This window comes from Anaerococcus urinomassiliensis (assembly GCF_900128425.1).
GTDB classification, from domain to species: Bacteria; Bacillota; Clostridia; order Tissierellales; family Peptoniphilaceae; genus Anaerococcus; species Anaerococcus urinomassiliensis.
Genome location: NZ_LT635782.1, coordinates 1 through 230,686 on the forward strand (window position 1 = coordinate 1; position 230,686 = coordinate 230,686).

213 protein-coding genes, 22 tRNA genes, 2 rRNA genes, 5 pseudogenes, 1 riboswitch and 2 other annotated features (1 of these 245 cut by a window edge) are annotated in these 230,686 nt (G+C 35.0%); of the genes and pseudogenes, 198 read left to right on the top strand and 44 right to left on the bottom strand.

Annotated features, from left to right (window positions below):
- The 49 genes from BQ7474_RS00940 to BQ7474_RS01180 form a co-directional block, all read left to right on the top strand.
- Positions 1-1,132 (top strand): 23S ribosomal RNA (locus tag BQ7474_RS00940); the annotation flags it as partial.
- Positions 1,133-1,310: 178 nt separating this feature from the next.
- Positions 1,311-1,427 (top strand): 5S ribosomal RNA (rrf, locus tag BQ7474_RS00945).
- Between the two features lie 135 nt (positions 1,428-1,562).
- A tRNA-Asn gene (locus BQ7474_RS00950) sits at positions 1,563-1,637 on the top strand.
- A gap of 55 nt (positions 1,638-1,692) precedes the next feature.
- A tRNA-Leu gene (locus tag BQ7474_RS00955) sits at positions 1,693-1,781 on the top strand.
- A 54-nt stretch (positions 1,782-1,835) separates the two neighbouring features.
- Positions 1,836-1,912, top strand: a tRNA-Met gene (locus tag BQ7474_RS00960).
- A gap of 245 nt (positions 1,913-2,157) precedes the next feature.
- Positions 2,158-2,232: transfer RNA gene (locus tag BQ7474_RS00965), tRNA-Glu, on the top strand.
- Positions 2,233-2,367: 135 nt separating this feature from the next.
- A tRNA-Val gene (locus BQ7474_RS00970) sits at positions 2,368-2,443 on the top strand.
- Positions 2,444-2,610: 167 nt separating this feature from the next.
- Positions 2,611-2,687 (top strand) — tRNA-Asp (locus BQ7474_RS00975).
- Positions 2,688-2,713: 26 nt separating this feature from the next.
- A tRNA-Thr gene (locus tag BQ7474_RS00980) sits at positions 2,714-2,789 on the top strand.
- Between the two features lie 75 nt (positions 2,790-2,864).
- Positions 2,865-2,950, top strand: a tRNA-Tyr gene (locus BQ7474_RS00985).
- Positions 2,951-3,026: 76 nt separating this feature from the next.
- Positions 3,027-3,100: transfer RNA gene (locus tag BQ7474_RS00990), tRNA-Gly, on the top strand.
- Between the two features lie 11 nt (positions 3,101-3,111).
- Positions 3,112-3,188: transfer RNA gene (locus BQ7474_RS00995), tRNA-Arg, on the top strand.
- 36 nt (positions 3,189-3,224) lie between these two features.
- Positions 3,225-3,300 (top strand) — tRNA-Gln (locus BQ7474_RS01000).
- A gap of 3 nt (positions 3,301-3,303) precedes the next feature.
- Positions 3,304-3,379 (top strand) — tRNA-Lys (locus BQ7474_RS01005).
- A 67-nt stretch (positions 3,380-3,446) separates the two neighbouring features.
- A tRNA-Ser gene (locus BQ7474_RS01010) sits at positions 3,447-3,536 on the top strand.
- 103 nt (positions 3,537-3,639) lie between these two features.
- A tRNA-Ser gene (locus BQ7474_RS01015) sits at positions 3,640-3,733 on the top strand.
- A 13-nt stretch (positions 3,734-3,746) separates the two neighbouring features.
- Positions 3,747-3,822 (top strand) — tRNA-Phe (locus tag BQ7474_RS01020).
- Positions 3,823-4,008: 186 nt separating this feature from the next.
- Positions 4,009-4,084: transfer RNA gene (locus BQ7474_RS01025), tRNA-Trp, on the top strand.
- 3 nt (positions 4,085-4,087) lie between these two features.
- Positions 4,088-4,164, top strand: a tRNA-Ile gene (locus BQ7474_RS01030).
- A gap of 37 nt (positions 4,165-4,201) precedes the next feature.
- Positions 4,202-4,278, top strand: a tRNA-Ile gene (locus BQ7474_RS01035).
- 1,024 nt (positions 4,279-5,302) lie between these two features.
- Entirely contained in the window at positions 5,303-6,208 is a 906-nt protein-coding gene (locus tag BQ7474_RS01040) for a DMT family transporter (RefSeq protein ID WP_073997218.1), read from the top strand.
- An 89-nt stretch (positions 6,209-6,297) separates the two neighbouring features.
- Positions 6,298-7,497: a S41 family peptidase gene (locus BQ7474_RS01045; RefSeq protein WP_073997219.1), complete on the top strand. Its 1,200-nt coding sequence runs from the start codon at positions 6,298-6,300 to the stop codon at positions 7,495-7,497.
- A gap of 8 nt (positions 7,498-7,505) precedes the next feature.
- On the top strand, positions 7,506-8,876 hold the full coding sequence (gene mgtE / locus BQ7474_RS01050) for a magnesium transporter (protein WP_073997220.1): 1,371 nt from the start codon (positions 7,506-7,508) through the stop codon (positions 8,874-8,876).
- A 12-nt stretch (positions 8,877-8,888) separates the two neighbouring features.
- Positions 8,889-10,253 (top strand): magnesium transporter, encoded by a 1,365-nt coding sequence (gene mgtE / locus BQ7474_RS01055; protein ID WP_073997221.1) that lies wholly within the window; start codon positions 8,889-8,891, stop codon positions 10,251-10,253.
- A gap of 124 nt (positions 10,254-10,377) precedes the next feature.
- On the top strand, positions 10,378-11,076 hold the full coding sequence (locus tag BQ7474_RS01060) for an acyl-[acyl-carrier-protein] thioesterase (RefSeq protein ID WP_073997222.1): 699 nt from the start codon (positions 10,378-10,380) through the stop codon (positions 11,074-11,076).
- Positions 11,069-11,701, top strand: coding sequence for an HD domain-containing protein (locus BQ7474_RS01065; RefSeq protein WP_073997223.1), 633 nt, complete (start codon positions 11,069-11,071; stop codon positions 11,699-11,701). Before BQ7474_RS01060 ends, BQ7474_RS01065 begins: the two co-directional genes overlap by 8 nt.
- A 334-nt stretch (positions 11,702-12,035) precedes the next feature.
- The gene (locus BQ7474_RS01070) at positions 12,036-14,279 is read left to right on the top strand and encodes an ABC transporter substrate-binding protein (RefSeq protein ID WP_073997224.1); all 2,244 of its coding nucleotides are present in this window, start codon (positions 12,036-12,038) and stop codon (positions 14,277-14,279) included.
- 163 nt (positions 14,280-14,442) lie between these two features.
- Positions 14,443-14,676: a binding site (T-box leader), on the top strand.
- 55 nt (positions 14,677-14,731) lie between these two features.
- Positions 14,732-15,940: a M20 metallopeptidase family protein gene (locus BQ7474_RS01075; RefSeq protein ID WP_073997225.1), complete on the top strand. Its 1,209-nt coding sequence runs from the start codon at positions 14,732-14,734 to the stop codon at positions 15,938-15,940.
- On the top strand, positions 15,933-16,961 hold the full coding sequence (locus BQ7474_RS01080; RefSeq protein ID WP_073997226.1) for a methionine ABC transporter ATP-binding protein: 1,029 nt from the start codon (positions 15,933-15,935) through the stop codon (positions 16,959-16,961). The genes BQ7474_RS01075 and BQ7474_RS01080 overlap by 8 nt, the downstream gene beginning before the upstream one ends.
- Positions 16,948-17,613, top strand: coding sequence for a methionine ABC transporter permease (locus BQ7474_RS01085; protein ID WP_073997227.1), 666 nt, complete (start codon positions 16,948-16,950; stop codon positions 17,611-17,613). Before BQ7474_RS01080 ends, BQ7474_RS01085 begins: the two co-directional genes overlap by 14 nt.
- A gap of 12 nt (positions 17,614-17,625) precedes the next feature.
- Positions 17,626-18,477: a MetQ/NlpA family ABC transporter substrate-binding protein gene (locus tag BQ7474_RS01090; protein WP_073997228.1), complete on the top strand. Its 852-nt coding sequence runs from the start codon at positions 17,626-17,628 to the stop codon at positions 18,475-18,477.
- 21 nt (positions 18,478-18,498) lie between these two features.
- The gene (locus BQ7474_RS01095) at positions 18,499-19,386 is read left to right on the top strand and encodes a MetQ/NlpA family ABC transporter substrate-binding protein (protein ID WP_044565661.1); all 888 of its coding nucleotides are present in this window, start codon (positions 18,499-18,501) and stop codon (positions 19,384-19,386) included.
- A gap of 59 nt (positions 19,387-19,445) precedes the next feature.
- Positions 19,446-19,928 carry a glutathione peroxidase gene (locus tag BQ7474_RS01100; protein ID WP_073997229.1) on the top strand — a complete coding sequence of 161 codons (483 nt, stop codon included), beginning with the start codon at positions 19,446-19,448 and terminating at the stop codon, positions 19,926-19,928.
- 1 nt (position 19,929) lies between these two features.
- Entirely contained in the window at positions 19,930-20,415 is a 486-nt protein-coding gene (locus BQ7474_RS01105) for a hypothetical protein (protein WP_073997230.1), read from the top strand.
- Between the two features lie 257 nt (positions 20,416-20,672).
- Positions 20,673-23,786, top strand: a complete 3,114-nt coding sequence (gene ileS / locus BQ7474_RS01110) for an isoleucine--tRNA ligase (protein ID WP_073997231.1) — start codon at positions 20,673-20,675, stop codon at positions 23,784-23,786.
- A gap of 168 nt (positions 23,787-23,954) precedes the next feature.
- Positions 23,955-25,880: an acyl-CoA dehydrogenase family protein gene (locus BQ7474_RS01115; protein ID WP_073997232.1), complete on the top strand. Its 1,926-nt coding sequence runs from the start codon at positions 23,955-23,957 to the stop codon at positions 25,878-25,880.
- A 6-nt stretch (positions 25,881-25,886) separates the two neighbouring features.
- Positions 25,887-27,143, top strand: a complete 1,257-nt coding sequence (locus BQ7474_RS01120; protein WP_073997233.1) for an FprA family A-type flavoprotein — start codon at positions 25,887-25,889, stop codon at positions 27,141-27,143.
- 109 nt (positions 27,144-27,252) lie between these two features.
- Entirely contained in the window at positions 27,253-27,699 is a 447-nt protein-coding gene (locus tag BQ7474_RS01125; protein WP_073997234.1) for an 8-oxo-dGTP diphosphatase, read from the top strand.
- A 221-nt stretch (positions 27,700-27,920) separates the two neighbouring features.
- The gene (locus tag BQ7474_RS01130; RefSeq protein WP_073997235.1) at positions 27,921-28,643 is read left to right on the top strand and encodes an ABC transporter ATP-binding protein; all 723 of its coding nucleotides are present in this window, start codon (positions 27,921-27,923) and stop codon (positions 28,641-28,643) included.
- The gene (locus tag BQ7474_RS01135) at positions 28,627-29,682 is read left to right on the top strand and encodes a COG1361 S-layer family protein (protein WP_073997236.1); all 1,056 of its coding nucleotides are present in this window, start codon (positions 28,627-28,629) and stop codon (positions 29,680-29,682) included. Before BQ7474_RS01130 ends, BQ7474_RS01135 begins: the two co-directional genes overlap by 17 nt.
- Positions 29,669-31,054, top strand: a complete 1,386-nt coding sequence (locus BQ7474_RS01140; RefSeq protein WP_073997237.1) for an ABC transporter permease — start codon at positions 29,669-29,671, stop codon at positions 31,052-31,054. The genes BQ7474_RS01135 and BQ7474_RS01140 overlap by 14 nt, the downstream gene beginning before the upstream one ends.
- 382 nt (positions 31,055-31,436) lie before the next feature.
- Positions 31,437-32,327: a hypothetical protein gene (locus BQ7474_RS01145; protein WP_073997238.1), complete on the top strand. Its 891-nt coding sequence runs from the start codon at positions 31,437-31,439 to the stop codon at positions 32,325-32,327.
- Positions 32,328-32,346: 19 nt separating this feature from the next.
- Positions 32,347-33,438: a putative periplasmic lipoprotein gene (locus BQ7474_RS01150; RefSeq protein ID WP_073997239.1), complete on the top strand. Its 1,092-nt coding sequence runs from the start codon at positions 32,347-32,349 to the stop codon at positions 33,436-33,438.
- A 44-nt stretch (positions 33,439-33,482) separates the two neighbouring features.
- The gene (locus BQ7474_RS01155) at positions 33,483-34,391 is read left to right on the top strand and encodes a hypothetical protein (RefSeq protein WP_073997240.1); all 909 of its coding nucleotides are present in this window, start codon (positions 33,483-33,485) and stop codon (positions 34,389-34,391) included.
- 21 nt (positions 34,392-34,412) lie between these two features.
- The gene (locus BQ7474_RS01160; protein ID WP_235821450.1) at positions 34,413-35,210 is read left to right on the top strand and encodes a gamma-glutamyl-gamma-aminobutyrate hydrolase family protein; all 798 of its coding nucleotides are present in this window, start codon (positions 34,413-34,415) and stop codon (positions 35,208-35,210) included.
- The gene (pepT, locus tag BQ7474_RS01165; protein WP_073997241.1) at positions 35,207-36,448 is read left to right on the top strand and encodes a peptidase T; all 1,242 of its coding nucleotides are present in this window, start codon (positions 35,207-35,209) and stop codon (positions 36,446-36,448) included. Before BQ7474_RS01160 ends, pepT begins: the two co-directional genes overlap by 4 nt.
- A complete protein-coding gene (locus BQ7474_RS01170; protein ID WP_073997242.1) occupies positions 36,445-36,912 on the top strand; it encodes a thioredoxin family protein in 468 nt (155 codons plus the stop codon). The genes pepT and BQ7474_RS01170 overlap by 4 nt, the downstream gene beginning before the upstream one ends.
- 139 nt (positions 36,913-37,051) lie before the next feature.
- Positions 37,052-37,342, top strand: a complete 291-nt coding sequence (locus BQ7474_RS01175; RefSeq protein WP_073997243.1) for a DUF2089 family protein — start codon at positions 37,052-37,054, stop codon at positions 37,340-37,342.
- A 1-nt stretch (position 37,343) separates the two neighbouring features.
- Positions 37,344-37,676, top strand: a complete 333-nt coding sequence (locus BQ7474_RS01180; RefSeq protein ID WP_082187855.1) for a hypothetical protein — start codon at positions 37,344-37,346, stop codon at positions 37,674-37,676.
- Between the two features lie 66 nt (positions 37,677-37,742).
- Here BQ7474_RS01180 and murJ (BQ7474_RS01185) read toward each other — a convergent pair whose 3' ends face one another.
- Genes murJ (BQ7474_RS01185) through BQ7474_RS01200 form a run of 4 tightly spaced genes read right to left on the bottom strand, consistent with a single transcriptional unit; the run spans position 37,743 to position 42,079 of the window.
- Positions 37,743-39,248: a murein biosynthesis integral membrane protein MurJ gene (murJ, locus tag BQ7474_RS01185; RefSeq protein ID WP_073997244.1), complete on the bottom strand. Its 1,506-nt coding sequence runs from the start codon at positions 39,246-39,248 to the stop codon at positions 37,743-37,745.
- Complete coding sequence (locus tag BQ7474_RS01190; protein WP_073997245.1) at positions 39,245-39,757, bottom strand: hypothetical protein; 513 nt, start codon at positions 39,755-39,757, stop codon at positions 39,245-39,247. The genes murJ (BQ7474_RS01185) and BQ7474_RS01190 overlap by 4 nt, the downstream gene beginning before the upstream one ends.
- Positions 39,758-39,771: 14 nt before the next feature.
- Positions 39,772-40,506, bottom strand: a complete 735-nt coding sequence (locus BQ7474_RS01195) for an amino acid ABC transporter ATP-binding protein (protein ID WP_073997246.1) — start codon at positions 40,504-40,506, stop codon at positions 39,772-39,774.
- Positions 40,487-42,079, bottom strand: a complete 1,593-nt coding sequence (locus BQ7474_RS01200; RefSeq protein ID WP_073997247.1) for an ABC transporter substrate-binding protein/permease — start codon at positions 42,077-42,079, stop codon at positions 40,487-40,489. Before BQ7474_RS01200 ends, BQ7474_RS01195 begins: the two co-directional genes overlap by 20 nt.
- A gap of 62 nt (positions 42,080-42,141) precedes the next feature.
- Positions 42,142-42,372, bottom strand: a binding site (T-box leader).
- 63 nt (positions 42,373-42,435) lie between these two features.
- Here BQ7474_RS01200 and BQ7474_RS01205 point away from each other — a divergent pair.
- The 4 genes from BQ7474_RS01205 (at position 42,436) to BQ7474_RS01220 (ending at position 45,883) form a co-directional block, all read left to right on the top strand.
- A complete protein-coding gene (locus tag BQ7474_RS01205) occupies positions 42,436-42,933 on the top strand; it encodes a transcription repressor NadR (protein WP_073997248.1) in 498 nt (165 codons plus the stop codon).
- Positions 42,934-43,003: 70 nt separating this feature from the next.
- Complete coding sequence (locus BQ7474_RS01210) at positions 43,004-44,023, top strand: PTS sugar transporter subunit IIC (protein ID WP_073997249.1); 1,020 nt, start codon at positions 43,004-43,006, stop codon at positions 44,021-44,023.
- 106 nt (positions 44,024-44,129) lie between these two features.
- Positions 44,130-44,915 carry an Mrp/NBP35 family ATP-binding protein gene (locus tag BQ7474_RS01215; RefSeq protein ID WP_073997250.1) on the top strand — a complete coding sequence of 262 codons (786 nt, stop codon included), beginning with the start codon at positions 44,130-44,132 and terminating at the stop codon, positions 44,913-44,915.
- Positions 44,916-44,923: 8 nt separating this feature from the next.
- The gene (locus BQ7474_RS01220) at positions 44,924-45,883 is read left to right on the top strand and encodes a DUF1002 domain-containing protein (protein WP_073997251.1); all 960 of its coding nucleotides are present in this window, start codon (positions 44,924-44,926) and stop codon (positions 45,881-45,883) included.
- A gap of 40 nt (positions 45,884-45,923) precedes the next feature.
- Here BQ7474_RS01220 and BQ7474_RS01225 read toward each other — a convergent pair whose 3' ends face one another.
- The 4 genes from BQ7474_RS01225 to BQ7474_RS01240 form a co-directional block, all read right to left on the bottom strand.
- Positions 45,924-47,159 (bottom strand): C40 family peptidase, encoded by a 1,236-nt coding sequence (locus tag BQ7474_RS01225; protein ID WP_073997252.1) that lies wholly within the window; start codon positions 47,157-47,159, stop codon positions 45,924-45,926.
- Positions 47,160-47,219: 60 nt separating this feature from the next.
- A complete protein-coding gene (locus tag BQ7474_RS01230; protein WP_073997253.1) occupies positions 47,220-47,804 on the bottom strand; it encodes an HD domain-containing protein in 585 nt (194 codons plus the stop codon).
- A gap of 98 nt (positions 47,805-47,902) precedes the next feature.
- Positions 47,903-49,045 carry an MFS transporter gene (locus BQ7474_RS01235; protein WP_235821452.1) on the bottom strand — a complete coding sequence of 381 codons (1,143 nt, stop codon included), beginning with the start codon at positions 49,043-49,045 and terminating at the stop codon, positions 47,903-47,905.
- A gap of 249 nt (positions 49,046-49,294) precedes the next feature.
- The gene (locus tag BQ7474_RS01240) at positions 49,295-49,576 is read right to left on the bottom strand and encodes a GNAT family N-acetyltransferase (protein ID WP_073997255.1); all 282 of its coding nucleotides are present in this window, start codon (positions 49,574-49,576) and stop codon (positions 49,295-49,297) included.
- A 66-nt stretch (positions 49,577-49,642) separates the two neighbouring features.
- On the opposite strand from BQ7474_RS01240, the gene BQ7474_RS01245 reads away from it, so the two are divergent.
- The 37 genes from BQ7474_RS01245 (at position 49,643) to BQ7474_RS01425 (ending at position 88,303) form a co-directional block, all read left to right on the top strand.
- On the top strand, positions 49,643-50,416 hold the full coding sequence (locus tag BQ7474_RS01245; RefSeq protein ID WP_073997256.1) for a hypothetical protein: 774 nt from the start codon (positions 49,643-49,645) through the stop codon (positions 50,414-50,416).
- A 26-nt stretch (positions 50,417-50,442) separates the two neighbouring features.
- A complete protein-coding gene (locus BQ7474_RS01250) occupies positions 50,443-50,799 on the top strand; it encodes a hypothetical protein (protein WP_073997257.1) in 357 nt (118 codons plus the stop codon).
- Between the two features lie 192 nt (positions 50,800-50,991).
- Positions 50,992-52,362 (top strand): Trk system potassium transporter TrkA, encoded by a 1,371-nt coding sequence (gene trkA / locus BQ7474_RS01255; RefSeq protein ID WP_073997258.1) that lies wholly within the window; start codon positions 50,992-50,994, stop codon positions 52,360-52,362.
- Between the two features lie 2 nt (positions 52,363-52,364).
- The gene (locus tag BQ7474_RS01260; RefSeq protein ID WP_073997259.1) at positions 52,365-53,825 is read left to right on the top strand and encodes a TrkH family potassium uptake protein; all 1,461 of its coding nucleotides are present in this window, start codon (positions 52,365-52,367) and stop codon (positions 53,823-53,825) included.
- 975 nt (positions 53,826-54,800) lie between these two features.
- Positions 54,801-55,835: an ABC transporter substrate-binding protein gene (locus BQ7474_RS01265; RefSeq protein WP_073997260.1), complete on the top strand. Its 1,035-nt coding sequence runs from the start codon at positions 54,801-54,803 to the stop codon at positions 55,833-55,835.
- 10 nt (positions 55,836-55,845) lie between these two features.
- Entirely contained in the window at positions 55,846-56,919 is a 1,074-nt protein-coding gene (locus tag BQ7474_RS01270; RefSeq protein ID WP_073997261.1) for an ABC transporter ATP-binding protein, read from the top strand.
- Entirely contained in the window at positions 56,916-57,740 is an 825-nt protein-coding gene (locus BQ7474_RS01275) for an ABC transporter permease (protein ID WP_073997262.1), read from the top strand. The genes BQ7474_RS01270 and BQ7474_RS01275 overlap by 4 nt, the downstream gene beginning before the upstream one ends.
- Entirely contained in the window at positions 57,737-58,534 is a 798-nt protein-coding gene (locus BQ7474_RS01280) for an ABC transporter permease (RefSeq protein WP_073997263.1), read from the top strand. Before BQ7474_RS01275 ends, BQ7474_RS01280 begins: the two co-directional genes overlap by 4 nt.
- A 188-nt stretch (positions 58,535-58,722) precedes the next feature.
- The gene (rplM, locus tag BQ7474_RS01285) at positions 58,723-59,163 is read left to right on the top strand and encodes a 50S ribosomal protein L13 (RefSeq protein ID WP_073997264.1); all 441 of its coding nucleotides are present in this window, start codon (positions 58,723-58,725) and stop codon (positions 59,161-59,163) included.
- Positions 59,164-59,173: 10 nt separating this feature from the next.
- Positions 59,174-59,566 (top strand): 30S ribosomal protein S9, encoded by a 393-nt coding sequence (rpsI, locus tag BQ7474_RS01290; protein WP_073997265.1) that lies wholly within the window; start codon positions 59,174-59,176, stop codon positions 59,564-59,566.
- 73 nt (positions 59,567-59,639) lie between these two features.
- The gene (locus BQ7474_RS01295) at positions 59,640-60,287 is read left to right on the top strand and encodes an epoxyqueuosine reductase QueH (protein ID WP_073997266.1); all 648 of its coding nucleotides are present in this window, start codon (positions 59,640-59,642) and stop codon (positions 60,285-60,287) included.
- Positions 60,288-60,351: 64 nt separating this feature from the next.
- Positions 60,352-60,663 (top strand): hypothetical protein, encoded by a 312-nt coding sequence (locus BQ7474_RS01300; protein ID WP_073997267.1) that lies wholly within the window; start codon positions 60,352-60,354, stop codon positions 60,661-60,663.
- Positions 60,656-61,165 carry a ferritin gene (locus BQ7474_RS01305; RefSeq protein ID WP_073997268.1) on the top strand — a complete coding sequence of 170 codons (510 nt, stop codon included), beginning with the start codon at positions 60,656-60,658 and terminating at the stop codon, positions 61,163-61,165. Before BQ7474_RS01300 ends, BQ7474_RS01305 begins: the two co-directional genes overlap by 8 nt.
- A 4-nt stretch (positions 61,166-61,169) precedes the next feature.
- Positions 61,170-61,883: an aldose epimerase family protein gene (locus BQ7474_RS01310; protein ID WP_073997269.1), complete on the top strand. Its 714-nt coding sequence runs from the start codon at positions 61,170-61,172 to the stop codon at positions 61,881-61,883.
- 90 nt (positions 61,884-61,973) lie between these two features.
- Positions 61,974-62,249 carry a hypothetical protein gene (locus BQ7474_RS01315; protein WP_073997270.1) on the top strand — a complete coding sequence of 92 codons (276 nt, stop codon included), beginning with the start codon at positions 61,974-61,976 and terminating at the stop codon, positions 62,247-62,249.
- Positions 62,250-62,407: 158 nt separating this feature from the next.
- Entirely contained in the window at positions 62,408-62,953 is a 546-nt protein-coding gene (locus BQ7474_RS01320; RefSeq protein WP_218188971.1) for a TIGR01440 family protein, read from the top strand.
- Between the two features lie 263 nt (positions 62,954-63,216).
- Positions 63,217-66,966 (top strand): InlB B-repeat-containing protein, encoded by a 3,750-nt coding sequence (locus BQ7474_RS01325; protein ID WP_073997271.1) that lies wholly within the window; start codon positions 63,217-63,219, stop codon positions 66,964-66,966.
- Between the two features lie 9 nt (positions 66,967-66,975).
- A complete protein-coding gene (locus BQ7474_RS01330; protein WP_073997272.1) occupies positions 66,976-69,006 on the top strand; it encodes a G5 domain-containing protein in 2,031 nt (676 codons plus the stop codon).
- 118 nt (positions 69,007-69,124) lie between these two features.
- Positions 69,125-70,504 carry an NAD(P)/FAD-dependent oxidoreductase gene (locus tag BQ7474_RS01335; protein ID WP_073997273.1) on the top strand — a complete coding sequence of 460 codons (1,380 nt, stop codon included), beginning with the start codon at positions 69,125-69,127 and terminating at the stop codon, positions 70,502-70,504.
- Complete coding sequence (locus BQ7474_RS01340; RefSeq protein WP_073997274.1) at positions 70,505-71,317, top strand: alpha/beta hydrolase; 813 nt, start codon at positions 70,505-70,507, stop codon at positions 71,315-71,317.
- Between the two features lie 700 nt (positions 71,318-72,017).
- Positions 72,018-72,287, top strand: coding sequence for an ACT domain-containing protein (locus BQ7474_RS01345; RefSeq protein ID WP_044565708.1), 270 nt, complete (start codon positions 72,018-72,020; stop codon positions 72,285-72,287).
- A 1-nt stretch (position 72,288) separates the two neighbouring features.
- Positions 72,289-73,644 carry a PFL family protein gene (locus tag BQ7474_RS01350; RefSeq protein WP_073997275.1) on the top strand — a complete coding sequence of 452 codons (1,356 nt, stop codon included), beginning with the start codon at positions 72,289-72,291 and terminating at the stop codon, positions 73,642-73,644.
- Positions 73,645-73,653: 9 nt separating this feature from the next.
- Complete coding sequence (locus BQ7474_RS01355; RefSeq protein WP_073997276.1) at positions 73,654-74,181, top strand: peptidylprolyl isomerase; 528 nt, start codon at positions 73,654-73,656, stop codon at positions 74,179-74,181.
- A 528-nt stretch (positions 74,182-74,709) separates the two neighbouring features.
- A complete protein-coding gene (gene ltrA, locus BQ7474_RS01360; RefSeq protein ID WP_073997277.1) occupies positions 74,710-75,990 on the top strand; it encodes a group II intron reverse transcriptase/maturase in 1,281 nt (426 codons plus the stop codon).
- A 135-nt stretch (positions 75,991-76,125) separates the two neighbouring features.
- On the top strand, positions 76,126-77,250 hold the full coding sequence (locus tag BQ7474_RS01365) for a THUMP domain-containing class I SAM-dependent RNA methyltransferase (RefSeq protein WP_073997278.1): 1,125 nt from the start codon (positions 76,126-76,128) through the stop codon (positions 77,248-77,250).
- Positions 77,251-77,265: 15 nt separating this feature from the next.
- Entirely contained in the window at positions 77,266-78,681 is a 1,416-nt protein-coding gene (locus BQ7474_RS01370; RefSeq protein ID WP_073997279.1) for a L,D-transpeptidase family protein, read from the top strand.
- 8 nt (positions 78,682-78,689) lie between these two features.
- Positions 78,690-79,511 (top strand): energy-coupling factor transporter ATPase, encoded by an 822-nt coding sequence (locus BQ7474_RS01375; RefSeq protein WP_073997280.1) that lies wholly within the window; start codon positions 78,690-78,692, stop codon positions 79,509-79,511.
- Positions 79,508-80,365 carry an energy-coupling factor transporter ATPase gene (locus tag BQ7474_RS01380; RefSeq protein ID WP_073997281.1) on the top strand — a complete coding sequence of 286 codons (858 nt, stop codon included), beginning with the start codon at positions 79,508-79,510 and terminating at the stop codon, positions 80,363-80,365. Before BQ7474_RS01375 ends, BQ7474_RS01380 begins: the two co-directional genes overlap by 4 nt.
- The gene (locus tag BQ7474_RS01385; protein WP_073997282.1) at positions 80,358-81,152 is read left to right on the top strand and encodes an energy-coupling factor transporter transmembrane component T family protein; all 795 of its coding nucleotides are present in this window, start codon (positions 80,358-80,360) and stop codon (positions 81,150-81,152) included. The genes BQ7474_RS01380 and BQ7474_RS01385 overlap by 8 nt, the downstream gene beginning before the upstream one ends.
- Positions 81,149-81,886, top strand: coding sequence for a tRNA pseudouridine(38-40) synthase TruA (truA, locus tag BQ7474_RS01390; protein WP_073997283.1), 738 nt, complete (start codon positions 81,149-81,151; stop codon positions 81,884-81,886). Before BQ7474_RS01385 ends, truA begins: the two co-directional genes overlap by 4 nt.
- Complete coding sequence (locus BQ7474_RS01395) at positions 81,879-82,295, top strand: hypothetical protein (protein WP_073997284.1); 417 nt, start codon at positions 81,879-81,881, stop codon at positions 82,293-82,295. The genes truA and BQ7474_RS01395 overlap by 8 nt, the downstream gene beginning before the upstream one ends.
- Positions 82,285-83,436, top strand: coding sequence for a DUF4097 family beta strand repeat-containing protein (locus BQ7474_RS01400; RefSeq protein ID WP_073997285.1), 1,152 nt, complete (start codon positions 82,285-82,287; stop codon positions 83,434-83,436). Before BQ7474_RS01395 ends, BQ7474_RS01400 begins: the two co-directional genes overlap by 11 nt.
- A 33-nt stretch (positions 83,437-83,469) precedes the next feature.
- Entirely contained in the window at positions 83,470-85,260 is a 1,791-nt protein-coding gene (recQ, locus tag BQ7474_RS01405; protein WP_073997286.1) for a DNA helicase RecQ, read from the top strand.
- A gap of 49 nt (positions 85,261-85,309) precedes the next feature.
- Positions 85,310-85,408: riboswitch (TPP riboswitch) on the top strand.
- Positions 85,409-85,453: 45 nt separating this feature from the next.
- Complete coding sequence (locus BQ7474_RS01410) at positions 85,454-85,747, top strand: thiamine-binding protein (RefSeq protein WP_073997287.1); 294 nt, start codon at positions 85,454-85,456, stop codon at positions 85,745-85,747.
- Positions 85,716-86,489 (top strand): ABC transporter permease, encoded by a 774-nt coding sequence (locus BQ7474_RS01415; RefSeq protein WP_235821454.1) that lies wholly within the window; start codon positions 85,716-85,718, stop codon positions 86,487-86,489. The genes BQ7474_RS01410 and BQ7474_RS01415 overlap by 32 nt, the downstream gene beginning before the upstream one ends.
- Before the next feature lie 3 nt (positions 86,490-86,492).
- A complete protein-coding gene (locus BQ7474_RS01420) occupies positions 86,493-87,569 on the top strand; it encodes an ABC transporter substrate-binding protein (RefSeq protein WP_073997289.1) in 1,077 nt (358 codons plus the stop codon).
- Positions 87,566-88,303 (top strand): ABC transporter ATP-binding protein, encoded by a 738-nt coding sequence (locus BQ7474_RS01425; protein WP_073997290.1) that lies wholly within the window; start codon positions 87,566-87,568, stop codon positions 88,301-88,303. Before BQ7474_RS01420 ends, BQ7474_RS01425 begins: the two co-directional genes overlap by 4 nt.
- Before the next feature lie 72 nt (positions 88,304-88,375).
- Here BQ7474_RS01425 and BQ7474_RS01430 read toward each other — a convergent pair whose 3' ends face one another.
- Complete coding sequence (locus tag BQ7474_RS01430) at positions 88,376-89,884, bottom strand: NAD(P)/FAD-dependent oxidoreductase (protein WP_073997291.1); 1,509 nt, start codon at positions 89,882-89,884, stop codon at positions 88,376-88,378.
- A gap of 114 nt (positions 89,885-89,998) precedes the next feature.
- Positions 89,999-90,718 (bottom strand): MIP/aquaporin family protein, encoded by a 720-nt coding sequence (locus tag BQ7474_RS01435; RefSeq protein WP_073997292.1) that lies wholly within the window; start codon positions 90,716-90,718, stop codon positions 89,999-90,001.
- Positions 90,719-90,997: 279 nt separating this feature from the next.
- Between BQ7474_RS01435 and BQ7474_RS01440 the strand changes: the two genes are divergently transcribed.
- The 5 genes and pseudogenes from BQ7474_RS01440 (at position 90,998) to BQ7474_RS01460 (ending at position 98,631) form a co-directional block, all read left to right on the top strand.
- Positions 90,998-92,182 carry a BMP family lipoprotein gene (locus BQ7474_RS01440; RefSeq protein WP_073997293.1) on the top strand — a complete coding sequence of 395 codons (1,185 nt, stop codon included), beginning with the start codon at positions 90,998-91,000 and terminating at the stop codon, positions 92,180-92,182.
- Positions 92,183-92,343: 161 nt separating this feature from the next.
- Positions 92,344-93,867 carry an ABC transporter ATP-binding protein gene (locus BQ7474_RS01445; RefSeq protein ID WP_073997294.1) on the top strand — a complete coding sequence of 508 codons (1,524 nt, stop codon included), beginning with the start codon at positions 92,344-92,346 and terminating at the stop codon, positions 93,865-93,867.
- A pseudogene (locus tag BQ7474_RS01450) lies at positions 93,864-94,973 on the top strand (ABC transporter permease); the annotation flags it as partial. The gene BQ7474_RS01445 and the pseudogene BQ7474_RS01450, both read left to right, overlap by 4 nt.
- 213 nt (positions 94,974-95,186) lie before the next feature.
- Complete coding sequence (locus BQ7474_RS01455) at positions 95,187-96,122, top strand: ABC transporter permease (RefSeq protein ID WP_073997295.1); 936 nt, start codon at positions 95,187-95,189, stop codon at positions 96,120-96,122.
- A gap of 88 nt (positions 96,123-96,210) precedes the next feature.
- Positions 96,211-98,631 (top strand): zinc ribbon domain-containing protein, encoded by a 2,421-nt coding sequence (locus BQ7474_RS01460; protein WP_073997296.1) that lies wholly within the window; start codon positions 96,211-96,213, stop codon positions 98,629-98,631.
- A 527-nt stretch (positions 98,632-99,158) separates the two neighbouring features.
- On the opposite strand, the gene BQ7474_RS01465 is transcribed toward BQ7474_RS01460, so the two are convergent.
- Positions 99,159-99,235, bottom strand: a tRNA-Pro gene (locus BQ7474_RS01465).
- Between the two features lie 417 nt (positions 99,236-99,652).
- Between BQ7474_RS01465 and BQ7474_RS01470 the strand changes: the two genes are divergently transcribed.
- The 10 genes and pseudogenes from BQ7474_RS01470 to BQ7474_RS01510 all read left to right on the top strand — a co-directional run bounded on the left by BQ7474_RS01470 (position 99,653) and on the right by BQ7474_RS01510 (position 106,729).
- Positions 99,653-100,003, top strand: a complete 351-nt coding sequence (locus BQ7474_RS01470) for a hypothetical protein (protein ID WP_073997297.1) — start codon at positions 99,653-99,655, stop codon at positions 100,001-100,003.
- Positions 99,996-100,694: an ABC transporter ATP-binding protein gene (locus tag BQ7474_RS01475; protein ID WP_073997298.1), complete on the top strand. Its 699-nt coding sequence runs from the start codon at positions 99,996-99,998 to the stop codon at positions 100,692-100,694. Before BQ7474_RS01470 ends, BQ7474_RS01475 begins: the two co-directional genes overlap by 8 nt.
- 4 nt (positions 100,695-100,698) lie before the next feature.
- On the top strand, positions 100,699-101,430 hold the full coding sequence (locus BQ7474_RS01480) for a hypothetical protein (RefSeq protein ID WP_073997299.1): 732 nt from the start codon (positions 100,699-100,701) through the stop codon (positions 101,428-101,430).
- A gap of 12 nt (positions 101,431-101,442) precedes the next feature.
- On the top strand, positions 101,443-102,183 hold the full coding sequence (locus BQ7474_RS01485; protein ID WP_073997300.1) for an NAD-dependent protein deacylase: 741 nt from the start codon (positions 101,443-101,445) through the stop codon (positions 102,181-102,183).
- Complete coding sequence (locus BQ7474_RS01490; protein ID WP_073997301.1) at positions 102,176-102,559, top strand: hypothetical protein; 384 nt, start codon at positions 102,176-102,178, stop codon at positions 102,557-102,559. Before BQ7474_RS01485 ends, BQ7474_RS01490 begins: the two co-directional genes overlap by 8 nt.
- Before the next feature lie 59 nt (positions 102,560-102,618).
- Positions 102,619-103,800, top strand: coding sequence for a coenzyme F420-0:L-glutamate ligase (locus tag BQ7474_RS01495; RefSeq protein ID WP_073997302.1), 1,182 nt, complete (start codon positions 102,619-102,621; stop codon positions 103,798-103,800).
- A 149-nt stretch (positions 103,801-103,949) separates the two neighbouring features.
- Positions 103,950-104,549: pseudogene (locus tag BQ7474_RS10830) on the top strand (YitT family protein); the annotation flags it as partial.
- 21 nt (positions 104,550-104,570) lie between these two features.
- The gene (locus BQ7474_RS10835; RefSeq protein ID WP_268873866.1) at positions 104,571-104,774 is read left to right on the top strand and encodes a DUF2179 domain-containing protein; all 204 of its coding nucleotides are present in this window, start codon (positions 104,571-104,573) and stop codon (positions 104,772-104,774) included.
- Between the two features lie 11 nt (positions 104,775-104,785).
- Positions 104,786-105,619, top strand: coding sequence for a glycosyltransferase family 8 protein (locus BQ7474_RS01505; protein WP_073997303.1), 834 nt, complete (start codon positions 104,786-104,788; stop codon positions 105,617-105,619).
- 54 nt (positions 105,620-105,673) lie between these two features.
- Positions 105,674-106,729: a hypothetical protein gene (locus BQ7474_RS01510; RefSeq protein WP_073997304.1), complete on the top strand. Its 1,056-nt coding sequence runs from the start codon at positions 105,674-105,676 to the stop codon at positions 106,727-106,729.
- Between the two features lie 69 nt (positions 106,730-106,798).
- Here BQ7474_RS01510 and rd read toward each other — a convergent pair whose 3' ends face one another.
- A complete protein-coding gene (gene rd / locus BQ7474_RS01515; protein ID WP_019190929.1) occupies positions 106,799-106,957 on the bottom strand; it encodes a rubredoxin in 159 nt (52 codons plus the stop codon).
- A 153-nt stretch (positions 106,958-107,110) separates the two neighbouring features.
- Between rd and BQ7474_RS01520 the strand changes: the two genes are divergently transcribed.
- The 6 genes from BQ7474_RS01520 to BQ7474_RS01545 all read left to right on the top strand — a co-directional run bounded on the left by BQ7474_RS01520 (position 107,111) and on the right by BQ7474_RS01545 (position 113,954).
- Positions 107,111-107,485, top strand: a complete 375-nt coding sequence (locus BQ7474_RS01520) for an ATP-binding protein (RefSeq protein ID WP_073997305.1) — start codon at positions 107,111-107,113, stop codon at positions 107,483-107,485.
- Positions 107,486-107,606: 121 nt separating this feature from the next.
- The gene (gene typA / locus BQ7474_RS01525) at positions 107,607-109,427 is read left to right on the top strand and encodes a translational GTPase TypA (protein ID WP_073997306.1); all 1,821 of its coding nucleotides are present in this window, start codon (positions 107,607-107,609) and stop codon (positions 109,425-109,427) included.
- An 8-nt stretch (positions 109,428-109,435) separates the two neighbouring features.
- Positions 109,436-110,122 (top strand): TgpA N-terminal domain-containing protein, encoded by a 687-nt coding sequence (locus tag BQ7474_RS01530; RefSeq protein WP_073997307.1) that lies wholly within the window; start codon positions 109,436-109,438, stop codon positions 110,120-110,122.
- Positions 110,115-110,753 (top strand): redox-sensing transcriptional repressor Rex, encoded by a 639-nt coding sequence (locus tag BQ7474_RS01535; protein ID WP_073997308.1) that lies wholly within the window; start codon positions 110,115-110,117, stop codon positions 110,751-110,753. Before BQ7474_RS01530 ends, BQ7474_RS01535 begins: the two co-directional genes overlap by 8 nt.
- Positions 110,753-112,678: a ribosomal protection-like ABC-F family protein gene (gene abc-f / locus BQ7474_RS01540; protein WP_073997309.1), complete on the top strand. Its 1,926-nt coding sequence runs from the start codon at positions 110,753-110,755 to the stop codon at positions 112,676-112,678. The genes BQ7474_RS01535 and abc-f overlap by 1 nt, the downstream gene beginning before the upstream one ends.
- 25 nt (positions 112,679-112,703) lie before the next feature.
- The gene (locus BQ7474_RS01545) at positions 112,704-113,954 is read left to right on the top strand and encodes an AI-2E family transporter (protein ID WP_073997310.1); all 1,251 of its coding nucleotides are present in this window, start codon (positions 112,704-112,706) and stop codon (positions 113,952-113,954) included.
- Positions 113,955-113,960: 6 nt separating this feature from the next.
- On the opposite strand, the gene BQ7474_RS01550 is transcribed toward BQ7474_RS01545, so the two are convergent.
- Complete coding sequence (locus BQ7474_RS01550) at positions 113,961-114,569, bottom strand: thiamine diphosphokinase (protein ID WP_073997311.1); 609 nt, start codon at positions 114,567-114,569, stop codon at positions 113,961-113,963.
- 104 nt (positions 114,570-114,673) lie between these two features.
- Between BQ7474_RS01550 and BQ7474_RS01555 the strand changes: the two genes are divergently transcribed.
- The 20 genes from BQ7474_RS01555 (at position 114,674) to BQ7474_RS01645 (ending at position 136,593) form a co-directional block, all read left to right on the top strand.
- On the top strand, positions 114,674-115,879 hold the full coding sequence (locus BQ7474_RS01555; RefSeq protein WP_073997312.1) for an AI-2E family transporter: 1,206 nt from the start codon (positions 114,674-114,676) through the stop codon (positions 115,877-115,879).
- Positions 115,863-116,486 carry a hypothetical protein gene (locus tag BQ7474_RS01560; RefSeq protein ID WP_073997313.1) on the top strand — a complete coding sequence of 208 codons (624 nt, stop codon included), beginning with the start codon at positions 115,863-115,865 and terminating at the stop codon, positions 116,484-116,486. The genes BQ7474_RS01555 and BQ7474_RS01560 overlap by 17 nt, the downstream gene beginning before the upstream one ends.
- A complete protein-coding gene (locus tag BQ7474_RS01565; RefSeq protein ID WP_073997314.1) occupies positions 116,473-116,784 on the top strand; it encodes a YqfO family protein in 312 nt (103 codons plus the stop codon). The genes BQ7474_RS01560 and BQ7474_RS01565 overlap by 14 nt, the downstream gene beginning before the upstream one ends.
- Before the next feature lie 9 nt (positions 116,785-116,793).
- Entirely contained in the window at positions 116,794-118,302 is a 1,509-nt protein-coding gene (gene malQ, locus BQ7474_RS01570; RefSeq protein ID WP_073997315.1) for a 4-alpha-glucanotransferase, read from the top strand.
- Positions 118,295-120,682, top strand: a complete 2,388-nt coding sequence (locus BQ7474_RS01575; RefSeq protein WP_177343660.1) for a glycogen/starch/alpha-glucan phosphorylase — start codon at positions 118,295-118,297, stop codon at positions 120,680-120,682. The genes malQ and BQ7474_RS01575 overlap by 8 nt, the downstream gene beginning before the upstream one ends.
- A 10-nt stretch (positions 120,683-120,692) precedes the next feature.
- Positions 120,693-121,484 (top strand): ZIP family metal transporter, encoded by a 792-nt coding sequence (locus tag BQ7474_RS01580; RefSeq protein ID WP_073997316.1) that lies wholly within the window; start codon positions 120,693-120,695, stop codon positions 121,482-121,484.
- Between the two features lie 110 nt (positions 121,485-121,594).
- Positions 121,595-122,413, top strand: a complete 819-nt coding sequence (gene cdaA, locus BQ7474_RS01585) for a diadenylate cyclase CdaA (RefSeq protein ID WP_073997317.1) — start codon at positions 121,595-121,597, stop codon at positions 122,411-122,413.
- Positions 122,400-123,371 (top strand): CdaR family protein, encoded by a 972-nt coding sequence (locus BQ7474_RS01590; protein WP_073997318.1) that lies wholly within the window; start codon positions 122,400-122,402, stop codon positions 123,369-123,371. The genes cdaA and BQ7474_RS01590 overlap by 14 nt, the downstream gene beginning before the upstream one ends.
- On the top strand, positions 123,361-124,677 hold the full coding sequence (locus tag BQ7474_RS01595) for a CCA tRNA nucleotidyltransferase (protein WP_073997319.1): 1,317 nt from the start codon (positions 123,361-123,363) through the stop codon (positions 124,675-124,677). Before BQ7474_RS01590 ends, BQ7474_RS01595 begins: the two co-directional genes overlap by 11 nt.
- 54 nt (positions 124,678-124,731) lie before the next feature.
- Positions 124,732-126,102, top strand: a complete 1,371-nt coding sequence (gene tig, locus BQ7474_RS01600; protein WP_073997320.1) for a trigger factor — start codon at positions 124,732-124,734, stop codon at positions 126,100-126,102.
- Positions 126,103-126,138: 36 nt separating this feature from the next.
- The gene (gene clpP / locus BQ7474_RS01605) at positions 126,139-126,738 is read left to right on the top strand and encodes an ATP-dependent Clp endopeptidase proteolytic subunit ClpP (RefSeq protein WP_044567399.1); all 600 of its coding nucleotides are present in this window, start codon (positions 126,139-126,141) and stop codon (positions 126,736-126,738) included.
- Positions 126,738-127,961, top strand: a complete 1,224-nt coding sequence (gene clpX / locus BQ7474_RS01610) for an ATP-dependent Clp protease ATP-binding subunit ClpX (RefSeq protein ID WP_073997321.1) — start codon at positions 126,738-126,740, stop codon at positions 127,959-127,961. The genes clpP and clpX overlap by 1 nt, the downstream gene beginning before the upstream one ends.
- Before the next feature lie 56 nt (positions 127,962-128,017).
- Positions 128,018-130,348 carry an endopeptidase La gene (gene lon, locus BQ7474_RS01615; protein ID WP_073997322.1) on the top strand — a complete coding sequence of 777 codons (2,331 nt, stop codon included), beginning with the start codon at positions 128,018-128,020 and terminating at the stop codon, positions 130,346-130,348.
- Complete coding sequence (gene yihA / locus BQ7474_RS01620; RefSeq protein WP_073997323.1) at positions 130,345-130,932, top strand: ribosome biogenesis GTP-binding protein YihA/YsxC; 588 nt, start codon at positions 130,345-130,347, stop codon at positions 130,930-130,932. The genes lon and yihA overlap by 4 nt, the downstream gene beginning before the upstream one ends.
- 229 nt (positions 130,933-131,161) lie before the next feature.
- Positions 131,162-133,006 carry a flavocytochrome c gene (locus BQ7474_RS01625; RefSeq protein WP_073997324.1) on the top strand — a complete coding sequence of 615 codons (1,845 nt, stop codon included), beginning with the start codon at positions 131,162-131,164 and terminating at the stop codon, positions 133,004-133,006.
- A 105-nt stretch (positions 133,007-133,111) separates the two neighbouring features.
- A complete protein-coding gene (locus tag BQ7474_RS01630; RefSeq protein ID WP_073997325.1) occupies positions 133,112-133,567 on the top strand; it encodes a membrane lipoprotein lipid attachment site-containing protein in 456 nt (151 codons plus the stop codon).
- A gap of 103 nt (positions 133,568-133,670) precedes the next feature.
- Positions 133,671-133,820 carry a hypothetical protein gene (locus BQ7474_RS10585; protein ID WP_159429539.1) on the top strand — a complete coding sequence of 50 codons (150 nt, stop codon included), beginning with the start codon at positions 133,671-133,673 and terminating at the stop codon, positions 133,818-133,820.
- Complete coding sequence (locus tag BQ7474_RS01635) at positions 133,810-134,535, top strand: copper homeostasis protein CutC (RefSeq protein ID WP_159429540.1); 726 nt, start codon at positions 133,810-133,812, stop codon at positions 134,533-134,535. Before BQ7474_RS10585 ends, BQ7474_RS01635 begins: the two co-directional genes overlap by 11 nt.
- A 1-nt stretch (position 134,536) precedes the next feature.
- Positions 134,537-135,484 (top strand): glycosylasparaginase, encoded by a 948-nt coding sequence (locus BQ7474_RS01640; protein WP_073997327.1) that lies wholly within the window; start codon positions 134,537-134,539, stop codon positions 135,482-135,484.
- Positions 135,485-135,486: 2 nt separating this feature from the next.
- Complete coding sequence (locus tag BQ7474_RS01645; protein WP_073997328.1) at positions 135,487-136,593, top strand: Sapep family Mn(2+)-dependent dipeptidase; 1,107 nt, start codon at positions 135,487-135,489, stop codon at positions 136,591-136,593.
- Positions 136,594-136,616: 23 nt separating this feature from the next.
- Here the strand turns inward: BQ7474_RS01645 and BQ7474_RS01650 are convergent, their stop codons facing one another.
- Positions 136,617-137,192: a xanthine phosphoribosyltransferase gene (locus tag BQ7474_RS01650; RefSeq protein WP_073997329.1), complete on the bottom strand. Its 576-nt coding sequence runs from the start codon at positions 137,190-137,192 to the stop codon at positions 136,617-136,619.
- A 122-nt stretch (positions 137,193-137,314) separates the two neighbouring features.
- Here BQ7474_RS01650 and BQ7474_RS01655 point away from each other — a divergent pair, with 122 nt between their 5' ends.
- The 4 genes from BQ7474_RS01655 to BQ7474_RS01670 all read left to right on the top strand — a co-directional run bounded on the left by BQ7474_RS01655 (position 137,315) and on the right by BQ7474_RS01670 (position 140,344).
- Positions 137,315-138,589, top strand: coding sequence for a M18 family aminopeptidase (locus BQ7474_RS01655; RefSeq protein WP_073997330.1), 1,275 nt, complete (start codon positions 137,315-137,317; stop codon positions 138,587-138,589).
- A 9-nt stretch (positions 138,590-138,598) separates the two neighbouring features.
- Positions 138,599-138,895 carry an MTH1187 family thiamine-binding protein gene (locus tag BQ7474_RS01660; RefSeq protein ID WP_073997331.1) on the top strand — a complete coding sequence of 99 codons (297 nt, stop codon included), beginning with the start codon at positions 138,599-138,601 and terminating at the stop codon, positions 138,893-138,895.
- Positions 138,896-138,962: 67 nt separating this feature from the next.
- Complete coding sequence (locus tag BQ7474_RS01665; RefSeq protein WP_073997051.1) at positions 138,963-139,529, top strand: helix-turn-helix domain-containing protein; 567 nt, start codon at positions 138,963-138,965, stop codon at positions 139,527-139,529.
- Positions 139,493-140,344 (top strand): IS3 family transposase, encoded by an 852-nt coding sequence (locus BQ7474_RS01670; RefSeq protein WP_073997485.1) that lies wholly within the window; start codon positions 139,493-139,495, stop codon positions 140,342-140,344. The genes BQ7474_RS01665 and BQ7474_RS01670 overlap by 37 nt, the downstream gene beginning before the upstream one ends.
- Positions 140,345-140,416: 72 nt before the next feature.
- Here the strand turns inward: BQ7474_RS01670 and BQ7474_RS01675 are convergent, their stop codons facing one another.
- The gene (locus BQ7474_RS01675; protein ID WP_073997333.1) at positions 140,417-141,736 is read right to left on the bottom strand and encodes an NCS2 family permease; all 1,320 of its coding nucleotides are present in this window, start codon (positions 141,734-141,736) and stop codon (positions 140,417-140,419) included.
- A gap of 111 nt (positions 141,737-141,847) precedes the next feature.
- Between BQ7474_RS01675 and BQ7474_RS01680 the strand changes: the two genes are divergently transcribed.
- The 3 genes from BQ7474_RS01680 (at position 141,848) to BQ7474_RS01690 (ending at position 145,339) form a co-directional block, all read left to right on the top strand.
- Complete coding sequence (locus tag BQ7474_RS01680; protein ID WP_073997334.1) at positions 141,848-143,092, top strand: hemolysin family protein; 1,245 nt, start codon at positions 141,848-141,850, stop codon at positions 143,090-143,092.
- 9 nt (positions 143,093-143,101) lie between these two features.
- On the top strand, positions 143,102-144,751 hold the full coding sequence (locus BQ7474_RS01685; RefSeq protein WP_073997335.1) for a putative manganese-dependent inorganic diphosphatase: 1,650 nt from the start codon (positions 143,102-143,104) through the stop codon (positions 144,749-144,751).
- A 72-nt stretch (positions 144,752-144,823) separates the two neighbouring features.
- The gene (locus tag BQ7474_RS01690; protein WP_073997336.1) at positions 144,824-145,339 is read left to right on the top strand and encodes an NUDIX hydrolase; all 516 of its coding nucleotides are present in this window, start codon (positions 144,824-144,826) and stop codon (positions 145,337-145,339) included.
- A 24-nt stretch (positions 145,340-145,363) separates the two neighbouring features.
- On the opposite strand, the gene BQ7474_RS01695 is transcribed toward BQ7474_RS01690, so the two are convergent.
- Entirely contained in the window at positions 145,364-145,576 is a 213-nt protein-coding gene (locus tag BQ7474_RS01695; protein WP_073997337.1) for a DUF1858 domain-containing protein, read from the bottom strand.
- Between the two features lie 97 nt (positions 145,577-145,673).
- Here BQ7474_RS01695 and BQ7474_RS01700 point away from each other — a divergent pair, with 97 nt between their 5' ends.
- The 4 genes from BQ7474_RS01700 to BQ7474_RS01715 all read left to right on the top strand — a co-directional run bounded on the left by BQ7474_RS01700 (position 145,674) and on the right by BQ7474_RS01715 (position 149,678).
- Positions 145,674-146,060, top strand: coding sequence for a hypothetical protein (locus BQ7474_RS01700; RefSeq protein ID WP_073997338.1), 387 nt, complete (start codon positions 145,674-145,676; stop codon positions 146,058-146,060).
- Between the two features lie 54 nt (positions 146,061-146,114).
- Entirely contained in the window at positions 146,115-147,953 is a 1,839-nt protein-coding gene (gene htpG / locus BQ7474_RS01705) for a molecular chaperone HtpG (RefSeq protein WP_073997339.1), read from the top strand.
- A gap of 8 nt (positions 147,954-147,961) precedes the next feature.
- Complete coding sequence (locus BQ7474_RS01710; protein WP_073997340.1) at positions 147,962-149,344, top strand: aminopeptidase; 1,383 nt, start codon at positions 147,962-147,964, stop codon at positions 149,342-149,344.
- Positions 149,345-149,438: 94 nt separating this feature from the next.
- Entirely contained in the window at positions 149,439-149,678 is a 240-nt protein-coding gene (locus BQ7474_RS01715) for a Veg family protein (RefSeq protein ID WP_073997341.1), read from the top strand.
- Between the two features lie 167 nt (positions 149,679-149,845).
- On the opposite strand, the gene asnA is transcribed toward BQ7474_RS01715, so the two are convergent.
- Positions 149,846-150,859 carry an aspartate--ammonia ligase gene (gene asnA, locus BQ7474_RS01720; protein ID WP_073997342.1) on the bottom strand — a complete coding sequence of 338 codons (1,014 nt, stop codon included), beginning with the start codon at positions 150,857-150,859 and terminating at the stop codon, positions 149,846-149,848.
- Between the two features lie 250 nt (positions 150,860-151,109).
- Here asnA and BQ7474_RS01725 point away from each other — a divergent pair, with 250 nt between their 5' ends.
- The 13 genes and pseudogenes from BQ7474_RS01725 to murJ (BQ7474_RS01785) all read left to right on the top strand — a co-directional run bounded on the left by BQ7474_RS01725 (position 151,110) and on the right by murJ (BQ7474_RS01785) (position 163,689).
- Positions 151,110-152,120, top strand: coding sequence for a substrate-binding domain-containing protein (locus BQ7474_RS01725; protein ID WP_073997343.1), 1,011 nt, complete (start codon positions 151,110-151,112; stop codon positions 152,118-152,120).
- A gap of 3 nt (positions 152,121-152,123) precedes the next feature.
- The gene (gene pstC, locus BQ7474_RS01730) at positions 152,124-152,984 is read left to right on the top strand and encodes a phosphate ABC transporter permease subunit PstC (RefSeq protein WP_073997344.1); all 861 of its coding nucleotides are present in this window, start codon (positions 152,124-152,126) and stop codon (positions 152,982-152,984) included.
- Between the two features lie 22 nt (positions 152,985-153,006).
- Positions 153,007-153,819, top strand: a complete 813-nt coding sequence (gene pstA, locus BQ7474_RS01735; RefSeq protein ID WP_073997345.1) for a phosphate ABC transporter permease PstA — start codon at positions 153,007-153,009, stop codon at positions 153,817-153,819.
- A gap of 180 nt (positions 153,820-153,999) precedes the next feature.
- Positions 154,000-154,791, top strand: a pseudogene (gene pstB / locus BQ7474_RS01740) (phosphate ABC transporter ATP-binding protein PstB).
- Between the two features lie 5 nt (positions 154,792-154,796).
- Complete coding sequence (locus BQ7474_RS01745) at positions 154,797-155,414, top strand: phosphate signaling complex PhoU family protein (RefSeq protein WP_073997346.1); 618 nt, start codon at positions 154,797-154,799, stop codon at positions 155,412-155,414.
- A 1-nt stretch (position 155,415) separates the two neighbouring features.
- Complete coding sequence (locus BQ7474_RS01750) at positions 155,416-156,075, top strand: response regulator transcription factor (protein ID WP_073997347.1); 660 nt, start codon at positions 155,416-155,418, stop codon at positions 156,073-156,075.
- Positions 156,072-157,721 carry a sensor histidine kinase gene (locus tag BQ7474_RS01755; protein WP_073997348.1) on the top strand — a complete coding sequence of 550 codons (1,650 nt, stop codon included), beginning with the start codon at positions 156,072-156,074 and terminating at the stop codon, positions 157,719-157,721. The genes BQ7474_RS01750 and BQ7474_RS01755 overlap by 4 nt, the downstream gene beginning before the upstream one ends.
- 87 nt (positions 157,722-157,808) lie before the next feature.
- Entirely contained in the window at positions 157,809-158,105 is a 297-nt protein-coding gene (locus BQ7474_RS01760; RefSeq protein WP_073997349.1) for a hypothetical protein, read from the top strand.
- Positions 158,102-159,643 carry a 4Fe-4S dicluster domain-containing protein gene (locus BQ7474_RS01765; RefSeq protein WP_073997350.1) on the top strand — a complete coding sequence of 514 codons (1,542 nt, stop codon included), beginning with the start codon at positions 158,102-158,104 and terminating at the stop codon, positions 159,641-159,643. Before BQ7474_RS01760 ends, BQ7474_RS01765 begins: the two co-directional genes overlap by 4 nt.
- 3 nt (positions 159,644-159,646) lie before the next feature.
- A complete protein-coding gene (locus BQ7474_RS01770; protein WP_073997351.1) occupies positions 159,647-160,720 on the top strand; it encodes an ABC transporter substrate-binding protein in 1,074 nt (357 codons plus the stop codon).
- Positions 160,698-161,441, top strand: a complete 744-nt coding sequence (locus BQ7474_RS01775) for an ABC transporter permease (RefSeq protein WP_073997352.1) — start codon at positions 160,698-160,700, stop codon at positions 161,439-161,441. The genes BQ7474_RS01770 and BQ7474_RS01775 overlap by 23 nt, the downstream gene beginning before the upstream one ends.
- Entirely contained in the window at positions 161,434-161,994 is a 561-nt protein-coding gene (locus tag BQ7474_RS01780; RefSeq protein ID WP_159429541.1) for an ATP-binding cassette domain-containing protein, read from the top strand. Before BQ7474_RS01775 ends, BQ7474_RS01780 begins: the two co-directional genes overlap by 8 nt.
- Before the next feature lie 60 nt (positions 161,995-162,054).
- Positions 162,055-163,689: a murein biosynthesis integral membrane protein MurJ gene (gene murJ / locus BQ7474_RS01785; RefSeq protein ID WP_082187859.1), complete on the top strand. Its 1,635-nt coding sequence runs from the start codon at positions 162,055-162,057 to the stop codon at positions 163,687-163,689.
- Positions 163,690-163,848: 159 nt separating this feature from the next.
- On the opposite strand, the gene BQ7474_RS01790 is transcribed toward murJ (BQ7474_RS01785), so the two are convergent.
- A complete protein-coding gene (locus BQ7474_RS01790; protein WP_073997354.1) occupies positions 163,849-165,567 on the bottom strand; it encodes a vWA domain-containing protein in 1,719 nt (572 codons plus the stop codon).
- Positions 165,560-166,465, bottom strand: a complete 906-nt coding sequence (locus BQ7474_RS01795; protein ID WP_073997355.1) for an AAA family ATPase — start codon at positions 166,463-166,465, stop codon at positions 165,560-165,562. The genes BQ7474_RS01790 and BQ7474_RS01795 overlap by 8 nt, the downstream gene beginning before the upstream one ends.
- A gap of 106 nt (positions 166,466-166,571) precedes the next feature.
- Here BQ7474_RS01795 and BQ7474_RS01800 point away from each other — a divergent pair, with 106 nt between their 5' ends.
- From BQ7474_RS01800 to BQ7474_RS01810, 3 genes are read left to right on the top strand one after another with little or no spacing between them, the layout of a single operon-like run.
- Positions 166,572-167,015, top strand: coding sequence for a MarR family winged helix-turn-helix transcriptional regulator (locus BQ7474_RS01800; protein ID WP_073997356.1), 444 nt, complete (start codon positions 166,572-166,574; stop codon positions 167,013-167,015).
- Entirely contained in the window at positions 167,012-168,775 is a 1,764-nt protein-coding gene (locus tag BQ7474_RS01805) for an ABC transporter ATP-binding protein (RefSeq protein WP_073997357.1), read from the top strand. Before BQ7474_RS01800 ends, BQ7474_RS01805 begins: the two co-directional genes overlap by 4 nt.
- Positions 168,765-170,660: an ABC transporter ATP-binding protein gene (locus BQ7474_RS01810; protein WP_082187860.1), complete on the top strand. Its 1,896-nt coding sequence runs from the start codon at positions 168,765-168,767 to the stop codon at positions 170,658-170,660. Before BQ7474_RS01805 ends, BQ7474_RS01810 begins: the two co-directional genes overlap by 11 nt.
- A 446-nt stretch (positions 170,661-171,106) precedes the next feature.
- Here the strand turns inward: BQ7474_RS01810 and BQ7474_RS10840 are convergent.
- The 4 genes and pseudogenes from BQ7474_RS10840 to BQ7474_RS11075 all read right to left on the bottom strand — a co-directional run.
- Positions 171,107-171,400: pseudogene (locus BQ7474_RS10840) on the bottom strand (transposase); the annotation flags it as partial.
- Positions 171,336-171,470 (bottom strand): annotated as a pseudogene (locus tag BQ7474_RS10845) (hypothetical protein); the annotation flags it as partial. The pseudogenes BQ7474_RS10840 and BQ7474_RS10845, both read right to left, overlap by 65 nt.
- A 281-nt stretch (positions 171,471-171,751) precedes the next feature.
- A complete protein-coding gene (locus BQ7474_RS10960; RefSeq protein ID WP_268873855.1) occupies positions 171,752-171,880 on the bottom strand; it encodes an LDCC motif putative metal-binding protein in 129 nt (42 codons plus the stop codon).
- Between the two features lie 92 nt (positions 171,881-171,972).
- A complete protein-coding gene (locus tag BQ7474_RS11075; protein ID WP_407922706.1) occupies positions 171,973-172,242 on the bottom strand; it encodes a macro domain-containing protein in 270 nt (89 codons plus the stop codon).
- Here BQ7474_RS11075 and BQ7474_RS10375 point away from each other — a divergent pair.
- The gene (locus BQ7474_RS10375) at positions 172,184-172,321 is read left to right on the top strand and encodes a YkvA family protein (RefSeq protein WP_082187861.1); all 138 of its coding nucleotides are present in this window, start codon (positions 172,184-172,186) and stop codon (positions 172,319-172,321) included. The two genes, BQ7474_RS11075 and BQ7474_RS10375, sit on opposite strands and share 59 nt — an antisense overlap.
- Positions 172,322-172,355: 34 nt before the next feature.
- Here BQ7474_RS10375 and BQ7474_RS01830 read toward each other — a convergent pair whose 3' ends face one another.
- Together BQ7474_RS01830 and BQ7474_RS01835 are read right to left on the bottom strand one after the other, a co-directional pair.
- The gene (locus BQ7474_RS01830) at positions 172,356-173,144 is read right to left on the bottom strand and encodes an ABC transporter permease (RefSeq protein WP_073997358.1); all 789 of its coding nucleotides are present in this window, start codon (positions 173,142-173,144) and stop codon (positions 172,356-172,358) included.
- A complete protein-coding gene (locus BQ7474_RS01835) occupies positions 173,137-173,766 on the bottom strand; it encodes an ABC transporter ATP-binding protein (RefSeq protein ID WP_073997359.1) in 630 nt (209 codons plus the stop codon). Before BQ7474_RS01835 ends, BQ7474_RS01830 begins: the two co-directional genes overlap by 8 nt.
- 133 nt (positions 173,767-173,899) lie before the next feature.
- On the opposite strand from BQ7474_RS01835, the gene BQ7474_RS01840 reads away from it, so the two are divergent.
- The 19 genes from BQ7474_RS01840 (at position 173,900) to BQ7474_RS01930 (ending at position 187,555) form a co-directional block, all read left to right on the top strand.
- Positions 173,900-173,975: transfer RNA gene (locus BQ7474_RS01840), tRNA-Phe, on the top strand.
- A 221-nt stretch (positions 173,976-174,196) separates the two neighbouring features.
- Positions 174,197-174,271: transfer RNA gene (locus BQ7474_RS01845), tRNA-Gly, on the top strand.
- Between the two features lie 138 nt (positions 174,272-174,409).
- Positions 174,410-174,483 (top strand) — tRNA-Cys (locus BQ7474_RS01850).
- Between the two features lie 45 nt (positions 174,484-174,528).
- The gene (locus tag BQ7474_RS01855) at positions 174,529-175,212 is read left to right on the top strand and encodes a DUF6873 family GME fold protein (RefSeq protein WP_073997360.1); all 684 of its coding nucleotides are present in this window, start codon (positions 174,529-174,531) and stop codon (positions 175,210-175,212) included.
- Between the two features lie 643 nt (positions 175,213-175,855).
- Positions 175,856-176,539, top strand: coding sequence for an ATP-binding protein (locus tag BQ7474_RS01860; protein ID WP_073997361.1), 684 nt, complete (start codon positions 175,856-175,858; stop codon positions 176,537-176,539).
- A 9-nt stretch (positions 176,540-176,548) separates the two neighbouring features.
- Positions 176,549-176,782: a 4Fe-4S dicluster domain-containing protein gene (locus BQ7474_RS01865; protein WP_073997362.1), complete on the top strand. Its 234-nt coding sequence runs from the start codon at positions 176,549-176,551 to the stop codon at positions 176,780-176,782.
- 9 nt (positions 176,783-176,791) lie between these two features.
- Positions 176,792-177,853 carry a 3-methyl-2-oxobutanoate dehydrogenase subunit VorB gene (gene vorB, locus BQ7474_RS01870; RefSeq protein ID WP_073997363.1) on the top strand — a complete coding sequence of 354 codons (1,062 nt, stop codon included), beginning with the start codon at positions 176,792-176,794 and terminating at the stop codon, positions 177,851-177,853.
- Positions 177,853-178,599 carry a thiamine pyrophosphate-dependent enzyme gene (locus tag BQ7474_RS01875; RefSeq protein WP_073997364.1) on the top strand — a complete coding sequence of 249 codons (747 nt, stop codon included), beginning with the start codon at positions 177,853-177,855 and terminating at the stop codon, positions 178,597-178,599. The genes vorB and BQ7474_RS01875 overlap by 1 nt, the downstream gene beginning before the upstream one ends.
- Positions 178,600-178,603: 4 nt before the next feature.
- Complete coding sequence (locus BQ7474_RS10590) at positions 178,604-179,734, top strand: 2-oxoacid:acceptor oxidoreductase family protein (protein WP_073997365.1); 1,131 nt, start codon at positions 178,604-178,606, stop codon at positions 179,732-179,734.
- Positions 179,735-179,778: 44 nt separating this feature from the next.
- On the top strand, positions 179,779-180,873 hold the full coding sequence (locus BQ7474_RS01885) for a Leu/Phe/Val dehydrogenase (protein ID WP_044567625.1): 1,095 nt from the start codon (positions 179,779-179,781) through the stop codon (positions 180,871-180,873).
- Between the two features lie 170 nt (positions 180,874-181,043).
- On the top strand, positions 181,044-181,646 hold the full coding sequence (locus BQ7474_RS01890) for a DJ-1 family glyoxalase III (RefSeq protein ID WP_073998774.1): 603 nt from the start codon (positions 181,044-181,046) through the stop codon (positions 181,644-181,646).
- Between the two features lie 8 nt (positions 181,647-181,654).
- On the top strand, positions 181,655-182,656 hold the full coding sequence (locus tag BQ7474_RS01895; RefSeq protein WP_073997366.1) for an NAD-dependent epimerase/dehydratase family protein: 1,002 nt from the start codon (positions 181,655-181,657) through the stop codon (positions 182,654-182,656).
- A 150-nt stretch (positions 182,657-182,806) separates the two neighbouring features.
- Complete coding sequence (locus BQ7474_RS01900; protein ID WP_073997367.1) at positions 182,807-182,992, top strand: DUF1659 domain-containing protein; 186 nt, start codon at positions 182,807-182,809, stop codon at positions 182,990-182,992.
- Between the two features lie 10 nt (positions 182,993-183,002).
- Positions 183,003-183,224: a DUF2922 domain-containing protein gene (locus BQ7474_RS01905; protein ID WP_073997368.1), complete on the top strand. Its 222-nt coding sequence runs from the start codon at positions 183,003-183,005 to the stop codon at positions 183,222-183,224.
- Positions 183,225-183,334: 110 nt separating this feature from the next.
- Positions 183,335-183,847, top strand: a complete 513-nt coding sequence (locus BQ7474_RS01910) for a hypothetical protein (RefSeq protein ID WP_073997369.1) — start codon at positions 183,335-183,337, stop codon at positions 183,845-183,847.
- Positions 183,848-183,922: 75 nt separating this feature from the next.
- Positions 183,923-184,972, top strand: coding sequence for a hypothetical protein (locus BQ7474_RS01915; RefSeq protein ID WP_073997370.1), 1,050 nt, complete (start codon positions 183,923-183,925; stop codon positions 184,970-184,972).
- A 33-nt stretch (positions 184,973-185,005) separates the two neighbouring features.
- Complete coding sequence (locus tag BQ7474_RS01920; RefSeq protein WP_073997371.1) at positions 185,006-185,545, top strand: hypothetical protein; 540 nt, start codon at positions 185,006-185,008, stop codon at positions 185,543-185,545.
- Positions 185,546-185,560: 15 nt separating this feature from the next.
- On the top strand, positions 185,561-186,322 hold the full coding sequence (locus BQ7474_RS01925) for an FIVAR domain-containing protein (RefSeq protein ID WP_073997372.1): 762 nt from the start codon (positions 185,561-185,563) through the stop codon (positions 186,320-186,322).
- Between the two features lie 117 nt (positions 186,323-186,439).
- Positions 186,440-187,555 (top strand): transglutaminase domain-containing protein, encoded by a 1,116-nt coding sequence (locus BQ7474_RS01930; RefSeq protein WP_073997373.1) that lies wholly within the window; start codon positions 186,440-186,442, stop codon positions 187,553-187,555.
- A gap of 46 nt (positions 187,556-187,601) precedes the next feature.
- On the opposite strand, the gene BQ7474_RS01935 is transcribed toward BQ7474_RS01930, so the two are convergent.
- The 3 genes from BQ7474_RS01935 to BQ7474_RS01945 are packed head-to-tail and all read right to left on the bottom strand — an operon-like array spanning position 187,602 to position 189,091.
- Positions 187,602-188,144, bottom strand: a complete 543-nt coding sequence (locus BQ7474_RS01935) for a tRNA 5-(aminomethyl)-2-thiouridylate-methyltransferase MnmM (RefSeq protein ID WP_073997374.1) — start codon at positions 188,142-188,144, stop codon at positions 187,602-187,604.
- Positions 188,144-188,689 carry an ImmA/IrrE family metallo-endopeptidase gene (locus BQ7474_RS01940; RefSeq protein ID WP_073997375.1) on the bottom strand — a complete coding sequence of 182 codons (546 nt, stop codon included), beginning with the start codon at positions 188,687-188,689 and terminating at the stop codon, positions 188,144-188,146. Before BQ7474_RS01940 ends, BQ7474_RS01935 begins: the two co-directional genes overlap by 1 nt.
- Positions 188,690-189,091 (bottom strand): helix-turn-helix domain-containing protein, encoded by a 402-nt coding sequence (locus BQ7474_RS01945; protein ID WP_073997376.1) that lies wholly within the window; start codon positions 189,089-189,091, stop codon positions 188,690-188,692.
- A 136-nt stretch (positions 189,092-189,227) separates the two neighbouring features.
- Here BQ7474_RS01945 and dinB point away from each other — a divergent pair, with 136 nt between their 5' ends.
- From dinB to BQ7474_RS01975, 6 genes are all read left to right on the top strand, one after another.
- A complete protein-coding gene (dinB, locus tag BQ7474_RS01950) occupies positions 189,228-190,469 on the top strand; it encodes a DNA polymerase IV (RefSeq protein WP_073997377.1) in 1,242 nt (413 codons plus the stop codon).
- Between the two features lie 39 nt (positions 190,470-190,508).
- Positions 190,509-190,937, top strand: a complete 429-nt coding sequence (locus BQ7474_RS01955) for a DUF2188 domain-containing protein (protein ID WP_073997378.1) — start codon at positions 190,509-190,511, stop codon at positions 190,935-190,937.
- Positions 190,934-191,344, top strand: coding sequence for an ATP cone domain-containing protein (locus tag BQ7474_RS01960; RefSeq protein ID WP_073997379.1), 411 nt, complete (start codon positions 190,934-190,936; stop codon positions 191,342-191,344). The genes BQ7474_RS01955 and BQ7474_RS01960 overlap by 4 nt, the downstream gene beginning before the upstream one ends.
- A 14-nt stretch (positions 191,345-191,358) precedes the next feature.
- Complete coding sequence (gene rlmH, locus BQ7474_RS01965; protein ID WP_073997380.1) at positions 191,359-191,841, top strand: 23S rRNA (pseudouridine(1915)-N(3))-methyltransferase RlmH; 483 nt, start codon at positions 191,359-191,361, stop codon at positions 191,839-191,841.
- Positions 191,842-192,599: 758 nt separating this feature from the next.
- A complete protein-coding gene (locus tag BQ7474_RS01970; RefSeq protein ID WP_073997381.1) occupies positions 192,600-193,940 on the top strand; it encodes an acetyl-CoA hydrolase/transferase C-terminal domain-containing protein in 1,341 nt (446 codons plus the stop codon).
- Between the two features lie 378 nt (positions 193,941-194,318).
- The gene (locus BQ7474_RS01975) at positions 194,319-195,509 is read left to right on the top strand and encodes an acetyl-CoA C-acetyltransferase (protein ID WP_073997382.1); all 1,191 of its coding nucleotides are present in this window, start codon (positions 194,319-194,321) and stop codon (positions 195,507-195,509) included.
- A 126-nt stretch (positions 195,510-195,635) separates the two neighbouring features.
- Here the strand turns inward: BQ7474_RS01975 and BQ7474_RS01980 are convergent, their stop codons facing one another.
- The 4 genes from BQ7474_RS01980 to BQ7474_RS01995 all read right to left on the bottom strand — a co-directional run bounded on the left by BQ7474_RS01980 (position 195,636) and on the right by BQ7474_RS01995 (position 199,309).
- Positions 195,636-196,550, bottom strand: coding sequence for an IS3 family transposase (locus BQ7474_RS01980; protein ID WP_143179974.1), 915 nt, complete (start codon positions 196,548-196,550; stop codon positions 195,636-195,638).
- Positions 196,493-197,086, bottom strand: coding sequence for a helix-turn-helix domain-containing protein (locus tag BQ7474_RS01985; RefSeq protein WP_073997383.1), 594 nt, complete (start codon positions 197,084-197,086; stop codon positions 196,493-196,495). The genes BQ7474_RS01980 and BQ7474_RS01985 overlap by 58 nt, the downstream gene beginning before the upstream one ends.
- A gap of 116 nt (positions 197,087-197,202) precedes the next feature.
- A complete protein-coding gene (locus BQ7474_RS01990; RefSeq protein ID WP_073997384.1) occupies positions 197,203-198,543 on the bottom strand; it encodes an MATE family efflux transporter in 1,341 nt (446 codons plus the stop codon).
- On the bottom strand, positions 198,536-199,309 hold the full coding sequence (locus tag BQ7474_RS01995) for a carbohydrate kinase family protein (protein ID WP_073997385.1): 774 nt from the start codon (positions 199,307-199,309) through the stop codon (positions 198,536-198,538). Before BQ7474_RS01995 ends, BQ7474_RS01990 begins: the two co-directional genes overlap by 8 nt.
- A gap of 82 nt (positions 199,310-199,391) precedes the next feature.
- Between BQ7474_RS01995 and cls the strand changes: the two genes are divergently transcribed.
- The 6 genes from cls to udp all read left to right on the top strand — a co-directional run bounded on the left by cls (position 199,392) and on the right by udp (position 204,816).
- The gene (cls, locus tag BQ7474_RS02000) at positions 199,392-200,984 is read left to right on the top strand and encodes a cardiolipin synthase (RefSeq protein ID WP_082187863.1); all 1,593 of its coding nucleotides are present in this window, start codon (positions 199,392-199,394) and stop codon (positions 200,982-200,984) included.
- 113 nt (positions 200,985-201,097) lie between these two features.
- On the top strand, positions 201,098-201,463 hold the full coding sequence (locus BQ7474_RS02005) for a GntR family transcriptional regulator (RefSeq protein WP_073997386.1): 366 nt from the start codon (positions 201,098-201,100) through the stop codon (positions 201,461-201,463).
- Entirely contained in the window at positions 201,460-202,326 is an 867-nt protein-coding gene (locus BQ7474_RS02010; RefSeq protein WP_073997387.1) for an ABC transporter ATP-binding protein, read from the top strand. Before BQ7474_RS02005 ends, BQ7474_RS02010 begins: the two co-directional genes overlap by 4 nt.
- Complete coding sequence (locus tag BQ7474_RS02015) at positions 202,323-203,567, top strand: hypothetical protein (protein WP_073997388.1); 1,245 nt, start codon at positions 202,323-202,325, stop codon at positions 203,565-203,567. Before BQ7474_RS02010 ends, BQ7474_RS02015 begins: the two co-directional genes overlap by 4 nt.
- 17 nt (positions 203,568-203,584) lie before the next feature.
- A complete protein-coding gene (locus BQ7474_RS02020; protein ID WP_073997389.1) occupies positions 203,585-204,031 on the top strand; it encodes a deoxycytidylate deaminase in 447 nt (148 codons plus the stop codon).
- A gap of 8 nt (positions 204,032-204,039) precedes the next feature.
- Positions 204,040-204,816, top strand: a complete 777-nt coding sequence (udp, locus tag BQ7474_RS02025; RefSeq protein WP_073997390.1) for a uridine phosphorylase — start codon at positions 204,040-204,042, stop codon at positions 204,814-204,816.
- Positions 204,817-204,878: 62 nt separating this feature from the next.
- On the opposite strand, the gene BQ7474_RS02030 is transcribed toward udp, so the two are convergent.
- Genes BQ7474_RS02030 through BQ7474_RS02040 form a run of 3 tightly spaced genes read right to left on the bottom strand, consistent with a single transcriptional unit; the run spans position 204,879 to position 208,233 of the window.
- Positions 204,879-205,811, bottom strand: a complete 933-nt coding sequence (locus tag BQ7474_RS02030) for a 1-phosphofructokinase family hexose kinase (RefSeq protein WP_073997391.1) — start codon at positions 205,809-205,811, stop codon at positions 204,879-204,881.
- Between the two features lie 9 nt (positions 205,812-205,820).
- A complete protein-coding gene (locus tag BQ7474_RS02035; protein WP_073997392.1) occupies positions 205,821-207,200 on the bottom strand; it encodes a UDP-N-acetylmuramoyl-tripeptide--D-alanyl-D-alanine ligase in 1,380 nt (459 codons plus the stop codon).
- Positions 207,193-208,233, bottom strand: a complete 1,041-nt coding sequence (locus BQ7474_RS02040) for a D-alanine--D-alanine ligase family protein (protein ID WP_073997393.1) — start codon at positions 208,231-208,233, stop codon at positions 207,193-207,195. The genes BQ7474_RS02035 and BQ7474_RS02040 overlap by 8 nt, the downstream gene beginning before the upstream one ends.
- 398 nt (positions 208,234-208,631) lie before the next feature.
- Here BQ7474_RS02040 and BQ7474_RS02045 point away from each other — a divergent pair, with 398 nt between their 5' ends.
- From BQ7474_RS02045 to BQ7474_RS02055, 3 genes are all read left to right on the top strand, one after another.
- Positions 208,632-209,486, top strand: a complete 855-nt coding sequence (locus tag BQ7474_RS02045; protein WP_073997394.1) for an aggregation-promoting factor C-terminal-like domain-containing protein — start codon at positions 208,632-208,634, stop codon at positions 209,484-209,486.
- Between the two features lie 372 nt (positions 209,487-209,858).
- Positions 209,859-210,611: a hypothetical protein gene (locus BQ7474_RS02050; RefSeq protein ID WP_073997395.1), complete on the top strand. Its 753-nt coding sequence runs from the start codon at positions 209,859-209,861 to the stop codon at positions 210,609-210,611.
- A 24-nt stretch (positions 210,612-210,635) separates the two neighbouring features.
- Complete coding sequence (locus tag BQ7474_RS02055; RefSeq protein WP_073997396.1) at positions 210,636-211,157, top strand: peptidylprolyl isomerase; 522 nt, start codon at positions 210,636-210,638, stop codon at positions 211,155-211,157.
- Positions 211,158-211,207: 50 nt separating this feature from the next.
- On the opposite strand, the gene BQ7474_RS02060 is transcribed toward BQ7474_RS02055, so the two are convergent.
- Genes BQ7474_RS02060 through BQ7474_RS02075 form a run of 4 tightly spaced genes read right to left on the bottom strand, consistent with a single transcriptional unit; the run spans position 211,208 to position 214,351 of the window.
- Entirely contained in the window at positions 211,208-211,444 is a 237-nt protein-coding gene (locus BQ7474_RS02060; RefSeq protein ID WP_073997397.1) for a hypothetical protein, read from the bottom strand.
- A gap of 26 nt (positions 211,445-211,470) precedes the next feature.
- The gene (locus tag BQ7474_RS02065) at positions 211,471-211,725 is read right to left on the bottom strand and encodes a zinc ribbon domain-containing protein (RefSeq protein WP_044567694.1); all 255 of its coding nucleotides are present in this window, start codon (positions 211,723-211,725) and stop codon (positions 211,471-211,473) included.
- A 9-nt stretch (positions 211,726-211,734) separates the two neighbouring features.
- Positions 211,735-213,633 carry a fructose-bisphosphatase class III gene (locus tag BQ7474_RS02070; protein ID WP_073997398.1) on the bottom strand — a complete coding sequence of 633 codons (1,899 nt, stop codon included), beginning with the start codon at positions 213,631-213,633 and terminating at the stop codon, positions 211,735-211,737.
- A gap of 19 nt (positions 213,634-213,652) precedes the next feature.
- Complete coding sequence (locus BQ7474_RS02075; protein ID WP_073997399.1) at positions 213,653-214,351, bottom strand: hypothetical protein; 699 nt, start codon at positions 214,349-214,351, stop codon at positions 213,653-213,655.
- A gap of 132 nt (positions 214,352-214,483) precedes the next feature.
- Here BQ7474_RS02075 and BQ7474_RS02080 point away from each other — a divergent pair, with 132 nt between their 5' ends.
- The 3 genes from BQ7474_RS02080 to rpoC all read left to right on the top strand — a co-directional run bounded on the left by BQ7474_RS02080 (position 214,484) and on the right by rpoC (position 222,479).
- On the top strand, positions 214,484-214,990 hold the full coding sequence (locus BQ7474_RS02080; RefSeq protein WP_073997400.1) for a nitroreductase family protein: 507 nt from the start codon (positions 214,484-214,486) through the stop codon (positions 214,988-214,990).
- Between the two features lie 134 nt (positions 214,991-215,124).
- Positions 215,125-218,907 carry a DNA-directed RNA polymerase subunit beta gene (rpoB, locus tag BQ7474_RS02085; protein ID WP_082187864.1) on the top strand — a complete coding sequence of 1,261 codons (3,783 nt, stop codon included), beginning with the start codon at positions 215,125-215,127 and terminating at the stop codon, positions 218,905-218,907.
- 8 nt (positions 218,908-218,915) lie between these two features.
- Positions 218,916-222,479: a DNA-directed RNA polymerase subunit beta' gene (gene rpoC / locus BQ7474_RS02090; RefSeq protein WP_073997401.1), complete on the top strand. Its 3,564-nt coding sequence runs from the start codon at positions 218,916-218,918 to the stop codon at positions 222,477-222,479.
- 129 nt (positions 222,480-222,608) lie between these two features.
- On the opposite strand, the gene BQ7474_RS02095 is transcribed toward rpoC, so the two are convergent.
- The 3 genes from BQ7474_RS02095 to BQ7474_RS02105 all read right to left on the bottom strand — a co-directional run bounded on the left by BQ7474_RS02095 (position 222,609) and on the right by BQ7474_RS02105 (position 224,221).
- Positions 222,609-222,704, bottom strand: coding sequence for an IS3 family transposase (locus BQ7474_RS02095; protein WP_082187936.1), 96 nt, complete (start codon positions 222,702-222,704; stop codon positions 222,609-222,611).
- Positions 222,700-222,999, bottom strand: coding sequence for a helix-turn-helix domain-containing protein (locus BQ7474_RS02100; protein ID WP_073997402.1), 300 nt, complete (start codon positions 222,997-222,999; stop codon positions 222,700-222,702). The genes BQ7474_RS02095 and BQ7474_RS02100 overlap by 5 nt, the downstream gene beginning before the upstream one ends.
- Before the next feature lie 97 nt (positions 223,000-223,096).
- Complete coding sequence (locus BQ7474_RS02105) at positions 223,097-224,221, bottom strand: aldo/keto reductase (RefSeq protein WP_073997403.1); 1,125 nt, start codon at positions 224,219-224,221, stop codon at positions 223,097-223,099.
- 305 nt (positions 224,222-224,526) lie between these two features.
- On the opposite strand from BQ7474_RS02105, the gene glmS reads away from it, so the two are divergent.
- A complete protein-coding gene (glmS, locus tag BQ7474_RS02110; protein WP_073997404.1) occupies positions 224,527-226,347 on the top strand; it encodes a glutamine--fructose-6-phosphate transaminase (isomerizing) in 1,821 nt (606 codons plus the stop codon).
- Between the two features lie 36 nt (positions 226,348-226,383).
- Here glmS and BQ7474_RS02115 read toward each other — a convergent pair whose 3' ends face one another.
- Both BQ7474_RS02115 and BQ7474_RS02120 read right to left on the bottom strand, forming a co-directional pair.
- Complete coding sequence (locus BQ7474_RS02115) at positions 226,384-227,385, bottom strand: MsnO8 family LLM class oxidoreductase (protein ID WP_073997405.1); 1,002 nt, start codon at positions 227,383-227,385, stop codon at positions 226,384-226,386.
- 118 nt (positions 227,386-227,503) lie between these two features.
- Positions 227,504-228,505: an MsnO8 family LLM class oxidoreductase gene (locus BQ7474_RS02120; RefSeq protein WP_073997406.1), complete on the bottom strand. Its 1,002-nt coding sequence runs from the start codon at positions 228,503-228,505 to the stop codon at positions 227,504-227,506.
- Between the two features lie 250 nt (positions 228,506-228,755).
- Here BQ7474_RS02120 and BQ7474_RS02125 point away from each other — a divergent pair, with 250 nt between their 5' ends.
- Positions 228,756-230,686: the start of a protein kinase domain-containing protein gene (locus tag BQ7474_RS02125; RefSeq protein ID WP_073997407.1), read on the top strand. The gene runs 2,071 nt beyond the window's last position; the window shows 1,931 of its 4,002 coding nt (coding positions 1-1,931); its start codon is at positions 228,756-228,758; its stop codon lies off the right edge, out of view.

Below are 230,686 nucleotides of genomic sequence, written 5' to 3' on the forward strand. Positions count from 1 at the left end.
CCCCAAATCTGGATTAAGTGGAAAAGGATGTGAACCTACCAAGACAACCAGGACGTTGGCTTAGAAGCAGCCATACATTCAAAGAATGCGTAATAGCTCACTGGTCAAGTGGGTTTGCGCCGAAAATAAACGGGGCTAAAATCCAGTACCGAAGCTTCGGATTGATAGAGAATTTAAAATTGCTCAATCAACTCAAAAACGAGAAAAAAGGTAAAACTTAGACGGAAATATTAAACACAATCAAGATAAACGAGTTATTCAAAAATTACGCAAAAATCAAACACAAGAAAAAGGTAAGTTGTAAAAGAACTCAATTATCACCGAACAAGCAGTCATAAAACAAAAGTTAAAAATGACAACTGGTTGAAATATCGTCAAAGTATTTACCAGCAATTTTAAACTCTCTATCAGTGGTAGAGGAGCATTGTATTAGGGGTGAAGCCTAAGCGAAAGCAAGCGTGGNCCTGGGCAATGGACATTGTCAGTTTGGCAGTTTGACTGGGGCGGTCGCCTCCCAAAAAGTAACGGAGGCGTTCAAAGGTTCGCTCAGAATGGACGGAAACCATTCGCAGAGTACAAAGGCACAAGCGAGCTTAACTGCGAGATATACAGATCAAGCAGAGTAGAAATACGGACTTAGTGATCCGGTGGCACCGCATGGAAGGGCCATCGCTCAACGGATAAAAGCTACCCCGGGGATAACAGGCTTATCTCCCCCAAGAGTCCACATCGACGGGGAGGTTTGGCACCTCGATGTCGGCTCGTCTCATCCTGGGGCTGAAGTAGGTCCCAAGGGTTGGGCTGTTCGCCCATTAAAGAGGCACGCGAGCTGGGTTCAGAACGTCGTGAGACAGTTCGGTCCCTATCCAGCGTGGGCGTAAGAAATTTGCGAGGAGCTGTCCCTAGTACGAGAGGACCGGGATGGACATACCACTGGTGTACCAGTTGTTTCGCCAGAAGCATAGCTGGGTAGCTAAGTATGGCATTGATAAGTACTGAAAGCATCTAAGTACGAAGCAACCCTCAAGATAAGATTTCTAAAAGAAGGTAAAGAAAATACCTTAGATAGGTCCAAGGTGTAAGTACAGTAATGTATTAAGCTAAAGGATACTAAACTTTAAATCTTGACTGGAAATATTGTGCCTGCCCTATCCCAATTCGATGAAATCGAATTGTAGGAAGGTCAGCTGCCAGATTTGTTCAAGGTGCGAAGCAGCTTGAGTACAAATTACGGCGTATGATAAGGATAGAGTAGGGTTTATTTAAGAAATTAAATAGACTGCTATTTAGAAAGTTCAAAAATTAAATAATATAGTGACGATAGCAATGAGGATACACCTGTTCCCATACCGAACACAGAAGTTAAGCTCATTAACGCCGATGGTACTCGGAGGGTGACCTCCCGGTAGAGTAGGAAGTTGCTAAACAAAGGCAAGCCCGGCCGGCTCATGGAGGAAATTGTCCCCGTCATATTGGGGCTCCATGAAATGGTCGCAGGGCGTTAGCCCGAGAATATAAGCTAGCCTAAAAGGCTAGGCTAGTGATAGATGAAATATAAATATGCTTAGGTAGCTCAATGGTGGAGCACCCGGCTGTTAACCGGTAGGTTGTGGGTTCGAGTCCCACCCTGAGCGCCAAAATTAGTTTTTGAGAATTGACTTAAAGGCTAGTACCTAGTAAAACAAAGTATTTGCCGGGGTGGCGGAACAGGCAGACGCACAGGACTTAAAATCCTGCGATGGTCAAACATCGTACCGGTTCGATTCCGGTCCTCGGCACCATTAACTTAGTGGTATAATCCTTGGAGGACTTAGATTAAGCGTGGAAATGTATACCGCGGGATAGAGCAGTCTGGTAGCTCGTCGGGCTCATAACCCGGAGGTCGTTGGTTCAAATCCAGCTCCCGCAACCATTACATATTTTGTAAAAAAATATTTGCATTATAATAAAATTTATGTTATACTAATAAAGTCGTTTCACAAGGCTCTTTGGTCAAGCGGTTTCTTGATCCTAACCCCAAAATTTGTTTTGGCTGGTAGGTCAAATGTCGCGCAGTCCAAATCTATGATTTGGCAAACGAAGCCGACTAAAACACCTCAAAGAAAAGCTTTGACTATCTATAAGAAAATCATAATATATAAAAAAGAAAAAAAATAAGGCCCTATGGTCAAGCGGTTAAGACACCACCCTTTCACGGTGGTATCCCGAGTTCGAATCTCGGTAGGGTCACCATAATGATCTATCAGCATTTACTAAGTAAATGTATTGAATGTCAGATGTCGCGGTATTTCAAAGTTGCCTGCAACTTTGTCAACAAGCCGACAATAGTATGTTTAGAATAAAAATATTTTTTGAACATACGGCTCTGGAAGTATAGCTCAGTTGGGAGAGCATCTGCCTTACAAGCAGGGGGTCACAGGTTCGAGCCCTGTTACTTCCACCAATAATCTAGCCCGTGCGGCTGATAGAGCACCCTGCATGGAATGGTTGCACGAAGTGCAAAAGCCCGTGCGGCTCGTGGAGCACCCTCAATGGTATACTCTTACGAATTAAGAATACCAAGTGTGAGAAGTGTATTCAAATAATAGATATAATTAATAAATCATATATGGCCTGGTAGTTCAGCTGGTTAGAATGCCGCCCTGTCACGGCGGAGGTCGTGAGTTCGAATCTCATCCAGGTCGCCATTTGGATTGCAATAGTAATCCAATGTGCTGATGTAGCTCAATTGGCAGAGCAATTGATTTGTAATCAATAGGTTGTAGGTTCAAGTCCTATCATCAGCTCCAAAAAAAAGCCTGTGCGGCTCGTGGAGCACTTTCCATGGAATGGTCGCAAGCTTATAAACAAATTAATATATACTTGGGGATGTTCCAGAGTTGGCCAAATGGGACGGACTGTAAATCCGTTAGCTTTGCTTTCAGTGGTTCGAATCCGCTCATCCCCACCAAAAAAGTTTTGTCTTTAAAGGACATATCATAGATAGTGGATGCTAAGTCTACTGTTTGAAGAATGCCAAATATCATGCGGGTGTAGCTCAGTGGTAGAGCCCCAGCCTTCCAAGCTGGTTGCGAGGGTTCGATTCCCTTCACCCGCTCCACAAAAAGATATGCGCCTGTAGCTCAGCTGGATAGAGCAACGGACTTCTAATCCGTGTGTCGGGGGTTCGATTCCTCCCAGGCGCGCCAACAAAAACTTTTAGATATAATCTGCATACTGTATTTTGGGATATAGCCAAGTCGGTAAGGCACCAGACTTTGACTCTGGTATGCGTAGGTTCGAGTCCTGCTATCCCAGCCATATGATCCATTAGCTCAGCCGGTAGAGCACCTGACTTTTAATCAGGGTGTCCGGAGTTCGAATCTCCGATGGGTCACCAAAAAAGATAAGCCTATTTCATATGAGATAGGCTAATCTAATATAATTTTTAACAATTATTTGTCAATGGAGAGGTACCGAAGCGGTCATAACGGGGCGGTCTTGAAAACCGTTAGAGTCTTTGGCTCACAAGGGTTCGAATCCCTTCCTCTCCGCCAATTATTTTATAAATAAAAACTTAACAATAGATGGCGAGGAGACTTCTTCCGACCATTTTAACGAAGTATTCCAATATAAGCCAGATGGTCATTTTTATTTAATGGAGAAGTACTCAAGTGGCTGAAGAGGCTCCCCTGCTAAGGGAGTAGATCCTTTCAATAGGGATGCGAGGGTTCAAATCCCTCCTTCTCCGCCATTTTTTTATTTATGCCCAGATAGCTCAGTCGGTAGAGCAGAGGACTGAAAATCCTCGTGTCGGTGGTTCGATTCCGCCTCTGGGCACCACAGCACGCCTGCCCGGCGTCCTGAGAGGGCCCGTGCCCAATAGGCACGGAATTACCGCAGGAGCGAAGCGACGAGGACCATAAAATATTTTGTCAAAGTTGCCGAACATTAATTCTTATTTGATTAATTATTGTTATTTGTATACAAAGGATAAATCGCCCAAAATTACATAAGTTTTTACCATCTAGGGGAGTAGTTCAGTTGGTAGAACGTCGGTCTCCAAAACCGGATGTCGCGGGTTCAAGTCCTGTCTCCCCTGCCATATGGACCTGTAGCTCAGGTGGTTAGAGCGCACGCCTGATAAGCGTGAGGTCGGTAGTTCGAGTCTACTCAGGTCCACCATAATTTATTTATAAATTAAATAACACATTTTATTTGTGGGCCTCTAGCTCAGTCGGTTAGAGCGCCCGGCTCATAACCGGTAGGTCCAGGGTTCGAGTCCCTGGAGGCCCACCAGACTAGCACCATCATTGATGGTGCTTTTCTTATTATGTAGATAAAGTCTTCGTTTGACGTACCGGTTATGAGCCTTTCGGCTCTTAACAGTTCTCTGGATTCGCTATGCTCATCTCAGAGATTTCAGATGCAAGCATCTGAAACTCTTCCGGGACTGCGTCCAGGGTTCGAGTCCCTGGAGGCCCACCAGACTAGCAACATCATTGATGGTGCTTTTCTTATTATATAGATAAAGTCTTCGTTTGACGTACCGGTTATGAGCCTTTCGGCTCAAACAGTTCTTTGGACTCACTACCGTTCATCTCAAAGATTTTAAATGCAAGCATTTAAAACCCTTCCGGGACTGAGTCCAGGGTTCGAGTCCAAAACAAGCCCGTCCGGCTGATAGAGGACCCTCCATGGAATGGTCGCACATGTGCGATCCCACCAGACTAGCACCATCATTGATGGTGCTTTTCTTATTATATAGATAAAGTCTTCGTTTGACGTACCGGTTATGAGCCTTTCGGCTCTTAACAGTTCTCTGGGTTCACTACGTTCACCTCAGAGATTTCATATGCAAGCATCTGAAACCGCACAGCGGACTGCGTCTAGGGTTCGAGTCAGAAACAAGCCCGTGCGGCTATGGGAGCACCCTCCATGGAATGGTTACACAAAGTGCAAAGCCCGTCCGGCCAAAAGAGGACCCTCCACGAAGTAGTCGCACATGTGCGAGCCCACCAAGTTTTGAACCTTTTGTAGGGGGTTCTTATTATATACATTTATGCTTCGTTTAAGTAACGGTTATGAGCTTTATTTATTGTACCATTTCAAATCTCTTTAATACTCCAAATAAGATTTTTCTATTTTCGCCATATCTTATAAATTTCTATTCTCATTGTCTACTATCCATTTGTTCTATTTATCTTCTTATGATTCTTCTATTAAACGTACAATTATTTTTAACTGTCTTTACTTTTCTACATTTATCTATTATTTGTTATAATGGTTAGTAGATGAGTAACTTATTATTATGGAGATGATTATGACTGATATTAATAAAAAGAATGAGACTATTGGGATTTTGGCGGCTTTTTTGTGCGAGACTCTCTATGGTCTATCTTACATTTTTACAAAAAAGGCTACTCAATCAGCCACTGCTTTTGCTCTTTTGGGATGGAGGTTTTTGATTGGGGCTGTTGTTATGTCCATATTTGTGTTTTTTAAGATTATTAAAGTTGATTTTAGAAAAAAGTCTATTAAGGAACTTTTGCCTGTTGCTCTATTTTCTCCTTGTATTTACTACATAGCGGAAACTATTGGTATTGATCATACAACGGCTTCAGAAAGTGGAATATTCCTGGCTTCTATTCCTATAGCTTCTCTTATCGCATCGACTTTATTGCTTAATGAAAAGCCTAGCAAAAGACAAGTTACTGGTATTGTTGTTACCCTAATAGGGGTTTTGATTACAGTAGTATCTCTTGGCTTATCGTCAAGTTTTTCTGTAATCGGATATTTGTTTTTGCTTATTGCTGTTATCTCCTATGCTCTATACAGCGTTTTTGTTAGCAATGTCAAAACTTACACAGAATCTGATGTCACATATATGATGCTTATTTGTGGAGGCTTATTTTTTACGATTCTTGCATTAATCGAGGCTTCTGCTAATGGTAGTATGCAAAATCTAATAAGTCTTCCATTTAATGATAGGAATTTTTTGATTGCGATTTTATACCAAGCTATTGGTTGTTCTGTTTTGGCATTTTTCTTATCTAATATGGCTATTGCAAGAATCGGTGTTAATAGAACTTCTTCTTTTATAGGGGTGTCTACAGCAGTTTCAATCCTTGCTGGGATTTGGATACTAAATGAGGGATTTAAGCTTTATCAAGTCCTTGGAGCCATTGTGATTATGGTGGGTGTATATATAGCAAATATTAGTAAGTAGCTGTTTAAAAATAGCTGAAAAATTGTATAGTTATATTATTATATTCTTTAAAAAATACTACTTTATTTGAGTAACAGATTGGAGGTTTTATGAAAAAATTTGGCAAATTTATCTTAGCCTTACTTATTGTAGCAGGTGTTGGATACACAGGTTATACAATAGGTGGCAATATGGGTGGAGTTTCTACTGCAAACACTAGGGATAGTGAACATATAGCCGATATGCAAGGACTTAAAGCATTATTAAAGCAAAATTATTTGTATGATTTTACTGATGATCAAATATATGAAGGGTCATTAAAAGGTATGTTTGCAAACCTAGGTGATCCTTATACGTCTTATTATTCACCAGATGAGTTTTCAAAACTTATGGAAACTTTAAACGGTAGATACCAAGGTATTGGTGTCTCTGTCCAAGCTAGCAAGGAAGGATATATCAAAGCTATTTCAGTCTTTGATAACTCTCCTGCTAAGGAAGCGGGTATCGAGCCTGGTGATTATATAACAAAAGTCAATGGAACTGCTTTTACTGCAGATCAGCTTGAAGAAGCTGTTGCAGAAATCAAAGGTGAACCAGGAACTAGTGTTAATTTGACTATCCTAAGAGTGGAAGAAAATTCTACAAATTCTAAGGAGTTTGATGTCAAGGTTGATAGAGCCGATGTAAATGTTGACACTATAGATGATGATATGGTAGAAATTGATGGAAAGAAAATTGGCTATATTCACATAATGGCATTTGATGATGTGACTTGGAATGACTTTTCTGAAAGCTTTAACAGACTTAAGGGCCAAGATATTGATGGACTTATCCTAGATGTTAGAAACAACCCAGGTGGTGCCTTGGATGTAGTAATTAATATAGCTGATAATTTCCTTGACGAAGGAACAATTGTAACTACAAAGGAAAAAGATGGCAGTGAAACTGTTGAAAAGAGTAATGGCGACTTTGACGATATACCGTTAACTATTATCCAAAATGAAAACTCAGCATCAGCAAGTGAAATTCTTGCTGGAGCTCTAAAAGATAGAGGCAGAGCTAAGGTTGTAGGCAGTCAATCTTTTGGTAAGGGAGTTGTTCAAAAAATCTTTAATCTTCAAAATGGTGCTGGTGCTAAAATAACCATAAGTGAATATTTCACACCAAATGGAACTCAAATTAATAAGGTTGGTGTTACTCCAGATATCGAGGTGGAAGCTGACGAAGACTTTGATATTAGCAAAAAAGACTTGGCAAATGATAAGCAATTTATATACGCATTAAATGAGCTTTTAGAAGAAATTAAATAGGTGTAGATATGTTTTCTTATACCGATACAGAAAAAAGGCTCAATGACCTTAAACATTTGCTAGATGAAAAGAAAGTAAATGAATTATCAGACCTGCTTCGCAGGACCAATCCAATAGATATAGTTGAATTTATAGAAGAGTTACCAGCGGAAGAAGCCCTTATAGTATTTAGACTTCTAAAAAAAGAAGACTCTAGAGAAGTATTTGCAGATCTTGATAGCGAAGATAAGGAAAAACTACAAGCTGGACTAAATGATACAGAGTTTAAGGAACTTCTCGATGACTTAAACTTTGATGATATGATTGATACCTTAGAAGAAATGCCGGCGGCAGTTGTAGAGAATATCTTAAAGGCATCAGATGATCAAACAAGAGAACTTGTAAACGAGTACTTGCAATTCCCAGAAGATTCTGCTGCAAGTCTAATGACAACCGAGTTTGTAGAAGTAAGCCCGGAAACAACTGTTGGCGAAACTCTAGCATATATAGAAGAAGTTGGAAAAGATAAGGTAACCGTCTATACTTGTTATGTAACAAGTCCCACAAAAGAACTTTTGGGATATGTATCACTTAGGATGATTGTAACTAGTGATTTGGATGTAAAAATAAAAGAATTGATGTATGAGGACGTTATTACCGTTGAAACCACTGAAGACCAGGAAGATGTAGCTCGCAAATTCAAGAAATACGGTTTTACGGCTTTGCCAGTAGTAGACTTAACCAATAAGCTTGTTGGTATAATCACAGTTGATGATATCATGTGGATTATTGAACAAGAGGCAACAGAAGACTTCCAACTTTTGGCAGGTACTTCACCAGAAGAAGAAGATTACTCAAAGATGAGTCCTTGGGACTTGGCCAAAAACAGGATTCCTTGGCTGATGTTTTTGATGATATCGGGAGCTTTTACATCTACAATATTAAAAAGATATGAGGATGTAATCCAAACGGTGATTGCTCTAAATATGTTTATACCAATGCTTACAGGATCTGGTGGTAATGCCGGTAGCCAAGCATCAACCCTTGTAATCCGTGCTATGGCAACTCATGACATAGAGCCAAGTGATTGGGCAAAAGTTGTTCTAAAGGAAATATCAGTAGGTTTGATTTGCGGGGCAATCTTAGCCTTGGCAGCATTTTTAAAGTGTTATTTCTTTGATAAAGTTGCTATAAATGTTGCTCTTGTAGTAGCTCTAACCATTATTTCAGTTGTGGTGCTTGCAAAAGCAATCGGATCTTTGCTTCCAATAATAGCAGAAAAATTGGGAGCAGATCCAGCAATTATGGCAAGTCCGCTTATTACTACAATTGTAGACTCACTTGGACTAATCGTTTATTTTAATATAGCTCAAATGATCTTGCCAGGACTAGGTGTGTAGAAGGAGGATAGGATGTATAAGTACAATTCAACAGAAGATAGAATAAGAGAACTTTCCTATCTTCTAGAACAGAAAAGAACTAATGAACTATCCGAACTTTTAAGAAGAACAAACCCGGTAGACATAGTAGAATTTTTGGAAGGATTGACTGCTGAAGAAGCCTTAGTTGTATTTAGACTTTTGAAAAAAAATGATGCAGTTGAAGTATTTGCTGAACTTGATTCAGATCAAAAGGAAAATTTACAACAAGCCCTAAATGAAAATGAATTTAAGGCCTTGCTTAGAGAACTAAATTTCGATGATATGATCGATACCTTAGAAGAAATGCCAGCAGCCTTGGTTCAAAGAATACTAAGGTCTTCAGATGCCGAAACTAGAAATCTAGTAAATGAATATCTCAAATTCCCTGAGGATTCAGCTGGTGGCTTGATGACCACAGAATTTGTGGAACTAAAAGCCTATATGACAGTAAGAGAAGCTCTAGCTCATATCAAAAAAGTGGGCAACGATAGTGTAACAGTCTATACTTGCTATGTAACAAGTCCTACAAAACAACTATTAGGTTATGTGTCATTAAGGCAGATTGTAACAAACAAACCTAATACAAAAATAGAAGAATTGATGTATGAAGATGTAATTGCAGTACAAACCACAGACGACCAAGAAGATGTAGCTCGCAAATTCCAAAAATATGGATTTACTGCCCTACCAGTAGTAGATAATACCTCTAGACTAGTTGGTATAATCACTGTAGATGATATCATGTGGATTATAGAGCAAGAGGCAACAGAGGACTTCCAACTCTTAGCTGGTACCAGACCAGATGAGGAAGACTACTCAAAGACAAGTCCTTGGGACCTTGCAAAAAATAGGATACCATGGCTATTGTTTTTGATGATATCAGCAACATTTACATCAACCATTCTAAGAGGTTATGAATATGTCCTCCAAGCAGCGATAGCACTTAATATGTTTATACCAATGCTTACAGACTCAGGGGGAAATGCTGGGAGCCAATCATCAACTCTAATTATTCGTGCTATGGCAACCCATGATATAGAAACAAGCGATTGGGCCAAGGTAGTTCTTAAAGAGATTTTAGTAGGTTTAATATGTGGACTAGCCCTAGGCATAGTAGCATTTTTAAAATGCTTTTTCTTTGATAAGGTAGGCGTACAAGTTTCTATAATAGTAGGCATTACCATAGTAGCAATAGTAGTAATGGCCAAAACTGTAGGTTCCCTACTGCCAATTATAGCAGAAAAATTTGGAGGAGATCCTGCAATAATGGCAAGCCCACTAATATCTACAATAGTAGACTCCTTATCATTAATTGTTTATTTTACAATAGCAAAAATGTTGATAGCTGGTCTATAAATAATGTAAGTAGGAGAAGAACCACATTTGCTGGTTCTTTTTTATGTTAGAAAATCTATCCAGGTAAATAATATTTTGCATAACAAAAGCTTTAAAATATAGTATATGTAGAAAGAAGGGATTTATGGCCTATAGCGAAATATATAAAATACCAGAAGTAATTTGCGATAAAGATGGAAATTTATCGATAAGAAACTTAGTCATTTTGATGGGAGAAGTTCTAATTCGCCACTCACATATCCTAGAAAATGGCATTGATATGACTAGACTTAGGTGGATAGTATATTCTTGGGATGTAGAATTAGAAGAAGAAATCAAAGTCTATGACCAGGTAGAAGTCACTAGTTTAGTATTGGGCATGAATAAATTTTATGCTTATCGTAATGCTTACATCAAAAGAGATGGACGTGTAATAGTAAAAGCTTACGGAGTCTTTATGTTAGTTGATATAGATAGGATGCGCCCTATAAAAATGAGAAAAGATCTAATATCAGCTTACAAAATTGACGATAAGATTTATGGTAAAAATGACTTATCATATAGGAATGACTTTACAAATTCAAAGGAAATTATGGTAAGATATACTGATATAGATAGCAATCTTCACGTCAACAATGCCGTATATTTTGACTATATATGTGACTTGTGCAAGCTAGATACAAAAGATTTGGCGTTTTTTAATATAGTTTATAAAAATGAAATCCGAAACAAGGACCTTGTTTTGGGAGAGTTTGTTGAAAGTGATGAAATTATAGATTTTAGATTAAGATCTGTAGAAGATAATACAATTTACACATACGGAAAGATTAGAAAAAATGTATAAAGATGGATATGGAAATATAGCAAATAGAGATAAAATAATATCATATCTTGAAGAAGGATATAATAATAATCCAGGCAAGTGGGTCTTACACTCATGGATTATTGGTCAAACAGCCAAAAATATGGCAAAAGATTTAGGACTTGATCCAGACGTTGCCTTTGCTTGCGGAGCCTTGCACGATTTGGGAAAATCAGAAGCCTTAGACAATGCGGCACATTTCATAAGAGGATACAAGATTTTAAGATCTGATTCCTATTTTTTTCCAGCAAGAATCGCCCTAAGCCACAGTTTTCAAATAAAAGATGTCGATGCTTATGTGGGAGCTTGGAATGTAAGTGATCAAGAAAAAGATTTTGTAAGAGACTTTCTAGCCTATAATGATTACAACGATTATGATTTATTGATTCAACTTCTCGATGGTCTTATAAAGACAGAATACCTTGGCATAGAAAAGAGGGCCCAGGGAGTTTTGGAAAATCACGGTTCTAACCCATATTTTGAAGATAGGAAAAAAAAGTTATATGAGCTTGAAGAATATTTTCAAAAAAAATTAACAAAGCCAATAGAAAAATATATGCCTAGGGAAAAATGGTACAAATTTCCATATAATCTTTATAGAAAATAGGAAATACCATTGCAAAAGTCTTATATTAACGTATATTATAATTGAATTTATTTTACCATATTGGGGAGGTTTTTACCTCCTCTTTTTTTGTGTAAATTTAGGCGGGATTTTTAATAAAGTAGATAGGTATAAAATATAATTTAGTTACATAACTAGATAAAGTACTAAATAATTATGGAATAAATTGCAATCTATTATCAATGATGTGTCAATATCAACAACAATATGGATAATAATTCATTAATGTTAATAAAAAACCATTAAAGCTATTGACAAAAGGAAATTTAAGGAATAGAATACTAGCAATATATAGAATATATATTAGGAGGAAAAAATGAAAATGAAAAGAATATTCTCCTCACTAATGGCTTTAGGTTTAGCAACTAGCCTTGCAGCTTGTGGTGGTGGAGATAATACTGAAAAACAAGAAGATGTAAAAAAGGAAGAAAGTCAAAGTAGCGAAGAGACTAGTGAAGAAACTACTGACAAAGAAACTGATTCTGAATCTATGGATGATTCTACTGATACAGATGAAAATAGTGATGATGAGAATACAGACAAAGAAGCTATGTCTGATGACGACAAAAAAGAAATAGCTGATTTCGACAATGTGACAGCTGATGATACCCTAGTTATTGGTACAAGTCCAATGAATGGTGACTTCTTTGAAGGTTGGGCTAACAACACCTATGATGTAATAGTTAGACAACTTATCGGTACCCAAGGAACCAATGCTTATAATACAGCTGTAGTTGATGATGCTGGTCAATGGCAAGATAATATGACAGTTCTTGCTGAAAAACCAAAAGAAGTAGAAAATGAAGATGGATCAAAGACTATTACATATAAGCTAAATGAAGACTTAAAATGGTCTGACGGCGAGCCTGTAACAGCAGATGACTATCTATTCTATTCCCTACTATTTTCCGATGCAAACTATAGTAAGGTATCTGGGGCTACAACAGTTGGTAAAGATGCACTAAAGGGCTATGAAGCCTTCCATGATCCAAATAGTGAAGTGGATGAGTTTGAAGGTTTGGAAAAGATTGATGATTATACATTTTCTGTAACAATCGATTCATCATTCTTGCCATACTACGAAGAGTCATACCTTTCCCAACAATCGCCATTCCCAATGCATGCAGTTACTGACAACTTGTCTATAAGCGACAATGGTAAGAAACTTGTTGCAAAAGAAGGCTATGAAGTAACAGAAGAAGATAAAAAAGCCTACCAAGAGTCTATAAAAACTCAAATTGATAATCTAAATAAACAATTTGAAGAAGATAATGAAGGGGCAGAAGTCGACGAAGAAACACAAAAAGCTCACGATGAGGCTATAGCAGACCTAGAAAGTAGATTAGATGGAGACGTAGACCCTACTGAACAATTGAAAGAACAAGCTATGCTTAAGATTGCTAATGAATACAGATTGGCACCATCAGTAGTATGTGGACCATATGTATTTGATAGCTATTCAAACAACATGGTTAAACTTTCCCTAAACCCTAACTACAAGGGTAACTTCAAGGGTGAAAAAGCCACTATACCAAATGTTATAGTACAAATTGTAAATGCTAATATAGCTGTAGACCTTCTTGAAAATGGAGATATAGATATTTGGCAAGATGAAACTGAAGGCGGCAAGATTGACCAAATCAGAGCAGCTGCTGATGCAGGTAAAATCAAATACAATTCATATGACAGAAACGGTTATGGTAACGTAACATTCCTAACAGATCGTGGATCTACAAAATATAAAGAAGTAAGACAAGCCATAGCCCACCTAATGGATAGAAATACTTTCGTACAACAATTTGCAGGTGGATATGGAGTTGTAACCAATGGTCTTTATGGTGCAAGCCAATGGATGTATAAGGAAAAAGGACCAGACTTAGAAAGCAATCCAGAGCTTACAAACTATCAATTAAACCTAGATGAAGCGAATGCCTTGCTAGATAAGACCCCATATACATTTGAAGAAGATGGTAAAACTCCTTGGGATATAGCAAAGGCTGAAGAAGCATTTAAAAATGATCCTGATGGCTATGACTACTACAGATATGATGAAAATGGTAATAGACTAGTTGTAAACCAATTTGGTTCTGATGAATCCCCAATTACAACATTAATCTCTAACCAAGTTCCAAACAACGCTAAGCAAGTAGGTATGGAATATAACGTAACAGCAGGAAACTTTGCAACCTTGCTAGATTACTATTATTCTCCAAAAGAAAATGCTGAATACACAGCATTCAACATGGGCCAATCTTTTGAACCACCATTTGATCCATACTATCAATACAACTCAAAAGGTTTTGACAACCATACAAAGACAAACGATCCAAAGGCTGATGAAGTAACAGAAGCTTTGAGAAAGACGGATCCCAAAGATAAAGAAGGATACTTGGATAAATGGGTTGACTTCCAATTATGGTACAATGATTACTTGCCAGAAATCCCACTATATTCTAACCAATACCACACAGGATATACAAACAGGGTAGAAGGCTTCGATCTAAATACACCAGAATGGCCAGCTCAATATCAAATCAATGCTATGACCCTCAAAAAATAGTATTGTGTATGCAAACGCCCATTAATTTGGGCGTTTTTGCTTGATAAATTGACAAATATAAAAGAGAAATTAATTGATAAAAATGTAAAAAAATTTAAATTTATTAAATAAATTTGACATAGTTTTTTTTAGGTGGTATTATAATTCCATCAAATAGATTTTACAAAACCAAATGATAAGAAGAGTAGTCTAGATGGATATTCTACAGAGAGCCCAGTACTGGTGAGATGGGCGGATACAAGTTTAGATGAAGATGGCCTTGGATTGGGGTGAGTCGATAGTTAGATTCACACGGGACTTCCCGTTATAGAAGTAGAGTATGTATGTACTTGATGAGAGTATGTATGCGTGAGTATGCATAAATTAAGGTGGTAACGCGATTAATATCGTCCTTAGATTCTATTATTAGGATTTAAGGACGATTTTTTTTATGTAAATTAGAAAGGTAAAAAATGACTAGCAATGAAGTAATCAAGAAAAAAATAGATGAGTATTTTTCTGATACCATATCTTGGAGAACTTACCTGCACGAGAACCCAGAAGTAAGTGATAAGGAATACCAAACAGCAAAATATCTCAAAGCTGAGTGTGAAAAACTTGGACTTCTAGTAGAAGCTGCAACAAATACAACAGGTTTTACGGCCTTGCTTGATACTGGAAAGCCAGGCAAAACTATTGGAATAAGAACAGATATTGATGCACTTCCAATAGCAGAAAGTCAATACAATCTCAAGAATAAAAAAACAGTTGTATCAAAAATTGATGGAGTAAGCCATGCTTGTGGCCATGACTCACACATGGCAACACTTCTTACAACAGCAAAAATCCTTCTTGATTTAAAAGATGAACTTAAGGGTAAAATTTATTTTATATTTGAAGAAGGTGAAGAGACAGGTGGTGGGATCGAAGCTATGGTAGAGCATCTTAAAGATAAAAATCTTGATGCCTGCTACGGTAATCACCAATCACCATTTATGGAAATCGGAAAAATTTCTGTAATCAAAGGCCCATCTCATGCAGGATGTGCTGGTGTAGAATTTAATGTTATAGGCAAGGGTGGCCATGGATCTCGCCCTGATAGGTGCATAAATCCCCTTACAGCAACAGCTAATATAGTTACAGCACTTACAACAGCTTGGGTCAACCAGCTTGATATAAGTAAAACTGTGACATTTGGTCTGGGAGCTATAAACGGTGGATCAGCCTCAAATGTAATCCCCGACATATGCAATGTAAAAGGGACCTTGAGATTTTTTGATGATAAGGCTGGAGAAGATGCCCTAGAGGTATTAAAAGAAGTAACAAAGCAAACTGCCAAGGCCCATAAGTGCGGTATAGAATTTACAGACTACACTAGAATAGTAGCCTATCCAACCATAAACGACCCATACCTAGCAGAAGATGTTAGAAAATCATTAAATGATATCTATCCGAATGCCTTTGAAGAAGCAGAAACGAGCTATGGTTCAGAATCATTTTTTGGATATTCTAGGCTTTGCCCTTCAGTTTATACTAGATTTGGTGTTGGTAATAAAGAAAAAGGAATCAGTGCAGGTGCTCATACTCCAGAATTTGACCTAGATCCAGAAGGTATCAAATATGCAGTAGGCCTACAAGTAAAATTTGCAAGTGATTTCTTAAATGGAGTTTTTGATGATTGATTTAAAAAATATAACAGTAGATTTTGATGGCTTTAAAGCTGTTGATGATGTAAACCTTAGGGTGGAAAAAAATGATATATATGGAATTGTAGGGTTTTCTGGAGCTGGTAAATCGACCTTGGTAAGGACCATAAATCTTCTCCAAAGACCAACAAGTGGCCAGGTCTTGATAGATGGAGAAAATCTTTTGGATCTTTCCAACAAAGATTTGAGAGCAAAGAGAAAAAATATTGGAATGATTTTCCAACATTTTAACTTACTAAACAACATCACTATTTTGGATAATGTAATATTTCCTATAAGGAAGCTAAAAATACCAAAAGAAGAAAAAGAAGCAAAGGCAAGAAAGCTACTAGAGCTAGTAGGTATTGGCGATAAGGCTAGCAATTATCCGAGAGAACTTTCTGGTGGTCAACAACAAAGGTGCGCTATAGCTAGAGCGCTAGCATCAGATCCTGAAATACTACTTTGCGATGAGGCTACAAGTGCCCTAGACCCAAAGACAACCAAGCAAATATTAAAACTATTAAAGGAACTTAATGAATCTTTGGGACTTACAATTGTAATTATCACCCATCAAATGGAAGTGGTAAAGGACCTTTGCAATAAGTGTGCAGTTATGCAAGATGGTAAAATCGTAGAATCTGGTTCAACTCTTTCTATATTTGCCAATCCAAGAGATAGGCTGACCAAAGAATTCGTTGAAACTTCGACCAATATTTCAGATACCATAGAAGAAGTTAAACAAAATATAGGAATCTTAAAGGAAAATGAGCTCTTGGTTAAGCTAAACTATGTAGGAGAATCTACAACAGAACCACTTATAAATGATATTTACCAAAAGTTTGGCATTAAAACAAATATCCTTGCAGGAAATATTGAGTTTATCACAGGAGTTCCTGTTGGTAATCTAATAGTAAGTATTTCAGGTGATCCGGATTCACTAAGTAAACTTGGAAATTACCTAGAAGAAAGAGAAGTTAGTGCAGAAGTATTGGGAGGTAAAGATGGGATTTTTTGAGTACTCATGGTCCATAAGAGATAGTATAATCGAAAACTTTAAGACGACCCTTTATATGTTGCTTATATCAGCAATATTTGCTGGAATATTTGGACTAATAATTGGCATAATAATGGTTGTCACAGACCATAACAGGATTTTGGAAAACAAGCTTATCTATAGCATCTTGGACAAACTTACAAATATTTTTAGGTCCATACCTTTTGTAATCTTAGTTGCCCTTATTGCACCGATTACAAAAGAAATAGTAAAAACAAGAATAGGCCCAAATGCAGCTATAGTTCCCCTAGTATTTTCTTGTGTGCCATTTTTTGCTAGACAAGTAGAACAAGCCCTAGCAAGTGTGGAACCAGGAAAGATTGAAGCGGCGGAAGCCATGGGAGCTTCGCCTTTTGAGATTATAACAAGGGTCTATCTTAGAGAAGGCCTACCATCACTCTTGCGTGCTGGTTCCATAACTCTAATCTCCCTACTAGGACTTACAGCCATGGCTGGCCTTGTAGGTGGAGGTGGTATAGGAGACTTGGCCATAGCAGTCGGCTACCAACGCTACAAGGATGATGTAGTAATAGTAAGTGTTGTTTTGATACTAATAGTAGTATTCTTAATTCAGGCTATAGCAAATCATTTAATAAGAAAAACAAGTCATTAAGGAGGAATTATAATGAAAAATTTAGGAAAATTAACTTTAGGATTGGCCCTAATTTTAGGACTTAGCTCATGTGGATCAAATGGAGATAACAAAGAAGCAAGCGAAGGAGAAAAAGCTCAAACAGAAGTTTCCGATACTATAAAAATTGGTGTTGTAGGTGAGAAAAATGAAGTGTGGGAAGAAGTTATCAAAAGATATGAACAAGGCACAGGCAAAAAGGCTGAACTTGTAAAGTTTTCTGACTATACCCAACCAAATGAAGCCTTGGCTAGTGGTGATATAGATGTAAATAGCTTCCAACACTACAAGTTCTTGGAAGAATATAACGATGCCCAAGGAGAAGAAAAACTTGTGGCAATTGCTGACACCATGCTTGCTCCATTAGGTTATTATTCAAATCAAATAAAAAGCTTAGATGAGCTAGAAGATGGAGATAAGGTTGCTATACCAAATGACCCATCAAATGGACCAAGAGCCCTATTCTTACTCCAAGCAGCAGGGCTTATCAAAGTAAATGGAAATCCTGGTGAAGCTATCACCCTAGATAATATAACAGAAAATCCAAAAAATCTTGAATTTATTGAAATGGATGCAGCTCAAACTGCAAGAGCCTTAGATGATGTAAAAGTGGCTGCAGTTAATGACAACTATGCCCTAGACTCTGGACTAAGTCCAAATGAAGATGCAATATTTTTAGAAGACCCAGAAAATCCAGATGCTAAGATCTATGTAAATGTTATAGCAGCAAGGGCAGAAGATAAGGACAATGAAGCCTACAAGGAACTTGTAAAATACTATCAGACAGACGAAACAAAGAAAGACTACGACACATATACAAATGGTGCTTGGATAGCATCTTGGTAAGAAATTATAAGGAGAATGGTAATGAAAAACATCAGTAAAATAGGCCTAGGCCTTGCCTTAATCTTAGGACTTAGTGCTTGTGGGGCAAAAAATAACGAAAGCGCACAAACAGCAGAGCCAGAAAAGACAGAAACAACAACAGAAGCTAAAAATGAAACAGATCCATTAAAAGATAAAGATGTGATAAAACTTGGTGTGGTCGGAGAAAATAACGAAGCTTGGGAAGATGTAGCAAAAAGATACAAAGAAGGCACAGGAAAAACTATAGAAATAGTCACATTTAGCGAATATAGAGAGCCAAACGAAGCTCTTTTATCTGGTGACATTGACATAAATGCTTTCCAACACAAAAAATTCCTCCAAGACTTTAACGAAGTTAGTGGATCAGATATAGTTTCAATTGCAGATACATCAATTGCTCCACTTGGTATATACTCATCAAAAATAAAGGACCTAGCTGACCTAGAAGATGGTGCAAGAATAGCAATACCTGATGACCCAACAAATGGATCAAGATCACTATTCCTCTTACAATCAGCAGGACTTATAGAAGTAGAAGGCGAAGATGGAGATTCCATTACTCTTAATGAAATCACATCAAATCCAAGAAACTTTGAAATAGTAGAGCTATCAGCTTCCCAAACAGCTAGATCTCTAGATGATGTGGACATAGCTTGTGTTAACTCTGGAATGGCAGTAGATGCTGGCTTCATACCAACAGAAGATGCAATTTACCTAGAAGACCACAATGAACCAGGTAAAGATATTTATGTAAATATCATAGCAACAACACAAGATAAAAAGGATAGCCCAACCCTAAAGGACTTGATTGACAATTACTATCACACGGATGAAACCAAGAAAATAGTGGATGAAACAACAAAGGGATCATCAATCCCAGTTTGGTAAAATCTTTAAATGTTATAAAAATCACGTATAGTAATATCATCGTAAAATAAGGAGTTACTATGACAGAGATTTATGACATAATTGTAAAAGATAATAATGGTGATGATATATCCCTTGAAAAATATAAAGGCAAGGTACTTTTGATAGTAAATACTGCAACAGAATGTGGATTTACTCCCCAATACGATGCCTTGCAAAATTTGTATGAAAGTTACAAAGATAGAGGCTTTGAAATATTAGACTTCCCATGCAATCAATTTGGAGGACAAGCTCCAGGAAGTGACCAAGAGATAGCTAATTTTTGCACATCAAACTTTGGAACAACTTTTGATAGATTTGCCAAAATTGATGTAAATGGAGAAAATGAAGCAGAGTTATTTAAGTTCCTAAAAAATGCTAAAGGGGGCATTTTTGGGGATAAAATTAAGTGGAATTTTACCAAATTTCTTGTAGATAAAAATGGAAATGTAGTAAATCGCTACGCTTCTCAAAAAAAACCGGAAAATATAGCTAAAGATATAGAAAAATTATTGGAAGACTAATATGGACAAACTAGTACAATTAGCAAAAGATTCAATTAAATATTATGAGGAAAACAAGACCTATTTAAAGGACTATGACGATGAATTTAAGGCAAATAACAATGGAGCAATCATTGTAGTTAGTCAGGAAGATAGGATTGAGACAAGTGGTTCTATCTATCCAACTCGTTCTGATATAGGCCTTGATGTAATATACGAAGCAGTCAACGCTACTATTTTTAATAATGGAGTAGATTTAGTAAACTATGATGTAGATGATCTCTACATTATCGTTTATGAAGTAGTCAAAATCCAACAAATCCAATATATGGAAGAATTTGGTATGTACCATGGCCTAGTTGTCAAATACAACAATGAAGACACCATGGTATTTAGAAATGACTATGAGTCTGACTATCAAATGTTTGAAGATGCCCTAGATAAGGCAAATGTTGATAGCCATGATGTATTTTCCCTATATAAATTCAAGGTAGTAAAACATATCTAAGGTTTTTACCCTTGACAAGCAGGACTAGATTAGTATTATCTATGTAGAATATCAACGTTATAGAGAACAGTAACTTATCAATAACTTTAAGAGAGGCGCTGGCTGGTGAAAAGCGCTAAGGGAAGGATAAGTGAATATCATCTTTTAGTTTGCAAAGTGAAATTATTAGCCTTGTACGAAAGCCAATCGTTAAGAGCAAAACTATCAATAAGTGGACCGTCTGTATGGACGGTTCTTTTTTTATGAAGGAGGTAAAAATGAGTGAATTCAAATCTCTAAATACAAACGATACAAAAAATCGTGAAGCGAGTATAGAAGAATATTGGAAAGAAATAGACCTATTAGATCAAACTTTTAAAACACGTGAGGATGCAGAAGAATACATAATCTATGATGGGCCACCAACAGCAAACGGCAAGCCTGGTATCCACCACGTTATAGCAAGAACCCTAAAGGATATGACTAGCCGCTACAAGAATATGAAAGGCTACAAGGTCCTTAAAAAAGCAGGCTGGGATACCCACGGACTGCCAGTAGAAATCGAAGTTGAGAAAAAACTAGGATTCCACGACAAAAACGACATCGAAGGCTATGGTATAGAAAAGTTCAACAAGTTTTGTAAAGAATCAGTATGGACCTATTCTGATATGTGGCGTGATATGTCTGACCGTATGGGATTTCTATATGATATGGATCATCCTTATGTAACCATGGACAACGACTATATAGAAACAGAGTGGTATCTATTAGATAAGGCCTTCAAAAATGGCTACATTTACGAAGGGGCAAAAGTTATGCCATACTGTCCAAGATGTGGTACAGGTCTTGCAAGTCATGAGGTAGCCCAAGGTTATCAAATGGATAAAACCATCACCCTTACAGTCAAATTTAAGAAGAAAGATACAGAAAACGAATATTTCCTAGCTTGGACAACAACACCATGGACACTTCCATCTAACGTTGCCCTATCAGTAAATCCAGACCTTGACTATGTAAAAGTTTTCGATAAAACTGACAATGCTTATTATTATATGGCAAAATCCTTATCTGAAAGTCTAATGACTGACCATGAATACGAAGTGGTAGAAACTCTCAAGGGTTCTGATATGGAATATATGAAATATGACCAGCTACTTCCATATGTAGATGTCAATGAAGAAAAGGCCTTTATAGTAACCCTTGCAGACTATGTATCTGCAGAAGATGGTACAGGTATAGTTCACTCTGCACCAGCCTTTGGTGAGGACGACTATCAAATTGGTAGAAAATATGGCCTAGATTTCGTTCAACCAGTTGATAAAGAAGGTAAGTTTACAGATACTCCTTGGAAGGGTCAATTCATCTTTGATACCAATGAAGATATCTGGCACCATCTTGTAAATGAAGGCAAGGTCTTCAAAAAACAAACCGTAGAACATAATTATCCACACTGCTGGAGATGCCACACACCACTAGTTTATTATGCAACACCATCTTGGTATATAGAGATGAGCAAGTTTTCTGACAAATTAGTTGAAAACAACAAGTCTGTAAATTGGTATCCACCAACTATAGGTGAAAAGCGCTTTGGAAACTGGATAGAAAATGTAAAAGACTGGGCTATATCAAGGAGCCGTTATTGGGGTACACCTCTAAATATCTGGCGCTGTGATGATTGTGGCCACACAAGGACAATAGGATCTAGAAAAGAACTGGCAGAACTTGCCATAGAAGATATAGATGAGAATATAGAACTTCATAGACCATATGTAGACGAAGTTTCTATCAAGTGTGACCACTGCCATGGAACTATGCACCGTGTGCCAGATGTAATAGACGTTTGGTTTGACTCAGGAGCGATGCCATTTGCCCAATTACACTACCCATTCGAAAATAAGGAACTATTTGAAAATTATTATCCAGCAGACTTTATATGTGAGGGTATAGACCAAACTCGTGGATGGTTCTACTCACTTATGGCTATATCAACCATTACAACAGGCAAGGCGCCATACAAAAATGTATTGGTAAATGACCTAGTAGTTGACAAAAACGGCCAAAAAATGTCTAAGTCAAAGGGCAATACCCTAGACCCATTTGCTCTATTTGACAAGTACGGGGCAGATGCAGTGAGATTCTATTCCCTATATGTATCACCACCATGGATGCAAACAAAATTTGATGAAGCTGGTTTGGTTGAAGTAAGAAACAACTTCTTCAGAACCTACGAAAATGTCTACAACTTCTTTAGCCTATATGCAAATACAGACAATCTTGGTATAGAAGAGCTTAAAAATATTGGGGAAGTAAAATTAGAAAAAATTGACAAATGGTTATACTCAAGACTAAACACACTAGTAAAAGAGTACACTGAGCAAATGGAAGTCTTTGATTACAACAAGGTTGTTCACTTGATTTCAGACTTCGTAGTAGAAGACTTGTCAAATTGGTACATCCGCCGCAATAGAAAGAGATTTTGGATGAGTGAACTTACAGATTCCAAAAAGGCAGTTTATAAAACAACTTATGATGCCCTAATAACTATTGCAAAACTAATTGCGCCAATCACTCCTCATATAGCAGAAGAAGTTTATAGAAATCTAACGGATGAAAAGACAGTTCACACCCAAATCATGCCAGAAGCAAATAGTGATTTCATAGATGAGAGCCTAGAGGCTGATATGGACTTAGTAAGAAAAATTGTAAATCTTGGCCGTGCAAGTCGTGAGAAAGAATCTATCAAAGTTCGTCAACCACTAGCAAAAATCATAGTAGACGGTTCTTACCAAGAAAGGATTACTGACTTAATCCCTCTAATCAAAGAAGAGCTAAATATAAAAGAAGTAGAATTTGCAAATGATCTCTCCGAATTTATGGACTTCTCACTTAAGCCAGACTTTAGAGTAGTTGGCCGTATTTTCCAATCAAAGGTAAATGATTTTGCAAAATATTTGGCAAGTGTAGATGCCAAGGACTTTGTAAACCAAACTAACGAGGGACCTGTTGAGATTGATCTTGACGGCGAAAAATACCAAGTCACAAGCGACTACCTAGATGTAAGAATCTCTGCCAAAGAAGGTTTTGATGTGGAAATGAACGGCAATGTCTTTGTAGTTCTAGACACTGAAATCACAGAAGATCTCAAAGACGAAGGTTATGCTCGTGAATTTATTTCAAAAATTCAAAACTTGAGAAAAGATTCTGGATTTGAAGTGACTGATAGGATAAATATCTCTTATGGGGCAGATGAAGATTTAAGCAAATCATTAGAAAAATTTGCCGATGAAATCAAGAAAGAAACTCTAGCAGATAGCCTAAAAAAAGAAGACTTATCAGCAGAGGAAATAGACCTAAATGATAAGAAGATTAAAATCGAAATAGAAAAATTATAAGAATTATGACTGATGAAAATAGCTTTATTTTTATCAGTCTTTTTTTGTTTAATAATATAATTTAAGTAATATTAGTAAGATAAAAATAAAATACAAACACCTATTGACAAAACGTTTTCTTCGGTTTATACTATAGTAAAATAGTAGTGATAAATTAAGGAGGTCTCAATGCTATTTAGAACAACTGATGAGCATGAAGCTTTACGTAAAAAAGTTAGAGCTTTTGCTGAAGAAAAAGTAAAACCAATCGCCTTTGATCTAGATCAAAACAACGAATTTCCTGATGATATTGTAAAAGAAATGGGTGAACTAGGATTTATGGGAATCCCATATCCAAAAGAATACGGCGGCCAAGGCCTTGATGCAATTTCTTATGCTATTACAGTAGAAGAATTATCAAGAGTTGACGGTGGTGTTGGTGTAATTTGTTCTGCACATACTTCACTAGGTACCTGGCCAATATTTGCCTTTGGTACAGAAGAACAAAAGAAAAAATACTTAGTTCCACTTGCTAAAGGAGAAAAACTAGGTGGATTTGGTCTTACAGAAGAAAACGCAGGTTCAGATGCGGGTGGTACAGAAACTACAGCAGAACTTGATGGAGATCATTACATATTAAACGGCAAAAAAATCTTTATAACAAATGCTCCAAAAGCTGACACATATGTTGTATTTGCAGTAACAACACCAGGTATTGGAACCCATGGTATTTCAGCTTTCATCGTAGAAAAAGAATTTGAAGGATTTACCTTCTCTGATCACTATGACAAACTAGGTATCAGATCTTCATCTACAGCAGAGCTTCACTTTGACAATGTAAAAGTTCCAAAAGAAAACTTACTTGGCAAAGAAGGTCAAGGATTTAAGATTGCCATGGCAACTCTTGACGGTGGTAGAATTGGTATAGCATCTCAAGCTCTAGGTATTGGTCAAGGTGCTTATGAATCAGCTCTAGCATACGCAAAAGAACGTGAACAATTTGGTATGCCTATAGCTCACCTACAAAGAAACACCTTTAAACTTGCAGATATGGCAACATACCTACACGGTGCAAGACTTATGATCTATCATGCAGCAGACCTTAAGACTCACCACGAAAGATATTCTGCCGAAGCCGCTATGGCTAAACAAGTTGCAAGTGACCTTGCAATGCAAATAACAACAGAAGCTATCCAACTTTACGGTGGCTCAGGATTTATCAAAGGTGTTGATGTTGAAAGATTCTTCAGAGATGCCAAAATCACACAAATCTATGAAGGTACTAACGAAATCATGAGAGTAGTAGTTGGTGCAAATACGGTTGGTCGTCCTCCCAGAGTTAAAGCAGTTGGCGGAAAATCTAAACAAGGTCCAATCGCAGGAGTTAGAAAGGGCGAAATCTTTGAGGGAGATCCTAAAGAAGCGGTTAAGAATCTAGTAGCAGCTCTTAAAAAAGACGGATATGACTTCACAATTGGTATCGATCCTTGGACACCAGTAACAGAAGCTGAAAGAATAGTAGTAGCTGGTCGTGGTATTGGCGAAAAAGAAAATATGAAGCTAATAGAAGACCTAGCTTACCAAGCAGGTGCAGCTATATCATCATCAAGACCAGTAGCAGAAACACTAAAATACGTTCCACTAGATAGATACGTTGGTATGAGTGGACAAAACTTCAAAAACAACCTTTACATCGGCGTAGGAGTATCAGGTGCTGGCCAACACTTAAAAGGTATCCGTGATGCATCTACAATAGTTGCAATCAACAACAGCAAAAACGCTCCAATCTTTGCAAACGCTGACTACGGTATAGTAGGAGACTTCAAAGAAGTACTACCACTACTAATAGCAGAACTTGACAATGGTGAAGAAAAGAAACCAGCTCCACCAATGAAGAAAGTAAAAAGAAGCAAACCACGCAAGATGGCTCCAAAAGAAGATGTATATGTGGACTTAGGTTCAGGTTATGAATATGACCCTGAAGTTGGAGATCCAACACAAGGCGTAGAGCCAGGAACACCATTTGATAAATTGCCAGATAGCTGGGTATCACCAGTATCAGGTGAAGCTAAAGAAGAATTTATTAAAGTTGAATTCCCAGAAGATAGAAAGTAGGTAAATATGTATACAGTTAGAAAAGTAACAGAAGATTTATACTATGTAGGTGGGGATGATAGAAGACTTGCCCTATTTGAGAATATATTCCCAATTCCTGAAGGTGTATCATATAACTCTTACCTACTAATGGATGAAAAAACAGTTTTAGTAGATGCAGTAGACTGGGCAATCACACGTGAATATATCATAAATGTAAGCCGTGTTCTTGATGGACGTGACCTAGATTATATGATTATCAACCACATGGAACCAGACCACTGTTCATCAATCGAATTGATGCTAGAAAGATATCCAAACCTTAAAATCATTTCCTCAGAAAAAGGGGTAATGTTCATGAGACAATTTGGTTATCACGTAGATGATAGATACATCGAAGTAAAAGAAGGCGATACCATGAACTTTGGTAAACATACCCTAGCTTTCGTAGAAGCACCAATGGTTCACTGGCCAGAAGTTCTAATGACCTATGATACAACAAATGGCGTATTATTCTCAGCAGATGCCTTCGGATCATTTATAGCAAACAATGGTAGACTTTTTGCAGACGAAGTTGATTGGGATCGTGATTACCTAGACGAAGCAAGACGTTATTATACAAATATCGTAGGAAAATACGGTACCTTTGTACAAAAAGCTTTGGAAAAAGCAGGAACATTAGACATCAAATACATCTGTCCACTACACGGATTGGTATGGAGAGATAACTTTGGTTACATCCTTGACAAATACACCCACTGGGCAACATATGAACCAGAAAACGAAGGTGTACTAATAGTATATGCATCAATGTATGGCAACACAGAATACGCTGCTCAAGCACTAGCAAGCAAACTTTGTGAAGCAGGCATAACAAATATTAGCTTAAGAGATGTATCAAGCACACACGTATCAACTCTTATAGCAGAAGCATTTAAATATACTAACATAGTTTTAGCATCTGTAACCTATAACCTTGGAGTATATCCTCCAATGCAAAACTTCATAGAAGATATGAAGGCTCTAAACGTACAAAATAGAGCAGTTTCTATCATAGGAAACGGATCTTGGGCACCACAAGCTGCAGAAAAAATGGAAAAATACCTAGATGAAGAAATGAGATTGATGGACGTTCTACCAGAACAACTAGAAATCGTAAGTTCACTAAAACGTATGAAAGAACCAGATATGGATGCCATAGTTGAAGGAATCCAAGAATCTATGAAAAAACGTAGAGAAGAAAAAGAAAAATCTGCTTCTCAAAACAAAGGCAAGAAAAAATAAAATTCATAAAAGGCTGGCGATAAAGCCAGCTTTTTTATGTTTATAACTAGTAAAAATCATAAATTCCAATAAAGTACTTATGTATGATTAATAATTTAGAGGAATTTATATGAAAACTAGACTAATGAATATGATAAAAATTGTAAACCCTAAGACAAATGAAGTTGTCATCTTGGATAAGGTGAAAAAAGAAGGCTGGGAAGGGCTGACTTTTCCTGGTGGCAAGGTAGAAGCTAGTGAATCATTTTATGATTCTGCCATAAGAGAAGCCAAGGAAGAGACGGGCCTAGATATTTTTGATTTGAAATTCTGTGGATTTATAACTTGGATTTCCGATGACTACAAGGATGTGGGTCTGCTTTATGAGACAAGTAAGTATAGTGGAAAGCTTATCAGAGACAATCGTGAGGGAACTCTTTCTTGGGTGGATTTTGAGGACTTCAAGAAAATGGACGGAATGAGCCTTTCTTTGGATAAGATTTTAAAGATCTATGATGGGACCTATCAAGAGATAATCTGGGATATAAGAGATGATAATGTTACATATATAAATTAAGTAATTTGAACTTCTAACCTATGAGATTAAATATCTTGTAGGTTATTTTAATATATGTTTCTTTAACCATGATGTAAATGAATATGAATATTATTTATATAAATAATTGTCAACTATCTTTTGAAATGATATAATAATTCAAACAGAGTGTGTGTCTAATAGTATGACACTATTTTGTAATATATTTTACATTTTGAAAAAAGTAAAAATTGGAGTTAATGATGTCGCTAATTGAAGTAAGATCTTTAAAAAAATACTATAAGATTGGAAATAATATCATTAAAGCTTTGGATGGCATAGACTTAGACATTGAAAAAGGTGAATTTATAGCCTTGCTTGGGACATCTGGTTCTGGTAAGTCAACTCTTTTAAATATGCTGGCTGGTCTTGAGTATCCGACCAAGGGTTCCATCAAGTATGGGAATATTATTTTAAATGAACTAAAGGAAACTGACATAACCAAGTTTAGGAATCTAAATATTGGCTTTGTTTTCCAATCTTACAATCTATTGCCCTACCTAACGGCCTGGGAGAATGTATCCCTGCCTTTAACCTTTAAGGGAATCGGAGTAGAAGAGAGGAAAAAAGAAGCCTACAAGATTTTAAAACAAGTCGGCCTTGAAGATAGGATGAACAACAAGCCAAATGAGCTTTCTGGTGGTCAACAGCAAAGAGTTTCTATAGCCCGTGCCTTTGTTGGGACACCAAAGATTATCTTTGCAGATGAACCAACTGGAAACCTAGACACAAAGACTAGCTTTGAAGTAATGCAGCTTATAAAGGATATTACTAAGAAAAACAAGCAAACCTTCATTATGGTAACTCACGATGACGAGATGACAGAATTTGCTGATAGAACTTTATTTATGAGAGATGGAAAGATAGAAAATATACATAAAAATTTAACTATTGATGAGGTATTAGAAAATGACGACATATTATGATGAAATAAATGGCAATGATTCTTCAAATAGCAAGGCTTCAGGAGATGATACTACAAACCAAGTACAAATGAAAAACCAGCCAAAGCTTATAATTTCAAACTATAGCCTAAATCCACAAACAGTTGAGGCTGGTGACTCATTTAACCTTGGCTTTACCTTGTATAATACAAATGCCAAAAATACTATTTATAACCTAAAGGTAACTATAGAGTCACAACTCCAATCCCAACCGCAAGCAAGTGGAGATAACAATGCCCTTGTAAGCGATGGATCAGTCTTTAGCCCTGTTGACCAATCAAATTCCTTTTATCTAGCAGCCCTTTACCCATGGAATACTTCCAATAAGTATATCACCATGAATGTAAATCCAAATGCCGCTGCAGGTAACTATGTGATTGGCCTAACTTTGGAATACGAAGACTACTGGGGCAACCAATACACCACCAAGGAGTCTATAGGTATACCTGTTGTCCAAAGGGCAAATGTAACCATTGGTGATGTAAAGCACGAAGATTTAATAGTTGGTCAGCAAACTCAAGTGTCTGTCAACATCTATAATACTGGTAAGGACAATCTAAATACTTTTATGTGTGATGTCATAGGCAAGGGCTTCACAATAGATAATGATAGGAGATTTATAGGTAATTTTAATACAGGAACAACAGAAACTTTCACCTTTAATATAACCCCAGAAAGAGAGGGAGATGTAGAGGGGAAAATTCTACTAACCTACGAAGACTCAGCAGGCAATGTCCACACACAAACACAAAACTTCAATTCTAATGTAACTTCTATGGATATGGGAGGCATGGATGGCATGGAAGGTGGTATGATTCAAGATCCAGAAACTGGTGAAATGATACAAACTGATGGCGGCATGGGAGAAGATCCTAGCCAAAACGCAGGTGGAGGCTTGTTTTCATCTCCATTCTTGTGGGTTGGACTAGCAATAATCGTAGCCCTTGTAGTTGTCTTACTAAGAAAAAGATCAAAAAATAAAAAAGATAAGGAGCTAATAATAGAAGATGAAGATATCTGATAGATTTATAATGGCCCTAAGAAACCTTTGGCGTCGTAAATCTAGGACTATTCTTACCATCTTATCAGTTGTTATAGGCTCAACCTCTATTATCCTAATGCTTGCCTTTGCTGAAGGCATCAGCAGTTCACAAAAAGAGATGATCGAATCCTTCCAAGGCCTTACCACCATAGATGTTATGGACGGGTCGGGAGAAGGTAACCTCAAGATAAATGATAAGGTGCTAAACGATTTAAAAAGAGTAAGTCATGTAAAGGCAGTGGTGCCTAGCAAGAACGTATATGTCCAAATAAAGATGTCTGACACTGAGGATTATGAAATTGATGGGTCAATAAATGTTATTCCTGACAATGTGTTTTCACTCATAGATAAGGATATGATGGATTTTGGAAATCCACCAAATGCCAAAGACGATAATAAAATTCTTCTAGGACAAAATACCCAAGCTACCAAACAAATAGCAGAAGGTGGCAATAATTTTTATATGGAGCCTGTTGAAGACTTTGACTTTAATGCCCACCAGTACTTCATCCGCTTAGGCTATGTCTTTGAAGAAGAGGACGATGGAGTCAATTTTGGCAATGAAAACCCTCAAAATGGACCTGAAGAAAAAGAAGAGCAAAAACCAGAATATACAGATGTACCGATAGAAATAGCAGGCAAACTAAACAAAAACTCATTTTTATCTGGCTGGGGGTCCTATATATCGGAAGCAACCTTCAAAATGCTAAAAAAAGAAGATGATAAGATAATGTCTCCAACTTTAAACCAATCATTTGATGAAAAAGGAAATCCAATCCCTGAAACAAGTGACGAAATAACTTATGACAATTTGCAAGTAATAGTAGATGATGTCAAAAATGTAGAAGCAGTCGAACAAGAAATCAGACAACTAGGCTACCAAACCCATTCTATGGCCGAGACTAATGAAGAAATCCAAAATCAAACAAGGACTATCATGCTTATCCTTGGAGGTATTGGATCTATCGCCTTTATAGTATCAGCCATAGGTATCATAAACACCATGCTTATGAGCATTTATGAGAGACAGAAGGAAATTGGGGTAATGAAAGTAATAGGAGCCTCAGTTAGAGATGTGGAGACTATGTTTCTAATAGAATCAGGTTTTATAGGATTTTTTGGAGGCATACTTGGTCTTTTCATTTCATTGCTCGTTGCTAAGCTATTAAATAGCACTCTGGGAGGAGATCCCAACTCAATGTTTGGCACTAGCGGAAATATAATAATTATTCCAGTCTGGCTAGCCTTAGTTGGAGTAGGATTTTCAGCCCTAGTAGGTGTATTAGCAGGATATCTACCAGCAAGACGAGCTACAAAACTTTCTGCTATAGAGGCTCTAAGAGCTAATTAAGGAGAAGATAATGAAAAAATATTTACCAATAGCAGCCCTATCTATTGCCCTTATGGGATGTGCCAATTCCAATGCGCCAGCGGGCGAGGATATTAAGGATAATCAAATCGAATAAGAGAATAAAGAAGATCAAAAGAAAGTCATAGAAGTATCAAAACCAGAGAAAAGTGAAGAGGAGTCTGAGGATAAAATTTCTGAAGAAAATAAATCAGAAGATACAGACAAAAGCAAAAAAGTTGACAAAGATATCAATGATAAAGAAGAAGACCGTGAAGAAAAAGTAGAGGAAAAGGAAGAAAAGAAAGAAGAAAAACCTAGCGAAGAAAAAGAAGATAAAGAAGTAAGCGAAGAGAAGAAAGAAAGCAAAGTTAGCGCTGATGATTTGTTCTTCTTACCTTATGGACCAATTGCAAGTATTAATGAAAATGGAGACCTTGTCGATGAAAATGGCAAAGAGCTTCTACCTAACCAACCTTCCAACCAATATGAATATGTAAAATATACAAACAATGTCTTCGTAAAAATGAAAAATGACCTATATGGGACAGTATCAATTGTTAGAATGAATGACAAAGATGTATCAACTTTATACGAGTTTCCTGAAGGAGAAGAATTTACTTCACTAGGCATGATTGGAGATAGGATATATGGTTTCCACTCTTATAAATCTAAATCTGACATCAATGGAACTCCAAGCTTAAAAACTGACAAAATAGCCATAGGCTATGTAGATCTTTCTAGTGGAGAAGTCCATGATTATGAGGATACAATAGATGTTCAGACTGGTGAAGCAGTTGTAATTGATGGACAGTTGCAGTTTACAAAACCTGGTGACAATGCAAAAGAAAATGTATATAACTATGACCTATACAAACTTGATCTATCAAAGGGCCTAGACCAAAAGGCAGAACTTGTAGAAAAGGACTTTGACCTACAATATTTATTTGGGCAAAAAAGATTTGTAGATGGCAAGCCAGTCTGGAAGATACTAAGGGCAGATAACGACAACATCTATGCCAATGACCAAAAATTCCCATTCTTGTGGGCAGAAGCAGGCCATCAAGAGATCATAGGAAATAATATATTTTATTTCCAAGTAGATGCCAAAGGTGAGGGCGAAACTGATAGATTATCAACAAATCTAAAGGTTATAAACCTTACAAGTGGTGAAACTGTACTGGAAGATACTGTTCGTGGTATAAAAATTGCTGATGGCAAATTATACTATATAACAAAGGACAATGAAGTTAAATCAATTGAAATAGAGCTTTAATGGAATGCTGGAGCTTTTTATGAAAAAGATCTTATCCATGCTAGCACTAGCAGTACTTTTAGCATCTTGTGCTAGCAATGGAAAAAGTTCAGAAAATATAAAAGAGAAAGAAAGTGTAGAAACTGAAATTAAGGATTCATCAAATCTTAGTGAGGACAAAAAAGACCCTGATACAGAAAAAATTGATGATAAACAAGTAAGTATAGAAGATAAGCCTAGTTTAGATATGGATGAGGATGTCAAAGTAGACAAGGACAGTGTTTTCTATATTCCTCACCTATACTTGGTACAATTTGATCGAAATGATAATTTAGTAGACCTAGACGGGAATACAAAATTTGAAAATGGATCCATGCTTTATGGACAAGTTCCTGGTACAAATAGCCTATTTATTGGAAGGTCATATGATAGAAACGAATATGGAATATATAATCTAGTTGGCAAAAATTTAAATCTTTTATATAGGTTTGCAAAAAACGAAGAGTTTTATCCAGTTGGTATGATTGGCAATAAGATTTACGGATATCATTATATAAGCATATTGGATGAAAATGGTAATTTAGCAGATAGAAAAAGAACCATTGGATATTTTGATATAGAAGAAAGGCTCATAAAAGACTATTACGGAAAGCATTCCCATAGTATTACATCTGTTGCAAGCAATAGCGACAAAGTCTATTTTGTAAACAATGAAAGTGGTAAAAATTGTCTATATTCTTTTTCGCCCGAATCTGACCTATCAGATGATCCAGAAATAGTAGAAAAAGATTTCGATTCTTACGATGTCTATGCGACAAGCTTTATAAAAGATGAGCAAGTAATCAATGATTACTTTAAATCCGAAGAAGATGGCATACACATAGGAGATCAGAGATGGAAAGTGCCTGTTAATTCGGAAGGCTTTGTTCAAATAAATGGCAGATATATTTTCTATTACACAAAATCTACTAGGGAGAATCCAAGTGACTATGAGCAAAATTTGAAAATTTATGATGCTTACAGTGGAGATTTAGTATTCGATGAAAATATAATGGGCCAAAAGTGTACGCAAAATACCTTCTACTATATAGACGAAAATAAGGATTTAAAGGAATTTGAAATCGATTTCTAGCCAAGAAATCAGAACTTTTGACAAATCCGTGTTATAATTGAAGTATGAAAAATATTAGAATATGGCTAATTTTAGCAGTTTTACTTTTTACAGGTTGTTCATCTAATAATAACGACTCGCTAAGTAAAAAGCACTTGGATGTCAACAAAGAAGAGATTTATTATAATCCAATTGAGAAAAAATTGCTAAAATTTAACCCAAATGGAAATACAAAAGAAATAATAAATTCTGGAGAAAATTCCCTTGCCTATGATATATACGGTGCAGGATCTATGTTTGTTATAGGAGATTATGATCTTCACCAATATAAGCTTGTCGACGTAGAAAAGACAGAGATAAAGACTATTTTTGACTTTGATAGTGGACAAGAGATCATACCTATAGGACTAATGGATGGCAACCTATATTTCATCAATAAGTTTTATGAAAATGATGAGGAAAATAGAGATAAGACTACTATAAGTGTCCTAAGTCTAAGCGATTTTACTGTGACCCAAATTGAAAATATCCATGGCGATATCAAAGATGGCATAGTAAGTCCAAATAATATCTTCTATACTACTTATAAGGCGAGCGAAAATTACTACGAACTTTACAAAAGATCTATAGAGTCTGGCAAAAAAGGAGATAGTCCAGAGCTTATATCAGTAGGCTACGAAACAGCAGACCTCTACCTATCCAAGGATTTATATAGGGAAAAGGAGATAATAAGCCTATACGCGTCAGATAAGGATAGGATATATTCTCAAAAGGAATCCCGGGATAAGCATGAGGCCAATTATTTCACACCATCTACAGTAATTGGCATAGACAAGGATGGAGAAGATATGGCTATAAGCTTCATGGATAAGAGAACGAGAACTGTTTTTACAAAAGTAGACAATGCCTATGGCATAAGATTTGAGGGAGATACAATAGTTATTGCAACTGATACAGGGGCAAGCAAGTACTAGAAGATAAAGAGGATAAGTAAATTGAAGGAAAGAAATGCCAATAAAAAGATTAAGAAAAAATCGCCTTTGAGATTTTTTAAGCCAGCCCTACTTTTAATTGCTGGAATATTAGCAATCATTATAATAAGGGATAGATTTTTCCCACAAAAGACTGTTGCCATAGTTCACAACAATCAAAATACAACTAATATTGAATATGTTTTAACTGACAAGAAAGTTGGGATATATAATGTCGACACCAGTCAATTTAGATTAGAAGATGTAGAAAGAATGATTGACGAAGCTGATGGAGTAATATTTGCTGGGGGAAATGACTTTGACCCATCACTTTATGGGGGAGAGCCTGACCTGGTGGAAGATTATTCTAGGGAAGATGACGAGAAAAGTCTTGGTATATTTACCTATGCCATAGAAAAAAATAAGCCAATACTTGGAATTTGTAGGGGCATGCAGCTTATGAATATCTACTATGGCGGTTCCCTTTATGATGATATAAAAACTCAATATTCTACAGAGATTATCCATAGAGGAGAAGGTAAAACCTTTGCCTACCACAGTGTAAATATAAGAGATGGTTCTTACCTCAAAGAAATTATTGGTGAAAATCAAATAGAAGTCAATTCCTTCCACCATGAGGGGATAAGAAAGCTGGCTGATGGTTTAGATGTATCGGCAGAAAGCCCAGATGGGCTTATAGAAGCCATAGAAAATCCCTACTATCCATATATGATAGGAGTCCAATGGCACCCAGAAGCAAGCTATAGTGACGATGAATACAGCAAAAGAATATTTGATGACTTTATAAGGAAATTAAAATGAAGGCAGCTATCATAAAAGAAAAACTACAAGAAAACTTTCTATCATATCTGGCTATCCCTAGCCAATCTAATGAAAAAAATCCCAATGTCCCATCATCTGTGGGACAACTTTTATTGGCACAAAAATTAGAAAAAGACCTAAAAGATTTGGACCTGGTTGACATAGCTATCAATGAATTTGGAGTCTTGCAAGCAAAACTTCCAGCAAATACTGATAACAGAGTCCCAAATATTGGCTGGGTATGCCATCTTGATATAGTCAATGTAGGCCTAAGAGATAAGATCAATCCACAAGTAATCAAAAATTATGATGGCAAGGATATCATTTTAAATGAAAAGGAAAATATAGTATTTTCCACCAAAGAAAACCCAGAAATCTTAACCTATATTGGTGATGACATAATTCTTACAGATGGGAATTCAGTCCTAGGAGCAGATAATAAGGCAGCTATTGCCAATGTCATGACGGCTTTATGGTATCTAAAAGAAAATAAGGACATTAACCACGGCAATATTTACATAGCCTTCGTCCCAGATGAGGAAATTGGCCTTAGGGGAGTAAGGAAGATCGACTTTAATAAATTTGATGTTGACTTTGCTTATACCATAGACTGTTGTGAACTAGGAGAGCTTGTATATGAAACTTTCAATGCAGCAAGTGGAGTCATAAAGATAAAGGGAGTAAGCGCCCACCCAATGTCAGCCAAGGGAGTTTTGGTCAATCCAATAATGATTGCCCACGACTTTATATCTATGCTAGATAGGGCGAAAATGCCAGAAAACACCGAAAATAGAGAAGGATATGTCTGGATAACCGATATCAAATCAGACGTACTAAATTGTAGGATAGATTTCAATATAAGAAACCACGATAAGGTAAAATTTGAAGAATCCAAAGCCTATCTATTTGATGCAATAGAAATCTTAAAAAAACGATACAAGTTAGCCGAAATTGCAATCGACATAGAAGATACTTACGCAAATATCATAGATAGTGTCGATGAAAACAATAAAATCGCTATAGACAAGCTAAAAGAAATTTACCAAAAATTGGACATAGAGGCAAAAATCATAGCGATGAGGGGTGGGACGGATGGATCATACCTATCAACTAAGGGAATACTCACCCCAAACTACTTCACAGGTGCCCACAACTTCCACTCCAACAAGGAGTTTTTGCCAATGGATAGTTTTTATAAGTCTTTTAAAGTAACTGTAGAACTAATGAGGGGCATATGAATAAGAGAAATATAATCTTGACAATAGTGATTGCACTATTTGTAGCCTTTGGCATATATAGTCAAAAAAGCCAAAATATAGAGGATGAGCTAGAAGAAATCAGCAATAGCCCATATGATGTTTCTCAATTTGATGAGATAACAGACCAAGAGTTTTTAAATGATGGCAATGGATTAACCGGTTTTGTTTACATAGGACGTGAAGATTGCATAGGTTGCAAGGTATTAGCACAAGGACTAACACAAATATCAAAAGAAAATGACATCAAAATTAGCTACTTTGATACAAAGAAATACAGAGATTCAAAATCTTATAAAGAAATCGTAGACAAATATCAAATAGAACAAGTCCCAGACTTCTTACTAGTAAAAAAAGATGGAACTTATGAAAAATTTGGTCAAGAAAATATTGAAAACGAAGAAAAATTCGAAGATTGGATTATTGAAAATAAGGACAGCCTATAGAGATGAATTTTGATTTACTCAGTCACCGTAAAATGTGGCTGAGTTTTTTTACTTGTCTTATAAAATAAATAAAGGTTATCTTAACTATTGACTTTAATAATATTAAAGAGTATACTTAATATAATTAAAGGAGGAGCTTATGGATATACTTCCTGAGTGGATGGCTGAGCTTAGTGATGAGGATATTTCTTTTATTAAAAATTTTATCCTAGCTTCAGGATCACTAAAAGAAGTTGCAAAGATTTACGACGTGACCTATCCTACTGTAAGGCTTAGGCTAGATAGACTGATTCAAAAGATAGAGATTAATGAAGAAAAGGGCAAAGATCCTTATATTCTCACCATAAAAAGACTAGCTTTAGATGAGAAAATCGATTTTGATACGGCTAAAATTTTGATTAACGAATACAAAAAGACAAAGGAGAGTTAGGATGAAAATATCTATGAATAATACAATAATAGCACTTATTTTATTTTTACTTATATGTGCTGCAATAATATATTTACAAGTTTATCTTTGTAAAAAGGAAAGTAAGTATTTAGGTTTAATCCTTCCAGTGATTTCTTTAATCTTCGCCTTGATGAATGTTGCAGCGGTCCAAGCTTTTGATTCTTTTAGCCAAGTAGAAAATTATGTAGGACTATTTGTAGCGTTTTTGGCTGCTAACATCCCAACTATAATATTAGTTTTTATTTATTTGGGTATCAGAGAAAAGAAGAATATGAAAAAAGAACTTGATAAGATGAATATCAAAGATTTATAAAAACAAAGCTTGAGAATTAACTTGACTCCTCAATCCGTATTCCGGATCTTGGGGCTAAGATCATAATTACTCAAGCTTTTTCTTTTTCTTCTTGAAGGCTGCTAGTATTTGGTCGAATTCGTCGACTTTTAGCATATATACTAGTCCCACGTATATTAGACCTGCAAGGGCAATGGTTACTAGTAGCCATAGGTTTGATGGTCTAAGGGTAAAGAAGAATTTTGTAAATACTCCCATAACTGCTCCAGCTAGTAGAATCTTAATTATATTTTTTAAGATATAAGGATAATCTAGCTTACCATAATATTTATAATAGGCTATTAATGCCATTAAAACTGCTGCAAATTGGCTAAATGTTGTAGCAAGGGCAAGGCCAACTAAACCGTAGGCTCTAGATAATACAAAGTCTAAAACAATGTTTATCGCTAACTGTATAAAAGCAATTATTGTTGGGATTTTTGTGTTTTGATGGCTAAAAAATGATAGGTAGAGCAAGTCTGCTAAGGCTGGACCTATAAGGTAGAGGCTATAGTAAAAGAGTACATGACTAGTTGCAAGCATATCTTGGTAGGTGAATTCGCCCCTGTAGTATACAAAGGTAATTATAGGTTCTGATAAAACCATAAGGCCTATAATAGATGGGATAAATAGGATCATTATCTTAACCAAGCTTCGTCCTGTCAAATCTTTCATTCCCTCGATGTCTCCATTTGCAACTAGCTTTCCTATGATTGGATAAGCTGTGATTTGGAAGGGAATAATGAAGGTTGAACTTACTATTCTTAGAATCTTTAGGGCATAGTTTACTATTGAAACTCCTCCATTTGGAGCAACTATAGATGCAAATGATTGGTCTACAATGGTTGATATGTAGACGGCTGCCATGGTAAAGGTTGTTGGCAAAGATAGGATTATTAGTTTTTTGACATTAGAATCAAGGCTAAAGCTAATTTTTTCTCTTCTAAAGCCAGCTTTTTTTGTAGCTTTTGGAAACATTGCATATTGTAGGAAGTATGCTAGAAATATTCCAACTGCCATAATGATGACATTGCCCTTTGAAACCATGATGGTCAGTCCTAGCAATATATTCATAATTACTAGGGGCAAGGCTGGAGTCAAAAAGTCTCCCTTAACTTGCAAATATGCAGAAAATATCGCTGCGTAGACATTGGGATAAATGGTAAGGATGACAGCTCTCATAAATAGAGAAGCTATTTTTAGTTTATCGCCACTATAGCCTGCTGCGAAAAGTTTCACTATAAATGGAGCAAACAAAAGTCCTAATATCATCATCAGGGTAGTTAGGAACAGCATAAAATCAAGAAGCCTATTGGTAAAGTGGTCTCCAGACTTTTCGTTGCCATTTTTTACAACCTCGTTATAAGTGGGGATATAGGTCTTGGATAAGGCATAGGTTATTACTGAAAAGATCAAGGTTGCAGCTGTTGTTGATGTGTTGAAAGCATCAGTAATATCGCCAGTACCATAGGTAAAAGAAAAAATCATCTCACGAACAAATGAGAAGATTTTTCCAACCAAGTTTAATATCATTAAAAGTAATGTGTTATTCATGATTTTTTGTGTGCGTATCCTAAGAGAAAGTTGTCTATGGATTCTATTTCCAAGGTTACAAGGTCTGTTATAGGAATTTCAAATTGGTCAAAGATTTTCGCATTTGTCTGATTTAGTGCATCGATAACAACTTTTTCATCATCGTAAGATTTTACAAAGCCTGTTATAGAATCAAAATAATCGAAGCTTGTTGAAAGGGTGACTATTTTGTGGTTGTCTTTGGCGTATTTGATCAAATCTATGAAGTCAGGTTTTGACTTATAGATTTCATTGTCGCTATCACCTATAGAAATATTGCCCCAAAAGTCCATATATTTTTCGATCTTTTTAAGATAGTCTGTATTTGTTTCGATTCCATCAATCATCCTAGTATCAAATAATAGGTAGCCATCAAGCTTGCCTTGGTCATCCACAAGGTGGGTCAATAGTCTATTATTTTCTTGATAGATTATATAGCCAACGGCAAATGAGTCTTCGCTGGTGGAATATATTTCTACTAAGTCTGTCATATTTTCTCCTCTTATTAATTATTTAAAAACCTAGATAAGAATTCTTTAGTTCTATCGTGGGTTGGATTTGTGAAAATGTCATTTGGTATTCCATCTTCTAAGATTATACCTTTATCCATAAATAATACCCTAGTAGAAACATCTCTTGCAAAGTCCATCTCATGGGTTACTACAATCATTGTAATCCCACTTTTGGCAAGCTTTGTCATAACTTCAAGTACTTCACCTACCATCTCTGGGTCAAGGGCACTGGTTGGCTCATCAAACAATAGAACCTTTGGATTTATGCAAAGGGCACGAGCTATAGCAACCCTCTGTTTTTGCCCACCGGATAACTGACTTGCCTTAGAATCTTTAAATCTATCCATTCCAACATCGGTTAAATATTTCATAGCGAGATCTTGAGCATCTTTTTTTGACCTTTTCAAAACTTTTTCTTGGCCTAAGGTACAATTTTCCAAAACATTTTTATTTTCAAAAAGATTAAAGTTTTGAAAAACCATACCTACTTCAGACCTGTAGTGTCTCTCATCAAAGTGCTCATCTAAGATATTTATATCCATATAGTAAATCTCGCCACTAGTAGGCCTTTCTAGTAAGTTTAAACATCTTAACAAGGTTGACTTACCAGAACCGGAAGATCCTATGATGGAGACTACTTCGTTTTTATTAACTTCAAAATTTATATCTTTTAGGACTAGGTTTTCTCCAAACTTTTTTTCCAAATTATTAACCTTTAATATTGGCATTTTTAACTCCTGTGGTTGCTTCGTGGATGTATTCTCTTCCGTTCATTTTTCTTTCCAAGTGATTGATTATTCTAGTAATAACAAAGGTTAGTACAAAATATATTATTGCAGTAATCAAATATGTTGGGAAATACTGGTAAGTTGATCCTGCTACAGACTTAGACATAAAGAATAATTCTGTTACAGATATTACATTTAGTACTGATGTATCCTTGATATTGATTACAAACTCATTGCCCAAAGATGGCAAGATATTCTTTACTGCCTGTGGCAAAACAACATTGGTCATGGTTTGAAAATGTGTCATACCTATGGCCTTACAAGCCTCAAATTGGCCCTTATCTATTGAATTGATGCCGCCTCTTACTACCTCTGACATGTATGCTCCTGTGTTGATGGAAACTATGAGGATTGCTGCAAACATTGTTGATAGGTCAATATCGAAATATTGTTTTAACCCATAAAATATTATTACAGCTTGGACCATCATAGGTGTGCCACGGAATATTTCTACATAAGCTGATAAGATAAAGTTTATTATCTTATGAAGGATATAAGAAAATTTGTTTTTGCTTTTGTTAATCTCAATTTTTCTAATAACTGCAACTAAAAGTCCTATCAAAAATCCTAGTATTGTAGATAGGATAGCAATAAATAAGGTGTTTACTATACCTCTAAGAAATAGGGAAGAGTACTTTTGCCAGATTTGTGACATTTCGTCAAAGAAAGTAGGATTTTCTTCACTAGTTTCATTTGCAGTAGTTAGTAGGACCATCTCCTTCATCAATTCTTCTCTTTGGTCGGTAGAAATATTTTCCAAGGCTTGGTTAAGCTTTGGGGTAAGGTCAGAATTTTTCTTAACACCTATAGAAATTGATGTAAGTGATGAGTCAACCCTAAAGCCTTGATCCTCGTCAAATTGGGCAAATATAAGGTCTTTATTTGCAGTCATAGCACTTTCAGCACCTGGTTTATCAGAAACATAGCCGTCTATAGTGCCTGCCTTGGTTGCTGCAATCATAGTTGGAAATGAATCAAGGGCCTGTTCCTTTTTTATATCTGGCATTTGATCTAGAAGGTCATAGTGATATGTGCCCAATTGGCCAGTAAGTTTAGCATCTTTAAAATCCTTTATAGACTTGGCATCCTTATATTTAGAATCTTCCTTTAAGATCACTCCAACTACAGCATCATAATATGAGTCGGTAAAATCAATTTGCTGTCTTCTCTCTTCTGTTGGACTCATACCAGCGATTATGACGTCTATCTTTCCACTGGTTAGGGCTGGGATTAGACCATCCCAATCAATCTTATAAACCTCCAAGTCCATATCAAGATTTTGGACAACCTCTTTTGCTATGGCTATGTCATAACCATTGGCGTATTCACCTGAGGAGTTTTTTAAAGGAACTCCTCCATTACTATCGTCTACTTCTGAGAAGTTATATGGAGCGTAGTTGACTTCCATACCAACTCTTAGGACCTTTTTTTCATTTGAACTTGCAAAACTTGTACTAGCAAAAGCTAGGATAGTGATTAGCAAGGTCAAAATAAATTTTCTTACTTTTTTCATAATTTCTCTCCTAATCTTTCTGGGCTAAAAAAGTGTAAAAAAATACACGCGCTCATATCATCCCTTGGGACGATTGTGCCGTGTTACCACCCAAATTTATGTACACCTCACGATATACACCTCATCAAGTACATACATACTCTATTGCTATAACGGGCAATCCCGCCTTTAGATCAAGACATCCCCAAAGGTACTCCGAGTTTTTATTCACTAAACAAGCCTTTATCCCATTTCCACCGTCAGGGACTCTCTATAAAATTTAATCTAGCTACTCATCTCATCTTCGTTTTTACTTATAATACATTATAATTTAAAAATGTCAAGCTTTAAAGGTATATTAGTGAAAGAGGTAATAAATGAAAATAAGTGATAGGCAAAATCAGATAATAAAAATTTTACAAGAAGAAGAATATCCCCAAAGTGGACAAGCTTTAGCCCAAAAATTTGGTGTTTCTAGGCAAATTATAGTAAAAGACATAGGAGTTTTGAAGGCTTTTGGTATCAATATCATATCTACAAATAGGGGATACAAGATAGATGGGGAGGGTTCATTGACATATATCCTAGAATCTCGCCATGAGGATAAGGATATAAGAGATGAGCTAAATACTATTGTCGACAACGGTGGGGTCATAGTAGATGTCTTCATCAACCATCCTGTTTACGGGGTGATAAAAAAAGATTTGGACATACATTCTAGAACTGGCGTTACAAATTTTGTCAAAAATATGACTTCTTCCATTCCTTTGAAAAATTTGACAGAGGGTATCCACTACCACACCATAAAGGTCAAAAATCAGGAAGATTTTGATAAGATCAAAGAATCTTTAGAGGAGAAGGGATACTTAAAATAATTTCTTAGTGTATATACAATTAAATGTTTTTGTGCTATACTTAACGAAAAGCATTTGAAAAGGAATTAGCATGAAAAAATATTTACAAGAACAAAACATCGACCTTTCAGCTAAGGTCTACTTTATCGATGCACTTGGAGCCATGGCCTTTGGTCTTTTTGCATCGCTTTTGGTGGGAACTATTTTAAATTCTATAGGAACTAGTTTTGGCATAGATTTTCTAACAGAGCGTATATGGCCACTTGTTACTAAGTCCACAGGAGCAGCTATAGCTGTTTCTATAGCCTATGCTTTGAAGGCTCCTAGCCTAATCTTATTTGCAGTTACTATAGTTGGCAACGGAGCTTACGAACTTGGTGGGCCAGTAGGAGTTTATGTTGCGACAATCTTTGCGGTAGAATTTGGCAAGCTAGTATCAAAAAGAACTAAGTTAGACATAATAATTACGCCAGCCCTAACTATCTTAGTGGGTATCATTGTGGGAGACTTTATTGGGCCAGGAGTGTCAGCCTTTATGGCAAGCTTAGGCAATATCATAATGAGAGCAACCGAACTTCAGCCATTTTTGATGGGTATTGTGGTTGCTGTTCTTGTAGGTCTTGCCCTAACTTTGCCAATATCATCAGCTGCTATTTGTATGATGTTATTCCTATCAGGCCTTGCTGGTGGAGCTGCAACAGTAGGATGTTCAGCGCAAATGATTGGCTTTGCCGTAATTTCCTATAAGGATAATGGCCTAGAAGGACTTCTTGCCCAAGGTCTTGGAACCTCTATGTTCCAAGTGCCAAATACCATCAAAAACCCTCGGATATGGCTGCCGCCGACTCTTGCTGGTGCAATCCTTGGGCCACTTGCGACAGTAGTTTTTAAAATGGAAAACTCAGCATTGGGATCAGGCATGGGAACTAGTGGACTTGTAGGACAAATTGCTACAATTAATACCATGGCTGGGGCCAGACCAGTAAGTATCTTGCTTTTGCAAATACTTCTCCTACACTTCATTTTGCCAGGGGTCTTATCCTTTATAATTTATAAAATAATGGGCAAAAAAGGTCTTATCAAAGATGGAGACATGAAGATTGATTTTTAGGACTTTAGAATATTTAAAGTCGTCTTTATGGAAATTTAATAAAAATTAGATATAATCATAAAAAGAGCATCATAGGATGCTTTTTTTAAATACAAAGGAGTTAATAATGGAAACAAAAAGAAATTTTGACCAATTTAAAGTGAATCTAAACGAAGGTTCATCAATTGGTCATGTTATAGCAATCATGTCTGGTAAGGGTGGGGTAGGCAAATCCTCAGTAACTAGTATGCTTGCTAATAAATTAAACAAAGAAGGATACAAAGTTGGAGTTTTTGATGCAGACGTGACAGGCCCATCTATCCCACAAGCCTTTGGTATAAATGACAATGTTAGAGGAACCAAGGAAGGTTTGATGTATCCAGGCATCAGCCGAGATGGTGTTGAAGTTATATCTGTAAATATGATTTTGCCAAATAAGACAGATCCAGTTGTGTGGAGATCATCAATAGTAACCGGTGTTATCAAACAGTTCTACTCAGATGTAGATTGGGGCAAGCTTGATTACCTACTAATCGATATGCCACCAGGAACAAGCGATGTGCCACTTACAGTTTTCCAATCACTACCAATAGATGGGATTGTAGCAGTAGCAACTCCACAAGGCTTGGTTGAAATGGTTGTAGAAAAATCATTAAAGATGGCCAAGATGATGGGTAAGGATGTCATAGGCATAGTAGAAAATATGTCATATTTCAAATGCCCAGATTGTGGAAGTGTCCACAAGATTTTTGGAGAAAGCAATATTGATCAGGTTGCAACAAAACATGGCATAGATACAGTAGCAAAACTACCAATAGATCCACAAATAGCAGAACTAATAGATAAGGGCCTTATAGAGGATAAGAACCCAAGTGAACTTGATCCAATAGTTCAAAAAATCACAAGTTTATAGGAGGGGTTATGAAAAAGAGATTAATAGCACTTTTGTGCGCCTTTGCCCTAGTGATACCAAGCCTAGCCTTTGCAGCAGGCAAAGATAAAAACGATGTAATATACGGAGTTGCCCTAGATGATAAAAAACAAGAACAAATGAACGATGTCTTTGGAATAAAGGCAGGGGATGCAAACACTAATTTTTCATCTGTAAATGGCAAAGATTTAGAAAAATATCTTGGCTATGAGGCTCCAGATGGAAATATGATTTCATCTGTATATATAAAATATTTGCCAGATAATTCTGGTATTAAGGTAAATATTAGCACACCAGCAAATATTACCCAAATAACCAATGGCCAATACACAAATGCTGCTATAACAGCTGGCATTACAGATGCAGACATATTTGTGGCAAGTCCAACACCAGTTACCGGTGAATCTGCCTTAGTTGGTGTTTACAAGGCCCTTGAAGAAAAGGGACAAGAAATCGACCCACAAAGGGCGAAAGTTGCTCAAGAAGAGCTTGAAACCGTAACAGAGATTGCAAAAGAAAACAAAGACAAAATTGATTTTGATCCTAAAGAGCTTGATAAGCTAGTAATTGAAGTAAAACAAAAATTAGCCAGCCACAAGGAAGAAACTGGCCAAAGTGCATCAACTGAACAGATAGGTATATACATCAACGATGCATTAAAAAATCTCAACCTTGAAAATATTTTAAGCGATAACAATATAAATATTTTAATAAATTATTTTGATAAATACCAAGACTCATCAGCTATTGATAGTAAAGAAGTAAAGGAAAATCTTATTAAATTTGGCAACGAACTAGCAAATAATGCCAACGAGTTTTATAAAAATAATAAGGATTCAATTGATGATGTAGTCAACCAAGCCCAAGAAAGTGGTTTGCTTGATTCAATCCTAGACTTTTTTAGGTCAATTGTAAACTCTATAGCAAATTTATTTTCATCAAATAATTAGACAAAAAAAATCCAGACTCTCAAATGAGGTCTGGATTTTGCTATTGTACTATTCTTTTTATAGAGATTGGATTTCTAATAGGACTTATTATAATTCCAACTCTTGGGCTAGATGCGTGGATCATATTGCCATTGCCATCAGCCATAGCAACGTGGGTGATGTTATTAAGGCTTGTTCCAAAAAATACTAAGTCCCCAGCTTGTTCTTGGCCAAATGGAATTTCTACTCCATATCTTTGTTGGCTTTGAGCAAAATGTGGCAACTCTATGCCTATTTGCCTATAGATTTGCATGGTAAAACCGGAACAATCTATACCGTTTGTAAGGGATACGCCACCTAGAACATAAGGACGGCCTACAAATTGGGTAGCCCATTTATAAAGCTCTACACCTACTGGATTGCCAGTAACTGGAACTTCAATCACAGATGTGTTTGTATCGTTATTTTGGATATTTTCGTAAGTAGTTATTGTTTCATAATGAGTTTCTTGGATTTGTCTAACTTGGTTTCTGATAGACTCTTCATATTCCAAAGTTTCTTTGATATGTTTATTCATATCCTCATATGTATTTTTTAACTTTTTCAATTCTTCCTTGTCTTTTTTAGAAATAGCAAGGGAGGATAGCTTGACATATCCTGTTACAGCTTCTTTTAGTTTATCTTTATCCTTACCAATTTCTACTGTTTGTGGACTTTCGGATAGGGTAACTACTTCTGGAATATCCTTAATAGAATCATCTAAAGTGACCGTCTTTACTCCAGAATCTTTATCATCTGATAGGCTAAAAAGCAAGTCATTGTTGGATAAGTCCTCGATATCTGTTACGTTGATCTTTCTGTTATCCTTATAACTTTCATCATAAGAAACTTTCACAAATTCAGAATCTTTTACAAATTCTAAGATAGTTACTTTTGTTTGCTCCAAGAGCTTGTAGGGAGCGGAGTTTGTAGATTCGCTATTAGCTTCGCTTTTTAGATTTGTGGCATCTATAATATTAGACTGGCTAAGCCTATAAAACCAAGATTTACCAACATAGCCAGTTTTTCCGTCAAAATTAATTTGGTACCAATTTTCATCTTCATCTTTAATTTCATACATAGTAAAATCTTCTATACCACCTAAGATTTCACTATTTGTATCCTTTTCGCTACGTACATTAACACCAGGGCTTGTTTCTTTATTTAAAATAATAGAATCAGCGTAAGCCGTGTTTGAAATGAAAATTTGAGAAAGGATTAAAGATGTGATTAATAATTTTTTTATACTTACAGACATTCAATTCTCCTAATTTATTACATAATAATTTTATTAGATAATAAATTTTCTGTCAAATAATCAGTACTTTTCAAACAAAATATATGCGAAATCTACAAGGTCTTTGGAAAAACTATTGCGTAGGTAGGCTGGATCGAGCCTATTTATCCTAACCCTATCAAGACCATCGGCATCCTTAAAGAGCTTCGCCAAAAATAGGGCCCTATCAAAGTCTGCGACCTCATATTCTCTTATAATTTCTTCCATATATTTATCATCTGTAGAGTGAGCGGTTATAACTGCTTGGAGGATATTAGTGTCGTCTTTATCTATATTGGCATATTTAATAGATTCACTTGCTGCACGTTTGCCATGGTCGGTATCCCAACCGTCATTAACTCTTTTTGTATCATGTAAGCTTGCAGCATAGCGAATTATATCTGTATCTCTCTTATCAAGTTCATATTTCCAGGCTAGGACTAGGGCAAAGAAAATAACTCTTTCTATGTGGTCTTGGCCGTGGACATTGCTTTTAAAAAGAATGTCAGTATTCAAATTTTCACAAGTATCAAGAAGGGTATCAAAATATTTTGAATCTTTAAATTCATTAAAAAATTCATAATCTTTGATCCATTCGTCTTTACAAACTATATCAACTATTCGCATAAATTCTCCTTTTGTAATATTTTATCATTTTGCATTGATTAAATAAAGTTAATATTTATTAATATAATAAAAAAAAGAGCGAGATTTTCGCTCTCAAATTACATTCTGGTTTTTCTCTCTTCATAGATATTTAAAATAAGCATCAAAGCATAAATCACACTAAAGGCTGAAAAAGCTAGGGTTAAGGAAGTTGTATTAAATGCTCTATTTATTCCCTCAAGGAAAAATGGAGCCAAAAATCCACCCACATTACATCCTATGAAAAGAAGATTATTTGCTATACGAGCCTGGGATCCTTTGGCAAATCTTGCAACTTCTGCAAATAAGTATGGTGTGCACAAGGATTGGGAAAAGGCAAGGAAAAACATAGAAACTAGGTAAATATACATATTGTAACCAAATAAGGCGATAACCATATTAAAGATTACATAAATGCTTAAACCTAGGTAGAGAGTTTTTTCTCTCAATAATTTATTGATTGCACCAAACATAAAGCCAAAAACCATACCAGAAATTGGCAAAATTAGCATATATAAGCTTACATCAGCATCAAGACCCTTTGCTAGGGTTGCAATTGTTGGAAATCTTACACTTATAGCTGTGTTATTCATTATAATAATTGCTATAAAAATTACATAAAATACTAATTGGCCACTTATTTTAAATTTACTATCATCCGTACTTTCAACATTTATATCAACTTCTGGAATTGTCCTATTAAAATTGAACATTATTAAAAAAGCAAAACCGTAAACTAAAAATGCAAGTTGCCACTCGATTTTGATTAGAAGTCCTGCAATAAACAATAGGGCCATTTGACCTATAAACTCTGCAGAAATTCTTATGCCGTGAAGCTTATTTGCCTCGTCTCCTTCAAAAAAAACATTTATGTAGTTGGCGCTGTGTCCAGTAAATAATCCAACACCAGCTCCCATCAAAAGACGGCTTATGATAATAGATGTATATGACTTAAATACTACTGGTGTAATCGCACTTAGCCCCACTAAAAATAGACCGGTATCCACGCACTTTTTCATACCGACTTTTTGGGTAATTTTTTCATTTAATAATATAGTCACAATTGATGCAATAGATGCTAGAGTTATCATCATCTCAGCATTTGTGATAGAAAGTCCTAAGTCTCTTTGCATAAAAGCAAGGGTACCAGATACTACACTATTGCTGGCAACATATATTGATAAGGCAAGTATTGCTATTTTTTTCCTTAAATCATTTTTCACCGAAATACCTCTTTTCATAAAAATATCATATCAAATGATAAATAAAAGGTAAATAATGTCACATTAGCGTAATGAATAAGAAAGGCCTAAAAATAGCCAATTCATATGTATTAATAAGAGAATAAGTTCAAATATTTGACTTTTGTAATAAATATTATGAAAAATAAAAAATATTATAAAAAGATTTGTAAAAAAGACAAAAAAACAAGAGTGCTCGATTAACTATGGCTAGCACTCCTGGTACTAATTTTATCTGGCGTCCACATCTCCGTATTTTTCTGGCTCTTGATCAAATTTCTTAACTGCATATGAGCAAATAGGGATGATCTTTACATTTTCCTTTCTGGCAGCTTCACAAACTTCGTCAACTAGCTTAGATGCTAGACCTTGACCTTGGTAATTGCTATCAACAACTGTATGGGTGATAGCCCAAGTGTCATTTGTTTTTTCTTCGTATTGGCAGAAGCCAGCTTTTTTATCACCATCTAAAGCTTGAGCTTCGTGTTCTTCTTTCACTAATTTTATAATCATATTTTCACCTCATTGCATTTATACCCGAAAATAGGGTAAATATATAAAAGAAAAGAGGAGGTTGAAATGCAGAAAAAAGACTTTAAATTATCGAGCGTATTGATTATACACATTATTATGATCTTAATTGTTTTTCTATTAGGGAAATTATTTAACGGTCCATCCATAGATGGGGGAGATTCAGAACCTTCAATAATTTATTCGATTTTAGCAATGATTGTTAGTATTGTTACAAATATTATCCTAGCACATGGTTTATTATTTAATAGGATGGGTACGGTTTCAGAATATTTAGATGGAATCCATGTTATAAATCCATCAAACTTTGGAGTTAGCCTATTATTAAATGTAATCCCAACTATAGCAATGACTTTAATTGGAACAGTTTTTGCTGCATCTTTAACTGTTAGCCTTCTGGCAGGAAACTATAGTGGCCTGGGATCTTTTGCCTTTGGTCTAATAATAATACTTGTATTATCGACTATATATTATATTTTTACCGCCTACCAATTTTTTGTCATAGCTGACAATCCAAAGATGCCTTTTGGAGATCTTTTTAAAAAAGTATTTGTTGTTGGTAAAAATTTGGCTGGGCAAACAGTAAAGGTATTTTTGAAATGGATATTACTTCCTGTAATTATTTTTATAGTTTTGACAGTAGCCTTGTTTGGGGCGTCAAGTGGAGCTAATATTGGGGCAAGTATTCTTGCTGGGATTCTAAGCCTTGTTTTCATTGTTTATATAGTTGTCGCTTATGCATTTGTTATTAACCAACTATCATTAAACTACCTTGACTACAAGGGAAGATATGAAAATGAAGCATCCAAGAAGATACTTTAGCAATAGAAGGAGGTCTTGCCTTTAAAATGGTGGATATATCTTTTAAGAAAATATTATTTGCCCTAAGCCTAGCTTTATACTTAGCCTATAACATCTTTTTATATTCTGATATTGATGGAATAATGGGAATGATATTCTTCTCATTTGCTTTGGTATCTGGGACTTTCCTAGCTGAGGATATAGGAAAAGACAGGGGTGAAAAAACTAAGAATATATTTTTTATAATAATGATACTTATTATATTAGCCATATCGATATATGGGATCATAACCCACAATCCACGCCATATGTGGCTAAGGATTATTATACCAGCTATTATTAGGGGCATATTTATTTGGGCTATAGTTTATATACTTAAAAGATCTAATAGAAAACAAGTATAAAAGCTAACTTTAATTCAGTTGGATTTTATTTCTCTTTGTAAATATAAGTTTTTACCATAAAGTAATAATATTAATTTACTAGAGTCTGGATGATATGCCCTATACTTTTAGATTAAAGTCATTAGAAAGACTATTATTTATACTTGAATTTAAATATATAAATTCTATACTAGTTAGGCTTAGGAGGTATAGATGAACATTATTATCCTGGGAGCTGTTAAGGTCGGCTCTTATCTTACAGAAGAATTATCTTTACAAGATCATGATATTTTGGTCATTGACCAAGATAAGGATATCTTAAATAAATTATTAGAACAAAACGATATTATGGCTCTTGTTGGTGATGGAACAGATATCGATGTGTTGAAAGAAGCAAATGTCAATAATTGTGACATATTTATAGCCTTAACAAGAAATGATGATACTAATATAATCTCTGTAGCCCTAGCAAGAAATTTGGGAGCAAAGGACATAATACTTAGGCTAAGAGATACTAAGTATGTTAACAATTTGGATAATATAGTAGAACTTACTGGTTCTAATCTAGTCATCAATCCAGAATACCTTGCTGCAAAAGAAATCCAGAGGTCTATCAAATATTCTCATGCTAGAAATGTACAAAGCTTCCTAGAAGATAGATCAATGATGCTAGAGATTACTATTAGTGAAAATTCTAGACTTGCTGGTCTTAAACTTAGTGAGGCTGACTCATATTTAAATCAATTTGATGTTCTTATAGGCATAGTAAATGACCATGGAGAAATCAGTATACCTAGGGGGGATTTTATCCTAGGACCAGGACAAAAGATTTATATAATGGGAACAAAAGATGATGTAGATACCTTCTATAAAGCTGAGATTCCTGAGAGTATAAGGATGAAAGATGTGCTTATTATAGGAGCAAGCTCCTTAAGCTCGCATCTTACTAGGCTATTACTTGAGAGAAATTTCAATGTTACAGTAATTGAAATTGATAGAGAGAAGGCGATCAATCTCCAAGAGCAATATGCTGAGGCTGTTGTAATAAATGCTGATGGCTCAGACCCTGATATATTAGAAGAAGCTAGGGTTGAAAGCTTCGATGCTGTTGTAGCCCTTACAGGCATGGATGAAGAAAATATCTTGATAGCCCTTATTGCTGAAAAATATGGAATTGAAAAAATCATAGCCAAGGTAAATAGAACAAGCTTGCTAAAGATAACTGGAATCTTAGACCTAGATGCAACTTTTACTCCAAAATCTGTAGCCTCTAACTATATCAACAGAGTCATCAGGTCCAAGGTTGATTCAAAGGATATATCAACCTTAAATAACCTCTTTAAGTTAGAAGATGACCAAGTAGAAGTCCTAGAGTTTGAAGTAAGCGAAAACTCTTTTCTATTTAACCGCAGTTTGAAAGAGATAAAGGTAAAAGATGACACCCTAGTTGCAATAATTGAACATAGGAATCGTGATGGATCGATTGAGGTTGCAACAGGAAATTCTGTCATAGAAAAAGGTGATAGGGTCCTAATTATTACGAAAAGTAAGAATATGGCCCAAGTTGATGATATATTGGAGTAAATATGAACATTAAAATTATAAATAACGCTATAGGAAGGCTATTGCAGGTACTAGCTTTATTGATGATTTTACCATTGATAGTTGCTTTTATTTATAAAGAAGGCACAAATGACAAATTATATTTCGTATTTCCAATCATCTTATCAGGCCTTTTAGGGACTATTTTAGTGAAAAAGGGAAGCGCCAAAGGTCATGTATTTACCAGAGAAGCTATGTTTACCACAGCTTTTTGCTGGGTCTTGTACTCTATTATAGAAGCTATACCCCTTTACCTGACACCAACAAATTATCCTGAATTTTTGGATGCCTTTTTTGAAATAGCAAGTGGTTTTACAACATGTGGTGCATCAGTTGCAACAAATGTAGACTTGCTACCTCACTCTATAATATTTTGGAGGTCTCTATCCCACTTGATAGGTGGTATGGGTATATTGGTATTTACCCTTGCGATTTTGCCAAAGCAAAACAAAGAAGCATCAAACCTAATGCAAGCAGAAGTGCCGGGACCAACCTTTGGTAAAATCACACCAAAACTTGCAGAAACAGCAAGGGTTTTATACATACTGTATCTTGCCTTAACCCTTGTAACTACAATAGCCCTCTTATTAGCTGGAATGAACTTATTTGATAGCATCATATTTGCTATGGGAGCTGCTGGAACTGGTGGATTTGCAAATCACGGTACAAGTGTAGCCTTCTATGATTCTAGGTCTATAGAAATTATCCTAGGGGTAGCTATGATGCTATTTGGAGTCAATTTCAATTTATATTATTATGCAATTATAAAATCTGTAAGAGAAAGCTTCAAATCAGAAGAGCTTTGGACATATATAGGGGTAATATTTGCCTCAAGTATCCTCATATTCATAAGTATAAGGCCAATTTATAACGATCCTTTATATTCTGGATCAAATGCGTTTTTTACAGTGTCATCTATAATCACAACGACTGGTTACGTATCAGCTGACTTTGGCAACTGGCCATTTTTTGCTAGACATTTACTAACTTTGTTAATGTTTATAGGTGGGTGTGCTGGTTCAACTGCTGGTGGATTAAAAGTTTCTAGAGTAGTGATGATGTTTAAATCAGCGATAAATCAAATAAAAACAGCTATAAATCCAAAGAGGATCACGGTAAACAGACTAGATGGCAAGAAGGTAGATGATGATGTCGAAATCTCAACCAATAGATATTTCTTAATCTACACTATATTATTTGTGATCTTTATGATAATTGTGTCAATAGATACTAGTGATTTTGAAACAGCATTCACAGCAGTTGCTGCAACAATGAATAACATAGGACCATATATTGGAGAACTTGGACCAATGGACACATTTGCAAGGATGAGCGATCTATCAAAATTCACATTAACCCTTGCTATGCTATTTGGAAGATTGGAATTATACCCAATGCTACTATTGGTATCTCCAATGACCTACAAAAATATAAAAAAGAAATAAAATATTTTACAAAAAACTTGATTTTTTAATTGACTTTTATAGTTTTAATTACTATAATTGCATTAACAATAAAATAATTAAATAAAAAACATTAAGAACACCTGTGGGGTAAGAACTGGTGGGGAATTTCTCACATTTATCCATACTTTAGACTCATTTATATGGATAAAACTCACAACCACAGGGGGCATATTGCCAAATCCGAATAATAAACTTCCTGCCTATAGGGTTTAAATAATGAGTAAATAGGTAGGATAATAAAATCCTTGTTCAAAATAATGTGCAAGGAATTTTTTTGCCCAAAAAGAGTTGGAGAAGATATTTTTTTAAATATCTTGGACTAAAATTTTTGTTTTTTGATTGGATGATTATCTTGTGATTTTTCGTTATTTAAGGATATACCTTCGACCTAAGGGGGTAGGGTCGAGGGGTAGCGGAGACCCCTACGTCCCTTCCCCCTTACACCCCCAAACCCTTTTTACCCCCACCGCCACTGCGTGGGGCAATGAGCAGTAGAAGTTCGCTCCGCGAATTCTTTTGCTTGGACTGTTAATAAAATATATACTGCACCACTAATCCTACAAATACTGCATCCACAGTGCTTAGAGGTGGGGAAATTGTGCTGTTTTCAAATTGCAGAATTTCGTTAAGAAATCGCACTGTTTGAGCGTAGCGAGTTTGCGATTTTAGAAATTCAAGATTTAGAAAACACCAATTTTTGTAGTCTATAATATGATTTCACCCTATCAAATCGTAAGAATTTGCATAGCAAATTCTTACAAGTCCTAGCACCACGCAGTGGCCGTTTCGAGGGGGTAGCAGAAAAGGGGGTATAAGGGGGAAAACCGGTTGGGGAGAATCGGAACTCCCCTGGGTTTTCCCCCTTAGGTCGAAGGCAAAACCTTAAATTATAAATAACTTAAAAGACATTAAAATAAATAATAAAACAAATTTTAAACTTTAAAAGGAGGGATTATGAAGAAAAAGAGCTTTTTAATATTAGCTTTAATATTATTATTATCATCTTGCTCATCAAGAGAAAAAAACCAAGTTGTTGTTTTTAACGCTGGAGAATATTTTGATTTGGATTTGATTCCTGAGTTTGAGAAAGAGACTGGGATTGATGTTATTTATGAAACCTTTACTTCTGATGAAGAGATGTTTATAAAGTTATCCCAATCATCAAACAACTATGATGTGATTTTTCCGTCAGATTATATGGTAGAAAGACTTAAGAAAAACGATATGCTTGAAAAGATAGATTTTTCGAATGTACCTAATTTTAAATACGTGGAAGATAAGTACAAGGGCCTTGGCTTTGACCCTGAAAATGAATACACAGTCCCATATTTCACATCACATTTTGGCATAGTTTATAACAAGGACATCATCAAAGAACCTATAACTAAGTGGGCCGATCTTTGGAATCCTAAGTATAAGAATGAGATTATAATGTACGATTTGCCAAGGCTTTCTATGTCTGTTGCCCTACAAAAACTTGGCTATTCTATCAATACAACAAATATGAATGAAATTGAAGAAGCCAAAGAGGAGTTAATCAAGCAAAAGCCTTTGGTTTACGCTTATCTTACTGATGAGGCTAGGGATTTAGTTGTTCAAGGTGATGCAGCTATTACTGTTATGTATTCTGGGGATGCGCTTTTGATGCAAAGTCAAAATGAAAACCTTGAGTATGTAATCCCTGAGGAAGGAATGAACTTACAAGTAGACTCCATGGCAATTCCAAAGGGTGCCCAAAATAAGAAAAATGCTGAAATTTTTATAAATTATTTCACAGATCCAGATGTTTCTGCAAAGAATGCTGAGTGGATGGAAGGTTTTACTTCAGTTGTATCAGGAGTTAGAGAGCAATTGCCATCTTATATTGCTGATTCTGATATTGCATATCCAGATTTTGAAAAAATGCCAAAACTTGAGATGTTCAAGGACCTAGAAGGATTTATGCAAGTTTATAACGACAAATGGGTTGAAGTCCTAGCAAGCTATTAAAGGAGGGGAAATGAGTCAAGTATTAAATTTAGTTGGAATTAACAAAGAATTTGATGGCAAAAAGATCTTAAATGACATTAATCTATCAGTAGAAAGAGGAGAGTTTTTAACTTTAATAGGACCATCAGGATGTGGCAAGACAACAACTCTAAGAATAATTGGAGGTTTTGAAAAGCCAGATAGTGGAGAAGTGATATTTGAAGGTAAAGATATCTCAAAGCTCCCACCAAATGAGAGAAATATTAATACAGTTTTCCAAAACTACGCCCTTTTCCCTCACCTAAATGTATTCGACAATGTTGCCTTTGGCCTTAGGATAAAAAAAGTTTCTGAAAAGGAAATCAAAACAAAGGTTAAAAAGTCTCTGGCCTTGGTTGACTTGGAAAACTATGGAAATCGTGATATATCAAGGCTTTCTGGTGGGCAAAAACAAAGAGTTGCCATTGCCCGTGCCTTGGTAAATGAACCAGAGATTATTTTATTTGATGAACCTCTTGGAGCCCTTGACCTTAAACTTAGAAAAAGGATGCAAATTGAACTAAAAAACATCCAAAAAGAAGTAGGGATCACCTTTATATATGTAACTCACGACCAGGAAGAAGCTCTTTCTATGTCAGATAAGATTGCTGTAATGAATAAGGGAATCATAGAGCAATATGGTACACCACAATATATTTACGAAGAGCCAGTTAATGCCTTTGTTGCAAATTTCCTTGGAGATTCAAATATCTTTAGAGGAAAGATGGTCGATAGGTCAAAGGTTAGATTCCTAGACCACGAATTCCCATGTGTAGATAAGGTTATGCCTGGCAAAGATGTAAGTGTTATGCTTCGACCAGAATATCTCTACCTATCAAATGATGCTAGCCTAAGGGGTGTTGTTGAGAATACAATGTTTAAGGGAACTTACTACAATATTAAAGTAAGTGGCGAAGATTATTCTATAAATGTCCACTATCCAGAAAATGTAGAGATAGGCAGTGAAGTAGGTGTAGCCATAGATCCTGATGCCATCCATGTCATGGAAGAGCCGACAATAGAGGCAGATCCTTATGACAACCCACTAGTTGAGGAGCCATCATGAAGAAATATTTAAATATTTACCTAGTTTGGGCAGGCGTTTTTATAATATTGCCCCTAATATTGATTCTATTGTATTCATTTAACGGTTCAGAATCTATAGCCTTTGAAAACTTCACTTTTTCTTTTAGAAATTATCAGAGATTTTTTGAGCCAATTTACCTAAAAATGCTTGGGATAACCCTACTAATAGCTTTTTTGGCGACATTAGGTTGTTTATTGATAGGATATCCTGTTGCCTATATCATTTCTAGAATGGATGAAAATGTGGCCTCATCATTAATCTTTGTATTCATAATGCCTATGTGGATAAATTTGCTCTTGAGGACCTATGGTTGGATTACACTTCTTGGGAGAAATGGTGTTTTGAATAGGTTTTTAGTAAGCCTTGGCATGGACCCATTTGGAATAATGTATACACCAACAGCAGTTGTCTTGGGTATGATTTATGAATTTTTGCCATTTATGGTAATCCAAATTTATAATGCCCTTAGAAAAGTTGACCCAAACCTTATAGAAGCTGCCCTAGATTTAGGTGCTAATAGAAAAACAGTATTTAAAAAAGTAACCTTTCCGCTTTCACTTCCAGGAGTTTATACAGGAATTATAATGGTATTTATCCCTGCTATATCTACCTTTGTTGTATCAAATCTCTTGGGTGGACAAAAAGTTTATATGATAGGAAACCTCATAGACCAACAATTTACTTTCACTGGAAACTGGGGATTTGGATCGGCAACTGCAATAATTCTAATGCTTATACTAATCTTGGCCCTTGCAGTTCAAAGAAGATTTGGTAGAGACTTAGAGGGGGATATAGTATGAGAAAATTTCTAGCACGATTTTACACTAGTCTCGTATTTTTATTTTTGTACGCTCCGATTGTAGTAATGATTGTCTTTTCCTTTAATGACAGCAAACTACGTGGTCGCTGGGTTGGTTTTACAAGCGATTGGTATGTAGAATTATTTTCTAATCCTGAGATAATAGGAGCTGTAAGAACTACACTAATAGTGGCTATAGCTGCGACAATAATTGCTACAATAATAGGAACATTGTCAGCTATTGGCATATCAGAACTACGTGGGAAACGCAAGAATATGATATTAAATATTAACTATTTGCCAGTTTTAAACCCTGATATCATCACAGCCATATCTCTTATGGGCCTATATGGTTTCCTAAGGATGGAACTAGGGTACATTACTATGATTTTATCCCACATTATGTTTTGTATACCTTATGTTGTTTTGACAGTTTTGCCGGCAGTAGAAGCTATGGATAAAAATATCATAGAAGCCGCCCTAGATCTTGGGGCAACTCCAGCATATGCTATAAGAAAAGTTTTGATACCAAATATTAAAAATGGGATTTTGGCTGGAGCCTTGATATCTTTTACCCTATCAATTGATGACTTTGCCATATCCTATTTCACGTCAGGAAATGGCGTATCTAACCTATCTATGACTATATATGGCATGGCAAGACGTGGCATTAATCCATCTATCAACGCCCTATCGACAATAATATTTGTCATAGTATTTATATTCTTGTTTTTACAAAATAGGAAAGTCATCTTTGGCAAGAGTAAAGAAAACCCATCATATATGCCAGTATAGCTTGACAAAAAGCTTAATATATAGTAATATATATCAGTCGATTATAAAGTTTCTTCTTATGAAACTTTTCGATCAAATCGCGCTTCCTGTAAGCGATTTTAAAAACAAATGTCAGGACGAGTACAGCCGCCACCTATCAGCTGCGGTGTCTAAATATGATAGGCGAAAATTTTATAGGAGGAATATTGATGAAATATCAAAAAACTTACACACCTAGCGCATCAAACATCGATAGAAAATGGTATGTTGTAGATGCACAAGACATGGTGCTAGGTAGATTGGCTAGCCAAGTTGCAGCAATTTTAAGAGGAAAACACAAAGCTACATTTACTCCAAATATGGATACTGGAGATTATGTAATTGTAGTAAACGCTGAAAAAATCAGACTTACTGGTAACAAAAAAAACCAAAAAGAATACAAGAGATATTCAGGTTACACAGGTGGATTAAAAATCACAAAATACCAAGATATGATGGCAAAACACCCAGAAAGAATCGTTGAACATGCAGTAGTTGGCATGCTACCACACAACAAATTAGGTCGCCAAATGGCTAAAAAACTTAGAGTAGTAGTAGGACCAGAGCATAATCACGAAGCTCAAATGCCTGAAAAATTGGAATTAAAGTAAGGAGATTTAAATGGCAGATACAATTATTCAATCAACCGGACGTAGAAAATCTTCTGTTGCTAGAGTAACAATGAGACCAGGCAGCGGAAATATCGTAATAAACGGGCGTGATTTAGACAATTACTTTGACTTTGAAACATTAAAAATTATAGTAAAATCACCACTTAAGCTAACAGAAAATGAAAACAGTTATGACATCAAAGTTAATGTTAACGGTGGTGGATACAATGGTCAAGCTGGAGCAATCAGACATGCTATTGCAAGAGCTTTACTAGAAGTAAACCCTGACTATAGACAAGCTCTAAAAAGAGCAGGTTTTCTTACTCGTGACCCACGTAAAAAAGAAAGATACAAATTTGGTCAAAAGAAGGCAAGAAAATCTTCACAATTCTCAAAGAGATAATATTACAAAAATCACGAGCACATACAAGTTATGTGCTTTTTTTATGAGAAAATATAATGGTATAATTTAAACTATGAATAATATAAATTACAACCTTGAAATGGGAAAGATAATAGAAAAGAATAAAAAAGCTGGGATAAAGCCTAAACTTTTGATGCAAGTTTGTTGTGCCCCCTGTTCGACTACGGTTATGTATAGGATAAAGGATGATTTTGATATAGATATGTACTATTACAATCCTATGATATATCCAGCAAGCGAGCTTCTTAAGAGGACAAGAGAAGTAGCTAAGCTTTCTAAGCGCATGGGACTAGAAGCGAATCTCATAGTTCCAGAAAATGATATAAGAGATTTCTATGACATAGCAAAAATTAGAAAGGAAACCCCTGAAGGAGGCATGGCTTGCTATGCTTGTTATAAGCTTAGGCTCGAAGAAACAGCCAAGTATGCCAAAGAAAAGAACTACGATTATTTTTGTACGACCTTATCCATATCACCATACAAAAATTCCAAATGGATCAATGAGATAGGCAAAGATTTGGAAGAAAAATATAAGATCAAATACTTATATTCTGATTTCAAAAAAAGAAATGGCTATAAGATGTCCATAGATTTATCAAAAAAATATGACTTATACAGGCAATCTTATTGTGGTTGTGTATTTTCCTACAATGAGATTAAAGAGTACAAAAAAGAGATAAATAATACTACAGATGATTAAAATCTGTGGTATTTTTTTCTTATAATGGGTATTTGTATAATAACATAAGAAGAGGAAGTTTGTCATGAAAAATGTATCTTTAATTAAGAAAATAGAATTTAGAGAAAATTCTGGAGAAATCTATCCTGTTACTATTGATATAGGATCCGCTTTCGACAGAGATGGGATAACAGAAGTTTATTCCAAAATTAAAGATAAGAGTTTGCTTTCCGAAGACTCTCTTGTTTTAGGTGAAAATACCTTTACAATACAGGTCCTCTTGGAAAATATTCCCAAAATAGCAAAAATTTTATTGGATAATAACTTACCTTTTTATGGAATATACGTTCTGTATGACAATTTTTTAGAAATTAATGAAGGAGATAAAAATGAGTGAAAATGTATTAGATTTATTAAATGAACAAATGAACTTTGAGTATGAATCAGCTTATTTATACAAGGCTATGAGTGCTTATACCGATGATTTAGACCTAGATGGATTCACATCATGGCTTGATATCCAAGTTGAAGAAGAAATAATGCATGGAGAAGGCATGAGAAAATTCCTTCAATCAGTTGGATACAAACCACACTATACATCAATTAGCGAACCAAAATCTGAATACAGCAGTGTAACAGAAGTTATAAAAGAAGCCCTAGAACATGAAAAAGAAGTAACAAGAAGAATTACCCACATAGCTGATCTTGCACGTGAAAATGATCATCGTGTATTCTCATTTATCCAATGGTATATCGATGAGCAAGTTGAAGAAGAAGAAAACTTCACAAAAATGCTAACAAGACTAGAAAGAATTGGAGATGACTGGCATTCAGTTTATATGTTAGATAATGAACTAGGCAAGAGAGGACCAGCAGAAGCTCCTGATATAAATCTATAAAAATATGAAAAAAACAATTTCTAACTCAAGCTTAGTAGCAGAAGTAAATACCAATGGTGGATACATTGACTCACTTAAGCTAGGAGATAAGCTAATATTTTTCCCAAAAGTAATGGTGAAAATTGGCGATGAATTGAAAGTTAGAGGGGGCATGCACGTGTGTGCCCCTAATTTTAGTGCTGATAAGATCTTTAATAAACTTCCTTCCCATGGTTTTTGTAGGGATAGGGATTGGAAAATAGAAGATTCAAATGATTCTGCCATAAGACTTTCTCTTTCTATAGAAGGCGAAGGTGACTATGAAGATGTTTTGTTCAAACTTTCCTATGAACTTGTTGAAAAGTCCTTATTTGCGACCGTAAAAATAGAAAACAATAGCTCAAGTGATAAGATAATTGCACCAGCATTTCATCCTTATTTTTATGCTAATCATGATGATTTTGTGATAGATGATATACAAATAAACAAAGATGACTTGCCAAATAGCATCTATAGCAAATCTAATTCTCAAGGATTTAGGGCAAACGGCAATCACATCATGGTAAAAGGGATTACAAATGTAAATGAATTTGTATTTTGGACAGACTTTAAGGGCGATTATATTTGTGTAGAACCGACATATAATTCGATAGCATTTTCAGATAAAAATAAGCAAACTTATAAATTGGGCCCAGGAAATGAATTTGAATTAAAAATCGAAATAAAAATTCTTGATTAAGTTTATATATATTTTAATATATATGTTGACATATTTTAAAATGTGGTATAATAATATTAAGAAATTTAAACTACTCGAAGGGAGAATGAAATGCTTACAACAATTTTGTTTTTAATAGCAGGTGGACTAATATGTGCATTTGTTTTTAAAATTATATTTGCTATTCTAGGTTTTGTCCTAAGGCTTGTTGGTGGTGTCTTACTACTACCATTTTTAATGATTGCTGGCATTTTGTTAATACCTTTAGCAATACTAGGATTGGGCATAGGCCTAATAATAAAATTATTACCAATAATCCTTTTAGGAGGAGCAGGATACTTTCTCTACCAAAAGTTTGCTGGTCAAGGTAAATATTGGTACAAGTAAAATATAGCCGCTGCAATTTATAATTGTGGCGGTTTTTATCTGCCTAAATTAGGGAAATAGTTTAAAATCAAATCCGTACTATAAGCTTGTTTTCGGTTTTTATTTATGATTTATAAAGTAATAATTTGTTGTATAGTAATTATATTGAGGTGAATAAATTGGAAAATTTAGACAAAATACATAAACAAGTACACAAGGCCCTCCTAGAAGTTATTGATGCTTCTGGTATTGGGGAAGATGATATATTAGTCCTAGGTGGCTCCACTAGTGAGGTTGTAGGTGGCAAGATTGGTAAGGATTCTTCACTGGAAGTTGGAGAAGCTATTATAGATGAGTTTTTGCTAATTCTTAATGAAAGAAAAATTAATTTGGCAGTTCAAGGCTGTGAGCACATCAACCGTGCCTTAGTAGTAGAAAAAGAAGTGGCCAAAGCAAACAATCTAGAGATAGTAAGCGTAATTCCGGCCCTCCACGCAGGAGGGGCAATGAGCCTTGCAGCCTACCAAAAAATGCAAAATCCTGTCATGGTAGAACATATTGTAGCTAGAGCAGGCATAGACATAGGAGATACAGAAATAGGCATGCACGTAAAATTCGTCCAAGTTCCACTAAGGCTAAAAGAAAAACATATTGGAAAAGCAAGAGTTACAGCCCTAAAATCCAGACCAAAACTAATTGGTGGACAGCGTGCAATATATAAGTAGATTTTAAACATCTTAGATTTTTCTAAGGTGTTTTTATTATGTATATTTTTGGCCATAGTCTTAAGATAAATTTAATAAATTTTAAAAAACTTATAAAATAATGGGCTGAACCCATAAATCAAAATACTTATTGAAATTTTAAATATTAATAAAATTTTACAAAAAAAACGATCTTCTTAAAGATAATTTTACATTTTCCGAATTTATAGTTCATAAATACTAGTTATTATATGAATTAGAAAGTATAAAGGAGGATTCAGCTAGTGAAAAAATTGAAAAATTTTGTAAGAGTGTTATTTGCAATGATTTTCGCACTTACACTAGGCAATACACAGACTGTAGGAGCAGCAAGCGATACTGTTGTTATATATGAAGTGTATGGAGGCGGTGATAGCAATGGTGCTGTCTACAAGTATGACTATGTGGTACTAAAAAATGTAAGTAAAACATCCCAAAGCCTTGATGGTTTGTACCTTCATAAAGGAACAACTAAAGGGGCTTGGTTTGATCGTGAAAAAGTTGCATTAAAGGGTGAAATAGCACCTGGAGCTTATTTTGTGTTTAGGGGTGAACAACCTAGCTATAAAACAAATGGTAAAGAACTACCTAGATTTGACCAATCAGCAACAATGCAAATTGCCCAAAGTAAGTTTGCAATAGCTCTAACAAAAGGTTCACAAGCTCCAAGCCAAACCATTGGTGGCAATGTGATAGACCTTGTTGGAACCAACTCATTAAATGAAACAAAACCAGCAAGTGGAGCAAATGCGACTACATCTATAGTTAGGAAAAGTGACAAGGACACAGATGACAACTCAGTCGACTTCACAACAAAGACTCACAATGATGGCAGTGAACCACTAGATTATGTCAATGAAACTGATGATAGCCAACCAGAAGATGAAAAAATAAATATTTATTTCAATCCAAATGGTGGAAAACTTCCTGCAGCTTATGACCAATATACAGCTGATGAATATGGTGATATAGCAGTGTCATTTGAAAGAGATGCATACCATACAATCCCTGTCCCAACAAAAGAAGGATATGTTTTTACTGGCTATGATGTGGATGAAGGAACTATTGTTGATGAAGATGGAAATGACCAAAAAACAAGAAAGTTCATTCCAGATGCCAATAAGAAATATAAATTCAGCAATGATGAAATAATTCTTACAGCCCAATGGCAAGAAGTTCTACCAGAAGAATCAACAGTTACTATCGATCCAAATGATGGAGAAATGCTAGAAGATAAAGCTAAAACGATAGTAAAAACTGGAGATGCTTATACAATTGATTTTGAAGGTAAATATAAATTCTATAAAGATGGCTACCACTTCGATGGATTTGATGTTGAAGGTCAGCTTGAAGATAAGAATGGCAATAAGGTTGAATACATTAAGAGAGCAGATCCTTTCACTGATTATTATCCAAAATCTGATGTCACACTAAAAGTACGCTGGAAAGTAATGGAAGGTGGACAATTTAAAGCTTATATGAAAAGAGAAGATGGCACAGCCTTTAGTGGGACCCAATATAAGCTTTACCTCAAGGGCACTGACACAGAAGAAAGAAAATTCCCATATGGCGTAAAAAGAGAGGCCCAAACTCACAAAATGTCACTCCTACAACTTAAGAATGACAGCTATACATTGAGAGTTGAAGGATTAGCAGATGATGAATTTATAAAAGAAGTTCGCCTAAATGAAGATAAATATACACAAAATCAAGCTGATACTAAAGTTGAGCTTACAGAAAAAGATAAAGCTAAAATTGCAATAAAATATGATTCTCACTTTATAGCTCCTGAAGTAAACTTTGACGTAATTATAGGAAAAAAACCCGTAGAAAAAACATACAGCTTTACTCTAACTGGGGAAGGTGTAAAAGAAGTCACTGTACCAGGATTTAAAAGAGATAGCCAAATCAAACTTAATTCCCTTGAGCGTGAAGGATATAAGTTCCTTGGATGGAAACTAGAGGGTAGCCTATTTGACGCAGAAGGTAATGTAGTTACTGGGCTGATCTCTAACTTTGATCAAGTATATTACCCAGGATCAGATGTAATATTTACAGCTGTTTGGGAAAAAGAAGAAGAAAAAGCAACAGTAACATTTGCATTTAACAAAGCAATTAATGGTGTAAATATTCCAGAAGCTCAAAAAGTAGAGGTTGGAACTGAAATTACTCTTCCAGAAGTAAACCCAGAGGTTAAAGATGGATACTCATTCCTTGGATGGGCTATAGGTGACAATAAAAATGCAACAGCAAATCTAAAGCCAGGGGATAAAATCACAATAGAAGAAGATACAACTGTGATGGGTATCTGGGAAGGTGCCTACGGCAAAGTAAGCTTAACATTCCATACCGGCGAATTTATAGACGATAGTTTTGAAAACAGAGATAAGATTACTAAGTTAGAAGATGACCAACTTGCAGGTGGTGGATTTAATGTAGAAAACCAACAATCAGGCCAAATTACTGAAGGTAAAAAATCTTCTAGTAAAGGAAAAATCAGTATTAACAATGGTCTTGTAAAAGGAACCTACTCCCTAAATGTAACAGCCCCAGAAGGCTATGAAATAGTAAGAATTGCTAGAGATACAGGATCAAATGGCGTTATCGAAATTGAAAATGGTTCAACAATTTCACTACCTAGACCAGAAGTACCATTTAACCTAACCATGGTTGAATCTATATATGTTCAAGTTGAAAAAGAAGAACCCGCTATAGAACTACCACAAGGCCTATACATCTACGAAATCTACGGTGGAGGAGGTTTGCAACAATCATACTATGCAAATGACTATGTGGTACTCCAAAACGAATCGGATACAGACATTGACCTAGCAGGAATCAACCTCCATGTGTCTAAAGAGTGGAGACCAGAATATGCTTACAATATTCCTCTATCAGGGACTATAAAAGCTAATGACTACTTCGTAATCAAAGCAGGTGCAGGATTTAAGTCAGGTGAACAAAAAGAATTGCCAAGAGTTGACCTTGACCTATCAGGCGGCAAACTATACCAAAATGACTTTGACTACCAAGCAATAGGACTAGCCTTAACTATGGGACCTGAAGAACCAAACGAAAAAAATACAATCGATAAGGTTGGAACATATTACAACAACCAATATCTAGTAAAACCAGCTACATCACCACATGTAGATAGTTCCATCAGAAGAATAGCTTATGATGATGTAAACAAAACAGACTTTACAAAAGTATCCCACAGACCATATATCGCTGGCACAGCAGACCACAGAGAACCACTATGGTACCTAAAAGATAGCCAAGAAGAAAAGGTAAGAGTAAGATTTGCACACAATGTAGAGCTTACAAACAACGAAACTCCAGCTGAACAAAATGTTTGGTCAGGAACAAAAATCAAACTTCCAGAAGTTAAAGAAGAAGAAAAATTTGAATTCAAAGGCTGGGATGTAGATGGTGATGGTATAGCTGACAAAGCAGCTGGCGAAGAATTTGAAGTAAAAGAAAATCTAACAATCACAGGTATCTGGGAAGAAAAAGCACCAGAAGTGAAAACTATAAACTTCGTAGTTGACAAAGAAAAAGGAATAGCTACAGGTGATTTATCAGTAGAACTAGCTGAAGGTGAAGATCCACTAGAAAAAGCTCCAAAAGTTGAAGCCAAGGAAGGTTACAAATTTGTAGAATGGAAATCTTCTGAAGATGGGCTAACTTATACAGCTATATTTGAAGAAGCCCAAAAACCAGTTGAGCTTATTCGTGATAACTCAATCAAGTTCGAAGTTCTAGAACCATTTGAAGGTGATACAGAAGTGTTAGTAACAACATCTCAAGCGGGTGATCTTGTTGTAATCGAAGTAAATGGAAATGAAGTTCTAAGAAAAGCATCAAATCAAGCCAATGTAGAAGAATGGTATGAAATAAATCAAGCTGTTAAGAAAAATGACAAAGTTTCAGTATATATTGTCAGAAATAACCAATTTAAATCATCAAAAATTAACAAGAGAGTTGTTGAATAGGAGTAATAAATGGATAAAAAATTATTAGCTGTACTAATTTCTACCTCTGTAGTACTAGGAGCACATAGTGTTTCTAGTGCTGATGCAGAGGCACCAGCAGAAGCTGTAGCTGCAGATGCGAGCACTACAGAAGTTGATGGAATCGCAGAAGCGGACACAGTAAATGAAGAAGAAAATTTAGGAACGGAAACAACACCGGAAGAAGCTACAGGAGTTGAATCTGATGTGGATATGGGAGATGAAAACCAAGTAACAGATGAAAATGGAAATGATGCTGGTGGAAATACAAATATTGAAGTCTACGCTGCTGATGAAGATGCCTTAATTGACAAAATAATCATAGAGCTAGAAAAAGTTGGCATAAATCCTTATCCATGGACTAATAAAGAAAAGGCTAGTTTTGATGATAGGGCAATCAAAGACGGTACAGTAGTAGAAATTACCGATGGAAATGTTAAAGAAGTTATTGACATAAAGACTGCTGACAAAGAGACTATTAGAGAATTAGAAAAAAAATTAAATGAAGACAAAGTTGAGATAAATATAGTAGAGGCAGAAGAAGGCGAAAATAACCGCGGTAAAAAATATACTACCAGTGAAGAAGCAGGAGAGGATACTGATACCACAATTGACCGTCGTATAAAAATCTTCCAACTCTTCAACCCAGACCTCAAAGTTGTTGACCAAGATGGTAAGACTCTTGATCTAAATACTAAAGCCATTGTTTACTGGGATGCCAACACTGCAGAAGGAATGACATTAAAAGATGGAACGCTTCCAAACAATCGTAGAAATAGGATGCAAAGAAACAATGAGGGCAAAATTTACGTTGATGGTAAACCTCTAGGGATAGGTAGTATTGTAAAATCCGGAGATACAGAATATGAAGTAATCAACTTCTCATCGGATGCTGTCAATGGTACAACTATTCAATTTAAAGAATATGAAGCTAAACCAGAAGATAAAATTACAACAGAAACAGAAATTGAGAAAAGAGAAATACCTTTTATAGTTACTGAAATCAAGAGAGATGACCTTCCAGAAGGTTATAGAGAAGTTGTAAGAGCTGGATTTAATGGTTATCATATTGTTAGAGTTACAAGAATATATGTAAATGGTGTTGAAGACGAGTCAAAAAGAACTTCTGAAATTGTAGTAACAAGACCAGCTGAAGAAGAAATAGTATTAGTTGGTACAAAAAAAGATGAAGGAACTCCATTAACTCCACTAGAACCTTCTGAAGATGCTACAAGTGTTGATTACAAATTCGAATATACAGACTTCAAAGAAGAAAGAATAGCAAATCCAGAACTAAAAGTAGGCGAGGAAAGAATAATCCAAGTTGGTTCTGCTGGATATACCCTATACAAGGTCGTTCTAGATGGAAATGGTGAAGAAATTAGCAGGGAAAAAGTTGCTGAACGTATGGCTCAAAACCATATTGTAGAATATGGAACAAAAAAAGTAGAAGATGATAAGTGCGCATTCCCACTTATTCCACTAACACCAGCCAAAGAGATTGAAGAAGATAAGAGCGAAACTCCACTTATTCCTCTAACACCAGCAGAAGAAATAGAAGAAAAATGTGAAAATTCTTTAATTCCACTAATCCCTGGAAAAGAAATTGAGAAATTTGAAATTCCAGCAGCTGATGAAAAGCCAATACTTGAACCAAAAGTAGAAAGTATTACCGAAAAGAATAAGGAAGTTGATAAGCTGATAGGAGAAATTAACAAAGGCATTACAGAAATCTCTAATGTACTTTTGGAAAATGAAAATAAACAAGAAGAAGTAAAAGATAATAAAAAAGAAAGTGAAAAAGATATAAGAGATCAAGATTCTCTTAAAGAAAAACCTTTAGAAGAAGGTGTAGAGGCTATAAAAGTTCCAAAAGTTAATAAAAATGATAAAGAAGTAAAAACAATAAAGTCCGCTACTAAAGCTACCAATCCAAAAACTGGTATTGCAGGCTTGACTCACATTGCAGCCATTCTAAGTGCGTCAATTGTTGGCTTAACTGCTAGCAAAAAACGTAAATAAAATTAAAGTTTATCCGACTAGACCAGGCTAAATGCCTGGTCTTTAAATTTGCAAAAAACTTGTAAATTCTGGGCTTTCTTGTATAATACTTTAGGTTAAAATAGAAATGAGGAAAAATATGACTGATTATGATGTTATTGTTGTAGGTGCAGGCGCTGCTGGCGCTTTTATGGCCTACGAATTTAAAAAACTAAATACTGATAAAAAAGTCTTAGTCATAGATGGAGGTAGGAAGGTTCACGGGAGAACTTGTCCTATCACAGAGGGTAAAGTTGACCATTGTATAGGCTGTAAGCCTTGCAATATAATGTATGGCTTTGGTGGAGCGGGCACTTTATCTGATGGTAAGTACAATATAACAACTAACTTTGGTGGAGATTTACACCAATATATAGGCGAAAAAAAGGCCATGGAACTTATGGAATATGTAGACTCAGTTCTCATGGAATTTGATGGTGGAAACGAACTAGAGTTATATTCTACAGACAAAAATGATTTAAAAACTAAGTGTCTAAGATATGACCTTCACTTGCTTGATGCCAAGGTTCGCCACTTCGGTACAGAAAGAAACAAGGTAATCTTACAAAGAATCTACGACTATATAAAAGATGACATAGATTTTAAATTTATGTCAATGGTCACAGATGTCTACTATAAGGATGGTCAGTATTCTGTGAAAACAGATGATGGTAAGACCTATGCTTGCAAGGACCTCGTTCTTGCATCTGGAAGGTCTGGTTCAAAATGGGTATCTGAAATTTGTGACAAATTCAATATAACAACCAAGAAAAACAGGGTGGATATTGGAGTTCGTGTAGAAGTTCCTGCTGAAGTTTTCAAGCATATAACAGATGATGTTTACGAAGCAAAGATAATGTACCAAACCAAACAATATAACGATGTGGTAAGGACATTTTGTATGAATCCATATGGTCAGGTTGTTACAGAAAACACCAATGGTATTCTAACAGTAAACGGCCACTCATACACAGATCCTAAGTTAAGAACAGAAAATACCAACTTTGCTCTTTTAGTTACCAATAGATTTACAGAACCATTTGAAGATTCAAATGAATATGGTGAATCAATAGCAAAGGTCTCAAACATGCTAGGTGGAGGAGTGCTAATGCAAAGATTTGGAGATTTGGTAAAGGGACGTAGGTCATCAGAAAGACGTATGGCAAAATCATTTACCAATCCAACCCTAAATGCTACAGCAGGTGATCTTTCCCTAGTTATGCCAAAAAGACAGCTTGATGATATCATAGAGATGATTTATCAACTAGACAAAATTGCTCCAGGTATGGCAAATGACGACACGCTATTATATGGTATAGAAGTCAAATTCTACAACTCCGTAGTAGATGTGGATGATAAATTTGAAACATCACAAAAAGGCCTATACTGCCTAGGAGATGGATCGGGCGTAACCCATTCCCTATCCCAAGCATCTGCATCTGGCGTAGAGATGGCAAGAATCCTAAATGGAGAAAATTAAGTGAAATATTTTTACGAGCAAATTTCAAAAAAAGATGGCATAGTCCTAAGGGGAGTGGTAAATACTCCGGATGATTTTGATAAAAATAAAAAATATCCAACTGTCATAATGTATCACGGTTTTGGTGGTGATAGGGATGGTAGAACTTGGATGAGGATTCAAAACGCCAAACATTTGACCCAAAGAGGTTATATTGTCGTAAGGTTTGATTTTTCTGGGACTAATGAGTCCGATGGAAACTTCTATGATATGACTGTAACAAGAGAGCTATACGAAGCAAATATGATTTATGATTTCACAAAAATGAGGTCATATGTAGATAAGGATAGGATTTATCTCATTGGCCATTCTCTTGGAGGAGTTATATCAACACTAATAGGAGCAAAAATTAATCCAAGAGCCATAGCCCTACTTGCACCAGCAAGTGATATGAACAACATTGACTATCTAAAACTTGCAGTCCAAATTAGGGTAGAAGACGAATATGATAACTTAAGTGAAATAGAGAAGATTAAAAAAATCAAAGACCTTGAAGATTTCGATATAGGTGGAGAGAAGCTTCACAGGAGATTTTGGTTGGACTTCTTTAGGTACGATATCTACGAAGCTGCAGAAAAATACAAGGGCAATGTCCTAATACTAAGGGGTAACCAAGATGAGCTTGTTTTTAAAGATTCAAATGAGAAGTTAAACAAAGCTTTCCCACACTCTAAATACGAAGAAATCGACGGAGCAGATCATTCATTTACCAACTACGACCACAGGCAAATAATATTTGATAAAATGTATGAATTCTTTGAAGAGAATAAGTAAAACTAGCCACAAAAAATGTGGCTTTTTTAGGTATGACGGGCATGTTCTAATGCTGGGGTGAAAATCCCTACAGAGCGTAGTTACCAACGAATCTAATAGCGACCCCGAAGTTTTAGATGGTGACAACTAGGAAAGAAGAACGGCTAGCGAAATCGTGGCTTGACGAACAGGAACAGAATATAAGGCGTAACAGGTGGGCAAGCTAGCCTAAGATAGCAAAGACCCAAAAGGTAACCGTAAACCCAAAGCGTAAATTCTGCAAGTAAACGATGAAAGTACTAGGACTTATCCCGTTAGGTCTCATAGACGACACAGTGGTAACAACGAACTATGAGAAGTCAGCAGAATCTATAGTAGCGAAGAAGTTTCTGTAATGGAAATGGAGCGAAGGGAGGAACAATATTTATTGCAATATTTGAAAAGGATGCACTATGACTTATGGAATACAAGAAATGACGTATTCATTTCTCAAGGTTCGGATACAAAAAGAATAAAGTTAAATAGTTTCAACAGAAATAAACAATATGATACAAGAGAATATTGAACCGCCGTATGCCGAACGGCACGTACGGTGGTGTGAAAGGGACTAGATCTTAGCCCCTATTCGATTTACACTAAAGCCCTTAGGGGCTATTTTTCTTTGCACTAATTAATAAAAGGGTAAAATCATAAGCAGGAAAAGTCTCATTAGGAGGAAGAAATGAAAGCTATACTAACAGTCATAGGAAATGACCAAGAAGGAATTATCTATAAAATTTCTAAAGTTTTATATGAATACAATATCAATATCCTTGATCTAAGCCAAACTATAATGGAAAATCAATTTGTAGGAATGTTTAATATCGACTTTACAAAGTCAGAGGCAGACTTTGCTGAGATTAAGAAGGCCTTTGATAAGCTAGCCGATGCGAACAATCTCGAAATAAGAATCCAAAACGAAAAGCTCTTTGACGCTATGCACAGGATTTAATATGGATAAGAATAATATTATTGAAACAATCAAAATGCTAGATGAGGAAAATCTCGACATCAGGACCCTTACTATGGGTATTTCCCTTTTTGATTGTATAGACAAAGATTATAAAAAAGCATGTGATAAAATTTATGATAAAATCTTAATAGAAAGCAAGGACTTTATCAAGACTTCTAAGGAAGTCTCTGCAATATATGGTGTGCCAATCATTAATAATAGGATATCTGTTACACCAATTTCTCTTATTGCGGCAGCGACAGACCTTGACGATTACACTCCATTTGCCGAATGCCTCGACAGGGCGGCCAAGGACGTTGGAGTAGACTTTATAGGGGGCTTTTCTGTCCTAGTTCAAAAGGGCATGACCAAGGCTGATGAGATTTTGATTAAATCTATCCCTAAGGCCATATCGACTACCGACCTGGTATGTTCAAGTGTAAATGTAGGATCAACTAAGGCAGGAATCAACATGGATGCTGTAGCCATGTGCGGGGAGGTCGTAAAAGATTTGGCAGAAAAAACTAAGGATACAGATGCCCTAGGATGTGCCAAGCTTGTAATATTCTCAAATGCCGTAGAGGATAATCCCTTCATGGCAGGAGCATTCCACGGAGTAAGTGAGGCCGATACAGTAATTAATGTCGGAGTTTCTGGACCTGGAGTAGTAAAGGCAGCAATTTCAGGCAAGGATGATCTTCCGATCAATGAAATCTGTGAGATTATCAAAAAGACAGCCTTTAAAATCACTAGGATGGGCGAGCTTGTAGCAAGAGATGTCTGCGATAGACTTGGCAAGAGCTTCGGAATCCTTGATCTATCCCTAGCTCCAACTCCAGCAATTGGCGATTCTGTAGGAAGAATCTTAGAAGAGATTGGAATAGATAATGTAGGGGGACACGGAACAGTTGCAGCCCTAGCCCTACTCAATGACGCTGTAAAAAAGGGCGGTCTTATGGCAAGTGCCTCTGTCGGAGGACTTTCTGGTGCCTTTATACCAGTGAGCGAAGATGAAGCGATGATTAAAGCAGTAGATGTAGGACATTTGACCTTTGACAAGCTAGAAGCCATGACCTCTGTTTGCTCTGTTGGTCTTGACATGATTGCAATCCCTGGCTCTACAAGCTCAGCTACAATTTCTGCCATGATTGCAGATGAGGCGGCAATAGGAATGATAAATGCAAAAACAACTGCAGTTAGAATAATCCCAGTTCCAGAAAAGGAAGTTGGAGATTATGCCGAGTTCGGTGGACTTTTAGGCTATGCACCAATTATAGATATAGGAAATTCAAATTCAGATAAAATGATCAAAAGAGGCGGCCACATACCAGCCCCTGTTCACTCATTCAAAAACTAAGGAGGAAATATGGAAAACAAAAATCCAATTGTAACATTTGAAATGGAAAATGGAGATACTTTCAAGGCCGAACTCTACCCAGAAGTTGCCCCGAACACAGTAAGAAACTTTATCTCACTTATAAGTCACAATTTCTACGACGGAGTAATCTTTCATAGGGTAATCAAAGGCTTTATGATCCAAGGAGGAGACCCAGAAGGAAGAGGAATTGGCGGTCCTGGCTATGCTATCAAGGGAGAATTTGTTGCAAATGGCTTTGAGAATAACCTAAAACACGACAGAGGAGTTCTCTCCATGGCAAGGTCTATGATGCCAGATAGTGCAGGCAGCCAATTTTTTGTAATGCACAAAGACAGCCCTCACCTAGATGGACAATACGCAGCCTTCGGCAGAGTAATCGAAGGAATGGATACAGTAGATAAGATAGCAGAAACAAAAACTGACTTCCAAGATAAACCAAAAGAAGATCAAGTGATGAAGACAGTAACAGTAGAAACTTTAGGCATAGACTATGATGAGCCTGAGATAATTGAATAATGTAAATAAGCATAGCTAAGTTAGATTGCGGCTATGCTTATTTTTTAAGTATGACGGGCATGTTCTAATGCTAGGGTGTAAATCCCAACGGAGCGTAGTTACCAACGAATCTAATAGCGACCCCGAAGTTTTAGATGGTGACATCTAGGAGAGAAGAACGGGTAGCGAAATCGTGGCTTGACGAACAGGAACAGAATACAAGGTGTAACAGGTGGGCAAGCTAGCCAAAGATAGTAAAGACCCAAAAGGTAACCGTAAACCCAAAGCGTAAATTCTGCAAGTAAACGATGAAAGTATTAGGACTTATCCCGTGAGGTCTCGCTAGCGAAGAAGTAGTAACAACGAATAGTGAGAAGTCAGCAGAAGTCATAGTAGGTGGAAACACTGAAGGACCGAACAATTTAATAGCACAAGCAAAATGTATGTTGCATAACAAATCTGACAGAGAAAGTAGAAGAAACGTAAATGAAATCAAAATCTCACACATAAGAAAAAGTTATGCAAGCAGAAAGGAGCAAGTGCACACACATGGAAGATAAAATAATAAATCAAATCCTAAACCCGAAAAACATGCACCAAGCCAAAGCAAAAGTCATATCCAACAAAGGAGCGGCTGGCATAGATGGCATAAGTGTAGAAGAAATAGATGAATACATCAAAGGTAACTGGGCAAGGATAAGACAAGAAATAATCGAAAGACGCTACAAACCACAACCAGTAGTCCGAGTAGAAATTCCAAAACCAAACGGAGGAAAAAGAAAACTCGGAATACCAACAGCAATGGACAGAATAATCCAACAAGCAATCGTACAAGTATTAACACCAATAATCGATGAAAAATTTTCTGAAACAAGCTATGGCTTTAGACCAAGAAGAAACTGTCAAATGGCAACAACAAAAAGCCTAGAATATTTAAATGATGGATTCGAATGGGTAGTAGACATAGACCTAGAAAAATTCTTCGACAAAGTGCCACAAGATAAACTAATGAGCATAGTCCATGAGCATATCAAAGCACCAGACACAGAATCACTAATCAGAAAATACCTAAAAGCGGGAATAATGAACAAAGGCGTATACGAAAAAAGTGAAATAGGAACACCCCAAGGCGGAAACCTATCACCACTCCTAAGCAACATCATGCTAGACAAACTAGACAAAGAGCTAGAAGCAAGAAAACTTAGATACACAAGATACGCAGATGATTGTCTAATATTTGTAAGAAGCAAAGCAGCAGCCACAAGAGTAATGTACTCCATAACAAGATTCATAGAAAAGAAACTTGAACTAAAAGTAAATGCAGAAAAAAGCAAAATAACAAGACCAAATAAAATAAAATATCTAGGATTCGGCTACTGGAAAGACAACAAAGCAAATAAATGGAAAGCACGAGTCCATGAAACATCATTTAAAAGATTCAAAAATAAAATAAAGAAACTAACCACAAGAAAATGGTCAGTATCCTTAGAATACAGAATCAAAAAGATAAATGAAGTAACAAGAGGCTGGATAAATTACTTTAGGATTGCAGATATGAAAAGCAAAATAAATAGATTTAGTAAGCAACTAAGAACCAGACTCAGGATAATCTGTTGGAAAACGTGGAAAGCACCAAAGAAAATACAATGGGCGTTAAGAAAAATGGGAATAGTAAAAGACCTAGCAAGATTAACATCCTATTGTGGAAATAGATACCACTTTGTAGCAACAAAAACCTGCTTATTAAGAGCAATCACAAAAGAAAGATTAAGCAAAACTGGCTTAATTGACCCTTATGATTACTACATAAGCAGGACATGTGTAAATTAAATTGAACCGCCGTATGCTGAACGGCACGTACGGTGGTGTGAAAGGGGCTAGATCTTAGCCCCTATTCGATTGAAATTAAATAAAAGAAGGCTCTATTTCGGGTGAAATATTTGAAATAGCTGTTATAATAATACTATGACTAAATTTATGATTACAACTAGCTTTGGCCTAGAATCTTTGGTTAAATGGCAACTGAAGGATATGGGCTATGAAAATTTCAAGCTTAGTGATGGACAAATCATCTTGGATACTAGACTAGATGATGTAGGAAAACTTAATATTAATCTTAGGGAGGCTGACAGGGTCTATCTTATTCTTAAGACATTTGAGGCAAAAGAGTTTGACCAGCTTTTTGAAGGTATAAAAGCCATCAATTGGCCAGATCTTCTAGACAAAGACTCCAATTTTATTGTGGGTGCTAGGACTTATAAATCAAAACTCTTTTCTGTAAGGACAATCCAATCTATAAGCGAGAAGGCTATAGTTGAATCAATGAAGACTAAGTATAAGATCAATCACTTTAGCAAGTCTTCTCATAGAGTTCAAATTGAAGTTTCTATAAATAAAAATGTGGCAAGTGTTTTAATAGATACATCCGGAGACGGTCTTCACAAACGTGGATATAGGGAAGATTCTGTAAAGGCCCCACTTAGGGAAAACCTGGCAGCAGGACTAGTAGACTTATCTTTCTACAATCCAGATAGATTTTTGTTTGATGGATTTTGTGGATCTGGAACAATACTAATCGAAGCTGCAAGAAGAGCTCGTAACATAGCGCCAGGCATTGATAGGTCCTTTGACTTTGAAAACTTTATTTTTATAGATAAGGATTGTTATAAGGAGGCCAAAAAAGAAGCCCTAGATGCTATTGATTACGATGTAAAACTAAATATCCTCGGTTCAGACATATCTGGCAGGGCAATAAGCCTTGCTAAAAATAATGCCATAAATGCTGGTGTGGGGGAGGATATTTCCTTTATTACAAGAGATATAAAATCTGTGGCTCTAAAGGATGACTATGGGATTTTGATATCAAACCCACCTTATGGTAAGAGACTTTCTGATTTTGACACAGATGATCTTTACAAGAAGATAAATGATAAGTTTAAAAGCTTAGATACTTGGTCCTTGTATTTTATAACAAGTGATGAAAACTTTGATAAGAGCTTTATGAGAAAACTCTCAAAGAAGAGAAAATTGTATAATGGTGGCCAAAAAGTTGATTTTTACCAATATTTTGGCAAGAAACCATCAAATTAATAATCGGAGGAAACCTTGACTGAAAAAAATAAAAATGATGGCAAAAAAATATGCCTATCAATACTTTTATTCATATTAGCTATATATTTAATTGTAACAGTAATATTTTCATTTATAGCTCTACCAGGGACATACTTAAACGGTAGGGATATTTCTTATGCATCAAAAAAAGAAGCTTTGGCTACTAGTCCCAAGAATTTTAACCTTGAAATCACAGGTAGAGACGATAGAAATCTTACTATCAAACCAGAAGATATAGACTATAAGGTAGAACTACCTAGCCAAGCAAAAATTGATCAAAATCCTTTTGTATGGCCAGTTTCATTTATTACAGGTAGGAAAGAATACTATGATTTTGAATATAGGGTATTTTACAATGAAGATAAACTTGATAAAATCATAGACGATTCAAAGCTAATGAATGGAATCACAGAACCAGAGGATGCAAAGATTGCCATAGAAAACAATGAATTTGTGGTTAAAAAAGAGATTGAAGGCAATAAAATTGATAAGGCTAAGCTAAAAAAAGAAATTATAGATAGTATAAATACCAAGAACGATCAGATAGCTTTGGACGATAGTTTTTATATAGGACCAAAAGTAAGGTCAGATTCAAAAGAATTGCAAGATATAGTTAGCGATTCAAAGAAAATAAATGATATGTCTATCAAATTTAATTTCAATGGTTTTGACTACAAGCTTGAAGGTTCTAGCCTTATAGATTTGATGGACTTCACAGATAAGGGTTATGAACTAAACTACGATAAGGTCTTAGCCTATGTAAGTGATATGGCAGAGGCTACTAATACCTATGGTAAAAGTCGTAATTTCAACGCCACAGGCATAGGACCAATAGTTGTAGGACCTGGGGTATATGGCTTTAAGTTAGATATAGATGCTACTATTGATAAAATATATGAACTTGTAAATCAAAGACAAAGTGGGGATATTGAGCCAGTATATAGCAACCAAGCCTACACTCGTACTGATACTGGAGAAGATATAGGCGATACCTATGTTGAACTTGACTTATCCCGCCAAAGAATGTGGTTTTACAAAAATGGTGAGCTTATCGTAGAATCTGATGTTGTTACAGGTATTCCTCATGATGGCTGGGCAAGCAATGTCGGTGTAGGAGCTATCCAATCAAAGGTGAGAGATACGAATCTTAAAGGGCAAAATTTTGATAGGGTAACTGAGTATGACACAAAAGTCAGCTATTGGATGCCAACTGGTTGGGATGGTGAAGGATTCCATGATGCACCTTGGAGAGGGGCTTTTGGCGGACAAATCTACCTATCAAATGGATCTCATGGTTGCTATAACCTACCACCATCGGTAGCCAAGATACTTTTTGACAATGTGGACCCACTAACACCAGTTGTAGTTTATGAATCAAGTACCAACTATTCACCAGCTATGACTTATTAGGAAATATAATGATAAAAATTGAAAATTTAACCTACATCTATCCATCAAATGATGAGACAGAAGGTCACAAGGCTATTGATGGACTAAATATTGACATCAACAAGGGAGATTTTGTTGCAATCCTAGGTCATAACGGTTCGGGCAAATCAACCCTTGGCAAACTAATAAATGCTCAGATACTTCCAAGTATTGGGGACATATGGATAGATGATCTAAATGCAAAAGATGAGAACAAAATATGGGATGTGAGAAAAAAATGTTCTATGGTTTTTCAAAATCCCGACAACCAAATGGTAGCTACAACTGTCGAAGAAGAAGTAGCCTTTGGTATAGAAAACTTGCAAATACCAAATCCAGAGCTTAGGGAAAGGGTAGATTCGGCTATATCTCTAGTAAGGATGGATGATTATAAGAAGAGAAATCCTTCAACCCTTTCTGGTGGGCAAAAGCAAAGAATTTCTATAGCTGGGGTTATAGCTATGATGAGCGACTATATAATCTTTGATGAACCAACAGCCATGCTAGATCCAAAGGGTAGGAAAGATGTTATAAACTTAGTTCTTGAGCTTAATAAGGACTATGGCAAAACAATCATATACATCACCCATTATATGGAAGAAGCTATCAAGGCAGACAAGATAATTGTCCTAGATAAGGGCAAGAAGGCCCTTGAGGGTTCGGCATTAGAAGTATTTTCCCAAGTTGAGAAAATGAAAAAACTAGGCCTAGCTGTTCCACAAGTTACAGAAGTTGCCTATAAACTACAGGAGAAAGGGGTGGATTTTGATAATCTACCTCTTAGTATTGAAGAATTTTTGGAGAGCATATGAATATTGAACTAAAAAATGTGGATTACATTTACAATGAGGGAGTAGTTGGAGAAGTATATGCTCTTAAAGATATCAATTTAAAGATTAAAAGCCACGAAATAATTGGCCTAATCGGACAAACTGGATCAGGGAAATCAACCTTGGTTCAGCTTTTAAATGGACTTTTATTACCTAGCCACGGTGATGTTATTGTAGATGGCATAAACACCAAGGATAAGGATAAGAGACGAGATGTACGTTTTAAGGTAGGTCTTGTTTTCCAATATCCAGAGCACCAACTATTTGAAGAATCAATAGCAAAGGATGTAGCTTTTGGCCCTAAAAATATGAAATTATCTGAAGATGAGATTGATAGGCGAGTGAAAGCTGCTATGGAAAAAGTAGGGCTTGACTATGAAACTTATAAGGATGTCTCACCTTTTGAAATATCAGGTGGCCAACAAAGAAGAGTTGCCGTTGCAGGAATCATCTCTATGAATCCAAAGGTTCTAGTCCTAGATGAGCTTACTGCTGGTCTTGATCCAAAGGGCCGCGAAGAAATTTTTAATGAAATAATAAATATTTACAATAACGATCCAGAACTTACCATTGTCTTGGTAAGCCATTCTATGGAAGATGTGGCAGAATATGTGGATAGGGTTGTCGTTTTAAATAAGGGGCAAATCTTTAGCGACGCTTCAACCTACGATACCTTTACCAAGGCTGACCTTGAGGGCATAGGCCTAGATATACCACAAATTGCAAAATTTATGAGAGCCTACAAGGCTAAAGGCGAAGACATCAGAGATGATATTTATACTATTGATGCAGCCGTTGAGGAACTTGCTAGACACTTAGGAGTAAGCCATGAATAAAATAAGTATAGGTCAATATTTGCCCTTTGATACCTTCATTCATAGGTTAGATCCAAGGGTGAAAATAATAGGAGTTTTTCTATTTATAATCACGATATTTTTTGTAGATGATTTTATAACTTTCATACCCTTTGTAGCCTTGCTAATTGCTATGCTAAAAGTTGCAAAAATTCCAATCAAAAGTGTAATTAGGTCTCTTAAACCATTATTATTTATAATGATTATTACTGGAATTATCAATTTATTTACAACACCAGGTAGGATTTTGGCCAATATTGGACCTTTAAATATCACTTACGAGGGTTTGTATAGAACTGCCTTTACTCTACTTAGACTAGTATTGATAATCTTATCAACATCGGTTTTAACATATACCACAAGCCCAATGGAATTAACTTATGGTCTGGAGAAACTATTCTCTCCATTAAAGCGCTTTGGTTTTCCTGCAGGAGAGCTTGCAATGATGATTAGTATTTCTCTAAGATTCATCCCGACTCTATTTGATGAGGCCCAAAAAATCCGCATGGCCCAGATGGCTAGGGGAGCAGATTTTGAATCTGGCAACATTGTCAACAGGGCTGTTGCCATGATTCCGCTACTTGTGCCACTATTTATCAACTCTTTTAAGAGGTCTGATGAACTTGCCACAGCTATGGAAGCTCGTATGTATAGGATTGGCGAAGAGCGTACAAAATTAAATGAAATATATATGGATAGGACTGACTATACGACACTTTTCCTATTTATAGGATTTTGTATCATAATAATAGTCAAACGCTTCATATGATAAAAAACATAAGATTAAAAATTGCCTATGATGGAAGTGATTTTCATGGATATCAGTCTCAAATTGACCATAGGAATGTAGAAGATGAAGTAAAGAAAGCCATCCATAAGGTCACTGGTGAAAATAATAGGATAATTGCTGCAGGAAGAACCGACGCAGGTGTCCACGCCAAAAGTCAATATATAAATTTTCTTACAGCAAGTTCTATCAATCCTAGGGCCTTCAACTTTCACCTTGACCCATATTTGCCAGATGATATTTTGGCTTTAGAAGCAAGGGAAGTTGATCTAGGTTTTCATGCCAGGTTTTCAGCTATAAATAAGACCTATAAATACGTGATCTATACAGGAAAGGTCATGCATCCTATCTATAGAAAATATATGGAGCATATTACCTATCCTCTTGATATATCAAAGATGGAAGAAGGGCTCGAAGCTCTCAAAGGAGAGCATGATTTTAAGGCCTTTATGAGGGCTGATAAAAACCTAGAGATTAATACTATTAGGACAATTGACGATTGTTATTTAAAGAGAAATGGACAAAGGCTTGAAATATATTTTACAGCCAATAGCTTTTTGCACAACCAAGTGAGAATTATGTGTGGAAGCCTTGTAGAGCTTGGTCGAAACAAGCTTTCCATTGACGATTTTAAAGCTTATTTTGAAAATGGAAAGAAGGCAAACCCAACATTAAATCCCCAGGGCTTATATTTATGGAGGATAAAGTATGACTGAAACAAATAAGGAAAATAAAAAAAGTGAGCTTAAGGCTATATCTTTGCTACTATTTGTTATAGTTGGATTTTCTTTCATTACTAAAGATAGGCTAATGATTTTTGCGGCTATTACAAGTCTTATTTTATTGATTATGGGGGCATATATAAGGGCGAATAATTTGAAAATATCAAAGGCTATTTACTACCTAGTCATTTCATTTTATAACATAGCCAGTATTTTTTCTCTTATCGAATATTTTAAGGGGCAAGAATCTATAACAAAGATTGAAAAATATATATTTAAGCCCTTTATAATAAATGATAAAATAGACATAAGATACATAGGTTGGATACTAGTTTTGACAACTTTCCTATTTATCCTTGAAAATATGAAAAAGAATCCTAACGAGGAAAACAATGACAGATAATATAAACGAAGAAAATAAATATCAAGAAGACGAACTTGACGAAGAAGTTGAAGTTAAGAATAAAAAACCAAGGAAGGCACGAAAAAAACATATATCTAGGAAGACAAAAAGAAATATTTTAATTGTTGGCCTAGTAGTTATAGTAGCCTTACTAGCTCTCTACTTTTTCAACAATCACCAAGCAGCCAAAAATAAAGAACTTCAAACAAGTGAAGCTATTGACGAGAATTCTTACACTGGGTCAAACATCATGAGAGTTGACCTAAATCAAGTCAATAAGATTAACATTGACCTTAAGACAGCTGATGTTAGAATTCAAAAGTCCACCACAAATCCATACATAGAATACACCCACCTTTATAAGGGCGAAGAAGACATATATACTGTCGATGTATCCTATGAGAATGGCGTCTTAAATCTTAAAAGCAATATCCAAGGCAAGGAATTGAATATGAAAAACAAGATCCAAATTGTTAGGGTTTTCTTGCCAAATGATAAGCCGATAGAAGAAATTAAGGCTAAAATTGGAGCTGGTGATGTGAAAATTACTGACCTAGAAGTTAAAGATTTGGATTTAAATGTAAAAAGTGGTCATATAACATTTGATAATTCTTTCTTTGGGGGATTTGTAACAAATGAAGCTGGTGATATCATTCTAAATAATACTGAGCTTATGAATACCAAGCTTTCCACAAATGCTGGAGATATAAGCATAGAAGAGGGCAAGATAGGTGCTAGATCTGATTTCTCAACCCAAAGCGGTAATATTATAATCAAATCAACCGATACCATTGATAATTACAATATCAAGGCAAGTCTTGAAGTAGGAAACTTTATCCTAGGCAATGTTTCTTATAGAAATATCAAAAATGGTTTTGCAAAAGATAATAAGGCCAAAAAAGAAATTATCCTAAAGACGAGAGTAGGGGATATAATCTTTAACAAGGGCGAGGGCGCTATACTTGATGAAGAAGAATATATAACCAACAAGTCAAATAAAGAAGAAAAAGAAGAATCAAAGTACGATTATATAAATGTCCAAGATGATGAAGAAGCCACAGACGAAGAAAATTTGGATAATAATACGACAGATGAAAATATAGATGAAGATCAAAGTGAAGGTGAAGAAAATAATAATTAGGTTCCTAGGAACTTAATTATTTTTTTTAGCATTATGGAAAATATATACCAAACATTAAAAAAATATTTTGGATACGAATCTTTCAGAGATGGGCAAGAAGAAATTATTACAAATATCTTGAAAAAGAAAGATGTTCTTGGAGTCTTGCCAACTGGAGGTGGCAAGTCTATTTGCTACCAATTGCCAGCCCTGCTTATGGATGGCTTAACATTGGTTATATCTCCCTTGATATCTCTTATGAAAGATCAGGTAGATTCTCTAGTTGAGGATGGAATAAGTGCCAAGTTTATCAATTCAAGTCAAACTTTTGAAGAATACAAAGATACCTTGGCCCTTGTGAAAGCTCGTAAGGTCAAAATCTTATACATTTCTCCAGAAAGGCTTGAAAATGAATACTTTATAGAATTTTTAAAAGACATAGATGTATCACTAATAGCTGTTGATGAAGCTCATTGCATAAGTCAATGGGGACACGATTTTAGGCCATCCTATAAGCTAATACCAATGATATACCAGTATTTGCCAGACATACCAAAGGCTGCCTTTACAGCAACTGCTACTAAGGAAGTAAGGGAAGATATAATTGAAAATCTAAGGCTTGATGATCCATATGTCAAAGTTACAGGCTTTGACAGGGAAAATCTTACATTTTTGGTAGAAAAACCAAAAGATAAGCTTAGATTTCTCAAAGATTATCTACTAAACCACAAGGAAGATTCTGGAATAATTTACGCAGGTACTCGCAAAAAAGTAGATGAAGTATACAAGTTTATTAATAAGCTTGGTCTTGATGTGTGCAAGTACCACGCAGGTCTTGCGGAAAAGACCAGGATAAAAAGTCAGGATGATTTTATCTATGAGAGAAAAAAGATAATAGTAGCTACAAATGCCTTTGGTATGGGCATTGATAAGAGCAATGTCAGATATGTTATCCACTACAATATGCCCAAAGATATGGAATCCTACTACCAAGAGGCAGGTCGTGCCGGCCGAGATGGGGAAGATAGCGATTGTATACTTTTGTACAATTCCCAAGATATAATCCTAAACAAATTTTTGATTAACCAAAGTTACAATCCACGCTTTAAGGCTTACCAATTAGAAAAACTTCAAGTTATCATAAATTATGTAAATACTACCAACTGTCTTAGAGCTTTCATATTAAATTACTTTGGCCAAGAAGCCGAAGAAACTTGCGATAATTGCTCTAATTGTCTTGGAGAAATCAAAAAAGAAGATGCAACTATCGATAGTCAGAAAGTTTTATCTTGTATATACAGGCTTGACCAAAGATATGGGCAAAAAACTGTAATTGATTGTCTAAAGGGATCAAAAAATAAAAATGCTAGGGATAAAAATCTAAAGCAAGTGTCAACCTATGGTTTGATGAAAGAAGAGGACGAGAAGTACATCAGAGACCTCATAGGAACCCTAGTAGCAGATGGCTATATTAGGGTAAGTGGTAGTAGCTATCCCATACTAAAGCTTACCGAAAAATCGAAAGATGTACTCTTTGATCAGAAAAAAGTCTTTGTAAATCAAAGCAAGAAAGAACCTATCAAAGAAAAAGTAACTAGCGGCCTAGGGTCATATGATGATAAATTATTTAACCATCTCAAGAAAGTAAGGCTAGATCTATCAAAACAAAGAAATGTTCCGCCATTTATCATTTTTTCAGATGCTTCCTTAAAAGATATGGCAACCTACAAGCCAACAAGCGAAGAAAAGTTTTTGCAAATCAAAGGAGTAGGAGATAAGAAGCTCATTCAGTATGGAGATATTTTTATAGCAGAAATCAATGAATTTATGGTGAGAAATAGGTGAATTTGACTTCATAAAAATTGAAAATATTATAAAAAGATTTATAATATATTTATAAGGCTAGGGGTGCAAATTGCTGAGATGTCTTTAAGGCAAACCCTTTAAACTTGATGCGGATAAAACCGACGTAAGGAAGCAAGAATGATTCTTAAACCTAGGCTTAGTTGCCTAGGATTTTTTATTTTAGGGAGGAAATATGAGAGGTTCTATAGCTATTCAAGTATTACCTGATACAAATCGAGATGATGTTTTTAACAAGGTAGACAAGGTGATTGAATATATAGCTAGTACTGGTCTAGATTATGAAGTTTCAGCCTTTGAAACTACTGTTGATGGTGAATTTGATGAGCTTATGGATATTATAAGAAAAGCCCATGAGCTTATGCTAGAAGAAGACATGGAAGGTGTAAATTGTTACATCAAAACAAGTTTTAGAAAAGATGGAGATGGTTGGTCTATTGAAGACAAAACAAAAAAATATAGGAAATAAGCTAATTCCCATATCCTTATTTATTATCCTAGTTATTATATGGGAATATATTGTAGCAACTGGCAGGGTGGAAAGATATATCTTACCAGCTCCAAGCGATATTGTGGAGGTTTTGGCCAAAGAGAGTCAGGTTTTATTTGACCATAGCCTTGTCACTATAAAAGAAACCTTGCTAGGTCTTATGATAGGGGTAGGTATTGGCTTTATTCTTGCCATACTTATGGATAGGTTCAAATTTGTAAGAGCTGCCTTTTATCCATTTATAGTTTTATCTCAAACTATACCAACAGTTGCTATAGCACCAATTCTAGTCATCTGGTTTGGTTATGAGATGCTGCCAAAGGTTATTTTGATAGTGCTTACAACTTTCTATCCTATAGCTATGGGAGTCTATGATGCCCTCCAGCAAATTGACAAAGATTACTTGGTATTGCTCGATAGTATGAAGGCTAGTAGTTTGGATAAATATAAGTATGCAAAGATACCAATGATTGGGCCAAACTTTTTCTCAGCTCTAAAGATTTCTAGCTCCTATGCAGTGATAGCTGCTGTTGTTTCAGAATGGCTTGGAGGCTTTATGGGACTTGGAGTTTATATGACCAGGGTAAGAAAGGCCTATGCTCTAGATAAGATGTTTGCAGTGATAATAATCACATCACTTTTGAGCATGGTTTTAGTTGGAATTGTCACAATAATTGAAAGATCCATTTTGAAATGGAATTATGTAAATGAAAAGGAATAAAATATGCAAAAAAAGATTATATCAGGGGTACTTGCTCTACTAATGACCCTTACTGCTTGTGGAAACAACCAAGAAGTAGCAAAAAACACAGAAAAGGAAGAAAATAAAGAAGCAGTTAGCACAGAAGATAATACCAAAGAAGTTGTTGAAGAAGAAAAAGATCCACAAACAAAGGAACTCAAAAAAGTTACAGTAGTCCTAGACTACACACCAAATACCAACCATACAGGTCTTTATGTCGCAAAAGACAAAGGATTTTATGAAGAAAAAGGCTTTGATGTAGAAATCGTTCAACCACCAGAAGATGGTGCTGAAGCCCTTGTAGCATCTGGCAAGGCTGATTTTGGTGTATCCTACCAAGACTCTATGGCAAATGTCCTAGGTGGAGATGCTAAAATGCCAATTACAGCAATTGCAGCAATCATCCAACACAATACATCAGGTATTATGTCAAGAAAGGGTGAGGGAATAGATCGACCAAAAGGACTTGAGGGCAAGAGATACTCAACATGGAACTCACCTGTAGAACAAAATACTATCAAAAAAGTAATGGAAGTAGACGGCGGAGATTTTGACAAATTACAAATGATTCCAGCAAGCCAACTTGATGAAGTTGCAGCTCTTCGCGAAGATCAAACAGATGCTATTTGGATTTTTGAAGGATGGGGCAAGGTAAATGCTGACGTTCAAGATTATCCAGTAGATTATTGGAACTTCAAAGACATTGATGATACCTTTGACTTCTATACACCAGTTTTGATTGCTAACAATGACTTAATAGCAAATGAAAAAGACTATGTAAAAGACTTTGTTGAAGCGACTAAAAAAGGCTATGAATTTGCCATCGACAATCCACAAGAAGCAGCAGATATCTTGCTTAACAATGATGATTCTCTAGGAAAAGACATAATTTACGCTTCCCAAGAATTTTTGAGCAAGGAATACAAAAAAGATACTGACAAATGGGGCATCTTTGATAAAGATAGATGGGCAAAATACTACACATGGTTAAATGATAACGACCTTGTAGAAGAAAAACTTGATGTAAATTCAGGATTTACAAACGAATTTGTAGAATGAATGTACTAAGATTAGAAGATATTTATAAAAGTTTTGGCGAAAAAGATGTGCTAAATGGCATATCTTTTTCTGTCGAAAAGGGAGAAATAGTTGGCCTACTTGGAGTAAGTGGCAGTGGCAAATCTACAGTTTTCAATATAATATCTGGAAATATTAAGCCAAATAATGGCAAGGTTTTTATAGATGGCAAGGAAACAACAGGAGAAACAGGCCATGTTTCCTATATGCTCCAAAAAGATTTGCTCTTTGATCATATGAAGGTAGTAGATAATGCGGCACTTGCCCTAAGGATTAAGGGTATGGACAAAAAGAAAGCAAGAGAGACAGCGAGTTCCTACTTTAAAGAATTTGGCTTAGAAAATCAAGAAGATAAATATCCTAGAGAGCTTTCTGGTGGGATGAGGCAAAGAGTGGCTTTGCTTAGGACTTACCTTAACAAAGAACCTATCATCTTGCTAGATGAACCTTTCTCAGCCCTTGATAAACTCACCAAAGATAAGCTTCACAATTGGTTTTTAGATATAATAAAAAAATACCAAATGACTGGCATATTCATAAGCCACGACATAGACGAAGCAATTTACTTATCAGATAGGATATTGATATTAAAAACAGATGGTAAACTTCACGACCAAGTAGTAATCAAAGAAAAAAACAGAGACGAGAGTTTCAAGCTCTCAGATGAGTTTTTAAACTACAAAAGAGAAATAGCAAAGAAATTAGAAAATTCATAAACAAAAACCAGGGCAAATATCAAGAAACCCCAAAGTCCATATTTTGGATTTTGGGGTCAATAGCTCTGGTTTTTATTTCTCTTCCTTTTCTTCGATTTCTTTCTTGGAAGTTTCTTGCATTTCTTTTATTAATTCATTTACTCTTTTCTTATTTAATCTTGAAAGGCCACTTCTTTCGCTATCGAATAGATCATCAATAGCTTTCTTACCTGCTTCATCTTCCATTACTTCTAGTACTCTTGGCTTGCAGAATTGTCCTTGGCAAAAGCCCATACCTGCACGAGTCCTACGTTTAACTGCATCGAGAGTTTCAACAGGAATGCCACGATTCATAGCATCACGAATAGTAGCTTCACTAACCTGCTCACAACGACAGACAATCCTATCTGGATTACCTAGTGGTAAGTCAATCCTATCTTTGATCTTGTTCATATCTTCAAGTTCTTTGTATTCGATGATTGGTTCTCTGTGTGGATTGTAGTTTGGATCATCTTCTAGCTTAAGGCCAGCATCTTTTAAGATACCCTCAACTATTTTAGCAATTTCTGGTGATGAGGTTATGCCTGGAGATTGGATACCTACTACATTTACAAAGCCAGGGACATTGCTTTCTTCAATGATAAAGTCGTGTGTTGAGCTTGCTGGGCGAAGTCCTGTGAAAGACCTGATAAATTCACGCAAGTTTATTACATCATCTTGGACAGATTTTTGGGCTTCTTTGTAGATATACATTAGTCTATCTTCGTGGGTTGATAGGTCAATTTCTTCTTCGTCTATGGCATCTGGGCCCAAGAGAAGGTTGTTGTGGAACGTTCTTGTTGCTAGTATTCCCTTGGATTTTTCTGTAGGAACTTGAAATAAGACATTATTGATTTTCTTGCCTGTTCCCTTTTGGAATATTAGATATTCTCCACTTCTTGGGTGGATATCAAAATCTGTTTTAGCAATCATTTTTGAAACTATAGCACCCTCAAGGCCTGATGCATTTATAACATATTTTGCTTCTAATTTTTTGCCGTCTTCAGTTTTTACTAGGAAATGGTCATCTGTTTTTTCGATGCCTAAAACTCGTGAGTTTAGGAAAAGCTCTGTTCCATTTGCTATAGCATTTTCTACTAGAGCTATGACATATTCATAAGGTGAGCATACGCCAGCTCCCTTGCACCAAAGGGCTGCAATTGCATTATCAGATACATTTGGCTCGATTTGACGGAGTTTTTCTTGATCTATTATCTCCATATCATCTAGACCATTTTCTATGCCCATATCATAAAGTTTTTGTAAAGTTTCCTTTTCCTCTTCTTCAAAGGCTAGGACTAAAGATCCATTTGCAAGAAAACCAAAGTTTAATTCTTTGTTTAATTCTTCAAATTGTTTACGTCCTGGATAGCAAATCCTACCACGTAGCTCATCGTGGCCTTCTGCATAGCCACCATGGACTATGGCGGAATTGGCCTTAGATGCGCCCATGCTTACGTCGTTTGCCTTTTCTACTATGGCTATATCAAGTTTATATCTTGATAAACGGCGTGCTATAGAGGCTCCGGAAACGCCAGCGCCTATTATTAAAACATCATACATATATAATCCTTCTTTCTACAATAAAGCTTTAAATAAATACTGGGTAAGTACTATCTTATTAGGATACTTACCCAGTTTCTGATTGCTGCTATAATCTAAACTATATCAAATTAATTAGAATATCCAATTGAAGCAAAGTACAGCTATGATACCACCAACTATTGGAGCAAGTACTGGAATCCATGAGTAATCCCACATAGCGTCAACTTTCTTATTAAAAGGAAGTATTTGGTACATAATTCTTGGACCAAGGTCACGAGCAGGGTTAATTGCATAACCAGTTAGTCCACCTAAAGACATACCAACAGATACTATAAGACCGTTTACATAGATGTAGTTCATTCCAACATCGCCAGCGCCTGCTACATTACCAAAACCAAGGATAGCAAAAACTAATACAAATGTTCCAACCATTTCAGCTAGGAAATTTCTACCTGTGTTTTTGATTGAAGGAGCTGTACAGAAGCATCCACGTACTATAGCTGGGTCAACTTCACAAGTATCATCAAAATGATCTTTAAATAGTAGGTAAACTAACAAAGCACCTAGCATAGCACCTAGCATTTGGCCAAGTATGTAAGTTAGTACTGTATTCCAAGCTATATCGCCTTTAAAAGCAAGGGCAATAGTCAAAGCTGGGTTAAAATGTGCACCACTCATTGCGCCAAATATGGTAGCTGGAATCATTACTGCAAGACCCCATGCCAAAGTGATTTGAACTGGACCTGCACCAGCCATTCCTGACTTACGTGTTAGTACGTTTGCAACAACTCCATCACCTAATAAAATAAGTAAAAAAGTGCCTACAAATTCTGCCACAAAAATATCTCTCATAATAACCTCCTTAGTTAAAGACAAAGAGCGGTTGTAGTAAAAATACATCCCGCTCTCGTTCTTACAAATATTTTGTTGTGGAAACCTTTTCTAAGTTAATTATAACACCTTTAAAAAAATAATACAATAGCCAAGAACATATATTTGCATTCTAATGGCTCGCTTAATTACAAGTTAGAAATATTTGTTAAATATTTGTTATTTATGGACAAATGATCGCATATAAGATAAAATAAGTCTTGTAAATATGAATACAATTACTATTTTTTGGAGGAAGTAATGAAAATTAAGAAATTCATGACAGGTGTTCTAGCACTATCTCTTACAGCTGTACTAGCATCTTGTGGGGGAGATACTAACAAGGCTGAAGAAAAACCAGAACAAACAACAGAAGAAGCTACAACAGAGGAAACTGCAGCTGAAGAGACTGAAGAAACAACAGAAACTGAAGATGCAGATACCAAAGAAAAAGAGGACGACAAAGGCGAAGCTAGTGAAACTCCAACAGGTGAAACTGTTTCTGTAACAATGGTAACAGACTTTGGTGGCATCAATGATAAATCATTTAACCAATCTGCTTACGAAGGATTACAAGGGGCTGAATCTGATGGAACAGCTACATTTGACTATATCGAAAGCCACAAGGACTCTGACTATAAACCAAACCTTGAATCAGCTCTAGATTCTGAATCAGACATAATCCTAACAGTAGGATATGCTCTATATGAACCAACAGTTGAAGCAGCTAAAAATAATGAAGATCAAAACTATGTAATTATCGATAGTGATAACGAAGAAAAACTACCAAACCTTGTAGGTGTTGGTTTTGCTGACCACCAAAATTCATTCTTAGTAGGATATATCGCTGGTATGATGAGTGAAACAAACAACGTTGGATTCATCGGTGGTATGGAAGGCGTTGTAATCAGTAGATTTGACTATGGTTTCAGAGCTGGTGTAGAACATGCTGCTCGTGAAAAAGGTGAAGATATTGAAGTACAAGTTCAATATGCAAACAGCTACAATGACCAAGCTGCAGGTAAAAATATTGCTGACAGAATGTATCAAAACGGAGCTGACGTAGTTTTCCACGCTGCAGGGGGTGTAGGAGTTGGCGTTATTGAAGCTGCAAAAGAAAATGATAAATGGGTAATCGGTGTTGACCGTGATCAACAAGAAGAAGCACCAGATAATATGTTAGTATCAACAATCAAAGGTGTAGGCGATGCAGTTAAACTTATTATTGATGACTACCAAAAAGGTGAATTCAAGGGTGGAGAAACTGTAAGATTTACCCTTGCAGATGGAGATGCTGTAAGCATCAAATATGCTGACAATGGCCTAGTAACAGATGAAATCAAAGAAAAAGTTGAACAAATCAAACAAGATATCATTGATGGCAAAATCGAAGTTCCACAAAACGAAGAAGAAGCTATCGAAATGGGATACATTGAAGCAGAATAATTAAGTAAAGATTTAAAAGGCCTCTTTTGAGGTCTTTTTTTCACATTAAATATTAATTTGCAAAAAAGTTATGCATAATATAGTATTTTATTAGTTTTTGTCTACAATAATTATCGATAATGTGTTAAAATAAATAAGAGTATAAATTTAGCGAGGATATTATGGATAAACAATACAAGGATAATCCTGTAGTATCTATGAGAAATATTACCAAACGTTTTGGAGACAATGAAGTTTTAACTGATATTAACTTTGATCTTCACAAATCTGAGGTTCATGCTCTTTTGGGAGAAAATGGGGCTGGAAAGACAACCCTGATGAATATTTTGTATGGAATGTTCCCACCAACTAGTGGGACAATCTCTATAAATGGAGTAAGTATTCCAAACATGACTCCTAAAAAAGCCATAGATGCAGGAATTGGTATGGTTCACCAGCACTTTATGCTAATAGAACCCCTAAGTGTTACAGAAAACATTATCTTAGGTCATGAAGACGACGATGGACTATTTCTGGATAGAAAAAAAGCCAAGGAGAGAATCCAAAAACTTTCTGATGATTATGGTCTAAAAATAAATCCAGATGCCAAAATTGAAGACATATCTGTGGGCCAACAACAAAGAGTAGAAATATTGAAGGCCCTATATAGGGGAGCTGATATACTAATATTTGATGAGCCTACAGCTGTATTAACTCCACAGGAAATTAACGAATTTATAGAAATTATTAATAAATTAACTGAGCTTGGAAAATCTATTATTATCATAACTCATAAACTAGCTGAGATAAAGGCTATGGCTGATTATTGTACAATAATAAGACGTGGTAAATATATAGACAAGCTAAAGGTTGCCGATATTGATGAAAATATTTTGGCTGAAAAGATGGTAGGCAGAAATGTAAGCTTCAAAGTAGACAAGGCAATTCAAGAGCCAGGTGGAGTTGTTCTTAAGGTTGAAGACTTATGGGCCAAGGATAAGAGAGGCATAGATATACTTAAGGGTCTTGATCTAGAGATTAGAGCAGGAGAAATCCTAGGTATAGCTGGCGTTGACGGTAACGGACAAAGTGAGCTTATTGACTGTTTGACTGGAATGGCAAAATCAAACCGTGGAAGCATAACTTTAAATGGAGTTGATGTTACAAACAAAGATCCTAGGACTATTATAGATTCTGGCATGAACTCAATCCCAGAAGATAGACAAAAAAGAGGCCTTATTTTGGAATATCCTATAAAGGATAATATGATTTTGGAAAATGTTAGAAAGGAACCGTTCTCAACAAAGGGCAAGCTTAATTTCAAAAATATAGACAATAATGCCAAAGACTTGGTAGAGAAATTTGATGTTAGACCGAATAACATCAATGAAAAAGTTATGAGTTTATCTGGTGGTAACCAACAAAAGGTAATAATAGCAAGAGAGATTGCAAACAACCCAGATGTACTAATAGCATCTCAACCAACACGTGGACTTGACGTTGGAGCAATAGAATTTATTCACAAATATCTTGTGGATTTGAGAAATAATAACAAGGCAGTATTGCTCATTAGTTTTGAGCTAGACGAAGTAATGGACTTATCAGATAGGATTTTGGTAATTTATGATGGTAAAATCGTCGGAGAAAAAATCCCTAGTGAGACTGATGAGTTTGAAATAGGAAGATTAATGGCAGGTGGACAATGACAGATACACAAATAAAATCAAATAGAAAACTTGCCTTAAGCAATTCGAAATTTCTATTTACACTAGTTTCCATATTTATGGGACTTTTGCTAGGGGCAATAGTAATAGGCATATCCGGTTATAACCCACTTGAGGCCTATGGCGCTCTTGTTTCTGGTGTTATAAAGACACCTAGAAATATAGGCTGGGCGGTAGTATATTCTACTCCAATTATCCTAACAGGTCTTGGTGTAAGCTTTGCCTTTAAGACAGGTCTTTTCAATATGGGGGCTGAAGGTCAATATATTGTAGGAACAATTGTAGGATTTATGGTTGCTTACGCTTTGCCACTTCCTCCAATCATCCACCCAATAGTAGCTATTATTTTAGCAATGGCTGCAGGTGCCTTATATGGGGCTATAGCTGGCTTTATAAAGGCGAAATTTGGCATCCATGAAGTAATTTCGACAATAATGTTAAACTGGATAGCATTTTATTTCCAAAACTTTATAGCCTACAAATACCAAAAACCAAATGCCTTTTCTACATTTGATATCTTAGATAGTGCAAAGGTTACATTGTTTAAGGATTCATACAAAAACTTTGGACCATTTTTCAGCAAATTTTTCAAGGCACCAGTGCATCTTGGGATAATACTTGGTATCCTTGCAGTAATTGCTGTGTGGTATATATTAAACAAGACTGTATTAGGTTATGAACTTAAAGCTGTTGGTCTAAATAGGGAAGCAAGTGAATATGGTGGAATAAACTCAGGTAATAAAATTATCCAATCTATGGCTATATCTGGAGCAATATGTGCTCTTGCTGGTGTCTGCCAAGTAATAGGATACACATACTGCCTATCAGTTTTATCTGCTATGGATAACTACGGTTTTGATGGGCTTGCTGTAGCGCTTCTAGCAAGCAACAATCCAATTGCTGTAATATTCTCAGGCCTATTTTTTGGATCTTTGAAATATGCAGGTAGCAACTTGCAAAGGGTTCTTGGAGTTCCAACAGAATTAATCAATATTATCATAGGTACTATTATCCTATTTACAGCTGTTCCACTTATCTTTAGAATTATAAAAGCTAGAAGAAAAATGAAAAAAGCAGAAAAAAATGCTAAGCGTGAAAGTGACAAATTTGTTTATGAAAAAACAAATAAAGAGAGTCAAATAGAAGAAAAAATTCTAGTTAAAGAAGATGAGACAGATAAAATTGATATAAAAGATCCTAATGAGGATTTTGATAACAAGGAAAGTAATAATAATCCAAATATTATAAATGAAACTGGCGAAGAGATTAAGGTCAGAAAAGTAGAAAGTAAGGAGGAGTAGATGAATTTAGTAATGTTAGCACTCATATTGGGAAATACATTTTCAAACGCTGCTCCTGTGCTTTTGACAGGCCTTGGTGGCATGATGAGTGAAAAATCTGGTGTTGTAAACATCGGTCTTGAAGGAATGATGACAATAGGAGCCCTTGTCGGGGCAACTGTCGGCTATAACGTGGGTAATCCATGGATTGCCTTTATAGCAGGTGGCCTTGCTGGAGCTTTGTTTGGTCTAATTCATGCTATTATTTCAGTTAGTTTTGCAGGAGACCAAACTATATCAGGTATAGCTATCAATACCCTAGGACCTGGTTTGGCCCTATTTTTGGCAAGGTTATTTTTTGATGGTGCTACACAAACACCTTCAATCCCACTAGAAAATAAGATTCCTAGATTGTTTAGATCTGTAAGTAGCAATCAAATTTTCTTAAATATTTTCGGACAATATGCAACTGTTTATATAGCTATCATCATGGTTGTGGTTCTATACCTATTTTTGTACAAAACAAAATGGGGGATTAGACTAATAGCTGTTGGTGAACACCCAAAGGCAGCAGAAACTTTAAATATTCCTGTAAAGAAAACTAGATATTTAGCAGTAATATTTTCTGGATTTATGGCAGGCTTGGGTGGTGCAAGTATGTCACTTGCAGTAGTAAGTTCTTTCTCACCAACTCTAATCGCAGGTCAAGGTTATATTGCCCTTGTAACAGTTATATTTGGTAACTGGAAGCCACAAGGTGTCCTAGTTGGTTCACTATTTTTTGGTCTAGCAGAATCAATAGCAACATATCTTGGTGGATCAAACCTAAGCGTTCCAATAGAATTTATTTCTATGATTCCATATATTGCAACATTATTGATACTAATTATCTTCCAAAGGAAGTCAAAAGCTCCAAAAGCTTCTGGTAAACCATATCTAAATCTTGATAATATTTAGAATTTAAAAATATAAACTCTGCAAAGGGTTTATATTTTTTTATTAATGATGTATATTATAATATATATACCTTTATTGAGGAGAATCAATGTTTTGTTCTAAGTGTGGGGCAAAGGTTGATGACAATGCTAGATTTTGTCCTGTTTGTGGCAACAAACTTGATAAAAATCCTATAGATAATCCTATAGAAAAAGAGATTGAAACAAGTAAAGAAGACAATCTAATAGGCAGATCAACCTACGAATCCCTGAATACTAATGAAAATTTAATAAAAAATCAAGAAAACAGTAATAAAGATAGTAGTGAAGTTAAATCTAACAAGTTTAAGGAAATTTTTTCTGCCTTTAAAATCAAAAACAAGGACACAGAGGAAAAAGCTGTTCAAGATGGGAAAGTTCCTAAAGAAGCTTCTATAGATTCTGAATCTGATCAATCAGAATTTAGAAATAATAGTCCAGAAGAATCCTTGGAGCAAAGAGTGGAATTTGAAGAAGAAATCCCTCCAGCTTACTATGGGTACAATCCAACTGATGATAGGAAAAGCAAGGATAAGAGGAGAAAGAATACAGGAGAAGTAAATAGCTCGGATTCCAGAGAAGTCCTTAGCCATAGAAGCTTTGAAAGCTCTAAAGATCCCGTCTATTCAGATAAGGAAAACTTAGCAAGTACTCATAATATTGATGAAAATTCTAGTCTAGAAAATTCGCCTGAAATTGACGACATACCTAGTGAATATGTAGAAGCTAGGATTGCTAATCTCCTAAAGAAGAGCTCTGAAGACTCTGATAAGAAAGCGGCTAGATCTGGGAACCTTGCAGCTTTGATTAGAAGTCATCAAAGTCCTAACGATGCTTATCAAAAGACTTATTCTCAAAATAATACTTATCAAGAGACTCATAGTCAAAACAACATTCAAAGTATTCCAGAAACTCAACAAACTTATGAGTCAAGCGTAAACCAAAGCCAAGAAGTAAAAAGCGAGAATAAAGACAATGAAGAAAAGCAAGGATTTAAATTCAAGCCAATTTATCTATTGCCAATCTTACTATTAGCTCTTGCTATTGTTATTGGATATTTATTTATGAATAGAAAGCCAAAAGATGTAGAGGTAGATTTAAGCAATTATATCAATGTTAGCTATACTGGTGATAATGCAAGTGCCTCACCAAATGCATCCCTTGACACTACAAAACTTCTAAATGATTTTGCTAGCCAAATTCAATATGTAAACAAGGATAGGAAGAATGATCAATACGGATCAGCTGCCAACCAATTTGTAGAAGAATTAGCTAGTGCAACGACCTTCCAATTCTCAAAAGATTCTAATCTTTCAAACGGTGAAGAGATAACAGTTGTGGCTAATGTGTCAGACCCAAGTCTTGCAGATGATTACAACGTATTATTTGCAAACACAATGAAGTCTGTAATTGTAGATGGACTAAATGTAGAAGAATCTATCGATCCATTTAACTATATTGATATAAACTTCCAAGGAGAAGATCCAAAAATAAGTCTAACAACAAGTCTAACAGAAGATGCACCAGAATATATGAGCCAGCTAGAGATTATGCCAAGCAAAACTAGCGAATTAAAAGCTGGGGAAGAAGTAAATATTACAATAAACTTAAACGAAGAAGAAATATTTAATAACTACCAAGTAAGACTAAGTCCACTTGATAAAACCATCACCGTTCCAGGAGAGCCTAGTGATCAAAACGATCAAGAAGAGGACAAAGAAGCTAGCGAATCTAACGACGGTTATATAGCTAGTGTGGACAATTTAAGCGAAGATTTACTAAACATATTAAAAACAAACTCTGGAACCTTGATAAAAGAAACATTTAACGAAAGAACATTCACAAAAATTGAATCAATGAACTATCTTGGTGCAATCACAGGAACAGATTCAAATAGTGAAGATCTAAAAAATAGAGTTATGTTAGTATATGAAATCAAGGCAAAAGAAGATTATGAAGGACTATATCAAAATGAATACACCTACTATTCATTTGTAGAATACCAAAATGTTAAATCTGAGAAAGACCAAGATGGTAAATTCTATAGCCAAGGTCCACTAACAACAGATAATGAAATCTTCCACAAGTTCTTTGTGGCTGACGATTATACCTACTATGAAATCCCATACTATGGTTTTGGATTCCTAGAAGAAGTCATAGCCAGAATAAATAATTCATTATCAGGGCTAACAATAGATGATTCCATAGCTGTTGACCAATCAAAATACTTCACAAAGACAGATGGAGTAGCAAACGAATATCAAGGCAATGGCACTAGACTAAGCCTAAGAGAAGATGGAACTTTGAAATATCAAAAAGATAACAGAGTTCACCAAGGAAGCTGGCAAGAAAATGGAAACGAAATAAGCCTAACAATACAAGGAGTTAACGTAGATACTCCAATAAATGCGACATTTGAAAATGGAACATTAAACGTAAGTGAACAAGGCGAAATGAGTGGCCAAACATTTAACAAAATGCAAGCATTTTAGTAAAAACTGCAATCGTAAGAGATTGCAGTTTTTTAGTACAAAGAAAGTTAAAAAATAGAAAAATGAATTATAATAAGACGCGAAAAAAATCAAAAGTACTATTGCTAAGGAGATATTTCGCATTCGCTCAATATGACAGATATATCTTAATTAAAAATAGTTACAAAAAAACAGTAGTTCTATCTACTACTGTTTAAATATGGTCGGTGTGAAAGGATTCGAACCATCGAGCCTCACCTTCTCAAAGCCGAGCACTATCAATATAATATTTTATATAAAAAAATCAGTAGAAAATTCTACTGATCAATATGGTCGGGGTGAAAGGATTCGAACCTTTGAGCCTCACCTTCTCAAAGCCGAGCACTATCAATATAATATTTTATATAAAAAAATCAGTAGAAAATTCTACTGATCAATATGGTCGGGGTGAAAGGATTCGAACCTTTGAGCCTCACCTTCTCAAAGCCGAGCACTATCAATATAATATTTTATATAAAAAAATCAGTAGAAAATTCTACTGATCAATATGGTCGGGGTGAAAGGATTCGAACCTTCGACCTCATGTTCCCAAAACACGCGCGCTACCAAGCTGCGCCACACCCCGTTATTAACGATTACTTACTTAGTATACGATAAATAAATTATCTTGTCAAGCATTTATTATAAATTTTTTAAAAATTATAAATTTATGAAGTTTAGAGCTTTTTTCTAAAGTCTGTTATAATAATACCATAAGCAGACAAAAAGTAAAATAAAGGAAAAGTTATGATTAGATTTGATGCCAATGATTTTAAAGATAGAGAAACCTTTTACAAATTATTAAATGGAAAATGTATTTTTGATTATTACGTAGAAAATCTCGATGCCCTTTACGATTAATTAGTTGTCAAAGACAATGATATTGAGATAATAAATTTTCATATGGTATTTGAAAATTTGGGCGAATATGGCCAGAGGGTCATACAAGTTTTTGTTGATGCTGTAAAAGATTATGATAGTAAGGTAAGTTTGATTAATTGATATGACATATACTAGCAAAGTAGATGAAATAAAAGATTATATCATTATTGATATATTAAGCGGAAAGATAAAAAGTGGTGAAAAATTAAAGGATAGAAAGTTTTTTACCAGTAAGTTTAAAATAAATCCGAATTATTATTTTAAATTGCTTGAAGTTCTAAAGGAAGAAAATATTATCGAAGAAAAATCTGATGGTTATTATTACATTTTTGATAATCAAAAAATAGGTTTGCTAAAGAATCAATATCTAAATCGATATATAAATGATTTCTCAGCTAAGCTCAATAATATTGGTTTAAACCTCGATGATGTTATGGAGATTTTGAAACTTAGGAGTCTTGCAAATGGATAAGGCTATTGAAGTTAATAATATAAGTAAAAAATATAATAATAGTCCAGCCCTTGATGACATATCTTTTGACATTGAAAGAGGAAAGGTAGTTGGCTTGCTTGGTCCAAGTGGATCTGGCAAATCTACACTGATTAAGATATTGACTGGTCTTGTCAAGGCTGATTCTGGATCTTTTAAAATTTTAGGAGAAAATTTAAATCCTAAAGTCAAGGAAAAGTTGATCTACAAGGCTGATGACTTAATTATTGATGAGAAACTTAGGATGATTGATTTAATAAACTTATATGAACATTTTTATCCTGATTTTTCAGCAGATGAAGCCAAAGATATCCTAGATTTTTTTGGACTTGATGAAAAAAGAATGGCTATGGGTTTATCCAAGGGCCAAAGGCAAAAGTTAAATCTTGCCCTAGCACTTGCTAGCAATGCTGAGATTTTCCTTTTGGATGAAGTATTTGATGGCTTAGACCCAATTTCTACTAGTAAGGCTATAGATCTATTGATTGATAGAATTGATGGAAGGAAAACTTTCCTTATTGCCTCTCAGCAACTAGAATTAGTGGAAAATCTCATAGATGAAGTGATTTTCCTTGAAAATGTAAGTATTCACTATAGGGATACAGCTATAAATATTGGCAAAAAAGAAAAAGTTGGCATAAGTGAATTTTATGACAATATTTATTTAGGTTAAGATTATGAATTTTTTGAAATTTGATTTAATAAGAAATAAAAGATATTTTAGGAATACAAGTATTCTCTTTGCCTTGCTTATAATCCTTGGATTAGCCTTGGAATTTGCACCAAATAGTTTTCTATCTATCGATAGTATCTTATCCTATAAGCTTGTTTTTAATGTAATATTAATGATATTTGTATTTGTTAATGTAAGTTTTTCTCTAGGAATTATAAGAAAGGATTTGTTTACAAGTTCATCAACTATTATTTTTAATTTGCCTATGGGAAGATCTAAGTATTTTACAAGCAAATTACTGTTATTAATCTTAGTTTATATTTACAATTTGATATTCACATTGATTTTATTGAAACTATTGAATTACCAAATCACAAGTGATTTACTTTATTACTTTTTCTTAGGACTTATATGGTATTTGATAATTTTTGCCATAAGTTTTTATGGTCAAGCAAGAAATAGATTTACTAATAAAAATCATGGCAATTTGCTAATAATACTTATTATAGGCCTTGTCCTAATACTTGGATTTTTCGTATGTAAATACTATTCCTTAGTTTTAGTAGCTTCTGGCATACAACACGCTTTGCCTATGAACTATGCCTTCATATATCCTTTTGCTATAGGGAATTTTGGCATATATAAAAACATAACAACACTTATATACTATATAATAGTTTTGATAGGAATGTGGGCTTTGAACACTGGTAATCTTGAAGAAAATTTAGATTTATAGATTGGAGTTATTTTGGAAAATTTTGATAAAGTAAAACATATAATCAGGGATTCTAATAATATTGTGTTTTTTGGAGGAGCAGGAGTTTCTACTGCATCAGGTCTGCCTGATTTTAGGTCTGCTACAGGCCTTTATAACAAAGAAAACAATTCGAATTATTCGCCAGAATATATGCTAAGTCATGAGTTTTTCATAAATCATCCAGATGAATTTATGACCTATTGCAGAGAAAATCTAATGATAGAGGGAATTAAACCAAATGCCTGCCATTATGCTTTAACAAAGCTTGAGAAAATGGGCAAGCTTAAAGGAATAATTACCCAAAATATTGACGGTCTTCACCAAGATGCAGGAAGCAAAAATGTAATTGAGCTTCACGGCAACCTAGTTGATTTTTATTGTACTAAGTGTGGCAAAAATTTTGACCTTTCTTATACAAAAAAATTTGATAGCCTAGTGAAATGTGATGCTTGTGGTGGTATTGTAAGGCCAGACATAGTTTTATATGGCGAAGGTCTTGACCAGAACAATATTTCCTATGCTATAAATCTTATAAGCAATGCAGACGTGCTTATCATAGGTGGTACTTCTCTTGCAGTATATCCTGCTGCAGGTCTTATAGATTTTTATGGGGGAAACAAATTAGTATTAATAAATATGGACCCTACTGGCAGGGATTCCAGAGCTGATTATCTCATAAAAGGAGATATCAGCAAAATTTTAGAAGAATTAGTTGAGGGAATTGATGAATAATAAATTAAATACAGACGAATTTGGAATATTTTTACTATGGGCTGGGATAATCACGTCCCTAATCTCATATTTTGCCAAATCATCTTTTTTGTATACTTTGGGCTTTGTGTTTTTTGCCTATGCTATTTTTAGGGCCTTTTCTAAAAATATAGAAAAGAGAAGGCTTGAAAATAATTATTTTAAGGATAAGTTCCTAAATCCAATTAAAAAATCCTTGGGAGGATTTAAAGGAGATATAAAAACAAAAAGAAATGACAAAGATCACAAGCAAATTACTTGTCCAATTTGTGGGCAAAAACTTAGAATTCCAAAGAAAAAAGGCAAGATAAAAGTAAAATGTCCAAAATGTGGATCAAAATTTGATGCTAGAAGTTAAATTTTAGCATCTTTTATATTGGAAATATGAGAGTATAATTTTTTAGAAAGGGGATTATAATGAAAAGATATATAGGAACAAGAACAATTGGACTTCGTGCGCCAATTATAGAAAAAGGTGATGATTTGGTAGAAATTGTTTTTGATAGTATAAAAGATGCTGTTAAAAATGAGGATATCAAAATAAATGACAAAGACGTAATATGCGTAACAGAATCACTTGTAGCGAGAGCTCAAGGCAACTATGCAAATATTGAGCAAATAGCTGAAGACATAAATAATAAATTTTCTGGTGATGAACTAGTAGTATTATTTCCGATTCTTTCAAGAAATAGATTTTCAATTCTTTTAAAGGCTATAGCAAAATCAGGAAAGAAACTACACATTTGCTTATCTTATCCACAAGATGAGGTAGGAAATTACTTAATGGATGAGATGGACCTATTTAATAGTGACATCAATCCTTATAAAGACGTACTCGATATAGATGAATTTAGGAAAGTTGCTGGGGATTACAAACACACTTTCACAGGTATTGACTACCCATCACTATACACTGAGATTGCAGAAAACTCTGAAATTCACTTTTTGAACAATCCGGTTGATTCGCTTCAATTTTCAAAGGATGTACTAGTTTGCTCAATCCACACAAGAAACATTGTAAAAAGAAAGCTAAAAGAAGCAGGTGGAGAAAACATCCTATCCTTAGATGATATTTTGACAGAATCTATAGATGGATCAGGCTACAACAGCCAATATGGTCTATTGGGTTCAAACCTATCTACAGAAAATATGGTTAAACTCTTCCCAAGAGATGGAGAAGTATTTGTAAGTAAACTCCAAGAAAAATTGATAAACGAATTTGGCAAAGAAATCGAAGTTATGATTTACGGTGATGGAGCATTCAAAGATCCAGTTGGCAAAATTTGGGAGCTTGCCGATCCAGTAGTATCTCCTTCATTTACCAAGGGGCTAATGGGTACACCAAGCGAGCTCAAAATCAAATATATAGCAGATAGTGAACTAGCTGATTTATCTATAGAAGATAGAACAAATGCTATGGTTGATAGGATTTCAAAAAAGGAAAAAGAACTAGTAGGCAAAAACGAAACTCTAGGTACTACACCTAGACAAATCACTGATTTACTAGGATCTCTAGCTGACCTAACATCAGGTTCAGGAGACAAGGGAACACCAATTGTATTAGTCCAAGGCTATTTTGATAATTATTCAGACAATTAATTAAGGAGATAATGGTGGCTACAGAATGTTCCGATGAGAAAAGGAATAATGAAATTTTTGGTAGAAATTTTATAAATAATTACTTAGAAAGAAGGGCTGTGGCCAAACACAATCACGATCTTATGGACGAGTTGACTAGGTATTTGCTCATGGCTTTTGCCGCAATACTTATGGCTTGCGGCACACACTTTTTTAAATATCCAAATTCCTTTGTAATTGGTGGGGTTGAGGGAATGAGTATAATCGCATCAACCTTCATTCCTCTTACATGACCTCAATTAACCCTAATTATAAATATAGCTTTGCTAGTAATAGCTTTCTTTATCCTTGGCAAGCACTTCACACTAAGGACTGGATATGTTGCTATACTAAACTCACTAACAGCACTTGCCCTAGATTATATTTTTCCAATCGAGGGTTCCCTTACAGGCAACAAGATGCTAGAATTGGTATACACACTAATTATATCTGCCTTTGGCTCTGCAATACTTTTTAACCTTGCAGCTAGTTCTGGGGGAACTGATATAATTGCTATGATTTTGAAGAAATTCTCATCACTTGAAGTAGGTAAGGCACTTTTAGCGGTAGATGGTATATTTACTATTGCTTCTATTTGGATTTTTGACATTGAAATAGGTCTGCTTTCCGTGTTGGGACTTTTGTTAAAGGGGATTTTTGTCGATGTAATCATCCAATCCTTTAACACAGATAAATTTTTCATAATAATTACAACAAAGCCAAAGGAAATTGGTAGTTTCATCAGAGATGATTTGAACCGTTCAGCCACTGTCCTTGATGGGATGGGTTTATACAAAGGAGTCAAAAGATCTATATTCTTCTTGGTCTTATCACCAAAGGAAGCCCCTAGGACAAGAGCCTTCTTAAAAAATATAGATCCATATGCCTTCATAACCATATTAAACACATCAAAAATCATAGGTAAAGGATTTTATATAACTAGTGATTCCGAATAGGGGAGAATTAATTGAATATATTAGTAAGTTGTGATCAAAACTATCTTAATCCACTAAAGACGATGTTGTATTCACTTTTTTTAACAAATGAGGTTGATATTGACATCTATCTCTTGCATAAGTCAATAGATGATGAGAGTATTGAGGGTTTAAGAGACTTTATAAAAGAAAAATCAAATAATAAAGCAAGATTGAATAATGTTAGGGTGGATGATGATTTTTCATCTGCCCTAACTACTTTTTATTACACAAGTGAAATGTATTATAGACTAGTTGCCTACAAGTACCTGCCAGAAGATATGGATAGAATTTTATATCTAGATCCAGATATTTTAGTTTTAAATTCACTAATAGACTTATATAATGAGGATTTTAAAGACAATCTATTTATGGCTGCCATCCATACCATGCCTACAGTTCAATCTGCAAACAAGGCTAGACTTATGATAACTAGTGAGAAAACTGATATCACTAAATATTACAATTCTGGCATACTTATGATTAATTTAAAAAAGGCTAGAGGTAATATTTATCAGCAAAAAATCCTGGACTATGCAAATAACACTAGAAAAGCAGGTCTTATGATGCCCGACCAGGATTTGTTAAATGTTGTTTTTAGAAATGAAATTATGGAAATCCCAGAATTAAAATACAACTATGATGCCAGAAGATTTACTACCTACAAGGTCATGTATGATTATAATCTGTACGATGTCATGGCAAATACTGCTATCCTACATTTTTGTGGCAAGAGAAAACCATGGCTTAAAAATTATATAGGGAAGTTTGATAGTTTGTACAAGTTTTTCTGGCATCAAGCTATAGAAAATAAAGATTTGCTTTGAATTGTGTAGAAAATAAGTGTAAAATATAAGTAGAGACCAAGTTAAGGAGGATATATGAAGTCAATTAGTAAATTAACCCTAATTTATCTTTCCGTGGCTTTGTGTTTTTCTCCTAAATCTTATGCAAACGAAGCAGAAGAGGTCAACAGCAATAAAACAGGTTCAGATCTTAAGACGGGAGAAAATATAATTTTAACAGAGCCCGATATTGAAGTAGACGCTATAATAAAAGATCTAAACGAAAGCACAGATAAAATTCAAGACAAAGTAGAAACAGAAGATACTAATGAGAGTAAGAACAATACTGAAAAAAGAGAAGAGAAAAATACTACAAACAGTGTAACTACATCAAAGCCTTTAAAAAGTCCAAAAATTAAGGAAAGCTCCAAGGAATCAAAAGAAAACTCTTCATCATCTACTCTAGATATTAGCCCAGCTCCCAATAACATAAGCAAGCAAACATCATCAAACAAAGATGTAGACGAGTTGATGGCAGAAATCAAAACTTTTTTGAAAAATAATAAAGAAAGGGAGCAAAATAGAAATTCTGCTAACAGTTCTAAAAAAGATGATGATATAAAAAGAAAAGTTGAAAAAGTAAGTGATGTAGTAGTATCAAATAAGATAAGCAAAGAAGAATCAGAAAAAATTGCCAAATCAACAAAAGATATAGTCAAAGAATATAACAAAAAAATTGAAGCTACTAACTCTGAGGCAAGAAAACAAGAGCTTGCTCAAGAAGCTATAGATAAAATTAATCAAAATGTGAAGTCGACATCAAAAGAAGCTTATGATTATATCAATAAAAAAGATGATGAGGTGACCTTGTTTGATCAAAAAAATGAAACATTGGTTTTAGAAATTGATGCTCCAGGATCTAGTGAAAATGATAAGAATTCAAATGATGAAGTCAAAGATTTAGATGAAAAAGATTTGACAAGGGGTGAATCATCATCTCTATCAAGGTCGCCCAAATTAAGCAACAAGAAAGATAGTAAAAAGTCCACTCTACCAATTATTCTAGGAATTGTACTAGTAATAGGCATATCAGTAGCCCTAAGTCTAGCCCTAAAGGTGAGAGAAAATAAAAAGATTAAATCCAAAAACTAGGCTAATATTTGCTTAGCTTTTGGATTTTTTAAAAGAAAAAGAGGCCAGTGGCCTCTTCTAAATTTTTAATTATTCTTGTGGTTCAAACATATCTTTGCCTACTCCACAAACTGGGCAAACCCAATCTTCTGGAAGTTGGTCAAATTCTGTTCCAGCTTCGATACCGTTATCAACATCGCCTTCAGCTGGATCATAGATGTATCCACATGCTGTACATACGTATTTCATACCAATGTCTCCTTTCATTGTTATTACATATATATTATACCACACATTTTGTTTTTCTATCATATTTTGACAGGAAATTATTAAATTATCGATTTTATCAATGTTATTTAGGATTCTTTGGGTATAAGATTAATAAGTTAAGAGGAGCTTATTATGGAGATTATTAGAAATTTGCTTCATTCTGATCTTTTCCTTATCAAGGAATTTAGGGATGATACAACTAAATTTCTCGAAAATCTAAATCTTGATGAAGATATGATTTTTAAACTTAGGCTTATTTTAGATGAGCTAATAGTAAATTCTTATAAACATGGCAATGCAAAAGATTTTGATAAGATTATAGAAGTCATAGTCCTAATTGATAAAGATTATTGTATGATAAAGGTTAAAGATGAAGGTGAAGGTATAAAATATGGCAAGGATAGAGACCTGCTATCTAATCATGGCAGAGGAATACAGATAGTAAATACTTTATCGGATAATTTGATAGTGAAAGATAACATGGTGGCAGCCTTTGTCCATTTCTAAAGCATGCTATAAATACACCTAGCGATTTTAATTCTAGGTGATTTTTTATGTGTTTAATTGATAATGATATAGTCTAAGATATAATATATTGATAGAATTTATAAGTTTGAAAGAAGGAATTATGAGAAGAGAAGATGTAAGAAATGTTGCAATCATAGCCCACGTTGACCACGGTAAAACTACCCTTGTCGATGGACTTTTAAGAACTGCAGGAACATTTCGTGAAAATCAAGCAGTAAACGAAAGAGTAATGGATTCAAATTCTATAGAAAAAGAAAGAGGGATTACTATCCTTTCTAAGAACACTGCAATCCATTATAAAGATAAGAAAATAAACATAATCGATACCCCAGGCCACGCTGACTTTGGTGGAGAAGTAGAACGTGTACTAAATATGGCTGAATCTGTAGTCTTAGTTGTAGATAGCCACGAAGGACCTATGCCACAAACTAAGTTTGTTCTTAGAAAATCCATAGAATTGGGTCTTCCAGCAATTATTTGTATAAATAAGGTTGATAGGCCTGACCAAAGAATTGATGAAGTAGAAGATGAAATCCTAGACTTATTTATATCACTTGATGCAGATGAATCATACTTAGAAAGTCCATTTGTATATGCATCAGCAAAAAATGGCTGGGCAAGCCTAGAAAAAGGTCAAATAAAATCAGATATGTCTGATCTTTTGGATACAATAATAGATTACACACCTGCCTTTGAAGCAGAAGAGGATGTGCCATTTAAAGTTCTTGTATCAACAACAGACTACAATGACTACCTTGGTTCAATTGCCATAGGAAAGGTTGAGCAAGGCGTTATCAAGAAAAATGCAGATGCGATAATCACAAACTACAACGAAGAAGGAAGAAAAGTAAAATCAAGAATCGTAACTATATATGAATTTGATGGTCTAAATAGAGTAGAGGTCGAAGAGGCTAAATTTGGATCAATAGTTGCCCTATCTGGTATGGAAGATATCTCAATTGGAGACACTATTGGAACAGAAGCAGACCATGAACCAATCGAGTTTACAAAAATATCCGAACCAACACTTTCTATGACTTTCTCAGTAAATGACTCACCATTTGCTGGTCGTGATGGCAAATATGTTACAAGCAGGCATATAAGAGATAGGTTATTTAAAGAAAAAGAAACAGACGTTTCATTAAAAGTTGAAAATACAGATTCTACAGAAAGTTTCAAGGTGTCAGGTCGTGGAGAGCTTCACCTTTCAGTTCTAATAGAAAATTTAAGACGCGAAGGTTATGAATTCCAAGTTTCAAAACCAGAAGTAATGTATAAAGAAATAGATGGTAAGAAAAATGAACCTATAGAGATTGCTACTATAGATGTCGATCAAGAATACACAGGTTCTGTCATAGAAAAATTGGGACGCAGAAAAGGCGAACTAATTGATATGACACCAACATCTTCTGGCTACACCAGAATGATTTTTAGAATACCTGCAAGGGGCTTAATAGGCTATAGAACAGAGTTTCTTACAGATACCAAGGGTACAGGTATACTTAACTCAGAATTTGAAGAATACGCTCCATACAAGGGAGATATTGAAACTCGCCAAGACGGATCTCTTATAGCTAGCGAGCAAGGTATAGCTCGTGCCTATGGTCTAAATTCTGCCCAATCTAGGGGATTGTTGTTTGTAGAAGTAGGGGATGAGGTTTATGAAGGCCTTGTAGTTGGAATGAACCCAAAGGGTCTAGATATAGATGTCAACGTATGTAAGCAAAAGAAACTAACAAATACCCGTGCGAGTGGTTCTGACGATGCCATCATGCTAACACCAGCAAAAAAAATGAGTGTAGAAGAAATGATGGAATTTGTTGAAGATGATGAATTAATTGAAGTTACGCCAAATAATCTAAGAATTAGAAAGAGAATACTAGATTCAAACTTAAGATACAAATCAAAGAAAAATAAGTAGGTGTCAATATGAACAAAAGATTTGAAAAAGTCCTAAGTCAAACAATAAGCATTATAATCCTAATATTATTTGTGACTACAATAATCTCTATGAGATCTCCAATTTGGATAGTCACATATGTATGGGCCTTTGCTTTTTTACTTGCCTGGATTTTGATGCTTGTTTTTGCCCTTCATATACTCTTAGAAAAAGACGCATTTGGTTTTTCTATACTAACGGCCATACTTACTGCCATAGCCTTTGGATTGCTTAGCATACCAGCTATACTTGTTCTATCAAGGTTTGTGCCACAGATGCCATCAACTATAAGCTTTGCTAATCAGTTGCTAAACCAAAACAGTCAAATGATTTTATACACAAGCCTTATAGTTTTGTATATTTTTCACCTAATAAACTCACTAAAACTTAAAAGTTCTATGAGCAAAAATAAAGATTTATCAGAAGAAAGTCTAGCTTATGACTATGAAGATACATCAGATGATAATTTATTTGATGATAATCTTAAGGAAGAAAATAAAGAAATTACCCAAGAAACTAATAATATTTCTAGTGAAGACCTAAAAATTGGTGAAAAAATTGTCTTTGAATCTAACAATGATGAAAAAATAGAGTATAATACTGAAAAAGTGATTCTTGTAGAAGATTTAACAGATGAAGATTTAATCAATGAAGAAGGCGAGGGAAATAATGGTTAAAGACAACGGAGTATCTCTATCAGTAATTAAAAGATTACCAAAGTACTACAGATATTTAGAAAGTATCAACGATAAGGGAATTGTGAGAGTATCATCAAAAGAACTTTCTGAGATCACAGGCCTTACAGCCAGCCAAATCAGACAAGACTTGAACCACTATGGTTGCTTTGGTCAACAAGGATATGGCTACAATGTAAGAGATCTTATGGACGAATTATCAAAGATAATAGGTGTTGATAAAGAATACCATATGGTGCTAATCGGTTATGGTAATATAGGCCATGCCCTTTATCAATACGAGTCTTTCAAGACCTTAGGCTACAAATTTAGTGCGGTTTTTGATAAAGAACCAAATAAGAATGTACCTGATGACTTTAAAATAGAAGATATAGAAAACCTTGCTACTTATCTTGAAAACAACAAAGTAGATATAGGAATAATTGCAACTCCAAAAGAAGCAAGCCAAGATATTTGCGATATACTTTGTGAGGGCAATGTAAAGGGTATATGGAATTTTTCTCCAGTAGATTTAAAAACAAAAAATGGAGTAGTGTTAGAAAATGTACACTTGGATGAATCACTGTTTACACTTACATATTTCATCAACTCTCCACAGGACTATAACTTTTAATGAATATATTATCAGCAAGCAATTTAAGTAAGTCTTATCCTACTAGGGATATTTTTACTAATATTAGCTTTATAATAGAAAAGGGTGATAAGGTTGGTCTTATTGGTAACAATGGGGCTGGCAAATCCACCCTTTTTAAAATCTTAGTAGGAGAAATATCTAAGGATAGTGGAGAAATCTATATACCAAACGGACTGAAGATTGGCTATCTAAAACAACAACTATCTACTGACACTGACCAAAGCATCTATGATCATTGTATGGGAGTTTTTTCAAATCTTATCGGTATCGAAAAAGAGCTTAGGCAGATAGAAAAAGAACTAACAAGAACAGACCTTTCTGAAGATCAAATGCAAAAGCTCTTGGAAGATCACAATAGGTTATTTGAAAAATTTGAAAAAAATAACGGATACTCTATAAAGTCAGAACTTGAGGGGACTCTAAAGGCCATGGGATTTGAATCTGAGGACTTTGATAAGAGCATATCTACCCTATCAGGTGGACAAAAGGCAAGGGTAGAGCTTGCCTATCTCTTGTTAGAAAAGCCAGATTTGATTTTACTAGATGAACCTACCAACCACTTGGATATCAAGGCCATCAGATTTTTGGAAAATTTTATTAAAAACTATGAGGGATCCGTTGTGGTAATTTCCCACGATAGGTACTTTTTGGATGCGACTGTAAATAAAGTTTTTCTTATGGAAAATGGGTCGCTTAATATTTATGCGGGCAATTACACAAGCTTTATTAAAAAAAGAAAAAAAGACTTAGAAGTTAGGCTACACCAATACAAGAGCCAGCAAAAGGAAATAGCCAGACAAGAAGAAATTATTGATAGGCTAAAAAACCAAGGTGGTTCCAAAAGAAAAAGAGGAATATCTCAATCAAGATCTAGGCAAAAACTTCTTGACAAGATGGAAAGAATTGAGGCGCCAGATCAAATATCCAATGCGATGAAGCTAAAATTCACCCCAAGGATCCAAAGTGGGGAAGATGTTCTTAAGGTTTCTAAACTTTCAAAAACTTATGACGAGAAAGAAATTTTCAAGAATATTAGCTTTGATATTTTCAGAAATGAGAGGACAGCTATCATTGGCGAAAATGGAGTTGGAAAAACAACTTTGTTTAAAATCATCTTGGCTGAAGAGATTCCATCCTCAGGCAAAATAAAAATTGGTCAAAGTGTAAATATCGGATATTTTGACCAGGAACAAAAATCTTTGAATTTGTCTAATACAATATTTGAAGAAATATCAGAAACTTATCCAATGCTAACTAACTTTGAAATCAGATCATATTTGGCCAAGTTTATGTTCTACAACGAAGATGTGGATAGAGAAATATCTGAGCTTTCCGGTGGTGAGCGTGCTAGAATATCGCTTTTAAAACTAATGATATCTGACACCAACTTTATCCTAATGGATGAGCCAACCAACCACCTAGACATTGATTCAAAGGAAATCTTAGAAGATGCCATACTTGACTATGAAGGAACTGTTTTAATTATAAGCCACGACAGGTATTTCTTAAACAAAATTGCAGTCAAAATCCTTGAAATGAAAGATGATGGTATGAGCGAATACCTTGGTAATTATGATTATTATGTTGAAAAGCAAAAAGAAATGATAGCTAAGGATGAAGAAAGTCAGGCTATTTCAAAAACCCAGCTAAATAAAGAAAAAAAGAAGCAAAATCTTAAACGCAACGAGATAAAAAAAATAAAAAATGATATTAAAAAAATCGAACAGAGGATGGATGAAGTTGAAGAAAGATTAGGAGAACTAAATGAGATCACTTTATCAGCTGATTTCTATCAAGACCAAGACTTGGTAAAAGATATATTTGCTGAGATAAAATCTTTGGAAGAAGAAAAAGAAAACTTAGACGAAGCTTGGTTAAAAATGAACTTGTCCTTGGAAGGATAGACTTTAAATAATAGGAAGGAAAATAATGAAGATTACCAACAACTTGGATAGAAAATCCAAAAATAATTTAAAAGTTGGTCTTATCTTGTTACTGGCTTTTTTTACTTTATGGTATGTAGAGCCAGTTAGCTCTTTTTTGGTAAGTACTTATGCTGTCATAAGACCAATTTTGTTGGGCTTTGCAATAGCTTTTGTCATAAACTTACCTATGAACTTTTTTCAAGAGAAAGTTTTTGGCAGACTATTTGACCCCAAAAAGCATAAAAAACTTATACTAATCTTATCTCTGATATTTAGCTGGCTCATATTCTTTGGGGCAGTTACCTTGATTTTATTAGTAATAATACCAGAGACCATTAATGCATCTCAGACTGCTATAAAAAATATTCCAGCCTTTGCTGATGCACTTATAAAATATACAGAGAAAATACCAGCGTTAAACAAAGCTATAGTTGATATTAGAAATCAATTTGAAAGTTTTGATATAAACAATATATCCGACAAAATAACAAGCTACCTAAGTGGTGAGGGATCAAATGTCCTTAACCGTGCTCAAAGCATATTATCATCAGTTAGTTCGGCTCTGATTGCTATTGCAATGGGTTTCATATTTTCAATTTATGTAAGCATCAATAAGAAGAGCTTAAAAATAAACGCCAATAAGTTCTTGTATGCAAACTTTGATGAGGATAGGGCAGATACAATAAATTATGTTTCAAAACTAACTTATGATGCCTTTGCCAAATTTTTGGACACAAGATTTTTGTCATGCTTTGTACTGGGAGTATTAAATTACATTGGGATGAAGATCTTGCAATTACCATATGCTGGCATGATTTCAATCTTGGTTGGAGCTCTCGATATTATCCCATATTTTGGACCAATTATTGCGGCTGCCTTTGGAATGCTTATGATTTTTATCCAATCACCATTTCAATCATTAGTATTTATAATATTTTTGATAATACTTCAACAAGTCCAAGAAAATATTTTCTATCCATTAGTTATTGGCAAACACTCCGGACTTCCAGCTATATGGATTTTTGTTTCTGTATTTTTGGGTGGTAGATTATTTGGAATCATGGGAATGATTTTATTTATGCCGCTTGCAACAGTCTTTTATACCTTAAAAGAAGACAGGACTATCAGAAAATTAAAAGAAAAAGAAGTCGATGATCAAAGCTTAGGAGAAAAGGCAAATAAAAGCTTTGAGCAAATGCGCAAAGAAAGACTAGAAAAAGATTTTACGAAAAAAGAAGTAGAGCAAATAATGTAATTTGCCCTACTTTTTTTCAAATATAATAAGAATATAACCATCTTTTATTTCTATAGTAAAATCTCTGCCACAAGTTTCATTTGATACTCCTAGGCTATCGGATATCTCCATATCATAATTATCAAGTTCATAGTAAAGCCCATTTATAGTAAGGCCCTTGGCGACTTCAGATAGGGCAAATATTGACACATAATAATCATCTTCAAATTTTTGTGAAAGTTTATCTCCTATAATTATTAGTTCCTTATTCTTTGATTTAAGCCTTACATCTATGCCCATCTTTTTAAATTCGAGAGCATTTCTAATATTTGATATAGTGTGGGACTCACGTCCTCCTAAGCCTCCATATATTATTATTTCCTTATAGCCCTTTTCTAGGGCGATTTTCATGGCTGACTTTGTATCTGTATCATCTTTAATGGGACTTAATTTTATAACATTTTCACTTTCAGGTAGGCTAGTTGAATCAAAGTCTCCTACAATAAAGTCAGCTTCTAGGCCTTCCTTTTGTACATATTCATAGCCCTTATCAGCAGCAATTACTAGGTCATCATCATTGATTTGGTCAAAAAAGCCATCAAATTCGCCACCAGCGATTATATAACATTTACTCAAAATTTCCTCCTTAGGATTTCTTATATAGATTATATACCAAATTTTATTTTAGAGAAAAAATATCATTAGGGGTAAAATTATTATAAATTATTAGGAGAGAATAAATGCACAAATTAGATGAACAAACAAAAAACATACTCAAAATATTACTGATAGGACTTGGGGTATTTTTTACCTTCTGGTATCTTAGGGAAATTTTGGATTTTGTGGGCAAATTTATAAGAATTATCCAACCATTCATCATAGGCTTTATGTTAGCCTACATCATAAATATACCTATGAACTTTTTCTATAGGTTAATAAGAGAAAATTACAAGGATCCAAAGCAGGAGAAGGCAATTCGTGGCGTATCTCTAGTTTTATCCTGGATATGTGTCTTGCTATTTTTAACCTTGCTATTAAATATATTTATTCCACAAATTATCAAATCTGCTTTAACCTTAAGCCGTAAATGGCCAGTTTTTGTAGATGAAACCTATAAAATTTTGAAGAATAATTCCCTAACAGAAAACTATGCTAATGATTTTAGGGAAATAACTGAGGATGTAAATTGGCTAAGTGTGAATGGACCTATTTTTAAATATATAAACACCAACAGCAAATCATTGCTAACTATGACTTCAAGTATAATAAATTCAATTGGTTCAAGTGCCATTACTATATTTACTGTGGTTGTCTTTTCAATCTTTGTACTTATTTATAAAGATATGCTAAAATTAAATGGAAATAAGTTGCTCTATGCTTTTCTAGATGAAAAAGATGCGGACTATGTAAATAAAGTTTTTTCTTTATCCTACCACACCTTTAAAGACTACATTTATTCTAGAATGATATCAGTGGCCTTGCTTATTGTCCTAACTTATATTGGTATGATAATTTTTGCTATACCAAATGCGCCTATGATTTCAATATTGGTGGGACTATCTGATTTGATCCCAATCTTTGGTCCTATAGCTGGAGCTGGAATATCTGCAGTAATTATATTTATTGAATCTCCAATCAAGGCCCTTATATTTTTGATATATGATGTGATTATGCAACAAGTTCAAGAAAATGTAATCTATCCTGCCATTGCCGATGCCCAAGTTGGTTTACCTGCCGTTTGGGTCTTGGCTTCAGTAACTATAGGTGGTTCACTTTTTGGTATTGTTGGTATGCTTGTTAGTATCCCAGTTGCTTCTGTTTTATACACCTTAGCCCATGAAAAAGTTGAACAAAGGCTTATGAAGAAAGGTTTTAATCAAAAAGATATTATGGATAAGCAAAAGAAAAATTTTATTGAAGGATACAAAGATGAAACTAAAAAATAGCCAAGTAGGTAAGTTTGTGCCAATAAGAGTACCTCAGGGTATTTACTACGGTGGTTTTCAAAATTCTCTCATGCACATGGGAGTCAATAAATTTTATAGAGACAGGTCTTGCGTGGTGACAGCTTTTACCAACACCTATCTTTATCTCTACCACAGAGATGAAATCTTTAGCCTTGAAGAATACAATGCCTATCATTATGAATTTTTTAAAAAACTCAGACCCCATGCCAATGGAGTGCCAACAGCACTTGCCCTTGATAGAAGGAGCAAGAGAATAATAACTAATAGGAATCTTAAAGTTAATAGTCATATTATGGAAGAGTTTATGTTTAAGAAGAAAAGCAAAAATCAAAAGATTGACTTTATCAATGAAGCTTTGTATAGGGATTTGCCTGTAATTTTTATCAATTGGTTAAGCCCTGAGGTAAAAGTTATGAGCCATCATGGAGTGACGATTACCGAATGTAACGATATGGGAGATCACCATGAGCTTCTTATATCAAGTTGGGGCAGGCCATACAGGGTCGATTTTGACCAATTTGAAAGACAAAGTAGAACTTATAGTGGACTTATATATTTTGAAAGGAAAGATTGTGGCATATCTTAAATGTGAGCTTTATATACCTGATGAAGATAAATGGAATCTAATAGATGCACTAAACAAAGAAGGATTTTTATATGATGAAGGCTATGATAAAGTCTTTGCAGAAAGTCCTGTGATAGGTCATTTTACACCTCTAGAAGGTTCAAATCCCGACATAGGGAATATAGGAGAGCACACTACTGTAAATGAAGCAAAGTTAGAATTTAGGATAAAAGAAATTGATAAGGACAGAGTTTTTATGATTATAAAAGAAAACCATCCTTACGAAGTTCCTGTTATTAATTTTATGAAACTAGTTTAAGGAGATTTGATGAAAAAAGTACAAGACAGATTACAAAGAGGCAATGGCCTTATAATGCCTATATTTTCAATACCTTCAGCTTATGGAATAGGAACTTTTGGCAAAGAAGCCTATAATATTGTAGATTTTATATCTGATGCTTCTATTAGGTATTGGCAAATTTTGCCATTGGGACAAACTTCATATGGTGATAGTCCCTACCAATCATTCTCATCTTTTGCTGGCAATCCATACTTTGTAGACTTGGATATGCTAATAGAAGATGGGCTTTTGGAAAAAGAAGACTTGGAGTCTTTAAACTTTGGAGATAACGATAGCTATGTCGACTATGCTATCCAATATAATCTAAGATATAGGATACTTGAAAAAGCCTATGAAAATTCCAAGGGCAAACTCGATAAGGAAATCAAAAAGTTTAGGAAAGAAGAAGCATTTTGGATTGAAGATTATGCTTTATTTATGGCTATCAAACGTGACTCTCTTGACATTAGTTGGATTGAATGGGACGAGAAATTACGTGATAGGGACAAAACTGCTCTAAAAGAATTTAAAGAAAAACACCAAGAAGATATTGATTTTTATATTTTCATCCAATATGAATTTTTTAAACAATGGAATGAACTAAAAAAATACGCTAACAGGAGAAATATTCAAATCATCGGAGACTTACCAATATACGTGGCATATGACTCTTGCGATGCTTGGGTCAATTCTGATATATTGAAGTTAGATCCAGAAAGCAAAGAAGCAATAACAGTTGGAGGAGCTCCGCCAGATGCCTATTCTGAAGATGGTCAGCTTTGGGGCAATCCTGTATACGATTGGGATAAGATGAAAAAAGACTCTTATAGCTTCTGGGAAAAAAGAATAGAGATGGCCTTTAGGACCTATGATCTGCTAAGACTCGATCATTTTAGGGGATTTGAAAAGTTCTATGCCATACCTGCAAGTGATGAAAACGCCAAATTTGGTGATTGGATAGAAGCTGGTGGCTATGACTTTTTTGATCATATCAAAAAGAAATTCCCAGATAAGCAATTTATTGCTGAAGATTTAGGATATATAACAAAAGAGGTAGATGACCTAAAAGATACTTATGGTTTTCCGGGCATGAATGTTATCCAATTTGCCTTTTCAGAGAACTTTGATAGCAATTACCTACCTCACAATTACTTGAGAAACTCAGTAGTTTACTCATCAACCCACGACTCATCAACCCTAAGAGGTTGGCTTGAAACTTTGGATGAGGAAGACTTAGAGTTAGTAGAAAGGTACTTTGGTCTTGAGGATGGCGATGACTACCAATGGAGGATTATCAGAAATCTAATGGCCTCAGTTTCTGATTTGGCTGTGTTTGAAATCCAAGATTTCTTAGAATTGGATAATACTTCGCAAATCAATAGGCCAGGAACTCTGGGTGATAATTGGAAGTGGAGAGCAAAGAAAGAAGATTTTACTGAAGATCTGGCACTAAGGATTAAAGAAATGTCCAGATTATATGGGAGATACAATGGATAAAATAGAAAAAAATAGATTTATAGAAAATTATGTAGAAAACCTACAGAGAATTACTCTAAAAAGTTTTGATGAGACAAGCGAAAAAGATAAATACGATGCCCTTTGCGATACAATAATGGAACGTATAAACCAAAGTTGGAGGCAAAGTAAGGCAAATGCTCGCTATGAGAAAAGTGCTTATTATTTTTCTGCAGAGTTTTTGGTGGGTAAGTCACTAGGAAATAATCTCATAAACTTAGGTATTTATGATGAAGTAAAAGAATTATTAGATGAAATTGACATTGACTTTGAAGCCATAGAAGATTATGAAGACGATGCAGCTTTGGGTAATGGTGGCTTAGGCAGACTTGCTGCTTGTTTTATGGACTCCGCAGCAACTCAAGATATCAATATGTACGGCTATGGAGTTCGATACCGCGAGGGTATTTTCAAGCAGACTTTTGAAAATGGATTCCAGGTAGAACATGGAGATAGCTGGATAAAAGATGGAGATGGTTGGTCTATTAGGGTTGATTCAGACTCAAGAATTGTTAATTTTAGGGACCAACAGGTAAAGGCCGTTCCATATGATATGCCAGTTGTAGGATATAAAAATGGTAAGGTCAACACCCTAAGATTATGGCAAGCAGAACCATTTGAAGAATTTGAATTCGATAAGTTCAACAACTTTGAGTACGATGCAGCAGTTGCCAAAAAGAACAGGGCAGAGGATATAACAAGGGTTTTATATCCAAATGATATGCAAAGAGCTGGTAAAGTTCTAAGACTTAAGCAACAATATTTCTTTGTATCTGCTTCGATCCAAGACTTGGTAGAAAAATATAAGAGGTATTTCTCAGATGATATGCGCTTTATAAACTTCCACAAATACCATGTCATCCAACTAAACGACACTCATCCAAACATAGCAATTGCTGAACTAATCAGAGTTTTGGTGGACGAAAATGGCCTTGATTTTGACCAAGCACTTGATATCTGCAAGAAAGTATTTGCCTTTACTAACCATACAGTTCTTCAAGAAGCTATTGAAAAATGGCCAATAGACATAGTAGAGGAAGTTTCTCCAAGATGTCTAGAAATCATCTATCAAATCAATGATAGCTTGGTAAAACATTTCAAAGAAGAGGGCATGACTGATTATGAAATTGATCCGTATAGGATAGTTATAAATGATCAAGTTCATATGGCAAATCTTGCCATATATGTAGGATTTTCTGTTAATGGCGTTGCAGCCCTTCACACAGATATACTTAAAGCTGATACCTTTAAACATTGGTACCAAATATTCCCAGATAAATTTAATAACAAGACAAACGGTATAACACCAAGAAGGTGGTTGGTGTACTCAAACCGTCTATTATCAAGCTTTATTACAGAAAAACTTGGCAATGACAATTGGATCTACAACTTAGACGAACTAAAAGGCTTAGAAAAATTTGCTGATGATGAGGCAACATTAAAAGAGCTATGGGATATAAAACAAAAAAATAAAAAACGCCTGGCTTCTTATATTCTTGAACACGAAGGAATCAAAATTGACCCAGAATCAATTTTTGATATTCAAGTAAAGAGAATCCACGAATACAAACGTCAACACTTAAATATACTTCACATAATATATTTATATCACCAGCTTAAGAAAAATCCTGACATGGACTTTTACCCAACAACCTTTATCTTTGGTGGAAAGGCAGCTCCAGGATATTTCAGAGCCAAGGGCATAATAAAGCTTGCCAATGAAGTGGCAGAAGTTGTTAATAATGACCCAGATGTAAATAAGAAAATGAAAGTTGTTTTTGTAGAAAACTTTAGAGTTTCTTATGGAGAAAAGATATATCCAGCAGCAGATGTCAGTGAACAAATATCAACAGCTGGAAAAGAAGCTTCTGGAACCGGCAATATGAAATTTATGCTAAATGGCGCTCCAACTCTTGGAACTTTTGATGGTGCAAATATTGAAATATTTGAAGAAGCTTCCGAAGAAAACAACTACAGATTTGGAGCAAGTGTAGAAGAACTAATGGAAATTGAGGGATCCTACAATCCTAGAAAGCTTTACCAAACAGATATGGATATTAAAGATGCGGTTGATGCCCTAGTAAATGGAGAGCTTGATGACAACAATTCCTACATGTTCCTTGATATTTACAATGAATTGATCAATCCACAAGATGGTTCTCGTGGAGATAGGTATTTCATCTTAGAAGACTTTGAGTCTTACAAAAAAGCCCATGAGCAAATAAATATTGACTACAGAGACAAACTAGCATGGTCAAAAAAATGTCTGATAAATATTGCTAATGCTGGATATTTCTCATCAGATAGGACTATTATTGACTATGCAGATGACATTTGGAAGATAGATTCTCCAAATTATTAGGTAGTAGCTTATGAATTCACAAGTTTTTTGGGGGGTAATGATTCCTTTAATCGGCACATCCTTGGGTTCAGCCCTAGTATTTGTCATGAGAGATCAGATTGACCCAAAAGTTCAAAAGGGCCTATCAGGTTTTGCAGCAGGAGTTATGGTTGCGGCAAGTATCTGGTCACTTTTGATACCGGCTATGGATATGGTCGAAGTCAAAATGGACAAATTAAGCTGGATACCAGCAACAGTTGGGTTTTTAATAGGGATATTTTTCTTGTTGTTTTTGGACAATTCTATACCCCACCAACATATTGACTCAGACCAACCTGAGGGACCAAAAAATAATTTAAGATCAACGACAATGATGGTCCTAGCTGTGGTAATCCACAATATTCCTGAAGGAATGGCAGTTGGTGTTACCTACGCTGGTGCAATATATGGCAAAGGATCTGTAAGTCTTGCCCAAGCCTTGGCCTTATCACTTGGTATAGCCATACAAAACTTTCCAGAAGGAGCTATTATATCAATGCCACTTAAGTCGGCTGGATTTGATAAGAAAAAATCTTTCTGGGCTGGAGTAGGATCAGGCGTTGTAGAGCCTATAGCAGCTCTTATTACCATCTTGTTATCGCAAATAATGATACCAATACTACCATATCTATTGTCATTTGCTGCTGGAGCTATGTTCTATGTAGTAGTAGAAGAGCTAATACCAGAAGCTACAGGAGAGGGTGAGAGTCATACCAACATAGGAACCCTTGGTTTTGCAGCAGGTTTTGCAATAATGATGATATTAGATGTTATGCTTGGATAATGATTATGCCCCTAATCCTTATAGGATATCGGGGCCTTTTTTTTGGCTATTTACTACCCTTTACTAGCAAAAAATAGTAACATATTAATAGAACTACAAAGAGGGGAATCATGAATTATCTTACAAATTTTATAAATTCTATACTACTGATTAGAATTACAGATATTATAGACATTGCAATAATAGCCTTTGCTGTCTACAAGCTATTTTCATTACTAAGAAATACCAGGGCAGAGCAAGTTTTAAATGGACTTGTTATCGTGCTGATTATTGCTTCATTAGCAGATATATTAAACTTAAACACTGTAAGTTGGGTTATGAACCAATTTTTGACTGTGGCTTTAGTATTCATAATAGTGGTCTTCCAGCCAGAACTAAGGTCAGCCCTTGAAAGGATAGGCCGTGGCAGGACGATTTTAACTCGCGATAGGGTCAAAAGAAACGAAAATACCATAGATGAACTAGTTAGAGCGGCAAGTTCCCTATCTCGACAAAAAATAGGGGCCCTTGTCGTAATCCAAAGAGAAGTTGGGCTAAATGATATAGTTGAAAGCGGAACTGAGCTTCATGCCGATGTATCAAGCGAACTACTAATAAATATATTCATTCCCAATACTCCTCTTCACGATGGTGCGGTTATAATAAGTGAGAATGAAATAATAGCAGCAGCTTGCTATTTACCACTATCAAATTCGAACACTATTTCTAAGGAATTAGGTACAAGACATAGGGCTGCCATAGGCATATCAGAAAGATCCGATTGTATTGTAGTAGTCGTATCTGAGGAGACAGGAAATATATCTGTTGTAGAAGGTGGCAGGATAGATAGGTATTTTGATGATGATTCGCTTAGCATCAGACTAAAAAAAGACTTGTTTTACCAACCAACTGACCAAGAAAAAAAGGATGATAACGATGAAACAGACTGATAACAAATTAAAAATCCTTTCAGTTCTACTAGCTATTTTTATGTGGACTTATGTTACTAATTCAACAAATCCCAATGTAAATAAAATTTACAGAGGCGTGCCAGTTGTTATAAAAAACCAAGACGACTTAGAAAGAAATGGCTACACCATTATAGGAAATAATGACAACATCACAACTACATTAAAGCTAAAGGGAAGCAGGGAAAAGCTTATAGACTTAAGACCTGAAAATATTTATGCATCAGTAGACATATCTGACCTGAAAGAAGGAGTCCAATCCTTAAATATAAAGGTGGACATACCAACTGGCATAAATGTGGAAGATGCCGATCCCAGTCAGCTTACCTTAAATATACAAAAAGTAATAGAAAAAAGATTACCTGTAAATTATGTTATATCTGATCAAATAAAAGATGGCAAAATTGTAGAACTTAACGAAATAAATCCCAAAGAGATAACTGTAAAAGGACCTGCCAGCGTTATAAACAAGGTGGACAGGGCAGAAGTAAAGATTGACGATCCAAGCCTTATAGATGGGCAAGTTCATAATGTCAATATAAATGTACTAGATCGTGCTGGCAAAAAGCTTGCCAACCTAGATATATCTGATGAGGATGCCAATATATCTTTTAGGGTTTTTGAGACAAAAAGAGTACCAATAAGAATTGATGCAACAGGTTCTATAAACCCATCCTATGAGCTATCAGAAGCATATACTGCTCCAGATTCTATAGTAATCAAAGGACCAGAATCCATCATCAAAGAAATAGATGAAGTTTTAACTGAGCCTATTAATATATTTAACCTAAAGACAGGTAAGAGTGGAGAAGTAAAGCTTAAACTACCAGAATCTGTTGAAGTATACGATGGAGATGATGTAGTGACTTACAAATTAGATGTTCAAAGAAAAGCAAGAGCTGGAATAGATACAAAGACTGAAGACGAAGATGACAAATGAAATCGTAGATAAACTTGAAGAAGCAGGATTTGAAACTTATCTTGTAGGTGGATGTATCAGAGATGAACTTTTGTCTCGAGATAACTATGATATAGATATCACAAGCAAGGCTAGGCCTAATCAAATTCTTGAAGTTTTCAAAGACTATAAGACTATCGATATAGGGAAAAAATTTGGAACAATAAAAGTTATTCTAAACTCACATGAATATGAAGTTACTACTATGAGAACAGAAAATTCCTATGATGACAAGAGGCATCCTAGCCGTGTTTATTACACTGATGATATCTATGAGGATTTGAAAAGACGTGATTTTACCATAAATGCTATGGCTAAGAGAAAGGGAATCATTATAGATCCCTTTAATGGTAAAGATGACTTAGAAAAGAAAATTATAAGGGCAGTTGGCAATCCTTATGATAGGATAAGTGAGGATATGTTAAGATCTTTGAGGGCTGTGCGATTTGCCACAGTTCTTGATTTTGATATTGATAAAGACTTAAAAGAAGCTATAAGAAGTCAAAGTAAAGCTATTAATGATATATCAAAAGAACGCATCCAAGATGAAATAAATAAGATTTTGTTAGCAGATAGACCCTCAAATGGCATAAGGATATTGGATGAATTAAATTTGCTGGAATATATCTTTCCAGAACTTACAAAAACAATTAATTTTGACCAGCATTCAAGCCACCATGCCGATGACGTATTTAACCACACACTTAAAGTATTGGATAAGACTCCTCCAATCCTAGAAATAAGGATGGCAGCCTTATATCATGATGTGGGCAAAATCGATACATTTTTTATTGATGAAAAAGGTGAAGGTAGATTTTTTGGTCACCAGAATCTTTCAGAAGAACTTTTGATAAAACGTCTTAAGGAATTGAAATATTCTAAAAAGTTTATAGAAAGCACATCTATTTTAGTAAAACGTCACATGGATAATACCAACACCTACAGCAAAAAATCCATTAGAAAGCTTCTTAGAAACATAGGCGAAGAAAATTTAATAAATTTATTTGCTCTACAAAGGGCGGACGTCTTATCAACCAAACATGCTGATGATTCTAATATCGACTTGGGACTTAGCCTCCTAGCTGAGGTAAAAGATGATGACATACCCAAGGGTCGCAATGAAATTAAAATCAATGGCAATGACCTAAAAGACCTAGGTTTTAAAGAGGGCAAAGAACTAGGGGATACCCTAAGAGAAATAGAAAACTTAATTTACGAAGAGAAACTAATCAACAATAAAAAAGATATTATAAATTACCTTAAAGAAAGCCTTGATATTGTTGATTGATAGCTAAATTGAAGTATATTAACAAAATGAGTAGCTATCAAGCAGGAGGAATAAATGACAGAATTAAAATCTCATGAAAATAATATTGCAAAATTTGAATTTGATGTAAAATATGACGACTTTGAAAAAGCTATAAACAAGGTTTATAACAGAAATAAGAAAAGATATAGACTAGATGGCTTTAGAGCTGGTCACGTACCTAGAAGAGTTCTAGAAAAAATGTACGGTCCAGAAATCTTCTACGATGAAGCTATCCAACTAGTATTCCCTGAACCTTATGAAAAAGCAATTGAAGAACTTCAACTTGAACCAATTGCTCAACCAAATGTTGACCTTGACGATATCGAAAAAGGCAAAGACATTACTTTCAAAGTTGATGTTGAAACAAAACCACATCCAGTATTAGGCGACTATGACAACCTAATCATAGAAGAAGTTGAAGCAGAAGTTACTGATGCTGATATCGAAAACGAATTAAAGAAACAACAAGAAGAAAATGCTAGATTAATCCCAGTAGAAGATAGAGAAGCTAAAGAAGGAGATACAGTAAATATCGACTTTGACGGCTACCTAGATGGAGAAAGATTTGAAGGCGGCAAGGCTGAAGATTACGATCTAGTATTAGGTTCTAAGACATTTATAGAAGGTTTCGAAGACCAAGTTGCTGGACACAAAGTTGGAGATAAATTTGATGTAAATGTAACATTCCCAGAAGATTACCAAGCAAAGGAATTCCAAGGCAAAGATGCAAAATTTGAAGTAGAAATCAACTCTATTACAGAAAAAGAACTACCAGAAATTGACGATGAATTTGCTATGGACATCTCAGAGTTTGAAACACTAGATGAACTAAAAGCTGACCTTAAAGAAAAGCTAAAAGAAGACAAGGAAAACTATAGAACAAATATGATGCAAAACCAAGCTATAGACGCTCTAGTAAGAGCAAGTGAAGTTAGTGCACCAGAATCTATGGTAAATAGTGAAATTGATATCGAGATGCAAAATCTTGACCAAAGATTACAACAAATGGGTATTAGCCTAGCTCAATATGTTGAAATGACACAAATGGATATCAATGAAATCAGAAACCAATACAAAGAACAAGCTGAAGCTAGAGTAAAAGCTAACCTTGTAATTGACGAAGTTGCTCTAAAAGAAGGCTTTGAAGTAAGTGATGAAGAAATCGAAGCTGAAATCAACGAATCAGCTAAGATGTATGGGGTTGATGATATCGAAAAATTCAAAGAAATCTTTAGCAAAAACGTATCTGATGATACAGTAAAAGAAAATATAAGAAGACGTAAGGCTGTTGAATTCTTAGTAGAAAAAGCAAAAGCTCTACCTCACGAAGAATACCACAAAGCAGTAGGTGAAGACCACGACCACAGCCACGAAGAAGATTCTAAAGAAGGCGAAGATAAATAAGATATCGCAAACCCTTAATATATAAGGAGATTTGTAATGAATACTAAAAATTACCTAGTTCCAACGGTAGTAGAACAAACAAACAAAGGCGAAAGAGCCTATGATATATACTCAAGACTTCTAAAGGATAGGATTATTTTCCTATCTGGAGAAGTAAACGATCAAATGAGTGATATCATCATCGCCCAACTCTTATTTTTGGAAAGCGAAGATCCAGATAAGGATATCCAATTTTATATCAATTCCCCAGGTGGAGTTGTTACAAGTGGTCTTGCTATATACGATACAATGAATTATATCAAACCTGATGTTTCAACTATCTGTATAGGCCAAGCTGCTTCAATGGGTGCAGTACTCTTATCATCTGGAGCAAAGGGCAAGAGATACTCTCTACCAAATTCAAATATAATGATCCACCAACCATCTGGTGGTGCCCAAGGTCAAGCCTCAGACATAGTGATCCAAGCTGAACAAATAATCAAAATCAAGGAAAGATTAAACAAGATTTTGGCAGATAATACTGGTCAAAAACTTGAAAAAATCGTAAAAGATACCGACAGGGACTTTGCTATGACAGCTCAGGAAGCCCTAGAATATGGACTAATTGACCAAGTAATTGAAAGTAAGTTAGACTAATGGCAAATATTGAAAACGACGATATAAGATGTTCATTTTGTGGCAAGGATTCTAGCCAAGTAAAAAGAATAATAGCTGGACCAAATGCATACATTTGTAATGAATGTATAGACCTTTGTTCTGAAATCATTAACAATGAAGTTGGATTTACTGAAGATGATGGCGAGGACTATGAACTTGAACTATCCACACCTGCAGAAATCGATGAATTTTTAAATGATTATGTTATTGGTCAAGATAAGGCAAAAAAGACCTTGGCAGTAGCTGTCTATAACCACTACAAACGCATTAGTTCCAATAATATAGACGATGAGGTCGAGCTTAACAAGTCAAATATTTTGATGCTAGGACCTACTGGTTCTGGTAAGACTCTCCTTGCTCAAACCCTTGCCAGAAAGCTCAATGTTCCATTTGCTATAGCAGATGCGACAAGTCTTACAGAAGCAGGTTATGTTGGCGAGGATGTCGAAAACATAATATTAAAACTAATTCAAGCAGCAGACTATGATATAGAAAAAGCTGAACATGGGATTATCTATGTAGATGAGATTGACAAGATTACTCGTAAGAGCGAAAATCCATCCATAACTCGTGATGTCTCAGGTGAGGGAGTCCAACAAGCCTTGCTAAAACTAATAGAAGGTACTGTTGCTAACGTTCCACCACAAGGTGGCAGAAAGCACCCAAGCCAAGAGTATATCCAGGTAGATACTTCAAATATTTTGTTTATACTTGGTGGAGCCTTTGATGGTATTGAAGATATCATCAATCGCAGACAAGCTCAAAAAACTATAGGTTTTGGTGCAGAGATCAAGTCAGTAGACCACAAGGCAAATCTAGCTGATGTGAATACAGAAGACTTATTAAAATTTGGTTTGATACCTGAATTTATTGGCAGGGTTCCAATAATAGTAACACTTGATAGCCTAGATTGTGATGCCCTAGTGAGAATATTAAAAGAACCAAAAAATTCGCTAATCAAGCAATACCAAAAAATGTTTGAATTAGATAATGTCAAATTGACTTTCAAGGATGATGCTGTTATTGAGATAGCTAACAAGGCTATAGCCCAAAAGACTGGAGCTCGTGGTCTTAGAACTATCCTTGAAGATTTGCTTTTAGATGTTATGTATGAAATACCATCAAAAACTGACATTAAAGAAGTCATTGTTACAAAAGAATCTATTGACGATAAGTCAAAGCTAAAATACAAGAAAAGATAAGAGAGATTTGAAAAGGGGGATGGCTTACCATTCCCTTTTTTGAGAGGAAAATATATATGAGCGATGTTTATAAAATAAGCACAAATGAATATCCTCTTGTTCCACTAAGGGGACTATGGGCATATCCAAATACCATACTTAATTTTGATTGTGCAAGGCCTATATCCAAAAAAGCCATAGAAGATGCGAACATTAGAAACACAGATGTGTTTTTAGTAAATCAAAAAAATGTATTTGAGGAAAACCCAAAGGCGGATGGACTCTATGATTTTGGTATGGTTGTAAGTATCAAGGAATCATTTAACTTGCCAAATGGAGATATTAGAGTCTATGTCCAAGCAAAGGCGATTGCAAAGATTGAAGAAGTAAAAATTGGCGAGGGATTCTACAGGGCAAGCGTCACTGAATATGAATATATAGAAGAAAATGAAAAAGACACTAAGAAAAAGCAAGCTCTTAGAAAACTACTTATAGAAGATTTCAAAACATATGTAGAGCTAGATGGCAATACTTTTGACGATTCAGTATTTTCCATAAGCGAAGTTACCAATCTTCATAGGTTGGCTGATATCATAATATACCACCTAGACTTAAGGGCAGATGAATATTATGAGCTTTTAGCAGAGCTTGATTGCGAAAAAAGACTAACCCTCCTTCACCAAATTCTTATGAAAGAAATAGACTTAAAAAATCTTTCTAATGAAATTGATCAAGAAGTTCAAGAAAATATCAACCAATCTCAAAAAGAATACTACTTAAGAGAAAAAATTGATGTCATAAAAAAAGAACTAAACGAGACGACAGGAGAATTTGACAACGAGACTGATCAATATAGGGAAAAAATAAAAAAACTCAAAATTGATAAGGACAGCAAGGAATCCTTGCTAAAAGATTTATCCCGCTTGGAAACAATACCAGAAATGAGTCCTGATTATGGAGTTATTAGTTCATACCTTGACTTCACAATAAACTTGCCATGGTCAAAAAAGACCAAAGATCTTCTAGACATAAAAAGAGCAGAAAAAGTCCTAAATGAAGATCACTATGGCCTAGATGAAGTAAAAGAGAGAATATTAGAATCAATCGCTGTAAGAATTAAGAACAAAAATAACCAAGGGTCTGTGATATGTTTAGTTGGACCTCCAGGAGTGGGAAAGACTTCTATAGCCAAATCTATAGCAAGGGCCCTTGACCGTAAATTTGTTTCTATGAGGCTTGGCGGTGTAACCGACGAAAGCGAGATTAGAGGCCACAGAAGAACCTACGTTGGAGCAATGGCTGGTAGACTTATGAACAATATCAACAGGTGTGGAGTCAAAAACCCAGTGTTTTTGCTAGATGAGATTGATAAATTGGGTTCTGATTTTAGGGGAGACCCTTCATCAGCACTTCTTGAAGTTCTAGATTCTGAACAAAATGATAAATTTATAGATAGATACCTAGATATTCCATTTGACCTATCAGATGTGTTTTTCATAACAACGGCCAATGACCCAAATGAAATTCCTGATCCCCTATACGATAGATTAGAGATAATAGAGGTCTCTGGCTATACAATGAACGAAAAATTAAATATAGGAAAAAAATATCTAATCAAAAAAGAATTGGAGAAAAATGGCCTCAAGGAAGACGAACTTACAATTTCTGATGCTGTGATAGAACATATAATCAAAAACTACACTAGAGAAGCTGGTGTTCGTGAACTAGAGCGACTTATTGATAAGATTTGTAGAAGAGCTGTAAAGGAAATCTTAGAAGGCAAAGATAAGGTTAGAGTTACAATGACAAACTACAATAAGTACCTAGGAAGAGAAAGGTTCTTAGACGATCATATCTCTCGTGAGGATAAGGTTGGAGTTGTAAATGGCCTTGCTTGGACATCTGTAGGCGGAACCATGCTAACCATTGAAGCAAATGTAATGGATGGCAAGGGTAGTGTAGAATTCACTGGATCTCTTGGGGATGTTATGAAAGAATCTGGCCAAGCAGCTATGACCTATATTAGGTCAAATGCCAAAGAACTAGGAATTCGTGGCAAATTCTATGACAACAAGGACATACACGTCCATATACCAGAGGGAGCAACTCCAAAGGACGGCCCATCTGCAGGTATAACTATGACAACAGCTATGGTATCTTCACTTACTGGCAAAAAGGTGAGAAACAACATAGCTATGACTGGTGAAGTAACTATAACAGGAACTGTTCTTCCAATAGGAGGACTAAAGGAAAAAGCCCTTGCAGCCTATTCATATGGAATAAGGGATGTAATAATTCCAGAGAAAAATAAGAAAGATACTGAAGATATACCAAAGGAAATCAGAGATAAGATTAACTTTATTGAAGTTTCCAATGTTTCTGAAGTATTAGATAGGGCCTTGATATGAAATTTAAAAGTATTGAATTAGAACAAGTAGCTGGATTTAAGTCCCAATGGCCAAGTGAAAATATCGAAGAAATTGCCTTTGTGGGCAGATCTAATGTTGGTAAATCCTCATTTATAAATGCTTTCCTGGGTAGAAAGTCTTTGGCTAAGACTTCGTCAATACCAGGCAAAACTAGGACTATCAATTTTTATAACATAGATAATAAATTTAGACTAGTAGATCTACCTGGTTACGGATATGCCAAGGTGAGCAAAAAAGAAAGGGAAAAGTGGGATAAATTAATAAACGAATATCTACATGATAGGGAAAACTTAAAGGAAGTCTTTCTCCTTGTAGATATTCGCCACGAACCAACTGACCTTGACCGCCAAATGTATGCTTGGATCATAGATTCAGGCTTTACTGGCTTTATTATTGCCACAAAATACGATAAAATTTCAAAAAATCAACTACAAAAACATATAAAGGCTATTATGAAGAAATTAGACGTTGAAGATGAGGGGCTGATATTTGCCTATTCATCTGAAAACAAGCACAATTTGGGCGTGATACACGAACAAATTGAAGTAATAATAAATAACTAGTAGTATATCTAATCAATAAATTGCTCAAAAGTTTAGAATTTTGCTTTTAATATTTATATTAGGGTGTAATATTCCTTTGAGCAATACTATATTGTGCTTATATACCTAGCAAAACAAGGACATTGCAAAATAATGTTAAAGTTTCAAGTCTTGTTATTTAGAAGCCTTGTATATATTTGAGATCTTTGTTAGTATATAAGCACTATAATACATAACTTCAGGAGGGATTATGAAGTACAAAAAAATATTACCATACATATTATCATTCTCTATGCTTTTAACAGCATGTGGAGGAAATGGAGCTGACAATAAGCCAGCAGAAGAAAAGACAGAGACAGAACAAACAGAGCAAACAGAAGTAGAAGAAAAAGAAACTACTGAGACTGAAAGCTCTAAAGAAGATGCAACAGGGGAAACATTTGAAGGTAAGGCAAAAGGCTTTAAGGGAGATGTTATAGCTAAAGTTACCTTTGATGGAGACAAAATAGCATCTATTGAAACAGAAAATGAAGAAACAGAAGGTCTTGGCGCTGCTGCTATCGAAAAACTTATTCCAGAAATGGTAGATAACCAAACAGTTAATATAGATACAGTATCTGGAGCTACATTCTCATCAACAGCCCTAATTGAAGCTGTAAGCGCAGCAATTACTGAAAGTGGCAGAGATGTTGCTGACTTTCAAAATGAAGTTGCTGGCGACAAAGAAAAGACAGAATCAAGTAAAGACGTTGACGTTGTTGTAGTTGGTGGTGGTGGAGCAGGATTTGCAGCTGCAGTAACCGCTAAAGAAAACGGCGCAGATGTAGTATTACTAGAAAAAATGCCACAAGTTGGTGGTAACACATTAATCTCTGGTGGAGAATACGCTGCTCCAGAAAACGACCTTCAAAAAGAAGAAGGAATCGAAGATAGCAAAGAACAATTCGCGAACGATGTAAAAGAAGCTGGCGGAGATCCAGAACTAATAGATGTCCTTGCTGATCATGCAACAGAAGATGCTTATTGGCTACGTGACGATATCGGAGTTGAATGGTTAGACAGCCTAATGTTCTTTGGTGGACACTCTGTAAAAAGATCACTAATACCAGCAGCTCACTCAGGTAACGAACTAATTAAAAATTACCTTAAAAAATGTGAAGAACTTGGCATTGAAGTAATCACAGAAGCAGATGTCAAAGAGATTCTTACAGAAGATAACAAAATCACTGGAGTAAAAGCTGAAACTGATGATGGAGAATTGACAGTTAATGCTAAATCAGTTGTTCTTGCAACAGGTGGTTTTGGTTCAAACGATGAAATGACATATGAAAACGACCATGAAATAGACGAATACGTAAAATCAACCAACTCACCAGGAGCTACAGGTGATGGTATCATCATGGCAGAAGCTCTAGGTGCAGATACAGTAGACATGGATAAGATCCAACTATATCCAGTATGTGACCCAGAAACAGGTAGACTACTATATGTAGGAGATACAAGACTTGTTGGTGGTGCACTACTAGTAAACAAAGAAGGAAAGAGATTTGTTGAAGAATTAGGAACAAGGCGTGAAATCTCTATGGCTATCAAAGCTCAAACAGACCACGTTGGTTACCTACTTTGGGATGAAAAATCAAACGAAGTAACAGGAACAATGGCATCAAACCCAGGGGAAGCTGAAGAACAATTCGATAAAGGAAACCTTGTTAAAGCAGACACAATCGAAGAGTTAGCTGAACACTTTGACCTTGACAAAGACCAATTACTAGAAACAGTTAAGACATTTAACGAAAACTCTAAAAATAAAAAAGATCCAGAATTTAACCTAAGAATGCTAGGATGGACTGTAGAAGAAGGGCCATACTATATGCTAAAAGCAGCGCCAGCAGTTCACCACACAATGGGTGGTTTGAAAATCAACACAGAAGCTCAAGTAATAGACAAAGATGGCAACCCAATCGAAGGTCTATACGCAGCAGGTGAAGTAACTGGTGGAATCCACGGATCAAACAGACTTGGATCAGCAGCTATAGCAGATATCACAGTATACGGTAGAATAGCTGGTGAAAACGCAGCAAACTTTGCAAAATAGAAGAATATCAGAAAGAAAGAGGAGATAATCCTCTTCTTTTTTTGTGTATTGACTTACTAGGAAGATGAGTATATTATAAAAAACAAGAAGTAAATGGAGGCTCTTATGAAAAAAATTATTCTTATGCTAATTTCTTTATTTTTACTAAGTGCTTGTAATAAAGATGAAAGCTATGAAATTAAATTTGCTACTGGTGAAGTTTATAATTTTGAAGATTTGACAGTTTCTATAATAACAGACGAAGAGAAAATGATAGAAAAGGATATCTTTACGAGTTTTAATGACAAAGAAAAGACAAAAAAGATAGTTGACCTTTTGGCAAGATGCCAAGTAGCAGACGAGTCATATTCATATGCATCTATCCCAGATTCTAATAGTCTTATTATAAATTTAATAAATGATAATAAAGAGGAGAGTATTTATATGTACGACTCTATAAGAGATGAGTCTACAAATAAATTTCACTATACTTTTTATGATAATCTTGGCGATTACGAAACCCCAACCCTACTATCTGATGATGATTTGATTTCTCAAATAAAAGATATTGTGGGCAAATGATTGATGACTATAACTGGAAGATGAGCGTCTCATTTTCCAGTTTTTTTATTATAGTAATATATTCAGGGTAAATATATTATAAGAAGCATGAAGGAGAGTAAAAATGAGATCTTTGGGCATATCCATGTATCCCGATAAATCTGACAACGGTGAATTAAAGAAATATTTAAAATCTGTCTATAAGAAGGCAGGGGAATATTCATTTTTCAATCACATTTATGGAGAGGTGATAAATTTATATGATGAAACTTGAGATATGTATAGATTCACTAGAATCATTAGAAAATGCAATAGATGCGGGTGCAGATAGGGTAGAGATTTGTTCGGCTCTTTTTGCCGATGGATTAAGTCCTGACCTTGGCCTGGTGTCATATGCTTGTAAGTATGAAAGAATTGAAAAATTTGTAATGCTTAGACCTCGTGATGGAGATTTTACCTACGATGAGAAAGAAATAAAACAAATAAAAGAAACAATCAAAGCCTACAAAAATTATCCTATAGATGGCTTTGTTTTTGGTGCTATAAAAGAAGATGGTTCACTAGACATAGATTTGCTTAGAGAAGTAGTAGACTTAGCAAAGCCGTATCCTGTGGCCTTGCACAGAGCCTTTGATTATTCTAAAGATGGCGAGAAAGCGGTTAATCAATTGATTGACATGGGTATTATAAGGATATTAACCTCTGGCAAGAAATCAACAGCTATAGAAGGTCTAGACTTAATTTCACATATTCAAGAAGAATATGGCAAGCAAATCGAAATTATGGCTGGTTCTGGGGTAAATCCTACTAATATTGGGAAGATTTATGACAAAAGTAAAATTACAAATTTCCATATGTCTGGCAGAGTCAAAAAAGAAAACAATATTACTTACAAATCTGACCTAGAATTGCCAACAAAGGGGAAATTTGTAACAAGTTTTGCTTTGGTTAAAGAAGCCAGGGAAGTTTTGAACAAACTAGGAGACTGATATGTGGGCAATAATTGGAACTTGGGCCATGGTGAAAAATGGCCTAGAAAAAGCAAGTGAAGTTTTAAAAAACGGAAAAAGAAGCAAAGAAGCTATAAAAATAGCTATAAACGATGTGGAGGACAATCCATATTTCAAATCAGTAGGCTATGGGGGGCTTCCAAATAGAAATATGGAAGTAGAATTAGATGCTGGTTTTATGGATGGGGATACTTTCGATATAGGTGCTATTATGGCTGCTAAAAATATCAAAAACCCCATAAATCTTGCTATGAAGCTTTCAAAAGAAAATTACAACAATATCTTGGCTAGTAGTGGAGCAGAGGCATATGCAGACCAAAATGGCTTTGAGAGATGCAATATGCTCACAGACAGGGCCAAGGATAAATATTTTGCTAGGCTTAAAGAAGATCAAATAAAACTTTCCGCCTACGACGGATCTGATTATGATGCTGCTGATACAGTTTGTGTTTGTGCCTTGGATAATAGTAAAAATATATCTGTAGGAACCTCAACATCAGGACTTTTTATGAAACATCCGGGCAGGGTGGGAGATAGTCCGCTTGTAGGATCTGGATTTTATGCAGATAGCGAATATGGAGCGGCAGCTGCTACAGGTATGGGCGAAGACCTTATGAGACATCTGATAAGCTATGAAGTGGTAAGAAATATGAAAGATGGCCTAGATGCCCAAGAATCTTGCCAAAAGGCCATGGAAGAGATTGATAAGAAACTAAAAGCAAAGAGAGAGATTTCTGATTTATCCATCATAGCCATAGATAAAAATGGCAATATGGGGGCAGCAACCAATACCAAGGAATTCTCCTTTGTATATGCATCAGAAAAAGAAAAACCTACAATTTATCTTGCAAAAAATATCCACGGAAAAACTTCTATAGAAAAAGCAAGTGAAGATTGGTTTGAAAATTATATGTCAACTAGAAGGTGACTATGAAACATTTAAGTGAATTCGAAAATAAATTAATAGCTGAGATTGACAGATTAAGAGATGATCTAATTTCTGACATAATAAGCCTGATAAAAATTCCAAGTGTCAAAGGAGAAGCTAAGGCAGATGCTCCTTATGGACCATACCCTAAAAAAGCTTTGGAAAAAGCAATGGAAATTGCAAAAAGAGAGGGACTTGAATGCCACTTTGTAGGCAATCATATGGCCTATAGTTCTATTGGCAATTCTGATAAATATATTGGGATATTTGGTCACCTTGATGTGGTAGCAGCTGGTGGCGAAAAAAAATGGACCTACCCACCCTTTGCTGGAGATATTGTTGCAAATAGGATTTATGGTAGGGGAGCCTTAGATAATAAGGGGCCATCTATGGCAGCCTTTTACGGTCTGCTTGCTCTTAAAAACTTAGGATATTCTTTCAACCACCAAGTGAGAATGGTATTTGGCTCTGATGAAGAATCGGGCATGTCTGATTTAAAATATTATCTAGAAAATGAAAAACCACCATTAATGGGCTTTGTTCCTGATAATAAATTCCCTGCTATATATGGTGAAAGGGGAAGGGCAGAATTTAAAATCTCAGGGTCTGGTATTGATGGTTTTTATAATAAATACTTAAGCGAAGAGGAAAAAATAAAAGAAAAATTAGATTTGGATTTTTCAGATCAAAGTTTTGGAGATATCATTGTAAAATCTGCTCAAAAAACTAAGTCATCAATAAGAATAGTCTTATCAACTCCAGAGCTAGAGATAGAAGATTTACTAAATAAAATTAAGGATAAGGCAAAAGGCTTAGATACAGAGCTTATTAAATACTATGAACCTGCCATAAAATCTAGGGATTCCATCTTAGTCTCTACATTAAACAAAGCTTATAACGACTACACAGGAGAAAATATTAGTCTAAATACAACAACAGGCATGACCTATGCCCACTATTGTCCAAATGTAATAGGCTTTGGCCCATCATTTCCAGGGCAAAATGGCATAGCCCATTTGCCAGATGAGTGGATAGACATAGATGATTTGCTAGATATGGCAAAGATATACGCTATCGGGCTTTACAGGTTGGATAAATTAAAAAGCTAGGGGTTAAATTAACCCACTAGCTTTTAGTCTTCTTGAAATTCTATGCCGTCTTCTGAAAGGCTTTTTATTCTTGCTAGGGAATAAACTTCAACTCCCATATCTTCGATGATTGAACGTCCATTTGAGAAACATTTTTCTATAACTATGCCACATCCTACTGGATTTGCACCAGCTTGTCTGATTATGGCGATCATTCCCTTTGCAGCTTGACCATTGGCTAGGAAGTCATCAATCATTAGTACATTTTCACCTTCACTTATGAACTCCTTGTTTACAATAAGTTCGTTCATTACTTGCTTAGTAAAAGAGAATACACTCGAATGGTAAACTTCTTCGCTGGTTGTGAGAGATTGTTTTTTTCTTCCAAAAACACATTTTACACCTAGCTCGCTTGCTGTTGCAAGGGCTGGGGCTATACCAGAAGATTCTACAGTAAAGACTTTATCGATTTTTTTATCTTTAAAATGTTCAGCAAATTCCTTGCCCATCTTAGAAATCAAATCTACATCTATTTGTTGATTTAAAAATGAATCTACTTTTAATATATCATGGCCCAGAACAACGCCTTCTTCTAGAATTTTATCTTGTAATTCTTTCATCTTAACTCCTTCATCTAATTTATGTAAAACTTATTATTTATATTATAAGACTAAAAGAAAAATAGTCAAAGGTTGATTTGCTTAAATTAGGACCAAGTTCTGAAAATGGGTAAGATATAAGTATGAACAGTTTAGAATTTTGTAAAGATTTAATTAATTTTATTGACAGAAGTCCCTTGAATTATTTTGCAGTAGAAAATGCGAAAAATATCTTAAATGAAAATGGATTTAAAGAGCTAAAAGAAAACGAAAAGTGGGAGGTAGAAAAAAATAGTAAATACTATGTAAGTCGCAATGGCACAGCTCTAATTGCTTTTACTGTAGGAGATGATCTAAAAAAAGGTTTTGACATAATAGGATCTCATACCGATAGTCCTACTTTTAAGCTAAAATCTAATTCAGAGATGACAGATTCCGGCTATCTAAAGCTAAATATCGAACCATACGGTGGTATGATTTATTCAACATGGACCGACCGAACCCTATCCTTGGCTGGTAAAGTATCCTACAAAGAAGATGGGGCGATTAAAACTAAGCTTGTAAACTTTGACAAGGACTTATTAACCATACCAAATGCTGCTATTCATATGAATAGAGAAGTAAATAAGGGTTTTGAAATCAATCCTCAAAACCACCTATATCCAATAATTCAAACGATTGAAGAAAACTTTGAAGGTGGATATTTGGAAAAATTATTGGCAGAAGAATTGGATACAGATAAAGACTCTATATTAGACTTTGACCTAGGTCTATATGACAGACAAAAAGGTACAATCATCAACAATATGTACCAAATTGGACGTATAGATAACCTAGGCTCTGTCCATGCATCACTTATGGCCATATGCGATAGTGAGGCTAATAAAAACAATGTCTTAGTACTAAACGATAACGAAGAAATAGGATCTAGAACCCCTACTGGTGCTTTCTCACCATTTTTAAGAGATACACTAAAAAGATTGTGCGAAAAATCCGGTCTAGATGAGGAAGATTTTTATATAGCACTAGCTAACTCATACCTCATTTCTGCAGACCAAGCCCATGCACTTCACCCAAACTTTAAGGAATACCACGACCCAACAAATCCTATCAAAATGAATGGTGGACTTGTAATAAAAACTGCAGCAAATGGTGCTTATTCATCAAACATAGCATCCAATGCAAGACTAATAGACCTAGCAAGCTCTATAGGATCTAATATTCAAAAATTCCACAACAGAAATGACAAGCAAGGTGGATCAACAATAGGACCAATAGCATCAACTGGCCTTGGAATAGTATCAATAGATGTAGGAGAACCAATACTTGCCATGCACTCCATAAGAGAACTAGGTGGCATAGAAGATCACTACGATGCCTATAAGATTTATAAGGCATTCTACGAAACAAATATTTAAGGAGAAGAAATGGCTATACTTGAATTAACATTGGTACCAATTGGAACTGAGTCTACATCTGTGAGTAAATATGTAGCAGCTGCTAGTAAAATACTCAAAGAATCTGGGATAAAGCATGAGTTAAACCCTATGGGCACAGTTCTTGAAGGAGACCCAGACGAATTATTAAAAGTGGTTAGACAAATGCAAGAAGAAGTTTTTGATGCAGGAGCTAAGAGAGTTTATTCTGTTATTAAGATGGATGACAGGAGAGACAAAGAAGCTCATATGGAAGAAAAAATCAAATCTGTTAATGAAAAATTGTAAATTAAAAAGATTGCCGTAATTGATATGTACCCTCTTTACTGGACAAACCAGTAAGGAGGGTATTTTTATGAAATATAGTTATGAATTCAAAAAAGAATGCGTACAATTGTATAGAGAAGGTAAATGGCCTGATACACCTGAAGGAGCTAAAGAAAAAAACTTTCATGATTCAATTAGAACATGGTTTAAGTTAGAAGAACTTCATGGACCAGAAATTTTAAAACACGGAAATAATATTAATTGGACTGCTGATGAGAAATTAGAAATGATATCTAAAGTGTTAGCTGGAAATTCCATAAAATCTATAGCAATCGAAAATGGAATCAATGATGGACAACTTTATTCATGGGTTAACAAGTATAAAAATTATGGATATAATGGTCTTGTGAATAAAAAGAAAGGCCGTAAATCTAAAAATACAAGTATGAAAAATAATAATAACCATAAAGCAAAAGAACTTAATGAATCTGAAAGAGAAGAACTAATAAAACTTAGAGCAGAAAATGAATATATAAAAGCAGAAAACGAAATAATAAAAAAAGAGATCGCCTTGAGAGAAGAACGTTACGCTGCGCAACTCAAGGCGAAAAAGCAGCGATTGTCAAAGAACTCAAAGAAGAAGGATACAGACTAAAATATCTTTTAAAAGCTATTGATATGCCAAGATCAACATACTATTTTGAAATAAACAAAGTTGATAATATAAAGATTAAGAATAGTCATATTGCAGATAAAATAACTCAAATATTTAACTTACACAAAGGAAGATATGGAGTAAGAAGAGTATATATGGATCTGATAAATCAAGGTTATGTCATAAATCATAAAAGAGTTCAAAGAATAATGCATGAGCTAAAACTATTTGGAAAAAGATCTAAGGAAAAATATCACTCATATAAGGGGAAGGTAGGTAAAGTAGCTGATAATATAATAAATAGAGATTTCAAGGCAGATAGACCTCTACAAAAATGGACTACTGATGTGTCAGAATTTAAATTCTCTTGGGGTAAGTGCTACATATCTCCAATACTTGATATGTATACCAATGAGATTATTTCTTACGACCTATCCTTAAGTCCCAACTTAAATCAGATATCAAATATGTTAGAAAAAGCATTTAATAAATTTCCAAAACTAGATAACTTAATTCTACATTCAGATCAAGGTTGGCAATACCAACATGAATATTATGTAAATGAGCTTAAAAGACATGGTATAAGACAATCCATGTCAAGAAAAGGGAATTGCTATGATAACTCCATAATGGAAACATTCTTTGGAAGGCTAAAAAATGAAGTTTATTATGGATATGAAAAGAGCTATAGCTCTTTTGAAGAATTTTCAAAAGTAATAGAGGAATATATTTACTATTACAACAACGAAAGGATTCAATCAAAAACAAAATGGATGCCGCCTACAAAATATAGGTTAGCATCCACTAATAATTAATTAAATATTGTGTCCAGTTTTATGGGTACACATCAAATTTTGTGGCAATCTTTTTTTGCGAATTTTTTGCTCTTATAAGAAAACTGGAACTATATATCTTAGTAAAAATATTACTGCAAGACCATATACAAGTGGACTTACTTCTTTGCCGCGACCTGTTAATAGTTTGATTCCTGCATATGATATCATTCCAAATGATATGCCTTCAGCTATAGAATATGTTGCAGGCATCATTAGTATGGTCATGAATGCTGGGAAAGCTTCTGTAATGTCTGAGAAGTTAATTTCTACTACAGTTGATAACATAAATAATCCTACTACTACTAGAGCTGCTGCTGTTGCTTGAGCTGGGATTATAGAAAATAGTGGGAAGAAAAATGCTGCAATTGCAAAGCATACTGCTGTTGATAAGGCAGTAAGACCAGTTCTTCCACCTTCTGCTACACCAGCAGATGATTCTACAAAGGTTGTAATTGTTGATGTTCCTAGTAAGGCACCTAATGTTGTACCTACTGCATCTGCTAATAAGGCCTTTGATCCATCAGGCAGATTACCGTCTTTATCAAGCATTTTTGCTTTTGTAGCAACTCCTGTTAGAGTTCCTAGGGTATCAAAGATATCTACAAATAAAAATGAAAATAAAACTGAGAACATTTCAAAAGAAAAAATGTTAGAAAAGTCTAACTGAAATGCTATTGGTTTTATTGTTGGTGGTAGGGACATGATAGTATTTCCTTCTGGGAAATGTGTTACTCCTGTGATAAGTCCTACTATAGTTGAAGCTAAGATTCCCCATAATAGGGCGCCTTTAACACCTCTTGCTGTAAGTACTACCATTACGATAAGTGCAAAAAAGAATACAAAACCTTCAGCAGATGCAATGTTTGAAAGCTCTAGAGAGATTTCACCAACTCCAACAATACCAGCGTTTATCAAACCTATTAGGGCTATAAAAAGTCCTATAGCAACTGATACTGCTTTTTTAAGGTTAAGTGGTATAGCATTAAATAATGATTCGCGTATACCGGTGAATGATAAAATTATAAATATAAGACCTTCAATAAATACTGCTGTTAGTGCAAATTGCCAGCTCATACCCATTTGGCTTACTACCGTATAAGCAAAAAACGCATTTAATCCCATACCTGCTGATAGGCCAAAAGGCATATTTGCATAAAAAGCCATACAAAGCATTGCTATTATTGATGCAAGGATAGTTGCCGTAAATACCGCTCCTCCATCCATTCCAGCGTCAGAAAGAATTGCAGGGTTTACAGCTAAAATGTAGGACATTGTCATAAATGTAGTTATGCCGGCCATAATTTCTGTACGGGTATCTGTACCATGTTCACGTAGTTTGAATCTACGTTCGTTAAACGATTCAAGTGCCATTATTTCCTCCTAAAATTTAATGATACAAGGGTATTATACGCAAAAAATTAAAATTCGCTAAAGTTCTTTATTTTTTAAGGGTCATACATTATAATATCCCTAGGAGGATATATGAGTACTAGAAATATAATCCGATTAATAGTAATAATAATTGGAATTTTTTTATCGGCATTTTTCTCATCATCTGAGACTGCCCTTACAAGTGTAAATATATTTAAAATTAGACAAATGGAAAAAAACGGAGTTGCCAAGGCTCCTTTAGTGAAAAAATTAGTGGATAATATAGGATCTGTTCTAACGACAATACTTATAGGAAATAATATAGTAAATATTGTAACTACGACAGTTGCTACTATTTTTTTTACTGAAGTCATGGGAGCTCGCGGAGCGGTTATTTCTCCAATCATTCTTACAATTGTTATCCTTATATTTGGCGAGGTAACACCAAAAAATATAGCTACTGCAAATAGCGAAGAGCTGGCTCTAAGGGTGGCTAGGCCAATTAGATTTTGTGATATTATTTTAAAACCAATTAATTTTATTCTAGGAAAGATTACAGGAGCTATTTCAAAGGCCCTAATTGGGGAGAAGGAAGAAACTAGCATAGTTACAGAAGAAGATTTGAAGACCATAGTTGATGTATCTGAAGAACAGGGTGTCATCAATAACGAAGAAAGTGAAATGATAAATAATGTCTTTGAGTTTGGCAATTCTGACGTGTCAGATATCATGACTCCAAGAACAAATATGGAAGCTATATCCCTTGATTGTACTGAAGAAGAACTAAATGACCTATTAAGGAACACTAATCACTCTAGGATACCTGTTTATGGGAAGAACATTGATAATATAATAGGTATCTTACATATGAAGGATATTGTTTCTGCCATTGCGGAAGGAAAAGATTTAGATCTTGCAGAAATTGTAAGGCCTGCCTTTTATGTTTATGACAATATGCACATATTTGACCTGTTTACAAATATGAGAAGCGAAAATGTATCCCTTGCTGTGGTCATTGATGAGTATGGTGGGACTAGTGGACTTGTTTCAATTGAAGATATAGTTGAGGAGCTAGTTGGCGAAATTGACGACGAGTATGATACTGATGACAAAGATATTTTTAAAGTAAACGAAAATACCTACCTAGTAAAACCATCCCTACATTTAAGCGATTTTAACGCGTATTTCAACTTGGACATTCAAGAGATTAAAAATGACTCCATAGGAGGCTATGTTATAGACCACTTATCGAGAATTCCTGTTGAAGGGGATATGGTTGATGTTGATAATATTAATATAATAGTGGATAAGGTTGACAGATACAAAATTGAAATGTTAAAAGTTGAGTTTATTTAAGGAGAGAAGATGAAAGAAACTGTTTACATCACCGGACACAAGAATCCAGACACTGACACAATCGTAGCAAGTCTTGCCTATGCTGACCTAAAAAATAGACAAGGAGATGTTCATGCTATTCCTATTAGATTAGGAAAGCTTAACCCAGAAACCAAATTTGTCCTAAATTATTTTGGACTTGAAGCTCCTCTTCTTAAAGAATCTATGCTCTTACAAGTAAAGGATATAAATATTGATAAGTCCTTTGCTATAGACCCATCCATACCTGTAAGGACAGCTTGGAACATCTTTCAAGAAGGACTAACCCACTCTTTATCAGTAATTGACGATAATGGGAAATTAATTGGTATAGCTTCGCTCTCAAATATAACCAAATCATATATGGACGTGTGGGATGACCAGATAATTGGCAGAGCAAACACACCAATTGAAAATATTATAGATGTTTTGAAAGCAAAACCACTTGTAATGCCAAAAAATCCAAGCAAATTAGATGGCAAGATGACTGTCATGGCCATGAATGACGATGATCCAGACTTTGATTCATACTTTGGTGAAGGCGAAATAGTTATCCTAGGTAACCGAACAGATTATGTAGAATATCTAATCGCTAGAAAGGCTTCCCTAATCATTCTTACAAATGGTTCTTCAATGGATGAAGACCTCAAGGACTATGCATATAACAACAATGTAACAATTTTATCCACAGAATTTAATACATTTATGACCTCTCGTCTCTTACCAATGACAATACCAGTTGGCCATGTTATGACTACAGGAGATTTGATATATTTCTCTGAAAATGACACCATTGATCAAGTAAGAGAAGTCATGGGGAAATCTAGATTTAGATCATATCCTGTTGTTGATAGCAACAAAAAAGTTGTAGGATCAATTTCTAGATACCACCTCATCTCATCAAAAATGAAAAAACTAATTCTAGTTGACCACAACGAGAAGAACCAATCAGTAGATGATATTGATCAAGCAGAAATAATTGAAATTATCGACCACCATAGGGTAGCAAACATATCTACAACAGCACCTTTATATTTTAGAGCTGAACCAGTAGGTTCAACTGCAACTATTGTTTCAGAAATGTATTTAGAAAGTGGACTTAGACCTAGCAAAGAAATAGCCGGCATACTATGTGCGGCAATCATATCAGACACCTTGCTATTTAGATCTCCAACAACAACTGATGTCGATAGACGTATGGTCGATAGAATGAGCAAAATTGCTGATATTGACGTAGAAGACTTTGCAAATCAAATGTTTAAGGCTGGTACCTCTCTAAAAGAAAAATCTCCAAAAGATATAGTAGAAGGCGATGTAAAAACTTTCACTATTAGTGGTGAGAATGTCAGAGTTGGCCAAGTGATGACTATGAATCCAGAAGAGCTAGAACCTTTTAGGGAAGAGATAGTTGGTCTTATGGAAGAAAAAATTCAAAAAAACGGTGAATCAACCTTTGTTCTGGTCTTAACAGATATATTCAATGAAACAAGCGAATTACTTGTTGTAGGTAAGCATATTGAAGATATTGAACAAGAGTTTGGCCACAAGGTAACAAATGGAACAATATCAGCTCCTGGCGTATTAAGTCGTAAAAAACAAGTAATACCTAGACTAACAAACGCAATGACTGGTAGTAACTAAAAATAACCTAGCTTCGGCTAGGATTTTTTATATATTAGACTAATTGGGTAATAATACTCTAGGAGTGATATCATGGAGATAATGGATTTATACGATGAGAATAGACAAAAAACTGATAGAACTTATATAAGAGGATCTGCCCAGCCAAAGGGTTTTTATAGGATGGTAGTTCACGTTTGTATATTTAATAAACTTGGCCAGCTACTAATCCAACAAAGAACTCTAAATAAAAAGATGCCCGGCCTTTGGGATGTGACTTGCGGGGGAGCAGTATCAACACATGAATCTTCACAAATGGGAGCTAAAAGAGAGCTTTTTGAAGAGTTGGGTCTAGATATAGATTTTAAACACATAAGGCCACTTGTAACGGCCAATTTTCCTATGGGCTTTGATGACTTTTATGTAATCAATAAAGATGTTGACATAGATAGTCTAATCTTACAAGAAGAAGAAGTATCAGATACCAAATGGGCAAGTCTTGACGAAGTGCTCAATCTTAGAAGAGAGGAAAGATTCGTAAGATATAAGGAAAGTTTCATAAGATTTCTGTTTGATCTAAGCAAAGACAATAGATATGTAGAAATATAAAAACTCGAAGTTAAAACTTCGAGTTTATCTATTTAACTGGTCAAGTAGGTATTCACAGTCCATTCCGTGAACCATGCATGCTTCTTCCAATGTTTCATACAGTGAAGATGGGCAAGCTATGCATCCCATACCGGCCATTAGTAGTGTATTTATAGTTTCTGGCTTAGCTTGGATAATCTCACCTATAAGCATATCGCGGGTGATTTCAACTGTGCCAGTTGTATTTGTATTTTCCATTTAAGCGCCCCCTTTTCTTATGATTATGTTACTCCAATTTGGAGTAAATACAAGTACTTGACTAGGGATTGAGCTTTGTACTTTTTATGGAGGAATGATGGAAAAAGAAGAATTATTAAGAGAAAAAGAAGATATTACAAAGGAAATATTAAAGTTAAGAGAAGATTTAAAAATAGCAAATGACGCTGTAGCAAATGTAGGAAATACAGTTGCTTTCTACAAGGTAGTTACTCCACCTATAATAATTACTCTCCTAATTGGATTGTTAATAAGTAAGGTTATTTTTTTGGATGAAAATAATGTCTTAGTTGGCATCACATTTTTTGTATTTGCCATAAGCCTTTTTATCACAAGCAAACTTTCGCAAAAAAAGATTAAGGAAAATAAGGAAAAATATATAGAAGAGAGGATTGCCATACAAAAGCTTCTGGTAAAAAAAGCAAAAAGACTTGCTGAGATAGAAAGTGAATTAATTGAAAATTAACCTAGGCTTAGTATAGTATTAGCAGTTAGTCTATCAGAGTGCTAAGGAGGTTATATGAAACAAGAGTTCAAAGCTGAAGCAAAAAAAGTTATGGATTTGATGATCAACTCAATCTATACCAACAAAGAAATATTTTTAAGAGAGTTGATATCAAATGCTTCAGATGCACTAGATAAAATATATTACAAGGATTTAAAATCTGACAAAGAAACAAACAAAGAAGATTATTATATAGAAATTATTCCAAATAGTGAAAATAGAACACTTACAGTAGTTGATACTGGTATAGGAATGAATGAAGAAGATTTGAAAGAAAACTTGGGAACTATAGCCAAATCTGGCACCCAAAGCTTTAAGGAAACTGTTGAAAACTCCGATATTAAGGATTTAATCGGTCAATTTGGTGTAGGATTTTATTCTGCCTTTATGGTAGCTGATAAAATTATAGTAAAATCAAAAAAATATGGAGAAGATAAGGCTTATGAGTGGTTTAGTGAAAACGCCGATGGTTTTGAAATTTCAGAAATAGAAAAAGAAAATCACGGAACAGAAATTACACTTTTCCTAAAAGAAAACACTGAAGATGAGAATTATGACGACTATCTAGATCAATTTAGGATTAAAAACCTTATAAGCAAGTATTCCAACTACATCAGATATCCAATCAAGATGGAAGTTAATAAAACAAGACCTGCTCCTGATTCTACAGAAGATGATCCAAAATACGAAGATTATAAAGACTATGATATCCTAAATTCTGAAACGCCAATCTGGAAGAAAAATAAGAATGACCTAACAGATGAGGACTACATCAACTTCTACCAAGACCAACATTTTGGCTTTGACGAACCACTTTCTTGGCTACATCTTAAGGTAGAGGGCATGGTAGAATTTAAGTCTCTAATCTACATTCCCAAAAAAGCTCCTTTTGATTATTATTCAAAGGACTATCAAAAGGGTCTACAGCTTTATACTCACGGTGTAAAGATTATGGAAAGAAGTGAAGACCTTATTGATGATGCATATTCTTTTGCAAAGGGTGTTGTTGAAAGTGATGATCTAACCCTAAATATATCAAGGGAAAGCCTACAACAAGACAGGCAGCTAAGGGTTATTTCAAGACAAATCAACAAGAAAATCAACGCCCATCTTCTTGAAATGATGGAAAAAGAGCCTGAAAAATACGAAGAATTCTTCAAAGAATTTGGCAACAATATTAAAGTAGCAATTTATGAATCATTTGGAGCAAAGAAAGAAGACTTAGAAGACCTACTTTTATTCTATTCAAAAAATGAAGATAAGCTTATATCACTAAAGGCCTACAAGGAAAATATGAAATCAACCGATGAAAATATCTTGTATGCAACAGGTGATTCAATAGAAAAAATCAAGAATTCCCCAGCCATATCAATGGTGGAAGATGGTAGAGATGTCCTACTTTTAGACCAAACCATTGACGAATTCCTAATAAGGATGCTTGATGAATACCAAGGATTTAAGTTTAAGTCTATAGCTGAAGAAGATGAAAAGACAGAAGAAAATACTGATGATAAGGACTTGGTAGAAGAACTATTAAAAGGTCTAGGAGATGATGTAGTTGACATCAAATTTACAGACAAGCTAGAAGATGTACCAGCAATGATCAAACAAAGAGGGGATATCTCAATTGAGATGGAAAAAGCTCTCAAAAATCAACCAAATGCACCAGAAATCAAGGCTGAAAAAGTTCTAGAAATCGGCAAAAACACCAAGGCTTATGAACTTCTACAAAATGCAAAAGATGATGAGAAAAAAGAAATAGTAAATCTCTTGCTAGACCAAGCGAAACTTATAGAAGGCCTAGAAATAGAAGATCCAGTAGAATTTACAAAAAATATTTGGAAACTTATTTAGGAGGAAATATGGAATATAAAAGAAAAAATGTGTGGCTAAATATTGATGATAATGAAAAAAATGAGCTTGAAGAAATATCAAAAGATTATATCAACTTTCTAAACACAGCCAAAACCGAAAGACTTGCTGCCAAGGAAATCATCAAAAGAGCTGAAGAGAAGGGCTTTGTGGACATTAATGAAAAAATTGCATCAAAAAGCCTAAAAGCAGGTGATAAGGTATATGCCCTAAACAAAAACAAGGGTGTTGCTTTATTTGTAATTGGTAGCGAAGATATAGAAAATGGAATGGCTATTGTAGGAGCACATACAGATAGTCCAAGACTTGACCTCAAACCAGTTCCTCTTTCTGAAGATTCAAACCTAGCATATTTTAAAACCCACTATTATGGTGGAGTTAAAAAGTACCAATGGACAACTATTCCACTAGAACTTCATGGGGTAATATACACAAAATCTGGTGAAAAGTTAGAAATTTCAATAGGGGATAAGGACGATGAACCAGTATTTACAATATCAGAACTTCTAATCCACCTATCAAGAAAACTAATGGATAAATCTGCCAGAGAAGTTATAGAAGGTGAACAATTAAAAATATTAGTTGGTTCAATTCCACTAAAAGATGAATCTGACAACCCGGTTAAGAAAAACATCCTAAGAATCCTAAATGAAAAATATGGCATAATTGAAGAGGACTTCATAACAGCAGAATTTGAAGCTATTCCTGCTATCAAGGCAAGAAATGCAGGACTTGATAACTCTATGATAATAGGCCACGGCCACGATGATAGAGTTTGCTCTTACTCGGCCTTAAATGCGATATTAAGTGTAGAAAACCCAAAGAAAACTCTAGTAGGACTCTTTGTTGATAAGGAAGAAATTGGATCAACTGGAGCAACAGGCATGGGATCACACTTCTTTGAAAATACAGTTCTTGAGCTATTAAATATAAATGATAAAGCAAATCTAATATCATTAAAACGTGCCCTAGCTAATTCAAAAGTACTTTCTGCAGACGTAACAGCTGCCTATGATCCAAACTTTAAAGATGTATCAGAGCTTGATAACTCTGCCCAATTTGGATGTGGAGTTGCCCTTACAAAATATACAGGTTCAGGTGGAAAAGGTGGCAGTAACGATGCCAATGCAGAATACTTGCAAGAAGTAAGATCTGCTTTTGATAAGGATGAGGTAATCTATCAGACAGGTGAACTTGGTGCAGTAGATGCTGGTGGTGGCGGAACAATTGCCTATATACTAGCAGAATACAACATGGATGTAGTTGACTGTGGTACTCCAGTTGTCTCAATGCACGCTCCAACAGAATTGATTTCAAAGGCTGATTTGTACTCAACTTGCAAGGCCTACAAAGCATTTTACGAAAATATTTGACAAGGTTGGCTAAACTAGTATAATATATCGTTTTTTGACATTTTGCTATCTATGAAGTATAATTATTATTAGTATTAAATGAGAGGATGATTAGATGGAGCAAAGGTCAGTTAATGATATCAGAAGGCAAGTCAAAGACAATATCGGCAAAGAAGTAATTCTTAAAGCTGATATGGGCAGAAAACGCATCAAAACCAAAACTGGTGTCATTGTAGATGCATTCCCTAGCGTTTTTACTGTAAAAGTTAACAACGATTTTGACGTAGAACGAACAGTTTCATATTCTTATTCAGATATTTTAACATCAACTGTTGAGCTATTAAGTGCAGAATAGAAAGCTGATTTGAAAGAAAATATAAAATTTACCGACAATGATGTTGATTCATTTACCAGAGCTATGAATATGAGCTCTGGTTTTTTTCTTGGAATTTTTACATAAGAAAACCCCTCCATCCGTATTTCGGATTTTGGGGCTAGCTCATATTCTGCTTTCTTTTATATTTATAGTAAGTATATGCCTCTGTTTTCTAGAGCCTTTCTGTGCTGGTCTGGCCAGTAGGATACTTGGACTTCTCCTATGTGTGCCTTTTGTAAGAAGAACATACATAGTCTAGATTGGCCTATACCTCCACCTATGGTAAGAGGTAGCTTTCCTTCTATTAGCATCCTGTGGTATTCGTATTTTAGTCTTTCTAGGTTATTTGAAAGCTTAAGTTGTTCGTTTAACCTGTGTGGATCTACTCTTATACCCATTGATGATAGCTCTATCTGGTTATCAAGGACTGGGTTATATACTATTATGTCACCATTTAGTAGCCAATCGTCGTAGTCTGGGGCGCGGTTGTCGTGCTTTTGGCCGTTTGATAGCTTGCCACCTATTTGCATTAAAAATATTGCCCCATATTCTTTGGCCGCAAGCCTTTCTCTTTCGGTTGCATCCTCGATTTCAGGATATTTTTGTAGTAACTCTTCTGTAGTAATGAAGGTTATTTGATCTTTTAAAAGTTTGTGCCTATCTGGAATAAGTGTAGATAAGTATTCATCTAGAGATTTTAAGGTTCTATATATTACTTCTACTATTTCTTTTAAGTATACTTCGTTTCGATCTTCCTTATTTATTATAAGCTCCCAATCCCATTGGTCTACATAAAATGAATGGGTATTGTCTGGAACTTCGCAACGCCTAATGGCGTTCATATCTGTATATAGGCCCTCGTGAACTTTGAAGTCATATTTTTTAAGGGCGTATCTTTTCCATTTGGCTAAGGAGTGAACTATCTCAAGTTCTTCCTTGCCAGCGTTTGGCACATCAAAGATTACTGGTCCTTCGTGGCCGTTTAGGTTGTCATTTAGGCCAGATTCTGTGGATACAAAAAGTGGCGCACTGACTCTTTTTAGGTTCAAATTGTTTGCTAAGTTTATTTGAAAATAGTCTTTTATTTCTTTTATCAATAGTTGGGTGGTATATAAGTCTTTATTTGACTTATATCCTTGTGGAAAAATTACTTGTGTCATTATTGCCTCTTATCTAATTATTCATTATTTATAAATTATAATTTTATATAATCTAATGTCAAGCTTATGAAATTAGTGTGTTAAAGACATAATATATGTGGATAAAGTACTAATATACTTTGGAATAAGCAATATTTAGCCAATAATTGATTATTTTACATAAATTTTACAAAGGCTTTAACTAATCTTAATTATCTTCCTGTACACTACTTAAGAAAACAAAATTATACAAACTATAAGGAGATTTTTCATGACACTTAAAAATTCAAAAATAATTGCAGCAGCTTTATCCCTAGGATTAGTATTATCTGCATGTGGTAACAACGCAGCTGAAAATAAAAAAGAAGAACCTGCAGCTACAACAGAAGAAAATACAGAAGCTAAAAAAACTGAAGAAGAACCTAAAGAAGAAACTAAAGAAGAAACTAAAGAAGAACCTGCAGCTAAAGAAGCTACAAAAGATACTGCTAATCAAGCAGACTATGACTTCTCAGTAATCTCAAGAGAAGAAGGTTCAGGTACAAGAGGAGCTTTCATCGAACTTGTTGGTCTTGAAGAAGAAGCAGCAGATGGCACAAAAGAAGACAAAACAACAGTTGATGCTGTAGTTCAAAACTCTACAAACGGAGTAATGACATCAGTAGCTCAAGATCCAAATGCTATCGGCTATATTTCTCTTGGTTCACTAAACGATACAGTTAAAGCTGTAAAAGTAGAAGGCGTTGAAGCAACAGAAGAAAACATTGTAAATGGTTCATACAAAATTTCTAGACCATTTAACCTTGCTTACAAAGAAGATAAACTAAACGATATTTCAAAAGACTTCTTAGCTTACTGCCTATCAACAGAAGCTCAAGAAATTGTTAAAGAAGAAGGTTATGTACCTCTAAGCGATACAAAAGCTTATGAAGGAGCTGAAGGTTTAAGCGGTAGCATCACAGTTGCTGGTTCTACATCAGTTACTCCATTAATGGAAAAATTCATCGAAGCTTACAAAGAACTTAACCCAGATGTACAAATCGACCTACAATCTACAGGATCATCTTCAGGTATTGAAGCAACAATAGACGAATCAGCAGACATCGCTATGGCTTCAAGAGAACTTAAAGATGAAGAAAAAGAACAACTTACACCAGAAGTTATCGCAACAGATGGTATAGCAGTAGTTGTTAATACTGAAAGTAAAGTTGAAGATTTAACAGTTGAACAGCTAAGACAAATCTTCTCTGGAGAAATTACAAATACTGGAGATTTAAAATAATAAATGAAAAATTTTAAGGAAAGATTTGGAGAAATCATATTCCTTATATCAGCAGCAATGTCCGTAATACTTATTTTATTGATTATATTCTTTATCTTTAGATCAGGAATAAAATTCGTAAGTAAATACGGACTTGTTCCATTTATAACGGGTTCTAAATGGGCCCCAACAGCAAAGCCTGCTAGCTTTGGAATATTTCCTATGATAGTAGGCTCTATTATAGTAACGCTAGTGTCAACGCTTATAGCCCTACCTTTTGGCCTAGCTGTTTCTATATATATGGCATATTATGCTGATAAAAGTTATGGATTTCTAAAATCACTAATCAATTTAATGGCAGCTATCCCATCGGTAGTATATGGTTTCTTTGCTATGGTTGTGCTTGCACCACTCATAGGAAAGATATTCCGTGCACCACAGTACAATATGCTAACAGCATCCATACTACTTAGTATTATGATTTTGCCTACAATGGTAAATATATCAGAGAACTCTCTGCGTCAAGTACCAAAATCTTTTTATACAGGTTCCCTTGCACTCGGAGCAACAAAAGAAGAAACTATTCACCAGGTTATGATACCATACGCAAAAAGTGGTATTTTCTCTTCGATAATTCTTGCCATAGGACGTGCTATAGGTGAAACAATGGCTGTATATCTAGTAATAGGTAACCAACCGAGAATGCCAGACTCCATTTTAAAGGGAGCTAGAACCCTTACAACAAACATAGTTTTGGAAATGGGTTACGCATCAGGAATGCACAGAGAATCACTAATTGCCACAGGCATGGTGCTATTCTTCTTCATATTAATAATAAATATCTTATTTAATATCATCAGAGATAAGAACGAAAGTAAGCTATAATTATGAAACTAAGGAGTAAAATATGACAAAACCATATAAAATTTTTGTAATGTTATTTACTTTTTTGGCGTATGCTTTTAGTGGAATAATCATAGCTTATATTTTAATCCAAGGTATTCCAAATATATCACCTGGATTATTTGAATGGCAATACACATCAAAAAATGTTTCCATTATGCCAGCATTAGTAACGACATTATTTACAATAATTTTAACATTATTAATAACACTACCAATGGGTATATTTACAGCAGTATACCTATCAAACTATGCAAAAAACAAGCATTTTATAAAAGCAGTAAGATTTTCGACAGAAATCTTATCATCAATCCCATCAATTGTTTATGGTCTTTTCGGTTACTTATTCTTTGTAAGTGGAGTAAACATGGGACTTGGTATGGGATATTCATTGATTGCAGGTTGCTTAACAATTGCAATTATGATCTTACCTACGATTATTAGAACTACAGAAGAAGCGATAAATACAGTAAACCCACTACAAGCTCACGCATCCCTTGCCCTAGGAGCTACAAAAATCCAAACAATATTTAAAGTAGTTATACCAGAGGCTATGGATGGTATCTTGGGGGGTATATTTCTTGCAACAGGTAGGATTGTAGGTGAATCAGCAGCACTGATTTACACGATGGGAACCCAACCTTCTGTACCAACCAGCCTCAAAAACTCAGGTAGAACCCTAGCTATACACATGTATATGCTTTCTTCAGAAGGTTTCCACGTTAAGGAAGCTTACGCAACAGCAGTATTACTGCTAATTTTCGTAATTGTAATCAACTGGATATCAGGTAGAATTACAAAAGAATTAGTTAAATAATAGGAGAATTAAATGGATAAACAAACATTCGAATCTTCTTCTAAATCAAATATCAAAGAACAAGGCCAAGAAGCAAACAATAGTAAAGATAAATCAGAAGATGTTGAACAAGGAACAAACTCTTCTGAAAGCAATGAAGGCTATGGACTAGGATATGATGATAGAGATGATTCTAAACCAGTGCATACACTAGATCGTAAAAATAAGTATTCTGATTTAGAAACTGCTATTTTAGTAAAAGATCTAGACTTATATTATGGAGATTTCCAAGCCCTAAAGGGTGTCAATATGGATATCAAAAAAGGTCAAGTTACAGCATTTATAGGACCATCAGGATGTGGTAAATCAACAACCTTAAAATGCTTCAACAGAATGAATGACCTAGTTGATTCTTGTAAAATAGAAGGTCTTATAAAAATTAATAACCAAGATATATATCAATCAGATATCAATGTGGTAGAATTACGTCGTAAGGTAGGAATGGTATTCCAAAGTCCAAACCCATTTTCAAAATCAGTTTACGACAATCTAACCTATGGACCAAAAATTGGGGGCATAAAAGATAAGGATACCCTTGATGAAATAGTAGAAACTTCGCTAAAACAAGCTTCTATTTGGGATGAAGTAAAAGATAAGCTAGACCAAAATGCTCTTTCTTTTTCTGGTGGTCAGCAACAAAGAATCTGTATAGCAAGAACCCTTTCTGTAAAACCAGAAATCATCCTAATGGACGAACCGACAAGTGCACTTGACCCAATTTCTACAGCGGCAATTGAAGATTTGATGGAAGTTTAAAAAGAGAAGTATACAATAGTAATAGTAACACACAACATGCAGCAAGCTGCTCGTATCTCAGATCAAACAGCATTCTTCCTAACAGGAGAAGTTATAGAAATGGATGAAACAAAAACTATCTTCGAAGATCCAAGAGATAAGAGAACAGAGGATTACATCACAGGAAGGTTTGGTTAATCAGTATGAGAACTAGATATAGACAAGATCTAGATTCTGTTAGATTAATGGCAAATGAGCTAATGGAGCTGGTTATCCTTTGCTACGATAAAATTGATTTATACTTAGAAAACCAAAATAAAAAAAATCTTGAAGAAGTCGTTGAATTAAACGATGATATCAGAAGAAATGCAGCTGATATAGAAAGATTTTGCTTTGAGCTACTGGCTTTGCAACAGCCAGTAGCCAGAGACCTTAGATTTTTGCAAATGAGTATAAAACTTGCAAGTACCTATAAAAGGATTTCCAGCCACCTAGCCCAAGCCGCTATGATTTTATTAGAATATAGCCTAACAGATGAAGAAAATGATTTTGTAAAAAGATTTATTGTAAATGAAAGACAAATGGCTAAAAATAGTATCGAAAGTTTTGTAAACAACGACAATGACCTTGGCTTAAAAACTATTGAAGATGATGAGGTAAACAACGCCTTATTTGAAGAGGCAATTTCTTATATAGCTGATCAAAACAAGAAAAATGCAATTGGACCTATGGAATTATCCGAAAAAGTGTTATTATATAAGTACTTTGAACGACTTGGAGATAGATTAGCAAGAGTAGGCGATCTAGCAACGAGGTTGTAGGATGATTTATGTAGTTGAAGATGACAAGTCTATAAGAAATCTCGTTGATTATGCTCTATCAGAAAAAGGCTATCAAATAAAGACTTTTGAAGACGGTTTAGATATTGTAGAGCTAATTAAAAAAGAAGGTGGAGAGCTTTTAATCCTAGACATCATGCTACCAGGCAAAGATGGTATAGAAATTCTTGAAGAAATCCGAGAATTCTCTGATATACCTATAATCCTTCTTACAGCAAGAACGGATGAATTCGACAAGGTATTGGGTCTTGAGTCGGGAGCCGATGATTATATTACAAAACCTTTTTCCATCCTTGAGCTCATTTCAAGGGTCAAGGCAATTTTGAGAAGATCTAGCAAAAAAGATAATGATCATGTAAACTACGATAATATTACAGTCAACACTAGAAAAAGAACTGTAAAAGTTGATGGCAAACCTATAGATTTGACCTTCAAAGAGTTTGAAATGCTATTATTATTTATGAATAATATGGGCAATGTCATTACTCGTGAAGACTTCTTATTAAAGATTTGGGGTTACGATTATGAGGGGGAAACTCGTACAGTGGATGTACATATAGCTTCTCTTAGAAACAAGCTCCTAGAAGGGGGTAAGCATATAAAAACAGTTCGAAATCTAGGATACAAATTTGGAGACATATGAAAAATCTTGCATTAAAAAAGTTGAAAAGTCTAGCCTTAGTCCTTATACTGGCTAGCTTTTTAATCAGCAATTTTTTTTCCATAAAAAACAAGAAGGATGCTCAAAGTAATTTTTACGAAAATGCTTTGAGCTTTCTTTTACTTAAGGAAAATGAAGCTGACTTTTTAGATACATTAGAACAATTTAATAATACACACCCTCAGACATCTGTAGTGTTTGTAGATAGCAATAATGAAATTTACTACAATCCTAGCAAATTAAATGCTGGTAGGATTAAATCCAAGGCCAAACTTGCTAAGACTCCCACAAAGACCATAAAGGTTTATGATGGACTCTTGGGCTATAGGTTAAGTTTTGTGTCAAATACTGATAAGCTTCTTGCCTTAAGTACCAGAAATAATATTAGTTATTATTTGTCATTTCCCTTACTTGTTGGTCACTTATTTTTAGGTCTAATAACTTATTTATATATTAATAAAAAAGAGGCTAAGAACATTGATTCTTATACATCTAGACTTAAGATAAAATATGTAGACCATCTATTAAAAAGTAAGGATTATGAAGAGTTTTCTAATATATTACTTGCTTATAATGATAGAATTGATAGACTAGAAGATGAGAACTACATTCTTTCATCAAAGCTTAAGGAGTTTACATCTATTACTTCAAATATGAAGGAAGGTTTTATATTATTTGATGGCTTGGGCAATGTCGAGCTAATTAACGATTCTGCAAAAACCTACCTAGGGGTAGATAATACTGTAAGGATTACAAATCTAATAGACGACAGGGAGTATAGTCTGGCTCTTAGGGAAGCTTCAATATTAAAACGCAGTAAAGATGTGGATATAAACTTAAATGGCTACAATTTGCGTATATTTATAGACCCACTTTCAACTTATTCCAAAAAAGCCTTCGCAATGATAATAATAGACAATACTGAGGAAAAAAGAGCTGAACAGATGAGAAGGGAATTTTCAGCTAATGTAACTCATGAGCTAAAAAGCCCTCTAACGTCTATAAATGGCTATGCAGAGTTAATTGCGACTGGTATAGCAAAAGAAAATGACATCAAAAAATTTAGTCAAATTATCTACAAAGAAGGCAACAGACTACTTGAAATAATTGATGATATTCTTAAGATTTCAAGGCTTGATGAGCAAAACTTTGAGAGATCTTTTGAGGAAGTTGATATTTATGATGTTGTATCGGAAACAGTAGAAAAATATGACCGTATAGCTTGTGGTAAAGATTTGACTGTGACAAATAAGGTCAAACCATATAAAATTTATACTTCTAAATCTTTGTTTTATGATTTAGTTTCAAATCTTTTTGATAATGCCATAAAGTACAATAAGGTATCTGGTAGTATCACAGTGGATTACGACCTAGGAGATAATTCTTATTTTCTGATAATTAAGGATACTGGTATAGGCATGAGCCAAGCTGATCAAAAGAGAGTTTTTGAGAGGTTTTATGTGGTGGATAAGTCTAGGAAAAGAAATCAAAAATCAACCGGACTTGGCTTATCTATAGTAAAACATATTTGTTCATATTTATCTTATGACATCAAAGTGGAATCCAAGATTAACGAAGGAAGTAAGTTTATTATAGAGATACCCCTAGAACTTGATAGGGAAATATAGCTTATAGACGATGATAAATTTTTATCATTGCCTGTAAGCTATTTATCTGTTACAATTTATATAGAGATTGAGAGATAGGAGACAAATATGAAAGTTACAATTTGTTCATGTGCAAGGTGCACAGCTGCCGGAAACGAGTTCCTATATGATTATGCAAATCTAATCAAAAAAGACTTAGAAGTTGCCTATGATATAGAAAACTTAGGTCCATTACCAGAACTTGAAGTAGTTTACGAAAATATTATGAATGAAGCTGATAAACCAGAAAAATCAGCACCATTTGCAAAGATTGATGACAAATATTTCAAAAATGCTAAGCCTGAAGTATTGATGGAATACATTTTTGATCAGTTCCATCCAAGAAAACGTGGAGATAATAGATGAAGGAATCTTACATAGATATATTACATATAAGAAGAATGGCCTTTGAGCATATAGCAAAGATTGCATATGAAAATAGGCCAATTACAGACATAGGACTTGAAGTTTACGACATATTACCTGGTGAATCTGCCACATATAGAGAAAATATTTTCCGTGAAAGAGCTGTAATGGGTGAGAGACTTCGTATGGGTATTGGCCTAGATGCAAGGACTGCTGATAAGACTGATGCTATTACAGAAGGCCTGGATCAAATGGATGTAAAAGAGAGAATCTACCATCCACCATTGGTAAGTGTAATAAAGATAGCTTGTGAAGCTTGTCCAGAAAATAAGGTTACTGTTACAGACCAATGTAAGGCATGTATTGGCCATCCTTGTGTTAATGTTTGTCCAAAAAACGCTATAACATATACATCAGAAGGTTCAATCATAGACCAAGATAAGTGTATCAAATGTGGTAAATGTGTTGATGCCTGCCCATACAATGCCATCAACCACCAAAAACGCCCATGTGCTGAAAGCTGTGGGGTTAAGGCTATACATTCTGATGAGCTTGGCAGAGCACAAATAGATTCAGATAAGTGTGTTGCTTGTGGTAGATGTATATCCACTTGTCCATTTGGTGCTATATCTGATAAGTCAGAAATCTACCAACTTATCAAAGCCATCCAAGCAGACAAAAAAGTATATGCTATACTTGCACCATCATTTGTAGGCCAATTTGGCCCAAATGTTAGCCCAAAACAGATTAGAGAAGCTATCAAAGCGCTTGGATTCACTGATGTAATAGAAGTAGGCCTCGGCGCTGACCTAACAACTATGAACGAGGCTCACGAATATCTTGAAAAAGTACCAACAGGAGAATTTCCATTTATGGGTACAAGCTGTTGCTTCTCATGGAAGATGATGGTTAGAAATCAATTCCCAGAAATAAATGATTATATTTCTGAATCTTCAACACCTATGATATACACAGGTTTACAAATGAAAAAACGTGACCCAGATTGTAAGGTTGTATTTGTTGGACCATGTATATCCAAAAAGCTAGAAGCCTTGGAAGAAGAAGTAGCCGAAGTTATTGACTTTGTAATAACCTTTGAAGAGCTTTTAGGAATGTTCCTAGCTAAGGGAGTTGAACCATCAGAAATACAAGTAGAAGAAGAAATGATGGATGCGTCAGAAACTGGCCGAAACTACGCTGTAAAAGGTGGAGTAGCAGAAGCTGTAGTAAAACGTGCCAAAGAAATCAGACCAGGCATCGATATAGCTGTAGAAGGTGCAGATGGCTTGTCTAACTGTGTTAAACTTGCTCAACTAGCAAAATTAGGCAAGATGGATGGCAAACTAATAGAAGGAATGGCGTGCTTTGGAGGATGTGTTGGAGGACCTGGTACTGTAGTTGCTGATACCAAGACAGGCAAGGCTGTTCGTGCCTTTGCCAAGGAATCTATCTACAGATCTCCAGCAGATAACGACAAAATCCCAGCGGAAGACAGACCAGATGATGAGAAATTAAAAGTAAGCGAAGATAAGGAATAATTAATGAAAATAAAGAATAAGTCACTAGTCCTCCTACTAGCATTGGCCCTAGTAGGATGTGGCAACCAGAGCCAAACGAATAATGAAAATACCGAAATAGAACAAAAAGAAGATACTTCTTCAAAATCTGAAGATTCAAACGAAGTAAAAGAAGAAAAAGTAGAAGATGATAATCAAGAAGATGCTAAACATTACGATGTAAATCTTTCTATGCTAGCTGGACCAACTAGTGTTGGTGCCATAAATATGGTAGAAGAATCAAAAAATGGTGAATCAAACTTTACCATAAATGAAAGCGTGGATGGAGCTCCAGATGCCCTTGTACCAAAACTCGTTTCTGGTGAAGCTGACCTTGCCATCATACCAGCAAACCTAGCTGCTACTTTGTATAACAAGACAGAGGGCAAAGTAAAAGTCCTTGCTACAAATTCCTTAGGAGTATTGTATGTAGTTACAAAGGGAGATGTAGAAATAAACTCTATAGAAGATTTAGCAAATTATGGAGAAGAAATTCTAGCATCAGGCAAGGGAGCAACTCCAGAGATTGCAATAAATAAAATCTTGGAGGCCAATGGCTATAGTTCTGATAATCTAAATATCAACTACCTTGCTCAAGCTAATGAAGCAGCTCAAAAGCTAATAGCAGGTGAAGCCAAAGTTGCAATTCTTCCTGAACCAATGGTATCAAGCGTTTTAATAAAAGCAGAAGATGCCAAAGTTGCCATCGACCTAAACGAGCTTTATGAAAAAGCAGCAGGATATCCACTAATTTCTTCAGTTCTAGTAGGAAGAAGTGAATATTTAGATACGATAGATGTAGAAAAACTTCTAGAGACATTTAAAGATTCTATCGAAAAGGCAAAGGCTAATCCAGAAGAAACTGCAGCCTTGCTTGAAAAATACGATATAATGCCAGCTCCTGTTGCAAAAAAAGCAATTCCAAATCTTGCTTTGGAATATATAGATGGTGATAGGCTAAAAGAAATGATGGCAAAACACCTAGAAGATTTGAACAATACTAATCCACAGTTAATAGGCGGATCTATACCAGAAGATGATTTCTACTTTACAAAATAAGAAAAGAAAAATAATAATTGCCCTTGTTTGGTTAGTAATTTGGCAAATAATGGCAAGTTTGATAGGAGAGGAGATACTATTGCCATCTCCTTTTCTTGTATTACAAAGATTTTTTGAACTTATTGTGACCAAAGAATTTTATATCACGATATTATCATCCTTTGGCAAAATTTTCATAGGTTTTGTTTTTTCTATTGGCCTAGGTCTAGTACTAGCGTATTTTTCTTACAAATATGATTTGTTTTACGAATTTATAAATCCAATCATAGTGATATTTAGATCAATACCATTGGCAAGCCTTGTCATATTCTTTCTTTTTTGGATAAAGACTAAGAATCTTTCTATCCTTGTTTCCTTTATCATGGCTATGCCGATTATATACACAAATACCTATGTAGGTCTAAAATCAATTGATAGAAAACTTTTACAAATGGCTAGTATATATGAAGTTAATAAATTAGATAAGTTAAAATATATATATCTTATTAAGGCCAGGGCTTTTATAAAATCAAGTATTATTTCTGTATCGGGCCTTGTGCTAAAGGCAGGTATTGCAGGAGAAGTAATAGGACTTCCTGATAACTCAATAGGTAAAAATCTTTATAACACAAAAATATACCTGGATATGCCATCACTTCTTGCGTGGACTTTGACCATACTAATTTTATCCTTTATATTTGAATACACCCTTAGGAAGATTTTGGAGGAAGATGATGATTAGATTTAAAAATGTGACGAAGTCCTTTGATCACAAGGTCATAGATGATTTGTCTTTTGAAATAAAAAATGGAGAGTCTTTTGCCATGTTTGGCAGGTCTGGCATAGGTAAAACTACATTGATCAATCTAATCTTGGGCTTAGAGAAGGCAGATTCCGGCAATATTTATAAGGGCTTTTCTAAAGTCTCAGTCATATTTCAAGAAGATAGGCTGATTGATGAGATTTCTGCTGTTGATAATTTAAAGATTATTAACGACAACCCTAGCTTGATTAAGGATACTTTATCAGCTTTAAATATAGAAGATCTAAAAACTCCAATATCCAAATTTTCGGGAGGCATGAGAAGACGAGTTGCCATCGCAAGGGCACTAATCTTTGATGGTGATATTTTGATAATGGATGAGCCCTTTGCTGGTATTGATGACGAGAATAAGAATATTGCCATAGATCTTATCAAGGAGAAATTTTATGACAAAACTATTATCTTGGTTTCCCATAATAAGGATGATATGGCAAAATTTGATATTCCTTTGGAAAATGTCATTTATTTATAACTTGTAAATGAAAATGAATATAGATATAATATTAAGACGATACTTATAAGTGAGGTAATTATGGGTCAAACTACATTCATGCTTATGCTTATAACTATAATTTCCAAAATTTTTGGTTTTATAAGAGAAGCAGTAATGGCATCCTATATAGGGGCGGGTAGCATAAAATCAATATATACAACTGCAAATACTTTGCCAGTAGTTGTAGCAAACTTTGTAGCAGTTGGTATTATTTCAGGCTTCATTCCCATATATAATAGGGCCAAAAATGAAGAAGGAATCAAAGAAGCAGAGAAATTTACTTCAAATATTTTTAATATTTTGATGGTCTTTGGGGCCATAGCTCTAGTAATAGGCTTCATCTTTGCTAGACCATTTTCCAAAATTTTATCCCCATCTCTTGAAGGCGAATTGTTAGACTTAGCTACAAACTATACTAGAATAATGATGTTTGCAGTTTTTGCCTACCTATATTCTGCTGTATTTAGGGGATATCTGAACATCAAGGGAGATTTCTTCAATCCGGCCATAACTGGCATTATTATGAATATTATCATAATATTATTTACAGTTCTAACTGGAAAGACTGGGAATCCATACTTTCTAATCATAGGCGCTCTTTTGGGTAATGTTTTACAATACATCTTATTTCCTAGGGCCACTAAGAAAGCTGGATATAGGCACAATAAGATAATTGATTTTTCAAATAAATATGTAAAACAGCTGATGCTAATCGCCCTACCAGTTATTATATCATCAGCCGCTGGAGAGATTTCTATAATAGTAGATAACTCAATGGCTTCTGCATTTTTTGGAGAAGAGAGTATATCAGTATTATTTTATGCAAAAACAATGCTAACACTAATAACAGGAGTTATCACAGTTTCAGTTACCACAGCACTTTTCCCAAAAATCGCTGAGTTTGGTCAAAGTGGTAAAATCGAAGAAATGAAAAGTTCAATCAGTTCCTCTGTAGTAACAACCATGCTTTTGGTAATACCAGCTACAATTGGTCTGATGGTTTTGTCAAAACCTGTAATTGAATTAGTCTACCAAAGAAATGCCTTCACAAGCGAAGACACTATAGCTGTTGCAAGTATGATGGTATCCTATGCACCATTTATAATCTTCCAATCTATAACAGATGTAGTAGATCGAGGATTTTATGCAGTAGGAGATTCCAAAACACCAGTAATAATAGTTGTTGTCCAACAACTAATAAATGTAATACTAAATGCCATACTCATCAAATTCTATGGCCTAAACGGTATAGCCTATGCCACAGTAATATCTACTATCATAGGATCAAGTCTTATGATATACAAATTTAGAGACAATTTTGGTAGTTTTAAATTTAAAAACACTCTGTTATCCATATTGAAGATCCTTATAATAACAGGGATAATGGCACTTGTTGCAGGAAAAATCTATGCTATAACAGCAGATAATCTGCCACATATATTGGCGGTATTTATAGCAATACTTTTAGCGGCCCTTGTTTATGGATTTTTGATATTATTAGTAAGAATTCCAGAAGTAATGGAACTAATTAACACCATTTACCACAAGCATTTTAGGAAGAGAAAAGCTCAAAAGCACATAAATACAAATAAGAGCGAGCATATAGAACTTCCAAGACAAAAAAGAAAACAAATAGAAAATACTAGAAAATACGAATCTAGGAAAAGACGATAAGAAAGGGACTGTTGCAAAATAGATAAATCGTTCCTATATCATTCGAGCACCCTCCCAGAAAGTTTGGCCTCCCTGAGCCGGCGGGCTAAACCTCAAACTTTCTGGGAGTGCACTCCAATGATGGAACGTTAGATATCTATCAATTTGCAACAGCCCCTTTTACATTAGTATTTGATGTTTCATAAATATTGAAACTATCTTTGAAAAGTTTTCCAAATTTGTTATTCTTACAAAGTCTTTGTTGTAAATTAGCTTTGCGTTTTCAACGTCTTCATCTTCTCCTGTAAATACTCCAAGGACTGATACATTGTCGTTTCTAAGGTTTCTTATCTCAAAGGCTGTATCATCGATTGCTATTTTGCCGGTGTACTGGTCCTTATCTTTTAGTCTGGCTGTGTTTATATTGGCTCTCTCGTCATTTGGTTTGCCATCGGATAGGACTATTATTATGTGTTTACTATCATCTTTGGTGTCTATAATCTTGTGGAGGGTCTTAAAGGCAAGACCATCTCTATTTGATCCTGCTGCAAAGAAATTATAGATCTCTTCGTTTTTATTTTTTTCTGTGTAATCTCTATATACAGTGAAAACTGTATGTTCACGTAAAGTAGAAAAACCTGTGATTCTTATAGGTATATCGACTAAGTCCATAGATTTTGCAATTATATAGGCTTGGTTTGCCACTATGTGTTGCCTGTTGATCTGGCTTGCTGAAGAATCTAGGATTAGGTCTACCTTAAATTTTTTGACATCGTCATTTTCAATGTTGTTAAAGACATTGTAATCGTGGATTATTGGTGCGCGCCATACCTTGGTAGAATCTATGGCCCCGTAGTTTTTGACCCTATCATCATAATCTTCATAGCTTGCTAGAGAATTTTTGATGGCAAGGCTTAATTGGTTGATATTTCTGTGGTTTATGGCATGGTTTTTTTCTATATAATTTTTATTTCTATCAGATTGTTCCTTGCGTTTTTTCTTGTAAAATTTGGCATTGGCCTTGTTTGGATATACACCCTTTGTAAAATATAGTTTCTTATTTTGGTGGATTCCTGTGGCAACTTCTTTTTCTATATTTTCTACTATGTTTTTAGAAAGTATGGACTTGCCAAAAAAATCCTCTATAAATTCATCTGAGGAGTGGTAGTCATCTTGGCTGGAGTTTAAGAAGAGTAGGTTCTTGTTTAGGTCTTCTTTCTTGTCAGCATAGTAGATATTGCCGGTAAATTCAGCTGAACCAATGGCAAATTGTTGGTCAATATTTTCATCGGAATATTCTGATGGTTTATCTTCGCTATTTTTGAATTCCTTGGCCTTTTTTTCCTTAACCATTTCGTCAAAAATCTCGTCGTCTTCTTTAGTTCTATCAAATCTAAAGTAAGTTTTGAAGACTTTATTTAGCTTGTCAATCAATGTGCTGGTATCAGTGGTATATATGGCGAAAACAGCCTTGTAAATGTTTCTGAAAATAGCACCTTCTATGATAGGTTTACCAAGGACTTGTCCGTAGTAAGCTTTTTCAACTTGCTCTTTTAGATTGTCTGGGTTGTGGTGGCTGTATTTATAGTATGATTTTTTGGCGAATTTTTTTTGCAAATCTTCTATGACAAGATTATCTTTACTAAGTTCTTTGACACAAATATCTTCTATCAAAAGATTTGTCATAAATTTGAAGTCCTCATAAAATGGATTATTTTCATAAAGATAAGCAAAGAATGAATCGAGCATTTTTGTATCAAAAGTTTTTATTGTAAAACCCGCTATAATATTTTTGAAAACTTCATCCATGGGGTAAGTTTTTTTGGGGGTGAATTGATAGTTTTCACTAAAATCCCAAATAATATTATATTCGCGGATCTTATCCAGCGATTCAGTCATCGAATATGCTCTCTTCTATATGCTGCGGGATTTTGCTTTTAATGGTATCAATTACAATCTCTCGTTCAAATTCATCAAAGGACTTGTTAGCGATACCCATTAGAATAGCATTATAGGGATTTAGTCCAACCTTCATAGTGTCGATAGCAGATATAAGTCCCCTTAGGTCGACTGATTTAGTAGAAATTTCATTGTTTTCTGATTTGAATTGTAGGGAAATGAACATGTCTATAAAAGCCTTGCGGTATTTTTCCTTAAGACTTGGAAAAGTATCAGCCAAAAGCTGGTCTAAGTTTTCTCTAGTGATATTTGGCATATTTATAATCATAAATCTAGAAGCCAAGGCTTCGTTTACCTCACGAGTTCCGACATATCCGTAGTTCATAGTTGCTATAAATCTTGTGTTTGGATCAAGATTTATTTTCTCATAGCCAGCTATATCTATGATTCTTCTGTGGTCAAGGCTTGCGTGAAGCACTGAAATTGCTTCGTTTTTGGCCATGTTAATCTCATCAAGTACTGCAAATCCACCTCTCACGGCAGCCTCGTATATAGGTCCTTTTCTAAAGACAACTTCTCCATCTTTAAAGGTATCGGCGCCTATAAGGGAATTATAATCAGTATTCACATGGAAGGAAACATTCCATGATGGTCTAGCAAATAGGTAGGAAAGATTTGATGAAAGTACGTTTTTGCCTGTAGCCTTAGGGCCTGTTAAAAGCAAGTTTTTTCCTGCAAGAATGGCAGATATGGCTTGTTCCAATACTTCCTTGCCATAGTATTTGAATTCTGGCTCAACAACTCTAGGGTCGTCAAAAAGTCCATTTTCTTTCCTGTATATTTCAAGTTGATCTATTAAATTTTTATCAACATTTTGTTTTTCTAAATATTGTCTCATTATTACTCCTTTAGCTTAAATATTATACGACTAAAATGCAATTTTTAAACTTGACAAAGTCCATTTATAGACTATATTATATCTATGTCTAAAAGGAGGTCTGAAATTGGACGATAAGTCATGTGAAGTTTTTATTATTTTTTCAATGTTAAGAAAACTAAATGGATTAAATAAGCAGAGAGTCGAGAGTTTTGGCTTAAATAATTTGGAGTCTATCATCTTATTTCATATAGATAAAATTGATAATCTTACCCAAAAAGACTTGGTAAACAAACTCCAAATGCCCAAACAAACAATAAACTCTATAATACTGAATTTAAAAGAAAATGACTTTATTTATATGCAAGCATCTCAAAAAGATAAGAGGGTCAAAACCCTACTACTTACAGAAAAAGGCGCAAAAGAAGTAAAGAAAATAACCGATTCATTAAAGTCGTCTAACAAAGGAATTTATGATCAATTGGGAGAAGAAAAAATAAATTCTATAAAAGATGATCTCAATGATATTATTGACGTTTTGGAAAATATTATTAAGAAGGAGGATATATGAATAGCTTAAAAGAATTTAACCATGCCTTTTCATACTTAAAGCAATACCTAAATCAGTATAAGAAAAATAGAAGCATTTCCATGCTTATGACTATTCTAGAGAGTGTTTTTGAATTATTAATACCTGCGATTATGGGAATTATTTTAAACGAGGTAATATACCAAAAAGATAGCAGTCAAGCACTTAAATACGGGGCTATAATAATTGTATTATCACTTTTATCAATGTACACAGGTATGTCAGCTTCCAAAAATGCTGGTATTGCAGCAACAGGGCTTACTGACGAGGTGAGGAGAAAAGAGTTTAGCAAGATTCAAGAATTTTCCTTTGAGGATTTTGAATATTTTGGGGTTGCTTCTCTACTTACAAGATTGACTAGTGATATGCAGGCCCTAGCTCAAGCTACATTTTTTACAACTAGATTTATAATAAAACCACTTGTCATGGCGATTGTAGCGTTTTTCTTGGCCTTTAGAACAAGTGCAAAATTATCTTTTATATTTTTGATATTGATGCCAATTTTAGTTTTGATTTTACTTTTTATCACATCAAAAGCTATACCAAAATTCAAACAAACACGTAAACAATATGATAAGTTAAACCTTATTATAGAAGAAAACTTAAATAATATGAGAGTTGTAAAAGCCTTTGTTAGAAAAAGATATGAGATGGATAAATTTGCAGCTTCTAATGACGATATGTTCAAACTTGCAGACTCATCGCAAGGTACTATAAGTTTTGTAATGCCCATAGCAAATACAATATTATATGCAACCTTTGTTGCTATAGCTTGGTTTGGAGGCATAGAAATAATAGAAGGTCGCATGGGAGTTGGAGATTTAGTAAGCTTTAATATGTATGCCATGATGCTTCTGGGTAGTTTAATAGGATTATCCATGGTTATAACTATGCTAATGGCATCTTCACCATCTGTAACGAGAGTTAAAGAAGTGCTTACAAGAGAGATTTCAATGGATAATTTTGATAAAATCGAAGGACTTGATCTTGCTGATGGTTCAGTTGATTTTGACAATGTTAGTTTTAAATACGATCAAGATTCTGATAATTACCAACTAAAAGATATTAACCTTCATATCAAATCAGGAGAAAGAATCGGTATACTTGGATCTACTGGTTCATCAAAATCTACTTTAGTACAACTAATTCCAAGGCTTTATGATATTACTGAAGGCAGCTTAAAAGTAGGTGGTCATGACATAAAAGACTATGACTTAAAAACCTTAAGAGATGGGGTTTCTATAGTATTACAGAAAAATACACTTTTCTCGGGAAAAATTATCGAAAACCTCAGATGGGGAGATTCTGATGCCTCTTACGATGAAGTAATAGCCATGGCTAAAATTGCCCAAGCTGATGAATTTGTTAGTGAAAGGGCAGATGGGTATGACTCAGAACTTGGCCAGGGTGGATCTGGAGTATCAGGTGGTCAAAAACAAAGACTTACCATAGCTAGGTCCTTACTCAAAAAACCAAAAATCTTAATCCTAGATAACTCTACATCTGCTGTAGATACAAAAACAGAAGCTAAGCTTTTAGACGGTTTTGCGAAACTTGACGAGAATATGACCCAGATTATTATTTCACAGAGATTATCTTCATTTGAAAATGCTGATAGGATTGTCATCTTAGACGATGGGAAAATTTCTGATATTGGCACAGGTGAAGAACTTTACCAAAGAAACGAAATGTATAGGACAAGCTATGACATACAAAATAAAGGAGGGGAAGATGACAGATAAAAAAGACGGTGTCAAAACCGAAGAAATCAAAATTTCAGATAAAAAAGAAAGTAGAGATTTAGACACCAAGGCCTTGAAAGAATTATTTTCCTGCCTTTTTGACCACAAATGGCAATTAGTAGTGGTTAGTATATGTGTGATATTATCTGCAGCTACCCAAGTTTGGGGGATTTCTATGTTACAACCTATAATAGATAATCACATATTAAAATCAGATATTGCAGGACTAAAAACAGCTATAATTAAGATGGGACTAGTATATCTAATCTCAGTCGTGACAACTTTCATCTATACAAGGCTTATGATCAGGATAGGGGAAAGGTCAATTAGGAATATTAGAAATGACCTATTTAGCAAAATCCAAAAAATGCCTATAAACTTTTTTGATACAAACCAACACGGCGAGATTATGTCTAGATTCACCAATGATACAGACATACTTTCTCAATCATTATCATCAACTCTACCTACACTTGTTAGGTCACTATTGATGCTTGTCGGTACCTTTATAGTAATGATTTCTCTATCATGGAAACTGACAATAATCATGGTTCTTGGACTTGTTGTTATGATTATGATATTAAAAAATATTGTAATGAGAACTGGTAAACTTTTCAAACAAGCTCAAAAAAATGTATCGGTACTAAATGGCTTTGACGAAGAGATGCTTTCAGGACAAAAAGTCATAAAAGTATTTAACAAAGAAGAAGATACCATAAAAGAATTTGATGCAAAAAGTGAAGACCTACGTTCAACTATGGCAGAAGCTATGGTAAATGCAGGACGTATGATGCCATTTTTAGTAAATGCAATCAATATTATGTATGCAATCCTAGCAGTTGCTGGTGTGTTTTTAACAATAAATGGCAATTTAACTGTTGGAATACTTGCAACATTTTTAACCAATGCTAGACAATTACAAGCCCCTATAGCGAATATTTCCCAACAAGCAAATGCTGTATTTTCTGCTATGGCAGGAGCTAGCCGTATCTTTGAAATTATTGATATGCCAATTGAAAAAGATAGTGGTTATATAGAGCTTGCCTATGTAAAAATCGATGAAAATGGAAACCCAATGCCTTGTAAGCTTGGTGAAAGATGCTATTCATGGAAATGGACTGATGAAAATGGCAAGGAAGTTTATAAAGAGCTAGAAGGTCGCATAGACTTTGAACACGTTGACTTTTCTTATGATGACTCAGATAAAATCCTAAAAGATGTGACATTTTATGCAAATCCAGGTGAAAAAATCGCCCTTGTTGGAGCTACCGGAGCAGGTAAGACAACTGTTACCAACGTCATAACTAGGTTTTATGAAATTGATAGTGGATCTATCAAAGTTGATGGCATTGACACAAGGGATATCAAAAAAGACCACTTAAGAAAGGCCTTTGGCATGGTACTTCAAGATGTTAACTTGTTCACTGAATCAGTAGAAGAAAATATTAAATATGGTAATCTTTACGCATCAGATGATCAAATTCACGATGCAGCAAAACTTGCTGGAGCTGATTCATTTATTAAAAGACTTCCAGAAGGATATCAAACAGAAATCCATGGAGATGGATCATCACTATCTGATGGACAAAACCAGCTTATATCAATATCAAGAGCGGCTATTGCCAACCCACCTATGTTAATTCTTGATGAGGCGACAAGCTCTATAGATACTTCAACAGAAATCAAAGTTACAAAAGCAATGGATAAGCTTATGGAAGGATCAACTTCTATAGTTATAGCTCATAGACTTTCAACAATCCAAAATGCTGATGTTATAATGGTAATGGATGATGGTAGGATAATAGAACGTGGTAACCACCAAGAACTTATGGAAAAACACGGAACCTACTACCAACTTTACACTGGAGCCTTAGAATTAGACTAAAGAAAAACCACTTTTCCAAATAATATGGGGAAAGTGGTTTTTACATATATTTTAAAAAACTTTAACTGTAATTTTACTAATAAGAGATTATTTGGGATATATTAATAATGTAAGGACAAGAAATTTCGCTACCCTATGACTTACATAAAAAAGGCACCAAAAAAGCTCATTGAATTAGGGATTTTAGAAAACTGATTTAGAGAGTCTTTAGATGGCAAGCAGAAAGGCTATGAGTTTAATGCTCATAGCCTTTTTGCGGGTCTGCAAATAATTTTGTGTATCAACCTAAATCCTGATAAAAGGGTAAGGGTTGATACATTTTTTATGCATCATTGTTTGTCCATTCTTATAGGATGGAGCTTTTTTTTAAATTGTACACAACTTTAATAAACTGACAAATTTTCATGAAAATTTACAGCCGATTTCATACTAAATTTTTAGCTTGATTAAAACCTCCCTTCAAAATATATTGATAATTGGGATAAGATTTGATCCCAGCCTCGTATTCTGCTTGTCCATTTGCTTGAAGCATCTACCATGGCTAGATACAAGCTTTTTTGTAGAGCATAGTCATTTGGAAATATGGTTTTATTTTTGGTCACTTTTCTTAGCCGCCTATTGAAGTTTTCCATGGCATTTTTTGTATATTTTAGTTTTCTTATTCCTTCTGGATATTTAAAATATGTCGATAATTCTGTCCAGTTGTTTTTCCAAGAGCTTACACACATTGGATACTCTTGGTATGTTTAAATCTATATTTCCATATGATGATCTAAATGTTTTTTTACTAGTACCATTTCTTGAATTTAAGGATAGTGGTTTTTCTCCATATTCATAGTCTAAATGCTCATCTAATTCTGCTTTTAAAAGCTATTCCACTGTATCGCCTAAAAGATCTTTTAGTGCTTCTTGAATATCTTGTGAACTTTTAGGCTGATATTCTTAAATTAACATTTTTGCTATTTTGCTTCTTTTTGTCTCTGGTCTTTTTCTTGGCATAAAAATTCCTCCTGATTAGTTTTCACTTACCCTAATCAGGAGGTTTCTATACACAAAATTTTACACAGTCTCCGCCATGGTCATTTTTTTCTTTATCTATATTCTCTTTTGTTCATTGAACAACAATCTAATTTTTCATTTCCAAAGGATTTTTTATTTTCTTTTGCTAAATTTTCCAAGAATTTTTCCCATCTATTTTTTATTGATTCAAAGATTTTCATATTTTACCTCCTAGGGTAATTATTTGTAAATTTTCTACAATAATATTCATACCGGAAAAAATTATTTTTTCAATGTTTTATCTCCCTTTTTCCTATCCCATAATTAAAGACAGGATATCTTTTTCAAAAGTAGAAAGATAAACTTCCATTTCATTATCTTTTAAAAATTCATCGATTGTTCTTTTTGCTACAAAAAACGCATCTTTTTCTGGAAATCCATAAATATCTGCAGAAATTAAAGGAAAGGCTATAGATTTTATTCCCTTTTCCTTTGAAAGCTTTAGAGAATTTCTATAAGCAGTAATGTCTGCCGATTTGATAAATGATATGATTCCTTTTTTAGGAATTTTGGATGATGCAATCGTCCTTCCATTTCTAATCTATATAACAAGCAAAATGATCCCAGACTCAGTTATGGATAAGGAAAAACTGAATATGTAGAAGAAAATAAATAAAAGACCCAAAGGTGCTCTTTTTATTGTATTTTTACCAATTGTTTTTGGTCATTGAAGAAATTTTTGTATCCTAGGTGCAAAAATATGAAGACACAAATGGCTACTGAACTCATTATGGCTGTCATAATTGCTATTTGATATCTGATAGCTATAAGTGGAGAAACCCCTCCAAGGATTTGACCTGTCATCATGCCAGGCAGGGATATGATACCCATATTCTTTATGGAATTGAGGGTTGGTGTGATGGCTGTATCAAAGGCGTTTTGGATAATCTTATCCATAGCCATCCTAGGGCTTGCACCAAGCATCAAAGACCCTTCTATGCTAGATCTATTATTTTCAATGGACTCTAGCATTTGGTTTAGGGCAAGGTTTATACCAGTCATAGAATTACCAATAATCATGCCTCCAAGTGGAATGAGGTATTGGGGATTGTAGATTGGCTTTGGCCTTACAACTATGATAAGGAAAAATGCTAGGGTAAAAATAGTCCCAATAACTTGGGCAAGGATTAATGTCCTCTTAAGTCCGCTATTTAATTTTCCTTTCTTGTTAGTAATAATATTAAAAATTGCAAAAAACTCCATAACAACAATCATCAGTGCTGAAAGGATAAAAGATGCTCTGTCAAATATGTAAACAAGTATGAAACCAGCTATAAAGAGTTGAACAGTCATCCTGAGGGTGCCAACAACTATGTCCTTGTTGCGATTGATACCATTAAATGATGTTATCAGCATGGCGATTAGAGCAAAGAGATAGGTTAGCATAAGCTGGCTATTAGAAATATTCATAACAGATTCATTCATGGCTTATCCTCCCATCTACAATCTTTATTAGCTTGTCAGAATACTTATCTGCCATATCCTTAGAATGGGTTACATAGATTATGGTTTTACTCTTATCTCTAGCCATATCTACCATTGTTTTGATGACGAAGTCCTCTGTCAAATCATCTAGAGCAGATGATGGCTCATCTAGAAGATAAACTTCAGAATCGCAAAGCATGAGTCTAGCTATGGCAAGCCTTTGAGCCTCGCCACCAGAAAGATTATCTATATCCTCAGTAAGTGACTTATCAAGCTTTACAGACTCTAAAGCATTCGTTAAAATATCATCTGAAAGCAGATCTTTTTCTTGAAACTTCCTTCCCATCAAAAGATTATCCTTAACAGTACCAGAGAAAGTCACGGGATTTTGAGAAAGCATAGGCACACGCCTGTGATATGTAGTAGAATCAATACTAGAAATATCCTCGCCATCAATAGAAATATATCCCTTGGTAGGAGAAATGAGCTTATTGATAAGTCTTAATAAAGTAGACTTACCAGACCCACTAGGACCGATAATGCAAGTGATTTCATTGCTATTAATAGTGAGGTGATCAATATCTAAGATGTCTTCAAACTCGACATTATGAAATTCAAACATAAAAATTCCTTTCTAAAATAATTTTAACAACTATATTATAGTTTATAGCAAAATAGAATAAAAGACAATGAGAAAATATAAATTTGACAAATATTAAAATTAAGTTTAAAATAGGTAAAGTAATTGTAAATAAGCCCAGATAGCTCAGTCGGTAGAGCAGAGGACTGAAAATCCTCGTGTCGGTGGTTCGATTCCGCCTCTGGGCACCATAATGACCTAACCCCGTTTCGCATAGCGAAATGGATGGTAGGTCAGAGTTCGCAGCGTTTCAAATCTTTGATTTGTCAAGCTGCCGAACATTATGTATAGTAATTTAGCTAATGGAAAGTACAGACGCAAAACAACCTTAGCGAATCCTAAGGCAAAACAATAAAATAAAATTTGAAAAATAAAATATACTATGGTATACTATATTAGTAACCTAATTCATGCGGATGTGGCTCAGTGGTAGAGCATCGCCTTGCCAAGGCGAGGGTCGCGAGTTCGAATCTCGTCATCCGCTCCATATAAGAAAAGCCCAAAAGGGCTTTTTTCGTGCCATGCACGGCAATTCGATGGAGTATTCTTCCTTAACCGGACGGGCTTTCGTGCTTCGCACGACCATTCCATGGAGGGTCCTTCCTTAGCCGGACGGGCTTATTGTGGCGCCATAGCCAAGTGGTAAGGCAGAGGTCTGCAACACCTTTACCCCCAGTTCAAATCTGGGTGGCGCCTCCAATTCACATTGCTCTCATTTTGAGAGCTTTTTTATTAGGAGTTTTTATGCTTATCATTTCTCACAAGTCCTCATCAGGTTTCAAAAAGTTTCTCTATGATAATAACTTTTCATTTATAGAAACTACCGACAACCCAAATCTCGATTTACGCATAGCTGATCATCCCGACTTATCTATTTTTGCTCTGGATGATAATAATATTGTCATTGATAAAAATGTAAGTTCTTATTACAAAGAGCTTATAAAGTCTAAAAATATCATTGATGGTAAGGCAGCTTCTCATAACTACCCTTATGATTGTATTTATAATATATACCAATATTCAAATTTTTATATTCACAATGATGTAACAGAATCTCATATTGAAGCTTATATGGAAAGTAATTCCTACACCCATCTTTATACTAAGCAGGGTTATAGTAGGTGTTCTATCATTCCGATGGGGGATAAGATTCTTACTTCAGATTATGGTATTTACAAATCTTTGAAAGATAAAATTAATGTAATTTTGCTAAAGGAAGAACATATATCCCTAGATGGTTTCCCAAATGGTTTTATTGGCGGGACTTGTGGTCTTATAGGAGATACTTTAATTTTTAATGGCAATATAGAGAATTCTCCTAATTATGATCTTATAAAAAATGAGGCTATAAAATCTAATCTAAAACTTATGTATCCAGATTTGCCCCTAGTAGACCTTGGTTCAATTATTTACCTTGGTGGTTGCTAATTTATAGCTTTGCTAGAAGATTCTAAAGATTTGGAATTTATGCGATATTATTGGAATAATTCATTTTATTATTAATAATAAAATTCACACATTAGCTGTTTAAAGCTCTAAAAACATTGGGGTTATAACCTTTGTTGAATTTTCATAAGCATAGGCAACTTTGTATTTTTTTTATCTTTTATTCATTAATTATTGTAAATTATTATATAAAGTGTTATTATATTATTGATAAGATATATAAAAACGTTTGTAAGTTTGTCATATATTTTATCACTCTTTACATAAATATTGATTAGTGGAGAGGGGTTAGAAGGAATTAGAATTTTTATCTAAGGATTGTCTTTGAGGATGTTTTGACCTTTGTCACATGTGGATAATGTGATGTCTAGGGCTTGAAAATACTTAATAAATTTACTCTTTATGAAAAATATTAAAGAGTAGTACATATATATTTGCACTAAATATCCTATTACTTACAGGTTGATATTTATTAGCCTTGATTATACTGATTGCTTACTAGTCATATAGAAAGTTAATTAATAAATTTTTTTCTATATCGAAATAACGTTTTCACTGGCTTTAAATATATCTAAAGATAACTTAGTAAAAATGGCTTATTCCAATATTTAAAAAGGAGTTAGCAATGGAAAATAGAATTCATATCATTTTTGGCCATTTTGGTAGTGGCAAGACTGAATTTTCCATTAACTATGCTCTTTATTTGAAAGAGCAATACGAAAATGTTGCTATCTGCGACTTGGATATTATCAATATGTATTTTAGGTCTCGCGAAAAGACGGATTTTCTGGAGACTCAAGGCATAGAAGTTTATTCATCATCTAGGGGCCATCAGGATGTTTTGGACGTGCCAGCCTTGGATGCAAGTATCCTAAAGCCTATCCAAAACAAGGATTACCAGGCTATCTTGGATGTTGGAGGAGATCCCAAAGGAGCATTGATTCTTCGCACCTACAGGCCATACCTAGTAGATACTGACAATATTTTTGTGATTAATACCAATAGACCAGAAACTAGCAATCCAGATGCTATTATAGCTTATATGAATCAAATAGAAGGGATGGGTGGTATAAAGGCTAATACACTGATAAATAATACTCATATGTTAAAAGATACATCGATGGAAGATGTTCTTAAGGGATATGCCATTGTAAAAGAAGTTTCTGAAAAACTTGGCATAGAATTTAGATACAATGTATGCAAAAGAGATCTAGTAGATGCTATAAGATCCAATCCGGATGTTTCTAGTGAAGCTAAAGAGAAATTATTTCCTATCGATTTGTACTTCAGATCAGATTGGATGAGCTAAGGAGGAAATATGACAGAAACAAAAAAAAGACTAGGAAAGGTAGTAATAGAAAAAGACCTATGCAAGGGCTGTGGTCTTTGCGTTAGCGTATGCCCTAAAAACGTATTAGAGCTTGACCTAAATACTATCAATGCAAAGGGGTATTCACCATCAAGCGCTGTAAGGGCTGATGATTGTATAGCTTGTGGAAACTGTGCTATAACTTGCCCTGACTCAGTTATTTCAGTTTATAAATTAGTATAGGAGGAAACTATGACAAAAGTTTTAATGAAAGGCAATGAAGCATTAGCAGAAGCTGCAATTAGAGCTGGTTGTAGAAGTTATTTTGGTTATCCAATCACACCACAATCAGAAGTTCCAGAATATTTTGCCAGAAAATTGCCGGAAGTAGGAGGAGTTTTCCTTCAAGCTGAAAGTGAAGTTGCATCTATCTATATGCTTTATGGTGCTGCAGCTGCAGGACATAGGACAATGACATCATCTTCAGGACCTGGTATATCATTAATGCAAGAAGGTATATCTTCTGCAGCAGGATCTGATTTGCCAATGGTTATAGTAAATATGATGCGTGGTGGCCCAGGACTTGGTTCAATCCAACCTTCCCAAACAGACTACTTCCAAACAACTAGAGGCGGTGGAAATGGTGACTATAGAGTATTAGCCTATGCTCCAAGCAATGTCCAAGAACTTGTTGATTATACTATAAAGGCCTTTGACAAAGCTGATGAATGGAGAATGCCAGCTTTCATAATGGCAGATGGTATGCTTGGCCAAATGATGGAACCAGTGGAATTCCCAGAGCCTAATGAAGAAGCTTTAAACAAAGCTAATAAACCTTGGGTTACAGATGGCAATAGTGGGCAAAGAGGACATAGAAATGTCTTGACATCTCTAGAACTATCAACTCCAGAACTTGAGAATATAAACAGAAAAAGATACGAAAAATATCTAGAAGTTATGGAAAAAGAAGTTGTTGTAGAAACAGATGGTATAGAAGACTGCGACCTTGTTTTGACAGCTTATGGTTCAACAGCTAGGATTGTAAAAACAGCTATCCAAATCTTAAGAGAAAATGGTTACAAAGTAGGACTTGTTAGACCGATATCGGTATGGCCATTCCCATTTGATTCTTACAAAAACTTGCCATGTGAAGACATACTAGTTGTAGAATTAAACAATGGTCAAATGATAGAAGATGTAAAAATAGCAGCAGAAGGAAAAGCAAATATCCACTTCTATAATAGACTTGGTGGAATGATACCTACTGCTAATGAAATAGTAGATAAAGCAATGGAAATATTGGGAGGCAAATAATGACTGAAGTAAAAGAAAAAGTGGTTTATGAAAAATCAACTGCATTAACAGATACACCCCTTCACTTTTGCCCAGGCTGTACCCACGGTATAGTTCACAAATTAGTAGCTGAATGCCTTGTAGAACTTGGTGTTGATGGTAAGTCTGTTGGTGTTGCTCCAGTAGGTTGTGCAGCTCCATCTACAGCATATTGGAATTTTGATATGACTCTAGCAGATCATGGTAGAGCGCCTGCCCTTGCTACAGGTATCAAGAGAGTAGAACCAGACAAATTTGTATTTACATACCAAGGTGATGGGGACCTAGCATCAATCGGTACCAATGAAATAGTCCATGCAGCTCATAGAGGCGAAAACATTTCAGTAATATTTATCAACAACGCTATATATGGTATGACCGGTGGACAAATGGCACCTACAACACTAATAGGTCAAGTTACAACAACCTCTCCAAAAGGCCGTGATGAAGCTTGGTCTGGTAAACCAATAAAAGTTTCAGAAATGCTTGCTACAATCGACGGAGCAAAATTTGTTGAAAGAGTTGCAGTGAACTCTCCAGCAGGAATTAGAAAAGCAAAGGCAGCCATAAAAAAATGCTTTGAATATCAAATAGAAGGCAAGGGATTTGGCATAGTCGAAGTACTTTCAACATGTTCTACCAACTGGGGTATGACACCAGTAGAAGCCATGAAATGGGTTGATGAGAACATGATCCCTTACTATCCATTAGGAAGAATAAAGGAGTAATAGTATGCAAAGACGTATTTTATGTGCAGGATTTGGTGGTCAAGGTGTACTTGCTATGGGTCAAATGCTAACCTATGCAGGCATGGTAGAAGGCAAAGAAGTTTCCTGGTATCCATCTTATGGACCAGAAATGAGAGGTGGATCTGCAAACTGCTCTGTAGTAATATCAGATGATCCGGTCGGAGCTCCAAACGTTGATATTGCAACTGATATGGTAGTTATGAACCAACCTTCTTTTGACAAATTCAAAGACAAGGTATCAGAAGGTGGCAATCTATTCATAAACACTTCACTAATTGATACAAAAGGTTACAAAAACGATAAAATCAATATCTATGAAGTTCCTGTAAGTGGCAAAGCCCAAGAACTTGGCAATATAAAAATGGCAAATATGGTAATGCTTGGTTCTTTTCTTGAAGTTACTAATTTACTAAAACTTGATTCAATCATTGAAGCTTTCACAAAAGTTTTTGGAGATAAGAAAAAACACTTAATCCCAGCAAACCAAAAGGCTCTTGATGAAGGAATGAATTTAATTAAAAACAATGAAACTGGAAATAATGATCAAAAAGATCAATATAGAAAAACACCAAAATCATTTGCCCTTGCTGCAAATAAGGAGTTTGAAGCAAAGTTTAAATATGATGAGTCTATATTCGATGATCCAATCACAACTGCAAGATATGCATTGGAATTTGAACAAAATGCCATTGATTATTATAGGTCACTTAACGAAAAACTAGATGGAGATTATAAGGCAATATTTGAATCAATAGCTATCCAAGAAGAAGAACACGTAAGCTATATCAAAGATTTACTAGCTTCTTTGGAAGAAGGCAGTGATAAGCTAGAACAAAATTATGATGCTTACCAAACAACAGCTATATTTGAAGACTCAAAGGCTGATGACTTTGAAGGTGAACTAATCATATCTGCCCTTAAGAATGCTTTGTATATAGAATATAACGAACTAGACTTTTACAAGAAAGCTAGCGAAAAAGTAGAAGAAGAAAAATCAAAGAAATTGTATACTGAGTTGATTAAATGGGAAAAAATGCACTTTGATCAATTTGACGAACATACAAAACTACACCAAGAACAATGGTGGGCTGATCAATCGTATTCAGCTTTCTAAAGAATAGAAAATAGCGACAATTAAATAAAAAAAGAAGGTATACTATGGCAAATATATTTAATAAAATGCAAGAGCATGATTATGAACAACTAATATTCATGAATGACGTACAAACAGGCTTGCGTGCAGTTACCTGCATACACAATACAGTTCTAGGTCCAGCTATAGGTGGAATGAGAATTTGGGAATATGACTCAGAAGAAGATGCTATTGAAGATGCCATGAGACTAGCTCGTGGCATGACCTACAAAAATGCCGCTTGTGGTATTTGGGCAGGTGGTGCCAAAACAGTTGTAATGGTGGATAAAGAACATCCAAAATCAGAAGCTATGCTCAGATCTCTTGGTCGATATATAGATTCTCTTGAAGGCAGATATATCACAGCTGAAGACGTAGGATCAAGCGAAGAAGATATGGACTATGTATACCAGGAAACAAACTATGTACTTGGAACAAGCATGAAGCCAGGTACTAGTGGCAACCCATCTCCATCCACAGCTCGCGGAGTTTATATGTCTATTAAGGCATCAGCTAAAGAAAAATACGGCGATGACTCGTTAAAAGATAAGAAAATCTTAATCCAAGGTTTTGGCCATGTAGGTAGTGAAATTGCTAATTTTTTGAAAGAAGAAGGCGCTGATGTGTCCGTATGCGACATCAACCAAGAATTGATTGAAAATGCAAAAAAAGAAGGATTTACTATAGTTGACCCTGATAAAATGTGGGATTGGCAAGGAGATATATATTGTCCATGTGCCCTAGGCGCCACAGTAAATGATCAAACAATTGATAAGATGAAATTTGATATAATATGTGGTTCTGCCAATAACCAACTTAAGGAAGAACGCCATGGTCAAATGTTAAAAGATGCGGGTATCCTATATGCTCCAGACTTCATAGTAAACGCGGGTGGAGTAATCAATTGCCACGATGAACTATACGGTGGTTTCAATAGACAAAGAGCCAACAAGAAAATTGATAAAATTGGAGAACAAATCCTAAAAGTATTTGAAATTGCCAAAAATGAAGATATTCCAACAAACATTGCTGCAAATAGACTTGCAGAAAGAAGGATAGAAGGTACAGAAAAAACAAAAGGAATATATAATAAAGATTCTAAATCATCCTTAAAAAGATAGAAAATAAGTATTATCGTTAGTAAGAGGGTCCTTGCATGATTGCAGGGGCTCTTTTAATGTGAATCAATACAATCGATTAATAAACTTTAAAGTTTATTGCTAGGATATATAGCTTCATTTCAAAAGGGGTATATATCTTAAAAGAATGTAAAATAATGGAAAGGATAACTATGGATAAATTTATTGTTTTTCTTGCTGATGGCTTTGAAGATGTAGAAGGATTAACGGTTGTCGACTACTTACGCAGGGTTGGTGTCAATGTCGATACTGTTTCTGTTATGGATGATCTAACGGTTAGAACAAAGTCAAACATAAAAATAATTGCAGATAAGCATATTTCAGATATCGATCCAGATGATTACCTAGGTTTATATATACCAGGTGGTACAAAGGGTGCCGAAAGCTTGCGTGATGACGATCGTGTAATTGATATTATCAAAGAATTCGATCAAAAGAACAAAGTAATAGCTGCAATTTGTGCGGGTCCTATAGTTTTAAACCGTGCTGGAGTTTTGGCAGATAAAAAAGCAACATCATTTCCGACTATGAAAGAAGAAATTGATAATGTAGGAGCCTATATTGATGACCAAATCGTAGTTACTGATGGTAATATTACAACTAGTAGAGGTGCAGCAACCACAGTATATCTTGCTATGAGACTAGTTGAGATTTTAAAAGGCAAAGAAGCAGTAGAAGAGCTAAAAAGAGGCACCCAACAAGAAGCTGTGGAAGCTTATTACAATATAAGCTATGATTATATTAACAATAATTAGGAGGGTTTATGGAGCAATTAAATAAGATTTTCGTCCTTGGTGGAGCTGGGTTTCTGGGTTACCATACTTTAAAAGAAGCAGTAAATAGGGGATATAGCGTAAAGACAGTTGATATAGTGGAACTGCCAGAGAATTTGAAATTTAAAGAAGAAGACAAAGTTGAATTTATCATTACAAACTTCTTCAATCTTTCTGATCAAGAAATTATTGCCATGTTAAAAGACTGCGATGGATTTGTTTATGCAGGTGGCGTTGACGAGAGAATTGTACCTGAAAAACCTGCCCGTAAGTTTTTCTACGAAAAAAACGTCTTTCCAACTCAAAGACTTGCCCATCTTGCTAAAGAAGCGGGAGTCAAAAACTTTGTTGTATTTGGTTCATACACGGCAGAGTTTGGAGAAAATAATGCAGAGCTTCGAAAGCATAACTACCACAAGGAGCCTTACGTAGAAACAAGACTTCTACAAGAAAAGCTTGCTATGTATGCTGGCGAGGGATCAATGAATGTATCAGTTCTTAGACTTCCATATATATTTGGAACCATGGAAGGCAAGGTTCCTCTATGGTCAATGTTTGTTGATATGCTCCGTGGCCAAGACTTTATGCCTGTAACCAGTGGAGGAGCTGCTACAGTTACAGCTAACCAAGTAGGTCAAGCTGCCATATCTGCCCTAGAAAACGGCCAACATAGGAGAACATATCCACTTGCAACTGGATATATTTCATATGAAGATTTCTACAAAAAGATTGTAGAAGAACTAGGCCAAGAAGAAAAAACAAAACTTCAAATTATGAGCTTTGAAGAATTGGAAGAAGCCTACAAAGAAGACCAAGAACTTACAGATAAAAAGGGCGTAGAACACGGTATACGCCAAGTAAATATGCTAAGGGCAAACTCTATGGAATTTAGGTTATCAACAGACGTGGCTTTTGATGAACTTAGGGTAAGGGAAGAAGATACAGAAGCAATTATAAAGGAAACATTAAGCTGGGCTAATACACAAAAATAAGCCTAAGAGCAAATAGTTTTAGCTAAAGCTTATCACGGTCGGACTCTTATTCTAATTAAAGATAATCAACTCCTTATATAAATCGGGAATTTTCTTTCTCATATTCTATATATAAGTGTAAGGCAACTTACAAAAAAATAGGAGGAAGAAATGAAATTACAAATCAGATTTAAAGTAACAGATGCTGACAATACTGATAGGAAAGTATCAAAGACATTTTCAAAGATTAATGAAAAAGCCACAAGTGAACAACTAAGAGCTTTTGTCCAAGCCTTTGCTAGTTTAAATAATGGCGATGAACATGAAGCTTATCTTATCAAGGAAGAAAGACTATAAGGAGGATTAGATGACAAGTAGAAAGTTAAAGTTATATTTCAAAGACGACCTAGCAAGCGCCAAATCCTTTACAATAGACTATCCAAAGGAAGAATATGCAAATGAAGAAGTGAAAGTTGCAATGGATAAGATTGTAAATTCAAAAGTACTAGTGACCAAAAATGGTCCAATAGCTGCAAAAACTAAGGCTCAAATTGAAACTGTTAACAAAGAAGATGTAGATATAGCCTAGATAGAGATAGACCCCAATGTCGGGGTCTTTTTTGCTTACTAAGTTTCAAAGCTCCTATATTGGGTAATATTTTAATAGAAATCTATATAATTTTAAGGAGCGGGGAATTTATGAAAAACTTTAAAAATACAGTAAAGATTGGTGCTGTTTGCGCCTTATCTATAGCTATCCTAAGTCCATCTACTTCTTTTGCATCAGAAACAGAAGCTCTTAAGCTATTAAATCAACTTTATGACCAAATGGATCAAATTGGTGATCTTACCGGTCTCGATAAAGCTGATAGACAAATTAAAGAAAATTTGCCATCTGATAGCAAATCAGAAAACAAAGACCTTGATAACAAAGATGAAGATAAGAAAGAGAACAAAAAAGAAGCAGCTTATATTACAGATCTTAAAGAATCTTTCTATAAAAACGACATAAGTGTAAAATCCATTGAAGAAATACTAGAAAGATATCCAAAAACTATCAAGGGAAAGGAAGAAAAACTAGTCAATCTTTTGGTCGAATCTCACGAGCTAAAATTACAAGCGGCTGATTTGATTTATTCCTTGACTGGGGAAAAATTACAAGTGAATCCACCACGTATACCAGAAGAATACTCTCATTTGATAAGATACTAAAAGCTTTTCATTTAAGCTAGCAAAAGGTATAATGCTAGCACATAAATAGAAGCTCTTAATAAGAAGGAGAAGAATATGAAAAACAAATTTTTAAAACCTGCATTAGCACTGGCTCTTGCTTTATCAGTAGTTACACCAAGCGTGAAAACTTCATTTGCAGCTGATACAAGTGCAAGTGAAACAAATGCAATTACATCTAAAGAAAAATATGAAAAGGCTTATAAAAATGCTATTGCTAGATTAGCTGAACTAAAAGAAGTAAAAAATTCAGTTAAATATATCAATGAAGCAAATAATGATAAGAAATATTTATTTGATGGAAGTCTAAAAGATTTTGAAAAAACAATAACAGAATATAGTCCAGAAAATGTTAAATCTTATGTTTCAGACAACGAATTTGATACTGCTACAAATACGATTAATGGCAAATTGTCAAAAGTTCTAGAAAAGTATTATAATTTGACTGGTACAGAAGTAAATACACAAGAATTACGAGATTTATTCTATGATAATGCTAGTTTTAAAGCAAGCGATGCTTACAAAAATGCTAGCTTAAGCCAACAAAATTCTTATGAAAAAGCTATATCAATGGCAAAAACTGCCTTAAGCAAATATGAGAATATATCAACAACAGAATACAATGAAGCCCTAAAAGCTTTAAAAGATGCTCGTGGATCTATAAAAGAATTAGCAAATGTTAGCAAAGTAAAAGAAGAGCTAAAAGAGGAGATTAAAGAAGCTGGCAAGATTGACAAGGCTTTATATACAGAAAAATCTTACTTAGTGTTTAAAAAAGCCCTAGTTGCAGCTCAAACTACAGCAAATACTACAAATTCTACAAAAGAACAATATCAAACAAGCCTTGAAGCTCTTAAGGCTGCAAAAGATTCATTAGTTAAGGTTGATAGCGAAAAAGAAAAAGAGCTTAAGGCTCTTATAGTTGAACTTAAGAAATCTCTAGAACAACACAGGATTCAAGCACAAGCTCTACGCTATCTACTAGAAACAAAACCAAAGACTATCAAAAGTGTAAAACCAAAACTAGAACAGCTACTAAAAGAGTCTAATGAATTGGTAAAGGAAACTCAAAAATTCCTTGATGACGTTGAAAACGTTCAAGGATAATATCCTAAGATTACCTTAAGATAGGAGTTAATAATGAAATTAAAAAATAAAATACTAAGCCTAGCCCTGGCTCTAGCATTTGTTCCGATGACCACTGGTTTTAGTAGTCAAAGCGTATCCTATGCAGCAGAAGAAACTGTAAATACTATAGAAAACCAAAGAGCAGAACTACAAAAGGCAGTAGATGCTTCTGTTAAGATTGTAAATTCTGAAGTTTACTTTTCTTATGCTAGTCAAGGGTTAAAAAGTGAATATGAAGCTGCCGTTTCTGATGGGGAACTTCAATTATCACGTCAAGATGCAACATATGAGGATCTAAGGCTAGCTACAAAGAGAATAAATGATGCAGTAGACGCAATCTACAATGAAGCGAAATATACTGCCAATAGTATTCAAGTAAAAAACGGGCTAATAAAGGCAATAAACGATAACAAATTTCAAGTAGAAGTTGTAAACTCATTAATTAAGAATTATCCTAACACAATAAAGAACGTTAGATCAAAATTATTAAAGATAATTGAAGAATCAAACGCATACATCAAAGAAGCAGAAACCCTATTAAAGACTTTATAAAAAAAGGAGATTAATATGAAGAATATTAAAAAAGTATTGCCTATAGCATTAGTAGTTACATTTTCTTTTCTAGGAGGTGCTACTAGCCATTCTTTAGACAATGTAAGCTATGCATCACAAGGAGAGCTTTCTTATAGAAATACCATAAGCAGATTTGTTAGAGAAGATAGTACTTTTAGAGAAAGTGATGCCTACAAAAATTCTAATGATGGAGAAAAAACTGTATACAGAGTAAGCATTGGTTATGCAAAAGAATTACTAGAAAATGAGTCTACAACAGAAGAACAATTTAAATCCGCAGCTCAAGAAGTATTCGAAGCTAGAAATCAAATAGAGGATACATCAAATCCATTAGAAGAAAAAGGTAAGCTAAAAGTTACTCTTAAACTTCAACTTTATCCAGCTAAGGAATTAATTTATAAGTCTCATGTAGGTGAATACAACCAAAAAGAATATGATAATCTAAGCCAAGCTTATGCCAAGGCACAAAATGTTTATAATGATAATGACGCAACAGATGCCGAGATAAAGGAAGCTACCAGTAATCTTAAAAATGCAGCTGATACTTTTGTAAAAGAAAGCAACAGAAAAGCTCGTATCATTGACTTGGAAAACTCAATTGAAAAAAATAAAATGCAAATTAACGTTGCAGAAAATTTACTAAAGAACTATCCTAAAACAGTGAAAAATGTAGCTGAAAAGTTGAAAACAATGATAAAAGAATCAAAAGAACTTATCAAAGAATCTGAAATAGTTCTAAGTGAGCTTAAAAAATAATAAGTTTAACATGAAAAGTCCCCTTAAGGGGATTTTTTATTTACAGGCCTTTATAAATCTTACAAAAATTGTATACTTAATATAATAATGTAATTTAACAATTTAGTGAGGATGTATATGAAAAGAAAGCTTTTAACTTTATCCCTATCCCTGGCCATGACTTTTGGCTGGTGTTCAATGAATATAAATCCTGCCTACGCTATATCAAATGAAGAACTAGCAGAAAATCTCGATCCTTCACCATTAGAATATCAGGTAGCGGCAGCAGAATATCTACTAAAAAATTTCCCGCGTACTGTTTCCGGTAAAACTAGAGTTAAGATAAAAAGACTACTTGCTGAATCAGAGCAAATCTTAAAACAAGTATACGAATTTAAGAGTAAATACGGCCCAAAAGACAATACAAATATTAGGGTAAAGAATCAAATAAAGGCAAATCTTGACAAGAGAAATGAAAAATTTGTAGTAAATGTTAACTCTTACTCAAATAACAAGCAATTGACAGACTGGTTCTTGGAAACTGCCAAAGAAGACTGGTATTTTTACTATAGTATGTATGACAAGGCAAATGTGTCTACCAAGTACAATCCAAATAAATCCAAGGCTGGCAAGGTTTATGTCGACTCAGCAACCTATTCTGTAATCTACAGGGAAGGAAATGAGTCAGAAAGAATGGTCGAAGATTTTGCCAATCAATGGGTTAGCGAAAATATCAGTCCAAGCGACAGTGACTATCAAAAAGCACTCAAAATCCACGACTTTATTGTAAAAAGAAACTTTTACAATAGGGGCGATAGCAATGATATGAGCGGAGGATACTCCATCCACCACCCATCAAGTATCCTATTTGGCAATGGTGGAGTTTGCAACGCCTATGCAACTTTATTTGATAAGCTAGGAACTAAGGCAGGCCTTGACGTGCGCTATGCAACTGGTTTTTCAAAGAAGACAGGGGAAGCTCATATTTGGAATATGGTCAAGATAGATGGATATTGGTTTAACATAGATACAACATGGGATGACCCGACCATAACATTTTCTGATGGTTATGTTGAAAATATAGAAGATTTTGTAATTTACGATTATTTCCTAAAAAGCGATAGGGAAATTGAAGCTTCAAGAAGTATAGATGAAGATATCAATAGACCAAGGGGAAATTCAACTATAAATACTGGACTTAAGAAATCTGTTATCAGAGAGATTGACGGTAAGTATAGAGTTGTAAATGACTAAAAAATAAGGTTAGCCTACAAAATATGTAGCTAACCTTTTTCTATGATTATTTTTTGCCTACCATGTATACATATGGGGGCATATTTTTTTGGTTTTTGTAGGAGAGTTCAAGGACTACAAATTTTTTCTGGTCTAGATTTCCTAAATATATTTCTAGGCTTTGACTTTCTAAGAGACCCTCCTTGTGGCCTGGGTAGACTGTAATAAGGACATTGCCATTTTTTGCCAGTAAATTTAGGACCTTTTCTAAGCTCTCTAGGGTAGAAGCTTCTTTTGTGGTGATATTTTTATCTCCCCTTGGCAAGTAACCTAGGTTATATAGGGCCAAATCAATCTCTTCTCTTATGTATTTATCAATATTGGCATGACTATCTAGGATAAATTTAAAATCATCTCTATTTCCTATGAGGGCTTCTGTATTCTTCTTAGCTTCTTTTTGGATATCAAAGGCATAGAGGATTTTTGGATTAAGATTTTCCAAAATAAACTTACTATCATAACCATTGCCAGCTGTCATATCTACAGCAATATTGATATTTTTTTCTCTTTTTAAAATTTCTTTTACAAGTTCTGTAGTTTTTTCAATCATTAGTAATTACCAAAATTTTCATTGTTGCCATCAATTTGAGTAAAAAACTTTGAGTCTGCTTCATTTTTTACAATAGGCATACCCATCCTATGCATTTCATTGAGCTTAAAAATCATAAGATTGACGTTTACATCGTAAAGACTTGCCAGCTCATTGTAAGTATAACCTTGTTTTATGTCATCTATGAGGGAGTCTTCGTTTATCAAGAGATGGGCTGCAAAGATATTTGCTTCTATCTCCATATCGGTTTTTATATCAAAAAGTTGGTATTCTGCAAGGCCATCCTTGACTTCATCCCTGTGGTAGAAGTCGTGGCCTAGCTCGTGGGCCAAAACCATATTTAGGATTGGATCTCCCACATAGGGATTGTAGAAAACAAAACGGTTTCTCTTTATAATTTTATACATGCCCAAAAGTTTTGTCCTGGTAGAAAAGGGCAAGAGAAATACTCCACGATCTTCTAGGATTTCTTTGGGATCTCGACTTTTGTGTTTTTTTATTAAGTTTTTTGTATCCAAATAAATTTTATCATATGATACAGGCATCTATTTTCCCTTGTTTGGTGAATATTTTTTGTTTTCTGTCTTGGCTATATAGTAGGCTTCGCTGATGGCATCTAGTATTGCCTTTTTGTCCTTTTCTGGGACTTCGCCCCCGGCCATAAGGCCTATTACTCCTCTTACCATTTCTTCTGCATCTTTTGCTCCTACACTACCATAGCGTTCTCTGGCTGATAGGATGAAATCTTCCTCATCTGTAACCAAATAATCGTGGGTGGTATCCAAGGCTTCTGCTAGGGCATCGTAAGTCTTCCTATATCTTGGCTTACTTTGGCCAGATTCGTATCTTGATATAGTTTTGAGGGAAACATGGCAATAATTTGCCAATTCTTCCTGGGTCATATTTTTACTTTCTCTTAGTTCTTTTAATTTTTTTGCAAATGGCATTGTTTCTCCTTGTGGTCATTTAATGACTAAAAATTTCCTGTTGACATAAGACGGTAAATGTCTTACAATAGTCTCAAAAGTCGTTTGTTGTCTATATTATACATTCAAAGTCTAAGAATATCAATAGGAGTTTTTGATGAAAAGAGTAATTTTACATTCAGATATGAACGCTTGCTATGCATCCATAGAAGCAAAATTAAATCCAGCCCTTAAAGGAATCCCAATGGCTGTAGCAGGAAATCCTGCAAACCGTCATGGAATAATACTTGCCAAAAGTGAGAAGGCAAAAAAGATGGGAGTAAAGACAGGAGAGCCTATTTGGCAGGCAATGAGCAAGTGTCCTAATCTTACCATAGTTCCACCCCACTATGAAGAATATTTGAGACACTCAAAGATGGCTAGAGCCATTTACTACGAGTACACCAACCAGGTCGAGCCCTTTGGCCTTGATGAGTGCTATTTGGATGTGACAGGATCCATTCACTTATTTGGATCTGGGGAAGAAATAGCAGAAGAGATTAGAAAGAGAATGAAAGAAGAAATAGGCATAAGTGTAAGTGTTGGAGTAAGTTTTTGTAAAATTTTTGCAAAATTAGGCAGTGATATGAAAAAGCCTGACGCCACAACTGTAATAAGCGAAGAAAATTTCAGAAAAAAAGTTTGGCCACTTCCTGTTAGTGATATGGTAGGCATAGGACCTGCCACAGAGAGAAAATTAAATAAAATTGGTATATTTACTCTGGGTGATATTAGCCAGGCACCAGTTAATATTATGAAAAATTTGCTGGGGGTAAATGGTGTTTACCTATGGCAATATTGTAATGGTATGGACATAAGGCCTGTCATCGACCGTGACCACAAAGAAGCTATCAAATCCATAGGTAATAGCTCTACAACAAGAAGAGATCTAAATAGTGACGAGGAAGTCTTAAGCGTCCTCCAAGAGCTATCCTTTTCTGTCTCAAGAAGGCTTAGAGAGGCAGAACTTGAGGCCATGGGGGTTGAAGTTTTTATTAGAAATAGTGAGCTACAAAGTTTCAATTTTTCAAAAAAAATAAATATGGCAAGTCAATCGTCAATAATCTTAGTAAGGGAAGCTATGGAACTTTTCAAAGAAAAATACCGCTGGGCCTTTCCGGTCAGAGCAGTAGGTATTCGTGCCATCAACCTTAGAGGCCAGGGAGGAGGCAGCCAAATGGACGTTTTTTTAAACCATGAGAAGTTTCAAAAAAGTGAAGATGTTGATACTGCCTTATACAAGATTAGAAAAAAATATGGCAAAAACTCCATAACCTTTGCAGCCCTAAAGAGAGATATAGGGCTTCCAAGTGATATGACTGAAATAGTAACTCTACCAAGTAGGCATTATAATATGTAAATGGGTAGAAATATATAAAGTAAGTAAAAGAGGTGAGTGATGGCATTTGATAGAAGAAATTATCCAAACTCAATGAAAAACTTGGACAAGGTAATAAGAGATAAGGCAATAGACATTGCCAATGCTATGTTAGAAGATGGCTATGACGAAGACAATGCCATCCCCATAGCCATAGCCCAAGCCAAAGATTGGGCAAGTGATGCTAGAAAGGATGAAAAAGAGCAAATACGCAAAAAAGATTTGAAAGATCACAAGAAATCTGAAGGAAAAAGCGGAGCAAGACTCCAAGATGCCGATGTAGAAGTTTCCTACAATCACGATAAGGAAAAGTGGCAAGTCAAATCAAAGGGAGCAGATCAAGTAGAAGGCTACTATGATAAAAAGCAAACAGCTAAGAAACGAGCAGAAGAAATAGCAGAAAATCGTGAAAGCAAAGTAATAACAAAAACAAAGGAAGGATCAAAATGAGTGAATTAAGTAATATTGTAAACGAATACCTAAAAGATAAAAACTACAACATAGACCAATTATCAGATGAAATGGACAAGTTAAAAATTGATGTAATAAAAAACTACCTAGACAATTCAGCAAGTGAGAAGACATTTGTAATCAAAAGAAGCGGGAACATAGAAGAATATTCATTCGATAAGCTAATAAGATCCATAAAAAATGCTGCAGATGAAAACAAACAACAACTAAACACATCAGATATTGAAATATTGATAAAAGACGTTGAAAAAAGCATGAAAGAAAGGAATAGAAAAGTATTTAGAACAGATGAAATAAAAGAATATGTCAAAAATGCCTTAGTAAACGAAGGCTACAGCCAAATTTATGATTCTTACGTTCACTACGTACAAAATCAATACAACTAAAGCTAAGGAATAAAATGGACATAAAAATTATAGCAGTAGGAAAAATTAAAGAAAAATTTTACAAAGATGCCATAGAAGAATACTTAAAAAGAATGCAAGCCTACAACAAGGTAGAGATAATAGAAGTAGCAGACGAAATGGCAGCAGAAAACCTATCAGAAAAAGAACTAGAACAAGTCAAAGAAAAAGAAGGGGAGCGAATACTAGGCAAAATAAGCAAAGAAGACTATGTAGTAAGCCTAGAAATTCTAGGCAAGCAAATTGACAGCATAGAATTTGCCAAATTCATAGAAAACGAAATGGCCGAAGGCTTAGGCAGAAACCTAGTATTCATAATAGGAGGCTCAAATGGCCTAGCAAAAAAAGTAAGCCAAAGATCCAACAAAAAACTATCCTTCGGAAAAATGACCTACCCCCATCAACTGATGAGAGTAATACTAACAGAACAAATATACAGGGCCTACAGGATAATAAATGGACATCCGTATCATAAGTAGTCCCAGCATCATGGGTGGAAAATGCGAAGCATTTTTCATCTGCGAGATAAGCGAAGTTGCGAAGCAACAAGCGAATCCGCAGAACTAAGCGAGATGTCTACGCAGTAGTCATCGAGAGGATACGATCTAGGGTGGAAACTGCAAGGTGTGTCCGAGCTACTGGACCATTTTTCATCTGCGAGATAAGCGAAGTTGCGAAGCAACAAGCGAATCCGCAGAACTAAGCGAGATGTCTACGCAGTAGTCATCGAGAGGATACGATCTAGGGTGGAAACTGCAAGGTGTGTCCGAGCTCCTGGACCATTTTTCATCTGCGAGATAAGCGAAGTTGCGAAGCAACAAGCGAATCCGCAGAACTAAGCGAGATGTCTACGCAGTAGTCATCGAGAGGATTCACGATCTAGGGTGGCCGATTTATAATCGGCCATCTCTGAGATGAATTGACAAGCTTATAGCTTGTCAATGAGTCCAGAGAACTAAGCGAAAAAACCCGAATAGGGTTTTTGAGAGGACTCCAGCATCATGGGTGGAAAATGCAGGTTTCCTCCGAGCTTTTGGACTAGGTTTTTGTACATATATGGTCAGTTTTAGATTTGGTGAAATTAGTAAAATAAAGGATGAAAAAGTTTTTATAGTTGTTGGCTAAAGTATTTACTATCTATATAAAACTTTGTTACAAAATGTATTTTGTTGATATTTAATATCAATTTGATATAATTTAAATATAAGAAAACGATTTTAAACTGAGGAGAAGCATTATGGATTATAAAAAAATGTATGAAGAGAAGCTAATTACAGCAGAAAAAGCTGCTGGAATGGTTAAAGATGGCGACTGGGTAGATATAGGTTGGTGTGCCCTAACAGCAAAGGCTTTCGATGAAGCTTTGGCAAAGAGAGTGGATGAACTTCACGATGTTAAGATAAAAGGTGGAGTTGTTCCTTATAAACTTGCCATAGGAGAAGCTGACCAAACAGGCGAACACTTCATCTACCATTCTTGGCATTCATCAGGAACTGAAAGAAGTCTAATAAACAATAACAAATATGGCGCTTTCTTCATTCCTATCAAATACAGTGAACTTCCAAGATATGTAAGGGAAAATGGCGAAAGACTAAATGTTGCTGTAACTCAAGTTTCACCAATGGACAAACACGGTAACTTCAACTTTGGTCTATCTACAAGCCACACAATGGCTACTTTTGAAATGGCTGACAAAATAATACTTGAAGTAAATGAGAATGTTCCAGTTGCTCTAGGTGGATATCAAAACTATATCAATATCAAAGACGTTGATTATGTTTATGAAGCAAACAGTGATATGCTAACCCTTGGTAAGGCAAAATTTGGTGAAGAAGAACTACAAGTTGCTGAGCACGTTGTGGGACTTCTAAGAGATGGTGACTGCCTACAAATTGGTATAGGTGGACTTCCAAATGCTATAGGCTCAGAAATTGCTAAATCAGACCTAAAAGACCTTGGTGTTCATACTGAAATGTATGTAGATTCCTTTGTAGATATGACATTAGCTGGCAAAATTACAGGCAAAAAGAAAAATCACGATATAGGACGTCAAACATATGCTTTTGCAGCAGGTAGCCAAGAACTTTATGACTATATAGATGGAAACGAAGAATTAATGGCAGTTCCAGTAGATTATGCCAACGATATAGATGCTATAGCATCCTTGGATAACTTTGTATCTATCAATACTGCTATGGAAGTAGACTTATGGGGACAAATTTCTTCTGAAACAGTTGGAACAAGACATATTTCTGGAGCAGGTGGAGCTCTTGACTTTATCCTAGGTGCCTATAGATCTAAGGGTGGTCGTTCAATAGTTGCCCTTAAATCTTCTAGAGTTGATAAGGAAGGTAAGAGGATATCAAATATCGTTCCTACATTTAAGCCAGGTACCCAAGCGACTGCAGTTAGAAGTAACACCCATTATATAGCTACAGAACAAGGTATCAAAAACTTCAAAGGCCTATCAACATGGCAAGCAGCAGAAGCTTTAATAGAATTAGCTCACCCAGATAATAGAGATGAACTAATAAAAGAAGCTGAAAAACTAGGTATTTGGAGACTTTCAAATAAATAAAACAAACTATAAAATAGGGTTGTTGCAAAATAGATAAATCGTTACAAAATCATTCGAGCACCCTCCCGAAAAGGTCTCTGTCAGCCGACGGGCTAAATGCCTCCACGAGCCGGCGGGCTAAATCTCAAACTTTTCGGTAGTGCACTCTAATGATGTAACGATAGTTATCTATTAATTTGCAACAGCCCCATTTTTATATGAATTTATATTGTTAGTTTAACCTTAAATATTATTATAAGGTAAACAAAGTCACTATAATTTTATAAAAATTCATTATTAAGTGAAAATGTTTGCAAAAAACTATTTTAGTAATATAGTGTAAGTGTCTAGTTAATTAATTGTATAAAAACTTTAAAATATAAGGAAGGCTTAAGAATTATGGAAAAAAGAGAAAGTGTTATACTTGCCTATGCAAGAACTCCATTTGGTAAATTTGGGGGAGCATTAAGGCCACTAGAAGCTACCGAACTTGGTGGTATTGCAATCCGTGGAGCCATTGATAGAGCTGGTATTAATGATAGTGATATAGACTATGTGCTTATGGGAAATGTTTTGCAAGCTGGTGAGGGACAAATACCATCCCGACAAGCTACAAGAGCTGCAGGTCTTGATTGGTCTGTGCCTTCACAAACAATAAATAAGGTTTGTGCATCAAGTTTTACAGCAGTAACACTTGCTGATATGATGATTCGTGCTGGCAATATAGATCTTGCAATTGCGGGTGGTATGGAATCGATGTCCAATGCACCGTTTGCAAGTAAGGATATGAGATGGGGACATAGGATGTTTAACGTAGAATTTAAGGACCTCATGGTGACTGATGGACTTTGGGACCCTTGGTATGACCAACACATGGGGTCTTCTGCAGGTAAAACAGCAGCTGAGTATAAGATAAGCAGACAAGAACAAGATAGATGGGCTGCAATAAGCCAACAAAGAGCTGAAGAAGCTATGGAAGCAGGTCGCCTAGATGAAGATATAGTTCCAGTTGAAGTTCCACAAAGAAAAGGCGATCCAATCATAGTTGACAAGGATGAACAACCTAGAAAAGGTGTAACAGAAGAAACTCTAGCAAAACTATCTGGTCTATTTTTCAAAGAAAATACCGTTACAGCTGGTAATGCTCCAGCAACAAATGATGGTGCATCAGCCCTCGTTATAGCAAGTAGAGCCAAGGCAGAAGAACTTGGAATCAAACCACTTGCAACAATTGTAGATACAGCTTGGGTATCAAAAGATTCACCATATATAGTAGATGTGCCAGGAGAATCAATCAAGAAGCTTTTAGAAGCTAATGACCTTACTGTAGACGATATTGATGTATTTGAAGTAAATGAAGCTTTTGCAGCGGTTGTAAATAGAACTCAACAAATAGTTGCAATACCAGATGAAAAACTAAATGTAAATGGTGGAGCTATTGCCTTTGGTCACCCAATAGGAGCTACAGGTGGTAGGATTATCATGCAATTAGTAAGCGCTATGAAGCAAAAAAATGCCAAATTAGGAGTTGCAGCAATATGCTCTGGTGGAGCTCAAGGTGATGCGGTTCTAATTAGAATGGAAGATTAATATCAAAGAAAATGACCCTTGCTAGGAGATAAGGTGACCCCATAAAGTTGGACCTAATACCAGAACTTGTAGTTTACTAGTTCTGGTATTAGCTTATTACTTTCCACCCCTAGGGGTGGAAGTTTTTTATGCTACATTCTTTTCTCTATATTCCACCGGACTTAAATATCCTAATTTTTCTTTTATTCTTTCTTCGTTGTAATATTTTATAAAATCTTCAATTGTTTGCTTTAAGTGCTCATATGAGTAGAATTTTCTTCCATAATATATTTCTTGTTTTAGTATTCCAAAGAAGTTTTCCATTGGTGAGTTGTCCAAGCAGTTTCCTTTTCTGGACATAGATTGGATTATGCCATTGGATTCTAGTTTTGATGTGTACTGCTTTACTTGATATGCCCAGCCTTGATCTGAGTGAAATATTCTTTCTTCCTTGCTTTTGTTAGTTATTTTTATTGCTCTATCTAAGGCTTTTAGAATTGGTTCTAGTGTTGGTTTCTTTGATATTTCATAGCTTAGTATTTCACTGTTGTACATATCTAGGTATGGATTTAGATAGAGTTTCTTTATTTGATAGTTTCCTGATTTATCTTTTTCTAAATACTTAAATTCTGTTGTATCTGTCGTTATTTGGGTATATGGTTTTTCTACTTTGAAGTTTCTTTTTATCTTATTGTCTGCTACTTTACCAACAGTTCCCTTGTATGATGAGTATTTTCTTGTTTTCCTTGAAAAGTTCTTTACTTGTATTTTTAATTTTTGAACTAACCTTTGTACTTTCTTTTTGTTTATTGTTAGTCCTGATCTTTTTAATATTGCTGTTATCCTTCTGTAGCCATAGTTTGGATTGTCTTTTCTGATTTTTAATATTTTTGATTCAATTTCTTTGTCTTTGCTTGGCAGCTCTAGCCTTTTTTGCCAATACATGTAGGTCGATTTTGGAAGGTTAAAGTAGATTAGCAAATCTTTAAGTTTGTATTTACTTCTTAAGACTTCGATTGTTTTAGCAATTGTCTTATTTCTGCATCTGTCATTTGAGACAATTCTATCTTTTTTTTTATTGCATCATTTTCTAGTTGAAGCCAATAGTTTTTTTCTTCTAACTTCTTTATTTTTTCTTTTAGTTGTGCTTCATTTAATGAATTATCTTCTTCGTTGGTTAATTGTGATGTTGATTCTAATTTTATATCTTTTGATTTCTCTGGTGTTTTTGCCATTTTTGAAGGTCTTCCTCTCTTCTTGGGTCTAAGTCCTTCAATTCCTTCTTTTCTATATTCATTGACCCATCGAGCGATTATTGATGGATTATTGATTTTAAGATTGTTTGATAGGCTTTGATAGGACATTTCTCCTGTTAAATACAAGTTTACTACATTTAGTTTAAATTCTAAAGTGTAACTATTATTCTTTCTTGATACTTTTAGTCCATCATAACCTTGGGATTGGTAAGCATTAACCCACGTTCTAATAGTATGCTTGTCTGGGATATTGTATTTTTTTGCTAATTCTCTGTATCCTATTTTTCCTTCAAGATATTCTTTTACTAATTTCATCTTAAATTCTGTGCTGTATTTTGTCATTAAAAAACTGACCTCCTTAAGTTAGTTTTTAAGTCCAACTTTTGGGGGTCAGTACAAGAAGCGATGCATTCCTAGGCTGGGTCATTTTTTTATTTTATAAATATTAAAATCTTAGTCTAAATTTTCAAGTCTACCCATTTTCCTTGTTTAAACCTATGTCTTAGACCTATAAATCTACTGATCTGGTCTGACAATATACCTATCCAGATTCCATCTAAACCTAATTTCAAGAAATTAACAGTAACTAGTGTTACTGCAGTCCTTATTATGGATACAGATACAATTGCTACTGCCAAGGTGTATTTTACATCTCCTGCTGATCTTAGTGAACCACCAAAGATAACCTGTAGGACTTGCATTATAACTATGAAGCCTAGGTATTTGATAATGATAAGACTTTGGTCGGCCAAGGATTTATCTGCAAAGAATAGTCCGAATATGGATCTACCAAATATAAAGAATATGGCAGATATGATTAAACTCATTATAAGACCTATTTGCTGGCAGGCCCTGCCGTAGATTATGGCCTCATCTTTGTTACCAGCTCCAAGTGAATTACCTGTAAGTGTGATTACTGCTACACTCATTCCATCTCCAAAGGAGAATGACAAGCTTAGAAGGTTCATACCTACATTATGGAGGGCAAAACTTTCGGTTCCAAGCCTTGCAGCAGTAAGGGCTGTAACGAAAAATCCTATTCTCATTGACATAATTTCAATAAAAATATTAATTCCAAGTCTAGCGATTTCCTTAGAAATTGTCTTATCAATTTTCATAGGAACTTTTTTCATTTCTCTAAAACTTAGGAAAGAGTTGCGCTTGCTTAGGGAATAAAAGCACATAATCATTTCTACAACTGTTCCTAGGACGGTTGCAATAGCAGCCCCCTTTGTTCCTAAAGCAGGAAAACCTAAGTTACCTTGGATTAGTAGGTAGTTAAAGATAATATTTACAACTGATGCAACAAGGTTTGTTACAAAGGCAACTTGTGTATTGCCCGCACCTCTGTGGGCAGAGTTTATACACCAGCATATGGCATTAAAAACTGTTCCAAGGATTATTATGACAAAATACTCTTTGGCCATAGCATGAGTTTCTTCGGTAGAACCTGCAAATTCCAGGATAGGATCGGCAAATGCCACCATAACAACCGTCACTATGACTACAAAGATCATTGAAATTAGTAGGGAAGTAACCAAGGTTTGGTTGGCTTTTTCCCTATTTCCCTCCCCTTGACGCCTAGCAACTAGGGCTGATACTGCACTAGTGATAGCAAAAAATACAGTAAGGGCCAAGAACTTTGGCTGGGTTGTAAGACCTATGGAGGCTACAGCTGAAGGTCCAAGACCAGAAATCATAAAGGTATCTATGATTCCTGCTAAAGCTATAAAAAAGGATTCAAATACAGCTGGCCAAGCTATGGATAGGGCCCTGCGGTAATATTTTTTATCAAGCATTGTAAGCTCCCTCAATCTTTGGCAGGATTGCTTCAATAGCTATTGAAATATTATCCTTAAAATCCTCATTTTGTATACTAAGTATCTTGCTCATATCTTCAACTGTTTTTTCAATTGATAAATTGAAATCGCTCGTTTCTAGGTAATGCTTTATAAACAATCCATCAAAAAGATCTCCAGTTCCAGCGTATTGTGCATCTAATTTTTCATAAAAAACTCTATGAAGCTTATCTGAAATACCCAGAGTGTAGGATTTGTTATCTTCTTCTATACTTGTTATGACATACTTCTTGTCGTTTTCTAGCAATTCATCAAAATTATCCAAGTCTAGTAAGTTTGCCTCGGTATGATTTGGAATAATAATATCAGCATATGCTAGGATTTCTTTGTATATTTGTATTTTCTCATCACCAAGTCCTGGATAAAGACAACCATCATCACCCATAATAGGGTCCAAGATGACTAAGGCTTCATCGGACATAGATTTTAGATAATTAACTATGATATTTTTTTGCTCTATATTTTCTATATATCCAATGAAAACAAGGTCAAAGTTAAAATCTAACTTCTTCCATACATTTAAACAATCTTTTATGTATTTATTTGTATCAAGAATTGCTACATTTCCCAAAGAAAAGTTGTGGGAAATCAGAGCGGTGGGCAGGAAGTAAACATCATGGCCAGCATGTGATAGAACAGGATCAACCATATTGCCGGCTATCTTACCCCTTGATACGAAATCATTTATAAGTAATATTTGGCTCATTATTTCTAACTCCTTATTCTATAGTATTCATTATCCTATTTTTTTCTTTAACTTAAAGGGTAAAATTTGCTATAATATTATTATGAATAATGAATATATTAAGATAATGGAAAAAATAAACGGGAATAAGTATGTTAAAAAAACAAAAAAATCCTTGCTTTCCCTAGTATTTAGCAGAGCAGGTGTATTTATTTTTTTGATACTTCTTCAAGTAGGCTTTATGATATACCTCTACCATTACATAAATATCGACGTATCTTTATTGATAGGAGGAGATACGGTATTACGTATAGTTATAATGCTTATAATTCTAAATATGGATTCCATAAACCCTTCTTATAAAATATCTTGGTTTATGCTTATTGCAATCTTCCCAAGTTTCTCTACAGCTGTATTCTTGCTTGACCACCTCAGCGTTGGATATAGAAAAGAGCAAAAGAGAGTTTTAGACATGGAAAAAGTTACTAGAAAACTCTACAATAGAGATCTATCTTTGGTATATGACCTAAAAGAGAGTGATAAAGACTTGTATAACTACCAAAATTACTTTTATGATTTGGGTGGATTTGTCACCTATGATAAGACATCCACAAAATATTATCCAGTAGGTGAGGATGTATTTGCTGATATAATTGAGGCTATAAGAGGAGCAAAAGACTTCATATTTATAGAGATATTCATAATCTCCTACGGATATATGTGGGGAACAATCCTTGAGGAACTGGTTAAAAAAGTTGAAGAGGGAGTAGAAGTTAGGCTCTTATTTGATGGAACTAATTCTCTCGTAAGGGTTAAGTCTAATTTTGTTCACGAGATGAACTCTCTAGGAATAAAGTGCAAGGTATTTTCACCAATGATTCCAATAGTATCAACTTACTATAACAACAGGGATCACAGGAAAATATTTGTGATAGATAACGAGTACGCCTTTACCGGTGGGATAAATCTTGCTGATGAGTATATAAATGTCTATGAAAGATTTGGACATTGGAAAGACTGTGGAATAAGGCTAAAGGGAGCTGCAGTAGAATCTTTTACTTTGATGTTTTTGCAAATGTGGTCTGATTCTCCTGATGAGGTAGATAGCTTTGCTAGGTATTTGTCAAAGAAATCTAATCCAGAGGGAGCTGGCATATGTATACCATTTTCTGATAGTCCCATGGATGATGAGTATTTTGCAAAAAATACTATCTTAACTATGTTAAACAATGCTACAGACTACGTTTATTTTATGACACCATATCTAATCCTTGAAGATGAAATAATAAATGCAATCACCAATGCTACAAAAAGGGGAGTCGATGTTAGAATCTGTATGCCCCATATTCCAGATAAGAAGATAGCCTTTGCTTTGGCTAAAAGTCACTATGTACACTTATTATCAAATGGAGTTAGGATTTATGAATATACACCAGGTTTTTGCCACTCCAAAGTTTGGCTGGCTGATGGTTCAAGTGCTTTTGTAGGAACAATCAATCTAGATTACAGAGCTATATACCTAAACTTTGAGTGTGGGGTATTGATGAAAGATACAAGCGCTATAGGACAAATCAAAGAAGACTTTGATGTATTTTTCTCTATAGGAAGCCCAATAAGTCTAGAAGATGCCAAGAATAGACCTTTTGTAACTAAGGCAGTTGGATATGTGGCAAAGCCATTTGCAACTTTATTTTAATTGAGCACTTATAGTGCTCTTTTTGATTTGAGAAAATTGACAAATGATATATAGATGTTATAATTTATCTATAAGGTGTATGGCATAATGCCCTACACTAAAAGGAGGAAAAATTGTTTGAATTAAATGCGAATTTGGACACCCCTCTTTATATGCAGATAGTTGATCAAACGAAGCTAGCTATTGCAAAGGGCTATTTTAGAAATGGTGATAGGTTCCCATCTGTAAGGGAGCTATCGAGAGAGCTACTAGTTAACCAAGCAACTGTATCAAAGGCATTTAAAGAGTTGGATAGGCAAGGAATTATCGAAACTCAGGCGGGAATTGGCACATTTATATCCTTTGATGATGCAAAGTTCCTAGATAGAATAGATGATTTGAACAAGAAATTAACTAATGATTTTATAGAAGCAAAATATCTAGGTATTACCTTAGATGATGTTATAAAATTATACGAAAGAGTAGGTAAAGATTTATGATTGTAGAAGCAATCAATGTAAATAAGTCCTTTGATGACAACAAGGTTTTGGACAATGTAACTTTTAGTCTAGAAGAGGGAATCATAACAGGACTTGTAGGACGAAATGGTAGTGGAAAAACTACCCTACTTAAGATAATAGCAGGAATATATAAAGAAGATTCTGGGAAAATTAAGATAGATGGCAAATCTTTGGACATTAATCCAAGAACTATAGAAAATTTGGCATATTTGCCAGACAGATTTGATTATTTTAACTACTATAAGATTGACCAGCTTCCAGAATACTATGAAATATTGTATCCGACCTTTGACAAAGACTTTTTCAATGGCGAGATAGCCAAATTTTCTTACAATCCTAAGGCAAGTATTAGAAACCTTTCAAAGGGTGAGAAAAACTTACTTGGCCTTATTTGTGTTTTAGCATCAAATGCCAAGGTCATCTTGGTAGATGAAGTCTTAGATGGGATGGATATCCTAAATAGACGCCGCATAATCGAATACTTATTATACGCTAAGGATAAGGGTTGTGCTGTCTTTGCATCAAGCCACGAACTTACTGACCTATCTGGCATATGTGATGAGATCTATTACCTATCAAAAGAAGGAGTATTGAACAAGACTAATGATGAGGAAAAATTATCATTAAATAAGCTACAAGTTGTTGTAAAGGATAAATTGCCAGAAAATTTAAGAAACAAATCGGTCATTATATCAAATATTGGCAGGGTCTATACAATACTAATCGATGCCAAGAGTGAATTTTTGAAAGAACTTTTGCAAGACCCTGAGATAGTCCAATATGACAAGCTAGAAGTAAAGGTTGAAGACTACTTCTACCTAGAAGAAGGAGCTAGAAAATGAGTGATTTCAAAAACTTATTTAAGATTACCGTAAAAAGATATGGAATCTGGATATTATTGATATCCTTAATGATTGCTATGACCTACAGTTTACAATCTAGGGCTAGGCTAAAAAATGAAGCAAATAATCTAAAAGATTCTGTAAATGTCATGGCTGAGGATTTGGATATAAGCATCGATAGTCAAGGGAAAATAACAAAAGAATATTTGGATGAAGCATCTCAGATAGCTGATAAATATGCAAAGAAGTACGGAATACTTACAGATGAAGAAATGAAAGGTCTTGATGATGAAGATTGGAATGATTATTCTGACAAAGCTATAAATAAGTATGGGTCCAAGTTTTGGGAATATGAATCAAATTATAGGACTTTTCAAAATATCAAAGAATCCAATTTAGAAGTTTCTAATATCTTTACTTATTATGTAGGAGATACTACATTTGGAATGTTAGTCTTAGTTGCAATATTGTCAATTTTGATCACTTCCTTAGAGCAATCATTGTCATTTTATGATTTCACATTGATGTTCCCATGGAAGAAAAGGGATGAAGTTTGGATGAAGGCCCTAGTTGTATTTATTATTGGCTTAGCTATGTTTATAATCAATATGCTATTAAATATGGTTATGATAAATGCATCAGATTTCTCACCTTTGATGGATTTTTCTAAGATAGGAGATCCAATCTTGCAATCAATATTACTGATACTTGCAACAAGTTTTATAACTGTATCCACAGGTATGATTGCAGGAAACTTCATAGGCCATGGGGGTCTTGGTATCATTGCCATAGGATCTATAGAACTTTTAAGATATATTGTTGATGTATTTTTGACAATTTTTGCACCAAATTTTGCAAGCACTATGTCTAGTAGCTTTTCTAAATTTATTGAAAATTTACCAGGCGTATTAAAGCCATTTTTCTCTCTAATCAATGTAAAGATGAATTATCCAAATATAATAGGCTATATAATTGTGGCTGGACTTTGGACCTTGCTTGCCTATCTAATCAACAGCAAATCATCTTCAGAAAAATCTGGTTACCTTATAATATCCAAGCCAGTTGAATATGTTGCCAAGATTTGGGGTATATTATCACTTACAACAGTTCTATACTTAATAGGGTCAGCCCCAATCAGCGGCATGGGAAGTATGATACTAGAGCTTATAATATATGCAGTTTCACTATTGATAAGTATAAAACTATTTGATATTCTATTTAAAGTAAGACTTAAATTTTAGACTTTAAGGAGAACTTTATGGCAAAAGATCGATTGACATGGGATGAATATTTTATGAACCTAGCTATCACAGTCTCAGAACGTGGAACTTGTGATAGGGCTTATGTAGGTTGTGTGATAGTAAATGAAGATAATAGGATAGTAACTACAGGATATAATGGTTCAATAAAGGGCAATCCACATTGTGATGATATAGGTCACACCATGCGTGATGGACACTGCATAGCAACCATCCATGCTGAAATGAACGCACTTTTGTATTGTGCCAAGGAGGGCATTTCAGTAAAAGGATGCAAGGCTTATGTGACTCATTTTCCTTGCTTAAACTGCACAAAGAGCTTAATCCAAGCAGGAATAAAACAGATTTATTACAGAGAAGCTTACAGGGTAGATGAGTATGCAATAGAGCTTCTAAAGCGCAACAAGATAAGCTATGAAAAGATTGAACTGCCAGATTTAGATTAGGAGAGAGTATGCATTATAGCGAAGATAATACCCAATACCATGTGGGTATAAATGAAGACATGATTGGCAAATACGTCATATTGCCAGGAGATCCAAAAAGATGTGAAAAAATTGCTGCCCACTTTGACAATCCAAAGTTAGTCGCTGACAGACGTGAATACGTGACCTATACGGGTTACCTAGATGGAGAAAAAGTTTCTGTAACATCAACAGGTATAGGTGGCCCATCAGCTGCCATAGCCATGGAAGAATTGGTCAAATCAGGAGCCCATACCTTCATCAGAGTTGGAACTTGTGGTGGCATGCAAACAGAAGTTAAAAGTGGCGATGTAGTAATAGCCAATGCAGCAATAAGGGCAGAAGGTACCAGCCGCGAATACGCTCCAATAGAATTTCCTGCAGTAAGTAACTTTGAAGTGACAAGTGCACTAAAAGATGCTGCTAACTCACTAGAGCTAACTAGCCATGTTGGAGTAGTCCAATGTAAGGATAGCTTCTATGGTCAGCACGAACCAGACAAAATGCCTATTTCCTATGAACTAGAAAATAAGTGGAATGCATGGGTAAAAATGGGAACTCTAGCAAGTGAGATGGAATCAGCGGCCTTATTTACAGTAGCAAACTACCTAAGAGTTAGAGCAGGATCTTGCTTTCTAGTAGTAGCAAACCAAGAAAGAGAAAAACAGGGCCTAGAAAATCCAGTAGTCCATGACACAGAAATGGCTATCAAAGTAGGAATTGAGGCCTTAAGAATATTAATAGAAAAAGATAAGAAAAAATCCTAGCTAAAATTGCCCCTAAGCTTTGCATAAAGTTAAGCTTAGGGGCAATTATTAAGTTGAAATTTTTATTCTATTTCTTCAATATTAACGTAATCTAGCATGCCTATAATTTCATCGTGAGTCGGCAAATCTAGGACGCGAGCTGTAGCAGATGCTGCAGCAATTGACATCTTATAAGCTTCTACAGGACTGCCATCTTTTACCTTAGATCCCAAGAATCCAGCAATCATTGAATCCCTACAAGCTGTTGTATTTATGATCTCTCTACCATCGTCTATCTCGTTGGACCCATAGACCTTATCACCAGTAAATAGCATTGAGCCTTCCGCTCCGTAAGAGATAATGACATTTTCCGCTCCCATTTCTCTAAGCTTTTTGCCGTAAGGTATATAATCATTTCTATCTAAGATTTCCACGCCAAAAATTCTTTCTATATCTTCGCCGTTTGGTTTGATTAGGGCAGGTTTTGCCTTAACTACATTCATCAAATATTGGCTTGGAACGTCTGCGACAAATTTGGCCTTGTTTGATGTTGCTACGGATACAAGCCTATCGTATATATCTCTACTTTGGCTTTCTTCCATTGGAGGTACTGAACCACCAAATATTAGCACATCTCCTTCTCTAACCCTAGATAGGTAGTAAAGAAGCTCGTCTAGTTCAGCTGCTGATATTCTTTTACCAGGATAATTGATTACAGTTTCTTCCTTGTTTTTAAAAATTTTGATATTGGTACGGTTTTCAGCCTCAGTTTCGACAAAGTCAGCAGTAATATCTTCGTTTCTAAGCCATTGCTTGATGAAATCACCTTGATAACCGCCGACAAAACCTGTGGCAATAGTTGGAATTCTTAGAGCGGATAGGACTCTAGATACATTTAGGGCTTTTCCACCTGGTAGGGTTCTTTCCGCTAATATGTTGTTTCTTTGGCCCATAGTTAGCTCATCCAGTTCTACAAAAAGATCAATTGATGGGTTTAGGGTAACAGTATAAATCATAGTCGCTCCTTATATATTTAGATTTCTGATGGATTCGATTATTTCTTCCATATGCATGCCATGAGATCCTTTTACAAAGACCAGGGTTGATTTGCTTATCAATTGTTTTAGCTTGTTACAAATATCTTCCTTATCTTCAAAATAAAAGGCTCTGGATTTTGGGAAATTTTTCAAAGCTCCTTCATACATATGTTTGGATAGGGGGCCATAGAATAGGCAATAGTCTATTTGGTTTGGATTGATTTTTTCTCCTATTTCAAAGTGCAAGCTTTCTTCATCATCACCTAGTTCTAACATATCGGCCAAAACAACAATTTTTTTACTGTAACCATTTAGCATATAGGTCATGCCAAGTCCAGTAAGCAGGGCTTGAGGATTTGATTTATAAGCATCATCTAGTATATCAAAGCCGTCTAGCTCTATGAGCTCAGCCCTGTTTTTTGATGTTTGGCATTTGAGAAAACCTCTTTGGATTTCTTCAAAGCTTAATCCCAATAATGAAGCAACCATAGCTGCAAAGCCAGCATTATAGATTTGGTGGTCACCAACAAGCTTTAAGTTAAAACTATCACTATCGTGTTTAAACTCTATGCCTTGGTAGCTAGATGATAATTTTTCGATTTTATAGTCTGCACTATCATCCATACCAAAAGTTAGAACTCTTGCGTCTACCTTATAATGTGGAACTTCTTTTCTTAAAGTTTCATCATCTATATTATATATGAAAACCCCATCTTTTTTTAGGGCTTCTGTTATTTCCATCTTTGCTTTTGCTATGCCTTCTTTAGATTTTAAGTTAAGTAAGTGGCTATCTCCTATATTTAGGATAGCTGCAATATCAGGTGACACTAGATTTGTTGTAAGAGATATATCTCCAAAGTTGTCAGTGCCAAGTTCTATTACTCCGATTTCTGTATCTTCATTTAGCTCTAGCAAAGTTTTTGGAACGCCTATGTCGTTGTTGAGGTTTCCTATAGTCTTTTGAACCTTGTACTTTTCAGCAAGTACTTGGGCCAGTATGTCTTTGGTACTTGTCTTGCCATTAGAACCTGTTATAGCGACTATCTTTATATCAAGCTGGTCTCTATAAGCCTTGGCCAAATCTCTTAAGGCTTTTTTTGTATCTTCTACTATTATATAAGGAATAGTGATGTTTTTATTTAAGTTAAATTCCTTATCTATTAAAAAAGCGCTTGCGCCTTTTTCTTCACATTCCTTGATGAAAATTCTGCCATCAAAAACTTCTCCAACCAGAGGGATGTACAAGTTATTTTCGTCAATAGTTCTAGAATCGGTGGAAACTCCTTCTATAATAAGGTCTTTTTTACTAGGATCAGAAAGAACTCCGCCGACCATGTCAGCAATTTCATCTAGTCTTCTTTTAATCATTATATCTCCTTAAACCATCTTCAATTAGCCTATCAAGGATAAGAGAAAAGCTCTCATCATACATGAGCATACAAAGTCTTGCAAAAAATGAGCTAGGTGTAAAGCCAGGGAAGGTATTAATTTCATTTATATATAAGTTTTTATCCTTACTATAGAAAATATCGACCCTAGCAAAACCTTGGCAACCGGCTGCTGTATAACATTTTTTGGCAAAGTCTATAGCTTTTGCTTCATCTTCACTATCCATTTTATAAGGAAGTTGTTCTATAGTTTCTTTGTCAAAATATTTGGCGTCATAATCTAGGAAAGTGTGATTTGTAAGGTAGGCGGCAGGTTTTGATGCATCGATACCATCTCCGTTGGCAATTACAGCAATTTCTATCTCTTGGCCATCTATAAGCTCTTCAACCAAGGCCTTTTCGTCATATTCTAAGGCTAGGTTTATTGCTTTTTCTAGCTCGTCCTTATTTGTAACCTTGCTTACACCGACAGAAGATCCGTTAGCAGATGGCTTTACAATCAGAGGAAAGCCAATTTCTGTGATACATTTTTCCAAGAAATCATCGCTAAGGCCTTCTTTATAAGTGTAAAGGTATTTGGCTTGGTTAAATCCATTTTTGTAAAAAATATCATTACTTGTAACCTTATCCATACAGATAGCAGATGATAGGAGGCCATTTCCTATATAAGGGTAGCCTATGCAATCCAAAAATCCTTGGATAGTACCATCTTCGCCATATGTTCCGTGAATGGCAGGAATTATTACAGTATTTATAGGATCATTCTCCTTAATATCTAGGAGGAAATCCCCTATGCTAGCTGCTTTATTATCATTTGTTTCCTTTACTAAGGAAAACTCATCATTAGTATCTATATAAGAAAAGCATTTGGAAAAATGTCCTTTCTTATCAATGTAGACAAGTTTTAGCTTGTATTTGTTTTTATCTAAGTTTTTACTAATATTTAGTGCACTTCGTAAAGAAATATCGTGCTCGCTTGATGGACCTCCAAAAAGCAAATAGACATTAATCATATAAATCTCACTTTCTACTTTAATATATAAAATTTTACTACATAGAAGAAAGCTGGGCAAATAATTAGCGTAAAATAGACAGTTTGTAACAATTACCGTATTGACTAGTTACAAAAATATTTTGTCTAAAATAAAGAATTATGGTAAAAATAAAAGTTTTTTCCCTAAACTGAGATAAAATTTAAAAAAAAACTATATGAAAACGTTGAAATAACAATCCTCCATAAAAAACTTACAAAGTATCTACATTTTCCTAATAATTACATAATTTCTACACAATTAGCCTGTATAATAGCTCTTGTAAAAAACATTCTGTTAATATTTTGTAACTATTATTACAAAACAAGAAAATTAAGAAGAGTAAGTCAATTATGACTATGAAAGGAATATAAATATAAATGTTTAATTTTAAAAAGTATGCCCTAGCAGCAGCACTAATAGTTCCAAGTGTAATTGGATTTTCTGCAAAAGATGCAGATGCAGCTAAGGTTATTATCGACAAAGAACTAGCAAGTGCAGTAAATGTAAGAAGCCAAGCAAAAATGGGAGATAATGTATTAGGACTTATCTCAAATGAAGAAAAAGCATATGAAATCAAATCTAATGAAGGAGATTGGCTACACATAGATTTTGAGGGTAAAGATGCATATGTAGCAAAAAGATTCTTCCACATATTAGATGAAGATAAAATCATTGCAGATACAAACTTTAGAAACAAACCAACAATTGATTCTGAAGTTATCAGTGTACTTCCTACTGGAACAGTAGTAGAAGTTACAGAAATTGCTGAAAATGGTTATGTAAAAGTAAAAGTAAATGACAAAGAAGGTTATGTTTACAACAACCTACTTGAATCATTTAGAAAAGCTAATGAAAAGAAATACGCTACACAAGCTACAACAAGTACATCAAATAATAATGTAGCAGCTAGCCAACCAACACAAACATATAAATATGTAGAAACAACACAAACTAACCAACAACCAGCACAACAAACTCAACAAACTCAACAATCATACCAAGGATCATCAAGCTGGGCAAAAGAATGGATAGCTCAAAGAGAATCTAACGGTTCATACACAGCTTACAATCCAAATGGTGGTTACTACGGTAGATACCAATTAAATCCATCACTAGTTCACTACGGGGCATCACCAGCTGAACAAGAAGCTGCAGCTGATAACTATGTTGCACAAAGATACGGATCATGGGAAGCAGCTCAACAATTCTGGGCAGCTAATGGTTGGTATTAATAATTAAATAAGTAATTTAGAATCTCTAAGCCTATAGGTTTAGAGATTTTTTGTTTCCTCATTTATTAAAAGTAAAGTAATAGTAAATAGAAATGAGGAATTATGAGAAAAATATTTTAATGAATTACTAGAAAAAGATCTTGCTTATTATCAGCAAGATGCTAGTATAGTTAAAAAGGACGGGCAAATCATAAATCCAAGCGGCAAGACTTATGAAAAAGCTGGCTTTGTAAAAAGTTTAGTATCTATTTTATTGGTAATTTTGTTATTTCAATTTAGATTCCTGTTCTAACACTATGAAAAATTTTACAAGGATTTTACAAATATATAGTATAATAGTTACAAAGTGATGAAAAATTAGGGGGATTTTTAATGTCTCAAGATATTAATTACTATTTAAGAGATTTAGTCGATAATTCAAAAATAAACAAATTGCTAGCTGATGATGAAACAGATATTAGTCTTATCCTAGATTTGTATACAGCTGATTACAAAGGATCAAGGATAAAATTCCATTACAAGGACCAAGAGGTAACCATAGATACAGAAGATAGAAAAATTTTATCCTATTGCGGCAAAAAAGTTACAGAAAATTTAGATGTTATAACAGCTTTAAGCTTAGATTACGAAATACTAAGATTGTTTAATATTTATAAACTTGACGAAGATCATTTTGAAGAACTTGGTGAAAATTTCCAAGCTGAAATAAAAAATGAATACAATCATGAAAGCAAAAAGTTGGAAGATTATCTAATTGAATATCTAAAAGATATCAAAGAAAATGATTATGACGAAAAGCTCATAGGATCTCTTATTAACAAATCAATCTTTAATAAAAAAGATGATCATTTCGTTCTCAGCAGGGGCATAAATGGTTCAACTATAAAGTACAACTCTTCTAAGAATAAATTTACTATTAAAAACAATTATTCATTCAAAGAAAAATTCAAGACAGATGAAATTATCAAAGATTTTGATGTAGCGAAGTTTAACCAAGTAGCAGAGAGCATAAGTCAAAGAAAAATATATGAGAAAAAACGTATAGAACTTGAGGATGGAATTTCTGAATACATAGGTTTTAACCCAGGCTCTATCATATTTTCTGATCTAGACTTTGATAATTAATACTTTATTTAAAGGAGAGATAATATGCAAAATAACCCAATACTTACAATAGAAATTGAAAATGGCGATATAATAAAAGCTGAACTTTATCCTGAAATCGCCCCAAATACAGTTAATAACTTCATATCCCTAGTTAAACAAGGATTTTATGATGGGATAATCTTCCATAGAGTTATAAAAGGATTTATGATCCAAGGTGGAGATCCAGAGGCAACTGGCATGGGTGGCCCAGGATATTCTATAAGGGGTGAATTTAGGTCAAATGGTTTTGAAAACAATTTGAAACATAGCGCTGGAGTTTTATCAATGGCAAGATCTATGATGCCAAACTCTGCTGGTAGCCAATTTTTCATCATGCATAAGGATAGTCCACATCTAGATGGTGACTATGCTGCATTCGGTAAAGTTATTGAGGGAATGGAAGTAGTCGACAAGATTGCAGAAACTGTAACAGACAGATCCGATAGACCAAAAGAAGAACAAAAAATGAAAAAAGTTACAGTTGATACTTTCGGAGAAAACTACCCAGAGCCAGAAAAAATGTAATTTAAAAGACGTTGGTAGATGATTTTCTACCAACGTCTTTTTTAATTAATTTATTTGCCACAATTTCTGCAAGTTTTTCTAAAGTAATCATTTCTTTTTATCTGGTGCTTGCAGTGGGGGCATTTAAAGAAAATTTTCTCAATTATAATTGTGATTATAAATATAATTAGAAAAATTATTATTGAATACCATGATAGCCTTCCCTTGTTTAGCAAGTCAAAGATTAAAATAGCAAGGCCAATAAAGCCTAAGATTAGATTTAATTGGCTAGCTTTTTTTAAATTCACTTATAGCTCCTTTATCAAAAATTAATCTAAAATTTAGAAATATCTTTGCCACAGTGTGGGCAATATTTAGCTGGTTTTAGTAAATAATCATTAATTAGACTATTGCAATATGGACACTTATTGGCAGCAAAATACAATATAATACCAACAACAGCAAGTAATATAGCTAGAACTATATTCCAAGTGATACTTGTAGCAAAGGGATTATTAAAGGCGAAAATTAAAATCAAAGCCACAATCCACAAGGCTATAGATATTAGGTTATAGTGTTTTCTTTTCATTATTAACTCCTATAGATTGTCGTAATTTTCCAATAGTTTTTCAAGAACATTGATTCTTTCTTGGATAGTTTTGCCTTCGTCAGTATCTTTGATTAGCATCCTTGGATGAAGGACTTCGACTTCTCTAATATTTGGCTTGTAAGAACTTACCTCATCTGTGATGGATTCGTAATTGCTGTGCTCTGCCAGGGAAACTGAGTGGGAGTTAAAGACTAAAGTGTATCCTGCTATGCCGGTTTTGGCTTGGTAAGGTTTGGATATGCCACCGTCTATTACATATAGTTTTCCTTTTGCCTTTACTGGACTGTCTCCTTTTTTGGTTTTTACAGGGACGTGTCCGTTTATGATTCTTCTTCTGTCACTTTTGACTTCAAATTCGTCCAAAATCATTTCTACAATTTCTTCCTTGTTGCAAAGTGAGAAATATGGGTTGTAGACTTCTTCTCTTAGTTTCTTGTCATCTACAAATAAATTTTCAAAGTATGAAAATTGAGATTTGCCAAAAATAGGGGAATATTTGCCATTAAAGAGATACCAGATAAAGTCTATGGAGTATTCGTCGTTTTTGTAGTAAGCATCACGAGTGATTTTTTCAAGCTTATCCATAAGGCTCTTGCCACAATATTTTTTGCCCTTTATTTCAATTTCTGTGAAAGATCCATCTTCATTTAGTGGAATACAACCATGGAATAACAAAGAACCATTTTCTACTTTGTATAAGCTTCCGTTTTCGTATAAGAACTTTATGTGCTTGTTTAATTTCACACTGCGTTTAAAATCTTTTTGTAGGGTAGATATTACACATTTTTCCTCTTCTGTTAGTCTTAGAGGGTCCTCTGGATCTACTGTAGGAAGATTTGTATCTTTTAGGGCCACACCCTTGTAGGTCATGTTTTTGTAGTCTATATGTCTTAGGAAATTTCTGTCATCCATCTTAAACTCTGGATTTCTTTCTAGGAGTGTTCCATCAAGCTTGTATCTGATTATTGAAATAGCCTTAAACATCTTTGCAGCAACTTCATCGTTTATATTGTCATATAAGTTCTTGTCAAAAACTCTAGGCATAAAAATCTCAGCTGGATCATCGCCGTATGTTGTCATGGCAAATTCATACAAAGGTCTAAGATTTATAGCATAACCATCTTCAAGCATATCAAAGTTACTGTATTGGATGGCATTTGCAAGACAGGCAGCTGTAAGAGCCTCGTTGCCACAAACTGCACCCATCCATTCTATATCGTGGTTGCCCCACTGAATATCAATATTTGGGAATCCTATAAGCTCATCAATTATGACTTGAGGAGCAGGTCCTCTGTCAAATATATCGCCAACAACATGTAGTTTGTCGACACTTATTCTTTGGATAAAAGTTGAAATTAGTATGATAAAATCTTTGGCAGCTCCATACTTTACAACATTTTCTATTAGTTTGTCATAATAGGTTTTCTTGTTGTATTCGGAATCATTAGTATAGAGTAATTCATCTACAATAGGTGAGAATAAGTCGCCAAACTTTTCCTTTACATAGTCTTTGGCGTACTTTGTAGATACAAATCTAAATAGACTTATGAGCCTGTGAATATTGATAGTTAGAAAGTCTTCTGTAAGCTCGTTTTTTAATTCCAATTCGTGCAAGACTTCTTTTGGATTATAAACAAGTTCGGTTAGCCTATCTTGTTCTTCTTTAAGCAAGGTATCGCCAAAGTTTATAGAAGTTTTTTCCCTTATATTGCCTGATGCAGACTTTAATAGTTGCAAAAATGCACTGGCTTCTCCGTGGATGTCAGAGAAAAAATATTCTGTTCCCTTTGGTAGGTATAGTTTTGAACTAAGGGAAATTAGTTCGTTTCTTACTTCTCTTTTTGAATTGTAGTTCTCTTTTAATAATTTGTAATAACTTTCATCCATTTTGCTATCCTTTTTTATTTTATTGTTCCTGTTCTCCTACATTAGATTCTTTCTTTTCTTTCTTCTTTGCTATTCGTACTGTTTGACTCTGGTCTTTATTTGCTTTTGGACTGCTTTCATAAACCATCTTTTTATCTTTTTCTAAAAGCTGGTAGTTGGCGTCACTTGTCTTTACCTTGCTTGTATCGTCAATTTTTATTTTATCGTTATTTGCTTTTACTACGTCATTTTTATTTTCAAACTCAATATATTCTTTAGGTTTGACATCTTCTTCTAGTATATGCTCATTTTCATAAGCACCTCTTGATTTTGCAATAAGTCCTAAGATAGAATTTATCACAATTATGGCATTTAGAGCCATAACTACATATATTAGTGGACTCTTTGCATCTCTTAACATTACTAATATGAAGGCATCGATTATTATAAAGATAAGTGCGAAGCATAGGTTAGAAATATGATATTTGCCTAAACTTCCTGCCTTAAATATGTGTCTTGTTATTACGACATTAAATATAAAACAAAGAGCAAAAATCCCAATTAATATTGCCTTTATAAGTCCTTTTGCTATATTGGGAAATCCTGCAATATCAACAGCAGCCATCAGAAGATTGACATCAACTAAGGCTACAAAAGCTATTGCTAGCAAAAAAACAATTGTAACTACCGATCTAAAAATACCGGTGATTGTAGAAAATAATTTAACTAATTCTTTCATAAGTCCTCCGTTACTTTTATTATAACATAAATAGGAATTATTTAGAGTAAAAATATTAATTTGTGGTATAATTAAAATTTATACTCGAAAAGCTAGATCTTGTTTGTATAGTAATAGTAAAGTGAGGTATTTATGGATTTTTATGATGTATTAAGTAAACGTGTTTCTACAAGAAAGTTCACAGACGAAAAAGTAAATGGGGAGGATATAAAAACACTAATTGATGCTGCAAACAAAGCTCCTATTGCCATGGGCCAATACGATAGCTCAAGGCTTACAGTTATAGAGGATAGGAATCTTATCAAAGAGATTAGCCAGGAGTACAAAGACTTTACAGGCAAGGATAGTGATGCTCTTTATAATGCTCCAGTCTTTATAATTTTTTCATCCAACAAAGACAATACTTCCAAATACGAGGATGCAGGCTGCGTTTTGGAAAATATTGCCCTTGCTGCTACAAATCTAAATCTTGGTTCTTGCTATATAAGAGGCCTAGTTAACAAGCTAGGAAATGAGGCCAAATACATAGATAAGCTTATGCTAGATAGGGGATACTATCCAGTTAGTGGTATTATAGTTGGCCATAGCGAAGATGAGCTTAAGGGCAAAGATCATAAGATATTGACAAATCATATTTGACAAAACCCTGGATTAGATGGTATAATTAAGCATTGCTAGAAATCTAATCATCTAGATTTTATTCATTCATAAAGGCTAATTTTCTTAGCCTTTTGTGTTTTTATTGTGTTTTTATAGTGAAGGAGTTTTAATTAATGGCCCAATATCACAAAGAGTATTTTGGAAAAACTGAGCGTGTGAGTTTTTCTAAATTCCCTCAAGTCTTAGATTTACCTAATTTGCTAAAAGTTCAGAAAGATTCCTATGACTGGTTCCTTAAAGAAGGTCTTGGAGAAATCCTAGAAGATATATCTCCAATAGAGGACTACAATGGTAATCTTATTCTTGAATTTGTCGGATATGAATTTGATGATGAAACAAAATATTCTATCCAAGAAGCAAAGTATAAGGATACAACTTATTCAAGAGATTTGAAGGTTAAAGCTAGACTTATTAATAAGGAAACAGAAGAAGTTAAGGAACAAGAAGTTTTCATGGGAGATTTCCCAATGATGACAGACTCAGCAACTTTTGTAATAAACGGAGCTGAAAGGGTAATAGTAAGCCAACTTGTTAGAAGCCCTGGTGTTTATTATGCAGAAGAAACTGACAAATCTGGTGATAAGCTTTATTCTTCAACTGTTATACCAAATAGGGGTGCCTGGATAGAATTTGATACAGATGCTAGCCATACTGTAAATGTTCGTCTTGATAGAACAAGAAAACTTCCGGCAACAACTTTAGTTCGTGCCCTATTATTTGAAAGTGATGATGAGATTATAAGAGCCCTTGGCGATACTCCTCATCTTAGAACAACCTTAGAAAAAGAAAATTCTGAAACTAGCGAAGAAGCGCTAATCGAAATATATAGAAAATTAAAACCAGGAGATCCTGCAAGTTTGGAATCTTCTCAAAATCTCATAAATAACCTATTGTTTGATGATAGAAGATATGATTTGGCAAAAGTAGGTAGGTACAAATACAACCTTAAACTTGCTTTGTGGCCAAGAATTGAAGGAAGAATTGCAGCAAGTGATGTAATCGATGGTGAAACTGGAGAAGTATTCATCAAAGAAGGTGAAACAATAGACAGAGCTACTGCTATAGCAATTGAAAATTCTGGTATTAATTCAGTTGATATCAAAAAATTAAATAATGATGGTGAAGACCAAATTTTAAGAATAGTTGGCAACCACTTTGTTGATATAAATTCTTTTGAAGAACTTCATGATGTAGACTATGACGTAGATGAATTCTCAGAAAAAGTTTACTATCCAGTTATGAGAGAAATAATTGATAGTGCAAGTGATAATGAAGAAATTCTTGACATGATGACTAAGAGAAAGAAAGAATTATCACCAAAAAATATCACTCGTAGCGATCTACTAGCTATAGTTAACTACCAATTCAACCTATTTGAAGGCATAGGTGAAGTTGATGATATCGACCACTTAGGAAACCGTAGAGTTCGTGGTGTTGGTGAATTACTTCAAAACCAATTTAGAGTAGGTCTTGCTCGTATGGAAAGAGTTGTTCGTGAGAGAATGACAACCCAAGATCCAGATCTTGCAACACCTCAAGGACTTATAAACATAAAACCTGTTACAGCAGTTATAAAAGAATTCTTTGGTTCATCACAACTTTCACAATTTATGGACCAAACAAATCCAATGAGTGAGCTAACTCACAAGAGAAGATTATCAGCTCTTGGACCAGGTGGTTTGTCAAGAGACCGTGCAGGTGTTGAAGTCCGTGACGTTCACGATTCCCACTATGGTAGGATTTGTCCAATAGAGACCCCAGAAGGACCAAACATCGGTCTTATCACATCTCTTACAACCTATGCTAGAATCAACAAATATGGTTTCATCGAAACACCATATAGGATTGTAAAAGAAGGTGGCTATGTAACAGATGAGATAGATTACTTAACAGCAGATATAGAAGACTCATATATCATAGCCCAAGCCAATGAGCCACTTGATGATGAAGATAGATTTATCAACGAGAGAGTATCAGGTCGTGGTCTAAACGGTGAAAATGATATTTACCCTAGAGAAAATATCCAATACATGGACGTTTCTCCTCAACAAATCGTATCTGTTGGTGCATCACTAATTCCTTTCTTGGAAAATGATGACTCTACTCGTGCCCTCATGGGTGCCAACATGCAACGTCAGGCAGTGCCGCTACTAAAATCAGAAGCTCCAATAATAGCAACTGGTATAGAACACAGGGCTGCTAAAGACTCTGGTGTTTGTGTAGTTTCAAGAAATGCAGGAAAAGTTGTTTATGTAGGTGATGAAACTATCAAGGTCAAAAGAGATAGTGATGGTGAGATAGAAACTTATAATCTATTAAAATTTGAAAGAGCAAACCAAGGAACAACCATCAACCAAAGACCAATAGTAAAACTTGATGACCACGTAGAGGCAAATGAAATTCTTGCAGATGGTCCATCAACAGAAAATGGTGAACTTGCCCTTGGCAAGAATATCCTAATAGCCTTTACAACATGGGAAGGTTACAACTTCGAAGATGCTATGCTACTTAACGAAGAGCTTGTAATCGACGATGTCCTAACCTCAGTTCACATAGAAGAACACGAATGTGAAGCTCGTGAGACAAAACTTGGTGCAGAAGAAATTACCAAAGATATACCAAATGTCGGCGACGATATGAAGAAAAACCTTGATGAAAACGGGGTTATAAGAATCGGTGCTGAAGTAAAATCTGGCGATATCCTAGTTGGTAAGGTATCACCAAAAGGCGAAACAGAACTTTCACCAGAAGAGAGATTATTACGTGCAATCTTTGGAGAAAAGGCTCGTGAAGTACGCGATACCAGCCTTAAAGTACCACATGGTGAACAAGGTATTGTCGTAGATGTAAAAGAATATGACAAAAAAGATGGAGACGAATTATCTCCAGGCGTTAACAAAGTAATAAGAGTTTATGTAGCAACCAAACGTAAGATTATGGTTGGGGATAAGATGTGCGGTCGCCACGGTAACAAGGGTGTAGTTTCTCGTATATTACCAAGAGAAGATATGCCTTTCCTCCCAGATGGTACACCAGTACAAATATGCCTAAACCCACTAGGTATCCCATCTCGTATGAACCTTGGACAAGTACTAGAAGTACACATGGGTCTTGCTGCAAGAACTATGGGCTGGAAAGTTGCAACACCAGTATTTGATGGGGCGATGGATACAGAAATAGAAGATGCTCTTGAAGAAGCAGCACTTAAGGCCCCATACATCAACAAAACAGGCAAAATCGAGCTTCGTGACGGACGTACAGGAGAAGCCTTTGAAAACCCTGTAACTGTAGGTGTCATGTATATGCTAAAACTTCACCACATGGTAGAAGAAAAAATCCACGCTAGATCAATTGGACCATACTCACTAGTAACCCAACAACCTCTCGGTGGTAAGGCACAATTTGGTGGCCAAAGATTTGGTGAAATGGAAGTGTGGGCCCTAGAAGCTTATGGTGCAAGCCACACTCTACAAGAGATCTTAACTGTTAAATCAGACGATGTTACAGGCCGTGTAAAAACTTACGAAGCCATAGTAAAAGGTGAAAATATCCCAGAACCAGGCACACCAGAATCATTCAAAGTACTAGTAAAAGAACTACAATCACTAGCCTTGGATGTTGAATTGCTTGATGATGATGGATCAGTTATAGAAATAAAAGAAAATGTTGACGAACAAGATAGGTTCAGTCAAGTTGATAAAATAGATGCATCAAAGATTAAATCCCAAAGTAAATTATTAAGTCAAAATACTGAAAAAGTAGCAAATGAAGATACTATAAAAGCTAGCGATGAAGAAAACCTTGAATCTTCAGATGACTTATTAATAAAAAAAGAATTTGAAAACTTATATGAAGATTCTGAAAATGAAGGATTTAGTATTGAGGAAATAGAATAGGGAGATTTATGAGCGAAATACAAACTTTTGATGGGATGAGGATGAAAATCGCATCCCCTGAAAAAATCAGATCCTGGTCTCATGGTGAAGTTAAAAAACCAGAGACAATCAATTATAGAACCCTTAAGCCAGAAAAAGATGGTCTATTTTGTGAAAAAATCTTTGGACCAACAAAAGATTATGAATGTTCTTGTGGAAAATACAAGAGAATCCGCTACAAGGGAGTGGTTTGTGAAAAATGTGGGGTTGAAGTAACCAAGGCAAAAGTTCGTCGTGAAAGAATGGGCCACATAGAACTTGCCGCTCCAGTTTCTCATATATGGTACTTCAAAGGTATCCCATCAAAGATGGGTCTACTCTTGGATATGAGCCCAAGAATACTAGAAAAAATCCTATATTTTGCATCATATGTAGTAATCAATCCTGGTTCCACAGACCTAATGGTAAAACAAGATATCACAGAAAGTGAATACCAAGATACCTTAGAAAAATTCTCTGATGATACAGAATTTAGGGCTGCAATGGGAGCTGAAGCTGTCAGAGAACTTCTAGCAAACATTGACCTAGAAAAAGAATATGAAAACCTAATGAAGGAATTGGAAGATGCCACAGGCCAAAAGAAAGTTAGAATTTCTAGACGTCTAGAAGTTGTAGATGCCTTTATGACAAGTGGAAATCGTCCAGAATGGATGATTCTAGATGTACTTCCAGTTATGCCACCAGAACTTAGACCAATGGTACAACTTGAAGGTGGTAGATTTGCAACAAGTGACTTAAACGATCTATATAGACGTGTAATCAACAGAAATAACAGACTAAAAAGACTTCTTGATATAGGAGCACCAGAAATTATCGTTCGTAACGAAAAGAGAATGCTCCAAGAAGCTGTCGATGCCCTAATTGACAATGGTCGTCGTGGCCGTGCTGTAACAGGTGCATCAAACAGAAATATGAAGTCTTTATCAGACCTACTTAAGGGTAAATCTGGACGTTTCCGTCAAAACTTACTTGGTAAACGTGTAGACTATTCTGGTCGTTCAGTAATCGTAGTAGGCCCAGACCTTAAGTTTAATCAATGTGGTCTACCTCAAGAAATGGCTCTAGAGCTATTTAAGCCATTTATTATGAATAAGGTAGTAGATCGTGGCATGGCTCACAATCTTAAAGCTGCCAAAAAAATGGTAGAAAAGAAAGATCCTAGAGTATACGAAGTACTTGAAGAAGTAATCAAAGACCACCCAGTTTTACTAAACCGTGCCCCTACACTACACAGACTTGGTATACAAGCATTTGAACCAGTTCTAGTAGAAGGTAAGGCAATCAAATTACATCCACTAGCTTGTAACGCATTTAACGCCGACTTTGACGGGGACCAAATGGCTATACACTTGCCACTATCAAACGAAGCACAAATTGAAGCAAGACTACTAATGATGTCAACAAACAACATCTTAGGTCTAAAAGATGGTAAGCCAATTACAACTCCATCTCAAGATATGGTTCTTGGTGCATATTATCTTACAACTATCAAAGAAGGTGCCAAGGGTGAGGGTATGGTATTCGAATCAACCAATGAGATGAAAAAAGCCCTTCTTTCAGGAGCTGTAGAATACCAAAGTAAAATTGGTGTTAGAATCAAAAAAGATGCCGGAGATCCAGGCAAAATTGTAGAATCTTCTGTAGGTAGATTCATCTACAATGAAGGAATTCCTCAAGATTTGGGATATATAAATCGTAAGGAAGACCCATATTCACTTGAAATAAACCAAGTAGCAGACTCTGGAGTTCTAAAAGACATAGTTGATAGATGCTTTAGAAAACACGGCAATATCAAGACAGCTGAAGTACTAGACTATATCAAGCAAACAGGATATAAATATTCAACCCTATCAGGACTTACAGTATCCATGGCTGACGTTAATATTCCAAAAGAAAAATGGGATATAATAGCAGAAGCTGATGCAGAAGTTGATAGATACGAAAAACTTTATAGACGTGGTCTTATCACTGATGATGAAAGATACGAAAAAGTTATCGATATTTGGAGAGTGACAACTGATAAAGTAACAGACGCTCTACTAACAGACCTAAGAGATGACAACAACATCAAGATCTTTGCAGACTCTGGTGCCCGTGGTTCTACCAACCAAATCAGACAGCTAGGTGGTATGCGTGGTCTTATGAGTCAGGCCGATGGTAAAACAATAGAAATCCCAGTAAAGGCAAACTTCCGTGAAGGTCTTTCTGTACAAGAATACTTTATATCTTCACACGGTTCACGTAAGGGCCTTACAGATACCGCCCTACGTACAGCAGACTCTGGTTACCTAACCCGTCGTATGGTAGACATATCTCAAGATGTTATAGTAACAGAAGATGACTGTCATACCAATGGCTATGTAGAGGCCTACGAATTCAAAGATGGCAATGAACTAGTAGAAAATCTATACACTCGTATAGTTGGTCGTACATCCTTTGAAGATATCAAAGATGAAAATGGAGAAATCCTAGCCTACAAAGACCAACTAATCGATGAAGATACAGCAGATAGAATAGTAGCAGCTGGTGTTAAAAAAGTAAAACTACGCTCAGTTCTAGAATGTAAGTCAGAACACGGTGTTTGTGCAAAATGCTATGGTAGAAACCTTGCAACCGGCAAGCCAGTAAATATTGGGGAAGCAGTTGGAATCATTGCTGCCCAATCAATAGGTGAACCAGGTACCCAGCTAACCATGCGTACCTTCCACTCAGGTGGTATAGCAGGTGTTGGAATCACATCTGGTCTTCCAAGGGTAGAAGAGTTATTTGAAGCTAGAAAACCAAAGGGACTTGCTTATATTGCAGAAAACAGTGGTACAGTAACACTTATCCAAAACGAAAAGAAAACTGACGTTGAAATCCTATCTGAAGATGGATATGCACAAAAATACAATATCCCATTCGGATCAAGAATACTTGTTCACGATGGCGATGTAGTAGAAAAAGGTGACCAACTAACAGAAGGTTCCTTAGATCCACACGATGTGCTAAATGTACTAGGCAAGATTGGTGTACAAAACTACATCACCAAAGAAGTACAAAAAGTATACCGAATCCAAGGTGTAGAAATCGACGACAGACACATAGAAGTAATTGCCCGTCAAATGCTTAAGAAAGTAAAAATTGACGAATCAGGTGATACAGAATTCCTACCAGGATCTCTACAAGAACGCAGAGAAGTTGATAGGATCAACGATCAAATGATAGAAGAAGGCAAGAAACCAGCAGAATATACCCAAGAACTTCTTGGTATAACAAAAGCATCTCTAGCTACAGATTCATGGTTATCAGCAGCATCCTTCCAAGAAACAACAAGAGTTCTTACAGATGCATCAATCAAAGGAAAAGTTGACGACCTAATGGGTCTAAAAGAAAATATCATCATAGGTAAACTAATACCAGCAGGAACTGGTATGAAACGCTACAACGAGGTTGAAATCGACTATGAAACAAAAGAAGCAGAAGATGCACTGATTGCTCTTAACCTAAAAGAATTGGAAGAAAGAGAAGCAGAAGAAGAATATCAAAAATAGGTAAAAATTTATGACCCCAAAATAATAATATTTAAGGTGACCCCATAAAGTTGGACCTAATACCAGAACTTGTAGTTTACTAGTTCTGGTATTAGCTTATTACTTTCCACCCCTAGGGGTGGAAGTTTTTTATGCTACATTCTTTTCTCTATATTCCACCGGACTTAAATATCCTAATTTTTCTTTTATTCTTTCTTCGTTGTAATATTTTATAAAATCTTCAATTGTTTGNGATTATTGATGGATTATTGATTTTAAGATTGTTTGATAGGCTTTGATAGGACATTTCTCCTGTTAAATACAAGTTTACTACATTTAGTTTAAATTCTAAAGTGTAACTATTATTCTTTCTTGATACTTTTAGTCCATCATAACCTTGGGATTGGTAAGCATTAACCCACGTTCTAATAGTATGCTTGTCTGGGATATTGTATTTTTTTGCTAATTCTCTGTATCCTATTTTTCCTTCAAGATATTCTTTTACTAATTTCATCTTAAATTCTGTGCTGTATTTTGTCATTAAAAAACTGACCTCCTTAAGTTAGTTTTTAAGTCCAACTTTTGGGGGTCAGTACATTTCTTGTAGGGTGTTGTTTTTATAATATTTTAAATTTTATTTAAATTAAAAACTCATGAGCTTGTTTCAAACCTTCGATGATCTCAAGGTTTTGAGGACAAATCCCCTCGCACTTGCCACATTCTATACATTCTACTGGGCTTACTCCATCTTTTAAGTAATTTTCATATTGACTTTTACTTTTTTTACTTTCATCATATAAATAGGCATTGTTCCACAGGCTAAAAACTTTTGGAATATTGATATCTACTGTACAAGGCAAGCAATATTCACATGCTGTGCAGCCAATTTGCTCTTTTGATTTATAGATTGCTCTTGCCCTTTCATAAAAGTCAATATCTTCTTGGCTAAGGGAATTATAGTCTACCATAGATGCCATATCTATATTTTCTCTGACTTGATTTATATCATTCATTCCGCTTAGGACTGTCATAACATTATCTAGACTTAGTGGGAATTTTAGGGCTTCTTGAGCAGGGCTTAGGTCTGTAAAGTTTTCTAGTAGGTCCATTATTTCTGCTGGAGGATTTGCTAGGCGGCCTCCCTTGATTGGCTCCATGATTACTACTGGTATGCCCAAGTCTTTGGCAAGTTCATATCCCTTCATCCCAGCCTGATAGTTGATATCCAGATAATTTAGCTGGATTTGGCAAAAGTCCCAATCATAGGACTTAATGATCTCTTCAAAAGCAGGGTAGTCATCGTGAAAAGAAAATCCTACATATTTAACCAAGCCCTTTTCTTTTAGTTCATCTAAAAATTCAAACACTCCAAGCTCAACCATTTGCTTAAATCTATTTATATCTAGGGAATGCAAGAGGTAAAAGTCCAGGTAATCAGTCCCAAGGTTTGCAAGTTGTTCTTTAAACAGTCTATAAAAGTCATCTTTTTCTTTTACTAGCCAGCAAGGAAGCTTAGTTGTAAGCTTAATCTTATCACGGAGTCTATTTTCTTCTAAAAACTCTCCTACAAATTTTTCACTCATACCATCATGATAAGGGTAGGCGGTATCTATGTATGTAAGCCCCTTATCTATAGCTTCAAGCATAGCTTTTGAAGAAATAGCCTTATCTATCTTGCCATTGTCACCATCAAGGGTCTTAAATCTCATACAGCCAAAACCCAACCCAGAAACTTTACTTCCATTTAAGTCAAAATATTTCATAATTTTTCCTTTTTATTTTTATTTTATCATATACCTATATAAGTTATTAAAGAAAGATTAGCTACTTACAAATTTACTTACCTAATTAATACTTACCTAATTAATTTGTGCTATAATAAAAAAGCATAAATTAATAAATAGAGGGAAAAATATACAAAAGCGCCAGGACCTTATGGTTGACGAGGAGTGGAGTTATCGAAAGATTCGGCGGATGCTTCACAGGTATTACAGCCTTAATAGTGCACAAAAACCCCTAGCAATAGGGTAACAAAAGCACTATAGTAACCCTCTTTAAAGGAGGACTTATGTGCGGAATAGTTGCCTATAATGGCGAAAAAAATTGTAAAGATATGTTACTTCAATCCCTTAAAAGATTAGAATATAGGGGTTATGATTCAGCAGGCCTTGGCCTTATTTATAATGACAAATTAGAAATTATAAAGGAAAGTGGCAATATAGATATTCTTAGCAAAGAGGCTAATAGCTCTAAGAGTGATGGAAATATTGGTATAGGCCATACTAGGTGGGCAACCCATGGTAAGCCAAGCAAAGTCAATGCCCACCCCCACACTAACAATAAAAAGGACCTAGCCCTAGTCCACAATGGAATAATTGAAAACTACCAAGACCTAAAAAAAGAGTTAATAGGTGATGGTTATAGCTTTTATTCAGAAACCGATACAGAGGTTATAGTAAATCTTTTGGATAAAAATTATAAAGATGATTTAACAAGTTCTGTTAAAAATACTATAGCAAAGCTTAAAGGAGCTTTTAGTCTAGCTATAGTATCTGAACGTGATCCAGATACCTTGGTCCTAGTAAGAAGGGAAAGCCCCCTAATACTTGGCTTAAGCGATCATGGAATTTTTGCAAGCTCTGATATTACAGCTATCCTAGCCTACACAAAAGATATAGTATATTTAGAAAATGAAGATATAGTTACTATAAATAATGGCAAATACACAATAGAAAACCAAGGTCAAGTCATAAATAGGGAAGTAAAACATATAGATATATCTATAGATGCTGCTAGCAAGGGATTATATGAGCACTTTATGATTAAGGAAATCAATGAACAAGATAGGGTTATAAAAGATTCCCTTGCTAGAAAAATTGAGGATGACTTTGTAAATATATCTGACTCTTCCTTTAGCAAAGATGAGCTCGAAGCCTTTGATAGAATCTTTATAACAGCATGTGGAACTGCCTTTCATGCAGGCGAAGCTAGTAGAAAAAATTTAGAAAAAGCCCTAGGAAAACCTGTAAGAGCAGAAATAGCATCAGAGTTTCGCTATGATATGGACTTTCTTACTGAAGATAGCCTGCTAATAACCATATCTCAGTCAGGAGAAACTGCAGATAGCCTATCTGTTTTAAGGGAGGCTAAAAAAAGAGGAGCAAAGGTCCTAGCTATAACCAATACCTTAGGATCTAGCCTAGATAGAGAGGCAGATAAGGTTCTTTATTGTGATGCTGGTCCAGAAATATCTGTAGCTTCAACCAAGGCTTACACAGCCCAAGTTATGGCCCTTTATATCTTAGCTTTAGACTTTGCCTATAAGCTAGGAAATATCGATAGGGACCTTGTAGAAAAAACAATAAAAGAATTTAAGTCTTATCCAGAAAAAATTACTGGCCTACTCAAAGACTGCCAAGATATGGAAGAATTAGCTAAAAAGATAAAAGATCATAAAGATGTATTTTACCTAGGTAGGGGCTTAGACTTTTTATATGCCAAGGAAGGAGCCTTAAAGCTTAAGGAGATTAGCTATATAAACGCTTTAGCCTTACCAAGTGGTGAGCTAAAGCATGGTTCTATTGCCCTAATAGAAGATGGGGTACCTGTCATATCTATACTAACCCAGCCTGAACTTAGGGAAAAATCCTTAGCAAATGTCAAGGAAGTAAAGGCCAGAGGAGCCTATACAATTGCTATAGCAACAGATGTAGATGATAGTCTTAGAGAAAACTTTGACTATGTCATAGAAATACCAAAAACTAATCCAAGCTACCAGGGCATATTTGCAGCCGTTCCCCAACAAATCCTAGCTTACCAAGTAGCTAGGTCTTTGGGCCTAAATGTAGATAAACCTAGAAACCTTGCTAAGTCAGTAACAGTAGAATAAAATAAAGCTCAAATCTTTCTAAGATTTGAGCTTTTTTTAGGCAAATATTTCTTTTAATGACTTGTATGTATTGTACCTATTTTCTAGGCCATAGATTGGGGTAAAGGCTAGGATTTCATCTATTGAATATTGGCTAATTTCCCTATCTAAGATTTTTTCTACTTCTTCCTTAGTTCCCTTGATGATGAAATTAGCATCATAGTATTTTTTAAGGATCGCCTCTTCATTTAGGCTAAATTCATAATCTTTAACTTCTTCAGGATTTACTAAACTAGAAGACTGACCTCTTATCTGCTGGATATGAGAGTAGTCAAAGGCCTTAGATAGATATTCTAGGCTTTCTTTATCATCAGCTATCAGCATCTTATAGGACATAGAAACATATGGCTTATCAGCAAAGCTTGATGGTATGAAATTATTTTTGTAGTCAGTAAATAAATGGCTAGGTGTTTCTACTGAGAAAAACTTAGCGTGGGAATACTTAAGTCCCCATTGGGCTGCCATGCCCATAGCCTGACCAGTAGATCCTAGCATCCAAGGGCTAACTAGCTTTTCATTGTTGCTAGGCATAGCCTTAGCCTTGGTATATATGGGGTTATTAGGCTCCTTATCTTCCAAATAGTCAAGGATTATTTTAATCTCTTCATATAGGTTTTGAGATTTGCTAGGGAAATTTTGGTTAAGGGCACGGATTTCATGGCCTGCAGCACCTGGTGCACGGCCTATACCTAGGTCAACCCTGCCAGGAGCAAGTTCTGCCATGGTTTTAAAAGTTTCTGCAACCTTTAATGGAGAATAATGCATAATCATTGTTCCACCAGTGCCTATTACAATATTTTCAGTATTTGATAAAAAATATGTTGCAAGTATTTCTGGTGCAACTGAAAGTAGGTTTTCAAAACCGTGATGCTCTGCAAACCAATATCTATCATAGCCAAGCTTGTCTAATTCGACTACCATTTTTTTGGTATCATTAAAGACATCTTGGTTAGTTTTTCCTGCTTCTCTTATTAATAAATCATGGACTCCAAGTTTCATAATAACCTCCTTAAAGTTTAAATCATTGCTAACATTATTATACTCGTTGCTAGGAAATATTGGCATAAAAATATCAACCCCAAAATGGAGTTGATATATGATTTGTATTATTATATTTTTAGTCAAAAATTTCTTTTAATAGTTTGTAAGTATTAATTCTATTTTCAATTCCAAAAATAGGGGTGAAGCAAAGAATTTCATCTAGGTAGAATGTTTCGATTTCATCTTCTAGGATATCAGCGATTTCTTGCTTGCTGCCCTTAAGTAGGAATCTTTGTTCATAGGCTTTTTTGAGTACTGCTTGTTCGTTTAAGCTAAATCGATAGTCTTTTAGTTCCTCTGGATCTAGGATTCCGCTCCAATCACCCTTAGTTTGTTGGATGTGGAAGTATTCAAAAGATTTTCCTAAATACTCAAGCTCGTCTTTATCATCGCTGATTAACATCTTGTAAGACATTGATGTATATGGTTTGTCAGCGAATTTAGAAGCCTTGAAACTTGATCTGTAAGTGTCGAAAACTTCAGCAGGAGTTTCAAATAAGAAGAATTTTGCGTGAGAATATGGTAGTCCCAATTCTGCTGCTTTTGCAACTGCTTTGCCCGTGGAACCTAGCATGGTAGGATTAACTTTTTTCTCATTTTTGTTTGGTATAGCTTTAACGTGTCTATAAATAGGGTCAGTTGGTTTTTTGTCAACTAGGTAATCCAAAATAATTTCAATCTCGTCAAATAATTCTGGAGATTTGTCTTCAAATTTGTGGTTTAATGCACGAGCTTCTGATACACCTGTTCCAGGTGCTCTACCGATTCCAATATCTACTCTGCCTGGAGCAAGTTCAGCCATAGTTTTAAAAACTTCTGCTACCTTTAGTGGAGAGTAATGCATTATCATACAACCGCCAGCTCCTACATGGATATTTTTAGTTTCTGCTAGAAAATAGCTTGCTAAAATTTCAGGAGCTACAGCTAGTAAACTTTCATAGCCGTGGTGTTCTGCAAACCAATATCTATCATATCCCATTTCATCTAAAGTGTGCACTAACTTTCTTGTATCATCAAAAAATTCTTGATTGGTCATACCACGAGATTTGAGCATCAAATCATGGACTCCAAGTTTCATATTTTCCTCCCTAGTGTGTATTATATTCTATTTATTATACTATTGGAATGCAATAATTCACTAAAAATCAATGTACATTTTCCAAGTAATAATTTATCGCAGGAAAGACTTAGCTATCCTAAACGTTCTAAATGTTGTATAATAGTTATAATATTAATTCTATCTATTATTTATGTTTATATTATTACATAATTTGTAAGCGAATTACACTGAAAAATCTTTTCAAACCAAAATATGAGAGGAATTTTAAATGGACACTTTGATTTCACAAGAAACTGATATTAATCAAAATACAAGAGAAGAAACTAACAAGAGAACTTCACTTGTTGGCGAAAAATTTAATATTATATCTATGATGGGTGAGGTCAAATATGAGGTTGAGGTAAAAAAACTCATCGGCCAAGGAGGATCATCTTTAGTATATGAGGTAGAGGTAGACGATACATACCCACCAAAAAAGAAGATGATAATGAAAGAGTTTTATCCAAATTATGACGAGGAGAAAATTACTGCCGAAAGAAATCCGCTCAATAGATTGGAACTATATTTTGATCCTTTAGATTTTGAAAGCGAAGATAGGATAAAAAAAGATCGAAATAGCTTTATTGACGCTTACAGTAAGCATATAAGGATTCTTGATATGGATCCTTACTTAGAAAGTAGGATTGTAAGACCTTATAGGGTAGAGATTGATAACTCATATCTTTACTCCCTATATGAAGTTGATACAGCCACAAGTGTTGATAAGTACTACAATCTAGATTTGATTAGGATAGTAGATATATTAAAGCAGACTGCTGATATTTTAGTTCACCTCCACAACAAAGACATCATATACATGGATTTGAAACCAGCCAATATTCTCTACGACTATAACAATGGCAAGGTGAAACTTTTTGACTTTGATGCGGCTGTTGACCTTAACGAGCTAGAATATATAAATGAATTTTTTATGCCAAATGAGAGAGCTTTCATTCCTCCAGAACTTAGGTTTATAACAGATATAGCTAATAGAAAAGATTTCTTCATAACTGAAGAAATAGATGTTTATATGCTTGGAGTAACCTTCTTCCTTCTACTAATGGGCAGATATCCTACTGAGCTTGAAAATGAAGATATGGATTATCTGAGGAGAAATCTGGAAGATGCCTTAAGCAATAAATCGAACAAGATCCTGCTTACATCAAAAGCGACAGAAGGCATAATAAAATTACTGCAAGACTCACTTACAGTACATAGATATATTAGTGCCTATGATTTTAAAAATAGTCTTGACGATATAGAAAGCAATCTTAGATTTAGAAACAACGAGGACTTTGCCAATATAATTTCTACTGCATATTTCCTAGACCATAAGAGACTTTATAATTATATAGTTGACAAAGACGGCAAAAAATCCATGGATGTGGCCATTGTTGGAAATAACGAGATTTCTAGAGTTTTCTTCTCTTTTATATTTTCAATTGCAAATATAAAAGGGGTGGATTTGAACATATCATTTTATGATAAGAATCCAAAGAAATGCTATGATGATATGATAAGGGAAAACCCCCTTTTGGCAAAAACAACAGAAATATCTCTCAATAGCAAATTAAGTATGAGAAATATTAATGAAAAAATAACTGACCAACCATATGCATATATAAATTTCCTATCATCAAAAGAAAAAATAGACCAATCTTACATACTGATCCTGGATAAGACTGGTTACGATTATTACAATCTAGCTGATGCCTTATACAATGAATTTAAAGATGACAGTCAAAAAAGAGTTATCCTAAACTATTCTAGAAATAACCACGAAGTGGATATAAGGCATGGAAAGAATATAGATTTTTATAATCTAGACCTGGCATCAACTTTGACCTTCAGTAACAAAAATCACCATGATGAGATTTTGGACAAGGCTTTCAGTATACATAGACTACTTTCCATGAAGAGTTTTGGTGAGAGGATTGACTATAACAGCATATGGGAAAGCTTCTCAAAGGATGATTTTTACAATTTAAAATCATCCATCAGGGTTGCCCTATACATTGAATACCTGATTTATATGGCAGGTATAGATGATAGAGAATTTTTATTTTATGAGCAGGTAGTCAAGGCCTGTCAAGATGAAGATGAATTAAATATTAGGGATATATTAGCTGAATATGAACACCACTCTTGGAATAGATTTAT

Coding starts and splice junctions, on each gene's coding strand:
- BQ7474_RS01040 (WP_073997218.1), top strand. CDS start 5,303: ATGACTGATATTAATAAAAAGAATGAGACTATTGGGATTTTGGCGGCT.
- BQ7474_RS01045 (WP_073997219.1), top strand. CDS start 6,298: ATGAAAAAATTTGGCAAATTTATCTTAGCCTTACTTATTGTAGCAGGT.
- mgtE (WP_073997220.1), top strand. CDS start 7,506: ATGTTTTCTTATACCGATACAGAAAAAAGGCTCAATGACCTTAAACAT.
- mgtE (WP_073997221.1), top strand. CDS start 8,889: ATGTATAAGTACAATTCAACAGAAGATAGAATAAGAGAACTTTCCTAT.
- BQ7474_RS01060 (WP_073997222.1), top strand. CDS start 10,378: ATGGCCTATAGCGAAATATATAAAATACCAGAAGTAATTTGCGATAAA.
- BQ7474_RS01065 (WP_073997223.1), top strand. CDS start 11,069: ATGTATAAAGATGGATATGGAAATATAGCAAATAGAGATAAAATAATA.
- BQ7474_RS01070 (WP_073997224.1), top strand. CDS start 12,036: ATGAAAATGAAAAGAATATTCTCCTCACTAATGGCTTTAGGTTTAGCA.
- BQ7474_RS01075 (WP_073997225.1), top strand. CDS start 14,732: ATGACTAGCAATGAAGTAATCAAGAAAAAAATAGATGAGTATTTTTCT.
- BQ7474_RS01080 (WP_073997226.1), top strand. CDS start 15,933: ATGATTGATTTAAAAAATATAACAGTAGATTTTGATGGCTTTAAAGCT.
- BQ7474_RS01085 (WP_073997227.1), top strand. CDS start 16,948: ATGGGATTTTTTGAGTACTCATGGTCCATAAGAGATAGTATAATCGAA.
- BQ7474_RS01090 (WP_073997228.1), top strand. CDS start 17,626: ATGAAAAATTTAGGAAAATTAACTTTAGGATTGGCCCTAATTTTAGGA.
- BQ7474_RS01095 (WP_044565661.1), top strand. CDS start 18,499: ATGAAAAACATCAGTAAAATAGGCCTAGGCCTTGCCTTAATCTTAGGA.
- BQ7474_RS01100 (WP_073997229.1), top strand. CDS start 19,446: ATGACAGAGATTTATGACATAATTGTAAAAGATAATAATGGTGATGAT.
- BQ7474_RS01105 (WP_073997230.1), top strand. CDS start 19,930: ATGGACAAACTAGTACAATTAGCAAAAGATTCAATTAAATATTATGAG.
- ileS (WP_073997231.1), top strand. CDS start 20,673: ATGAGTGAATTCAAATCTCTAAATACAAACGATACAAAAAATCGTGAA.
- BQ7474_RS01115 (WP_073997232.1), top strand. CDS start 23,955: ATGCTATTTAGAACAACTGATGAGCATGAAGCTTTACGTAAAAAAGTT.
- BQ7474_RS01120 (WP_073997233.1), top strand. CDS start 25,887: ATGTATACAGTTAGAAAAGTAACAGAAGATTTATACTATGTAGGTGGG.
- BQ7474_RS01125 (WP_073997234.1), top strand. CDS start 27,253: ATGAAAACTAGACTAATGAATATGATAAAAATTGTAAACCCTAAGACA.
- BQ7474_RS01130 (WP_073997235.1), top strand. CDS start 27,921: ATGTCGCTAATTGAAGTAAGATCTTTAAAAAAATACTATAAGATTGGA.
- BQ7474_RS01135 (WP_073997236.1), top strand. CDS start 28,627: ATGACGACATATTATGATGAAATAAATGGCAATGATTCTTCAAATAGC.
- BQ7474_RS01140 (WP_073997237.1), top strand. CDS start 29,669: ATGAAGATATCTGATAGATTTATAATGGCCCTAAGAAACCTTTGGCGT.
- BQ7474_RS01150 (WP_073997239.1), top strand. CDS start 32,347: ATGAAAAAGATCTTATCCATGCTAGCACTAGCAGTACTTTTAGCATCT.
- BQ7474_RS01155 (WP_073997240.1), top strand. CDS start 33,483: ATGAAAAATATTAGAATATGGCTAATTTTAGCAGTTTTACTTTTTACA.
- pepT (WP_073997241.1), top strand. CDS start 35,207: ATGAAGGCAGCTATCATAAAAGAAAAACTACAAGAAAACTTTCTATCA.
- BQ7474_RS01170 (WP_073997242.1), top strand. CDS start 36,445: ATGAATAAGAGAAATATAATCTTGACAATAGTGATTGCACTATTTGTA.
- BQ7474_RS01175 (WP_073997243.1), top strand. CDS start 37,052: ATGGATATACTTCCTGAGTGGATGGCTGAGCTTAGTGATGAGGATATT.
- BQ7474_RS01180 (WP_082187855.1), top strand. CDS start 37,344: ATGAAAATATCTATGAATAATACAATAATAGCACTTATTTTATTTTTA.
- murJ (WP_073997244.1), bottom strand. CDS start 39,248: ATGAATAACACATTACTTTTAATGATATTAAACTTGGTTGGAAAAATC.
- BQ7474_RS01190 (WP_073997245.1), bottom strand. CDS start 39,757: ATGACAGACTTAGTAGAAATATATTCCACCAGCGAAGACTCATTTGCC.
- BQ7474_RS01195 (WP_073997246.1), bottom strand. CDS start 40,506: ATGCCAATATTAAAGGTTAATAATTTGGAAAAAAAGTTTGGAGAAAAC.
- BQ7474_RS01200 (WP_073997247.1), bottom strand. CDS start 42,079: ATGAAAAAAGTAAGAAAATTTATTTTGACCTTGCTAATCACTATCCTA.
- BQ7474_RS01205 (WP_073997248.1), top strand. CDS start 42,436: ATGAAAATAAGTGATAGGCAAAATCAGATAATAAAAATTTTACAAGAA.
- BQ7474_RS01210 (WP_073997249.1), top strand. CDS start 43,004: ATGAAAAAATATTTACAAGAACAAAACATCGACCTTTCAGCTAAGGTC.
- BQ7474_RS01215 (WP_073997250.1), top strand. CDS start 44,130: ATGGAAACAAAAAGAAATTTTGACCAATTTAAAGTGAATCTAAACGAA.
- BQ7474_RS01220 (WP_073997251.1), top strand. CDS start 44,924: ATGAAAAAGAGATTAATAGCACTTTTGTGCGCCTTTGCCCTAGTGATA.
- BQ7474_RS01225 (WP_073997252.1), bottom strand. CDS start 47,159: ATGTCTGTAAGTATAAAAAAATTATTAATCACATCTTTAATCCTTTCT.
- BQ7474_RS01230 (WP_073997253.1), bottom strand. CDS start 47,804: ATGCGAATAGTTGATATAGTTTGTAAAGACGAATGGATCAAAGATTAT.
- BQ7474_RS01240 (WP_073997255.1), bottom strand. CDS start 49,576: ATGATTATAAAATTAGTGAAAGAAGAACACGAAGCTCAAGCTTTAGAT.
- BQ7474_RS01245 (WP_073997256.1), top strand. CDS start 49,643: ATGCAGAAAAAAGACTTTAAATTATCGAGCGTATTGATTATACACATT.
- BQ7474_RS01250 (WP_073997257.1), top strand. CDS start 50,443: ATGGTGGATATATCTTTTAAGAAAATATTATTTGCCCTAAGCCTAGCT.
- trkA (WP_073997258.1), top strand. CDS start 50,992: ATGAACATTATTATCCTGGGAGCTGTTAAGGTCGGCTCTTATCTTACA.
- BQ7474_RS01260 (WP_073997259.1), top strand. CDS start 52,365: ATGAACATTAAAATTATAAATAACGCTATAGGAAGGCTATTGCAGGTA.
- BQ7474_RS01265 (WP_073997260.1), top strand. CDS start 54,801: ATGAAGAAAAAGAGCTTTTTAATATTAGCTTTAATATTATTATTATCA.
- BQ7474_RS01270 (WP_073997261.1), top strand. CDS start 55,846: ATGAGTCAAGTATTAAATTTAGTTGGAATTAACAAAGAATTTGATGGC.
- BQ7474_RS01275 (WP_073997262.1), top strand. CDS start 56,916: ATGAAGAAATATTTAAATATTTACCTAGTTTGGGCAGGCGTTTTTATA.
- BQ7474_RS01280 (WP_073997263.1), top strand. CDS start 57,737: ATGAGAAAATTTCTAGCACGATTTTACACTAGTCTCGTATTTTTATTT.
- rplM (WP_073997264.1), top strand. CDS start 58,723: ATGAAATATCAAAAAACTTACACACCTAGCGCATCAAACATCGATAGA.
- rpsI (WP_073997265.1), top strand. CDS start 59,174: ATGGCAGATACAATTATTCAATCAACCGGACGTAGAAAATCTTCTGTT.
- BQ7474_RS01295 (WP_073997266.1), top strand. CDS start 59,640: ATGAATAATATAAATTACAACCTTGAAATGGGAAAGATAATAGAAAAG.
- BQ7474_RS01300 (WP_073997267.1), top strand. CDS start 60,352: ATGAAAAATGTATCTTTAATTAAGAAAATAGAATTTAGAGAAAATTCT.
- BQ7474_RS01305 (WP_073997268.1), top strand. CDS start 60,656: ATGAGTGAAAATGTATTAGATTTATTAAATGAACAAATGAACTTTGAG.
- BQ7474_RS01310 (WP_073997269.1), top strand. CDS start 61,170: ATGAAAAAAACAATTTCTAACTCAAGCTTAGTAGCAGAAGTAAATACC.
- BQ7474_RS01315 (WP_073997270.1), top strand. CDS start 61,974: ATGCTTACAACAATTTTGTTTTTAATAGCAGGTGGACTAATATGTGCA.
- BQ7474_RS01330 (WP_073997272.1), top strand. CDS start 66,976: ATGGATAAAAAATTATTAGCTGTACTAATTTCTACCTCTGTAGTACTA.
- BQ7474_RS01335 (WP_073997273.1), top strand. CDS start 69,125: ATGACTGATTATGATGTTATTGTTGTAGGTGCAGGCGCTGCTGGCGCT.
- BQ7474_RS01345 (WP_044565708.1), top strand. CDS start 72,018: ATGAAAGCTATACTAACAGTCATAGGAAATGACCAAGAAGGAATTATC.
- BQ7474_RS01350 (WP_073997275.1), top strand. CDS start 72,289: ATGGATAAGAATAATATTATTGAAACAATCAAAATGCTAGATGAGGAA.
- BQ7474_RS01355 (WP_073997276.1), top strand. CDS start 73,654: ATGGAAAACAAAAATCCAATTGTAACATTTGAAATGGAAAATGGAGAT.
- ltrA (WP_073997277.1), top strand. CDS start 74,710: ATGGAAGATAAAATAATAAATCAAATCCTAAACCCGAAAAACATGCAC.
- BQ7474_RS01365 (WP_073997278.1), top strand. CDS start 76,126: ATGACTAAATTTATGATTACAACTAGCTTTGGCCTAGAATCTTTGGTT.
- BQ7474_RS01375 (WP_073997280.1), top strand. CDS start 78,690: ATGATAAAAATTGAAAATTTAACCTACATCTATCCATCAAATGATGAG.
- BQ7474_RS01380 (WP_073997281.1), top strand. CDS start 79,508: ATGAATATTGAACTAAAAAATGTGGATTACATTTACAATGAGGGAGTA.
- BQ7474_RS01385 (WP_073997282.1), top strand. CDS start 80,358: ATGAATAAAATAAGTATAGGTCAATATTTGCCCTTTGATACCTTCATT.
- truA (WP_073997283.1), top strand. CDS start 81,149: ATGATAAAAAACATAAGATTAAAAATTGCCTATGATGGAAGTGATTTT.
- BQ7474_RS01395 (WP_073997284.1), top strand. CDS start 81,879: ATGACTGAAACAAATAAGGAAAATAAAAAAAGTGAGCTTAAGGCTATA.
- BQ7474_RS01400 (WP_073997285.1), top strand. CDS start 82,285: ATGACAGATAATATAAACGAAGAAAATAAATATCAAGAAGACGAACTT.
- recQ (WP_073997286.1), top strand. CDS start 83,470: ATGGAAAATATATACCAAACATTAAAAAAATATTTTGGATACGAATCT.
- BQ7474_RS01410 (WP_073997287.1), top strand. CDS start 85,454: ATGAGAGGTTCTATAGCTATTCAAGTATTACCTGATACAAATCGAGAT.
- BQ7474_RS01420 (WP_073997289.1), top strand. CDS start 86,493: ATGCAAAAAAAGATTATATCAGGGGTACTTGCTCTACTAATGACCCTT.
- BQ7474_RS01425 (WP_073997290.1), top strand. CDS start 87,566: ATGAATGTACTAAGATTAGAAGATATTTATAAAAGTTTTGGCGAAAAA.
- BQ7474_RS01430 (WP_073997291.1), bottom strand. CDS start 89,884: ATGTATGATGTTTTAATAATAGGCGCTGGCGTTTCCGGAGCCTCTATA.
- BQ7474_RS01435 (WP_073997292.1), bottom strand. CDS start 90,718: ATGAGAGATATTTTTGTGGCAGAATTTGTAGGCACTTTTTTACTTATT.
- BQ7474_RS01440 (WP_073997293.1), top strand. CDS start 90,998: ATGAAAATTAAGAAATTCATGACAGGTGTTCTAGCACTATCTCTTACA.
- BQ7474_RS01445 (WP_073997294.1), top strand. CDS start 92,344: ATGGATAAACAATACAAGGATAATCCTGTAGTATCTATGAGAAATATT.
- BQ7474_RS01455 (WP_073997295.1), top strand. CDS start 95,187: ATGAATTTAGTAATGTTAGCACTCATATTGGGAAATACATTTTCAAAC.
- BQ7474_RS01460 (WP_073997296.1), top strand. CDS start 96,211: ATGTTTTGTTCTAAGTGTGGGGCAAAGGTTGATGACAATGCTAGATTT.
- BQ7474_RS01470 (WP_073997297.1), top strand. CDS start 99,653: ATGACATATACTAGCAAAGTAGATGAAATAAAAGATTATATCATTATT.
- BQ7474_RS01475 (WP_073997298.1), top strand. CDS start 99,996: ATGGATAAGGCTATTGAAGTTAATAATATAAGTAAAAAATATAATAAT.
- BQ7474_RS01480 (WP_073997299.1), top strand. CDS start 100,699: ATGAATTTTTTGAAATTTGATTTAATAAGAAATAAAAGATATTTTAGG.
- BQ7474_RS01490 (WP_073997301.1), top strand. CDS start 102,176: ATGAATAATAAATTAAATACAGACGAATTTGGAATATTTTTACTATGG.
- BQ7474_RS01495 (WP_073997302.1), top strand. CDS start 102,619: ATGAAAAGATATATAGGAACAAGAACAATTGGACTTCGTGCGCCAATT.
- BQ7474_RS01510 (WP_073997304.1), top strand. CDS start 105,674: ATGAAGTCAATTAGTAAATTAACCCTAATTTATCTTTCCGTGGCTTTG.
- rd (WP_019190929.1), bottom strand. CDS start 106,957: ATGAAATACGTATGTACAGCATGTGGATACATCTATGATCCAGCTGAA.
- BQ7474_RS01520 (WP_073997305.1), top strand. CDS start 107,111: ATGGAGATTATTAGAAATTTGCTTCATTCTGATCTTTTCCTTATCAAG.
- typA (WP_073997306.1), top strand. CDS start 107,607: ATGAGAAGAGAAGATGTAAGAAATGTTGCAATCATAGCCCACGTTGAC.
- BQ7474_RS01530 (WP_073997307.1), top strand. CDS start 109,436: ATGAACAAAAGATTTGAAAAAGTCCTAAGTCAAACAATAAGCATTATA.
- BQ7474_RS01535 (WP_073997308.1), top strand. CDS start 110,115: ATGGTTAAAGACAACGGAGTATCTCTATCAGTAATTAAAAGATTACCA.
- abc-f (WP_073997309.1), top strand. CDS start 110,753: ATGAATATATTATCAGCAAGCAATTTAAGTAAGTCTTATCCTACTAGG.
- BQ7474_RS01545 (WP_073997310.1), top strand. CDS start 112,704: ATGAAGATTACCAACAACTTGGATAGAAAATCCAAAAATAATTTAAAA.
- BQ7474_RS01555 (WP_073997312.1), top strand. CDS start 114,674: ATGCACAAATTAGATGAACAAACAAAAAACATACTCAAAATATTACTG.
- BQ7474_RS01560 (WP_073997313.1), top strand. CDS start 115,863: ATGAAACTAAAAAATAGCCAAGTAGGTAAGTTTGTGCCAATAAGAGTA.
- malQ (WP_073997315.1), top strand. CDS start 116,794: ATGAAAAAAGTACAAGACAGATTACAAAGAGGCAATGGCCTTATAATG.
- BQ7474_RS01575 (WP_177343660.1), top strand. CDS start 118,295: ATGGATAAAATAGAAAAAAATAGATTTATAGAAAATTATGTAGAAAAC.
- BQ7474_RS01580 (WP_073997316.1), top strand. CDS start 120,693: ATGAATTCACAAGTTTTTTGGGGGGTAATGATTCCTTTAATCGGCACA.
- cdaA (WP_073997317.1), top strand. CDS start 121,595: ATGAATTATCTTACAAATTTTATAAATTCTATACTACTGATTAGAATT.
- BQ7474_RS01590 (WP_073997318.1), top strand. CDS start 122,400: ATGAAACAGACTGATAACAAATTAAAAATCCTTTCAGTTCTACTAGCT.
- BQ7474_RS01595 (WP_073997319.1), top strand. CDS start 123,361: ATGACAAATGAAATCGTAGATAAACTTGAAGAAGCAGGATTTGAAACT.
- tig (WP_073997320.1), top strand. CDS start 124,732: ATGACAGAATTAAAATCTCATGAAAATAATATTGCAAAATTTGAATTT.
- clpP (WP_044567399.1), top strand. CDS start 126,139: ATGAATACTAAAAATTACCTAGTTCCAACGGTAGTAGAACAAACAAAC.
- clpX (WP_073997321.1), top strand. CDS start 126,738: ATGGCAAATATTGAAAACGACGATATAAGATGTTCATTTTGTGGCAAG.
- lon (WP_073997322.1), top strand. CDS start 128,018: ATGAGCGATGTTTATAAAATAAGCACAAATGAATATCCTCTTGTTCCA.
- yihA (WP_073997323.1), top strand. CDS start 130,345: ATGAAATTTAAAAGTATTGAATTAGAACAAGTAGCTGGATTTAAGTCC.
- BQ7474_RS01625 (WP_073997324.1), top strand. CDS start 131,162: ATGAAGTACAAAAAAATATTACCATACATATTATCATTCTCTATGCTT.
- BQ7474_RS01630 (WP_073997325.1), top strand. CDS start 133,112: ATGAAAAAAATTATTCTTATGCTAATTTCTTTATTTTTACTAAGTGCT.
- BQ7474_RS10585 (WP_159429539.1), top strand. CDS start 133,671: ATGAGATCTTTGGGCATATCCATGTATCCCGATAAATCTGACAACGGT.
- BQ7474_RS01635 (WP_159429540.1), top strand. CDS start 133,810: ATGAAACTTGAGATATGTATAGATTCACTAGAATCATTAGAAAATGCA.
- BQ7474_RS01640 (WP_073997327.1), top strand. CDS start 134,537: ATGTGGGCAATAATTGGAACTTGGGCCATGGTGAAAAATGGCCTAGAA.
- BQ7474_RS01645 (WP_073997328.1), top strand. CDS start 135,487: ATGAAACATTTAAGTGAATTCGAAAATAAATTAATAGCTGAGATTGAC.
- BQ7474_RS01650 (WP_073997329.1), bottom strand. CDS start 137,192: ATGAAAGAATTACAAGATAAAATTCTAGAAGAAGGCGTTGTTCTGGGC.
- BQ7474_RS01655 (WP_073997330.1), top strand. CDS start 137,315: ATGAACAGTTTAGAATTTTGTAAAGATTTAATTAATTTTATTGACAGA.
- BQ7474_RS01660 (WP_073997331.1), top strand. CDS start 138,599: ATGGCTATACTTGAATTAACATTGGTACCAATTGGAACTGAGTCTACA.
- BQ7474_RS01665 (WP_073997051.1), top strand. CDS start 138,963: ATGAAATATAGTTATGAATTCAAAAAAGAATGCGTACAATTGTATAGA.
- BQ7474_RS01675 (WP_073997333.1), bottom strand. CDS start 141,736: ATGGCACTTGAATCGTTTAACGAACGTAGATTCAAACTACGTGAACAT.
- BQ7474_RS01680 (WP_073997334.1), top strand. CDS start 141,848: ATGAGTACTAGAAATATAATCCGATTAATAGTAATAATAATTGGAATT.
- BQ7474_RS01685 (WP_073997335.1), top strand. CDS start 143,102: ATGAAAGAAACTGTTTACATCACCGGACACAAGAATCCAGACACTGAC.
- BQ7474_RS01690 (WP_073997336.1), top strand. CDS start 144,824: ATGGAGATAATGGATTTATACGATGAGAATAGACAAAAAACTGATAGA.
- BQ7474_RS01695 (WP_073997337.1), bottom strand. CDS start 145,576: ATGGAAAATACAAATACAACTGGCACAGTTGAAATCACCCGCGATATG.
- BQ7474_RS01700 (WP_073997338.1), top strand. CDS start 145,674: ATGGAAAAAGAAGAATTATTAAGAGAAAAAGAAGATATTACAAAGGAA.
- htpG (WP_073997339.1), top strand. CDS start 146,115: ATGAAACAAGAGTTCAAAGCTGAAGCAAAAAAAGTTATGGATTTGATG.
- BQ7474_RS01710 (WP_073997340.1), top strand. CDS start 147,962: ATGGAATATAAAAGAAAAAATGTGTGGCTAAATATTGATGATAATGAA.
- BQ7474_RS01715 (WP_073997341.1), top strand. CDS start 149,439: ATGGAGCAAAGGTCAGTTAATGATATCAGAAGGCAAGTCAAAGACAAT.
- asnA (WP_073997342.1), bottom strand. CDS start 150,859: ATGACACAAGTAATTTTTCCACAAGGATATAAGTCAAATAAAGACTTA.
- BQ7474_RS01725 (WP_073997343.1), top strand. CDS start 151,110: ATGACACTTAAAAATTCAAAAATAATTGCAGCAGCTTTATCCCTAGGA.
- pstC (WP_073997344.1), top strand. CDS start 152,124: ATGAAAAATTTTAAGGAAAGATTTGGAGAAATCATATTCCTTATATCA.
- pstA (WP_073997345.1), top strand. CDS start 153,007: ATGACAAAACCATATAAAATTTTTGTAATGTTATTTACTTTTTTGGCG.
- BQ7474_RS01745 (WP_073997346.1), top strand. CDS start 154,797: ATGAGAACTAGATATAGACAAGATCTAGATTCTGTTAGATTAATGGCA.
- BQ7474_RS01750 (WP_073997347.1), top strand. CDS start 155,416: ATGATTTATGTAGTTGAAGATGACAAGTCTATAAGAAATCTCGTTGAT.
- BQ7474_RS01755 (WP_073997348.1), top strand. CDS start 156,072: ATGAAAAATCTTGCATTAAAAAAGTTGAAAAGTCTAGCCTTAGTCCTT.
- BQ7474_RS01760 (WP_073997349.1), top strand. CDS start 157,809: ATGAAAGTTACAATTTGTTCATGTGCAAGGTGCACAGCTGCCGGAAAC.
- BQ7474_RS01765 (WP_073997350.1), top strand. CDS start 158,102: ATGAAGGAATCTTACATAGATATATTACATATAAGAAGAATGGCCTTT.
- BQ7474_RS01770 (WP_073997351.1), top strand. CDS start 159,647: ATGAAAATAAAGAATAAGTCACTAGTCCTCCTACTAGCATTGGCCCTA.
- BQ7474_RS01775 (WP_073997352.1), top strand. CDS start 160,698: ATGATTTCTACTTTACAAAATAAGAAAAGAAAAATAATAATTGCCCTT.
- BQ7474_RS01780 (WP_159429541.1), top strand. CDS start 161,434: ATGATTAGATTTAAAAATGTGACGAAGTCCTTTGATCACAAGGTCATA.
- murJ (WP_082187859.1), top strand. CDS start 162,055: ATGGGTCAAACTACATTCATGCTTATGCTTATAACTATAATTTCCAAA.
- BQ7474_RS01790 (WP_073997354.1), bottom strand. CDS start 165,567: ATGACTGAATCGCTGGATAAGATCCGCGAATATAATATTATTTGGGAT.
- BQ7474_RS01795 (WP_073997355.1), bottom strand. CDS start 166,465: ATGAGACAATATTTAGAAAAACAAAATGTTGATAAAAATTTAATAGAT.
- BQ7474_RS01805 (WP_073997357.1), top strand. CDS start 167,012: ATGAATAGCTTAAAAGAATTTAACCATGCCTTTTCATACTTAAAGCAA.
- BQ7474_RS01810 (WP_082187860.1), top strand. CDS start 168,765: ATGACAGATAAAAAAGACGGTGTCAAAACCGAAGAAATCAAAATTTCA.
- BQ7474_RS10960 (WP_268873855.1), bottom strand. CDS start 171,880: ATGAAAATCTTTGAATCAATAAAAAATAGATGGGAAAAATTCTTGGAA.
- BQ7474_RS10375 (WP_082187861.1), top strand. CDS start 172,184: ATGTCTGCCGATTTGATAAATGATATGATTCCTTTTTTAGGAATTTTG.
- BQ7474_RS01830 (WP_073997358.1), bottom strand. CDS start 173,144: ATGAATGAATCTGTTATGAATATTTCTAATAGCCAGCTTATGCTAACC.
- BQ7474_RS01835 (WP_073997359.1), bottom strand. CDS start 173,766: ATGTTTGAATTTCATAATGTCGAGTTTGAAGACATCTTAGATATTGAT.
- BQ7474_RS01855 (WP_073997360.1), top strand. CDS start 174,529: ATGCTTATCATTTCTCACAAGTCCTCATCAGGTTTCAAAAAGTTTCTC.
- BQ7474_RS01860 (WP_073997361.1), top strand. CDS start 175,856: ATGGAAAATAGAATTCATATCATTTTTGGCCATTTTGGTAGTGGCAAG.
- BQ7474_RS01865 (WP_073997362.1), top strand. CDS start 176,549: ATGACAGAAACAAAAAAAAGACTAGGAAAGGTAGTAATAGAAAAAGAC.
- vorB (WP_073997363.1), top strand. CDS start 176,792: ATGACAAAAGTTTTAATGAAAGGCAATGAAGCATTAGCAGAAGCTGCA.
- BQ7474_RS01875 (WP_073997364.1), top strand. CDS start 177,853: ATGACTGAAGTAAAAGAAAAAGTGGTTTATGAAAAATCAACTGCATTA.
- BQ7474_RS10590 (WP_073997365.1), top strand. CDS start 178,604: ATGCAAAGACGTATTTTATGTGCAGGATTTGGTGGTCAAGGTGTACTT.
- BQ7474_RS01885 (WP_044567625.1), top strand. CDS start 179,779: ATGGCAAATATATTTAATAAAATGCAAGAGCATGATTATGAACAACTA.
- BQ7474_RS01890 (WP_073998774.1), top strand. CDS start 181,044: ATGGATAAATTTATTGTTTTTCTTGCTGATGGCTTTGAAGATGTAGAA.
- BQ7474_RS01895 (WP_073997366.1), top strand. CDS start 181,655: ATGGAGCAATTAAATAAGATTTTCGTCCTTGGTGGAGCTGGGTTTCTG.
- BQ7474_RS01900 (WP_073997367.1), top strand. CDS start 182,807: ATGAAATTACAAATCAGATTTAAAGTAACAGATGCTGACAATACTGAT.
- BQ7474_RS01905 (WP_073997368.1), top strand. CDS start 183,003: ATGACAAGTAGAAAGTTAAAGTTATATTTCAAAGACGACCTAGCAAGC.
- BQ7474_RS01910 (WP_073997369.1), top strand. CDS start 183,335: ATGAAAAACTTTAAAAATACAGTAAAGATTGGTGCTGTTTGCGCCTTA.
- BQ7474_RS01915 (WP_073997370.1), top strand. CDS start 183,923: ATGAAAAACAAATTTTTAAAACCTGCATTAGCACTGGCTCTTGCTTTA.
- BQ7474_RS01920 (WP_073997371.1), top strand. CDS start 185,006: ATGAAATTAAAAAATAAAATACTAAGCCTAGCCCTGGCTCTAGCATTT.
- BQ7474_RS01925 (WP_073997372.1), top strand. CDS start 185,561: ATGAAGAATATTAAAAAAGTATTGCCTATAGCATTAGTAGTTACATTT.
- BQ7474_RS01930 (WP_073997373.1), top strand. CDS start 186,440: ATGAAAAGAAAGCTTTTAACTTTATCCCTATCCCTGGCCATGACTTTT.
- BQ7474_RS01935 (WP_073997374.1), bottom strand. CDS start 188,144: ATGATTGAAAAAACTACAGAACTTGTAAAAGAAATTTTAAAAAGAGAA.
- BQ7474_RS01940 (WP_073997375.1), bottom strand. CDS start 188,689: ATGCCTGTATCATATGATAAAATTTATTTGGATACAAAAAACTTAATA.
- BQ7474_RS01945 (WP_073997376.1), bottom strand. CDS start 189,091: ATGCCATTTGCAAAAAAATTAAAAGAACTAAGAGAAAGTAAAAATATG.
- dinB (WP_073997377.1), top strand. CDS start 189,228: ATGAAAAGAGTAATTTTACATTCAGATATGAACGCTTGCTATGCATCC.
- BQ7474_RS01955 (WP_073997378.1), top strand. CDS start 190,509: ATGGCATTTGATAGAAGAAATTATCCAAACTCAATGAAAAACTTGGAC.
- BQ7474_RS01960 (WP_073997379.1), top strand. CDS start 190,934: ATGAGTGAATTAAGTAATATTGTAAACGAATACCTAAAAGATAAAAAC.
- rlmH (WP_073997380.1), top strand. CDS start 191,359: ATGGACATAAAAATTATAGCAGTAGGAAAAATTAAAGAAAAATTTTAC.
- BQ7474_RS01970 (WP_073997381.1), top strand. CDS start 192,600: ATGGATTATAAAAAAATGTATGAAGAGAAGCTAATTACAGCAGAAAAA.
- BQ7474_RS01975 (WP_073997382.1), top strand. CDS start 194,319: ATGGAAAAAAGAGAAAGTGTTATACTTGCCTATGCAAGAACTCCATTT.
- BQ7474_RS01985 (WP_073997383.1), bottom strand. CDS start 197,086: ATGACAAAATACAGCACAGAATTTAAGATGAAATTAGTAAAAGAATAT.
- BQ7474_RS01990 (WP_073997384.1), bottom strand. CDS start 198,543: ATGCTTGATAAAAAATATTACCGCAGGGCCCTATCCATAGCTTGGCCA.
- BQ7474_RS01995 (WP_073997385.1), bottom strand. CDS start 199,309: ATGAGCCAAATATTACTTATAAATGATTTCGTATCAAGGGGTAAGATA.
- cls (WP_082187863.1), top strand. CDS start 199,392: ATGAATAATGAATATATTAAGATAATGGAAAAAATAAACGGGAATAAG.
- BQ7474_RS02010 (WP_073997387.1), top strand. CDS start 201,460: ATGATTGTAGAAGCAATCAATGTAAATAAGTCCTTTGATGACAACAAG.
- BQ7474_RS02015 (WP_073997388.1), top strand. CDS start 202,323: ATGAGTGATTTCAAAAACTTATTTAAGATTACCGTAAAAAGATATGGA.
- BQ7474_RS02020 (WP_073997389.1), top strand. CDS start 203,585: ATGGCAAAAGATCGATTGACATGGGATGAATATTTTATGAACCTAGCT.
- udp (WP_073997390.1), top strand. CDS start 204,040: ATGCATTATAGCGAAGATAATACCCAATACCATGTGGGTATAAATGAA.
- BQ7474_RS02030 (WP_073997391.1), bottom strand. CDS start 205,811: ATGATTTATACTGTTACCCTAAACCCATCAATTGATCTTTTTGTAGAA.
- BQ7474_RS02035 (WP_073997392.1), bottom strand. CDS start 207,200: ATGATTAAAAGAAGACTAGATGAAATTGCTGACATGGTCGGCGGAGTT.
- BQ7474_RS02040 (WP_073997393.1), bottom strand. CDS start 208,233: ATGATTAATGTCTATTTGCTTTTTGGAGGTCCATCAAGCGAGCACGAT.
- BQ7474_RS02045 (WP_073997394.1), top strand. CDS start 208,632: ATGTTTAATTTTAAAAAGTATGCCCTAGCAGCAGCACTAATAGTTCCA.
- BQ7474_RS02050 (WP_073997395.1), top strand. CDS start 209,859: ATGTCTCAAGATATTAATTACTATTTAAGAGATTTAGTCGATAATTCA.
- BQ7474_RS02055 (WP_073997396.1), top strand. CDS start 210,636: ATGCAAAATAACCCAATACTTACAATAGAAATTGAAAATGGCGATATA.
- BQ7474_RS02065 (WP_044567694.1), bottom strand. CDS start 211,725: ATGAAAAGAAAACACTATAACCTAATATCTATAGCCTTGTGGATTGTG.
- BQ7474_RS02070 (WP_073997398.1), bottom strand. CDS start 213,633: ATGGATGAAAGTTATTACAAATTATTAAAAGAGAACTACAATTCAAAA.
- BQ7474_RS02075 (WP_073997399.1), bottom strand. CDS start 214,351: ATGAAAGAATTAGTTAAATTATTTTCTACAATCACCGGTATTTTTAGA.
- BQ7474_RS02080 (WP_073997400.1), top strand. CDS start 214,484: ATGGATTTTTATGATGTATTAAGTAAACGTGTTTCTACAAGAAAGTTC.
- rpoB (WP_082187864.1), top strand. CDS start 215,125: ATGGCCCAATATCACAAAGAGTATTTTGGAAAAACTGAGCGTGTGAGT.
- rpoC (WP_073997401.1), top strand. CDS start 218,916: ATGAGCGAAATACAAACTTTTGATGGGATGAGGATGAAAATCGCATCC.
- BQ7474_RS02105 (WP_073997403.1), bottom strand. CDS start 224,221: ATGAAATATTTTGACTTAAATGGAAGTAAAGTTTCTGGGTTGGGTTTT.
- glmS (WP_073997404.1), top strand. CDS start 224,527: ATGTGCGGAATAGTTGCCTATAATGGCGAAAAAAATTGTAAAGATATG.
- BQ7474_RS02115 (WP_073997405.1), bottom strand. CDS start 227,385: ATGAAACTTGGAGTCCATGATTTATTAATAAGAGAAGCAGGAAAAACT.
- BQ7474_RS02120 (WP_073997406.1), bottom strand. CDS start 228,505: ATGAAACTTGGAGTCCATGATTTGATGCTCAAATCTCGTGGTATGACC.